At 53.4% G+C, this 227,735-nt stretch carries 228 protein-coding genes and 2 riboswitches (2 of these 230 only partly in view); of the genes, 139 read left to right on the top strand and 89 right to left on the bottom strand.

Annotated features, from left to right (window positions below; translation table 11 throughout):
• The 7 genes from DG177_RS06770 to DG177_RS17675 all read left to right on the top strand — a co-directional run.
• A protein-coding gene (locus tag DG177_RS06770) for a hypothetical protein (protein WP_337658581.1) crosses the window boundary here: on the top strand, positions 1-23 show its final stretch. It extends 385 nt beyond the left edge of the window; 23 of the gene's 408 nt are visible here — the last part of the coding sequence; the start codon falls outside the window, past its left edge; it ends in the stop codon at positions 21-23.
• 165 nt (positions 24-188) lie between these two features.
• A complete protein-coding gene (locus DG177_RS06765) occupies positions 189-1,223 on the top strand; it encodes an MlaA family lipoprotein (protein WP_337658580.1) in 1,035 nt (344 codons plus the stop codon).
• Between the two features lie 112 nt (positions 1,224-1,335).
• The gene (locus DG177_RS06760) at positions 1,336-1,836 is read left to right on the top strand and encodes a nuclear transport factor 2 family protein (RefSeq protein ID WP_337658579.1); all 501 of its coding nucleotides are present in this window, start codon (positions 1,336-1,338) and stop codon (positions 1,834-1,836) included.
• Positions 1,837-2,059: 223 nt separating this feature from the next.
• Positions 2,060-2,668 (top strand): hypothetical protein, encoded by a 609-nt coding sequence (locus tag DG177_RS06755; RefSeq protein ID WP_337658578.1) that lies wholly within the window; start codon positions 2,060-2,062, stop codon positions 2,666-2,668.
• A gap of 188 nt (positions 2,669-2,856) precedes the next feature.
• The gene (locus DG177_RS06750; protein ID WP_108810794.1) at positions 2,857-3,429 is read left to right on the top strand and encodes a hypothetical protein; all 573 of its coding nucleotides are present in this window, start codon (positions 2,857-2,859) and stop codon (positions 3,427-3,429) included.
• 136 nt (positions 3,430-3,565) lie between these two features.
• Positions 3,566-3,958 carry a glycine zipper 2TM domain-containing protein gene (locus DG177_RS06745; RefSeq protein WP_108810793.1) on the top strand — a complete coding sequence of 131 codons (393 nt, stop codon included), beginning with the start codon at positions 3,566-3,568 and terminating at the stop codon, positions 3,956-3,958.
• 101 nt (positions 3,959-4,059) lie between these two features.
• A complete protein-coding gene (locus DG177_RS17675) occupies positions 4,060-4,218 on the top strand; it encodes a hypothetical protein (RefSeq protein WP_337658577.1) in 159 nt (52 codons plus the stop codon).
• A 151-nt stretch (positions 4,219-4,369) separates the two neighbouring features.
• Here DG177_RS17675 and DG177_RS17670 read toward each other — a convergent pair whose 3' ends face one another.
• Positions 4,370-4,492: a hypothetical protein gene (locus DG177_RS17670; protein WP_259371339.1), complete on the bottom strand. Its 123-nt coding sequence runs from the start codon at positions 4,490-4,492 to the stop codon at positions 4,370-4,372.
• Positions 4,493-4,748: 256 nt separating this feature from the next.
• Here DG177_RS17670 and DG177_RS06735 point away from each other — a divergent pair, with 256 nt between their 5' ends.
• Positions 4,749-4,976 (top strand): hypothetical protein, encoded by a 228-nt coding sequence (locus DG177_RS06735; protein WP_108810791.1) that lies wholly within the window; start codon positions 4,749-4,751, stop codon positions 4,974-4,976.
• A gap of 127 nt (positions 4,977-5,103) precedes the next feature.
• Here DG177_RS06735 and DG177_RS06730 read toward each other — a convergent pair whose 3' ends face one another.
• Complete coding sequence (locus DG177_RS06730) at positions 5,104-5,880, bottom strand: SDR family NAD(P)-dependent oxidoreductase (protein ID WP_108810790.1); 777 nt, start codon at positions 5,878-5,880, stop codon at positions 5,104-5,106.
• 262 nt (positions 5,881-6,142) lie between these two features.
• Between DG177_RS06730 and DG177_RS06725 the strand changes: the two genes are divergently transcribed.
• Entirely contained in the window at positions 6,143-6,568 is a 426-nt protein-coding gene (locus DG177_RS06725; protein ID WP_108810789.1) for a glycine zipper 2TM domain-containing protein, read from the top strand.
• Positions 6,569-6,698: 130 nt separating this feature from the next.
• Here DG177_RS06725 and DG177_RS06720 read toward each other — a convergent pair whose 3' ends face one another.
• From DG177_RS06720 to DG177_RS06645, 16 genes are all read right to left on the bottom strand, one after another.
• The gene (locus DG177_RS06720) at positions 6,699-10,838 is read right to left on the bottom strand and encodes a hypothetical protein (protein WP_108810788.1); all 4,140 of its coding nucleotides are present in this window, start codon (positions 10,836-10,838) and stop codon (positions 6,699-6,701) included.
• Between the two features lie 52 nt (positions 10,839-10,890).
• Positions 10,891-12,804: a hypothetical protein gene (locus DG177_RS06715; RefSeq protein WP_108812821.1), complete on the bottom strand. Its 1,914-nt coding sequence runs from the start codon at positions 12,802-12,804 to the stop codon at positions 10,891-10,893.
• A gap of 200 nt (positions 12,805-13,004) precedes the next feature.
• Positions 13,005-14,999 carry a heme-binding protein gene (locus tag DG177_RS06710; protein WP_108810787.1) on the bottom strand — a complete coding sequence of 665 codons (1,995 nt, stop codon included), beginning with the start codon at positions 14,997-14,999 and terminating at the stop codon, positions 13,005-13,007.
• Entirely contained in the window at positions 14,999-16,399 is a 1,401-nt protein-coding gene (locus DG177_RS06705) for a multiheme c-type cytochrome (protein WP_108812820.1), read from the bottom strand. Before DG177_RS06705 ends, DG177_RS06710 begins: the two co-directional genes overlap by 1 nt.
• Before the next feature lie 260 nt (positions 16,400-16,659).
• On the bottom strand, positions 16,660-18,096 hold the full coding sequence (locus DG177_RS06700; protein WP_108810786.1) for an aldehyde dehydrogenase family protein: 1,437 nt from the start codon (positions 18,094-18,096) through the stop codon (positions 16,660-16,662).
• An 11-nt stretch (positions 18,097-18,107) separates the two neighbouring features.
• Entirely contained in the window at positions 18,108-19,754 is a 1,647-nt protein-coding gene (locus DG177_RS06695; RefSeq protein ID WP_108810785.1) for an acetolactate synthase large subunit, read from the bottom strand.
• A gap of 167 nt (positions 19,755-19,921) precedes the next feature.
• Entirely contained in the window at positions 19,922-20,884 is a 963-nt protein-coding gene (locus DG177_RS06690) for an NAD(P)-dependent oxidoreductase (RefSeq protein ID WP_108810784.1), read from the bottom strand.
• Complete coding sequence (gene cysS / locus DG177_RS06685; protein WP_108810783.1) at positions 20,881-22,335, bottom strand: cysteine--tRNA ligase; 1,455 nt, start codon at positions 22,333-22,335, stop codon at positions 20,881-20,883. The genes DG177_RS06690 and cysS overlap by 4 nt, the downstream gene beginning before the upstream one ends.
• Positions 22,336-22,380: 45 nt before the next feature.
• Positions 22,381-31,401, bottom strand: a complete 9,021-nt coding sequence (locus DG177_RS06680) for a hypothetical protein (protein ID WP_337658576.1) — start codon at positions 31,399-31,401, stop codon at positions 22,381-22,383.
• 16 nt (positions 31,402-31,417) lie between these two features.
• The gene (locus DG177_RS06675; protein WP_108810781.1) at positions 31,418-33,208 is read right to left on the bottom strand and encodes a ShlB/FhaC/HecB family hemolysin secretion/activation protein; all 1,791 of its coding nucleotides are present in this window, start codon (positions 33,206-33,208) and stop codon (positions 31,418-31,420) included.
• Positions 33,209-33,314: 106 nt separating this feature from the next.
• Entirely contained in the window at positions 33,315-34,118 is an 804-nt protein-coding gene (locus DG177_RS06670; RefSeq protein ID WP_108810780.1) for a hypothetical protein, read from the bottom strand.
• Positions 34,105-36,159 (bottom strand): CHASE2 domain-containing protein, encoded by a 2,055-nt coding sequence (locus tag DG177_RS06665; protein WP_108810779.1) that lies wholly within the window; start codon positions 36,157-36,159, stop codon positions 34,105-34,107. The genes DG177_RS06670 and DG177_RS06665 overlap by 14 nt, the downstream gene beginning before the upstream one ends.
• Positions 36,159-39,269, bottom strand: a complete 3,111-nt coding sequence (locus DG177_RS06660) for a CHAT domain-containing protein (protein WP_108810778.1) — start codon at positions 39,267-39,269, stop codon at positions 36,159-36,161. The genes DG177_RS06665 and DG177_RS06660 overlap by 1 nt, the downstream gene beginning before the upstream one ends.
• A gap of 206 nt (positions 39,270-39,475) precedes the next feature.
• Positions 39,476-40,147: a nitroreductase family protein gene (locus DG177_RS06655; RefSeq protein WP_108810777.1), complete on the bottom strand. Its 672-nt coding sequence runs from the start codon at positions 40,145-40,147 to the stop codon at positions 39,476-39,478.
• Entirely contained in the window at positions 40,144-41,973 is a 1,830-nt protein-coding gene (gene cobT / locus DG177_RS06650) for a cobaltochelatase subunit CobT (protein WP_108810776.1), read from the bottom strand. The genes DG177_RS06655 and cobT overlap by 4 nt, the downstream gene beginning before the upstream one ends.
• An 81-nt stretch (positions 41,974-42,054) precedes the next feature.
• Positions 42,055-44,172 carry a transglycosylase domain-containing protein gene (locus DG177_RS06645; protein WP_108810775.1) on the bottom strand — a complete coding sequence of 706 codons (2,118 nt, stop codon included), beginning with the start codon at positions 44,170-44,172 and terminating at the stop codon, positions 42,055-42,057.
• Positions 44,173-44,271: 99 nt separating this feature from the next.
• Here DG177_RS06645 and DG177_RS06640 point away from each other — a divergent pair, with 99 nt between their 5' ends.
• The gene (locus DG177_RS06640; RefSeq protein ID WP_108810774.1) at positions 44,272-44,664 is read left to right on the top strand and encodes a hypothetical protein; all 393 of its coding nucleotides are present in this window, start codon (positions 44,272-44,274) and stop codon (positions 44,662-44,664) included.
• Here the strand turns inward: DG177_RS06640 and cobS are convergent.
• Positions 44,661-45,650: a cobaltochelatase subunit CobS gene (gene cobS, locus DG177_RS06635; protein ID WP_108810773.1), complete on the bottom strand. Its 990-nt coding sequence runs from the start codon at positions 45,648-45,650 to the stop codon at positions 44,661-44,663. The genes DG177_RS06640 and cobS overlap by 4 nt on opposite strands.
• A gap of 53 nt (positions 45,651-45,703) precedes the next feature.
• Positions 45,704-46,306, bottom strand: a complete 603-nt coding sequence (locus DG177_RS06630; RefSeq protein ID WP_337658575.1) for a J domain-containing protein — start codon at positions 46,304-46,306, stop codon at positions 45,704-45,706.
• Positions 46,307-46,373: 67 nt separating this feature from the next.
• On the opposite strand from DG177_RS06630, the gene DG177_RS06625 reads away from it, so the two are divergent.
• Together DG177_RS06625 and DG177_RS06620 are read left to right on the top strand one after the other, a co-directional pair.
• Positions 46,374-46,658: a BolA/IbaG family iron-sulfur metabolism protein gene (locus DG177_RS06625; RefSeq protein ID WP_108812818.1), complete on the top strand. Its 285-nt coding sequence runs from the start codon at positions 46,374-46,376 to the stop codon at positions 46,656-46,658.
• A gap of 5 nt (positions 46,659-46,663) precedes the next feature.
• On the top strand, positions 46,664-47,035 hold the full coding sequence (locus DG177_RS06620) for a cupin domain-containing protein (RefSeq protein ID WP_337659022.1): 372 nt from the start codon (positions 46,664-46,666) through the stop codon (positions 47,033-47,035).
• Between the two features lie 22 nt (positions 47,036-47,057).
• On the opposite strand, the gene DG177_RS06615 is transcribed toward DG177_RS06620, so the two are convergent.
• On the bottom strand, positions 47,058-48,113 hold the full coding sequence (locus DG177_RS06615; protein WP_108810772.1) for a DUF2332 family protein: 1,056 nt from the start codon (positions 48,111-48,113) through the stop codon (positions 47,058-47,060).
• A 40-nt stretch (positions 48,114-48,153) separates the two neighbouring features.
• Here DG177_RS06615 and hisG point away from each other — a divergent pair, with 40 nt between their 5' ends.
• The 8 genes from hisG (at position 48,154) to DG177_RS06575 (ending at position 56,631) form a co-directional block, all read left to right on the top strand.
• The gene (gene hisG, locus DG177_RS06610) at positions 48,154-48,804 is read left to right on the top strand and encodes an ATP phosphoribosyltransferase (RefSeq protein WP_108810771.1); all 651 of its coding nucleotides are present in this window, start codon (positions 48,154-48,156) and stop codon (positions 48,802-48,804) included.
• On the top strand, positions 48,804-50,102 hold the full coding sequence (gene hisD, locus DG177_RS06605; RefSeq protein ID WP_108810770.1) for a histidinol dehydrogenase: 1,299 nt from the start codon (positions 48,804-48,806) through the stop codon (positions 50,100-50,102). The genes hisG and hisD overlap by 1 nt, the downstream gene beginning before the upstream one ends.
• A 20-nt stretch (positions 50,103-50,122) precedes the next feature.
• Positions 50,123-50,650 (top strand): DUF1993 family protein, encoded by a 528-nt coding sequence (locus DG177_RS06600; protein WP_108810769.1) that lies wholly within the window; start codon positions 50,123-50,125, stop codon positions 50,648-50,650.
• Positions 50,647-51,096, top strand: coding sequence for a transcription antitermination factor NusB (gene nusB, locus DG177_RS06595; protein WP_108810768.1), 450 nt, complete (start codon positions 50,647-50,649; stop codon positions 51,094-51,096). The genes DG177_RS06600 and nusB overlap by 4 nt, the downstream gene beginning before the upstream one ends.
• Positions 51,097-51,187: 91 nt before the next feature.
• Positions 51,188-52,123, top strand: coding sequence for a thiamine-phosphate kinase (gene thiL, locus DG177_RS06590; protein WP_108810767.1), 936 nt, complete (start codon positions 51,188-51,190; stop codon positions 52,121-52,123).
• Between the two features lie 158 nt (positions 52,124-52,281).
• A complete protein-coding gene (locus DG177_RS06585; protein ID WP_108810766.1) occupies positions 52,282-54,399 on the top strand; it encodes a sodium-translocating pyrophosphatase in 2,118 nt (705 codons plus the stop codon).
• Positions 54,400-54,541: 142 nt separating this feature from the next.
• Entirely contained in the window at positions 54,542-55,759 is a 1,218-nt protein-coding gene (locus DG177_RS06580; RefSeq protein WP_337658574.1) for a GNAT family N-acetyltransferase, read from the top strand.
• Entirely contained in the window at positions 55,756-56,631 is an 876-nt protein-coding gene (locus DG177_RS06575; RefSeq protein ID WP_108810765.1) for a cupin-like domain-containing protein, read from the top strand. The genes DG177_RS06580 and DG177_RS06575 overlap by 4 nt, the downstream gene beginning before the upstream one ends.
• Before the next feature lie 375 nt (positions 56,632-57,006).
• Here DG177_RS06575 and DG177_RS06570 read toward each other — a convergent pair whose 3' ends face one another.
• On the bottom strand, positions 57,007-57,450 hold the full coding sequence (locus DG177_RS06570; protein ID WP_108810764.1) for a hypothetical protein: 444 nt from the start codon (positions 57,448-57,450) through the stop codon (positions 57,007-57,009).
• Positions 57,451-57,574: 124 nt separating this feature from the next.
• Entirely contained in the window at positions 57,575-60,130 is a 2,556-nt protein-coding gene (locus DG177_RS06565; RefSeq protein WP_108810763.1) for a TonB-dependent receptor plug domain-containing protein, read from the bottom strand.
• Between the two features lie 220 nt (positions 60,131-60,350).
• On the opposite strand from DG177_RS06565, the gene infA reads away from it, so the two are divergent.
• Genes infA through DG177_RS06530 form a run of 7 tightly spaced genes read left to right on the top strand, consistent with a single transcriptional unit; the run spans position 60,351 to position 65,828 of the window.
• A complete protein-coding gene (gene infA, locus DG177_RS06560) occupies positions 60,351-60,569 on the top strand; it encodes a translation initiation factor IF-1 (RefSeq protein ID WP_108810762.1) in 219 nt (72 codons plus the stop codon).
• A gap of 32 nt (positions 60,570-60,601) precedes the next feature.
• A complete protein-coding gene (locus DG177_RS06555; protein ID WP_108810761.1) occupies positions 60,602-61,183 on the top strand; it encodes a Maf family nucleotide pyrophosphatase in 582 nt (193 codons plus the stop codon).
• Entirely contained in the window at positions 61,173-62,186 is a 1,014-nt protein-coding gene (locus tag DG177_RS06550; protein ID WP_108810760.1) for a ribonuclease E/G, read from the top strand. Before DG177_RS06555 ends, DG177_RS06550 begins: the two co-directional genes overlap by 11 nt.
• A 46-nt stretch (positions 62,187-62,232) precedes the next feature.
• Positions 62,233-62,868 (top strand): maleylacetoacetate isomerase, encoded by a 636-nt coding sequence (gene maiA, locus DG177_RS06545; RefSeq protein WP_108812815.1) that lies wholly within the window; start codon positions 62,233-62,235, stop codon positions 62,866-62,868.
• Entirely contained in the window at positions 62,865-63,275 is a 411-nt protein-coding gene (locus tag DG177_RS06540) for a GFA family protein (protein WP_108810759.1), read from the top strand. The genes maiA and DG177_RS06540 overlap by 4 nt, the downstream gene beginning before the upstream one ends.
• 3 nt (positions 63,276-63,278) lie before the next feature.
• Positions 63,279-65,375 carry a TonB-dependent receptor domain-containing protein gene (locus tag DG177_RS06535; RefSeq protein ID WP_108810758.1) on the top strand — a complete coding sequence of 699 codons (2,097 nt, stop codon included), beginning with the start codon at positions 63,279-63,281 and terminating at the stop codon, positions 65,373-65,375.
• Positions 65,376-65,384: 9 nt separating this feature from the next.
• A complete protein-coding gene (locus DG177_RS06530; protein WP_108810757.1) occupies positions 65,385-65,828 on the top strand; it encodes a MarR family transcriptional regulator in 444 nt (147 codons plus the stop codon).
• 78 nt (positions 65,829-65,906) lie between these two features.
• Here DG177_RS06530 and DG177_RS06525 read toward each other — a convergent pair whose 3' ends face one another.
• From DG177_RS06525 to DG177_RS06495, 7 genes are all read right to left on the bottom strand, one after another.
• The gene (locus DG177_RS06525) at positions 65,907-66,893 is read right to left on the bottom strand and encodes a type II secretion system F family protein (protein ID WP_108810756.1); all 987 of its coding nucleotides are present in this window, start codon (positions 66,891-66,893) and stop codon (positions 65,907-65,909) included.
• Positions 66,894-66,910: 17 nt separating this feature from the next.
• The gene (locus tag DG177_RS06520; RefSeq protein WP_108810755.1) at positions 66,911-67,882 is read right to left on the bottom strand and encodes a type II secretion system F family protein; all 972 of its coding nucleotides are present in this window, start codon (positions 67,880-67,882) and stop codon (positions 66,911-66,913) included.
• Positions 67,883-67,922: 40 nt separating this feature from the next.
• Positions 67,923-69,212 (bottom strand): pilus assembly protein CpaE, encoded by a 1,290-nt coding sequence (locus DG177_RS06515; RefSeq protein WP_108810754.1) that lies wholly within the window; start codon positions 69,210-69,212, stop codon positions 67,923-67,925.
• Positions 69,212-69,820, bottom strand: a complete 609-nt coding sequence (locus DG177_RS06510) for a CpaD family pilus assembly lipoprotein (protein WP_108810753.1) — start codon at positions 69,818-69,820, stop codon at positions 69,212-69,214. The genes DG177_RS06515 and DG177_RS06510 overlap by 1 nt, the downstream gene beginning before the upstream one ends.
• 21 nt (positions 69,821-69,841) lie before the next feature.
• Positions 69,842-71,482, bottom strand: coding sequence for a type II and III secretion system protein family protein (locus tag DG177_RS06505; RefSeq protein ID WP_337658573.1), 1,641 nt, complete (start codon positions 71,480-71,482; stop codon positions 69,842-69,844).
• Positions 71,482-72,441: a Flp pilus assembly protein CpaB gene (gene cpaB / locus DG177_RS06500; RefSeq protein WP_108810752.1), complete on the bottom strand. Its 960-nt coding sequence runs from the start codon at positions 72,439-72,441 to the stop codon at positions 71,482-71,484. The genes DG177_RS06505 and cpaB overlap by 1 nt, the downstream gene beginning before the upstream one ends.
• 74 nt (positions 72,442-72,515) lie before the next feature.
• Positions 72,516-73,064 (bottom strand): A24 family peptidase, encoded by a 549-nt coding sequence (locus tag DG177_RS06495; protein ID WP_337658572.1) that lies wholly within the window; start codon positions 73,062-73,064, stop codon positions 72,516-72,518.
• On the opposite strand from DG177_RS06495, the gene DG177_RS06490 reads away from it, so the two are divergent.
• From DG177_RS06490 to DG177_RS06480, 3 genes are all read left to right on the top strand, one after another.
• The gene (locus DG177_RS06490; RefSeq protein ID WP_337658571.1) at positions 73,051-74,013 is read left to right on the top strand and encodes an alpha/beta hydrolase; all 963 of its coding nucleotides are present in this window, start codon (positions 73,051-73,053) and stop codon (positions 74,011-74,013) included. The genes DG177_RS06495 and DG177_RS06490 overlap by 14 nt on opposite strands.
• Before the next feature lie 13 nt (positions 74,014-74,026).
• Positions 74,027-75,154 carry an FAD-dependent oxidoreductase gene (locus tag DG177_RS06485; protein WP_108810749.1) on the top strand — a complete coding sequence of 376 codons (1,128 nt, stop codon included), beginning with the start codon at positions 74,027-74,029 and terminating at the stop codon, positions 75,152-75,154.
• 88 nt (positions 75,155-75,242) lie between these two features.
• The gene (locus DG177_RS06480) at positions 75,243-75,419 is read left to right on the top strand and encodes a DUF1508 domain-containing protein (protein WP_108810748.1); all 177 of its coding nucleotides are present in this window, start codon (positions 75,243-75,245) and stop codon (positions 75,417-75,419) included.
• A gap of 64 nt (positions 75,420-75,483) precedes the next feature.
• Here DG177_RS06480 and rnhA read toward each other — a convergent pair whose 3' ends face one another.
• The 3 genes from rnhA to ispH are packed head-to-tail and all read right to left on the bottom strand — an operon-like array spanning position 75,484 to position 77,851.
• Entirely contained in the window at positions 75,484-75,936 is a 453-nt protein-coding gene (gene rnhA / locus DG177_RS06475) for a ribonuclease HI (protein ID WP_108810747.1), read from the bottom strand.
• Positions 75,933-76,892, bottom strand: a complete 960-nt coding sequence (gene thrB, locus DG177_RS06470; protein WP_108810746.1) for a homoserine kinase — start codon at positions 76,890-76,892, stop codon at positions 75,933-75,935. Before thrB ends, rnhA begins: the two co-directional genes overlap by 4 nt.
• Positions 76,892-77,851, bottom strand: coding sequence for a 4-hydroxy-3-methylbut-2-enyl diphosphate reductase (gene ispH, locus DG177_RS06465; RefSeq protein ID WP_108810745.1), 960 nt, complete (start codon positions 77,849-77,851; stop codon positions 76,892-76,894). The genes thrB and ispH overlap by 1 nt, the downstream gene beginning before the upstream one ends.
• 157 nt (positions 77,852-78,008) lie before the next feature.
• On the opposite strand from ispH, the gene DG177_RS06460 reads away from it, so the two are divergent.
• From DG177_RS06460 to tatC, 9 genes are all read left to right on the top strand, one after another.
• Entirely contained in the window at positions 78,009-78,668 is a 660-nt protein-coding gene (locus DG177_RS06460) for a hypothetical protein (protein ID WP_108810744.1), read from the top strand.
• 73 nt (positions 78,669-78,741) lie between these two features.
• Entirely contained in the window at positions 78,742-80,463 is a 1,722-nt protein-coding gene (gene argS, locus DG177_RS06455; protein WP_108810743.1) for an arginine--tRNA ligase, read from the top strand.
• Positions 80,464-80,492: 29 nt separating this feature from the next.
• A complete protein-coding gene (locus tag DG177_RS06450) occupies positions 80,493-81,131 on the top strand; it encodes an SPOR domain-containing protein (protein ID WP_108810742.1) in 639 nt (212 codons plus the stop codon).
• A gap of 124 nt (positions 81,132-81,255) precedes the next feature.
• Positions 81,256-82,263: a beta-N-acetylhexosaminidase gene (gene nagZ / locus DG177_RS06445; protein WP_108810741.1), complete on the top strand. Its 1,008-nt coding sequence runs from the start codon at positions 81,256-81,258 to the stop codon at positions 82,261-82,263.
• On the top strand, positions 82,263-83,042 hold the full coding sequence (locus tag DG177_RS06440; RefSeq protein ID WP_108810740.1) for a segregation/condensation protein A: 780 nt from the start codon (positions 82,263-82,265) through the stop codon (positions 83,040-83,042). The genes nagZ and DG177_RS06440 overlap by 1 nt, the downstream gene beginning before the upstream one ends.
• A gap of 61 nt (positions 83,043-83,103) precedes the next feature.
• Positions 83,104-83,757, top strand: coding sequence for an SMC-Scp complex subunit ScpB (gene scpB / locus DG177_RS06435; protein WP_108812813.1), 654 nt, complete (start codon positions 83,104-83,106; stop codon positions 83,755-83,757).
• Positions 83,758-83,785: 28 nt separating this feature from the next.
• A complete protein-coding gene (gene tatA / locus DG177_RS06430) occupies positions 83,786-84,013 on the top strand; it encodes a twin-arginine translocase TatA/TatE family subunit (RefSeq protein ID WP_108810739.1) in 228 nt (75 codons plus the stop codon).
• 42 nt (positions 84,014-84,055) lie between these two features.
• A complete protein-coding gene (gene tatB / locus DG177_RS06425; protein ID WP_108810738.1) occupies positions 84,056-84,427 on the top strand; it encodes a Sec-independent protein translocase protein TatB in 372 nt (123 codons plus the stop codon).
• On the top strand, positions 84,424-85,203 hold the full coding sequence (tatC, locus tag DG177_RS06420; protein WP_108810737.1) for a twin-arginine translocase subunit TatC: 780 nt from the start codon (positions 84,424-84,426) through the stop codon (positions 85,201-85,203). The genes tatB and tatC overlap by 4 nt, the downstream gene beginning before the upstream one ends.
• Before the next feature lies 1 nt (position 85,204).
• Here tatC and DG177_RS06415 read toward each other — a convergent pair whose 3' ends face one another.
• The 3 genes from DG177_RS06415 to DG177_RS06405 are packed head-to-tail and all read right to left on the bottom strand — an operon-like array spanning position 85,205 to position 87,666.
• Positions 85,205-85,330 carry an entericidin A/B family lipoprotein gene (locus DG177_RS06415; protein ID WP_108810736.1) on the bottom strand — a complete coding sequence of 42 codons (126 nt, stop codon included), beginning with the start codon at positions 85,328-85,330 and terminating at the stop codon, positions 85,205-85,207.
• A gap of 23 nt (positions 85,331-85,353) precedes the next feature.
• Positions 85,354-85,479: an entericidin A/B family lipoprotein gene (locus DG177_RS06410; protein WP_108810735.1), complete on the bottom strand. Its 126-nt coding sequence runs from the start codon at positions 85,477-85,479 to the stop codon at positions 85,354-85,356.
• A 57-nt stretch (positions 85,480-85,536) separates the two neighbouring features.
• Complete coding sequence (locus DG177_RS06405; protein WP_108810734.1) at positions 85,537-87,666, bottom strand: TonB-dependent receptor domain-containing protein; 2,130 nt, start codon at positions 87,664-87,666, stop codon at positions 85,537-85,539.
• 138 nt (positions 87,667-87,804) lie between these two features.
• Here DG177_RS06405 and DG177_RS06400 point away from each other — a divergent pair, with 138 nt between their 5' ends.
• The 3 genes from DG177_RS06400 to DG177_RS06390 all read left to right on the top strand — a co-directional run bounded on the left by DG177_RS06400 (position 87,805) and on the right by DG177_RS06390 (position 90,288).
• On the top strand, positions 87,805-88,266 hold the full coding sequence (locus DG177_RS06400) for a VOC family protein (protein ID WP_108810733.1): 462 nt from the start codon (positions 87,805-87,807) through the stop codon (positions 88,264-88,266).
• Positions 88,267-88,321: 55 nt separating this feature from the next.
• The gene (gene purT / locus DG177_RS06395; RefSeq protein WP_108810732.1) at positions 88,322-89,521 is read left to right on the top strand and encodes a formate-dependent phosphoribosylglycinamide formyltransferase; all 1,200 of its coding nucleotides are present in this window, start codon (positions 88,322-88,324) and stop codon (positions 89,519-89,521) included.
• A gap of 65 nt (positions 89,522-89,586) precedes the next feature.
• Positions 89,587-90,288 (top strand): glutathione S-transferase N-terminal domain-containing protein, encoded by a 702-nt coding sequence (locus tag DG177_RS06390; RefSeq protein WP_108810731.1) that lies wholly within the window; start codon positions 89,587-89,589, stop codon positions 90,286-90,288.
• A 57-nt stretch (positions 90,289-90,345) separates the two neighbouring features.
• Here DG177_RS06390 and DG177_RS06385 read toward each other — a convergent pair whose 3' ends face one another.
• On the bottom strand, positions 90,346-91,635 hold the full coding sequence (locus DG177_RS06385; protein ID WP_337658570.1) for an alpha/beta fold hydrolase: 1,290 nt from the start codon (positions 91,633-91,635) through the stop codon (positions 90,346-90,348).
• Between the two features lie 6 nt (positions 91,636-91,641).
• On the bottom strand, positions 91,642-92,139 hold the full coding sequence (locus DG177_RS06380; protein ID WP_337658569.1) for a hypothetical protein: 498 nt from the start codon (positions 92,137-92,139) through the stop codon (positions 91,642-91,644).
• A gap of 456 nt (positions 92,140-92,595) precedes the next feature.
• Here DG177_RS06380 and DG177_RS06375 point away from each other — a divergent pair, with 456 nt between their 5' ends.
• From DG177_RS06375 to DG177_RS17870, 30 genes are all read left to right on the top strand, one after another.
• A complete protein-coding gene (locus DG177_RS06375; RefSeq protein WP_108810728.1) occupies positions 92,596-93,591 on the top strand; it encodes a cysteine synthase A in 996 nt (331 codons plus the stop codon).
• Complete coding sequence (locus DG177_RS06370) at positions 93,584-93,964, top strand: hypothetical protein (protein ID WP_337658568.1); 381 nt, start codon at positions 93,584-93,586, stop codon at positions 93,962-93,964. Before DG177_RS06375 ends, DG177_RS06370 begins: the two co-directional genes overlap by 8 nt.
• A gap of 6 nt (positions 93,965-93,970) precedes the next feature.
• Positions 93,971-94,750, top strand: coding sequence for a DUF4350 domain-containing protein (locus DG177_RS06365; RefSeq protein ID WP_108810727.1), 780 nt, complete (start codon positions 93,971-93,973; stop codon positions 94,748-94,750).
• Between the two features lie 316 nt (positions 94,751-95,066).
• On the top strand, positions 95,067-95,555 hold the full coding sequence (locus tag DG177_RS06360) for a division/cell wall cluster transcriptional repressor MraZ (RefSeq protein WP_108810726.1): 489 nt from the start codon (positions 95,067-95,069) through the stop codon (positions 95,553-95,555).
• A complete protein-coding gene (gene rsmH / locus DG177_RS06355; RefSeq protein ID WP_108810725.1) occupies positions 95,552-96,514 on the top strand; it encodes a 16S rRNA (cytosine(1402)-N(4))-methyltransferase RsmH in 963 nt (320 codons plus the stop codon). Before DG177_RS06360 ends, rsmH begins: the two co-directional genes overlap by 4 nt.
• A complete protein-coding gene (locus DG177_RS06350) occupies positions 96,514-97,116 on the top strand; it encodes a hypothetical protein (protein WP_108810724.1) in 603 nt (200 codons plus the stop codon). Before rsmH ends, DG177_RS06350 begins: the two co-directional genes overlap by 1 nt.
• Entirely contained in the window at positions 97,113-98,801 is a 1,689-nt protein-coding gene (locus DG177_RS06345) for a penicillin-binding transpeptidase domain-containing protein (protein WP_108810723.1), read from the top strand. Before DG177_RS06350 ends, DG177_RS06345 begins: the two co-directional genes overlap by 4 nt.
• A 31-nt stretch (positions 98,802-98,832) precedes the next feature.
• Positions 98,833-100,284, top strand: a complete 1,452-nt coding sequence (locus DG177_RS06340) for a UDP-N-acetylmuramoyl-L-alanyl-D-glutamate--2,6-diaminopimelate ligase (protein ID WP_108810722.1) — start codon at positions 98,833-98,835, stop codon at positions 100,282-100,284.
• Positions 100,281-101,729: a UDP-N-acetylmuramoyl-tripeptide--D-alanyl-D-alanine ligase gene (locus DG177_RS06335; RefSeq protein ID WP_108810721.1), complete on the top strand. Its 1,449-nt coding sequence runs from the start codon at positions 100,281-100,283 to the stop codon at positions 101,727-101,729. The genes DG177_RS06340 and DG177_RS06335 overlap by 4 nt, the downstream gene beginning before the upstream one ends.
• Positions 101,729-102,799, top strand: a complete 1,071-nt coding sequence (gene mraY, locus DG177_RS06330; protein WP_108810720.1) for a phospho-N-acetylmuramoyl-pentapeptide-transferase — start codon at positions 101,729-101,731, stop codon at positions 102,797-102,799. The genes DG177_RS06335 and mraY overlap by 1 nt, the downstream gene beginning before the upstream one ends.
• A complete protein-coding gene (murD, locus tag DG177_RS06325; RefSeq protein WP_108810719.1) occupies positions 102,796-104,130 on the top strand; it encodes a UDP-N-acetylmuramoyl-L-alanine--D-glutamate ligase in 1,335 nt (444 codons plus the stop codon). Before mraY ends, murD begins: the two co-directional genes overlap by 4 nt.
• Positions 104,127-105,380, top strand: coding sequence for an FtsW/RodA/SpoVE family cell cycle protein (locus DG177_RS06320; RefSeq protein ID WP_108810718.1), 1,254 nt, complete (start codon positions 104,127-104,129; stop codon positions 105,378-105,380). The genes murD and DG177_RS06320 overlap by 4 nt, the downstream gene beginning before the upstream one ends.
• Positions 105,377-106,576, top strand: coding sequence for an undecaprenyldiphospho-muramoylpentapeptide beta-N-acetylglucosaminyltransferase (gene murG, locus DG177_RS06315; protein WP_108810717.1), 1,200 nt, complete (start codon positions 105,377-105,379; stop codon positions 106,574-106,576). The genes DG177_RS06320 and murG overlap by 4 nt, the downstream gene beginning before the upstream one ends.
• Entirely contained in the window at positions 106,573-107,979 is a 1,407-nt protein-coding gene (gene murC / locus DG177_RS06310; RefSeq protein ID WP_108810716.1) for a UDP-N-acetylmuramate--L-alanine ligase, read from the top strand. The genes murG and murC overlap by 4 nt, the downstream gene beginning before the upstream one ends.
• Positions 107,976-108,893: a UDP-N-acetylmuramate dehydrogenase gene (gene murB / locus DG177_RS06305; RefSeq protein ID WP_108812811.1), complete on the top strand. Its 918-nt coding sequence runs from the start codon at positions 107,976-107,978 to the stop codon at positions 108,891-108,893. Before murC ends, murB begins: the two co-directional genes overlap by 4 nt.
• Positions 108,890-109,837, top strand: a complete 948-nt coding sequence (locus DG177_RS06300) for a D-alanine--D-alanine ligase (protein WP_337658567.1) — start codon at positions 108,890-108,892, stop codon at positions 109,835-109,837. The genes murB and DG177_RS06300 overlap by 4 nt, the downstream gene beginning before the upstream one ends.
• A 10-nt stretch (positions 109,838-109,847) precedes the next feature.
• On the top strand, positions 109,848-110,735 hold the full coding sequence (locus DG177_RS06295; protein WP_108810714.1) for an FtsQ-type POTRA domain-containing protein: 888 nt from the start codon (positions 109,848-109,850) through the stop codon (positions 110,733-110,735).
• Positions 110,736-110,796: 61 nt separating this feature from the next.
• Complete coding sequence (ftsA, locus tag DG177_RS06290) at positions 110,797-112,056, top strand: cell division protein FtsA (RefSeq protein WP_108810713.1); 1,260 nt, start codon at positions 110,797-110,799, stop codon at positions 112,054-112,056.
• 104 nt (positions 112,057-112,160) lie between these two features.
• Positions 112,161-113,687 carry a cell division protein FtsZ gene (ftsZ, locus tag DG177_RS06285; protein WP_108810712.1) on the top strand — a complete coding sequence of 509 codons (1,527 nt, stop codon included), beginning with the start codon at positions 112,161-112,163 and terminating at the stop codon, positions 113,685-113,687.
• Positions 113,688-113,822: 135 nt separating this feature from the next.
• Positions 113,823-115,634, top strand: a complete 1,812-nt coding sequence (locus tag DG177_RS06280) for an SPOR domain-containing protein (RefSeq protein WP_108810711.1) — start codon at positions 113,823-113,825, stop codon at positions 115,632-115,634.
• Positions 115,634-116,794 carry a deoxyguanosinetriphosphate triphosphohydrolase gene (locus DG177_RS06275; RefSeq protein WP_108810710.1) on the top strand — a complete coding sequence of 387 codons (1,161 nt, stop codon included), beginning with the start codon at positions 115,634-115,636 and terminating at the stop codon, positions 116,792-116,794. The genes DG177_RS06280 and DG177_RS06275 overlap by 1 nt, the downstream gene beginning before the upstream one ends.
• On the top strand, positions 116,791-117,468 hold the full coding sequence (locus tag DG177_RS06270; RefSeq protein WP_337658566.1) for an NAD(P)H-binding protein: 678 nt from the start codon (positions 116,791-116,793) through the stop codon (positions 117,466-117,468). Before DG177_RS06275 ends, DG177_RS06270 begins: the two co-directional genes overlap by 4 nt.
• Before the next feature lie 99 nt (positions 117,469-117,567).
• Positions 117,568-117,667, top strand: a riboswitch (glycine riboswitch).
• Positions 117,668-117,835: 168 nt separating this feature from the next.
• The gene (gcvT, locus tag DG177_RS06265; protein WP_108810708.1) at positions 117,836-118,981 is read left to right on the top strand and encodes a glycine cleavage system aminomethyltransferase GcvT; all 1,146 of its coding nucleotides are present in this window, start codon (positions 117,836-117,838) and stop codon (positions 118,979-118,981) included.
• Positions 118,982-119,010: 29 nt separating this feature from the next.
• A complete protein-coding gene (gene gcvH, locus DG177_RS06260) occupies positions 119,011-119,382 on the top strand; it encodes a glycine cleavage system protein GcvH (protein WP_108810707.1) in 372 nt (123 codons plus the stop codon).
• A gap of 17 nt (positions 119,383-119,399) precedes the next feature.
• Positions 119,400-120,758 (top strand): aminomethyl-transferring glycine dehydrogenase subunit GcvPA, encoded by a 1,359-nt coding sequence (gene gcvPA / locus DG177_RS06255; RefSeq protein ID WP_108810706.1) that lies wholly within the window; start codon positions 119,400-119,402, stop codon positions 120,756-120,758.
• Positions 120,755-122,338, top strand: a complete 1,584-nt coding sequence (gene gcvPB, locus DG177_RS06250; RefSeq protein ID WP_108810705.1) for an aminomethyl-transferring glycine dehydrogenase subunit GcvPB — start codon at positions 120,755-120,757, stop codon at positions 122,336-122,338. The genes gcvPA and gcvPB overlap by 4 nt, the downstream gene beginning before the upstream one ends.
• Positions 122,339-122,370: 32 nt before the next feature.
• Complete coding sequence (locus DG177_RS06245; RefSeq protein ID WP_108810704.1) at positions 122,371-123,357, top strand: bile acid:sodium symporter; 987 nt, start codon at positions 122,371-122,373, stop codon at positions 123,355-123,357.
• A complete protein-coding gene (locus DG177_RS06240) occupies positions 123,347-123,994 on the top strand; it encodes a DUF938 domain-containing protein (RefSeq protein ID WP_108810703.1) in 648 nt (215 codons plus the stop codon). Before DG177_RS06245 ends, DG177_RS06240 begins: the two co-directional genes overlap by 11 nt.
• 80 nt (positions 123,995-124,074) lie before the next feature.
• A complete protein-coding gene (locus DG177_RS06235; RefSeq protein ID WP_108810702.1) occupies positions 124,075-125,661 on the top strand; it encodes a long-chain-fatty-acid--CoA ligase in 1,587 nt (528 codons plus the stop codon).
• 108 nt (positions 125,662-125,769) lie between these two features.
• Positions 125,770-126,189 carry a GFA family protein gene (locus DG177_RS17870; protein ID WP_108810701.1) on the top strand — a complete coding sequence of 140 codons (420 nt, stop codon included), beginning with the start codon at positions 125,770-125,772 and terminating at the stop codon, positions 126,187-126,189.
• Between the two features lie 218 nt (positions 126,190-126,407).
• Here the strand turns inward: DG177_RS17870 and DG177_RS06225 are convergent, their stop codons facing one another.
• Both DG177_RS06225 and DG177_RS06220 read right to left on the bottom strand, forming a co-directional pair.
• Entirely contained in the window at positions 126,408-126,812 is a 405-nt protein-coding gene (locus DG177_RS06225; RefSeq protein WP_108810700.1) for a hotdog fold thioesterase, read from the bottom strand.
• On the bottom strand, positions 126,809-127,864 hold the full coding sequence (locus tag DG177_RS06220) for an alcohol dehydrogenase catalytic domain-containing protein (protein ID WP_108810699.1): 1,056 nt from the start codon (positions 127,862-127,864) through the stop codon (positions 126,809-126,811). Before DG177_RS06220 ends, DG177_RS06225 begins: the two co-directional genes overlap by 4 nt.
• Positions 127,865-127,941: 77 nt before the next feature.
• On the opposite strand from DG177_RS06220, the gene DG177_RS06215 reads away from it, so the two are divergent.
• Positions 127,942-128,367, top strand: a complete 426-nt coding sequence (locus tag DG177_RS06215) for a MarR family transcriptional regulator (RefSeq protein ID WP_108810698.1) — start codon at positions 127,942-127,944, stop codon at positions 128,365-128,367.
• Here DG177_RS06215 and DG177_RS06210 read toward each other — a convergent pair.
• Positions 128,334-128,975 (bottom strand): TetR family transcriptional regulator, encoded by a 642-nt coding sequence (locus tag DG177_RS06210; protein WP_108810697.1) that lies wholly within the window; start codon positions 128,973-128,975, stop codon positions 128,334-128,336. The genes DG177_RS06215 and DG177_RS06210 overlap by 34 nt on opposite strands.
• Before the next feature lie 83 nt (positions 128,976-129,058).
• On the opposite strand from DG177_RS06210, the gene DG177_RS06205 reads away from it, so the two are divergent.
• Both DG177_RS06205 and DG177_RS06200 read left to right on the top strand, forming a co-directional pair.
• Complete coding sequence (locus tag DG177_RS06205) at positions 129,059-129,727, top strand: DJ-1/PfpI family protein (protein WP_337658565.1); 669 nt, start codon at positions 129,059-129,061, stop codon at positions 129,725-129,727.
• 374 nt (positions 129,728-130,101) lie between these two features.
• Complete coding sequence (locus tag DG177_RS06200; RefSeq protein ID WP_108810695.1) at positions 130,102-131,556, top strand: hypothetical protein; 1,455 nt, start codon at positions 130,102-130,104, stop codon at positions 131,554-131,556.
• Between the two features lie 107 nt (positions 131,557-131,663).
• Here the strand turns inward: DG177_RS06200 and DG177_RS06195 are convergent, their stop codons facing one another.
• Positions 131,664-132,014: a winged helix-turn-helix transcriptional regulator gene (locus tag DG177_RS06195; protein ID WP_108810694.1), complete on the bottom strand. Its 351-nt coding sequence runs from the start codon at positions 132,012-132,014 to the stop codon at positions 131,664-131,666.
• Between the two features lie 172 nt (positions 132,015-132,186).
• Here DG177_RS06195 and gstA point away from each other — a divergent pair, with 172 nt between their 5' ends.
• The 4 genes from gstA to DG177_RS06175 all read left to right on the top strand — a co-directional run bounded on the left by gstA (position 132,187) and on the right by DG177_RS06175 (position 134,515).
• The gene (gstA, locus tag DG177_RS06190) at positions 132,187-132,801 is read left to right on the top strand and encodes a glutathione transferase GstA (protein ID WP_108810693.1); all 615 of its coding nucleotides are present in this window, start codon (positions 132,187-132,189) and stop codon (positions 132,799-132,801) included.
• Positions 132,801-133,232 (top strand): nuclear transport factor 2 family protein, encoded by a 432-nt coding sequence (locus DG177_RS06185; RefSeq protein WP_337658564.1) that lies wholly within the window; start codon positions 132,801-132,803, stop codon positions 133,230-133,232. The genes gstA and DG177_RS06185 overlap by 1 nt, the downstream gene beginning before the upstream one ends.
• Before the next feature lie 26 nt (positions 133,233-133,258).
• Entirely contained in the window at positions 133,259-133,471 is a 213-nt protein-coding gene (locus DG177_RS06180) for a 2-hydroxymuconate tautomerase family protein (protein ID WP_108810692.1), read from the top strand.
• A 66-nt stretch (positions 133,472-133,537) separates the two neighbouring features.
• Positions 133,538-134,515: an NAD(P)H-dependent flavin oxidoreductase gene (locus DG177_RS06175; protein ID WP_337658563.1), complete on the top strand. Its 978-nt coding sequence runs from the start codon at positions 133,538-133,540 to the stop codon at positions 134,513-134,515.
• Between the two features lie 117 nt (positions 134,516-134,632).
• On the opposite strand, the gene DG177_RS06170 is transcribed toward DG177_RS06175, so the two are convergent.
• Positions 134,633-135,208: a TetR family transcriptional regulator gene (locus DG177_RS06170; RefSeq protein ID WP_108810690.1), complete on the bottom strand. Its 576-nt coding sequence runs from the start codon at positions 135,206-135,208 to the stop codon at positions 134,633-134,635.
• 129 nt (positions 135,209-135,337) lie between these two features.
• Here DG177_RS06170 and DG177_RS06165 point away from each other — a divergent pair, with 129 nt between their 5' ends.
• The 3 genes from DG177_RS06165 (at position 135,338) to DG177_RS06155 (ending at position 136,891) form a co-directional block, all read left to right on the top strand.
• Positions 135,338-135,808, top strand: coding sequence for a hypothetical protein (locus DG177_RS06165; protein ID WP_108810689.1), 471 nt, complete (start codon positions 135,338-135,340; stop codon positions 135,806-135,808).
• Between the two features lie 79 nt (positions 135,809-135,887).
• On the top strand, positions 135,888-136,304 hold the full coding sequence (gene gloA, locus DG177_RS06160; RefSeq protein WP_108810688.1) for a lactoylglutathione lyase: 417 nt from the start codon (positions 135,888-135,890) through the stop codon (positions 136,302-136,304).
• Between the two features lie 65 nt (positions 136,305-136,369).
• Entirely contained in the window at positions 136,370-136,891 is a 522-nt protein-coding gene (locus DG177_RS06155; RefSeq protein ID WP_108810687.1) for a hypothetical protein, read from the top strand.
• Between the two features lie 935 nt (positions 136,892-137,826).
• Here DG177_RS06155 and DG177_RS06145 read toward each other — a convergent pair.
• Positions 137,827-138,414 (bottom strand): TetR family transcriptional regulator, encoded by a 588-nt coding sequence (locus tag DG177_RS06145; protein WP_108810685.1) that lies wholly within the window; start codon positions 138,412-138,414, stop codon positions 137,827-137,829.
• 116 nt (positions 138,415-138,530) lie between these two features.
• On the opposite strand from DG177_RS06145, the gene DG177_RS06140 reads away from it, so the two are divergent.
• Entirely contained in the window at positions 138,531-138,848 is a 318-nt protein-coding gene (locus DG177_RS06140) for a YciI family protein (protein ID WP_108810684.1), read from the top strand.
• A gap of 55 nt (positions 138,849-138,903) precedes the next feature.
• Positions 138,904-139,461: a dihydrofolate reductase family protein gene (locus tag DG177_RS06135; protein ID WP_108810683.1), complete on the top strand. Its 558-nt coding sequence runs from the start codon at positions 138,904-138,906 to the stop codon at positions 139,459-139,461.
• Between the two features lie 21 nt (positions 139,462-139,482).
• On the opposite strand, the gene DG177_RS06130 is transcribed toward DG177_RS06135, so the two are convergent.
• Positions 139,483-141,225, bottom strand: a complete 1,743-nt coding sequence (locus DG177_RS06130; protein WP_108810682.1) for an amidohydrolase family protein — start codon at positions 141,223-141,225, stop codon at positions 139,483-139,485.
• A 53-nt stretch (positions 141,226-141,278) separates the two neighbouring features.
• Positions 141,279-142,232, bottom strand: coding sequence for an EamA family transporter (locus tag DG177_RS06125; protein WP_108810681.1), 954 nt, complete (start codon positions 142,230-142,232; stop codon positions 141,279-141,281).
• Positions 142,233-142,460: 228 nt separating this feature from the next.
• On the opposite strand from DG177_RS06125, the gene DG177_RS06120 reads away from it, so the two are divergent.
• The 7 genes from DG177_RS06120 to DG177_RS06090 all read left to right on the top strand — a co-directional run bounded on the left by DG177_RS06120 (position 142,461) and on the right by DG177_RS06090 (position 148,980).
• Complete coding sequence (locus tag DG177_RS06120) at positions 142,461-143,879, top strand: aldehyde dehydrogenase family protein (RefSeq protein WP_108810680.1); 1,419 nt, start codon at positions 142,461-142,463, stop codon at positions 143,877-143,879.
• A gap of 65 nt (positions 143,880-143,944) precedes the next feature.
• A complete protein-coding gene (locus DG177_RS06115; RefSeq protein ID WP_337658562.1) occupies positions 143,945-144,892 on the top strand; it encodes a polysaccharide deacetylase family protein in 948 nt (315 codons plus the stop codon).
• Positions 144,889-146,034: an acyl-CoA dehydrogenase family protein gene (locus DG177_RS06110; RefSeq protein ID WP_108812808.1), complete on the top strand. Its 1,146-nt coding sequence runs from the start codon at positions 144,889-144,891 to the stop codon at positions 146,032-146,034. Before DG177_RS06115 ends, DG177_RS06110 begins: the two co-directional genes overlap by 4 nt.
• A gap of 32 nt (positions 146,035-146,066) precedes the next feature.
• Complete coding sequence (locus DG177_RS06105) at positions 146,067-147,110, top strand: 3-hydroxyisobutyryl-CoA hydrolase (RefSeq protein ID WP_108810679.1); 1,044 nt, start codon at positions 146,067-146,069, stop codon at positions 147,108-147,110.
• Positions 147,107-147,889: an enoyl-CoA hydratase-related protein gene (locus tag DG177_RS06100; RefSeq protein WP_108812807.1), complete on the top strand. Its 783-nt coding sequence runs from the start codon at positions 147,107-147,109 to the stop codon at positions 147,887-147,889. Before DG177_RS06105 ends, DG177_RS06100 begins: the two co-directional genes overlap by 4 nt.
• Positions 147,890-147,891: 2 nt before the next feature.
• On the top strand, positions 147,892-148,770 hold the full coding sequence (mmsB, locus tag DG177_RS06095) for a 3-hydroxyisobutyrate dehydrogenase (protein ID WP_108810678.1): 879 nt from the start codon (positions 147,892-147,894) through the stop codon (positions 148,768-148,770).
• Positions 148,771-148,776: 6 nt separating this feature from the next.
• Positions 148,777-148,980, top strand: a complete 204-nt coding sequence (locus tag DG177_RS06090) for a hypothetical protein (RefSeq protein ID WP_108810677.1) — start codon at positions 148,777-148,779, stop codon at positions 148,978-148,980.
• On the opposite strand, the gene DG177_RS06085 is transcribed toward DG177_RS06090, so the two are convergent.
• Together DG177_RS06085 and DG177_RS06080 are read right to left on the bottom strand one after the other, a co-directional pair.
• Positions 148,974-149,489 (bottom strand): hypothetical protein, encoded by a 516-nt coding sequence (locus tag DG177_RS06085; protein ID WP_108810676.1) that lies wholly within the window; start codon positions 149,487-149,489, stop codon positions 148,974-148,976. The genes DG177_RS06090 and DG177_RS06085 overlap by 7 nt on opposite strands.
• Positions 149,486-149,857, bottom strand: a complete 372-nt coding sequence (locus DG177_RS06080) for a VOC family protein (protein ID WP_108810675.1) — start codon at positions 149,855-149,857, stop codon at positions 149,486-149,488. Before DG177_RS06080 ends, DG177_RS06085 begins: the two co-directional genes overlap by 4 nt.
• A gap of 67 nt (positions 149,858-149,924) precedes the next feature.
• On the opposite strand from DG177_RS06080, the gene DG177_RS06075 reads away from it, so the two are divergent.
• Complete coding sequence (locus DG177_RS06075; RefSeq protein WP_108810674.1) at positions 149,925-150,464, top strand: winged helix-turn-helix transcriptional regulator; 540 nt, start codon at positions 149,925-149,927, stop codon at positions 150,462-150,464.
• Here DG177_RS06075 and DG177_RS06070 read toward each other — a convergent pair.
• On the bottom strand, positions 150,461-151,987 hold the full coding sequence (locus tag DG177_RS06070; protein WP_108810673.1) for an ATPase, T2SS/T4P/T4SS family: 1,527 nt from the start codon (positions 151,985-151,987) through the stop codon (positions 150,461-150,463). The two genes, DG177_RS06075 and DG177_RS06070, sit on opposite strands and share 4 nt — an antisense overlap.
• Before the next feature lie 173 nt (positions 151,988-152,160).
• Here DG177_RS06070 and DG177_RS06065 point away from each other — a divergent pair, with 173 nt between their 5' ends.
• Entirely contained in the window at positions 152,161-153,096 is a 936-nt protein-coding gene (locus tag DG177_RS06065; protein ID WP_337658561.1) for a DMT family transporter, read from the top strand.
• Here DG177_RS06065 and DG177_RS06060 read toward each other — a convergent pair.
• The 5 genes from DG177_RS06060 to DG177_RS06040 are packed head-to-tail and all read right to left on the bottom strand — an operon-like array spanning position 153,093 to position 157,833.
• On the bottom strand, positions 153,093-153,350 hold the full coding sequence (locus tag DG177_RS06060) for an ATP synthase F1 subunit epsilon (protein ID WP_108810671.1): 258 nt from the start codon (positions 153,348-153,350) through the stop codon (positions 153,093-153,095). The two genes, DG177_RS06065 and DG177_RS06060, sit on opposite strands and share 4 nt — an antisense overlap.
• A gap of 44 nt (positions 153,351-153,394) precedes the next feature.
• Positions 153,395-154,840: a F0F1 ATP synthase subunit beta gene (gene atpD / locus DG177_RS06055; RefSeq protein WP_108810670.1), complete on the bottom strand. Its 1,446-nt coding sequence runs from the start codon at positions 154,838-154,840 to the stop codon at positions 153,395-153,397.
• 23 nt (positions 154,841-154,863) lie between these two features.
• Positions 154,864-155,739 (bottom strand): F0F1 ATP synthase subunit gamma, encoded by an 876-nt coding sequence (locus DG177_RS06050; protein WP_108810669.1) that lies wholly within the window; start codon positions 155,737-155,739, stop codon positions 154,864-154,866.
• The gene (gene atpA, locus DG177_RS06045) at positions 155,739-157,268 is read right to left on the bottom strand and encodes a F0F1 ATP synthase subunit alpha (RefSeq protein ID WP_108810668.1); all 1,530 of its coding nucleotides are present in this window, start codon (positions 157,266-157,268) and stop codon (positions 155,739-155,741) included. Before atpA ends, DG177_RS06050 begins: the two co-directional genes overlap by 1 nt.
• Before the next feature lie 10 nt (positions 157,269-157,278).
• A complete protein-coding gene (locus DG177_RS06040) occupies positions 157,279-157,833 on the bottom strand; it encodes a F0F1 ATP synthase subunit delta (RefSeq protein ID WP_108810667.1) in 555 nt (184 codons plus the stop codon).
• A 278-nt stretch (positions 157,834-158,111) separates the two neighbouring features.
• Between DG177_RS06040 and ada the strand changes: the two genes are divergently transcribed.
• Together ada and DG177_RS06030 are read left to right on the top strand one after the other, a co-directional pair.
• On the top strand, positions 158,112-159,152 hold the full coding sequence (gene ada, locus DG177_RS06035; RefSeq protein ID WP_108812806.1) for a bifunctional DNA-binding transcriptional regulator/O6-methylguanine-DNA methyltransferase Ada: 1,041 nt from the start codon (positions 158,112-158,114) through the stop codon (positions 159,150-159,152).
• Positions 159,149-159,898: an isocitrate lyase/phosphoenolpyruvate mutase family protein gene (locus DG177_RS06030; RefSeq protein ID WP_108810666.1), complete on the top strand. Its 750-nt coding sequence runs from the start codon at positions 159,149-159,151 to the stop codon at positions 159,896-159,898. Before ada ends, DG177_RS06030 begins: the two co-directional genes overlap by 4 nt.
• A gap of 9 nt (positions 159,899-159,907) precedes the next feature.
• Here DG177_RS06030 and DG177_RS06025 read toward each other — a convergent pair whose 3' ends face one another.
• From DG177_RS06025 to DG177_RS06015, 3 genes are all read right to left on the bottom strand, one after another.
• Positions 159,908-161,134, bottom strand: a complete 1,227-nt coding sequence (locus DG177_RS06025; RefSeq protein ID WP_108810665.1) for an MFS transporter — start codon at positions 161,132-161,134, stop codon at positions 159,908-159,910.
• 13 nt (positions 161,135-161,147) lie between these two features.
• The gene (locus DG177_RS06020) at positions 161,148-162,698 is read right to left on the bottom strand and encodes a trypsin-like peptidase domain-containing protein (RefSeq protein WP_108810664.1); all 1,551 of its coding nucleotides are present in this window, start codon (positions 162,696-162,698) and stop codon (positions 161,148-161,150) included.
• 133 nt (positions 162,699-162,831) lie between these two features.
• Positions 162,832-165,009 (bottom strand): primosomal protein N', encoded by a 2,178-nt coding sequence (locus tag DG177_RS06015; RefSeq protein ID WP_108810663.1) that lies wholly within the window; start codon positions 165,007-165,009, stop codon positions 162,832-162,834.
• A gap of 76 nt (positions 165,010-165,085) precedes the next feature.
• Between DG177_RS06015 and DG177_RS06010 the strand changes: the two genes are divergently transcribed.
• The gene (locus tag DG177_RS06010; protein WP_108810662.1) at positions 165,086-165,760 is read left to right on the top strand and encodes a DUF4197 family protein; all 675 of its coding nucleotides are present in this window, start codon (positions 165,086-165,088) and stop codon (positions 165,758-165,760) included.
• 137 nt (positions 165,761-165,897) lie between these two features.
• Positions 165,898-166,551 carry a fructose-6-phosphate aldolase gene (fsa, locus tag DG177_RS06005; protein ID WP_108810661.1) on the top strand — a complete coding sequence of 218 codons (654 nt, stop codon included), beginning with the start codon at positions 165,898-165,900 and terminating at the stop codon, positions 166,549-166,551.
• Positions 166,552-166,599: 48 nt separating this feature from the next.
• Here the strand turns inward: fsa and DG177_RS06000 are convergent, their stop codons facing one another.
• Positions 166,600-167,808: a penicillin-binding protein activator gene (locus DG177_RS06000; RefSeq protein WP_337658560.1), complete on the bottom strand. Its 1,209-nt coding sequence runs from the start codon at positions 167,806-167,808 to the stop codon at positions 166,600-166,602.
• Position 167,809: 1 nt separating this feature from the next.
• Between DG177_RS06000 and rsmI the strand changes: the two genes are divergently transcribed.
• From rsmI to DG177_RS05980, 4 genes are all read left to right on the top strand, one after another.
• Positions 167,810-168,655 (top strand): 16S rRNA (cytidine(1402)-2'-O)-methyltransferase, encoded by an 846-nt coding sequence (gene rsmI / locus DG177_RS05995; protein ID WP_108810660.1) that lies wholly within the window; start codon positions 167,810-167,812, stop codon positions 168,653-168,655.
• Positions 168,652-169,020: a YraN family protein gene (locus DG177_RS05990; RefSeq protein WP_108810659.1), complete on the top strand. Its 369-nt coding sequence runs from the start codon at positions 168,652-168,654 to the stop codon at positions 169,018-169,020. Before rsmI ends, DG177_RS05990 begins: the two co-directional genes overlap by 4 nt.
• A 35-nt stretch (positions 169,021-169,055) precedes the next feature.
• Positions 169,056-170,003: a glutathione synthase gene (gene gshB / locus DG177_RS05985; RefSeq protein ID WP_108810658.1), complete on the top strand. Its 948-nt coding sequence runs from the start codon at positions 169,056-169,058 to the stop codon at positions 170,001-170,003.
• Between the two features lie 230 nt (positions 170,004-170,233).
• Positions 170,234-170,833, top strand: coding sequence for a thiamine biosynthesis protein ThiC (locus DG177_RS05980; protein ID WP_108810657.1), 600 nt, complete (start codon positions 170,234-170,236; stop codon positions 170,831-170,833).
• Between the two features lie 79 nt (positions 170,834-170,912).
• On the opposite strand, the gene DG177_RS05975 is transcribed toward DG177_RS05980, so the two are convergent.
• A complete protein-coding gene (locus DG177_RS05975) occupies positions 170,913-171,812 on the bottom strand; it encodes a tyrosine-type recombinase/integrase (protein ID WP_108810656.1) in 900 nt (299 codons plus the stop codon).
• A gap of 57 nt (positions 171,813-171,869) precedes the next feature.
• Complete coding sequence (gene hemW, locus DG177_RS05970; RefSeq protein WP_108812804.1) at positions 171,870-173,066, bottom strand: radical SAM family heme chaperone HemW; 1,197 nt, start codon at positions 173,064-173,066, stop codon at positions 171,870-171,872.
• On the opposite strand from hemW, the gene DG177_RS17665 reads away from it, so the two are divergent.
• The gene (locus DG177_RS17665) at positions 173,058-173,744 is read left to right on the top strand and encodes a CAP domain-containing protein (RefSeq protein ID WP_337658559.1); all 687 of its coding nucleotides are present in this window, start codon (positions 173,058-173,060) and stop codon (positions 173,742-173,744) included. The genes hemW and DG177_RS17665 overlap by 9 nt on opposite strands.
• A 21-nt stretch (positions 173,745-173,765) precedes the next feature.
• On the opposite strand, the gene rdgB is transcribed toward DG177_RS17665, so the two are convergent.
• Together rdgB and rph are read right to left on the bottom strand one after the other, a co-directional pair.
• Complete coding sequence (gene rdgB / locus DG177_RS05955) at positions 173,766-174,398, bottom strand: RdgB/HAM1 family non-canonical purine NTP pyrophosphatase (protein ID WP_108810653.1); 633 nt, start codon at positions 174,396-174,398, stop codon at positions 173,766-173,768.
• An 8-nt stretch (positions 174,399-174,406) separates the two neighbouring features.
• Complete coding sequence (rph, locus tag DG177_RS05950) at positions 174,407-175,120, bottom strand: ribonuclease PH (RefSeq protein ID WP_108810652.1); 714 nt, start codon at positions 175,118-175,120, stop codon at positions 174,407-174,409.
• A 179-nt stretch (positions 175,121-175,299) separates the two neighbouring features.
• Between rph and hrcA the strand changes: the two genes are divergently transcribed.
• Both hrcA and grpE read left to right on the top strand, forming a co-directional pair.
• Positions 175,300-176,343, top strand: coding sequence for a heat-inducible transcriptional repressor HrcA (gene hrcA, locus DG177_RS05945; protein WP_108810651.1), 1,044 nt, complete (start codon positions 175,300-175,302; stop codon positions 176,341-176,343).
• 11 nt (positions 176,344-176,354) lie between these two features.
• The gene (gene grpE, locus DG177_RS05940) at positions 176,355-176,951 is read left to right on the top strand and encodes a nucleotide exchange factor GrpE (RefSeq protein ID WP_108812803.1); all 597 of its coding nucleotides are present in this window, start codon (positions 176,355-176,357) and stop codon (positions 176,949-176,951) included.
• Between the two features lie 28 nt (positions 176,952-176,979).
• On the opposite strand, the gene DG177_RS05935 is transcribed toward grpE, so the two are convergent.
• The gene (locus DG177_RS05935) at positions 176,980-177,768 is read right to left on the bottom strand and encodes an SDR family oxidoreductase (protein ID WP_108812802.1); all 789 of its coding nucleotides are present in this window, start codon (positions 177,766-177,768) and stop codon (positions 176,980-176,982) included.
• Between the two features lie 205 nt (positions 177,769-177,973).
• Between DG177_RS05935 and DG177_RS05930 the strand changes: the two genes are divergently transcribed.
• The gene (locus tag DG177_RS05930) at positions 177,974-178,561 is read left to right on the top strand and encodes a helix-turn-helix transcriptional regulator (RefSeq protein ID WP_108810650.1); all 588 of its coding nucleotides are present in this window, start codon (positions 177,974-177,976) and stop codon (positions 178,559-178,561) included.
• Positions 178,562-178,564: 3 nt separating this feature from the next.
• Here DG177_RS05930 and DG177_RS05925 read toward each other — a convergent pair whose 3' ends face one another.
• Positions 178,565-179,050: a GNAT family N-acetyltransferase gene (locus DG177_RS05925; RefSeq protein WP_108810649.1), complete on the bottom strand. Its 486-nt coding sequence runs from the start codon at positions 179,048-179,050 to the stop codon at positions 178,565-178,567.
• 156 nt (positions 179,051-179,206) lie between these two features.
• Between DG177_RS05925 and DG177_RS05920 the strand changes: the two genes are divergently transcribed.
• Positions 179,207-179,995: a hypothetical protein gene (locus tag DG177_RS05920; protein WP_108810648.1), complete on the top strand. Its 789-nt coding sequence runs from the start codon at positions 179,207-179,209 to the stop codon at positions 179,993-179,995.
• Between the two features lie 8 nt (positions 179,996-180,003).
• On the opposite strand, the gene DG177_RS05915 is transcribed toward DG177_RS05920, so the two are convergent.
• Entirely contained in the window at positions 180,004-181,359 is a 1,356-nt protein-coding gene (locus DG177_RS05915; RefSeq protein WP_108810647.1) for a GntP family permease, read from the bottom strand.
• Positions 181,360-181,640: 281 nt separating this feature from the next.
• On the opposite strand from DG177_RS05915, the gene DG177_RS05910 reads away from it, so the two are divergent.
• From DG177_RS05910 to DG177_RS05850, 13 genes are all read left to right on the top strand, one after another.
• On the top strand, positions 181,641-181,937 hold the full coding sequence (locus DG177_RS05910; protein ID WP_108810646.1) for a YMGG-like glycine zipper-containing protein: 297 nt from the start codon (positions 181,641-181,643) through the stop codon (positions 181,935-181,937).
• A gap of 328 nt (positions 181,938-182,265) precedes the next feature.
• Positions 182,266-182,547, top strand: a complete 282-nt coding sequence (gene sciP / locus DG177_RS05905; protein ID WP_108810645.1) for a CtrA inhibitor SciP — start codon at positions 182,266-182,268, stop codon at positions 182,545-182,547.
• Positions 182,548-182,700: 153 nt separating this feature from the next.
• Positions 182,701-183,831 (top strand): EAL domain-containing protein, encoded by a 1,131-nt coding sequence (locus tag DG177_RS05900; RefSeq protein WP_108810644.1) that lies wholly within the window; start codon positions 182,701-182,703, stop codon positions 183,829-183,831.
• A gap of 83 nt (positions 183,832-183,914) precedes the next feature.
• Positions 183,915-184,025: riboswitch (TPP riboswitch) on the top strand.
• Between the two features lie 40 nt (positions 184,026-184,065).
• Positions 184,066-185,979 carry a phosphomethylpyrimidine synthase ThiC gene (gene thiC, locus DG177_RS05895; protein ID WP_108810643.1) on the top strand — a complete coding sequence of 638 codons (1,914 nt, stop codon included), beginning with the start codon at positions 184,066-184,068 and terminating at the stop codon, positions 185,977-185,979.
• Between the two features lie 5 nt (positions 185,980-185,984).
• Entirely contained in the window at positions 185,985-186,467 is a 483-nt protein-coding gene (locus DG177_RS05890) for a Rid family hydrolase (RefSeq protein ID WP_108810642.1), read from the top strand.
• A gap of 93 nt (positions 186,468-186,560) precedes the next feature.
• Positions 186,561-186,881: a hypothetical protein gene (locus DG177_RS05885; protein ID WP_337658558.1), complete on the top strand. Its 321-nt coding sequence runs from the start codon at positions 186,561-186,563 to the stop codon at positions 186,879-186,881.
• Positions 186,882-186,927: 46 nt separating this feature from the next.
• Entirely contained in the window at positions 186,928-187,470 is a 543-nt protein-coding gene (locus tag DG177_RS05880; protein ID WP_108810640.1) for a Rid family hydrolase, read from the top strand.
• Positions 187,471-187,473: 3 nt separating this feature from the next.
• On the top strand, positions 187,474-187,767 hold the full coding sequence (locus DG177_RS05875; RefSeq protein ID WP_108810639.1) for a hypothetical protein: 294 nt from the start codon (positions 187,474-187,476) through the stop codon (positions 187,765-187,767).
• A gap of 67 nt (positions 187,768-187,834) precedes the next feature.
• Positions 187,835-188,059 carry a hypothetical protein gene (locus tag DG177_RS05870; RefSeq protein WP_108810638.1) on the top strand — a complete coding sequence of 75 codons (225 nt, stop codon included), beginning with the start codon at positions 187,835-187,837 and terminating at the stop codon, positions 188,057-188,059.
• 191 nt (positions 188,060-188,250) lie between these two features.
• Complete coding sequence (locus DG177_RS05865; protein ID WP_108810637.1) at positions 188,251-189,150, top strand: alpha/beta fold hydrolase; 900 nt, start codon at positions 188,251-188,253, stop codon at positions 189,148-189,150.
• Between the two features lie 348 nt (positions 189,151-189,498).
• Positions 189,499-190,431, top strand: a complete 933-nt coding sequence (locus DG177_RS05860) for a hypothetical protein (RefSeq protein WP_108810636.1) — start codon at positions 189,499-189,501, stop codon at positions 190,429-190,431.
• Positions 190,431-190,988 (top strand): hypothetical protein, encoded by a 558-nt coding sequence (locus DG177_RS05855; protein ID WP_108810635.1) that lies wholly within the window; start codon positions 190,431-190,433, stop codon positions 190,986-190,988. The genes DG177_RS05860 and DG177_RS05855 overlap by 1 nt, the downstream gene beginning before the upstream one ends.
• Positions 190,989-191,129: 141 nt before the next feature.
• Positions 191,130-191,585: a hypothetical protein gene (locus DG177_RS05850; protein WP_108810634.1), complete on the top strand. Its 456-nt coding sequence runs from the start codon at positions 191,130-191,132 to the stop codon at positions 191,583-191,585.
• An 11-nt stretch (positions 191,586-191,596) separates the two neighbouring features.
• Here DG177_RS05850 and DG177_RS05845 read toward each other — a convergent pair whose 3' ends face one another.
• On the bottom strand, positions 191,597-192,793 hold the full coding sequence (locus tag DG177_RS05845) for a GGDEF domain-containing protein (RefSeq protein WP_337658557.1): 1,197 nt from the start codon (positions 192,791-192,793) through the stop codon (positions 191,597-191,599).
• A 167-nt stretch (positions 192,794-192,960) separates the two neighbouring features.
• Here DG177_RS05845 and DG177_RS05840 point away from each other — a divergent pair, with 167 nt between their 5' ends.
• The 3 genes from DG177_RS05840 to DG177_RS05830 are packed head-to-tail and all read left to right on the top strand — an operon-like array spanning position 192,961 to position 195,025.
• On the top strand, positions 192,961-193,878 hold the full coding sequence (locus tag DG177_RS05840; RefSeq protein WP_108810632.1) for a 3-keto-5-aminohexanoate cleavage protein: 918 nt from the start codon (positions 192,961-192,963) through the stop codon (positions 193,876-193,878).
• 23 nt (positions 193,879-193,901) lie between these two features.
• A complete protein-coding gene (locus tag DG177_RS05835; protein ID WP_108810631.1) occupies positions 193,902-194,297 on the top strand; it encodes a hypothetical protein in 396 nt (131 codons plus the stop codon).
• A complete protein-coding gene (locus tag DG177_RS05830; protein WP_108810630.1) occupies positions 194,294-195,025 on the top strand; it encodes an amino acid racemase in 732 nt (243 codons plus the stop codon). The genes DG177_RS05835 and DG177_RS05830 overlap by 4 nt, the downstream gene beginning before the upstream one ends.
• A gap of 47 nt (positions 195,026-195,072) precedes the next feature.
• Here the strand turns inward: DG177_RS05830 and DG177_RS05825 are convergent, their stop codons facing one another.
• Positions 195,073-195,528 (bottom strand): hypothetical protein, encoded by a 456-nt coding sequence (locus DG177_RS05825; RefSeq protein WP_108810629.1) that lies wholly within the window; start codon positions 195,526-195,528, stop codon positions 195,073-195,075.
• Positions 195,529-195,792: 264 nt separating this feature from the next.
• Between DG177_RS05825 and DG177_RS05820 the strand changes: the two genes are divergently transcribed.
• On the top strand, positions 195,793-197,148 hold the full coding sequence (locus DG177_RS05820; protein WP_337658556.1) for a tetratricopeptide repeat protein: 1,356 nt from the start codon (positions 195,793-195,795) through the stop codon (positions 197,146-197,148).
• 223 nt (positions 197,149-197,371) lie between these two features.
• On the opposite strand, the gene DG177_RS05815 is transcribed toward DG177_RS05820, so the two are convergent.
• The gene (locus DG177_RS05815; RefSeq protein WP_108810627.1) at positions 197,372-198,046 is read right to left on the bottom strand and encodes a glutathione binding-like protein; all 675 of its coding nucleotides are present in this window, start codon (positions 198,044-198,046) and stop codon (positions 197,372-197,374) included.
• A gap of 14 nt (positions 198,047-198,060) precedes the next feature.
• Positions 198,061-198,495, bottom strand: coding sequence for a MarR family transcriptional regulator (locus tag DG177_RS05810; protein ID WP_108810626.1), 435 nt, complete (start codon positions 198,493-198,495; stop codon positions 198,061-198,063).
• 527 nt (positions 198,496-199,022) lie between these two features.
• Here DG177_RS05810 and DG177_RS17660 point away from each other — a divergent pair.
• The 3 genes from DG177_RS17660 (at position 199,023) to DG177_RS05795 (ending at position 200,837) form a co-directional block, all read left to right on the top strand.
• Positions 199,023-199,511: a hypothetical protein gene (locus tag DG177_RS17660; protein WP_337658555.1), complete on the top strand. Its 489-nt coding sequence runs from the start codon at positions 199,023-199,025 to the stop codon at positions 199,509-199,511.
• A gap of 130 nt (positions 199,512-199,641) precedes the next feature.
• Positions 199,642-200,472, top strand: a complete 831-nt coding sequence (locus DG177_RS05800; RefSeq protein ID WP_337658554.1) for a hypothetical protein — start codon at positions 199,642-199,644, stop codon at positions 200,470-200,472.
• Positions 200,469-200,837, top strand: coding sequence for a DCC1-like thiol-disulfide oxidoreductase family protein (locus DG177_RS05795; RefSeq protein ID WP_108810623.1), 369 nt, complete (start codon positions 200,469-200,471; stop codon positions 200,835-200,837). The genes DG177_RS05800 and DG177_RS05795 overlap by 4 nt, the downstream gene beginning before the upstream one ends.
• Positions 200,838-201,327: 490 nt before the next feature.
• Here the strand turns inward: DG177_RS05795 and DG177_RS05785 are convergent, their stop codons facing one another.
• From DG177_RS05785 to DG177_RS05770, 4 genes are all read right to left on the bottom strand, one after another.
• Positions 201,328-202,221 (bottom strand): hypothetical protein, encoded by an 894-nt coding sequence (locus DG177_RS05785; protein WP_337658553.1) that lies wholly within the window; start codon positions 202,219-202,221, stop codon positions 201,328-201,330.
• Between the two features lie 403 nt (positions 202,222-202,624).
• The gene (locus tag DG177_RS05780; RefSeq protein WP_108810620.1) at positions 202,625-203,614 is read right to left on the bottom strand and encodes an alpha/beta fold hydrolase; all 990 of its coding nucleotides are present in this window, start codon (positions 203,612-203,614) and stop codon (positions 202,625-202,627) included.
• Between the two features lie 142 nt (positions 203,615-203,756).
• Positions 203,757-203,981: a helix-turn-helix domain-containing protein gene (locus DG177_RS05775; RefSeq protein ID WP_108810619.1), complete on the bottom strand. Its 225-nt coding sequence runs from the start codon at positions 203,979-203,981 to the stop codon at positions 203,757-203,759.
• The gene (locus DG177_RS05770) at positions 203,981-204,529 is read right to left on the bottom strand and encodes a hypothetical protein (RefSeq protein ID WP_108810618.1); all 549 of its coding nucleotides are present in this window, start codon (positions 204,527-204,529) and stop codon (positions 203,981-203,983) included. Before DG177_RS05770 ends, DG177_RS05775 begins: the two co-directional genes overlap by 1 nt.
• Before the next feature lie 126 nt (positions 204,530-204,655).
• Between DG177_RS05770 and DG177_RS05765 the strand changes: the two genes are divergently transcribed.
• Positions 204,656-205,039: a hypothetical protein gene (locus DG177_RS05765; protein ID WP_337658552.1), complete on the top strand. Its 384-nt coding sequence runs from the start codon at positions 204,656-204,658 to the stop codon at positions 205,037-205,039.
• 146 nt (positions 205,040-205,185) lie between these two features.
• Positions 205,186-205,809, top strand: a complete 624-nt coding sequence (locus DG177_RS05760; protein ID WP_337658551.1) for an outer membrane protein — start codon at positions 205,186-205,188, stop codon at positions 205,807-205,809.
• Positions 205,810-206,140: 331 nt separating this feature from the next.
• On the opposite strand, the gene DG177_RS05755 is transcribed toward DG177_RS05760, so the two are convergent.
• A complete protein-coding gene (locus DG177_RS05755; protein ID WP_108810616.1) occupies positions 206,141-207,313 on the bottom strand; it encodes an SRPBCC family protein in 1,173 nt (390 codons plus the stop codon).
• 120 nt (positions 207,314-207,433) lie between these two features.
• Between DG177_RS05755 and DG177_RS05750 the strand changes: the two genes are divergently transcribed.
• Complete coding sequence (locus DG177_RS05750; RefSeq protein ID WP_108812800.1) at positions 207,434-208,621, top strand: amidohydrolase family protein; 1,188 nt, start codon at positions 207,434-207,436, stop codon at positions 208,619-208,621.
• 65 nt (positions 208,622-208,686) lie between these two features.
• Positions 208,687-209,295 carry a TetR family transcriptional regulator gene (locus DG177_RS05745; protein ID WP_108810615.1) on the top strand — a complete coding sequence of 203 codons (609 nt, stop codon included), beginning with the start codon at positions 208,687-208,689 and terminating at the stop codon, positions 209,293-209,295.
• Here the strand turns inward: DG177_RS05745 and DG177_RS05740 are convergent.
• The gene (locus DG177_RS05740) at positions 209,292-209,933 is read right to left on the bottom strand and encodes a glutathione S-transferase N-terminal domain-containing protein (RefSeq protein WP_108810614.1); all 642 of its coding nucleotides are present in this window, start codon (positions 209,931-209,933) and stop codon (positions 209,292-209,294) included. The two genes, DG177_RS05745 and DG177_RS05740, sit on opposite strands and share 4 nt — an antisense overlap.
• Positions 209,934-210,011: 78 nt before the next feature.
• Between DG177_RS05740 and DG177_RS05735 the strand changes: the two genes are divergently transcribed.
• Positions 210,012-211,514 (top strand): MFS transporter, encoded by a 1,503-nt coding sequence (locus tag DG177_RS05735; protein ID WP_108810613.1) that lies wholly within the window; start codon positions 210,012-210,014, stop codon positions 211,512-211,514.
• Between the two features lie 112 nt (positions 211,515-211,626).
• Positions 211,627-212,571 (top strand): cyclase family protein, encoded by a 945-nt coding sequence (locus DG177_RS05730; RefSeq protein ID WP_108810612.1) that lies wholly within the window; start codon positions 211,627-211,629, stop codon positions 212,569-212,571.
• A gap of 16 nt (positions 212,572-212,587) precedes the next feature.
• On the opposite strand, the gene DG177_RS05725 is transcribed toward DG177_RS05730, so the two are convergent.
• Together DG177_RS05725 and DG177_RS05720 are read right to left on the bottom strand one after the other, a co-directional pair.
• Positions 212,588-213,037 carry a GFA family protein gene (locus DG177_RS05725; RefSeq protein ID WP_337658550.1) on the bottom strand — a complete coding sequence of 150 codons (450 nt, stop codon included), beginning with the start codon at positions 213,035-213,037 and terminating at the stop codon, positions 212,588-212,590.
• Positions 213,038-213,129: 92 nt separating this feature from the next.
• Positions 213,130-213,279, bottom strand: a complete 150-nt coding sequence (locus DG177_RS05720; RefSeq protein WP_337658549.1) for a hypothetical protein — start codon at positions 213,277-213,279, stop codon at positions 213,130-213,132.
• A 162-nt stretch (positions 213,280-213,441) separates the two neighbouring features.
• Between DG177_RS05720 and DG177_RS05715 the strand changes: the two genes are divergently transcribed.
• Complete coding sequence (locus DG177_RS05715) at positions 213,442-214,893, top strand: MFS transporter (protein ID WP_108810609.1); 1,452 nt, start codon at positions 213,442-213,444, stop codon at positions 214,891-214,893.
• Here the strand turns inward: DG177_RS05715 and DG177_RS05710 are convergent.
• The 3 genes from DG177_RS05710 to DG177_RS05700 are packed head-to-tail and all read right to left on the bottom strand — an operon-like array spanning position 214,890 to position 216,449.
• Complete coding sequence (locus tag DG177_RS05710; protein WP_108810608.1) at positions 214,890-215,324, bottom strand: DoxX family protein; 435 nt, start codon at positions 215,322-215,324, stop codon at positions 214,890-214,892. The two genes, DG177_RS05715 and DG177_RS05710, sit on opposite strands and share 4 nt — an antisense overlap.
• Positions 215,321-215,749, bottom strand: a complete 429-nt coding sequence (locus DG177_RS05705) for an ion channel (protein ID WP_108810607.1) — start codon at positions 215,747-215,749, stop codon at positions 215,321-215,323. The genes DG177_RS05710 and DG177_RS05705 overlap by 4 nt, the downstream gene beginning before the upstream one ends.
• A 43-nt stretch (positions 215,750-215,792) precedes the next feature.
• Positions 215,793-216,449 carry a hypothetical protein gene (locus DG177_RS05700; protein WP_108810606.1) on the bottom strand — a complete coding sequence of 219 codons (657 nt, stop codon included), beginning with the start codon at positions 216,447-216,449 and terminating at the stop codon, positions 215,793-215,795.
• A 435-nt stretch (positions 216,450-216,884) separates the two neighbouring features.
• Between DG177_RS05700 and DG177_RS05695 the strand changes: the two genes are divergently transcribed.
• Positions 216,885-217,091 carry a cold shock domain-containing protein gene (locus DG177_RS05695; RefSeq protein WP_108810605.1) on the top strand — a complete coding sequence of 69 codons (207 nt, stop codon included), beginning with the start codon at positions 216,885-216,887 and terminating at the stop codon, positions 217,089-217,091.
• A 117-nt stretch (positions 217,092-217,208) separates the two neighbouring features.
• Positions 217,209-218,192, top strand: coding sequence for an alpha/beta fold hydrolase (locus tag DG177_RS05690; protein WP_337658548.1), 984 nt, complete (start codon positions 217,209-217,211; stop codon positions 218,190-218,192).
• Here DG177_RS05690 and DG177_RS05685 read toward each other — a convergent pair.
• Positions 218,189-218,536, bottom strand: coding sequence for an Mpo1-like protein (locus DG177_RS05685; RefSeq protein WP_108810603.1), 348 nt, complete (start codon positions 218,534-218,536; stop codon positions 218,189-218,191). The genes DG177_RS05690 and DG177_RS05685 overlap by 4 nt on opposite strands.
• A 38-nt stretch (positions 218,537-218,574) precedes the next feature.
• Positions 218,575-219,279: a uracil-DNA glycosylase gene (gene ung, locus DG177_RS05680; RefSeq protein WP_108810602.1), complete on the bottom strand. Its 705-nt coding sequence runs from the start codon at positions 219,277-219,279 to the stop codon at positions 218,575-218,577.
• Positions 219,280-219,410: 131 nt separating this feature from the next.
• Between ung and DG177_RS05675 the strand changes: the two genes are divergently transcribed.
• Genes DG177_RS05675 through DG177_RS05660 form a run of 4 tightly spaced genes read left to right on the top strand, consistent with a single transcriptional unit; the run spans position 219,411 to position 222,778 of the window.
• Entirely contained in the window at positions 219,411-220,544 is a 1,134-nt protein-coding gene (locus DG177_RS05675; RefSeq protein WP_108810601.1) for a beta-ketoacyl-ACP synthase III, read from the top strand.
• A 12-nt stretch (positions 220,545-220,556) separates the two neighbouring features.
• Complete coding sequence (locus DG177_RS05670) at positions 220,557-220,961, top strand: GFA family protein (RefSeq protein ID WP_108810600.1); 405 nt, start codon at positions 220,557-220,559, stop codon at positions 220,959-220,961.
• A gap of 9 nt (positions 220,962-220,970) precedes the next feature.
• A complete protein-coding gene (locus DG177_RS05665; RefSeq protein WP_108810599.1) occupies positions 220,971-221,885 on the top strand; it encodes an alpha/beta hydrolase fold domain-containing protein in 915 nt (304 codons plus the stop codon).
• Positions 221,882-222,778, top strand: coding sequence for an alpha/beta hydrolase fold domain-containing protein (locus DG177_RS05660; RefSeq protein WP_108810598.1), 897 nt, complete (start codon positions 221,882-221,884; stop codon positions 222,776-222,778). The genes DG177_RS05665 and DG177_RS05660 overlap by 4 nt, the downstream gene beginning before the upstream one ends.
• A gap of 6 nt (positions 222,779-222,784) precedes the next feature.
• On the opposite strand, the gene DG177_RS05655 is transcribed toward DG177_RS05660, so the two are convergent.
• The 7 genes from DG177_RS05655 to DG177_RS05625 form a co-directional block, all read right to left on the bottom strand.
• Positions 222,785-223,561, bottom strand: a complete 777-nt coding sequence (locus DG177_RS05655) for an enoyl-CoA hydratase (protein ID WP_108810597.1) — start codon at positions 223,559-223,561, stop codon at positions 222,785-222,787.
• Positions 223,561-224,385, bottom strand: coding sequence for an SDR family NAD(P)-dependent oxidoreductase (locus DG177_RS05650; RefSeq protein WP_108810596.1), 825 nt, complete (start codon positions 224,383-224,385; stop codon positions 223,561-223,563). Before DG177_RS05650 ends, DG177_RS05655 begins: the two co-directional genes overlap by 1 nt.
• Before the next feature lie 3 nt (positions 224,386-224,388).
• The gene (locus DG177_RS05645) at positions 224,389-224,787 is read right to left on the bottom strand and encodes a hypothetical protein (protein WP_108810595.1); all 399 of its coding nucleotides are present in this window, start codon (positions 224,785-224,787) and stop codon (positions 224,389-224,391) included.
• 17 nt (positions 224,788-224,804) lie between these two features.
• On the bottom strand, positions 224,805-225,131 hold the full coding sequence (locus DG177_RS05640) for a DUF3297 family protein (RefSeq protein WP_108810594.1): 327 nt from the start codon (positions 225,129-225,131) through the stop codon (positions 224,805-224,807).
• Positions 225,132-225,228: 97 nt separating this feature from the next.
• Positions 225,229-225,645, bottom strand: coding sequence for a DUF805 domain-containing protein (locus DG177_RS05635; protein WP_108810593.1), 417 nt, complete (start codon positions 225,643-225,645; stop codon positions 225,229-225,231).
• Between the two features lie 282 nt (positions 225,646-225,927).
• Positions 225,928-226,926 carry a DUF4424 family protein gene (locus tag DG177_RS05630; protein ID WP_108810592.1) on the bottom strand — a complete coding sequence of 333 codons (999 nt, stop codon included), beginning with the start codon at positions 226,924-226,926 and terminating at the stop codon, positions 225,928-225,930.
• A 21-nt stretch (positions 226,927-226,947) separates the two neighbouring features.
• Positions 226,948-227,735, bottom strand: the 3' portion of a protein-coding gene (locus DG177_RS05625) for an MBL fold metallo-hydrolase (RefSeq protein ID WP_337658546.1). The gene runs 169 nt beyond the window's last position; only the last 788 of its 957 coding nucleotides appear in the window; the start codon falls outside the window, past its right edge; the stop codon is at positions 226,948-226,950.

The raw sequence follows: 227,735 nt of genomic DNA, 5'->3' as shown, positions 1-227,735 counted from the left end.
GGGAAAGGGATGCCGGCCAATAAACTGACCGCGGCAATCTTATCGCTGCACGGGGTCGTTCTGCCGCTGGCCGAATTTGGCATCTTGCGCCAGCGCCGCTCGTTCTATACGCTTGTTTTGGAGGGAGAAAGACTAGTCGACGGGTTTCCAATTCCGGAAACGATACGAACAGAAGATAGGTTATAGGATTGAGTTTTTCGGAATTTGCGATTGCCGTGGCGCTGGCTCAAGCGCCGGTAACCGCCACACCCCCACCAGCCCTTGCGGCTCATCCCTTTGATGTAGCACCCGCCGAGATGCAGGATTTGCGCGCGCCCGCCTCACCGGTGGCGCTGTCGGCGCAGGCGCAGCTATTTGGTGCTCTTGCAATTGCACCCGGCGAAGCAGAGCCGCCAGCTCCCGTTCCTTGGCCCGTGCCTCTGGAGCCAGCGGCAAGTCCGCCTGCGCTCGATGATCCGCTCTTGCCTGCTGATCCATCCGCCGCAGACACCGGCCCGATGGACGATCAGGTCGATGGCAATGAGATTGTCGTAACCGCCCGCCCGGCTCCGCCCAAGAGCGATCCCCTGCAAGAGTTAAACGCAGATACTTTCGCAACCATCCAGAATGTCGACGAGGCCGTGGTCGGTCCGGTCGCGTTAGCCTATGAAGATACGGTACCGGGTCCGGTTCGGAGCGGTCTTTCGAATTTTCTTAGCAATCTTGGTGAGCCGATCGTTTTCCTGAACTATCTGCTGCAACTCAAGCCCGGTAAGGCGATGGAAACACTGGGCCGCTTCACCATCAACTCGACCATCGGTATTGGCGGGCTGGTGGATGTCGCCAAGAAGCCGCCGTTCAATTTGCCCAAGCGTCAAAACGGTTTTGCCAATACGCTGGGCTATTATGGTGTCGAGCCGGGGCCGTTTCTGTTCCTGCCGTTGATCGGACCAACCACCGTTCGTGATTTATTCGGTCGGGTTGTCGATCTTTCGGTTTTGCCGGTTGCAGTCGGAAAGCCGTTTAACCAGCTTGTCTACACCCTGCCGGCCGGGATTATCACTTCGCTCGATACTCGCGCCGAGCTGGATGAGCAGATTAAAAAGCTGCGTGATAGCAATGACCCCTACGCCGCCACGCGGGAGCTTTACCTGAAACAACGCCAGGCCGAAATTGACGCCCTGCGCGGGAAAGCCCCGGAAGAGCAGGTGGAACAGGAAGAGCAAGTGGAACAGGTGGAATAGTCGGGAAAGGCAAAGAGCATTTCGAAAATCATTTGACCCATGCTGTATTGGTGTTATGCAACAATAATACAGCATGGCCGTCCTGGTCCTGCATCTCCAAGGGGACCAAAATATGACACGCACACAAAAGATTCTTTCGACCGCCGCTCTTGCCACCGGCGCGCTTTCTACCGGAGCCAATGCCCAGACTGAGCCGGCGGAAACGCAGGAATCTGTTGCCGCTGATCTTGCAGCGTTGGACGCGCGATTGTTCAAGGCGGCGTTTGAGGATTGTGACATGACGGTCCTGGAAGAGCTGCTGGCCGATGACATGGAATTCTATCATGACCGCGATGGCCTGTCCTATACTACCAGTGAGGCCTTTATCGCGGATGTGAAGAAAGATTGCGGTGGCGGCAAGCGGGTACTCGTTGCAGAAAGCCTGTCGACACATATGATCGGTGACTATGGCGCGATGCAGCAGGGCCGGCATGAATTTCATCAAGTCATGCCCGACGGGTCCAGCATCGCCCGCGAGAAAGGCGTGTTCATGCATCTGTGGAAACGCACAAGCACCAGCGCCGCAGGATGGCAGATCGCCCGCGTCATCAGCTATGATCACGAAGGCATGTAAGCCGCGTATATGATGGCGGACTAGCATATTTATGCGCTTCGCCAGCAGAAAGAGCCTTTCCTACGCATCGCTTCGTCGCTTAGATTATGCACCGCCTGGCTCTGCCTCCTTCTGCAAAATCAAATCGGGCAGGGTGGGGCTGGTTCGCGGTGATCCCCGGTAATTTGTGCCACCGCTGGTTTACATTTCACAAAACTGTCATGAAACTGTTCCGGTGATCAGGTTGAGACATGAATTGGCGGTCTATACCGTGGCCGGACTGGCGGTGCTGATGCTGGCAATAGTGTCGGTAGATTTCCGCCATGGTCCATTTTTTCGCGAGGATGGCATCGTGGAAATGACCGCGGCATTGCTGTTTCTGGCCGCTTTGCTGGTCGGTTTACACAGACAGTTGTTCCGCACCTGGATCGGATTTCTGTTTTGCAGTCTGGCGCTGTTGGCTTGCCTTAGCGAGATCAGCTTTGGCGCCCGGCATATCGGCTTTTCAATGCCAGCAATGCAGGGCGGTGGAGAGCTGGACGGCGTGCAGGATCTGGTGATGATCGCCTATCGCACCGCCGCCGCCAAGGGCTTCCTGCCGCTGGTAATCGGTTTGGTGATCATTTTGCCGGTGGTGACAGGATTGTTGGCTTATCGCAGTGGTCATCTGTCCCGGATTGCGTTGTGGTTCATGGCGGATCGCGGAAGGCCTACTCTCGCAGTGGCACTGCTGGTGATTGGTTTGGCCGTGATACTGGATGTGATGGAGGCTTTGCGCTTTGCCGAGGAAACCTTGGAGCTATTCGGTGCAGCCCTGTTTGTGACCGCGGCATTGCGGCTCAATCGAAGCTAATATCAATCCAGATGCGACCTTGTTAGCAGTTATGCGGGCTTCTGGTGGTCAGGACCGGGGTTCGCAGGGCATAATGTGATGATTGGCCGCATTTGGTAAAGCCAAGGCCTTGATGTTGCTGACATTCCACCCATTATGAATCTATCTCTGCTGAACAGGGAACTAATCTCGATGTTAGGTCGCATAGCATGACAGAAAAACTACCAGCCATCTTACGACTAGCTACTCCCATATTGGCGCTAATCGCAGCGCCATTTTTCACAGAAGTGGGACGCGCAGCGGAGGCGGAGGTCGTCAAAGTCGATACGCCATCGCTGGAGGACTATCCTGATGCAGGGCAGGCCGCTGGGATGGTTTGGCATTATATCCATGGTGATGAGAAACCGCATTTGGCCTTTCAAGTTCCGCAAACGGACAACGAGCTTTGGAGGATGACCTGTCAAAAACAGTCTGATGGCAGTTCCCGGATCGCAAATATGATCATCGCAGCACCTGAAGAAATGGAGGCGGGCGATCAATTTGGCTTTTCCATCCGCATTGATGATCGGCGTTCGATCGGAATATTGGCGCGCATGTTGCCGACCAGTCTAGAGGGAGAGACTTATCACATGCCGCAATTTAGTTTGATCAATTCACATATCCTTTTTTCTGCCTTGGCGGATGGTAGCCGGGCTTATGTAAATCTCAATGGCAGCAAGTTCAGTATTCACCTCAATGGTTCGGGGGATGCATTGGCCAAATTTCTGAAAGCTTGTCAGTAAGCGGTATGATTGCCGACGTTTCGTCGCACCCTTCTTTCTGTTGATCGCTAGCCTGCCTGTCTGAACGGTTCTGTCGTGTTCCGTTCATATTGGAGGCCATATTCCTGACAATCAGACGCAACCAAGGGAGTTTGACATGCAGAAGATATTTATGGGTATTGCCGCCGCGACTTTATTTCTGCCAGCCACGCCGGCGCTGGCCGACGCGGATGGCTACAATGGTCATGGTGGCCCGGTAGCTGGATTCTACCGGGTCAGTGACGATGACTGGGATGACGATGATGATGATCGCTACTATAAACCGCGTCGTATGAAGCGAGGAGATCGCTACTGGCGAGGTCGCGATGGTCGCTATCGCTGTAAGCGTGATGATGGCACGGTGGGATTAATTATCGGCGGTGCGGTCGGAGCTTTGCTTGGCAGAGAAATTGATGGTGGCCGCGACCGTACCGTTGGAACTGTATTGGGTGCTGCTGGCGGTGCGCTATTGGGACGGGAAATTGATCGCGGAGAATTGCGCTGCCGATAAACGATCAGGTTGTAGCCTGTGATTGAATTCACTCAACAAATGAAAAACCCGGTCCTGATGGTCTTCAGGGCCGGGCGTTCGTTTGGGGGAGAGGGGAAGGGTTGTCAGATAATCAGGGATGCGGCGTTCTGTGTGGCGGGTACTATGCTGGCGCCAACAAAAAGGGCGGAAGAGATGAGGGCTGCAATAGCGGCGGTGATTTGGGCGGTGAAGTTACGGGGCATGATGAAGTCCTTTGGGGTTTGGAGCCGGTCGCCTGATTAGATCATCAGGGACGCGGCATTCTGGGCGGCTGGGCCAACGCTGGCGCTGATCATTACGGCTGCAGAGAACAGAGCGGCGAAGGCGGCGAGTACTTGGTTTTGAACGTTGGTGGTCATGATGGAGTTCCTTTTGAAATTCGGTTGGTGATTAAGCGATGAAAGAAGCGGTGTTTTGAACAGCAGGGCCTACGCTGGCGCTGATCAGAACAGCGGCGGAGAACAGAGCGGCAAAAGCGGCAACAACTTGGTTTTGGATATTTACGTTCGACATTTTTAATTCCTTCTGGGTTTAATTTGGTCCCTCGCGGTTGTGTTTGCGAAGATGTTCCTAGCATTGCATAGGGCGTGCCAGTTTTGATAAATCTATATAAATCAGTGCTTTAATGAAATTTTGGCATAGTGGAAATTTTGCTGAAAACCAAAAAATGGGAAAATACACTAACATATAGTTATTGAATTGGGCGATCTCTATATGCTTACGACAATTGGCGCAGATATTATTAAGAATGACCTGCTAAGCGGTCTTCATGTTTGGACCACGCCTCACTCGTGTCTTTGCCAGCCGCGCTAATGCATTGTGGTGGTCAGCCATGGTATTGGTTACCGCTTACTGCGTCGCTGCGGAGCCGCCGGTTACTTCGCCTGAGGGGAAGGGAGCGAGCAACGTCATCAAAGAGGTCGAGGAAAAGAAGCCAGTCGATCCTTGGGCTGACGAAACCTTTTCTGCTGGAACGACAAGCAAGCCGCTACGTTGATGGGCCTGTTTCTATAGGCCCCCTATCATCATTTTGCATGAACCAACTCCAGATTGGGAGCTCTGGATAAGAAAGTGGCAATGCAGCCGGCAGGTGAGTCGGTGAATTCAGGAGCGAGGAGCCCGCATCAATATTGCGCAGTTCCCCCGTCAACGCTGAGCATGGCCCCTGTGATGCCGGCACCCGCATCGGACGCCAGCAACAGAGCCATAGCCGCTATTTCTTCAACTGTGTTGGGCCGCTTGAGCGCACTTTCCTGAGCGAACATATCGATCATTTCTTCAAACGTCATGCCTAGCCCCTTGGCGGTGGTGGGGCCATTATCGAGGATCAGGTCGGTCAGCACCAGGCCGGGACAGATAGAGTTCACCGTGATACCCATTGTGCCGACTTCCTGGGCTACGGCTTTGGTCATGCCATTAATACCATGCTTTGCGATCGTATAGGGTGCGAATGTTGGCTTACCCATCTTGCCCTCGGTTGAGCTTATGTTGATCACGCGGCCGGACTGCTGTGCGATCATTGGCTTGAGCGCGCGGCGTGTCGCCCAGAATGTCGCATATATATTCCACTTCATCGCTTCATCAAAGGCTTCGTCCGTCAAGTCCGCGAGCGGAGCCAGAGCACCGGCGCCGCCGGCATTGTTAACGAGAATATCGACGGTCCCGAATGTCTCGATGGTTTGATCGATAAAGCCTTCTACCGCTTCCTGTTGCATAACATCGCCGGCAACAAACAAGGCCCGATCACCAACATCCAGTTCCTCAATCACCTTCCTCCCTTTTTCGGGGTTACGCGCCATCAGGGCAACGTTGGCACCTTCTGCCAGATAAGCTTCGGCAATAGCGCGCCCTATGCCTGCGGTGCCGCCGGTGATGGCCGCGGTTTTGCCTTTAAGTTGCATGATCTTCTCCCATTGATATTTTTTCCTAGAGCTATCGTTAGAGCGAACCAGCGGCAATGACTTAAAAGACTAGGGACTGCTTAGTGCAGCGTCTCAAAACATTGAAAGATAAACGGAAAACGTGACTTGTTCATAAAAGAGACCTCCAACATGAACCTAAGATAAAATCGACATTCAGCAAGTGGTCAATCGGTGAAGCCTAAAACCATATTTGTCGGGCATCAAACGAATCGGATCGCGAAAGATCCTTTTGGAGTATAAAATGATCAACAAGGTTCTAGGAACACTCGCCATCACCACAGCTGCAATATCAGCGATGGCCTTCGCAACGCCGGCTGAGGCGCGGGGCGGTTATTATCAAGGTTATAATGACGGCTATTACGAGCGCATTGGTGATCGGCGCGATTATCGTCGCGGCGATTATTATCGGGATGACCGTTATTATGACCGCCGGGATCGTCGCGCTTATCGTGAAAAGCGCCGTTATTATCGCGACAAGCGTCGCTATCGCAATGATCGTCGTCGCTATCGTGGATGTGATCGCGGCACCGGCGGTACCATCATCGGCGCGATTGCTGGTGGTCTGTTAGGCAACGAGGTTGCACGCCGCGGTGACAAGACCGAAGGCACTATCATTGGCGGTGCTGTTGGAGCGCTGGCGGGCCGCGCAATTGACCGCAACTGCTAAGCATAGAGATTAAAGTTAAGCCCTCTGTATCCGTTGTACGAATACAGAGGGCCTATATTCCTCGCGTCGCGTATCGAGGAAAGGGGACCGTGGTCGCAAGCTCCGGTCCCCGCCTTTTATTTAAGTTCTATCACTTCGTCGTGCTCCGCGCCAGCATGGGCGGTACAGGACCAATCCAGTCAGAGAGACTGGCCTCGTCTTTGACGAAATAGGGATTGCCTTGACTGTTGAGATAGAAGCGCTGCATCTCGTTGCGATTAAATGGCCGGGAACCTAGCCGCCCGAACACCGCCATCTGACCGCCCGTTTCATCCACGGCCCGATCACGATCCAGACCCTTGGAAAGGGCGAGAGCTGGTTTCGGAGTGCGGGCAAAGGCAATGAGTTCCGGCATCGGTGGTGGCGAGAAACCATAATAATTCGGTTGGCTATCCGGAGATGTCAACTGAATCACTTTCAGACCATTGCGACCGTCTGCAACATACGCAAACAGCGTTGCATTGGTCGAGCCGACGATAACATCTTCTGCATCATTCATCTGGCCGCCAAATGTCTCCTTGCGGTAGATCACGGGATCCTCCGGTTTGGTGATATTGGCGATAACCAACCCTTCGTTCTTTGCAGCGATATACGCATAGGTTCTTGCAAGATAGAGCCTGCGCGCATTTGTTAGCGGGATTGTTCCTGATTCTACCGGAATCGGGTTCTCCATATCCGTGACATTGAACAGTTTCACACCGTCGGTATCGGTGACCCACAGATAGCGGAACTGCAACGCAGACGCCCGCGCATCCGTCATCGGCATCGTGATTACATGGCGCGGTTTCAGCGGATCGTCGAGGTCAATAACAACCAATCCACTCGCTGCGGTGATATAGGCATAATGACCAGCCAGTGTGATGTGCTTGGCCCCGTTCAAAACCTCTTCTGCATTCCAGGTCACGGCCCGTTTGAAGAAGTTGTTTCGGAACTCGCCATCGGCCAGCGTGTTGATATCAACGAGAATTAGACCCTCTTCGCTATCGGTAATCACGGCATAGTTATAAATCGGGTGAAACGCCTGTTCTTCATTAATCTCGCGCAGCTCGGCGGTATTGCGTTCCGGAGCAACAGGCTGATTGGTCGACAGCGCCATGCAGGTCGCGTTCTTCGTATCGACATGGGTGTCGTGGCCCAGAGAAGAGAAGGGCGCCTTGACGATCCGTTCGGAAAAGCCCTTGTTGCCGATCGAAGCAACATCATAAGCGCGGAACCCGCCTTTGCCTTCTGCGACAAACATATATTCGCCGCGCAGCTGCAGACAACGGACACTGTCGCCAGTGCCCTGTACGACATTGGCAAATTCCTCAAGCGCTTTGGTCTCGCCGGACAGATCATCATCCAGCCGTTCTCCGCGCACCCAGTTGATGAGTTCGCGTCCATTGTCCTCAACATGCATCCGCCAATAATCAGGATAAGCATATTTTTGCAGGTAAGAACCGATGACTGCTTGTGGCTCGTCCCACTCGGTGACGCGCACGGCTTCGAAGCCTTTATCCATACCGACCCATGCATGCAGACCAACAAAGTTCACGAAATTCGTACCTTGTAGCAGCAGCTGTGACATGATGGCATTATTGTCGTTGGCTTCGCTCAAGTGACAATCGGAGCATTGTTTAGTTTCCGTCTTGCGCACCGTGTGCGGGAAGTGGGGCGCAAAGGCCTGGCTGGAGAAACCAATAGCCGAGATAGGTGGTTGCTGCACATAGATGCGTTCGCGGTTGATATTGGTCGAGGACAATACCAGTGCCGAGGTAGAACGAACCGGTGCGATGATGCTGCCTTTGGTGGTCTGGTGACGGCCAAGCTGGAACATCTGGTCGCGTGCTACCTGCGGGTTGTAGGTGGCGTAGTTCCGTGTGGTACCGCCCTCATATTTATGGCTTTCCGTTTGCCAGTTGGCCTCAATCGGTAGATGGCAGCCACCACAACTGGTGGTCCAGCTGAGGTGGCAGGTAAAGCATACCATATTCTCGTCTTTGTGGGCGCGATCCGCGGCAGGAACACCGCTACCGAAGGTGAACTTGCCGGTTTCAGCACCGGTTTTAGACATTAGCTTGGCACGCGCTGACTTCAGGTTGAAATCAGGATGGGATCGATCGACACTGTCTTTGACCAGGCTGACCCGCCAACTGAGCTCGGGATCCACAATAGAACGCTGGATCAACACGCGCTTGCCATTGGCGTCTTGCATCCATTCAAAGCGGCGTTGGCCATCCGCATTGCGCAGCAGGTTAAGGTTCTTGCCTTTTGGCCGCGCCGCCAGGTTAGACGTCATCAATGTCGGATATTCATCGGCTGTACCGTGACAGTCCTTACAGTTTATCTCCACCGCATTGGCCACCTCGCCATAGATCAAGCCATTGCCATGACTGTCTTGTGCGAAATGACAATCTGCGCACTGCATGCCGACTTCGGCATGGATACTCATCATGTGGACGGACTTGCCCGGGTTGATCCCGGGTTCAACAAATTTCTCTTCGTCTTCGCGGCGGAATTTCTCCGGATCGTCATTGTCGACAATATCGCCGTCTTCATCGAGCAGATTGCCATCACGGTCACGTTTTAGAATCGCGCGGAAGTTCCAGCCATGGCCATGATAGTCGGCAAATTGTGTGTCCTTGGCCTCGCTGTTGAGGTCATATACATTGCGCAGGAAGTCCAGGTCGCCCCAAAGGCCTTTGGGAGAAGCAGCCTCAGGGTTACGGTCCAGTATCTTGCGGACCTCTTCGGCATCGGGATATTTCTGCTGTTTGTAGGTTTTTTGATATTCTTCGTCGCTCATGCCCTCGGGGCGCGGCGTCGTATTATCCGGTCCGGGCCACATTAGCGGCGCATCGGACTCATAGTCCCACATCGTGTAGCCGAGGAAGCTGTTCAAGAAGATATTGGGCTGGTGCATGTGGCAATTCATGCATTGCGCGGTCGGGATCGCACGCGTGAAAGCATGTTGGATCGGATGCCCTTTTTCGCGTTTCGCCGGATCTATATCACCGCTGTAATCATCGCCATGTCCGTCATCATGCCCGTCCCCATGATAGTCAGCTTTCTTATCATGGCTGCCCTTTTTGCTATAGGAAGCGTCATAAGTTCCAAATTTGCCAACGCGATGCTCGCCCTCTTTCAGGTTGCGGATTGTTGGATCTTTGGTTTGCGTCTGTCCGTCGCGACCATATTTGGCCCAGATAAGGCTGTGGCGCGGTTCGCGGTCATTGGCATAGACGACGTGGCAACTGGCACAGCCGGACTGCCGATAATCGCCAGGCTGATCATTGGTACCCATGAACCAGGTAAACGGATCGTTGAGCCGCGTCTTGTGGATGTTCAGGGCCGGAATAGCGACACGCAATCCGGTGCCGGGCCCGCGGTTGGATTGTTTCAGGTCCGGGCGGCCCGGCTCCTCCAGTCGCTGGATGATGCCGCCGATATTGGGCAGGCCGATTTCCGGGAACTGGGTATTGATATTGCGACCACCGCGCTCAAACACCCGGAACACATCGCCCGGCGGAATCGTATGCCAAGTGGGCAGGGGATAGAGAATAGGCAAGGCACCGCGCTTCTTTTGCTCTTCCGTTACGGTGCCATGCGGATTGCCAGGTGATTTGATCGTCGCGGGCAAGCCTTTGCGTGTATAGGCCTCGCCGAACACGTAATTTTTGAACGGCACAATACCATTATTATAGGCCGCACCGCCCCACAGCATGGCGCCGGTTGCCATCAACGACCGTTCGGAAGCCTCGATAATCTCCATATGACAAGCGCCACAGGCCTCGCGCGCAACACGATAGTCGGACGGATTGACGAAGCGGACAAATTCTGGCGATTCCTTATTGAGCAGCGTGTAGCTGCGTTTCGGATTCGCGGATGAAGGCCAATGCCAGCTTTCGGGATATTTGGGGAGGACATGCGCTTTTTTCAGCGCAAACATGTATTGCGGGCTTTGCTTGCCCCAGGAGTTATCGCCCGTAACGCTGGCATCGCCGCCATGACAGTCGACACAGCCAAGCACAACGGCCGGTGTCTCGTGCATTGTTTTCTGATCGCTGTCGGTATGACAGGAAACGCAGCCGGTGCTTTTCGTATTGGCTGCATCCCACGTCTGGTTCTGCGGGGCTGGCGGTGTGAATGTATAGTCAATTTTCTGCGGTTTCTCTTTGCCTGCTGCGAAGGCTTGAGACGAACCAAACACCAGCAATAACGTGGCGAAGACAAGTGCCACTGTGCTCTGCATAAAACTCGAAACACGCGATACTGATGATCTGGAGAGAGGGGAAATCTGCATATCAGAAAGCCAATATTGCGTTGAAAAGAATGGAATAGTGGAAATCACGCTTGTCGGTTTGATCGAACAAATCCTCGAAACCTTTGCCGGGCAGGAGTGCCGCCCCCGACAAGCGGAAAACGATATTCTGTGTGGCTTTGGGACGGTAAATCGCGGCGGCGGAAAGATCCCAGCCGATATCCTTGGGTATGGAGCCTTCGACGCGCAATGCCTCCAGACTCTCGGTCTTGTGGAACCACAAATGATTGGCATTGACTGACAGTCGGAAATCCGGCGTCAAATCTGCATCGACACCAACGCCGGCCAATATCGTGCCGGGGTTGTTAAAATTGCTCTGGCCCTGTTCCTTCGAAGATCGCAAGGAATTGAGGATACCGTTTCTGCCATTGATACTTATAGCGCGTCCACCGCCGGCAAATGGGATGGTCTGTCGGATCCAGTAACTAGTGTCTGCTCCAGCAAAGATCGGATTCTCGAAAATCGAGTCAAATCCAGCTTCGGTGTTATTGTAGGGATTACCATCTCCGCTAGCGAACAGACCAGATGCGCGAAAGCGCAGGAAGTCGACGTCATAGCTCGCCTCCGCCGCGGCAAAATAAGCGGCGATCTTGGCCGGTTCGCTGGTAAAGATGCTGTTGCGATCTTCACCGAAAGCGCCATAAATCTGGCCCGTCACGTTAATCCGTCCGATCCGACCATCAACTGCATAGCCGGGATACACAACGTCATAGGCCCGACCGCGTAGATCACCAATCAGGGCAGGGCGCACCGGAAAGCCGTTATCGTCAATCTCGATATCACTCTTTTCACGGTTCATATTATAGGTGACGCTGAATTGGCTGGTCAGGCCGACAAAGGGCAAATCCTGACGATAGAGATTGGCAAAAAAGATATAGCTTTCGCGCGGCGTCTGCAGAATGTCGTTGAGACCGCTATTGGTATCTTTTTCCAGTTGCACAAAGGCGCCGAGATTATATTGCACGCGGTTATTATCCCGTGTCCCGAACAAGCGGAAGCCGAGTTGGTTATCCTGAAACAGGAAACCACGAAAATCAGCCTGCATCGGCTGGATACCAATACGGAAGCTGTCAAAGTCATAGCGCGCAGAGGTATTGCGGATATGATAATCGAAAAATGCTTCTTGCACGCCGACAAAATAGTCGGTGCGGTTGGACGTTTTCGAAGGTTCGACAAACAATACCCGGCGTTCGGGTACATTGACGTGGTTGATCTGTGTCGCAAGCGTAAGCCGATATTCGACATCAGGTGGTTTGTAAGCGGTTGAACCTTTGATCAGGGCCACACCGGTGATGAAGGTTTGAGCGTAGACTTCGGATCCCGAACGTCCAAATACGTCAAGGCTGTTTGTACGCTCCGTGGTTTGCACGCCCACCGGAATGGGGAAGCTTCGCGGTTCGATGACTGTGTCGGAAATCGCGTTGACGACAAAGAACCAATCATCGCCTTTCAGGAAGGACGGTTTTTTGTCGGCCGGAATGGGCTTGTCGCCTTTCAGCACATTTTGCGCATAGGGATTGGACGTATTGCTGCAGTTATTTTTCAGTGCACCAAATACTTTATAGATCGACTGATCACCGCCTTTTTGCGGGCATAAGGTCTGTAATATCCGCCAGCGATCCGGGACAGGAAATTCGTCTGTCGGAAAAGCCTCGGGAGGCGGTGCACTAATCGCTCCGGGATTATTCTGAATGACACGATCTGGCAGCTCTTTGGGCACACCTGGACGGCGGCGGCCATCGATCAACGCCTCGTCAGCTTCCAGGCCATCAAAATCCATTTCTAGCTGTTGCGGTTCAGCCGCTACTGGCTCCACGACTGCCGGATCGGCTACCGGAGGTTCGGCGGGGTTGACCGCGGCTTCTTCTTCAGAATCGGGGCCGCCGACCGCGAGCATGCCTGCACCAGCATCGATATCAGCAAGATCAAAGTCAGAATTCTCGATGCGCATCCAGTCAAACTGTTCGCTTGCCAGCAATGCGGTGAGCGATGTTTCCATTTCCTCAACAGACAGGCGCTGCGCTTCCATCTGCTCGGCCTGACCCGACATCACCGTCATAATCGGTAAGAAAGAGGAGGATAGAGTTGGCACTTGTTCTACAAACCCTCGCAGACATTCTGTTCATCGGTGTCGAGAAACGGCGCAAAGGGGCAGTTTACATAGCGCAATCGGACCTGGGCATCGCCCAGGTCAACCACGACGTTATCGGCGCGAATGGCTTGTGGCGCGTTGCCAATGCTGCCGACGCGCAGACCGGCATTGTGAACTCCCAGGAAGCTGATCATATCATCCTGATCGATGCCGTCACCTGACACACCGATACCACCAATAAGTTGATCACCGCGATATATCGGAACGCTGCCGGGGAAAATCTGGATGCCATTGGCCAGCCGCTTTGTTCCGCTTGGACTGTCTGGAAGCGTGGTGCATTGCTGTGGACTGTCGGTCGCGGCGGGATCGGAGACAAATGTCAGATGTGCACCAATATTGCCGACTACGAAATCAAGCTGCAGCCCGACATTGAATGGGCTGAATTCCTGGATCGGTTTGGAAATTGGGCCATTTGGACGACCAACTTCGCCATCCGGAAAATAGGGGCGCGCAAGATTACCGCCTGAACGGTCAGCGAAGGCCACCGTTCCGGTCAAAGCATTAGGATCGCCAAGGAAAGTGCGAACCGCTTGGACATAGGGTGCGATGGCTGGGTCCGTGAGCATTTCCGCCGCCGCTATGTCATTGGAGAAGAACGTTGCTGTTCGTGCTTTTTGTAACGACACATCAGTGCCGAAAATCGGTGCATCGGGTGAACGAACGAGGCCAAGAATCTCGCCATTGGTATCGACCACGGAGATCGACACCTGCGCCCTACTGTCGAGCGGTTGCCGAATCTGCGCACGGGCGCGGGTCATCACGATAAAGGCTTCCTCCAGAACCGCTCGCACTTCAGCTTCGGTCAGTGGTGCAGCAACTGCTCCGCCATCGGTGGCTGCACGGACCGGATAGCGGTTGGTGCCAGTGCCATCGCTGAGAACAAAGGCATCCCGGTTCTTGAATTCCGCGGCGGTCGACGCCCGAATGCCGGACTGTTCGGTGCCGTAGGTCGTGCCGGTGATGATCGTGCCATCGGTATAGCCCCGCACCGGAACGAGCGCTCCAGCGGTCCCGTTAATGGCAGCGAAATTGGATTGCAGCGGTGACAGATCACTGACCGTCATATCGCTGAAGCGCAAAGACGTTCCATCCACGCTTATCCGATTGGCGGTAATCGATGCAGATGGAGCAAAGCCCTGGATTCCAGCCAAGGCAATTGCCTCCTCATCATCCTGATCGACGTCGAGAATATTACGATCAAAGCCGTAGTCGCCGTCGCCCATGACTCCGATCGCGCCGACCACGACACCATTTTTGTAGAGGGGTAATCCACCCGGATCAGCCGCAAGACCCAGTGGCGATCGCTTAGGTCCGATCAGGTTTGAAGCTCCCCCACCGGCCAAAAAGCGCGATGACAAGTCAGAACAGGGAAGCTGGCTGAACTGCACGCCAAAAAGCGGCCCACTTTCAAGCCCCACAGTGGTGGGAGAAGGCGGGAAGTGCTCTTGTACAATCTGGCTCGCCGTACGCGTGGAAAAAGCGTTGCCACCGCTCGACAGATAGGCACCGGTCACGGCTTTCGCGATCGCCGCCGTCGTCGCAGGAACCATAGCCCCTTGTAATCCTTGCGGATTAGGATTGGGTCCGTTGATGGTGCTTGTACTCAAACCGGCCATTGCTGGCGCGCCGTTCATCTGGAACACCGCCAAAACATTGCCGACCCTGTCGGTAACCGCGATGACCGAGGGCAGATTGCGCGCGGTCGCTTCTCCCACCGCTTGTGCGATGACGGTTTGCACATCGGTGACGCTAAGTGCCTCTTGCGCAGGCGGTGTGAACGCACCGCCATTGCCGTCAATGGGTGTTGGCGATGGTGTCGGCGACGGCGCTGGAGAAGGGGATGGCGTACCACCAAAATCATTGCTGCCACCGCCGCCTCCGCAAGAGGTCAGCACCAAGGCAGCTGCTGAAATGGCAGCAGTAAAACGAAACTTCCGCATTATCGTAATGCCCTTATCGTTCTGACCGCACTACCAAGCGCGCGGCGGAATTGAAGCGGTTTGTAGCTATTGGGTTCATCGACGGCCTTATAGGCGACGTTGATCTGGCCACGCAGACTGGCGGCAGCGGAATCGCTGACCTGTCCGCTGTTCACCAGACCGTTGAGCAGGGTATCAATGGCCATGACAGCCTGCACACTGCCCTCATAGTCCGTGAAGCGCGGAGAGATGGCCTGTCCTGCGATTGTTTCCATGATCCGGAAAGTTTGATCACGGCCGAAGCTGGCTCTGGAAAAGCGATCGGCCAATGTCTGGGCCGTCTGACGTAACCGGGCAGCAGCTTGGACCGCCGGTCCACGGCCCTTGCCCATGGCCGCGTGGAACGCCTTTGACCGCGCTTCAAACTGACCTGCCAGGTCTGGCGCAGCCACTTTTATTGCTGCGCTCAGCATGATCATATTCTCGTCATTATAAGGCGGCATGCCTTCCGGAATGGGGCGACCGGGATTGTTTATGGATGTGGGCCTTGCAGATGCATCATCATAGATGCGGCGATGGCAACTATGGCAGTCATAGAAGTAAAATTCGGGAAATAGTCCTTCTTGGGCCAGTGCCGGTTTGGCGAAGAGATTGAGCGACCGTTCCAATGCCATGGATTGGCCTACGGCCCAGAACCGAACGCTATTGGTCTTGCCCTTGCGGCGAACATAGTCGACATCTTCATCATGATGCTGCTGCAGGGTTGAAAACAGATCGAGTTCGAAGGAAATACGAGGGTGACCAGCCGCCATGATGCGGTGGTCTACAAACTGGCCGCTTTTTGCGCTGCCGAAATGGCAATCGAGACAATTGCTGGCGCGCACTTTTGGATTGTCGAGCGGGGTCAGGCCCAGCGAGACGTTGCGGGCGTGATTTGCACCGACCGCATAATGGGCGGATAACCAACCTGAGGACGGGCCGTGACAGGCCTCACAGCCAACCCCGTCGCTAAGCTGGAACCGAGGTCCTTTTTTTGCTGCAGGTGTACTGTGACAGCCCAGACATTGCTGGGAAGAGGCCGCGTCCTTGATGCCGAGGCGCTTGGCTATCGCAATGCTCCTGGGTTCGCGAAGAACCCGAAAAGCACGGCTATGCGCGCCGCCGGGCGTTGATTCTTCTTGCCAGCGCATCAGCTCGTCCTGACGAACAATTTCGCCGTCGGCTTCCTGCCGGCCATGGCAAGTGGTGCCACCGCAAGTTGCTACGCCCATATGGGTGCCGCTGGACAAGTCTTGTGCGGCTTCGACAGGTGCGGGGGTTGCAACAGAAGATATGAAAAAAGCTACGCCAGCGAGCGCAATGCAGAATAGACCAGCGGCCAGAATGGACCAGCTGCGTCTCCACGACAGATTTTTCCCCATTTGCATCGTTGCTTTTCCTGGTCCGAAAACCAGGCCCCTCTGTAAGCTCGACGCGACCCAAGTCGTTAACTATGTTTTGCGTATTCTATTATGCTTCATTGAAACCTCAATGCAACGGTAAAAAACCTCGAATATGGCGGTTTTTCTATGACTTGCATCACTATTTTTATCTTTTCCACCACACAAGCGTTGCCGATTTACCACTTTGATGCGGTTTGATTGCACGATTGTAAGAATCGCATTTTGATGTGATTCGGCTCCTAGACTTTGCGCCGGATGACCAGATTACGAATTTCGGTCATATCCTCCATCGCGAATCTGATACCTTCCCGTCCTAGGCCGCTATCCTTGACGCCGCCATAAGGCATATTGTCAACGCGATAGGATGATACGTCGTTAATCACGACGCCGCCAACATCGAGCCGGTCCCATGCATCCAAGGTTTTGAAGAGGTCACGGGTGAAGATACCCGCCTGCAGACCAAATTTACTATCGTTAACTTCGTCGAGCGCAGCGTTAAAATCGCTGAATTTCGAAAGCAGTGCCAGCGGTCCAAAGGCTTCTTCGCGATTGGCTGCAGCATTGCGATCAACATTTTCCAGCAAAGTCGCTTCGAGCATATTACCGACCCGATTACCGCCGCAAAGCAGGGTTGCTCCGCCAGAAACAGCCTCGTCGATCCAGCCATGCAAACGCTTGGCTTCGCCTTCGGAAATCATCGGACCGATGAAAGTATCGCGATCTTTGGGATCACCGGCTATCAATGTCTTGGTTTTAGCAACCAGCATATCCTTGAAAGTGTCGTAAACAGATTCATGGATTATGATCCGTTGCACGCCAATGCAGCTTTGCCCCGACTGATAGAAAGCGCCGAAAATAATCCGCTCGAGCGCATCTTCCAGATCGGCATCATGATCGACGATGACAGCGGCGTTGCCGCCCAGTTCAAGAATGACTGGCTTCTTCCCTGCCTTGGCTTTGAGATCCCAGCCAACACCGGGGGAACCGGTGAAGGACAACAGTTTCAGGCGTTCATCGACGGTGAACAAGTCAGCACCATCGCGGCTGGCTGGCAATATTGAAAACGCGCCTTTGGGCAGGTTGGTTTCGGCAAGAACTTCACCCATGATAATCGCACCCAGTGGCGTCTTGGACGCTGGCTTCATAACAAACGGACAGCCCACAGCAATCGCCGGAGCAATCTTGTGTGCCGCGAGGTTCAAGGGAAAATTAAACGGTGAAATAAAACTACAGGGACCAATGGGCACCCGTTTCCACATGCCCTGATAGCCCTTGGCACGCTCGGAAATGTCGAGGGGTTGAACCTCGCCATAGTTTCGAGTGGCTTCCTCCGCAGCAATGCGGAACGTGTCGATTAACCGACCAACTTCACCCTCGGCATCCTTGATCGGTTTACCTGCCTCAACGCAAAGCGAATAGGCAAGTTCATCAAACCGCTCTTTGAAGCGGTCCACACAATGTTGCAGCACATTTTGCCGCTCATAGCTCGCCATGCGCGCCATGGGTTCAGCGGCTTCCACCGCTCCGGCAATAGCTTCCTCAATTACATCTGGCGTTGCCAGCGCCGTCCGGAAAGCCACTTCGTTGGTGAACTTGTCGGTGACTTCCAAATCGGTATTCGGCTGGGCGGCGACATTGTTGAGGTAAAGCGGATAAACGTCTTTGAGTTTTGTCATGATCTATCCTCTTAAATCTTCGCGCTGAGGTCCTTGATTTCAACGTTGAGGATACGGTCATTGTCGGAATAGTCCACCGGGCAATCGATCAAATGCACGCCTTCGCTGTTGAGGCATTTGTCGATCGTTTCCTGCAGGTTTTTCGCGCTGGTGATCCGATGCCCATGAGCGCCATAGCTTTCCGCATATTTGACGAAATCAGGATTATCATAGGTCAACCCCCAATCCTTGAAGCCCATATTGGCTTGCTTCCAACGGATCATGCCATAGCTGCTGTCGTTGAGGATCAGCACTGTGATGTTCAGTTTCAACCGAACCGCTGTCTCCATTTCCTGGCTGTTCATCATGAACCCGCCATCGCCGCAAATCGCCATGACCTTGCGATCAGGATAGACCATCGCCGATGCCATGGCGGAAGGCAGGCCCGCGCCCATGGTTGCCAGCGCATTGTCGAGCAATACAGTGTTCGCCTCACGGGCTTTATAGTTCCGCGCGAACCAGATTTTATAGACGCCGTTGTCGAGGCAGATAATGCCATCGGCGGGCATTTGCTCGCGGACGACTTTGACCAGATGCGGCGGATAGATGGGGCAACGCATGTCATCGTCCATGGTTGCTGTATGCTCTTCTTCGGCTGCACGGGCTTTGTACATATGGTCGAAATTCCATGAACCGGAAGGAACGATATCTTCCTTCATCTGCCAGATCGCATTGCCGATATCGCCGATCACTTCGATTTGCGGGAAATAGACCGGGTCAACTTCAGCCGTGTTCATTGAAACGTGGATCACTTCCGTGCCGCCGTCTTTCATGAAGAACGGTGGTTTTTCGATCACGTCATGGCCAACATTGATGATCAGGTCGGCAGACTCGATTGCGCTATGCACAAAATCGTTCGCGGACAACGCGGCGCAGCCCATGAACTCTTTGTTGGTTTCATCGACCACACCTTTGCCCAATTGTGTCGTCACAAAGGGAATACCGGTTTTTTCAATAAACTGAGTCAGCATCCGTCCGGTCGTAGTACGGTTAGCCCCACCACCAATGACCAGAATGGGCGATTTGGCGCTTTCAATTTTCTTGGTCGCAGCACGCACGGCTTTAGCTTCGGCGATTGGACGGCGCGAGAGGCTGGGTTTGATCGGTACGGAATCGGTCTGTTCATCCGCGACATCTTCAGGAAACTCGATATGGGACGCTCCCGGTTTCTCTTCCTCGGCCAAGCGGATTGCTTCGCGCACGCGGCTGGGAATATTGTCGGCAGAAGCCAATTGATGTGTGAACTTTGTAATTGGCCCCATCATGTCAACGACATCGAGAATCTGGAAACGGCCTTGTTTGGATTTCTTGATCGGTTTTTGACCTGTGACCATCAGGATCGGCATGCCGCCAAGCTGCGCATAAGCGGCTGCGGTGACCAAATTGGTTGCACCAGGGCCAAGCGTCGCCATGCAGACGCCGGTTTTACCCGTGTGCCTTGCGTAAGTTGCGGCCATAAAGCCCGCGCCTTGCTCGTGCCGAGTCAGGATCAATTCGATTTTCTTAGAGCGCGACAAGCTGTCTAGCATGTCGAGATTTTCTTCGCCGGGGACGCCGAAAAGATATTCTACGCCTTCATTTTCGAGACATTCAACGAATAAATCAGATGCTTTAGTCATGTGGGTCCTTTCCTGATCGGCATGATCAGTATTTGCTCAAGTCTATGGCAACGACCCCAGGATGATATTTCCCCTCCAGAAAAAGACTCATCCTTACCCCTATGCTGTTGGTTGATAAGTCAAATTTTCCTGTGAGTCACGTATCAATCGCAAATTTAATAAATGGCTCAATATCCACGATCAAGATCGGCAACGGCGATCATATCGCTACCCTTCTGATAGTGCGCTAGATTTTCCACGAAACGGGCAGCAGCGCGTTGAAACATGCGGGTCTGGGCGACGCCAGAAACGTGCATGGTTATGAAACAATTATCCGCCGTCCACAAAGGATCACCTTTCGGTAACGGCTCGGGGTCGGTGACATCCAGCATCGCACCACCAATGGCCTTGCTATTAAGCGCTTCAACCAATGCCGGCTGATCGACCAGTGACCCGCGTGCGACATTGATCAACCAGGCGGATGGCTTCATCGCCGCAAATTCGTCGGCGCCCAAAAGTTTTTGCGTTTCTGTCGTCGCAGGCGCGGAAACGATGACCCAGTCAAACTCCCCTAGCCGAGCCTGCCAGTCATCGGTGCCGATCACTTCGGTTCCCAATCCGGCAGGATCGTCACTAGCAGTCCGTCGGACAGCAGTGACGTCCATTTCGAACCCGGACAGTTTTTTCGCAACCTGCTGGCCGATGCCGCCATAGCCGATTATCAGCGCCTTACCGTCTGCCAGTTCGGTCGTGCCCGGTGCTTGTTCAGGCCATTCTTGCTGACTCTGAAGTTCCAGCAACTTGTCGGTGCGCTTCGCTGCTGAGAGCATGCCCATCACGACAAATTCTGCGATCGGAGAGCTGTTCAATCCGGCTCCGTTGGTGACTATGGTACCCTGCTGCTTGAGCTGATCGAGTGGAAAATGTTCGACCCCGGCATAGATACTGTTAAGCCACTTCAGGTTCGTTGCTGAACCCAGTACCTGAGCCATCTTTTCCTTATCATACATGTCGAACCACCCGATTTCGGCATGCGGAGCAATTTCCATCGCTTCCTCGGTACTGGTAAACCAGGTAACATCGAGATCGCCGCAATGGGGCTCGACGAGAGGACGGACGAGAGAGGCCATAGCGGCTATAGGTTTGCTCATATCGAAATGCTCCATTCCCAGCGTAGCGGATCGCCATCCATTAGTTCTATACCTTGCGCAATAAGTTCATCGCGAATCGTGTCGGCAGCGGCAAAGTCCTTGTCTGTCTTGGCTTGCTGTCGCAGGTCCAGTTTTTGCTCAATCTCTTTCTCGGTGATGGTTGCCGCTTTCGGACGTACCCTTAGATCGGCACGAGTGAGGGTTTCCAGATCAAGGCCGAGTATCAGATCAATCTCCTGTAGCAGCGCCATGCGCTGAACGGGATCTACTTTCTTGAGCGAGAGTAACTCTTCCAACAAGGGAATGACTGGGCAACTGTTGAGATCATCACTCATAGCTGTGTCCAGCCGGTCATGCATCTCGGCCAGTTTGGGGTGAGGGGGCTTCTCATTCTGCTCACCGGAAAGGCGGTCCTTTAATCGCTCAACGCTCATGATGATGCGTTTCAGCCGCGTCAGTGCCGCAACCAGATTGTCCCAACTAAACTCCAGCTCGCTGCGATAGTGCGCTTGCAGACACATCAGGCGATAGGCAAGGGGATGAATACCCTTATCAATCAAGAGCTGCAGTCTCAGAAATTCACCGGCTGACTTCGACATTTTGCCTGCGCGATCGATCAGGAAATTATTGTGCATCCAGACCCGTGCGCCGCTATGGTCGCAGCCGCTATGAGCTTGGTTTTGAGCGATTTCATTGGGATGATGGATCTCGCGATGATCGATCCCGCCAGTGTGGATATCAAAAGGCAGGCCAAGCAGCGCTTCTGACATGACAGAGCATTCCAGATGCCAGCCGGGTGCACCCTTGCCCCACGGGCTGTCCCACTCCATTTGCCGGGTTTCACCCTCGGGTGTCTTGCGCCAGATCGCGAAGTCGGCCGCATTGCGTTTGCCTTCCACCGCATCGATTCTGCCTTCTCCATCTTCGGTGGCGGCGCGGGCAAGACTGCCATAATCGGCGATGGTTGAAACATCGAAATAGAGGCCGCTGTCGAGTTCGTAGCAATGTTTTTCGGCAATGCCCTTGGCATAGTCTATCATCTGCGGCACGTAATCTGTCGCGATGGACCAATGGGCAGGCTGACGAATGTTCAGCGCTTTGATGTCTTCCCAGTAAGCTTCGGTATAATGTTTCGCGATATCCCAGATGGATTGCGCCCGTTCAGCGGCCGCTTTTTCCAGCTTGTCCTCGCCATCATCGGCATCATCGGTTAGATGGCCCACATCTGTGATATTGATGACATGGGTAAGCTGATAGCCTTTCCAGCTTAAGGTCCGCCCGAGTAAATCGGCAAAGACATAGGCGCGCATATTGCCAATATGCGGATAGTTATAAACCGTCGGGCCGCACGTATAGACGCGGGCTTCTCCTTCATGAACCGGAACAAACGGCTCGAGCGTGCGGGTGAGGCTGTTGAACAGCTTTAAAGGATGACTGGTATTTTCATTCATATCCACCGCCTAGTGGCTTCGGATGCAAAAGGTCAACCGGTCAATTCACTCGGCAGGCTCGAGCGTATCTTCTTCCTCTGGACCGCCCTGGCCACAGCTTTCATCACCTTCGGCACATTCGGCGCTCCCGTCGTCGCTGCCCCCTTCGTCGGTCACCCAAAGGTCATCATTGCCGGCGCCAGTAACGGGTTCATCAATCAACGGATCATCGACGAACTGTTCCGTTTCCTTGATCTCGATGAGATTGGTTTCAAACGGATCACTGACGATGGTCACGTCTTCATTTGGCGTAACCTCCTCCTCGATAACATCCTGCACCGGATCACCAATCTCAGGATCAATCTCAGGCGTTGGGGTTGGTGTTGGCGTTGGCGTTGGAGTTGGCGTTGGAGTTGGAGTAGGTGTTGGCGTTGGAGTAGGTGTTGGATTTACGGTCGAGCAACTTGTCGGATCGGCGATAATACAACCATTTATAGTACTTTGCGGTGTAAAACCTTCACCGATGCCCACTGCTCTCAGTGCCGGAATTCCGGTGTCCCCATCAACCGTGCCGTTCACGACAATTACGGGCGGTGAAGCCGTGGCTCCGTCAATCTGCACAGTTTGGCCAGTAAATCCACGACGGTCATCAAAATCGATGCCCGATCCGGTATTTTGTATCAAAATACTATCCGCAACTGTGAAGGTTAGCGCACCGCCTCGGATCACTCCGCTATCCAGGACAATGCCATCATTATTGCTCAGCCGGCTGTCGATAGCTGACGTCCCCAGTCCTGTTATGTCAGCGAAGGCTTGATCGGTCATTGCGAAAATATTGGTCGCTGTGAGTTCAAGGAAGCCGACTGAGCCAAACACGCCACTGGCGTCGGTAAGCTGCAATAGTCCACTCGCATTGTTGAGGAAGATATCACCGAATGCAGTCATGCTTAGCGTGGTGCCGCCTGATGCGTTTGTAACGTTCAGGTCGCCATCGACACGAATGGATTGTTCAGAATCGATCGTCAGCGTTCCGGAAAAGCCAAGATTGGCCATTTGCACACCGCTGACATTATCGCCGGTCTGGATCGTGAGATCCTGAATAATAAGATCAGGTGTGCTATTTCCCGTAGCTGTTGCAAAGAAAGTCAGGTCTTGATTGGATTGAATTCGTGTAAACTCATCTTCGCTCAGACTAAACACACCTGCCGTTCCGGCACCGCCCAAAATGACCTGATTATTTCCATTGCTTTCGATGAAAATATCGTTGGTCTGGGTAAATTCACCAAGCTGACCGGATGTGCCGATATTTACGTCGGCCGACGACAATGAGATAGATTCTCCGGTGGCAAGCGCCTGAATATCAATCAAGTTTCCTGCGGTGATTGTCAGCGCACTGTCAGCGTTGACGGTGCTGTTAATGGTGACGTCATCAGCAGCGGTCACGTCGATATTACCATTGGCGCTCACTACAGCCTGGCCAGTGATGCCAGCGGGTATTCTGCCCGCTACAGACGGGGTAGCAACAACTTCATTGAGTTCAGCACTACCGGCCAGACTGGTCAGACGTATGTTTCCAAATGCATTCGCATCATCGGCTACGAGGTTGCCGACCGTTACAACGTCGATATCACCGGAATTGGCGGTAGCCCTGATTCTCAGCGCGCCGTCGGATCGCAGGAACACATTGTTACCGCTTGCCGTTAAAATTCCACCGACCAAGGCGTTGTCGCGAACGGCCACATCACCATCAGAGGAGGTCAGGCTTGCTGAGCCAACATCTAGATTGTCTATCTCAACGCCCAGATCACCAATAAAATTGAACGTGCCTCCACTGGCCGTTCCGACGGTTACTACGCCGTCCGCGCTTGCGAAAAGACCTTGCGCAGCAATGCTCGTGGCGGTCAAATTATTAACTGCACCGGCTCTGATGAAGCTGTCGGTACTGACATTGCCAAATATGATTGAATCCTGGGCTCTCAGGTTGAGTGAAGACGGAATTTTGCTCGTGACGTCAACATCAGCGAAGATGATGTTGCCCGATGCAAAGAAATCGCCTTCGCGTGAAATATCAAGATCGCCGCCAATGTTGATGTCGCCATCCAAAGCGCGAAGTCGCAAGCCCTCGGTAAATCGCGGGTCGCCATTATCACCGGTATCGGCACTGCCCAAGGTCACAGACGTGCCTTCTAGACTTGCTTCATTGACTGAGATGACATTGTCGATCACTACGGCACCAGCCGCCACAACCGCGATGGTCGTTCCAGCATCCAGTGTCCCACCTTCGATATTGCCAACGGCTGCCGTCAGATCGATTAGGCCGGGTGTGGTTGCATCATCCAGTGTGATGGTTTCGGCCGCGAGAATGATATCTTGATCCGACGCGATATCGCCGCCCAATATATTCACAGCGTTGAACAATATGTCGCCCGCGGCAAACGCACCGGCAAATGCGATATCTCCGCCGGCATCTGCTGCGAAATCACCGCCGCCGGCTGTTAGTGAACCAAAGCCGACATTGCCGGTGGCATCGAGATCGATTGCCCCACCCACGGCAACTATGCCGCTGCCGTCAATGTCGCCGCCAGTGGCCTCCATTGTCAGGTTGCCGCCAATATCACCATCATCCAGTGTCACGGTCTGGCCTCGCAGGATTGCGTCGCCCCCGGTCCGGGCGTCGCCAACGATCAACGGCCCATCTGACAGAAGGTTTGCATCGTCTGTAATGTCTATCAAACCAATATCGAGAGCGCTTAGGGCGGTCGCATCAAGGGTGCCGCCAGATGCGCTGCCAACGTTGATTGTGGTACTTAAGAAATTCATCGCGCCGCCGCTGGCCGCGTCGCCGGAGATGAAAACGGCTTGCATATCAAGCTGATCACCGGCCGAGACCGAACCGAAATCTATGGTGCTGTCAGCAGTGAGAATGATATCAGTATTAGCCTCCACGCTGCCGAGACCGATGCTTCCGCCAACAATGTCGATGTTTTCAGCATCGGTTGTAGCGCCGACGAAAATATCGCCGGGTGCTGAGAGGATGATATCCGTTCCTGGGACATTGATCTGATCAAAGCTGAAGTCGCCGCCAGCGTTATAATTCACATCGCCCAAGCCAACGGTCAAAACGCCGACATTCATGCTGCCAGGTACCGAATAGAAGCCTTCAGGCAAATCACCTCGCTCTTCGACGGTGGTGAGTTCACCTCCGGCGTTGATCGCAGCTGCGCTAATGCTATCTCCAACCGTAATGCCTATGTCCGCGCCACTGTTGAGCGATCCGGAACCCAATAGGCTACCGGCGGCATCGATACCCAATAGACCGCTGGTCAACTCGGCACTACGCAGGTCGATATTACCTTCGGTACTGTTTATGAATATCTCATCGCTGGCTATAAAGCGTGATGCGACACCATCGACGCCCATCACAATGTCGCGTCTGGTCGAAACGAATATCTGGCTAGCGATGACATCGCCATTTTCGATTATCGCCTGAACCGGTACGCCTGCCTGACCTATGGCCACGATATTATCCGCATCCAACGCACCAAGGCAGAGATTGCCCTCGACACAACTGGCACTAAGCAATCCGTTATCGTCCGACTGGCCAACCGCAGCGATTACGGCATTGGATGGCGCATTATTGATATCAGCGCTGATGGAGCTGGCAGCGATGGTTCCGCCAAGGCCATCCATGGCATCGGCGGTCATAATTACGGCAAACTCATTCGCGTCAATCGTACCTGCTGCCACGATGGATGCGATGGGCGTGAGAGGTGTTGAAATTAAATCAAGTGCCATTCCGCCAGCCTGCAATATCAAATTATTTGGGCTTTCGAACGGTGTGCCAAAAATTGGCGAATCCACTGGATCGGCGGCTGCTTCGACGCGCGCGCCTGTCTGGATAATAATATCATCACCAGTGATAACCGAGATGCCATTGTCAGACACAGTAGTGCTGCCGGTCTGGAAGACTGCATTACCACCCGCGACTACCAGAATACCGCCTGTAGAAGTCACGTTGCCGGTTATGGTAGCATCGAAGCTTGGATCATAAACCGGGGTCGGACTTGGTGTAGAGTCGAGTCCTGCTTCAATGGCAATGCCAGAGTTAACAATCGAACCTGCACCCACAGGCGATGTAACGGGAGGGCCGGTCACGGCGCCGTTGTTCAGCGTTGCATTCTGTCCCGCCGTCAAGTCGATAATGCTTTCAGCGCGCAGATCATTTGCGAAAATATTCGCGCCGGCATTTACACTGATTTGAGATCCCGACTGAATGATTGTCCCTGCCATGCTGTTAAAATCGAACGCTGCATCAGCATCAAAATCAGAGACTACGTCGATGGAGATTGTTCCAGCTGCATTGTTGGTATGATCAACAAGAATCGACCCTGATGTGGAGCGCAGATCAGCGATTCCGCCAACCGTCAATTGGCCTGTGCCATCAAAAGTATATTCTATATTGCCAGCAACATTGACGCTTAGATCGCCCAATATCGTTATCGCTCCGCTATTGCCGGACATGAAGAAGCCGCTACCCGGAGACGCAATGGCCAGCGCTTCAGCGTTGAGGGAGCCAAGACTGATCAAACCGGCTGGATCGGTAGAGCTATCGATAATATCGATACGGCCGCCGAAACCAGACGGCATGGATCCATCACCCGCGTTGAAGCCGTTGGCGAACAGATCCACATTGCCGGATAGGTTGAGGATGCCCGGGCTGCCTTCCTGTACCTCCAATATGGCATTACCGCCGGTACCGATGCCGCCCAGACCAGAGGTTCCCAATGTGCCGTTAAAAGTAAAACCGCCGGGTCCGGCGTCACCGCCTTGACCAGTGGTGGTAACCGTGACGTTATCGCCCGTAATCGTGCCGCCTTGTGCAAGGAGACGGGCGGTGCCGCCTTGGCTGTCACCGCCATCACCGCCATCGCCGGCGATATTTCCATAGCTGTAACCGCCTTCGCCGCCTTGACCGGCTGTACCAGTGCTGGAGAGGGTAAACGATCCGGCACCGCTTAGCGCGAAACTCGCCCCATCGCGCACCGCTATTTCAAGAGTGCCGCCAGTGGCTGAACCGCCATCGCCGCCATCGCCACCATCATTGCTGAAATCTGTGAAGCCGCCTGCACCGGCGCCGCCAAAGGCATCGGCAGTGGTAAGCAGTGGGTCGCCTATATTGGTTAAAGCTGCTCCCGCACCAACGATTTCGAGCCGCGCAACACCGCCCGTAGCATCGCCGCCGTTGCCGCCGTCGCCGCTAATTGCACGGGCAAGACCGCCCGCGCCTCCGACACCGGTTGCAGTCACCACCGGACTATCGAGCAACACAGTTGAATCGGTTATGTTGAGAACCGCGGTACCGCCGTTGCCCGCGCCTGCATTTCCGCCGCTAAGGCCTTCACCGCCTTTGGCGCCGATGCCGCTGGTGTCGACCCTGTAAATCCGAGAAACTGGATCATCCTGTCCCAGATTAAGCGTCGCGGTACCACCCGTGCCGCTGCCGCCATTGCCCGATGTCTGCCCGGTAAAGCCGACGGGAGGAATTGGGCTGCCATAAGCACCATAGCGGGTCGGCTCGTCAGGGTCGTTGCCCGCATCACCGCCGGTTCCGATCGCTGTAACTTCGGTGGTGGTGAAAGTTACATCACCGCTATTATTATTGAAAACTGCGGTACCAGCTATCGCGTTACCGCCATCACCGGCGCGCGCAGATGGTGACGGTGTTCCAATCAACGCATCGCCACCACGCCCACCATCTGTGCTTGCAGAAATTGACGCAAGTTCAGCGGAGATCGTTGCAGTACCATCAAGATTGAAGGTTGCGGTCCCGCCTACGGAATCGCCGCCACGTCCGGCATCGACACCGCTACCTACGCCGCCCCGGCCGCCAAAACCGCCAGCCGTGACATTCAAATCGTTGGTGACTGTGAGGCTGCCTGCATTGGCATTAAATGTCGCATTGCCGCCGATGCCGGATCCAGCATTGCCAGCGTTCACACCATCGATATCACGGGCGTTACCGCCGTCTCCACCGATGCCATTGGCAGAAACCGTGAGATTGTTGACCGTCACGTTGGCACCGTTCAGATTGAACACAACATCGCCACCCTGTCCGTCGCCGCCGTCTCCAACAACACCCGGTGTTTGAGGAAAACCAAATGGCTGTGAGTCACCACCGAAGGAGGCAATACCTCCGGCAGAAACGAATACGTCATTGGCAGAAAAATTTCCGTCAATCAGATTGAAGACGACATTGCCTCCAACACCATTGCCGCCTTGTCCTCGGACAGGAATCGGGACTTCACTAAAGTCGTTTATCGATCCATTTGCGCTGCTAAAGAAGGTTTCGGCTGAAAAGATACCGCCATTTACAAGGTCTAGAGTTATGTTTCCGCCAACACCCAATCCACGTTCAGCCGCAAAACCATCATTGGCATTGCCGCGCCCCGTGCCGCTGGCGACCACTTGTATAGAAGGCGCGCTAAAGGGCCCATCGACAAGAGCGATTGTCCCATTATCAATAGTGATTAAAATATCGCCGGCAGTTCCGGTACCGCCTTGCGTACGCGAGAGCGCACCTGCGGTTGCAACAAACTGACTTCCCGTCAAGCTTGCGCTATTTTGCACGGTAATATCGATCGTTCCGGTTGTGCCATCGGAAACAGCATCTGCGGAAGCTCTTGTTGTGCGAAATGACGAAAACCTGAAACTGGACGAATCTACAGATGAATTATCAACGAGCAGGTTAACATTGCCGCTGCTGGACGCTGTGCCAGCGGTGCTCGCATCGCCTCGCGCCGCCAATTCTAATTGACCGGTAAGCGATAAATCTGATCCGTTGATGACGTCAAGCGACAGCTCACCAGCAGTCCCACTGCCTTCGAACTCTGAAGATAATGACAAGTTGGTGCCAGTTAGTGCGGTATTATCGAACGTAACGGTGAGGTCGCCCGATTCTGCCGGTCCAGCTATTTCCTCGCCAGCAGCGTTAAAACCAATATCTGCTTCGGCCCCATTTTCAAAGGTGAGGGTGCCGGTAAGGTTGACCGTGGCATTAGTGAAATTGGCAGTGATATCTCCAGCATTCGCTCCGTTTTCCGATGCTGTAACATTATCCGTTGAGTTTCTGGTACCACGCGCTCCGGCTCGAAATGAAGTCGGGCCGGAATTGATGATTCCATCGGTTACATTGAGATTAATCGTGCCTCCGCTATTGGTCCCGCCTGTGGCTGTCCCACTGGAATTATTGCCGGGATCGCCATTTGCTATAAATTGTAAGCCAGCACCACCGCCGTTAGTAAGCGTGCTGCCCGTGCCCGTAACATTGACATTGATGGTTCCGCCGGTTGACTCACCGGCAGTCACGGTGCCCATATTCGGCGCTGCTGACACATCGAATTCAGAGCCCCTGGGATTTGCACCGCCGTTCATATCGAGCAGCCCACCCGCTAAAATGTCGAGGTTGATCGTGCCACCCAATGTATCTTCGCCTTGCTCAACCGGTGAACCGCGGCTGCGGCGACCGGCTACACTGGCATTGACAACAAATTCATCGCCAATAACAATGTCCCCCGAACCCGCTATTCTTGTGCCACCCCCACTGGCGAGAATGTCAACCGCTCCGCCTTGGGATTCAGAAAATGCATTAACGGTAAGACTGCCGCCAACGGTAATTGAGGACGTTTCGCGGGCGATGATTTGAGCGCCAGTGACTGCATTGAATGTAATATCACCGTCAATGTCGATGACGCCGTCATCCCCGCCAGCTTCCAGACGAATAGCATCGCCTGCTGTGAATGTAAGGTCGAGCGGGTTAATACCCTGCGCTCCGGTAACGGGCGCACCAAGCAGATCTTGGATAACGATATTGTTGTTGGCAAAAGCTTCAATGTCATTGCTAAAATCTAGGCTGCTGAGGTTGATGCTGCCATTTAGCGCGGGGTCTACTTCTTGATCGATTGTAACCGTGAAATTTTCGGAAAAGCTGCGACCTGTAGAATCAATATCGCCGCCTGCACTGAGGATGATTTTACCATCGGCCTGCATGGCCGAAGCGGCTGGAGTGTAACCAACGCTGCCTTGCAACAGCATCGTCATTGCCTGGTTTTTTGGCAAGGCTGCAAAGTATATGGCCTGATTGTCTTTGTTTCCGCGAAATGCTGGATCAGGATTGCGCACGGGACCAGTGGTCGTACCAGTATGCGAAACCCCAACGGTGTCAGTGGTACCAACCAACAGACTTATATCAAACAATCCAGAGTCGATCGTGAGATCAGCTTGTTCGGCCGCGACATAGGCTACCGAACCATTGACGTTTACGGTACCTGCCTGATTAACTCGCGGCGCTACCATTGCTATATAGCTGCCTTCCGCAAGGGCATTTATCTGCGCGCCGCTGGCAATTGAAATAGCTGATGTGCTGTTTACTGATCCCCGAAAACGAATCTCTCCATTCGGTCCGAACAGGCCGCCGGTTGCGTCTATGGCATTGGTGGTAAGCGCCAACGATCCGACATTGATATTGGCGCCTTCACCGACAAGGATTCCGCCGGGACTGTAAAACCAAATATCACCGGCAATCGTGCCGCCGCTGATGCTAGCAATATTCCCGTCGAGACTGATTGCACGGGTCTGAATCGTTGGAACAATACGATTGAGAACAGTATAATTCGCCCCTCCGTCACGGGTAAAAAGCAAACCATTGTCGCGTGGCAGGAAATTAATCGTTCCGCCGCCTGACTGGTCGAAAAGATTCCAGTCGATAATGACCTGATCGCTGGTAATGGTCACGGTGTCGCTTGTGGGACCGGGAGTGAAATTACCAGTACCAAGAGTAAAGTTACCACCAGTCAGTTGAGGGTCGGCATTGACGGCATGACCACTGGGCGAAGGTGCCGCTTGAGCCAACGCATTTTGCGGAGCCAGCGCTAACATCATCGCCGCAGCAGTGATCGATCCGCTGGCAAGCAATTTCAGTTTGTTGAGCGACGAAGATCGAACCGATCGCGTCTTTCCATCGGTCACGGTCTTGCCTTTAATCACTCTGTTTTTGTCTGTCTCTGTCATCATCTTGCCTCTGGTCATCATCCGCCGCCTTTATTATCTATCGTGACCATGGTGCGAGTTGCACCGTCAGGGTCATCAATGCCCGCGCACTGTCTCGCCGGGTCTGGAAAGGTCCGCGTTTAAGCGGCACCACGGCCATCACATCCAGACTGGCCTGCCGGCCAATCGTGGCGCGTATGCCGCCGCCAGCGGAATAAATTTTCTGTGGATCGCCGGGAAAATTCTTGTTCCAGACACCCATCAGATCGAAATAGACATAGGGCTGCCAGGCAATACCATCGGGAGAATCAGGGATAAGTGAGCCGTAGCTGACTTCCGTCTGTAGGCCGTATCCGCTGTCGCCGATAATCGTGCCAGGATCGTAGCCGCGACCGGTTGTGTAGTTACCGCCAGAAATCTCTTCGTAAGAAAACAGCGCATCGGGTGAATATTGGAATCGCGGTTTCAACGTGAAAGCCAGCAGCGGGGTAGGGCGGTAATCGAGCTTTGCCTGGCCGCGTATCACAAATGCCGTCGGATCACCGTCAGCCCGCGTTGGAATCACCGTTTGACCAATGCACCGCACAAAGGCTGGTCCGCATCCTTCGCTAGCGCCCAATATGCCAAGGCCCTGGCGCACTTCCAGCGACCCGGCCATGCCCCATTTCGGTTCAAAGGCAGAATAGCCGCCGCGGCCGGAAATGCTCCCTGGTTCGATGGCGTTAAAGTCCATCCGGGCATAGGCGATGCTAAGGTCATCCTCGTTGGTTCTTATGCCGAAAACCTCGGTTTTCTGATCAATATATTCGAAACCGACGGTGCCAAAAAGATTGTGCGATTGTTTGCGGATGAACGGATAGGTGCCGTAAATTCCTGCAACCAGCGTTTCCGATTCAATATCAAAATTGCTAGCGAGCTCGGGATCGGTCCAAGCGTAGGTAAAGTTACCGCCAAAACGCAGACCTTCGCCGCCGACACGAAATTCGTGACCCAATTGCAGCACCTGTTGCTCGCTGAGATCGGCGGTTGAGAAAGCACTGATTGTGGTTTCGTCACCCAGGCCGGTAATCCCATTAAAACGTGCGCGCAGAAGACCACCGAAGCGGCCGACCTGTTTGGATCCAAAATTCTGGATATTGGTATCGACATAGACCGGTGTTCGCACGACGTTAAATTCGCCAATGACATCACCCGCTTTGCCTTCAGCTGCTGATGAAACCGGCCGCAGGGACAGACGCACATCCAGTCCCGGAATATCGCGCGCGAGCAACAGATAGCGTTCCGCCACATCAATATTGAAAACAGGTTCGTTGGTCAGCCGGTCGATATATTGCTTCAGCAATTTTTCCGATGACCCTGCGTCACCGCGCACCTGCACCGATGTCATACGGGCAAGCAGAACATCAAATTTGACGTTGCCACCCTCAATAGTCTGGGGAGGAACCTGTACAGCGGCCAGATAGCCCGCACCGCGCAATATTGTCGCCGCCCGGTCCCGGATTTCGCAAACCACGGCGACCGGCACTTCTTGTCCGATATAGCCCGTATAGGCCGATTGCAATATCGATCCGTCGACCACTCCAAGACCGCTGAAATCGACGGATTGCAGAGTGAATTTGACATCGGCAAATTCCGGATTGGCAAGCGGACAAGCAGACCGCTCCACACCGCCTTCAACGGTCAGCGGCTGTGCTTGACCTTTTTCGGCTTCACCCAGTAGACCGCGCTGAATTTCTTCTCTGGTCGGTGCAGCAACCGACGATTGGCCCCAGGCAACGCCATGGGACGACAGAATTGCCGGAATCGATACTAAAAATGCCAGTTTCTTTGCAGCGCGCGCTCGCAACATGTTTTTCCCCGTTGTTCAATATTTCCTGCGCGACCCACCTTGGAGATATTGTATTATTCATTTCACGCCCTGACCCTCACCTCGAGGCCTGAAATATACCCTATACTTAACCCTGATCTTGATCCGTTGTTGATCCCGTATCCAGTGTATCAACCAGCAGATCGAGCTGGCTCTGACAGCCATTGGCAATCAATGCCGCTGCCGCATCATCCAGATTTTGTGGCGCTTCGTTCAGCATCACGAAATTGACTTCGACAGACTTCTCAACATTGGAACCAATGACCTGATATTTTGCGCCATTGGTCAATGGCGCTTCAGCCTTTGGCCAGCTTTTCAGCGGATTACCCTTACGCCATGCGACTTCGGTGACAGTGCCATTGGCGGGCTGTACAATACTCGCCTTGGCAGAACCGGTATAATCGGGACGCCACAGGACCAAGGCATTGGCATCAGCAACACAGAATTTCCCACCCTTGGTCACGTCGAGAAACCACAGGTTCGGATTTTTGGGTGCAACATTCGTGGATCCGGCACCAGCACTACGAACGGCCCCCGTCCGCGCCCGGCTGCTTCCGCGATTGTTGATAAAGCTGGCCAGCCGTACCGAACTGTTTGAACGTGCCGCAGTGCCTCTGTTAAGTGAGAACGTGCCTGGTCCTTTCAGGACCCGTGTGCCGCCTTTGCCAAGGATCGTCACGCTATCCAGCTTTTTCAGCGTCAGTTTGGCGTTGTTCGCCAGTTTTTTACCAGCGGGATAGGATTTGGCAGAGGGTCCTGTGGACCTGACAACCATATTTTGTGCGACGGCGGCTCCACTCACACCGACCAGCAAAAGCGCGCCCAATGCCGCCTTGCCTAAGTTACGTGCCAGCTTGCCAGATTTAGCGGTTTTACCTTCAACCGAGTGCATAGCTTTCTCCATTCTTTGTTTTTTCCAGTCGTTTCAGCAAATTACCAAGACCAAGATCTTCGCTATATTGCTTCATCATGGCACTAAGTGCCTGAACATAATCAGTATCACCATTTTGATGGGCCGCTATGATAGCGGTCACTGCTTCACGGTCTTTTTGTTCCCAGTCGGGTACAGGTTCAAAGACTTCCACCGGCGTTGAACGGCCCCGCAGCGTAATCTTACCCATAGGCCGACACCAGTCGAGGCCAGTACGTTCCATCGCTTCCCGGCTTATCAGAACTTTGGTTTCCAGCGCCTTGTTGGCCGCTTCCAGGCGCGCTGCAGTGTTCATGGCATCACCCAATGCGGTATATTGAATACGCCCCTCACCGCCGAAATTGCCGACGATTGCGTCGCCATAGTGCATGCCGACCCGGGTGCGGCCAATGGGCGGCACGCCTTCAGGGACATTTTTGCGGAAGTCCTCGCCCGCTTGATAAAGTGCATAGGCGGCTTTGGCGGCGCGTTCGCCATCATCGGCATAAGCGATAGGGGCACCCCAGAACGTTACCAGCGCATCGCCGACAAATTTATCTATGGTCCCGCCATATTCCAGCGCGACTTCGCTCAGTCGGTCGAGATAGTCATTAAGCAACGTCGCAACCATTTCCGGTTCGATTGCATGGCTCAGCTTGGTAAAACCTTCCAGGTCGGTGAAGACCGCGAAAATTTTCCGTTTCTCCCCGTGTAGCGAAAGTTTTTCCGGATCGCGTAAAATCTCGCCGGCGATTGACTGGGGCAGATATTTGCCCAGTGCCCCTTGAGCGAAAGCACGCTGCTTGGAATTGATAGTTCGTGCTGCTGAACCGACCGAAGCATATCCAAAGAGCCAACCCAGAGCCCATCCGAACGCGGGCAATGTGAGTGTATCAGCACCAATATTCTGTAGAAAAAACGGGAAGACGAGAAAAAATGCGAACTGGCCAATCAAGATGCCAGCGACTTTGACCGCATTGCCCATGATGAGCGCAGAAAGCCCACCACATATCGCGACAATCAGGGCCGCTGTCCACAAGATCCATCCTGGGATCGGTGCCGGCATATCATCGTTCAACAGCTGCGCTAGCATATGGGCGTGGACTTCCAGACCAATCATCTTGCCATCAGTGCCTTCCAGATCACTGATTGCCCCAATCGGTGTTTCAAACCGATCGCGGTCGATAAAATCGCCGCCAATCAAGACATATTTATCCTGGATAAACGATTGTAGCATTTCCGCAGTTGCCGGATCGGCAAAGCTTTCGATCGGAAACTTGTCAAAAACAGGCATATCGGCGTTGGCTGGTACCAGGTAACGGATGGTTCCATCATTGGCCGAAAATCTGGGATTGGGTTTGGTCAGTGCCATTGCCATAAACGGCGGTGCGCCATCTTGTTCCGGTGTCCAGCGGCGCTGAACACCATCGCTGTCGGTATTCAGCCGGATGCTGGTTGGTTTCAGATTGGGCCCTTCGGCTTCGCTGAGAAAATCTTTGAGAAATTCATGTTCGGCGAAAGCGATTTCGGGATTATATTTGGGGTCCGCATAGGCCAGGTAAGTCGGCGTCTGCAGCTGCTTGAAGGTTGAAAGCAACAGTGCGTCATCGTCTTGCGGCATGGTGAACAGAATATCGATGCCAATCGACTTTGCACCGGCCGCATCGATAGTTTCCAGTGCCTGTGCCAGAATTGTTCGATCAACCGGCGAGCGCTGGCCGGTCAGCTTCAACGTATCTTCGTTGTATACGATCATCACGACCCGGTCTTCTTTCTCAACCTGGGGTGCAAAGACCGAAGCGCGCATGTCGTATAGCGCGCGCTCGGCATCCTGGATCAATGGAGTCGTCCAGCTGAACCGCGCCATCATCAGGGCGAGGATCAGGAACAAGATCGTAGAACTGAGCCGGATCGGACCCAGTTGATCGAACAGACGACGCAGCGATTGCAAAACTCCGCGGGCTTCCGCCTTGACGTCGCGGCTTGATGATGCCGGGTCGGTATGGCGAACTGCCTCGGTCATTATTTCAAAACAGATACCGCTGGATTGGAGAGGTTGGCGTCTGCGCTTTGATCATTGGGCAAAAACGTTCTGGAGCCGTCACCAACAATTGCGAAGGCCGCCCAATAATAGGGATGCGAAGTGACGGGGTCTTCCATCAGTTTTTTCTGCGAACTTCTGAGCGCCGTGGCAATGGATTGCCCTTGGCCCTCAACAAACAGGCCGCCGATCAGGCGTTCTGTTGCCTGAAAGTCGTCCGGTGCTGGCCAATGGCTTGCCAGGACAGACCGGCTTCCAGCGCCGACGAAGGAACGCACGAGTCCATCCAAGGCAGTGCCGCCTCCGCTGCTGACGCCTGCTTCGCGGGTGGCCTTGATGCTGGCTTTACCGGCCGTGTCACAGGCGGAAAGGATGACGATGTCGGCATCCAGTTTCAGATCAAAAATCTCGTCGAAGGCCAGCAAGCCATCGGATTGCTCTCCACCGAATGACGTCAACAGAGCAGGCTTAGCGGGACAGGAAGGTTTGGGAGCGGTTACCAGACCGTGTGTTGCAAAATGAAGGATACGATATTCGGCCAGATCGGACTTTGCCAGAATTTGATCGTCTGAAAAGGCGGTACCGGTAAGAATGTCCGACCCGCTTTGTCCGATGATCGAACGCGCCTGTACAAGCTCGGCATCGGAAATCGGATTATTCCATTCGTTCAGCGACCAGTTACAGTTTGCATCAAGGCCTTCGGTTGAAGCCCGAACACCGCCGATCTTGGTGTTGGCCAATATTGGCTGATTTTTACCGAGACCAAGATATTGGCGCGTTGCCCCGGAAGCAGGCGCCTTTCGTGCGTCGGCAAAACTTCGGGCGGAGACAGCGGTACTGACGTCGGTATCCGTGCCCAGCCACTGGACACCGGTAAAGTCATACGGATCACCATCAGGCTGTTCGATCCGTGCGAGATAGCTTGCTACCGATGCGTCGTCTGCAACCAGCAAATTAACCGGCAACCGCAGCATTGCGCCATCGGGTTCAAAGATCAGGTGGTTTTTGACGGCCAGACGTTCTGACATCGGAGCGAGCAGCGCTTTGTAAAGATCCCGCGCAGTCTCGATATCAAAGGGATAGGTAACATATTGTCCATTTTCAAAAACGGAAATGGAAGCACGCAATTTGTCGACCTGTTCGTCAAGCTCTTCTGCGCTGAGCGCCGCTTTATAGGCGGTTGCAAATTGTTGATCGGCGTAAAACATGAAAATGTCTCTGCCGACGATCGCCATACGCAGATAGGCTTCGGATGGCCGCATATTGGTACGCAATTCGGCAAGGTTGATCGCGCTACCGGCAACGGCCCGATATTGCGGGAATTGCGAAAGATTGACGATCGTCAATTGTTGACTGCGCTCCAGTTCATCGATCTCGGCGGCAAGATCAGCGCGTCGCCGTCGCGTTTCAGAAGTGGGTTCCAGTTTGCCCAGAGCGGTGAATCGCATGCGTAGCCGCTCAATACTGCGATCGAGGTTATTGGATTGCCGGAACAAACGTGCGGCTTCATCGGTGCCACCGCTGAGTTCGCGTGACAGGGCTGCCTGAGTTTCAGCAACACCTGGGCGAACCAATACTTGAGAGGCCTTGAAAAACTCTTCGGCCGAGCCAGGGTCATCACTCATGAGCGCGAAATAGGGTGCCAGCTGATTGGCAATACCGGTGATAGCACTCCTCTTACCGAGCGAGTTATCAACTACCTCGCGATAAAATTGTCTGGCTTCATCCTGTTTACCGCGGCGCAATAGATAGCTGGCCAGTTTGGCCTTCGCTCCGTTGACCGCGCGTGTTTCTGGATATTGGATTTCGACGAGTTCGAGGGCATTGCGCAACAATTGTTCGGCATTGCTATATTCGCCCTGATTTTCGGCAATCAGAGCCAGTTCTGACAATATCTGCGTCCGCAGCCGGGTGATCGACGTCACCCGGCCATCGCGGATCGCGACTGCCTGATTATAAGCGGTCGTCAGCGAGGCTTGGGCTGCGGCATCTTCCCCCCGGATGCGTTGCGCAGTGCCGATTAATTGCAATGCCTGTGCATCAATAATCTCAGAGCGTTCTGCCGTAGTCAATTTGAGTTCATCGTTGAAGCCAAGCAGATTGGCGGTCGTATTGTCACCATTAATCCGGGTCGCGATCGGAGTAGTAATGGTCAGGCTGGTTGCAAGCGCTTCCTTTTGAATTTTGTTCGCTTTGATAGGCAGATTGATTCTCTCGACAGCTTCTTCATAGCGTCCCTGGTTGAGCAAATGCATGCCTTCAAAATTGCGCAATAGTTTCTGGTTTATGACATTGTCAGACATGACCGACCGGGCCTGTGCGAATAGCTCGTCGGCTTCGGCAAATTCACCAAGGTTTGATTTCTGCAATGCACGGTTAATATAATATTCTTCTGGGTTGATATCCTGATCGTCAAGGCCGGTGGTGCGCTGTTGTAATGTTTCAAAAAATGCAGCGGCTTCGGCATAGTTTCCGCTCAGATTGCGGCGATATCCTTCTGCCAGCGCTTGTTCGGGCTTAAGCGTCAGGGCCTGAACGCGCGCAAAGGCAAATGGATCTTCAATCGATGTTGAAGCAACGTCGATTTTGCCTTTGACAATCTTGTCGGCCATGATTGATTTGAGCGCCAACAAAGTTGCGCTGTCATAAGCACTAAGGCCTTCGGCAACATAAGATATATTACCGCGTTGTTTCCTAAAGATGGAATAGCCGACGGGTTCATCGGTCAGCTTGCACGTTTTTCTAGCCAGACCATCCACTGTGTCTTCGCCATCGCATGCGATGGAATCCTTACGATGTTGAGCAATGCGGGCCAGCACATCATCGTCGGGCGAACGGAACGCGTAAACATGACCAACTGGTCGCGCCGAGTCACGGCAGACTACGGCCCAACTGCGGTCAAAAATACTCTGCTTGGTTTTGTTTTCGAGACTGCGGTCCTGAACCTGACACAGGGTACCGTCACCGGACCCGATCGGAAAGCTATCACGCAATGCGACCGGCGTACCTTGCGCATAGGCAGCTGACGACGTCGCGATCCATAGCGGAAGCAATGCCAAAAGCGGCAATCGAAAATTTTTCGGACCGATCATATATACCCCACAATAATCAGGACAGCCTATCCATAACGGTTAAGCTGTTCTTATTGCGACCCGATTTTCCCCTCGAATATGTTCATAAGCGACATTTCCGAGTCTGGTATAGTAATTTATCGACACAGGCGTGAGAAACTGGTGACAAATGTCACCTTATGAGACACTTGATAATAATATCTTTTTAAATCAGTATTTTAGCGGAATCAAAATCCGCGAAATTTTACAGTTTCGGCCAACGAGACGCGCGGAACCTCAAAATTGTTAATCGGTGCATCGGGATCACGATAACCAATCGCCATGCCGCAGAAAAAGATATGGTCATCATCAATATCGAGCAGCTCGCGCATATAGGTGCCATACATAGCCCAGATTTCTTGTGGACAGCTGTCGAGTCCTTCTTCGCGCAATAGCAGCATTACTGTCTGCAGCCACATGCCCATATCCGACCATTGCGGTGGCCCCATATATTTACGGGTGTAGGTGAACAGCTGCACAGGCGCACCGAAACTGTCCCAATTGGCCATCATCTGCTTGATCCGTGCGCCGCCGTCTTCTCTTGGAATCTTCAGGGAATCGAACATCGCCTTGCCAACGCCCTTGCGCTGCTCTTCGTAGCGCCCTTCCAGGTCTTTGGGATAAATATCATATTCCATATTCTCGCCAGCCGGAGCGGTAGGAACTTTGGCCTTTATGGCCTCTGCAATGCGTGTCAGCTCATCGCCACCCACAACTACGGCATTCCATGGCTGAGTGTTGCCGCCTGATGGCGAACGCGAAGCGGTTTCGAGGATATTCTGGAGCGTTTTCTGGTCGACGGGTTTGTCGAGAAACTGGCGGACGGAGCGGCGGGATTTGACAGCTTCGGATACGTTCATTTTGTTTCCTCATCGAAAAGGCCGGCCAGTTGTTCGACCATGGTTCCACCCAGTTGTTCCGCGTCCATTATGGTGACAGCGCGCTTGTAATAGCGGGTCACATCATGGCCGATACCGATGGCAACCAATTGTACCGGTGAACGGCTTTCGATCCAGTCGATCACTTTACGCAGATGATTTTCCAGATAAGCGCCATGGTTCACCGAAAGGGTTGAGTCATCCACTGGCGCCCCGTCGGAAATGACCATCAATATGCGGCGTTCTTCGGGTCTTGCGATCAGTCGGCTATGCGCCCAGAGCAACGCTTCGCCGTCGATATTTTCCTTGAGCAGGCCTTCGCGCATCATCAGGCCGAGATTTTTGCGCGCTCGCCGCCAGGGTTCGTCCGCCTGCTTGTAAATGATGTGGCGCAAGTCATTAAGCCGCCCGGGATTGGCCGGGCGATCTGCCGCCAGCCAGCTTTCGCGGCACTGACCGCCTTTCCACGCGCGGGTGGTAAAGCCAAGTATTTCGGTTTTTACGCCGCAGCGTTCAAGCGTGCGCGCCATAATGTCGGCGCTTATCGCGGCAATGCTGATCGGGCGTCCCCGCATAGAACCGCTATTGTCTATCAAAAGGGTGACGACCGTATCGCGAAAATCGGTTTCGCGTTCGATCTTGTAGGACAGGCTGTGCGCGGGATTGCTGACTACGCGGGCCAGGCGGGCGGCATCCAGCATGCCTTCTTCCTGATCAAAATCCCAGCTGCGGTTCTGCTGCGCCATAAGGCGGCGTTGCAGGCGATTGGCAAGTTTTGTGACCGCGCCCTGTAAATTGGTCAATTGCTGATCGAGAAAGGCGCGCAGCCGAGTGAGTTCTTCCTCATCGCACAGTTCGGTGGCGCTTATTATCTCGTCATATTTTTCGGTCCATGGCGCATAGTCGAAACCTGGTGGAAGGTCTGACATTGGGCGATTGGGGCGGACTGGCATCATGCCATCGTCACCAGCATCGCCCATTTCCTCTTCTGCACCTTCTTCAAGATCGTCGGCGTTTAACTCACTCTCGCTTTCCTGCGCGTCATCTTCGGACTGTTCGGAACGCATATCCTGTTGGCCTTGATCGCCGGTCGCTTCATCATCCGCGCCATCGTCTTCCTGATCTTCGCTGTCGTCATCGGATTCGTCATCATTGTCGTCGGATTCTGAAGCTTCATCATCACTGTTGATCAGGTCGAGATGTTCGAGAAGCTGGGTGGACAGTTTGGCAAAGCTCTCCTGATCGTCGAGCGTGAGATTCAGGCCATCGAGATCGGCACCTGCGCCTTCCTCAATCCACTCGCGCAGCATCTCGAGGCCCTTCAATGTCGATTCCGGCGGTGCTTCGCCGGTCAGCTTTTCCCGTGCTAGCAATGCGATTGCCGTTGAAATAGGCACTTCATCGCGATTCTGTGCGCGGGAAATTGGATCTGACCGCATCCGCATTTCCAGAGCCGCATCAAGATTTCCATTCACGCCCTTCATATTGCGGGAACCCAGCGCATCCGTACGGACCTGTTCCAAGGCATCAAAACACGCTCTGGCAATGGCCTCTTGCGGTGCATTTTTGCGGTGACGGTTTTCGTCATGATAGCGCAGTTTCAGCGCGAAGCTGTCGGCAAAACCACGGGCCTGAGCCACCTGATCAGAGGGCAGATCGCGCGCCGGCATCGGGACCTTGAGATGCTGGCCTGATTGTGAGGGGGCTTCAGCGGTGTAAGCCAACTCCACCTCGGGTTCATGCGACATAGCGCGCGCAGCACCGCCGAGTACGTCTTTCAGATCATCAAGTTTGGAACGGTCAGCCATAGAAGACAACAGCCATAAGCGGAAAGCCGAAGGGAATCAAAGGTCTAAATTCCACCTTTTTGGTAGGGATAGCGTTGCTTCTTAACGATCCGTAGCGTCGCGTGCTTCTTCACGTCTACTTTCGATCTCCACACCATCACTATCAAGACGCAGATCAAGGGGGATGCCGCCAATTTCGGTAGATATTGAGACACCCTCTCCGCCTTCTATGCGAAGCTCAGCATCTCCCAGATCAATCGGTACATCCTGCAAATCATCAATATCCGGTATGTCGAGCGGTTTGATCGGTCCGTCGGGATCGGGTTTGGTGACGGGCTTTGGATCGGTTGCCGGACCAACGCCTTGCACCGCCTGGCGCATGAAGTTTCGCCAGATGCGGGCTGGAACCCCGCCACCGCTAATGCCTTTGAGCGGTGAGTTGTCATCATTGCCAACCCACACGCCGACAACAAGGTCGCCAGCATAGCCGACAAACAGGGCATCGCGATTATTCTGGCTGGTGCCGGTTTTGCCGTAATTGGGAATGGACAGCTGCGCATTGCGGCCTGTGCCTTCGTTGACGGCGGTACGCAACATGTCTTGCATCCGCTCATGTGTGTTGTTGCCATAGCGTCCAGGCCAATCGAACAGCCATTCTACCCAGCTTTGTTCTTTCTTTTTGAAGGCATAGGGCTTGACCGGCCAACTGTTGCTCGCGACGCCGGCATAGGCGGCGGTCAGCTCCAAGAGTGTCATCGTCGACGTGCCAAGCGCCAAACTGGGGTCATCCTCTGCTAAATTTGACGTGACACCGAGATTTTTAGCTTCGCGTATGACAGCTTTATCCCCAACCTGACCGAACAGGCGAACTGCTGCGACATTGCTGGATTTGGCAAAAGCTTCCTTGAGGCTGATTTCGCCACGATATTTTTCTCCGGCATTTTTCGGAAGATAACCGCCTTTGGTAATCGGACTGTCGTCGACCATGTCATCCGGTCGGATATCAGCCCGCAGGGCAGCCAGCCAGACGAACAGCTTGAACGTGGATCCTGGCTGGCGCTTGGCTTGTGTCACCCGGTTAAAGGCGGAGTCCTTGTAACTGCGACCACCAATCATCGCGACGACTTCACCATCCGGCCGCATCGCCACCAAAGCAACTTGCGCTTTACCAAGCGGCGCACGGTTGACGACACTATTGGCAATTTTCTGCAATCGGGAGTCCAGCGTCGTGGTAAGTGTCAGCTTGCTATAGCTCATTTCCGATAATGCCCTGGCTCTTGGCATTGCCCAGTCGGCAAAATAGGTGCCGGTTGGAACGGTGTTTTTTGCCCGCACATCCAGCACTGGATTGGGCAGATTGTCGGCCTCTTTCTGGCCCAGAAAACCGGCGGCAACCATCGCCGACTTCACCAGCTTGGCACGCTTCGCTGCAAGATTGGGGTTACGGGTTGGCGCGAGGCGGGAAGGGGCCTGCACCAGACCGGCCAGCATGATCGCCTGTTCCGGTTTTAGATTTTCCGGCTTGCGATAATAATAATGCAGGGAGGCAGCACGCAGACCGTAAACATTGTCGCCAAAATAGACGTTGGACAGATAACGCTCCAATATCTCATCCTTTGATAATCGCGCCTCCATCCAGAAAGCGATCAGCATTTCGCGCGCTTTGCGGGTCAGGCTGCGCTCCGGAGTGAGGAACGTGAGCTTAGCCAGCTGCTGCGTAATCGTGCTGCCGCCCTGGGTCATGCCGCTGCCGGTCGCGTTGCTCCAAGCGGCACGGGCGAGACCGCGCGGGTCAACACCCCAGTGAGAATAGAAGCGCCGGTCTTCAATCGCCAGAAACGCGTCGACGACATGATCGGGTAGTTCGGCAATCTGCACCGGTTCATCAACCACCGCGCCGTTGCGCGCAATCGGCTGGCCGTCAGACGTGAGCAAAGTGATTTGCGGGGGAGCGATCGGCTGCAGAGATTTGGACAGCGGTGCGGTAATGGCGAGCCATGCGATCAGCAGAATGAAGAGGAATAGAAACGCAGCCAAACCGCGGCTGAACCACCACCACTTGCCGCGTGGTTTTTTCAGCGGAGCGAGCGGCTCATCCTGCAGATGAGGAGGGAGAGCATTGCCGTAAGGTTCGTAGAAAACGGTTTCTACAGGCTTGCGTCGCCGGAAAAGCCAGAATCGGCTGCGGCCATCGGAATCGGGGGAAGTCCTCTCAAGCATTGCAAAACTGTATTAGCAGCATAACACGGTCTTGGCGAGAAAGAAGTTTTGAAAAACGGCATGATTTGTTACGCATCCCAAAATCGCGGAGGAATTAGGATGCTGGAAAAGCTCAGACAGATTGGAGATATTTTCAAACTGACGCAGCGTGAATATGAAGCCACAATCAATGCACTGAACATATTCTTTGGCGCTATTATCGGTGTTAGTCTGGGAAACATCACCGAAATCCCGTTGCAAGACTATATCATGCTCTTAGTGGTCATTGCGACAATGGTAAGCAGCATCCTAATGGTGACTTATACCCATCGCCCGCTGTGGAATAGCCTTGTTCTTGCCGTCATATTCCTGGCTGCCTGGTATGCAGAAAGTGACTCAAGCGGCCAGCTCATTGATTTTCCTGATCGCGTTCTGCCAACCCTATCGGTGTGGGCGGCCATGGCCATAATGACAGAGTTTACTGATCGTACGCGTGATCCAGAGGAAAATTAGGCCCCAACCACGCTTTCCGGCAGATCTTCGCCAAAGACGCGTTGGTAATATTCGGCGACTAGCATGCGTTCGGCTTCATCACATTTGTTGAGGAAGCTAAGACGGAAAGCGAAGCCGACATTGTTGAAGATCGCGGCATTCTGGGCCCAGCTGATTACAGTCCGCGGGCTCATCACGGTCGATATATCGCCATTCACAAAGCCCTGACGCGACAGGTCAGCGACCTTGATCATATTCTCAACCGTTTTGTCGTCCGTGTCCGGAACCTTCGAAAGAATGACCTGCGCTTCAGTTGCGGCTGGCAGATAGTTGAGTGTGACAACAATATTCCACCGGTCCATCTGGCCTTGGTTGATCTGCTGTGTGCCGTGGTACAGGCCGCTCGTATCACCGAGACCAACTGTGTTGGCAGTGGCAAATAGGCGGAAATTCGGGTTCGGGCGGATGACCCGGTTCTGATCGAGCAGGGTCAATTTGCCTTCTGCTTCAAGCACACGCTGGATCACGAACATCACATCGGGGCGACCGGCGTCATATTCGTCAAAAACCAGCGCTGTCGGGGTCTGCAACGCCCATGGCAGCAGGCCTTCGCGAAATTCGGTCACCTGCTGGCCGTCTTTCAAAACAATGGCATCGCGGCCGACCAGATCGATACGGCTGATATGCGCATCGAGGTTGATGCGGATACATGGCCAGTTCAGCCGGGCCGCAACCTGCTCAATATGGGTCGATTTACCTGTTCCATGAAAACCCTGCACCATCACCCGGCGATTAAACGCAAAGCCGGCGAGGATCGCGGCGGTGGTATCCTGATCAAACACGTAAGACGGATCAAGGTCGGGAACACGCTCGTCCTTTTCGCTAAACGCAGGGATCTGCATGTCCAGATCAATGCCAAACATTTCCCGTGCATCAACGGTCTGATCCGGAGCTGCCAATACAGTTTCGCCGCTGCCGCTAGGATGAGTATTTGGGATGTCAGTCATGTTGGTCCTTTGAAAACTCCGGCCTCATTATGAAATACAAAAAGCAAGAGCCACTATCTAAAATCTGGTGATTCCTTAAGCTGCGTATAGGCCGCGATGACATTTGCCAACTGTTTCTCATGACTTCTGTTGCCGCCGTTGCGATCGGGATGATATTTGCGCACCAGTTCAGAGTAACGCCTGCGGATTTCCCCACGCTCCGCATCCTCGCCAAGCCCTAGCGTCTTGAGCGCTTTGCGGTCGCCAGCATTGATCGTTCGACCGGGTGTTTGGGGTCGTGAAACACTGGCAGCAAATCTTGCACCGATAGCGTCCAGTGGGTCCGTAAAATCGGTCCATGCCGGCGCTGCGGTTGGACCTGTGTCGTAGATTCGCCGATTGCTGTCCCATCCGCGAATGGGGTGCTGGGCTTGGAAAATCTGCTCCTGATCCATGCCATCGAAATAATCATAGCCTTGATTAAACTCGCGAACATGATCGAGGCACAGCCAGCGATATTCGCCCGGACCGTCATAGCCATGCCGGGCACCATAAATGGGCGGTGCACGAAATTCGCCCTCTTCCTTACATCCATCAATCGCGCAAGATCGCCCTTCGCTTTCCACACGACCATGGAAACGGTTCGGTTTCTTTTTCTGAGGATCGGAGGAAGGCAAAAGATTGTCCGGTTATTGAGGCGAGATGGCGGTTCGCAAATGCTGGTGAAGCCTCTATATAGGCATGATGGAAACAGAATCAAAAGGCCCCGTGGCCGCGGAAATCGAAAAACGTCTTTTAGAGGCGCTATCGCCTGCATCGCTGAATGTTATCAACGACAGCGCCAAGCATCATGGCCATGCCGGCGATGACGGCAGTGGTGAGTCGCACTTTACGGTGGAAATTGCTTGTACCGCCTTTGAAGGCCAATCCCGGCTCAATCGCCAACGGATGGTCAACAAGGCGCTTGGTGATCTGATGCGCGACAAGGTGCACGCTATGGCTATCAAGGCCACGGTGCCGGGAGAGTGAGCGACATGACATGTCTGAGCAAGGTCAATCTCAAAGACGCTTTTGCAACCTTCTCCGACCATTGGTCACCCAAAATCGCTGGCGATATCAACGATGCGCAGGTGAAGCTGGCGAAATTTGAAGGCAAATTTGATTGGCATCATCATGAAAATGAGGATGAGCTGTTTCTTGTGATTGCCGGAACCATGCGCATGGGCTTGCGTACCGGTGATGTGGATGTCGGGCCCGGTGAATTCATCATCATCCCGCGCGGGGTTGAGCATTGTCCTGAGGGTCTGGATGGCGAGTGTCATGTTGTGTTGCTCGAACCCAAGACGATATTGAACACGGGCAATGTGGTGACAGATAAGACCGTGACCGAGCTGGATCGGCTATAATCAGCGGAGAATGGCTGGGGTTTTAAGACCTTCCCAACCATTTCACCCACGCACCATGCGCGTGGGCTTCGCCAAGTTTGACCGGATCGCCGCAGTCCGGCCAATGCCTGACAATCAATTCATGACGATAGGTTTCGCGATTGGCTTCTAGCGACAGCCAGGCCAGCGGCCTTTCTGTGGTTGCCTGGGCTCCGGCCTCTTCCATCGCCTGTTTGATCCGTTCGCGCCCAGCTTTGGGGATATATTGCCAGACGATTGAATGGACCAGTACCCGCGTGACACCGGCGGTTTGAGGCTTGGCCAGCTGATCGATCATCCAATCATCGGCGCTCGCGCCTTCCAGGTTGGGTGACTGATCGTTGACCAGATTTATGGCGGTCTTCATCCGCTCGAAGCGCACCGTATGTTCGGGCCAGATATAGGCTGTCAGACGGCTAGCTTGCGCGGGATCAGTGAGATCAACCGGCGCGATGTCACAGCCGCGCAGCGAGTCAAAGGCAAAGGGTACATCGGGCGGCGGCGGCCCCTGCCATTCGGGTGCGAAAGAAAGAGACGCATTGCCAGGACCGACAGAAACCCCACCAAGATCATAGTGATAGCGGTCGATCATCAGGTTCAGGCCAGCACTGGAACCGATTTCGAGCAGCTCGTAGCGCGGCGGCAGACCTTGCTGGGTCAACCAGAGCAGCCCTGCGATATAGGAGGAGGATCGTCCTGCTTCGTTGGTCTGCGGAGGGGAATCGAGCCAAGGCAGTAACTGGGCTTCATCGGTTGCGATAGTTTCGGCTATGATCTTTTCTGCATTTTTGGCAGCCTGTTCATCGCCGTTGTAAATCCCGGAAAGCCGATCATGCTGTCCCGCCAGATGTAGTGCATGAAAACCGCCCGCGACGCGCAAGGGCAGGGCGTCGGCCAGCGGATTGCCATCCCATCCAAGTACTCGGCGGCCCAATATTGTACCTTCGTCCAGTGCTCCGATAATCGCTTCGACGATCCGGCCGGTAATCGGCGCGCCATTGGAACGACAATATTCTATCTGGTTGGTGAAGGCGTCCTGTATCTTTTGCTGGTTAGACATATTGCCCTTTCCGGTATGAAGCCCTAATGCGTCGGCTTCTATGACCACACCCCTGATCTTTGCAATCCCCAAGGGACGGATTCTCGATGAGGCCTTGCCAATGCTGGCCAAGGTCGGGATCGAACCTGCGCCCGAATTTTTCGATAAGGCCAACCGCAGCCTGATGTTCGGCACCAATCAGGCGCATGTCTCGATTATCCGGGTGCGCGCCTTTGATGTGGCGACATTCGTTGCCCATGGCGCGGCGCAAATCGGTATTGTCGGATCGGACGTGGTCGAAGAATTCAACTATAGCGAGCTTTATGCGCCGGTTGATCTGGGCATAGGTCGTTGCCGTCTGTCAGTGGCGCAGCCTAAGGATGATGCCGACCAGATCGGCAATATCTCGCACATAAGGGTCGCGACCAAATATCCTAATCTGACCAGCCGCCATTTTGAGGCGCAGGGCATTCAGGCGGAATGTGTGAAGCTAAACGGCGCGATGGAACTTGCGCCCTCGCTTGGCCTGTCGCGGCATATTGTCGATCTGGTCGAGTCCGGCAGCACGCTCAAAGCCAATAATCTGATCGAAACCGATCGCATTATCGATATTTCCGCGCGGCTGGTGGTAAACCGGGCGGCCTTCAAGATGCGCAGCGAGGAGCTGACCGGGCTGGTCCAGAAATTCCGCGAACTGGTGGGACAGGTATAATGGCTTTGCGGCTTTCCACCTCGGATGCCGGTTTTGCCGATGCCTTTGACGCGCTGGTGAATGCCCGCCGGGAAGCGGACGCCGATGTATCAGCGGATGTCGCTGCGATCATCAAGGACGTACGGGTGAGCGGAGACGAGGCAGTGGCCCGGCTTACACAGAAATTTGACGGCCATGATCTGGAATTCACCGGCTGGAAGGTCTCAGTTGCCGAATGCGAGGCAGCTCTGGATGGTCTTGATCCCAACCTGCGGATCGCCCTTGAGCTGGCAGCCATTCGCATTCGCGACTATCACGAGGGGCAAAGGCCCGACAATCGCGACTATCGTGATGACGCCGGGGTACGCATCGGCGCACGCTGGAATGCGGTTGAGCGGGCCGGCATCTATATTCCAGGTGGCAGAGCGGCCTATCCGTCATCTGTACTCATGAACGCAATACCGGCCAAAGTGGCGGGCGCTGATCGGGTCATCATGGTCACGCCCACGCCGGGCGGAGAAGTCAATCCGCTGGTATTGGCAGCAGCCCAAATTGCCGGTGTCGATGAAATCTGGCGGATCGGTGGAGCGCAGGCGGTGGCTGCATTGGCCTTTGGAACGGAGAAAATCACTCCTGTTGATGTCATCACCGGTCCTGGCAATGCCTGGGTCGCGGAAGCCAAACGGCAGGTTTATGGCGTGGTCGGTATCGACATGGTCGCTGGGCCTTCCGAGATCGTGGTGGTTGCGGATGGCCAGAATGATCCGGAATGGATCGCGGCTGATTTGCTATCCCAGGCGGAGCATGATCCTACGAGCCAGTCGATATTGTTCACCGATGATGCCGGTTTTGCTGACAAGGTCGCGGCGCATATCGATGCGCAGCTGGCAGAATTAGCGACGAGCAAAACAGCAACCCAAAGCTGGGCCGACAACGGTGCGATCATTTTGGTGGACCGGCTCGAGCAAGCCATGCCGCTGGTTGATCGTCTGGCCGCCGAGCATCTTGAGCTGGCTTGCGATGATCCGCAGGCCTTGTTCAACAAAGTCCGACATGCCGGTTCGGTATTTTTGGGACGCCATACGCCAGAGGCCGTCGGTGATTATGTTGCTGGACCCAACCATGTGTTACCTACTGGAAGGCGCGCACGTTTCTCGTCAGGCCTTTCCGTGACCGATTTTATGAAACGGACCAGTTTTCTGGAATGCGATGAAGCGGCGCTTGAAAAAATTGGCCCGGCGGCCGTTGCTCTCGCCGAAGCAGAAGGCTTGCCTGCTCATGCCACCAGTGTGCAAAAGCGGCTCGACGCGCGCCGATAATCAACAGAGAGACCGAGACTATGAACATTTCATTATATGACGCAGTTATTCCGTCACAGCTTCAGATTATTGCAGCCGTTCGCGCGCTGGTCGATAAGGCAAAAACACATTGTGAAGAGACCAGCACTGCTGCAGAAGAAATTATCGGTGCCCGGTTGATTAAAGACATGCAGCCTTTTTCCTACCAGGTGAAATGTTGCCGTGAGCATTCGCTAGGCGCGATAGAGGCTGCGCGTGAAGGCGTGTTTACCCCCAGCCTGGTGGCGCCGCCAGACAGCTGGGAGGGGCTTTACGAAAAGCTCGACGAAGCGAAGGCCGGGCTTGAAAAGATTGACGAAGCAGAGATGGCCGGTTTTGTTGGACAGCCAATGGAATTCCGTTTCGGAGAGACCGTCATGCCATTTACTGTCGAAAATTTCCTGCTCAGTTTCGCGCAACCCAATTTCTATTTTCACGCAACCACGGCCTATGATCTCCTTCGTGAACGCGGGTTCCGGATCGGCAAAATGGATTTCGTGGGTGTTCCGCGAATAAAGCTGCCAGCATGACCGCGAAATCAAATACCCGTTCCACCGCCCGACTTGCTGCGGTTCAGGCTCTTTTCCAGCACGACATGGAAAAGACACCGGTGCCGCGCCTGTTGAAGGAATTTCACGACCACCGTCTGGGCGCCGAAATTGAAGATGCTCAATATCGTCCAGTGGAGGTTGATTTCTTTGACGATGTCGTCGTTGGAGTGTCCGAAAAACGCGATGAAATCGATGCGCTGATCTCCGGAAAACTGGCATCCGGCTGGTCTATGGGGCGTCTCGACAAAACTATGTTGCAAATTCTGCGCGCCGGGGCCTTTGAATTGATGGCTCGGGACGATGTCCCGACGGGGACGGTAATCACTGAGTATGTTGACGTCGCACATGCCTTTTTCGATAAGAAGGACAGCGGGTTCATAAATGGATTGCTGGACGCAATAGCGAAGCAGGTTCGGGGCAGCTGAGGGGCTGACAATAACACGATCCTGCTTGGCAGGGGAGTGTGAGTGTTAGTATTAGATGTGGGGCACATCTTCATTGTGAAGGGGGCCTCAATTGACCGAACTAGACTTTATTGACCAGTTGAAAGCACTGGCGACCCACCCGGCTGCACGCGGCTTGGCCGATGATGCGGCAGTATTGCCATTTGGCCGGCACAAGCTCGTTATAACCCATGACATGATGGTTGAGGACGTGCATTTTCTTTCCAGTGCGGACCCCGCGGATGTTGCGTGGAAGCTCGTAGCCGTGAATCTGTCCGATCTGGCAGCCAAAGGCGCGAAGCCGCTGGGCATATTGATGGGTTATTGCCAGACCGGTGATGATGTTTGGGACGCCGCTTTTGTCCGGGGGCTGAAAGAGGTAATTAGCCATTTCTGCGTACCGCTGCTTGGCGGTGATACTGTATCGGCGGGAGAGAATGGCAAGAGGACCTTGGGACTAACCGCGTTTGGTGAAGCCAAAGGGCATATCATTCCGGCCCGATCCGGCGCAGCACCGGGGCATAGCATCTATGTAACAGGTGAGATTGGTGATGCATGGGCGGGACTGCAAATTGCTCGCGGTAAAGTGCATGCAGCGGATATCGAGACATCAGCGGCCTTGTTAAAAGCGCACAACCGACCAGAGCCAAAACTGGACGATGGAAGGGCTTTGTCCTCGTTGGTCAGCACAATGATGGATATCTCCGACGGTCTGCTGCTCGATGCTTCGCGGATCGCTAAGGCCAGCAATGTTAATCTGGAAATTGATCTGGACCGGGTTCCACTTTCAGAACCTTTCAAGACGCTGTTCGGCGAAGGTGAGGATGCGAGGCTGAATGCGGCAACAGGCGGCGATGACTATCAATTGCTGCTGACCGCCAGCCCGGAAACTGTTTTACCCATTAACGTGACGCATATTGGTCAATGCAGACCAGGTTCGGGCGTGTCTCTGGTGCAGAAAGGGGAGCGTATCGGTTTGCCGGAAACCTTGGGTTTCGTGCACGCCTGATCATCTCCATTTCCGACCAATTTACAAGGTATCTGAAATGCTAGGTTATACCTATAAAAACAGGGGTTGCGCCACACGCTTCACGCTTTATAAGTTTCCGCGATATTGCCCCTATTCTGGGGCTTTTCATTATAAAATATAGGGGGAGAAGAGCAGCAATGACTGTTGTCACCATTTCAATAATATGCGGTTTAATTGCCGTTTTATATGGGTTTATTACAAGCCGTCAGGTGCTCGGTGCACCCGCTGGCAATGAAAAGATGCAGGACATTGCTGCGGCCATTCAGGAGGGTGCGCAAGCCTATCTGAATCGGCAATATCGGGCGATTGGTATCGTTGGGGTTGTTGTCGCGGTTATCGTTTACTTGTTCCTTGGCGGAATTTCGACCGTCGGTTTTCTGGTTGGTGCGATCTTATCCGGTGTCGCTGGCTATATCGGCATGAACATCTCAGTTCGCGCCAATGTAAGAACGGCACAGGGGGCAAGCGAAAGCTTGCAGACTGGTCTGACCGTTGCTTTTCGGGCAGGCGCCGTAACTGGCATGCTCGTTGCTGGTCTTGCGTTGCTTGCCATTTCGATATTCTATTGGGTGCTGACGACGCAATTAGGCCTTGAACCGAAAAGCCGCACCGTGATTGATTCGCTGGTGGCTTTGGCTTTTGGCGCTTCGCTGATTTCGATTTTTGCGCGTTTGGGCGGTGGTATCTTTACCAAAGCGGCAGACGTTGGTGCCGATCTGGTTGGTAAGGTTGAAGCCGGTATTCCTGAGGATGATCCACGCAACCCAGCGACGATCGCCGATAATGTCGGCGACAATGTCGGTGACTGTGCTGGCATGGCTGCCGATTTGTTCGAAACCTATGTTGTGACCGTTGGTGCAACGATGGTGCTTCTCGCGCTCACATTTGGTGACCTCGTTGGTAATGCAATGCTGAATAGCTTGATGTCCCTGCCTCTTATTGTGGGCGGTGTTTGCATCATCACTTCGATTATCGGCACCTATATGGTCCGTTTGGGCAGCAGCAACAACATCATGGGCGCTTTGTACAAGGGCTTTGTGACCACCGCTGTTCTGTCGATCCCGGCAATCTACTATGTGACCATGCGGTCGGTCGGCGATATGAATGCAGTCATCGGTGCGGGTCTTGATGGCTCTGGCGGTTTCACCGGCATGGCGCTGTTCTGGTCGATGATGGTCGGTCTGGCTGTTACTGGTTTGATTATCTGGATCACCGAATATTATACCGGTACAGAATATCGCCCAGTGCGCTCGATCGCAAAATCATCAGAGACCGGTCACGGTACTAACGTGATCCAGGGTCTGGCTATTTCCATGGAAGCAACCGCATTGCCAACATTGGTAATTGTGGTTGGCATCGTGGTGGCGTTCCAGCTTGCTGGTCTGATCGGCCTGGCCTTTGCGGCAACATCTATGTTGGCTCTGGCAGGCATGGTTGTGGCGCTCGACGCTTACGGTCCGGTAACTGACAATGCTGGCGGTATCGCCGAAATGTCAGGTCTGGATGAAAGCGTTCGGGACAAAACCGATGCTCTCGATGCTGTGGGTAACACCACCAAAGCGGTTACCAAGGGCTATGCCATTGGTTCTGCTGGTCTGGCAGCGCTCGTCTTGTTCTCGGCTTACACGGCCGATCTCAGGGAGTTCTTCCCGGATCTGCAAGTCAGCTTCAGCCTCGAAAATCCTTATGTGATTGTCGGTCTGCTGCTCGGTGCGCTGTTGCCTTATCTCTTCGGAGCCATGGGCATGACCGCTGTGGGCCGTGCTGCCGGTGACGTTGTTGTCGATGTCCGCGATCAGTTCGCTAAAGACAAAGGCATTATGGATGGCTCATCACGTCCGGATTATGCCCGTACCGTTGACCTTGTAACCAAGGCGGCGATCAAGGAAATGATCTTGCCATCGCTGCTTCCGGTTCTGGCTCCGATTGTGGTCTATTTCGTGGTCACCGCGGTATCGGATCAGGCCAACGGCTTTGCGGCTCTGGGCGCATTGCTCCTTGGCGTGATCGTCTCTGGTCTGTTCGTTGCTCTGTCGATGACAGCAGGCGGCGGCGCATGGGACAATGCGAAGAAATATATCGAAGACGGCAATCATGGCGGCAAGGGCAGCGAAGCCCATAAAGCGGCTGTGACGGGCGATACGGTAGGTGATCCCTATAAGGATACTGCTGGCCCAGCCGTGAATCCGATGATCAAAATCACCAATATTGTTGCCCTGTTGCTGCTCGCAGCGCTGGCACATGGTATGGCTTAAGCCAAATCGACATATTGGTCTAAAAGACCCCGCTGGAAGCGATTCCGGCGGGGTTTTTCTTTGGGCTGACTAAATTGCCGTCGTTAATCGCTTATTACCCTATTTTTGCTAGCAAATAGCCAGACCAGATAGGGCAGTAATTATGGATGCAGGCGGGTTGCAGACCCAAGGTGATGAGGCGCTTCATTGTGAAACGTCCGATCGCGTATGCCTGATGTCCTCAGCTACAGCTGAAATGCTACCCATCGCTTCGATTGACGAGCTGCTGATCCCATCATGGCAAAAGCTGGCGAAGAATGTTGTTGAACCCAATATCTTCTATGAGAGCTGGATGCTGGAGCCGGCGCTGAAACATTTCAGCTTCCATCCGGAGCTGCACCTGTTTCTGTTCTGGGCAGGAGTTCCGCATAAGTCCGACCTGCTTGGCCTTTTGCCCGTCGGGCCATCTCGACAATTTGGTCGCTGGCCTGTACCTTTTGTCCAGAATTGGACGCATCATAACAGTTTTCTCGGAACGCCGTTGGTACGCCGTGGATTTGAGAATCAATTCTGGACGGCCTTGTTCAAGGCGCTGGATGATCAAAACTGGCCGGGCTTCCTGCATATCCGTGGATTAACGATCGGAGGACCGTTGGATCAGGCACTGCGCTCCGAATGCACCCGCCAAAGCCGCCGCTGCGATCTGGTGCATAGCGAAGCACGGGCGCTGCTGCAGAGCGATATGGGTGCTGAGAACTATTACACAGCGAATGTGCGCGGCAAGAAACGCAAAGAATTGCGCCGTCAGGCCAAACGACTGGGGGAAATGGGTGATTTGCAATTTGCCCATCATCGTGATGACAGCGACCTCAACAGCTGGATTGACGATTTCCTGAGACTGGAGCGAAGGGGTTGGAAGGGCCAGAATGGTTCTGCACTGGACTGCGCCGATGATACGCGCCGCTTCTTCCGTGAAACCCTATTTGGTGCGACCAGTTCCGGCCAGCTGGAGCGCCATGACCTGCGTCTTGATGGCAAGCCGCTGGCCATGCTGGTCAATTTCCTGTCGAGTAAGGGAAGCTTCTCTTTCAAAACGGCTTTTGATGAAGATTACGCCCGCTTTTCCCCTGGTGTCCTGTTGCAGATCGAAAATCTCAATATTCTCGAAAGGCGTGACATTGAGTGGATGGATAGCTGCGCTGCGGAAGATCATCCGATGATCGACAGCCTGTGGTCTGACCGTCGTCATATAGGTCGTTTTTCGGTTGAACTGAAGGGCTTGTCGCGTACGGCAATGTTTCGCGGTGTCCGGTTAGGGGAAGACCTGATGGCACATCTTAAAGGTCGTGAGATTGTCGATATCATGCAGGTGCAACAATGAACCAGATTTTGGGAAAAGACGCTTTCAGCAGCCCCGTTTTTGGCGAGAATATGCGCCAGCAATTTTCCGCCTGCTATCCCGAACAGCCGCAGTTGCTCGATCACGGGATGGCGACAAATGCGCTGCTTACGCTGGAAGCATTGGCCAAACTGGGAGCGACACTGCCCAAAGCCAGTGTCGAGTATAATCCCGGCGATCTGCCGGTTGGAATAGCTCCGGCTGATGTGCCCGACAATGGGATGTCCATTGCCGATACGATTTTGATGATCGAAAATTCGGCGAGTTGGGCCGTGCTCAAAAATATCGAGCAAGTACCGGAATATGAAGCACTGCTCTTGTCGTTATTGGCTGAGATCAAACCGATATTGGAAAGCAAGACCGGCAAGATGCTGCGGCCGCAAGGTTTTATCTTTGTATCCTCACCAGATGCCATGACGCCTTATCATTTTGATCCGGAGCATAACATCCTGCTGCAATTGCGCGGCGATAAGACGATGACGGTTTTCCCTGCCGGTGACGAGACATTCGCTCCAGCCACCTCCCATGAATCCTACCATATAGGCGGACCGCGCAATCTGGTTTGGCAAGATGGATTTGCAGACCAAGGCAAAGCTTTTCACCTGACGCCGGGCAAAGCGATTTTCGTTCCAGTGATGGCTCCACATTTCGTCAGAAACGGGTCGCAGCCCAGCATATCGCTGTCGATTACCTGGCGCTCGGACTGGAGTTTTGCAGAGGCCGATGCACATGCATTTAATCATATGCTGCGGGGTTGGGGGTTTAGCCCGAAAGCGCCAGGGCGGTTCCCGGCGCGCAACAGTGCTAAGGCCATAAGCTGGAGAGCACTGCGAAAATTGGGTCTGGTGAAATAGGTCACCGCAAGTGGTCGAATTTCGAGGAAGTTGACGGTATTTACACGGTCTATTGGGGTGGTTTTCCCTTGTAGTTTTCCCGGTGGAGTTTTCCCAAAGTTCACACAGATCACACGCCTCCATACTCGCGTGAGATCGGATGAAGTTGACAATGTGCACAAGCTGCTTTGGCGTGATTTTGGTGCAAAATTTGCTTCCAAAGTTCACACAATTCTCACCCTGCTGCGGGCGGGTGCACAGGATTGTCATATCAATATTCAAAGCTGAGAAAGAGCCTTGGAAATGATATCATAGACGTACAGCTGTAGGAAAGCGTCCCGTCACAATAATGGTACGGGACGCTCTCGCAATTGACGCTAGAAACCTCAGTTTGGCCTAGGCTTCTTCCTCGTCATCTTTCTTGCCAAACAAGGTTGAGTATATTCCGAGAAGAATCAGCAAGCCGGCCGGAAAGACGCCCCACATATGTTTCCATCTTGAGAAGCTGTAACCTTCTGTTGGATCCGAACCCAGTTTTGATTTGAGCTGCTCTAGCTCTTCATCATCGAGCGGCAGATATGCATAGCCATCTTCAGTTTCGGTGTAGAGCACGAACGTCTCTGTCGTTTCTTCGGCCCAAAGTGGTATGAACAAGAGGCTGGTCTCTTTGTACATATAGCCAACATCGACAAAACTGCCGTCGATCTGATATTCGTCCGTATCCGGTAGATTTTCGACCAAAGCTATTTCTTGATTGGTCGTTCCACGTTTGCGGGCCTCGGCTGGTTGCGATACCGCAATCGTTACAAAAACACCAATAATTACAGCAAGATATCTCATATTTTCCCCCTTTTGAAGCGGCGACGATAGCTTGCACATTGGCCGTGTAAGTGATGTACATCACAGGGCATAAATATTTTTGGTCGAGGGCGGGGGTGATGTCACATTCCGCCAGATTGGTGACTTAAAACCGTTTGCGAAAACTCAGTTCGACATAGCGTCCGATTGGATCAACAAAACCGCGTTGATAGCTGAGCGGGACCAATCCGTTGCTGTCCCGTACGTCCTGAATATCATCGAAAATATTATCGATGCGAAAGGCAATACGACTGCCTTTGAGAAACTTGAATTTCTCGGTCAGACTGCCGCGGTTATCAAGGTTGATGAAGCTCCGCAGATTGAGTGTTGTCAGGTCGGAAAACCGCAAGTCAGAGCTGGTGAGCCCGCCATCTACGCGGGTGGCGGTTTGATGCTCGACTTGAATCCGAAAACCAATACCGTTGTTAAACCAACGGCCTTGCAACTCGAATTCGTGACGGGGTTGGCCGCCAGTCGATCCAATGGCCGACCCGTCCAGCAAATCGAGCTCTTCAACTCCGGGGCGGATCAAAACGCGTTCGTCGAGATGAACGGTGTGATAGGCAGACACGCGCCAGCGCCCACCGCCGCGCCTACCGGCCCGACCTCCGCCGCGCGGCGGTCGACCGGCCCGCGCGCCGGATCGTTCTGCTCGGGACTGATCCGTTTCGGGTCGTCCAGTCTCGGCTGTACCCTGAGGCGGTCGCCCATTGCTTCGCGGCCGTCCGCCATCACCAGCTCCTCGACGACCACCACCTGCACCGCGCAGTCCGCGACCGCCACGCCGCTGGCCAAACCGTTTGGAAAATTCCAGGCCATAGCGAACGCTCTCGCTGCGCACGTTGCTGTAACTGACCGGACGCCGATCAATGGCGATCAGGCGGCCGGTATCATCACGAGTAACACGATCAGGGAAAGCCGTTTCGATTTCTTCGGTCAACAGGGGGAAGTCGGATGCAACATTCTCGCTGTTATTGCGGATATATTCGGCCAGGAAAGTCAGATCATCCAGCCATTGTGGGCTGTAGTTGACCGCCAGTTTGATATCGCGCCTTTTTTCCGCAGGCAGGCTCAGATTACCCCCCGTGGTAATGCTAGCCAGCACGGTTTCGCCATTGGTAAAGTCAAAAGTGGTCACATTGGGCGTAATGATGATCGGATTGCCGAGTTGCTGAATGGTCGGCGCAGCTTCTTCCCCGATGGCTGAAGCGGTGAAGACGAGGCCGTCTATCGGCTCCCAGTTGAGCCCAAAACCAAACTCCACCAGTCCGCCGAAATCGGAAAGTTCACTATAGCCTAGATTACCGTTGATCGAGAGCTCGCCGATGATTTCAGCGACATCGATATTCTCTTCGGCCAGCGGAATGTCAATATTGATTCCGGCATTAAAATTGTCCCGGCCCAGATTGCTCAACGTGGTCACGCCATCAGTGGTGTCGCGGCTGTCGAGATCCTGCCGACTATAGCCGCCGCGCAAAGTTGTGGTGACGGAACCGGAAGGCAGGTCGATAAGCGTACCGGATAGGGTCGCCAGAGATTCCAGCGTGTTGCTCAACGATCGCGCTTCATCAGTGATCGGGGCAGACAGCAATGCGCCAAAATCTGTGGCAAACGGGTCCGCTGTGCCGGCGTCAACCGCAGCCTGTAGCGCACTGATATCACCGCTATTGTCGGTCGCGGTTTCGGTTTCCTCTCGTGCATAGTCGGCGGTCAACGACCAGCGCCAACCGGACGATGTACCGTTCAGGACCGCGCCGCCCTGAAATGTGTTGGTCTCGACCGTTTTACGCAGCGGACCAAATTGAGAGAAATAGCGAAACAGGCTCTCATCCGCGGCTGACCGTGCAAACGGACTGGTTGCCGGAATATCCAGCGTGCCGCTGGCCAGGCCCAGCAGAGCGCGGGACTTGTCGTAGATATAGCCACCGTTGAGCGACAGGGACATGCCATTGGCGAAGGTTCGGCTGTAATTGCCGTTAAATTCCAAAGTGTCGGTAGGTGCGCTGAGCGTACGGAAATTTCCGAGATTGACCAGGTCGCCAGCTGCATCCTGAATGATGTCGCGCTCGGCCTCGGTAATCGCTGTCTGCGTTTCATATTCGATATTCAGGTTTAACCGGCTGTTTTTGCCAATGCGGGTAAAGGTGGACTCCAGTTCCGCCTTGCCCTGATCCCCAAGGGTCGGGATACCATATTCGGTCTCGGCGCTGAGTCCGGTATAGTCGTCTTGCAGAATGAAATTGATGACGCGTTGATCCGGCGCATAGCCATATTGCAGGGCGAGTTCTTCGGGGAACACTTGAACACTCTTTATCGCTTCGGGTGGCAGATCGCGGATATCGCGGAAACCGGATGTACGCTGGCCATTGATCAGAACAATCGGCCGCCCGCTACCCCGACCGCGATTGGAACTGGTTTGCGAACTGAGCTCGCCGATCAGGTCTTCGACCGAAGATACACCATAGCTGGCGATATCGTCGGCATCGAGTTCGACGATCGGTGGCACCTCCGTGATAACCGATCCGCGCAGGCGCTCGGCAGTAACGACGATATCCTCATCATAGCTATCATCATCATTTGTTTGGGCATGAACAGGAAGCGCAATCATGACGGAAAGGGCCAATATGCTGGCCCCGACAAACCGGGGGGCGTTTTGTATCATGTGAATCGCTCTAATAATCTGAGGCGTTGAGGGAATATGGCCAAAATGCCGTGGCGTGGGGATATGCTCAACCCAATGTTTGTAATAATTTGTCGCAAGGGCGGGACATCGCCAAATTTTACACGGCGCAGCAAATCCTTCCCTTTTGTCGAAATTGGGTTTATGGCGCACCGCAACAGGTCGAAAAATCAACGAATCAATAGGGATAAAGTAAAGCCGAATGGCAAAAGAAGAATTATTAGAAATGAAGGGGATGATCCGCGAATTACTCCCCAACGCGATGTTCCGGGTCGAATTGGAAAATGGTCACGAAGTTCTCGGCCATACCGCTGGCAAGATGCGCAAAAACCGCATTCGTGTGCTGGTGGGCGACGAAGTGCTCGTTGAACTCACACCTTATGACCTGACCAAAGGTCGTATCACCTATCGCTTCAAATAAGCGCGGGATGCTGCCGTGACGCGGCTACGCTCATGAAACTTGTTCTGGCATCATCCAGCCCGCGCCGGCTGGAGCTGCTCGGCCGTCTGGGCGTGAAGCCTGACCGGATCGCTTCTCCTGATATTGATGAAACACCGTTGAAGGGTGAGCTGCCCCGTGATTATGTGCTGCGCATGGCTCGGGAAAAGGCCGCTGCCGTGAAACGCGCAGATGGTGAAGTCCTGATTGCTGGCGATACCATCGTTGCGGTGGGTCGGCGGATATTGGGCAAGGCCGAAAATGAGGCGGAACAGCGTCAGTTTCTGAAACTCATGGGCGGACGGCGCCATCATACAATGTCGGCAGTCTGCGTGATTGCAGCGGACGGAACTATGCGGACAAAATTGTCGGATAATATCATCAAGTTCAAGCGTTTCGAGGACAGCGAAATTGATGGTTACATCAAGTCCGGCGAGGGGCAGGGCAAAGCCGGTGGCTATGCCATTCAGGGGCTTGCTGAAGCCTTTGTGATTTCAATCAGTGGCAGTTTTAGCGGGATCATGGGTTTGCCGCTTTATGAGACGCGTAACTTGCTGATCTCCTCGGGCTATCCGCTCGATCAAGATGACAGCTGATTTCAGAAATGGCTGGCTTTTTGAAGCCGGTATCGGTGAAAACCGCGCTGCACAAATCACAGATGGCGAACTGGTTGCAGTGCGCATCGAGCGTGAGAGGGTTAGCGCGAGACTAGGGGCCGTTGTCGATGCGCAATTTACCGAACAATGGGTCGCCGGCACATCCGGCATCGTAACATTGGAAAGCGGTGAACAATGCTTGTTGCAACCGCTGCCGAAAGGCCTGACCGAAGGTGCCGCAGTGCGGGTCGAAATTGTCCGCGAGGCTCTGGACGAGAAAGGCGGGCAATCGAAACGGGCGAAGGTGCGGCCGGTGGATCAAGGCAGTGCTCTGGTGCAAGGACCAAGTCTGCTCGACATCATCCAGGCCAGCGGAGAGCCCATCCATCAGCTTCACGCACATGAGCCTGATAGACTGGCGGACTATGGTTGGCATGAGGCGATGGAACAGGCCGAAACCGGGCGGATTGATTTTGACGGCGGCAGTTTGCTGATTTCGCTTACGCCCGCAATGACAGTCATTGACGTGGATGGGCCTCTCAAACCGTTTGAGTTGGCCAAGCGTGCAGCGAAAGAGATTGCGCTGGCGCTGACCCGGTTTGACATTGGCGGCTCGATTGGCGTCGACTTTCCAACCCTGCAAGCCAAGGCTGAACGGACGGAAGTCTGCGCGATATTTGATCAGCATATGACCAGCAATTGTGAGCGGACGGCGATTAACGGCTTTGGCTTCATGCAGGTGGTCAGCCGCAAGACTGGACCCTCTGTTCTGGAAACCGTGCAGGCAGATAAAGTGCTGAGCACCACCATCGCGCTCTTGCGTCAGGCAGAACGAACGCAGGGAACAGGGGAAATACAACTGGTGGTGCATCCGGCGGTAGCGGCGAAGCTGAACCACCGGCAGCCTTGGCTGGATATGCTGACAAAGCGCACCGGTCGCAGCGTTTCGGTTGCCGCCAAAGGCGACATCGCCATCCACGATGGACAAATCGCATCTGCATAACCCGCCGCACTTGCAATTTCATGGCTTGCTCTGCACAAGCCGTTTCATGACAGATATCATCCTCTTCGACTATTGGCGCAGCTCCGCGAGCTACCGGGTGCGGATAGCGCTTAATCTGAAAGGCATCGCCTATCAGTCAGCATCGACAAATTTGCTCGACGACAGCACCAAACAGGCTGACTATATTGCTCGCAATCCGCAAGGGTTCATACCGATGCTGCATATTGACGGGCAGGACCTGACCCAGTCACTGGCGATTATCGATTATCTGGATGCGACACATCCGGAGCCGCCCATGGTGTCGAGCGATCCGCTGGAACGCAGCCGGACACTGGCACAGGCACTGGTGGTAGCGGCGGATATTCATCCGGTGAATAATCTTCGGATCATGAAATATCTCAAAAATGAAATGGATCAGGATCAGGAAGCGATCAATATCTGGTATCGCAACTGGGTAAGCGAGGGTTTCAAGGCTCTGGAAGCCATGGCACCGGATGCAGGTTTTTTCGGCGGTGATGCGCCAAATTTGGCCGACGTTTGTCTGGTCCCGCAAATGTATAATGGCCGTCGGTTTGAAACAGATATGACGGCCTTTCCCAAACTCGTGCGGATTGATGCCGCGTGCAATGAACTGGCGGCGTTTCAAAAAGCGGCACCGGAAGCGGTGAAGGAACTATCATGAAAATTGAAGGTGGCTGTTATTGCGGCGCGGTGCGCTACAAAGCCGAAGGCGAACCGATGATGAGGGCAGAATGTTTCTGCCGCGAGTGCCAGTACATCACCGGCGGCGGAAATTTGCTGGTCATGGCAATGCCGGTGGAAGGCTTTGAACTGACCAAAGGTGCGGTAAAGGGATTTACCCGCGATGATATCGAGAATGCCGTCACGCGCGAATTTTGCGAAAATTGCGGGACGCATCTCTTCACCCGCGCACCGGGATTTGCAGCAGGCGTGATCATCAAAGTTGGATCCTTGGATGATCCCAGTGTCTTTGGTAAAGCCGAGAGCGCCAATTATGTCTGCGATGCGCAGCCTTATCACCGATTGCCGGACGATATGCCCGTCAACCAGAAGTGGATGCATAGTTAAGTCATGAGAAAATTAGTTTTGGCGTTGCCGTTGATTGCGCCCGTTTGTCTTTTGAGTGTTCCGGCCATGGCGGAATCTACTGCAGATTCTGCGGCTTTGACCACAGAGAGCATTACCGTAACTGGCTTGCCGCTGCCGGATGCAGACGATGCTTATAGTATCATTATAATCGAGCTGGACGCAGATGAGCGCATTGAGAATATTTTGCGCGCGGTTCCTGGCTTGCAGCAATTCCGGCGATCCGATGCGCGCTCTGCAAACCCGACAAGTCAGGGAATTACTATTCGCGGCCTCGGCGGCAATGCGTCTTCACGTGCGGTACTTTTACTGGATGGGGTTCCGCAAGCCGATCCATTTGGCGGCTGGGTCGCTTGGCCGGGCTATGACGCGCTGGCGTTAAGCTCTGCGCGGGTGACGCGCGGCGGTGGCAGTGGAACCGAAGGTTCTGGTGCGATTGCTGGAACTGTTGAGCTGTTCAGCAAAGATGTCGGCAACCTGATCGAAGCAGGCATAGCTTATGGCAGTCGTGACAGCGTCGAGGCGGACCTGCTGTTTGGCCGCGAACTGGGGCAGGGGCAGCTCACCATATCTGCGAACTATGCACGCGGTGATGGCTTTACGCCGATTATCGAAAGCCAGCGCGGCGATGTCGATCGTCAGGCGGAATATGAGCAGGCCGGTATCGCTGTACGCTATGTCGCCCCGCTATCCGACAATACCGAATTGCAGGCCAATGTCCGCGCGTTTACCGATGATCGGGAACGCGGCTTTGCGTTTAGTGAAAATCACAATGATGGCGCGGATGCCAGCATCCGTCTGGTCAATCGCTCTGATACCGGCTGGCAATGGTCGGCCTTGGGCTATGTACAGATCCGTAATTTTGACGTTAGCTTCGGCGGCGTTGCAGCGGATCGCAACAGTGTCCGCCGGGTTTTTGAACAGTTTAACGTCCCCTCAACCGGCCTTGGTGCAAGGTTTGAAGTGCGGCCTCCTGTCGGTGAAGCGATAGAATTGCGGATAGGCGGCGACTGGCGGCGGACAGAAGGGGAGACGAACGAGAATTTCTTCTTCCTCGACGATGACACGCCCCGTCGAAGCCGCAACGCGGGCGGTTCGACTGCGACCTATGGCGCGTTTGTCGAGGCCAGTGTTCAGGCCACAAAGGCGCTCACGCTGACTGGCGGTGGCCGGATTGATTTTTGGACTATTGACGATGGTTTCCGCAAAGAGATTGAACTGATCAATCCCTTCCCGGGTTCCGTGCGGACCGATGCGCAATTTGATAATCGCGACGGCACCGAATTTACTGCTCGTGGTGGTTTTGCATATGGCGCGACCGATCATTTGACCTTGCGCGGTGCGGCCTATCTTGGCTGGCGCTTGCCGACATTGAACGAACTGTTCCGTCCTTTCCGCGTTGGTCCAGATGCGACCGCGGCGAATGAACTGCTTGAACCGGAACGGGTGAAGGGTGCGGAGCTGGGGCTGGATTGGGATAGTGAATTTGTTTCTATCGGCATCACGGCATTCTACAACCAACTGGATGATGCGGTTGCCAATGTGACGCTGGACACGGGACCGGGTTTGTTTCCCGGCGTTGGCTTCGTTTCTGGTGCAGGGGTTTTTCGCCAGCGCCAGAATTTGGATTCCATCGAATCCAAAGGAATTGAAATCGACACCGAATTTGATCTCGGCAGTCTGGTGAACAATCTGTCTGCTCGCGCCGCCTATTCCTATGTCGATGCGGAAGCAAATGCCTCCGGTGATGCTGTAGCAGTCGATGGACTGCGTCCTGCACAGATACCGGAGCATAATGCGTCCGCCAGCCTGCTTTGGGAGCAGGACAATGGAACCGGGGGATCGGTTTCTCTGCGTTACATCGGTAACCAGTTTGAGGACGACCAAAACACCCGTCGTCTCGATGATGCGTTCACCGTCGATGGGCGTCTCGCTTTTGCAGTGAATGATCGTCTGTTGGTCGAAGGGCGGGTTGAAAATCTGTTTGATGCGCGGGTAGAGACCGCTATTAGTAGCAGCAATATTATCGAACGTGCGTTTCCAAGGACATTTTGGATTGGACTTCGCACCAAAATTGAATAAATATTACTTATGACCACAAATCTTGATGATTTCATTCCTTATCAGCTATCTACTGCGTCCAACGCGGTAAGCGATCTGATTTCCAATGAATATAAGAGCCGTTTCGGACTGAAAATACCCGAATGGCGGGTTATGGCTGTTCTGGGTAGCCGGGGTGCCTCAACCCAGCGGCATCTTGTTGAAGCCACTTTGATGGACAAGGTGACGGTCAATCGTGCCGTTAAGACACTGGTGGACCGGGAATTGCTGGATCGCAGTCCCAATAATGCCGATGGCCGCTCACATCATTTGGTGCTGAGCCAGACTGGCCGGGATCTTTATGACCAGATTATGCCGGCTGCAGAGGCGATGGAAAAGAAAATCATGACCGTGTTGAGCGCTGATGACCAACGACAATTGTCCGCAATGCTTGCGAAGATCAAACAGTCTGCGGACGATATTGCCGCCGCCTGAGACGGGACTGAAATTACAGACAAAAAAAGAGCGGCTGTTGAAGGCCGCTCTTTTCGTTTTTGAGATTGGTGATCTTCGCTACAACATTGTATCCGAGATCGAACAGGCCGCTGGGCCAAGGATCACGATAAACAGCGTTGGAAGAATGAACAAAATTAGCGGAATCGTCATGATTGCCGGTAACCGGGCCGCTTTTTCCTCAGCGCGCATCATCCGGTCGTTCCGGAATTCGGCCGACAGCACCCGCAGGGCAGATGCTAGCGGTGTACCATATTTCTCCGTCTGGATCATCGTCGTGACCACGCCTTTGACATGCTCTAACGCCACACGATAAGCGAGGTTCTCGAATGCCTGACGGCGTTCAGTCAGAAAGCCCAGCTCAATGGATGTCAGCGAAAACTCATCCGCCAGTTCTGGATAGGCGTCACCCAATTCCTTGGCGACGCGAGCAAAAGCAGCGTCTACAGTCAAGCCGGCCTCAGCACAAATCACCAGCAAATCAATCGCATCGGGTAGACCCTTACGGACCAGATCGGTCCGCTTGGAAATCAGGTTGTTAAGGTAGACATCAGCCCCTTTGTAGCCCGCGATGCAGGCACCGGCAAAGCCAGCGAATTTCTTGATCGGCGTCCAGTCGGGCATATAATCAAAGCCATAAAGGGCGAGAGCGGCACCACCTCCCAGAATGATTGGCAGCACCATTCGGCTGAAAATAACGGCGTAAGCCAGATCTTTCGAACGGATACCGGCCTGGGCCAGCTTCTGTTGCGATTCTTTGAGCTGATCATCCTGCAAAACCTTGAGGGATGACAGCAAGCCGCGCATCCGGTCGGTTGTGTCATTTTGCTGAATGAGCTTCGCACGCTTCTTTGTCGTCGAGGCGGTGATACCAGCCTTGAGCTGTTCGCGGCGTTCATTCAGCGATTTGACTCGTTTCGCCATGGGATCGCGAACGGTGACGGCAGCATAGATTGCAAACATCACGGCGACTGACGCAACGCCAGCTAGGATCGTTGCCACCCAGAGGACGTCTATTCCCAGTAAAGTTGGACCACTTTCGGGCATTGCTTTACACCTTCCCCTTAGATTTCAAAGTTGACCATTTTGGCCATGATGAACACACCAATGCTCATCCAGGTCAGTCCGCCAATTCCTGCGATAATCAGGCGTTCCTCGTAAAAGAAACCGGCGAGATAGGACGGGTTGACCGAGTAGACCAATCCGAAGACGATGAATGGCAATGAACCGACAATATAGGCGGATGCTTTTGATTCAGACGACATCGCCTTGATCTTCAGTTTCATCTGGCCACGCTTACGCAAAACATCTGCCAGGTTAGCGAGTGTTTCTGCCAAGTTACCACCAGTTTCCCGCTGAATCGCGAGGGTGATGCAGAAAAATTTGAATTCCGCTGTATCCAGTCGCTTTGCGCTTTCGCCTAGCGCATCTTCCATCGTCCGGCCAATTTTAATCCGGTCAACAACCTTGGCAAATTCTTCACCAACAGGGCCGTCAATTTCCTTGGCGACCACGCCAATGGTCTCGGTGACGGGCAGACCTGACCGCAGACCACGAACCAGAAGTTCAATTGCATCAGGAAAAGACGCTGTAAATTTGCTGACGCGCATACTGATCAGAATGCCAACGATCATATGTGGCAGTCCAACTCCCACGGCAAGTCCGCCAAAGAGGCCTAGAAGCACCGGAGCGCCCTGGAATAGAAGGCCGCCAGCCACAAGAACAGCAAGGCCGCCACAGACAGCGAAAAACTGTTTGATTGACCATTCACGGCCAGTCCGGTCCAGGCGAATGGCCAGCATGTCCATTTTCGACAGCGTTTCGCCGGTTGGTCGATGATTTTTCCGGCGGGCACTGACCGCCTTTTTCATCTGTTCTTCCATCTTGGCATTGGTGCTTTCCGAATGACGGAAGCGCACTTTATCCAGACGCTTTGCCTTCGCCGTAGCCTCTGAAGGGCCCGCAAACGCAAATACGATAAGCATCAGGAAGACCAATATTCCGGCGCCAAGGATGGCGGTTTGAATCAAATCCATTGGTTGCGTCCTTGCATATTAGAAAGAAACAGGCGGTGCATCACGATGCGGATGACTCGCCCTCTTTCTTTTTCTTCGAAGAGAGGAGTGATTTCACGCCACCAAATTTGTCCATCAAGGACCCTTTGGCTTTCTCTTCACTTTCGTCGCCTTCGGCTTCCACAGTTCCGAGAACATGTTCGGCCAAGTCAACGATTTTGCTGGTTGCCTTGCTGGATTTTCCGGCTTCGACAAAGGCTTGACCCAATTTGGCGGCATGAGCTGCTGCCTTCGGGTCAGACGGGATCATGATATCGATTTTGCGTTCAATCGAGTTCTCAAAATCCTGCCGGGAAATTTCCAATCCACCAGACTGCACCTTGTTGGCAACCACAATCACCTTGCTTTGTGCCGCATGGGATTTCAGCCATGACAGCAAGCGGATCGCATCGCGCGCTGAAGCCAAGGTCAGTTCCGTAACGATCACGGTTGCGTTCACATCGCCAAGCAGATGCGGATAGTTGATCAGCATTTCGCGCGGCAAATCAATAATGGTGCATTCAAAGGCAGCGCGGAATTCTTCCTGTAGCTGGAAAAATGCCGTACCATCCGTCATCATCGGTGAATTAATAGGCGCTTCCGCAGAGAGCAGGGAAAGCTTTTCATTCGCCTTGATCATAGCGCGTTCGATAAACAAACCGTCAATCCGGCTTGGATTGTCGATGGCGTCGGTCAGGCCGCGACCTGGTTCAAGGTCAAGTGCCAAGGCACCGGTGCCAAAATGAACGTCGAGGTCAAGAAGCGCGGTCAACCGCTCCTTCTCGTTGCTCAGCAACCATGCCAGTGATGTCGCAATGGTCGATGCGCCTACACCGCCGCGGGTTCCGATTACCGCTGTAGAAACATGTGGCTTTTCACTGCCCGCATCTTCTGCTTTCGGTGCGTTCAGAGTTGCCTGAGCCTGGCTCAATACATCGCGCAGCTGTTCTGGGCTGAATGGTTTCAGCAAATAGTCTTGCAGGCCACTGACAATCAAATCGCGATAGAGGCGGACATCGTTGACCTGGCCCATGGCGATAACCACTGTACCTGGCTCGCAAACCTCGGCCAGTGAGTTAATGTCAGCCAGCGGGTCACCTGATTCTGACAGATCGACCATCAAGATGTTGGGGCTCGCGGCAACCGAAAGCGATTGCACTGCATTACGCAGTCCACCTTTGTGACATTTGTCAGTTGGCCAACCCAATTCTTCTACGACAGGGCGCAGCAGATCGAGTGTGTCATCGTCGCAAACGAATGCGGAAAAAGGGTCACGCCCATTCACGGCACCGGGTTTCCAGGGAGCGTTCATTATAGGCCTCCAGCTTGTTTGGCTTTGTTACGATAGGCGCGGATGGCTTTCGATGCCTCCGCCTGATCTTCTCCGTCACGGGTTTGTCCGCGTACGAGATCTTCGGGATCCGCGATCATGGCGGCCATCGTGCTGTTCACACCACAACCATAATTCTCGCTCGTCCGAGCCTGAAAATCGGTATGGCTGCGATTGCTCCAGTCAGGACAACCGGGAACGCTTGCAGTAGACCGCGATACAACGACACGCATTGTACCGCTTGGAATTTCACCCTCGGTAACCGGAGCGATTTCACTGATCAGCAATCCTTTTTGTGCCGCCAAGGCTTCGACAGCGCCGCGAGCCGAGGCTCCGCCGTTGAAGTTTGGATCGTCGATTGCGATACGGTCACCGTAACCAAGCTCGAGCGCATCAAACCAGCCAGCAAGGCGGCGAAGTTCACCAGAAGGCAGCGATCCCGACCCGGCCGTATTGACGTCCAGAACAAAGTGGGACCGAGTCACAACCGGCTGCCGCTCGCTATTCACACTGCGGTTGGCTGTGTTGCTGCCGCAGGCTGCGACAGACAATCCGAGAGCGGTTACAACGGCTATAGAAACAAAACGCATGATGTATTCTCCTCAAACGGACTATTTGTCAAAACTGAAACCGGGAGCAGCGCCACCAGATTTCTTGGATTTTTTGGCGGATTTACTCACCTTTGGTGCAGTCAAGCTACCAAGAGCTGGGCCGCTGTTTACCGGCGGTGCTACCGAAGGTTTCGGACGATCGCCTTCACCGGTTGAACTGTGCCGGTTCATAATGACCCGCTCAAAATCATTGGCTTGTTTGAAGCCATCGGTGGGTAGGACAATGTCGCTATCGTTCACCGGTTTGACCAGATAAGGTGTCACCACAATCATCAGCTCGGTCTCGTTTTTGCGATATCCGTCTGATTTGAACAGATTGCCAAGAACGGGGACATCAGCCAGCCCCGGCGTCTTATCGATCGCCGAGTTATAGGTGTTTTGCATCAGTCCAGCGATCATGAAGCTCTCGCCAGAACCCAATTCAACAGTTGTTTCCGCTTCACGGGTGGAAATGGCCGGAATTTCAAAGCCATTAATCCGTACCGCACCGTTAGAGGAAATCTCCGAAACGCTCGGCTTGACGCGGATCGAGATCCGTCCGTTGGATAAAACAGTTGGCGTATAAGAAAGGCTAACACCAAAATCCTGATAGGTTACGCTGACATCACCCAATCCGGTTGATACCGGGATAGGAAAACGTCCACCGGCAAGAAATGTTGCGGTTTCGCCGGAAATTGTCGTGAGATTAGGTGACGCAAGCGTTGTCGCGAGACCTACACGTTCCGATACATCCAGTGCGGTTGCAATGTCCAAACCGAACAGACGCCCTGCGGCTGTGATCGTATCCAGTCCGGTTGCCTGATTGAAATTAAAAGCGGTACCACCCTGGGTCACGAACTGACCGGTCGCCGTGTTGAACGGCAGGGAGATTGAGCCAGCTGGAAGTCCGAACAGGTTAGATGCATCCAAAGTCGGAAAACCGGATGTATCGAAATCTGTAATCGAACCAAAATTCCGGCCGCGTGCTACACCGAAGAGGAAACCTCCGGTATTGTCGCGGGTCAGAACGTTGCCGTTGATATTCTTAGCCAGCGAACGGCTGACTTCGGCAAAGCGGACCTTCAGGTTAACCTGCATGGGCGTTGCTGTTTTCAGGCGACTGACCACCCGAGTGTCATTGCCGACATAAGCCTGTACCAGGTTCTCTGCCTCTTCCGCATCATCCGGATCAGCGATTGTTCCGGTTAGCAGAACAAAGTTGTTGGTTGTGCTGACCGATATTTTTGCATCGGGCATGGCAAGACCAAGCATCTGATCGATGGAAGAAATTTCAGCCCCTACCGAGACTTCAGCAGAATATACAACTTTGCCCGAGCGGCTGGTCGCATAGAAGCTGGTTTGTCCACCTGACTTGCCAAAAATATAGAGTTGGCGTTGTGAACGCACTTGCACATCTGCAATATTGTCTTCGGCAATGAAGATATCTTCAATTGGTGCAGGCAGCGTGATCAGCTTGCCACGGCCGACAGCAACCGAGATACGGGACTGCGGATCAGTGATGTTGACCGACTGTGCGTTTAGCGGCGTTGCGCTATTCGCGGTAACTGCCAGTGCAAGCACAGCAGCGACTGCTGACCCCATCATCTTCTTGCTTGATGCGGTTTTCATCGAGCGATTGTTCTTTAGATATTGCGTGGACATTATTTGTCTCCAAACTGAACTTCGCGAACGGTTTTGCCGCGTGCCACCCGGACTTTTGGTCCGGCGGGAATCTCTTCTTTTGCAAGCGGTGGAGGGGTGCGCGCTTCAAAGCGTGACACTTCGCCACCGGTTGAATAAGTTGACTTCTTGGCGTTCGGCCGGGTTGCCAGAGATTTGATCAGAGCAGCTTCTTCTGCAGGATCATCAGTCTTGGGCAATTTTACCTCGCCGGAGGCAATGGCTTCTTCCAGCTCGGCAGCGCTATCGGCAAGCGAACGCAGAGACAGGCTGATCGTACCCAAGGTCTGGGCTACAGCAATTTTCTCAGCGATTTTCGGCGTTGCTTCAAGCGTAACCAGTTTTGCTTTTTTGGCTATCGCCTGACCTTTGTCGTTGGTGGACTGACGAACCCGGTTATCGGTGGCCAGCACACGAACATTGCGAATGACCGTCTCGGACACTTTCAATTCTGGACCGTCGCCTTTAACCGACTGGGTGAGCATCAGATCGACGCGGTCACCTGGAAATACAAATCCGGCGACGCCGGTCAGTCCGGAAACTGGAATGGTAACCGCACGCATGCCAGGGCCAAGCGCAGCGGCAAGAAAGCCGCGATCACCAGGGCTAACAATAGCGCCCTTTGTGAGAGGCTGACCAGCAGTGATGGCGTTGCGGACAACTGTACCATGAAGGGACTCGATATTGGTGCCTTCTTTTGCGAAATAAGCTTCTTCAACCAGCTCTTCCGGCCAAGGCTGGAAACTGAAGGCGTCAGGCGTAATGATCGTACCAACAGGCAAAGCGCGTGAAGCGACGAGGACTTCTTCGCCCAGCACTTCGACTTTCTTAGCCTCTACCTGTGGTGCAGATGCACCAGTGAACATGTTCCTCGCGAGCAAGGCGGTGACCGCAGCCACTACCAATGCACCGATAAGCAAAATAAGTTTCTTCTTGTCCATGACGTCTTACGCCTCCTGAATGCCCCACCCAGATCGATCACCCTGAAACGATCCGCTGGCGGTAGATTTCTCTTTCAAGTAAAATGGTTAAAATATCGTTCGTTAATTATCCAAAGCCCTGCAAATGATATGGCAACTCCATATGGGACCTTTACTGGACCCTCAGTTTTTTGGATTTTCTTAGCTGTTATCATTAACAGCGTGAGCACACCGCCAGCGATCGACATGATCACCAGCATCTGAATTAAGGTGAGCCAATGGAGCCACAACGCAATGGCTGTAAGGAGTTTTACATCCCCGCCGCCCATCGCACCAATCGCGAACATTCCGGCAAATATGGTAAACACGACCGTAGCGATGCCAATTTGCCACACCATGTCGGGCCAGAAAGCCATATCACTGGCGATCCAGAACACGGGCGCGCCCAATGCAATGGCCAGATTCAGTTTATTGGAAATGTGACGACTCTTGATATCGGTAATTGCAGCCACGATCAGTGCAATTGCCAAGCCGCCCCAGAGCAAGTAGATGAGTTGTTCCCCGTTCATGGGAAACAGCTTTAAGAAAAATGCCTTACCAAATAGTAACCATGATGACCGGAGCCCATTTTTGAGTCGATCCACGCCATCTCTATTTGATCGACGATCCATTCCCAAAGACGCTGAAGAGCTGGTCTGGCATGCGCCTGATGGATGGGCAATGCGGCAGTTCGAGTGGAAGCAGCGCCGCAAGAAAAATCGCGGTTCGATCTTGTTCATGACCGGACGGGCCGATTTTTACGAAAAATATCTGGAGACATTTAGCGATTTTCACGCAGCCGGATGGAATGTCACGTCACCTGATTGGCGAGGGCAGGGCGGTTCCGGTCGCTGCGGGCCGCATCCCCATGTTGGGCATATCGATGATTTTGCAACATGGATTGATGATCTCAGCGCTTTTTTCAAGCATTGGCGGGAGGACCATAGCGGCCCTCATGTTATCATCGGTCATAGCATGGGTGGTCATCTGGTAGCTCGCGCGCTTGCCGAACAGCGCATTCATCCCGATGCTGCCATATTATCCGCGCCGATGCTGGCGCCAGCGGGCGGCGGCATGCCCGAGTGGACCGCTCATATCCTGTCCAAGATAATCTGTTCCTTCGGCCGGGAAAAACGCCGCGCCTGGAAAGTCAGTGAGAAGCCACTCGAACCCGAAGTGTTGCGGCAGGGTTTACTTACGCATGATGCAGATCGCTATTCCGATGAATTTTTCTGGTTTAAAGAGCGACCGGATGTGCGCTTGGGACCGGCAAGTTGGCGTTGGGTGGAAAGAGCCTATTCATCTACCCGTGGACTCAGGAAACGTGCGCATCTCGAAGCGGTTGATACACCGATGCTTGTTCTTGCAACTGCGGTTGATGAGCTGGTTGATCATGCGACAATCGAGCGAGCTGTCCATTTGCTGCCGCATGCCGAGATGAAGCTGTTTGGCAAGGAATGCGCTCATGAAATTTTCCGCGAGGTTGATGCTGTACGCAATGCGGCCTTGCGCGCCAGCTTTGAATTTCTAGATAGAGTTGCACCAGCAGCATGAGCACGGGTTAGGCATGAGCCAATATGATGTCGCGATAATTGGAGCAGGGATAGCGGGGGCAAGTATTGCTTCTGAAATTGCAGATCAATGCTCAGTGATCATCCTCGAAGCAGAGGATCAGCCCGGCTATCATAGCACGGGACGTTCAGCGGCATTTTGGACAGAAAGCTATGGCGGACCCCTTGTGCAGCCGCTGACGACAGCATCGTTTGATTTCCTCAATGCGCCCGATGCCGCTTTTTCCGAAACCAGTTTTTTGAAAAAGCGTTGCGCGATCAATATTGGCCGGTCGGACCAGAAGCATCTTCTGGACCGGTTCGTGAATGAGTTTGCGGATAGCGGGGTCACTATGGTGCCCTGGAACACCGATGATATAATGCAAGCGGTTCCCGATATAAAGCCGGGTTGGACGCAGGCTGTCTTCGAGCCGGATTGCTGCGATATCGATGTGGCGGCTCTGCATATGGCCTATTTGCGGGATGCCAAACGCAAAGGCGCGACTCTTCTATGTAGCGCCCGTGTGGAAACATTGGCGCATGTTGATGAGGGGTGGGTGATTCAAAGTGGTGGTGGCACGGTTCACGCATCAACGATTATTAATGCGGCTGGCGCCTGGGCAACCGAAATTGGAAATCTCGCCGGTGCCCTTCCGATAGAGATACAGCCCATGCGTCGGACCATGATCCAGTTGCGCACCGATCCTCCTTCTTCACCAGATATGCCGCTGGTGGTGGCGCTGGACGGTGCGTTCTATTTCAAGCCTGAAGCTGGTGGCAGCTTCTGGCTAAGCCCGCATGACGAAACCCCGGTTCCTGCGAGCGACGTTGCACCGGAGGAATGGGACGTTGCGATCGCTATCGACCGATTTCAGTCGATAATGGATGTGGAAGTTCAGAGCGTGAATCGCAAATGGGCTGGTCTGCGCAGCTTTGCGCCAGATCGATTGCCGATTTACGGACATGATCCGCAGCAGCCAGATTTCTTCTGGTTTGCGGGGCAGGGCGGCTTTGGCATCCAGACCGCCCCGGCGGCGGCTAAACTGGCCAAGTCGATATTTCTGAATGTCGAGCGGGAACCTTCGGTTCAGCATCTTGATGCGGCTCTATATACCCCCTCCCGATTTGCCGTGATGATGGCCTGAAAAATTTGGCATTGCGTTCAGGCTCTTAAGGCGCAATAAATCCTTTGTCCGATGGGGACCGATAAAGGTGTAAAAGGAGAGCGGTATTATGGCGCACAAATTTGAAATTTATAAAGATAAGAAGGGTGAGTTTCGGGTTCGCTTCAAACATAATAGCGAGATCATGTTCTCGACCGAAGGTTATAAAAGCAAATCCAGCGCCAAAAATGCGATTGCTTCCATCATCAAAAATGGTCCCAAAGCTGATGTTGAAGACAATAGCTAACGGACCCAACTGATCTACAAGATAAAGCGTTATCCCGGTTTATGACGGGATAACGCATATTGATTTATCGACCAGCCGCGACATTCATCGCCGCGTCGCTTGCCAGCGTATCTGCCCGTTCATTGTCGGCATCGCCAGCATGGCCCTTGACCCAGTGCCATTCGATATCGTGGCGCTCAACCGCCTCAACCAGTTGCTGCCAGAGATCCGCATTTTTAACCGGTTTCTTCGCCGCTGTGCGCCAGCCGTTTTTTTGCCAGTTAAACACCCATTTGGTGATGCCGTCTTTGACATAGGTGCTGTCGATCGACAGCTTGACCTTGCAAGGCCGCTTCAGCGCGTTGAGTGCTTCGATCGCCGCGCGCAATTCCATTCGGTTATTTGTCGTTTCCAGTTCACCACCGGAAATCTCTTTTTCGGTCTTGCCATGGCGTATCAACGCACCCCAGCCGCCCGGACCGGGATTGCCTTTACATGCGCCATCGGTGGCGATTTCAACGTAGGACAAGGAACTCATGCGTTAAATAAATCCGGATTGGCCTGATAATATTTCAGACGATTGAGAAAAGCGGTCGGGTCTTTGCGCGTCACCAGTGCGTCGGCCGGTGTATTGATCCAGTCATAGGCCCGGGTTAGCAGGAACCGGAGCGCCGCGCCCCGCGCCAGCAAAGGCAAGGCAGTACGCTCGTCTGGGGTCAGATGGAATGCTTTTTCATAGCCTTCCATCAACGCGGTGGAGGTATCGCTATCAAACGCCAGCCCATCCTCTGAAAAACACCAGGCGGCGTGGGTAATGGCAACGTCATAGGCGCGAATGTCGGTGCAGGAAAAATAGAAGTCGATCAGGCCAGTGACGTGATCATCCAGCATAAGCACGTTGTCCGGAAACAAATCGGCATGGATGACGGATTTGGACAATCCATCGGGCCAATGGGCATCCAGATGGTCAAGCTCTGCCTCAACCTGTTCATATAAACCCGCAGCAATCGCATCGAGCCCATCGCGCCCGCAGTCGAGAGCCAGGCTGCGCCAGGTATCATGATTCATACTGTTGCGCCGTTCGCCGGGGAAATCCTGCAACGCATCATGCATTTGGCCCAATGCCTGCCCGGTTGCCTTGGCCTGGTTCGGCGTTGGCATGGTCACCGAAATGCCTGGCAGAAATTTGATCAGACAGGCAGATCGTCCGCAAAGCTGTTGTATTTTGGCGCCGGTCCGATCAGCGATCATAGGAGGTACAGAGCAGCCCTTGGCCGCCAGATGGTCCAGCATTGCAATGAAAAACGGCAGGTCATCAGGATCGACCCGCTTTTCATATAGAGTCAGAATGAAACGATCGCGGGTTGTCTCCACCAGATAATTGCTATTCTCAACCCCCTCGGCAATGCCTTTTGCGGACACAAGTGTGCCAACATCGAAGCGGGTCAAAAAAACATCAATCTCTTCGGCACTAACCTTGGTATAGACGGCCATCAGGCAGTTTCGAGCCCGCGCGGCAGTTTGAAAACCATGCGTTCGTCCGCGGTTTTAATTTTCTGTTCCTCAACGGTATAATGTTCCTCGAGGCGGGTGACCACCTCTCGTACCAATATTTCAGGTGCCGAAGCGCCTGCGGTCAGGCCGAGCGTGTCGACGCCCTTGATCCAGTCGAAATCAATCTCGTCCGCCCGCTGGATTAGATAGGATTTGGTTCCTTCACGCTCTGCAACCTCGACGAGGCGAAGGCTGTTGGAACTATTCGGGGCGCCAATGACCAACACCAGATCGCAGGACTTGGCGATGCTCTTTACAGCGTCCTGCCGATTGGAGGTTGCGTAGCAGATATCCTCACCCTTTGGCCCGACAATAGAAGGGAATCGTTTTTGCAGAGCTTCAACAATCGCCCTTGTATCATCGACCGACAATGTCGTTTGCGTCAGAAACGACAGCTTTTCGGGTTCTTCGGGATTGAGTGCAGCGACATCGTCAACGGTTTCAACCAGCGTCATCATGCCTTCATCAACCTGGCCAAAAGTGCCGATCACTTCGGGATGATTTTCATGGCCGACAAAAATAATATGCCGTCCCGCCTCAACCTGGCGTTCGGCCTGGCGATGGACTTTCGAAACCAGCGGGCAAGTCGCATCCAGATATTCGAGTCCTCGCTCTTCAGCTTTATGAGGAACGGCCTTGGGAACACCATGAGCGGAAAAGACCACCGGAACGCCGTCTGGCACTTCATCCAGTTCCTCTACAAAAACCGCGCCCAGTTTCTTCAATTCGTCAACAACATAGCGATTATGAACAATTTCATGACGCACATAGACCGGCGGACCATATTTTTCGATTGCCAGTTCGACAATTTTTATCGCCCGGTCAACACCTGCGCAGAAGCCGCGCGGGGCGGCTACAAGCAAGCTAATGCGGGGTTTTTCTGATATTGGGTGATTCATAATCAAAGCCTTAGTGAAAAACGGAGGCGGCGAAAAGCCTGTCTGTTCATCCTATGGATGGTTGCGCCCTTCTAAAGGCATAGATAAGGGTTTCCAAACCCTGAACAAGGACGCAGATCATATCTGTACGAAACGGGATTAAGGACAAGGAATAAGCATGATACTCAAAGGGCGTTTCAATAAGCTGCTATTGACGGGTGGAACGGTTTTGGCTCTGGCGGGCTGCGCACAGGATGGAGCCCTCGATGTGAGCTCTGGTGTCGGTGTTAGTGTCACTAGAAGTGGCTGTCCTGCTGTCGCCGTTCCTGATTATACCGGTGACATTACCGTATTTGATCCCGTTGGCAGTACAGATGCAAGTGCGATTGATGTCGTTGCGAATATCACCAATGTCCGCTCGACCTGTAACAGTGAGGGAGCGCGCATCTATACAGAGGCAACATTTGACGTATATGCCCTGCGCTCTCGCCCCAATGGTGCCCGTACGGTAACGATACCCTATTTCTCAACCGTGGTGCAGGGCGGTACCGCCGTTGTTGCCAAGCGGATCAAAAACATCACGCTAACTTTTGCTGACGGACAATATCGTGCCACGGCATCTGGCAAGGCGGGTTCCTATGTTGATGCCGCTGCAGCGCGTTTGCCGGAAGATGTCATTGAAAAGATTACGCGCCGCAGAAAACCTGGGGATCCAGATGCGGCCCTGGATCCGCTCGCGGATCCGGCGGTGCGTGCAGCCGTAGCGCGTTCTACCTTTGAGCTTTTGATCGGGTTTCAGCTGACACCGGAACAGCTGCAATATAACGCGACCCGATAAAACTCTAGGTTACATGTTGTTTCTGGCTCGGCACGTTCGGGCGCGATAATCTATTGAAAATTGGGGTAAAACCATGCTGTTCGACATTTTTCAGCACCATATTGAAAAAGCACTTGATGATCTGGTCGCAAGCGGTGATCTGCCCGCTGATCTGGATCGCAAAAACGTCACTTTGGAACCGCCGCGCGATCCGTCCCATGGCGATCTGTCAACCAATGCGGCAATGGTGTTGTCCAAGGCGGCCGGCGAAAAGCCGCGCGATCTGGCACAAAAGATTGTTGAAAAACTGGTTGCGCTGGATGACGTCCAAACGGCAGAAATGGCCGGTCCGGGATTTATCAATCTCCGGGTGAGTGATGCGGTTCTTATCGCTGAACTCAAGGAAATAGAGATCCTGGGTCCGGACTATGGCCGTTCCAGCAAGGGGCAGGGCGTTACCGTCAATGTTGAATATGTTTCTGCCAATCCAACCGGCCCGATGCATATGGGCCATTGCCGCGGGGCGGTAGTTGGCGATGCGCTGGCCGATTTGCTCGAGTTTATCGGGCATAAGGTGATCCGCGAATATTATGTCAATGATGCTGGCGCGCAGGTCGATATTCTCGCCGAATCCGTCCATATTCGTTATCGTGAGGCGCTTGGCGAAACGATTTTGGCAATTCCCGAAGGGCTTTATCCCGGCGAGTATCTGAAACCTGTCGGCTGGGCCCTGGCGCAGCAATATGGCGATAAATATGTCGATGCGCCGTTTGATGAATGGCTTCCGGTTTTCCGCAAAGCGGCAGTGGCTGGCATGATGGACATGATCCGGAGCGATCTCGCTCTACTGGGTATCAAACATGACGTCTTCTCGTCTGAAGCGGAACTGCATGAAGCGGGCAAGGCGGATGCTGCCGAAGCCGAATTGCGGTCACGCGATCTCGTTTATGATGGCGTACTTGAAAAGCCCAAGGGCAAGACGATTGATGACTGGGAGGCCGTCGAACTGCCATTATTCCGGTCTACCCAATTTGGCGATGATCAGGATCGCCCGATCAAAAAGTCCAATGGTCGCTGGACCTATTTTGGCGGCGATCTCGCCTATCATTTCCAGAAAGCCCAGAAGGCCGATGAGTTGATCGATATCTGGGGTGCGGATCACTCCGGTACGGTGAAAAGGATCAAGGCGGCGGTTGCTGCGCTGACCGAGGGTAAGACGAAATTTGACGTGAAGCTGGTGCAGATGGTGCGGTTGCTGCGCAACGGCGAGCCCGAGAAAATGTCCAAACGTTCAGGCAATTTCGTCACCATTGCTGATATGGTTGAGGAAGTCGGCAAGGATGCCGTCCGCTTCACCATGCTGACCCGTAAGGCCGATGCGCAGATGGACTTTGATTTTGCCAAGGTAACGGAAGCATCTCGGGATAACCCGGTATTCTATGTCCAATATGCCCATGCCCGGATCCAATCGACTCTGCGCAAGGCGGCGGACGAAAATATTCAACCTTCTGCGGATCATCTTGATAGGCTCGGCGCCGAAGAGCTCGATCTGATCAAGCAGGCGGCACAATTCCCGCGAATCGTCGAATCGGCAGCGGCGAACCGCGAGCCCCACCGGGTCGCCTTCTACCTCAATGACCTCGCAGCGGCGTTCCACGCCTTCTGGAATATGGGTAATGACCGGCCAGAAATGCGGATCCTGATGATTAATGACCCTGCAATGACATCGGCTAGGCTTTTCTTAGCTAAATATTTAGGGCAAGTAATTAAGAACGGTCTCGCGCTGATGGGGGTTAGCGCCGCTGACAAGATGTGAGCGTTTGAGAATTACTGTGGGGTTTGAATATGTCTGATGTGAATAGCGATAGTCTGGATCTGGACGATGACAATCGTCTGCCATGGCTTGAATCTGCTGAAGATTATGATGGTGAGGATGAATATTCTCCCATTCGCGTCGCCATATTTGTCGGCTTGGGCATAGCTTTGCTGGCCGCGATTGTGGGTGGTATTTATTGGATGCAGAACCGCGACGCAGGCGGACTGAGCGGCGATGGTACATTGATCGCTGCACAGGAGGGCGACTATAAAGTGCGCCCCGATGATCCGCAGGCGAGGCAGTTTGAGGGCGAAGGTGATGCGAGCTTTGCCGCGTCTCAAGGACAGGAAACACCAGGCAAATTGGGCACAGCTGCTCCGCTCGAAGCGCCGATCAAGAAAGCCGCACCGGTTGCTCCATCTGCACCGGGCAGCGCGATGATCCAGCTTGGTGCATTTAGCACCGCAGGGCAGGCCGACCGTGCATGGTCGGGCTTTTCCCGGCGCTTTGCTGATATTGGCGCATTGCCGAAGAAGATTGTTCCAGGAACAGTAGAAGGCAGCACAATCTATCGCCTCAACGCGGTGGCTGCCGATGTCGCTGCGGCCCAGAGGGTCTGTAATGGCCTGAAAGCAGCTGGAGAAAGCTGCATCGTCGTCCCGCAATAAGGTTCTAAAAACAGTAATAATCGGGGAAGCGCTGTGGATAACGGCGCTTTCCGCTTTACCGGTCTGCCAATCCAACGCATGATATCAAGATGGTATTTTATGCGGAATTGGGTATAGTTGGATCATGAAGCCGGTAGTTTTTGGTATGTCGGGATTGCGCCTGACGGCTGATGAAAAAGCGTTTTTCAAGGAAAGCGACCCTGCCGGATATATTATTTTCGGCCGCAATGTAGAAAGCAAAGAGCAATTGCGTGCGCTTACTGACGAGCTGCGCGTTCTCCACGGCCGTGAAAATCTGGCGATCCTGATCGATCAGGAAGGCGGGCGCGTGGCCCGGATGCAGGAACCGGTGTGGCCCAAATTCCCATCCGGCGAAGTTTTCGACAAGCTCTATGCTATTGCACCGGCAACGGCAATTGAAGCGGCACGGCTCAATGCGCAGGCCATTGCCGAAAGCCTTCGTGAAGTCGGAATAACCGTAAATTGCCTGCCGTTGCTCGATGTCAGACAGCCCGAAACAGTCGATGCCATTGGCAATCGCGCCATGGGTAGCGAGCCGATGCAGGTGGCTGCTTTGGGGCGTGCGGTAATTGATGGCCAGACAAAGGGCGGTGCGGTGAGCGTCGTCAAACATATGCCGGGGCACGGTCGGGCCGTGGTCGACAGCCATATGGAATTGCCCAAAGTATCTGCGTCTGCAGAGGAACTGGAAAGCGATATCGCGCCCTTTCGCGCCTTGTCCGGCGCGCCCATGGGTATGACCGCCCATATCGTATACACCGCTTGGGATGCAGAGCGCTGCGCTAGCCTGTCACCGACGGTCATCGAGAATATCATTCGTGGAGAAATCGGCTTTGACGGGCTGCTATTTTCCGATGATCTCGACATGAAGGCGTTGAAGGGCGAAGTGCCGGAACGCGCTCGCGACGTGGTTGCGGCTGGCTGCGATATTGCTCTGAATTGCTGGGGCAGGATGGACGAGATGATCGGTATTGCCGAGCTGCTCGGGGAGATTAGCGATTTGTCCCGAAAACGACTGGATGATGGGATGGCGACCCTGGACGCGGCCGCTGAACCGGTTGAATTGGCGGATCTCTTGTCTCGCCGCGATTCCCTGTTGGCGGCGGCTTGATGGCAGACGAAGAACCCGAGAGCTTTTTCTTTCCACCGGCGTCTGCGGACGAAGACACGTCACTGACGCTCAATATCGACGGCTGGGAAGGGCCGCTCGATCTTTTGCTTGCTCTGGCGCGCAATCAGAAAGTTGATCTGCGGGAGATCTCGATCCTGGAGCTGGTCCAGCAATATCTGAAATATATTGCCGACGCGCAGAGTTTGAAACTGGAACTGGCAGCGGATTATCTGGTGATGGCTGCGTGGCTCACTTATCTAAAGTCGGGCTTGCTGCTACCCAAGGATCCGGAAGTTGATCCGTCGCCGGAAGAATTGGCGCTGCGCCTGCAAATGCGCTTGGAGCGGCTCAATGCCATGCGTGAGGCGGGGGCAAGATTGCTCGCCCGTGATCGGATCGGCCGCGATGTTTTCGCCCGCGGGGCACCGGAAGGTTTGCGCGTAGTGAAAAACCGGCATTGGCAAGCCGAATATTACGACCTGATTTCCGCTTATGGCCGGGTTAAACTACGGAATATTCCGCCAGTACATATTGTAAAGCAGCGGATGGTGATGACGCTGGAAGACGCGTTGGCGCGGGTTTCGTTGATGCTCGGCGAAGCGATTGACTGGACGGATATCAGGGATTTTCTGCCACCTGGAGCACCGCCGCAATTGCGGAAATCGGCTCTCGCATCCAGTTTTGTCGCTGCATTGGAATTGGCGCGACAGGGGAAATTGATACTCAGTCAGGATGAGAGTTTTGCACCGTTAAAGTTGAAAGCAAATAGTGATGGATAAGCCAGTGGAAGATGATCGGGATCTGATCATGGGTCAAGAACGTGAATTGGGATATGCGGCGATGGACGAAGGCACGCGGGCCGTGGAAGCGACCCTTTTTGCGTCGGATAATCCGATGACAATTGCCGATATCAAACTCTATGTTGGTGACGAGGTTGATATTCGCGCAGCGCTTAATCAATTGCAGAATGACTATTCCGGGCGCGGCATAGCGCTGATGGAAACCGGTGATCGCTGGCATTTCCAGACGGCCCACGACTTGTCTCACTTGCTGCGCCGAGAACGTGCGGAACTGCGTAAATTGAGCCGTGCGGGCATGGAAACACTGGCGATTATCGCGTATCACGAACCAGTTAGCCGGGCAGAAATCGAAGCAATCAGGGGCGTTCAGGTGGCAAAAGGCACGCTTGACGTGTTGATGGAGGCGGGTTGGGTCCGTCCGACAGGGCGCCGCGAAGTTCCGGGAAGGCCGCTTATCTATGCGACGACAGCCGAATTTCTAACCCATTTCGGTCTACAAAGCCGCAAGGAATTGCCGGGCATAGATGACCTGAAAGCCGCCGGTTTGCTTGATCCGGTTGATCTCGCGATGGAGCGCCTGGAAATGGAGGCGGAAGAGGAATTGCCGCTGGAACAGGAACTTAACGAAGATGGTGCACAAGAAAATGAAGATGACACCGCCGATTCACTGGAAAATGCGGCGGAAAGCGCCTAAGTAAGAGGCATAGATCAGGAGATTTTCGATGCAACCGAGTATTTGGCAGATTTTAATTGTAGCAGCCTTGGTGCTGATCCTGTTCGGTCGCGGCCGAATTTCTGAAATGATGGGCGATGTCGGCAAAGGCATTAGGTCCTTCAAAAAAGGCATTACCGAAGAAGAGGAAAGTGCCAAGGCTTCGGCCCAGATTGACAGCAAACCGTCCGATATCGGCGCAGACAAGACGGCGACTTCCGACAAGACGGCCAGCTAAGGCTAGCCAACCGGATTCTAGGCCGGATCGCGGCGCACAGATATGTTTGACCTTTCCATCTCCGAGATCGCGATTATCGTGATCATTGCGATTGTCGTGATCGGCCCGAAAGAGCTGCCTCGCGCTTTGGCAACGGCTGGTCGATGGATGGCAAAGGCCCGCGGCGTGATGGGTAATTTCCGCACCGGCTTTGACGCCATGGTCCGTGAAGCGGAATTACAGGAAATGGAAAAGAAATGGGCGGCCGAGAACGAACGTATCATGCTCGATCATCCAACTGTTTCGGATGATGAGCCGCAGATGGAGCCCCTAGACGGTCCGCCGATAACGCCAAGCGAAAGTGATACAGGGCAGGCCGATTTGCCGCTCGATGAAGGCGTTTCAGAGAAACCGCCGGAAAAACCGGATCCATGAACGAGCAGTCCGCGCCCGATATGGATGAGAGCAAAGCGCCGCTGATCGAGCATCTTATCGAGCTGCGCCAGCGGCTTGTCTGGTCCGTCGTAGCGCTGGCTATCGCCTTCGCCGCCAGCTTTTATTTTGCCGACGAAATATTCGGGCTTTTGGTTGTGCCGCTAACCGATGCCTTTCCTCCGGGAGAAGGCAAGTTGGTGTACACCAAGCTTTATGAGGCCTTTTTCGTCGAGATAAAGGTCGCGATGTTCGCTGCCTTTTTCATTGCCTTCCCGATCATTTCAAACCAACTGTGGGCCTTTGTTGCGCCAGGGCTCTATGCAAACGAGAAAAAGGCGTTTCTGCCGTTCCTGTTTGCAACACCGGTCTTGTTCACCGCAGGAGCGGCGCTGGCTTATTACATCGTGATGCCCACAGCATTTCGGTTTTTCCTTGGCTTTGAAGGCGAAGTGGGCGGAATGACGCAGGAAGCGCTGCCCGCTATGGGGGATTATCTTGATCTGGTGATGCGGTTCATTCTCGCCTTTGGGGTGTGCTTCCAGCTACCCGTGCTGTTGTTGCTTCTCAACCGCGCTGGACTGGTGACACGCGAACAACTGAAAGGGCTGCGCCGTTACATGGTTGTCGCAGCCTTTGTATTGGCAGCGATATTGACGCCGCCGGATGTTGTGTCCCAGTTCTTGCTCGGACTACCGCTAATCCTGCTTTATGAAGTCTCGCTGGCGATCATGTGGTTCACCGAACGCAAAAGAGCAAAACGCGAAGCTACAGAATAGCTTAGTTAATCGCATCTTCCCCGGCCCGACCTACGGATTCGATGTCTTGTCCAACACCCTGTACCGTATTGCAGGCCGCGAGGACCAAGGTGGATGAAATAATCAATGATGCCAAAATCTTGCGCATGGTTCTTCTCCTAAAGAAATGGATTAATCGATCGCCCGTTCGCCAGCACGGCCAACGGATTTAATATCATCACCAACACCTTGTACAGTGTTGCACGCGCCCAGTAAGAGCGCCGAAGATAGGGCGATAGAAGCGATTATTTTGCGCATATGGGTAACTCCTGATCCTGCGTTTATAGCAGAAACACGAAGTTACCCCGATTTCCGCTAGAAACTAAATTTTGCGCTGATACGAATATCACGACCAGCCAGCGGTACAAAATCTTTCGTGAACGAGGCATGACGACGCGCGTTTACATCAAAGATATTATTTGCCGATGCGAGCAGGGTCACACCGCCCTCTTTGCCCAAGGGGCGCCAAGCAGCAGAGGCGTTGACCATGGTGAAGCTATCCGTTGGCGTTTCAAAGGCTGAAACCCGGTTCTGGCTGTCTGACCATTCCAGTTCTGCCCGCAAGTCTACAGCATCGCTTTGTGCGGAAATCCCGCCAAGCAAACGCAGAGGCGGAATGCGGGGGACGGGGCCACCGCCATCCCGGATTTTCGCCCGGACATAATCGGCAACCCCGTCAGTGACGAATGCAAACCCGCCTGCACGGGCGACCACGAAGGATGCAGAGGCTTCGAGACCATAATAGGTCGCATCCTGTTGGAAAAATTGGAAAACAGGCAAGCCATCTTCTTCGTCGCCGGTTTCGGTCTCGAAGATATAATCATCGAAAATATTGGCATAAACCGTTGCGCTCAACTGGATATCTTCGGAATTCCAGCGCGCATATAGCTCGCCACCCCAGCTTTTTTCCGTGGTGAAATTAGGATTACCGATCTCAAACGCTTGTGTCGCAATGTGAGGACCATTGGAAAGCAATTCTTCCGGCGAAGGAGCGCGTTCCGAACGGGAGAGATTCACACCAATTTTCAGGCCGCTGTCATCCGGCGCATAAGCAAAGCCGAGAGCACCGGAAAGGCTGTCAAAACTGCGGTCGAAATTGACGATATTCGACGAGATATCCGTATTGTCATAACGTCCCGCAACTTCTACTTCGAAATTACCGAGATCAATTTCCTGAATTGTGAATAGAGCTACGCTTTCCACGGAATTTTTAGGCACAAAGGCTTCTGCGCCAATGGCGTTGAAATCGCGCACCAACAATTGTGTTCCGATAACGCCGCGCCAACCATTGCGTTCGTTCTGAACGAGTTCCGCACGGGCCTCGATACCTTCGACGTTAAAGACCGTTCCGACTTCATCGCCTTCAAATTCGGTATGTTCATAGTCGGAATAGCCAGCGCGCAGGTTGAGTGATTCAAAGAAACCATCGCCCAGATTAACACCGGCTCTTAGGTCCACGCGAATCTGTTCTAGATCGATGGTGACTGGACCTTCTTCTTCCTCTTCACCTTCTTCCTCTTCGCCTTCTTCACCGTGCCCATGTTCGGCGCCCGGACGGGCGGGAACACCGTATTCTGTGTCATAGTAGCTGACCGAGAAACCGATATTACCGCCTTCACCAATATAGGCGAGACCGGTCGCTGCACTGATCGTGCGGCTGGCCGTATTGGCAATCGTGCCGCGCTGATCGGCGGTTTCCGCCAATTCCGCAGCTTCGTCGAGATTGCCTTCCTCGGTTTCTTCAGCCACTTGCTCCAGCACTTCGGCGCGCAGTTCGGGGGCCAGTACAAAACCGGAAATGTCGAGATCATCGGTATCGCGATAGGCGCCGTTGATATGGAAAACGAGAGAGTCGGTCAGTGGCACATCCAGCGAACCGCCAATGCTGTAATCATTGGCGGCACTGCCAAAACCACCGACAGCATCCAGGTGAAAGGCCTCGTCAGGCACATCACGTGGAATTCGCTTGTCGATGACGTTGACAGCACCGCCAATTGCATCGCCGCCGAATAGCAATACCGCTGGTCCGCGAAGGACCTCGATACGCTGGGCGGTCAGGGGGTCTATTGTGACGGCATGATCGACGGAAGTGTTGGAAGCATCCAACGCGCCAATACCGTCGGTGAGAACCCGGACACGTGGTCCCTGAAAACCACGTAATACGGGCCGCGAAGATCCGGGCGCAAAGCTGGTCGAAGAAACGCCGGGTAATTTGGCAAGGCTGTCACCGATTTGGCCGCGTAAATCATTGGTCAGCTGATCACCGGTCAGGACAGACGTGCCTGCCAGTATGTCGAGCCTTTCGAGATAAGGCGCGGTGACGACAATCGCATCGTCATTGTGGAAATCATCCTCGGTTTCGGTCTGCTGGCTGGATTGAGCCAAGGCTGGTGAAACCGGCAATAGTATAATGGCGGCGGAAGTCAGAAATTTGTGATGGGACACGAACTACTCTTTTCTGGATAGGGAAATGATTGAAAGAGCGGATAATATAAATGATATGATATATCAATTCTAATTTTGCGAATTCGCAAAACTGATGCAAATTTGCTACATTACGGTTTTCTGGCGAGGAGAGGACATATGACCCAATGGAAAGAAGACGGCTTTCATAGCGTAACGCCTTATCTGATTGTCGACGATGCGGCAGCGGCTATCGAATTTTATAAAAATGCATTTGGTGCAGAGGAAGTCATGCGGATGCCGATGGGCGATAAGATCGGCCATGCCGATCTGTTGATAGGTGACAGCCATGTCATGCTGGCGGATGAGTTTCCTGACATGGACAAGCTTGGGCCAAATAAGCGCGGCGGCGCGACATGCAGTCTGATGATCTATGTCGAGGATAGTGATGCGGCTTTTGCGAAGGCCGTTAATGCCGGCGCGACATCGGTGCGGCCAGTGGAGGATCAATTTTACGGCGATCGTTCTGGCTGGCTGAAAGATCCGTTCGGCCATGAGTGGACATTGTCCACTCATATAGAGGATGTCAGTCCGGACGAGATGAACAAACGGATGGCAGAGATGATGGCCGAAGAGGCCTAACCAAATATCGTCATTCCGGCTTGCGCTGGAATGACGATATTTTCATAAGGGCCAAATGACCTTCACCAAAAAAATCCTGCTGCTCGGTTCGGGTGAACTGGGCCGCGAATTCGTCATTTCTGCCAAACGGCTCGGGGCCTATGTAATCGCATGCGACGCTTATGACGCCGCCCCCGCGATGCAGGTCGCCGACGCGCATGAAGTGTTTTCAATGCTTGATGGTGAGAAGCTGCGCGCTGCGATCACAAAACATCAACCTGACCTGATCGTCCCAGAGGTCGAGGCCATCCGCACTGAAATTCTCGCTGAAGTGGAAACGGAGGGTTTCAATGTCGTGCCGTCCGCGCGCGCGACCCAGTTGACGATGAACCGCGACGCCATTCGCGATGTAGCGGCTAAGGAGCTGGGCCTCACCACGTCAAACTATCATTATGCCGAGAGCTTCCCGGAAGTGCAGGCCGCTGCCGATGATATCGGTCTACCGCTGGTGATTAAACCGGTCATGTCCTCTTCCGGCAAGGGGCAGAGCAAGGTCGACGGTACAGATGCGCTGGAAAGCGCCTGGAATTATGCCGTCGATAATATGCGCGGCGACCGTGCGCGTGTGATTGTCGAACAGTTTATCGATTTTGATTATGAGATTACCTTGCTGACAATCCGGACAGGCGAGGGCGTGCTGTTCTGTCCGCCCATTGGCCATCGACAGGAACGCGGCGACTATCAGGAAAGTTGGCAACCCACCGCAATGACGGGCGTTGCGCTGGCCAAGGCACAGGATATGGCACGCAAGGTTGTTGAAAATCTCGCCGGCGATGGAAAGGGATGGGGGCTGTTTGGCGTCGAGTTTTTCGTCACCAAAGACGGCGAAGTCATTTTCTCGGAACTTAGCCCACGCCCCCATGATACCGGCATGGTCACCCTGATTGGCCAGAATTTGAGCGAATTCGACCTCCATGCCCGTGCCATCATGGGGCTGCCGATCCCGCATATCGCCTTAACCGCACCTGCCAGCGCCAGTGCCGTTATCCTGGCGGGTCGGGACAGTAATGACTTTGCCTTTGCCGGCGTTGCCGATGCCTTGGCGATGGGTAGCGAAAGCGCAGAGGTGGACGTGCGCCTGTTTGGTAAACCGATCACCCGGCCCTATCGCCGCATGGCCGTAGCGCTGGCAACAGGCAGCGACAGCAATGCAGCAAGGCGGCTCGCAAAAAATGTGGCCGAGACTGTCGGGATTGAATATCAAGAAAAACAGTGATTTACATCTCCCGTGATCCCGGCGAAAGCGGGGATCAAGAAATAGAGTAAAGGAATCACTCACCCATGACCGCTGAATATATTCTCTACGGATCGCCGCTATCTCCTTTTCAGCGCAAGACGGAGGCGGTGCTGGCGCTCAAGGGTCTGGACTATGATTGTGTGGCGATCAATATCATGGCGATGCCGGATTGGTATCTGGAGATAAGCCCGCTGTCCCGGATTCCGGCCTTGCGCGATATGACCATCGGCACCGAGGGAACGGCCGGTACGATTGCGGACAGCTCAGCCATGTGTGGTTATCTGGAAAAGAAATGTCCGCAGCCCGCCGCCTATCCTGACGACCCCTTTCTCTATGGCCGCGCCTTGTGGCTGGAAGAATATGCCGACAGCGCCTTGGCGATGAACGGCGGTGGCGGTGTGTTCCGACCGATTATTTTTGCCGCGATGACCGGCGGAGAACCCGACCTGGAAACTGCGCGCAAGACATGGAACGAAAAATTACCACCGCTCTGGGACTATCTCGAAGGGCAATTGGACGGCGGACAATATTTTCTGGGGGACCAGCTTTCCATTGCCGACATTTCTATTGCCGCCCAATTGATGCAGACGGACTTGATCGCAGGACCGCCGGATGCAGCCAGATGGCCTGCACTGACCGCGTTCCTTGCCAAGATGAACGCGCATGAAATTTTCGAGCGCAACCTGACCGCCTGCCAAAAAATGCTGGCGAAGATGGTGCCGGAGAAATTTGATCTGTCGGCCTGAAGTTCGGTAGTCGTCCTATTCGATTTCAGTTGCCTCGGTTACATGGCAGGTTTGCCGTTATCTCAAGAAGTCGGTCAGCAGCCGCAGATATTGTTGAGGGTCCTCGCCATAGGCCATGTGACCAGTATCTTTAACTTCTTCAAATCGGGAGTTTGGAAATATGGCGGTATATTGTCTTGCCACAGCTTCATTTTTGTAGTCACACGGGCCTCTAAGAACCAGCACCGGTATGTCAATCTTGGTCAGCGCGGGTTTTGGATCAAATCTCTGATTTACCAACGTTTTTCCGGTCATCCGGCTTGACCAGAAGCCATAACCAGAAGAACGTGCGTCCAGTTTTTTCGGATCACACATTGCCAATGGGAGATAATGCTCATTGGCAATCTTATCGAAAAAGGAACCCATTTCCTGATCTGGGGCAAATCTGGCTGCAGCTGCTGGATTTATTTCTGCCAATGCTATTGCCACGAAGAGCCGTGGTTTTTCGATAGCAGCATCAAGCTGTTCTTTCTGTCTTGAATTCATCTTTTCATCCAGGGTCCCATCGGAGATTTCCAGCCAGTCAGGACGATAGATTGGGCCAGGACTTGAGAATATTGCGCTTCCAACGCTGTCTGGATACTCTGCAAGATAATTGGCCGCTAGAGTTGCTCCCCATGATGAACCAATCAAGATCACCTGGTCGGTTCTGATTTTTTGTCGAATGGCATTTAGATCCGCAATATGCCGGTCGAGGCTATATTCTGAAACATCAGATAATCGCTCTGAAAGCCCGCTGCCTACCTGATCGTAAAAATAGACGTCATGACCATTGGCAGTGAGATTGGAAAAGACATCCAACATAGGTTTGAAAGTGACGCTATATGCGCCAGGTCCGCCATGTAATATGATGACAGGAAGCTTCTGCGCTTTTGTTTTCGACGGGAATTTTCGAAAAGCTATCTTTGATCCAGTTGGCAATTCCCAAAAGTCGACACCTGCGACCTCCTCGGCGACATATTGATCGACCTTCGGAACAAGAGGTTGGAGAATCAAATAGACCACCAGTCCGGACAATATCGTGATCACAGAACCCAATTGCATCCCAATATATAACTTTTGTCTTTTGACTTTGAAGAGCTTTCCAGAAAAATGAGAACCGAACCAGAGCACCAATGCGGCTGCCAGAAAACTCAGAAGAATCATCGTAGTTGGTGAATCTGAAATGAGCGCGCTAGCAAAGAATGTGGCGATAAAGGTCAAGAAGCAGAGCAGGTAAGTAACAAGTTGGGTTAGACCTGCGCTGGCCACTCGTCGGCGGCTGAACTCGGATATTAATCCTGGTGATTTCTCCATAATTTGATCCAATACTCGCTAGCGGGACATTGCTCCATGGCGTTCCAGCAGGGAGCGTTGGGCCAATGCCTTTTGACCGATTTCGAGAGCCTCGCTCAAGTCAAACCCAAGCTCGTTATTGAGGTTATTAAATACTTCAATTGCTTCACGGCAACGCTCTTCAATCAAGCTGGCTTCCCGCAACCCGCGGTCTGTGAGATGAAAGGTTTTTCGCCTCTGATCATTTGGATCCGGTTCGCGCGTGACGAGCAATAAGTCTTCGAGGAGCGTTGTGCGCTGCGCCGTTAACTGATGCTGTTCCTCCAATGCTTTGGCTATTTCAACCAAGGAAGAGGGGCCGTTGTGATCAATAAACAAAATCGTTGATATTGCTCTAGAGGGAGCAACTAATCCGGCTTCGCGGAAAAAGTCATCGCCCTGTTTCCCGATAATATCGGTTAAACGTAGCGCCCGTGCACCGACAAATGCTTCACTGAATGAAAGGCGTTCATAGAACGGACTGTTGTTAGTTTCCATCGACGATTCCATCATATATGCATATAATTGCGCAATTAGTTGCATATATGGCGCTATGTCAACTATTTTCTGTGGTGTCTTCACGTCCGATCTAGGCGCGGCGCGACTAACTTGGTGAATTCGGAAACAACATCGTCCCCGGCTAAATCGGGAAAATGCCTGTCCTACACAGGGCCGCATCGGTTATACTCGCCAATGCTTTGTTGTGTTGCAGGATATCGAACATGCGCTCTGGATTCAAAATTTCACGATGTACCAGGACGGTGTGAATTGTGTGAACTTTGGAAAAATCTTACACGCTAAATCTGGCTCAAAAGCCTTGGTTCACTTTGTCAACTTCGTTGGAAAATTGCTGGCGACGGGAGGCAAGAGATCGTCTGTCACTAAAGCTATGCTTTTGCCTTGCCAAATTGTCCCCGCTTGTCGGCATTGGCAACGCGCACTAAAGGTGTCTGTATGAATATACTGAACAATACGCTCGACCTGATTGGCAACACCCCTCTCGTTCGTCTCGCTGGCCCCAGTGCTGAGGCTGGCTGCGATATCTATGGCAAATGCGAATTTGCCAATCCCGGTGCTTCGGTGAAAGACCGGGCTGCCCTCTTCATTGTGCAAGATGCCGAGGAGCGCGGCTTGCTGAAACCCGGCGGGATGATTGTCGAGGGGACGGCGGGCAATACCGGGATCGGAATTGCTCTGGTCGCCAATGCCAAGGGCTATAAGACGACCATCGTGATGCCGGAAACGCAAAGCCGGGAAAAAATGGATACGCTGCGTGCGCTGGGCGCGAAGCTGGTCCTGGTGCCAGCAGCACCCTATGCCAATCCGGGCCATTTTGTGCATACCAGCCGCCGTCTTGCCGAAGAGACAGACGGCGCGGTCTGGGCGAACCAGTTTGACAATGTCGCCAACCGCCGAGCGCATATCGAGACGACTGCCGAAGAAATCTGGGCCCAGCTGGACGGGGAGGTTGACGGTTTCGTGTGTGCGGCAGGCACCGGCGGCACGATTGCCGGTGTTGGCATGGCGCTGAAGGCCAAGAATGAAAAAGTCATGATCGGGCTCGCCGATCCCCATGGTGCGGCGCTCTATAATTATTATGCCCACGGTGAACTGAAATCCGAAGGGAGCAGTGTTGCTGAAGGGATCGGGCAGGGCCGGATCACCGGTAATCTTGAGGAGGCCCCGATTGATACGCAATACCGGATCAGCGACGAGGACGGCATCAAATGGGTTGAGCGACTGCTTCAGGAAGAAGGGCTGTGTCTCGGCCTCTCATCGGGGATTAATGTTGCGGGTGCTATTGCGCTTGGTAAAGAACTTGGGCCGGGCAGCAAGGTCGCGACGATCCTGTGTGACACTGGTTTTCGCTATCTGTCCTCGCTCTACAATGCTGCGTGGTTGAAAGAGAAAGGATTGCCGGTTTTTCCCTGGCTAGCCGACGATGACTGAAGATTCGAAAAACAAGAGTGACCGTCAGGATACGATACAGCGCATCCAGGTAGGTGTGGTCGGTCTGGTGGCTGTCCTGTTGCTGGTTAGCATCGCCAATTTCGTGTTGCAAAGAGCCAGCGACGAGCAGTCGGCGCTTGAGGAAATTCAGGCAGAAGCGGCAAGCGGTACACGGGAGTTGGCCACAGAGGTTGTGCCTGAACCAGCTCCCGCACCTTCAGAGCCCTTGGCTGAACTGGGGATCACACCTGCGCCCGTGCAGGAAGATGAAACCATCAAGCCGATACCGACTGTGCCAGGTACGCGTGCGCAGGTGGTTCCGGATCTGGAGCCCGATCCGAAGCTCGAAGCGCCAATGGATCAGGAACGATAAGCATTGATGCGATGGCTCGCATCTGGATTGATGCTCCTCGCTGTCACGGGGTTATTGTTGCAATGCAGCCCGGCCTCGACCAGCGCAGCTGAGGAAAGCGAAGCCTCTACCAAAATCCAGTTGATGACGAGTCTGCCGATCGTCTGGGGTGAGGGCGCATCTATGGAAACTATATTATCAGGCACAACAGAGGCCGCCCCGATTTACACCCATTGGCGAGGCAAATATGATATCTCCGCGGTCGATAGTTTTGAAGCCCTGGACAGTTCCGCCACCGATGTTGTGATACTGGCGCAGCCGCCTGCGATGGATCCGGCGGATATAGCGGCACTGGATGCCTGGATACGCGATGGCGGCAAGGCGATCATTCTGACTGACCCGATGTTGCTCTGGCCGACAGAGCTATCCCTTGGAGACACAAGCCGCCCGCTTGCGTCCGGACTGTTATCCCCTTTGCTCAACTATTGGGGATTGGAATTGCTCGCACCGGATGCAGATGGAGCAGGCCAGGTGGTTCTGGAATTTCCTGAAGCAACGATTACCACCGTTGGTATTGGAACGTTCAAACCTTTGTCGGGCAAAAGTGCCAGTCATGCCAATTGTGCGCTGAGCAAGGCAAATATCATCGCGCGTTGTGAGGTCGGTGAAGGGCGGGCGATCATCATTGCCGACGCTGATTTTCTAAATGATGCTCTGTGGGGAGATGATGTTAATGAGGGCACAAAAATGGAGTCGCGGGATGCCCGGCGCTTGACCGATATTTTTGTTGCAGATTTGATTAAATGACACTGATTCCCTGCTTAGGTGCTCATCTGGATAGAGTTTAATACCATGTTTCCAACCACTAAACCGAGTTTTGGCCGGATCTGTCGAATGGACTTCAAATTTAAACACTTAAAAATCAATGAGTTAGATAATTCTACCCAAAAATTCCCGTAATATCCCGTAAAATCCCCTTCCATCCCCACCGCTCCCCTGTTAACCCTATTCCGTTATCGGGGTAAATTTCCTGTCCGGGATTCTGATGTTTCGGGAGTGGCTCATTGCGCGCTTCTCCGAGCGGGAGAGATTTGCCTTGCGATAGTGTTGAGGGATTGAGGCTGTGTCAGGCAATTACGCTTATTCAGGATCGGGTATTTCCGCGATAGACGACAAGGGTCGTCTGTCCGTTCCTGCGTTCCTGCGTAAAGACTTGATCGCGAGCAGCGATGGTCGCGTGCTGTGCCTCGGTAAGCATGAAAAATGGGATTGTCTTGTTGGCTTTGGACTAAGCCGCAAGATCGATATGCTGGCAGAAATCGACAAGGAAGAAGAGATCGCCATCGCCCGGTCAGAGCCCTATGACCGCGATGCAGCAGGTGCCCGCAAATTCTCCACGCTTCAGGACCTCAGCTTCGATGCCAGTGGCCGTTTTGTTCTGCCGCCCATGTTGCAGGCGATTAGCGGTCTGAAGGATAAAGTCATTTTCCACGGCATCGGCAAGACATTCTGCCTTTGGGCGCCGCAAGCGCTGCTCGACACGACCGATGATGTGCCGGTGGACAAGCGTCTTGTAGAGTTTCATCTGAGCGAATTGGGGAAAAAGAAATGACCCCCGATGAAGCGACCATCCCTGCAAAGCCCCATATCCCCGTTTTGCTCGACGAAGTCATAGATGCACTCGCCATTACCCCGGGCGAAACGCATGTCGATGGCACGTTCGGCGCTGGCGGCTATAGCATGGCGATGATTGCAGCTGGTGCCAAGGTGCACGGCTTTGATCAGGATCCTGATGCCATTACTGACGGCAAGCCTTTGGTTGAAAGCTCTGATGGCAAGCTCACATTGCACCATGCTTTCTATTCGCAGATGGCTGATGTGCTCGGCGGAGAAGATATTGACGGCGTCACATTGGATATCGGCGTATCTTCTATGCAGCTCGATCAGGCGGAGCGCGGATTTTCGTTCCAGAAAGATGGACCGCTTGACATGCGCATGTCTCAGGACGGTCCCAGCGCTGCTGATTTCCTGAATGAGGCCGAAGAAGAAGATATTGCGGATGTCATTTACCGCTATGGTGAAGAACGTCGATCCCGAAAAATCGCCAAAGCAATCGTCAATGCGCGGCCACTGACCCGCACATCTGATCTGGCCAATGTTGTTCGCAAGGCGCTGGGCCAAAAGCCTGGAGATAAAAAAGATCCTGCAACACGGACCTTTCAGGCGATCCGCATCCATATCAATCGCGAGCTTGGTGAACTGGAAGATGGCTTGCTCGCCGCGGAGCGACTGCTGAAGCCCGGCGGACGCCTTGCCATTGTGACCTTCCACAGTCTGGAAGACCGTATCGTCAAAAATTTCCTGCGCAACCGCAGCGGACAACAATCCGCCGGTTCGCGTCATCTCCCACAAGTTTCCGAAAAACGGCCGGCGCCCACCTTTCATAAACCAGCCAAACTGGTGCGCCCGACCGGGGCGGAGCAGGTCTCTAATCCCCGAGCCCGCTCCGCCACCCTCAGATCAGCGGTGCGTTCCGACGCTCCGAGCCATGCACAGATGGGAGGCGTGTAATGAAACTGGCAGTGAAACGTCTTGAAGGTATCGGCTGGCTCGCGCTTGTTTTTCTTGTCGCGATCCTGCTCTATCCACTATCTCTCAGCGTGGCCACGTTACGCAGTGACCTAGCGCGCACTGACAGCAAGATTGTGTCCGTCAAAAAAGAAATCCGTTATCTTGAAACAGAGTTTAGTGCACGCGCCAATTTGCGGCAACTCGAACACTGGAACAAGTTGGAATATGGCTATGTATCGCCCAATGCCTCACAATATCTGGATGGAGAGCGCGCACTGGCCAATCTTGGCGGCAAGGATTTGCGCAAGCCTGTTAAAGTGGCCGTTATCAGTACTATGGACAAGGTTCAGCCGGCAGGCATTATCGGCTCAGTCTTCCCGACCGCTTCAGCCAAGGTGCACGATGGCGGGATTAATGACACCGCGCCCGTCGCAATAAATGGCGAAGCCGACGGCGCTGGAGAAGAGCCCACAGCGGCTGAGCTACGCGAAACCAAAACCGCGCGTGTCGCTGATATGGAAGATAAGCTACTCGATGATGGATTAATCAAGCAGCTAGCGGCAAGGGCGGATAGTGAGCAGGCGGGGAGCCGTGCTCAATGACCACTCTTCTGGCAAGCAGCAGAAAAATGCAGTTTTCCGGGAAAAGTAAGGAGGTAGCAGCCAGCGCCCACTTTCGGTTGATGGTGTTGCTACTGGTGTTTCTTGCCATTTTCACAGTTATCGTCGGGCGATTGATAAGCTTCAGCATATTGGAAGATGCCAAACCCACGCGGATGTCCAGCTCGGCGTTTGTGCCGGCACGTGGCGATATCGTGGATCGCAATGGTGTTCCTTTGGCGCGAACGATGAAAGGTTATGCGATCCGTGTGGTGCCAGAGCGGGTGCTCGGTGATAAAATATTACTGGCCCGGCAATTGTCAGAATTGTTTCCTGACACAACGGCGGCCGAGTTTCTCGCAAAGCTTGAAGGGCCACGGCCAACCTATTTGCGGCGTCGCGCGCTGCCTAATGAGGTTAAGCAAGTCCATGCGCTGGGCGAGATTGGTATCGAATTCCCACGAGAAAACGAACGGCTATATCCGCAGCGCGATCTGGCGGCTCATGTCCTTGGCTATGTCGATGCGGACAGTGAGGGCGTGATGGGAATGGAGCGGGCGCTTAACGACCGCCTTAAGGATGAGAATCTGCGCGGCGCCCCGGCAGCACTTTCGATTGATAGTCGTGTCCAAGCTGCACTTGAGAGCGAATTGATGGTCGCGATGACCGCGCACGAAGCCCGCGGAGCGGCCGGCATTATACTGGACGTGCAAACGGGTGAGGTCATGGCATTGGCCTCGTTGCCGGTTTTTGATCCCAATAAAATCCGCAAGGCGACGATGAAATACCAAACCAATGATGTCACGCAAAGCGTCTTTGAACTGGGTTCCACATTCAAGCCCTTGACGGTTGCCGCGGCGCTTGATGCGGGTACTGTGACGGATCTTGCGGTCCGATATAACGCAACCGAACCCATCAAGGTGGCTGGCTTTAAGATCAAGGATGATCACGGGCAGAATCGATATCTCAACGTGCCGGAAACACTGGTACACAGCTCTAATATTGTGACTGCACGTATTGCCGACAATCTCGGCAAAGAAGGCATGGAACACATGATCCGGCGGCTCGGTTTCGACGAGAGACCTCATATTGAACTGGCCGAACGGGGCAAGCCGCTTTGGCCGCAAAGCTGGGGTCGGGTTACGAATATGACGGTTGCGTACGGGCACGGTATTGCGGTTACGCCGCTTCATCTGGCTAGCGCTTATGCGGCGCTGGTCAATGGTGGTATCTGGCGGCCAGCTACGCTGTTAAAGGTTGAGCCAGGCGAGGAGGCGGAGGGGCGCCGCGTATTCAAGGCGGCAACAAGCGCTCGCATGCGGCAACTGTTACGGATGATTGTGTCTAACGGTACAGGGCGCAAGGCCGATGCTCCGGGATACCGGATTGGCGGCAAAACCGGCTCGGCGGAGAAACCTGCTGATGGAGGATATAACAGAACCTCTCTGGTCTCCACATTTGCTGCGGCATTCCCGATGGATAACCCCCGCTATGTCGTCATTGCGATGCTCGACGAGCCAAAGGGCAACGCCGAAACAGGTTTTCAGCGGACAGCTGGCTGGACCGCAGCACCTGTTGTTCGCAGGGTGGTGCCGCGGGTAGGGCCGATGTTGGGCGTGGTACCGGATGAACATCGAGATGTTGATGTGTCGGAGCTGACTCCTTTGCTCTGGTCACCGAAAGGATAGGCCCGTGAAACTATCCGCTCTTGTCGCCGGAATGAATGACGCGGCCCTAGAAAGCGAAGAAGGCGAAGCCCATGTGACCGGTTTTGCCATTGACCATCGCAAGATCGCGCCGGGCAATATTTTCGGTGCCTTTCAAGGCGCAAGGGTCAACGGCGAGGATTTTATCGAGGCTGCGGTTGCAGCTGGCGCGTTAGCGATTGTTGCGCATCCCGACGCGCAAGTCGATGGGGCTACGCATATTTCTGACGCAGAACCGAGGCGTCTTTTCGCATTGATGGCAGCGCGCTATTTTACACCGACACCGCAATATGTCGCGGCCGTCACGGGTACTAATGGCAAGACATCAACCGCAGAGATGACACGCCAGCTTTGGCGTATGGCTGGCCTCAACAGTGCCTCTATCGGGACGCTGGGCGTTACGACAGCGGACGATCAGGTCAAGACCGGTCTTACCACGCCGGATATAGTCACCTTTTTGTCAAACATGTCCGGTCTTGCCCGCGAGGGAGTCAGTCACGCAATATTTGAAGCGTCTAGTCACGGTCTTTCTCAATATCGTACTGAAGGATTGCCCGTACAGGTTGGTGTATTCACCAATCTCAGTCGCGATCATCTTGATTATCATGGCGATATGGACAGCTATTTCGAGGCCAAGATGCGGCTGTTTGATGAAGTGGTTGACGACGCCGGAACCGCGGTTGTCTGGGCAGATGATGAACGATCTGCCACTGTCATAAAACGCGCTATGGATCGCGGGTTGAACCTATTCACAGTAGGAGAGCAAGGCACATCATTGCGGCTCTTGTCGCGTACACCGACGCAATTGGGCCAGGTGCTGATGATAAAAGCGCAAGGCAATACGCATCGGATCGCCTTGCCGCTGATCGGTGCTTATCAGGCCGCGAACGTCATGTGTGCTGCCGGGGTCGTGCTTGCGACAGGTGGAGCGCTGGAGGATGTGTTCGATCATATGCAACGCGTACAGCCAGTGCGCGGCCGCTTGGAACGGGCGGTCATCACGAAAGTGGGTGCGCCTGTTTATGTTGATTACGCGCATACGCCCGATGGTTTGCGGGCAGCGATTGATGCGTTGCGGCCTCATGTGAAAGGCCGGTTGATCACGATTTTCGGGGCTGGCGGTGACCGGGACAAGGGTAAGCGTCCGGAAATGGGCAAGGTAGCCGTGGAGCTGTCGGATTTGGCTATCGTAACGGACGACAATCCGCGCAATGAGGATCCGGCGGCCATTCGCGCCGATATCCTGGCAGGGGCACCGGGCGCGGAAGAGGTGGGAGACCGCCGTGCGGCCATTGGCCTTGCTATTGGTCTAGCTTGTCCGGATGATATCATTTTGTTGGCGGGCAAGGGGCATGAACAGGGACAGATTATTGGCGATCGCGTGATCCCGTTTGATGATGTTGAAGTCGCCCGGGAATGCGCCCGCAAAGCCAACGGCACACCGCAGCCGGAGACGGCAGCATGACGGCCCCGGTCACATCGGCAATCTGGACATCGTCCGCCATCGCCGCAGCTGTGGGCGGAGAGGCTAGCGCTGATTTCGAAGTTGGCGGCGTGGCTTTCGATTCACGCGAAATTGGTCCTGGCGACCTGTTCTTTGCGCTGAAAGGTGAACAGAGCGACGGGCACCTTTATGTTGATGATATCTATACCGCTGGCGGAGCGGGCGCGGTCGTCAGTGAACCGGTTGATGGCCCTCACATATTGGTGCCGGACACCACCAAGGCGCTAAGCGATCTGGCCATTGCATCGCGGGTCCGCACTGATGCGAAGATTATTGGAGTTACGGGGTCGGTAGGGAAGACCGGCACCAAAGAAGCCCTTTTTGCAGCTTTAAACCGTGCGTCCATGGGAAAGTCCCATCGGTCGGTGAAAAGCTACAATAACCATGTTGGCGTTCCGCTGAGCCTGTCGCGTATGCCGGCGGGATGCCAATATGGGATTTTCGAAATGGGTATGAACCATGCCGGTGAACTGGCGCAGCTAACCCGGCTCGTCCGTCCTGATGTGGCTATCATCACTGCTATCGCCCCGGCTCATATCGGTCATTTTTCTGATGTCGAAGCGATTGCAGATGCCAAGGCTGAAATTTTTCAGGGGCTGACGCACGAAGGCACAGCGATCATTCCTTATGATAGCGACCATTACCAGCGGCTTCGCAAGGCCGCTTTGCGACACACCAAGAAGGTCGTCACCTTTGGCTTTGATGCTGACGCCGATGTGCGTGCTATTGATGTTGTGCCGGCCCAGGGTGGCGGTTCACTGGTGACGGCGAGTTTTCGGGATGATGGCGAAGGGGATCGCAGCCTCTGCTTCACGGTTGCAGAGCCGGGCAAGCACTGGGTATCCAATGCGCTGGCCATCTTGGCAGCGGTGCGGGCCGTCGGCGGTGATCTGGCGTCGGCCGGTCTGGCGCTGGCGGAATTGCAGGGTCTCGATGGTCGCGGCAGGCGCCATCAGATTGAACTGAAACAGGGCGAGCCAAATACCGGCCGGGCGCTGCTAATTGATGAGAGCTACAACGCCAATCCCGTGTCGATGAAGGCCACATTAGGGCAGCTGGCACGGGAAAATTGTGGCGGGAAAAAAATCGTCATCCTCGGCGCTATGGGGGAGCTGGGTGATCAGGCGCAGACCTATCATGAGGCCTTGGCCGATGACATAGTCGCTTCTGGTGCACAGACGATCATATTGGTCGGCGATGAAATGGCCTATACATCGGCCAAGCTGGCCGAAATAGTTTCGGAAAAACTTGATCACACCCCGGAAATATCTCATGTCGCTGGCTCTTCGGAGGCGCTGACTGAAGTCGCAGGGGAAATCGGCGACGAAGACGTCCTTCTTATCAAGGGGTCAAATTATCTGGGGCTTTCCAAGGTCGTTACGGCTTTGGTGGGCGGGGAGTATTAATGTTTTATCTATTGGCGCAATGGCTTGATTTTGAAGGCATATTCAATGTCTTTCGTTATTTGAGTTTCCGTTCGGGTGCAGCGGTTGCAACCGCATTGTTTATTGGCATGTTGATTGGACCGAGATTCATCAGCATGCTGCGGATGAAACAGGGCAAGGGCCAGCCTATCCGCGAGGACGGGCCGATTACGCACCTGAAAAAAGCCGGTACGCCGACCATGGGCGGCCTGATGATTTTGCTTTCAGTGGTTATCTCCACTTTGCTGTGGATGGACCTGAGTAATATCTTCGTCTGGGTTTGTATCTTCGTGACGCTGGGTTTCGGGGCGATAGGCTTTATGGATGACTATGACAAAGTCAGCAAAGCCAGTCACAAAGGCGTCCCCGGTCGTGTCCGACTGTTGATGGAGTTTATTGTAGCCGGATTTGCAACATGGATCATTGTCCAGCAGATCGGTACCAACCTCTATGTGCCGTTTTTTAATGACGTACAGATTAATCTTGGTTGGTTCTATTTCCCCTTTGCTATGTTTGTGATTGTTGGCTCTGGCAATGCGGTAAACCTGACCGATGGCCTCGATGGCTTGGCAACCATGCCGGTAGCGATCGCCAGTGCAACCTTCCTGATTCTAGTCTATTTGTCAGGCAACGCGGTGTTTTCCGAATATCTCGGTATTCCCTTTGTTGCGGGCGCCGGAGAACTGGCGATCTTCTGTGCCTGTATCATAGGCGCCTGTCTGGCTTTTCTCTGGTTCAACGCGCCGCCCGCTGCGGTATTCATGGGCGATACCGGCAGCCTCGCCCTTGGCGGTGCATTGGGTGCAATTGCCGTTTCAATCCATCATGAAATTGTTCTCGCTATTGTTGGCGGGCTTTTTGTTCTGGAGGCGGTTTCCGTTATTGTTCAGGTCTTTTTCTTCAAACGCACCGGCAAGCGGGTTTTCCGCATGGCTCCGATTCATCATCATTTCGAGCAGCTGGGCTGGTCTGAATCCACCGTCGTGATCCGCTTCTGGATCATCAGTCTGGTTCTGGCACTGGCCGGGCTTGCGACACTAAAACTCAGATGATGCGTTCGTCCGCCTTTGCCAATAAAAGCTATGCCATTTTAGGCCTGGCGCGATCCGGCATGGCGACGCTCGATGCACTGCACGCCAGCGGCGCGAGATTATTGGCTTGGGATGTCCGCGAGGATTTGCGTGAGGCGGCCAGCGAAAAGGCCATTGTCGCTGATCCACTGGAATCTGATCTCAGCGACTATGATGCGATAATCGTGTCGCCCGGTGTGCCGCTCAACACGCATCCTATCCGCGACAAGGCGGCCGATGATGGTGTGCCAATTATCGGTGATATCGAATTGTTCGCGCAGGCACGGCGGTCGCTGCCGCCGCATCGTGTCGTCGGAATCACCGGCACCAACGGCAAGTCCACGACCACGGCGCTTTTGCATCACATCATTCAAAGCGCAGCATTGCCAACCCATATGGGTGGCAATATCGGTGTGCCAATTCTATCGCAGGAACCGCTGGCAGCGGGGGGCGTCTATGTACTGGAACTGTCCAGCTATCAGATTGATTTGACCCATAATCTCGATTGCGAAGTTGCAATGTTGCTCAATATCAGTCCGGATCATCTTGATCGCTACGACAATTACGATGCTTATGCCGCAGCGAAAGTGCGTCTGTTCGACATGATGGGTTCGAACCATGTTGCGATATTCGGCAGTGCTGATGAAAAGACGCAACTTGCGTTGCAATTCATCCGGGATGAAGGCCGAGTTCAGAATATTGTGGATAGCAGCTCTGTCACTTTGGAAGGGCAGGTCGATTGGCCGTCGCTGCAAGGGCCTCATAATCTACAAAATGCAATTGCTGCGGTGGTCGCTGCGGAAGCCTTGGGCATCCATGAACATCAATGGCGTCCCGCTTTGGCAAGTTTCAAAGGACTGCCGCACCGGATGGAACGCGTGGCGGAGGCCGATGGCGTATTATTTGTAAATGACAGCAAGGCAACAAATCCTGCCTCCACCGGTCCTGCCCTTGGCGCCTATCCTAAAATCCACTGGATTGCCGGTGGACTGCCGAAAAGCGACGATCTGAAGGAATGCAAACCCTATTTTGGTAATGTCCTGCAGGCTTATACTATTGGCGATGCCGGACCGATGTTCGGCGAATTGCTCGCCCCGCATATGCCGGTGGATTCTTGCGAGATGATCTTGACCGCGGTGCAGCATGCGGCCGCCAATGCGAAACCCGGGGAAGTGGTCCTGTTGTCACCGGCCTGTGCATCATTTGACCAGTTCAAGGATTTTGAAGCGCGGGGCGATTGCTTCCGCAATGCGGTGGATAGCGTCATCGAAAATAGTCTAATCGGAACAGCGGCTGGGGGCAGTATAGAATGACCGATGGAACAACCTCAAACAGTGCATCGTCGGGAGGTGCATTGCCCGAAATTGCCGCAGGCCTCAAAAAGAAGCGGTTTCAGCTGGAATCGCGCCTCGGGCGCAGTGACCGTTCACCATTGGCAATCTGGTTCTGGGAACTGGACCGGGTGTTGCTGGCTTTGATGCTGACCTTGATTGCTATTGGCTTAATTGCAGTGGCCGCGGCATCGCCTGTGACTGCGTTGAAGCATAGTACGGCCGCGGTTTCGCTGGATCCGCTCTACTATTTCTATCGCCAGCTCGGCTGGGTGATTGTTGGTATCCCGGTGATGCTGGTGGTGTCTATGCTTCCCAAGGAACAGGCCCGGCGGTTCGCGATCATCGCCGCTGTGGCAGCCTTTGCCTTGCTGTTTCTGGTGCCGATTTTCGGCAAGACCGTCAATGGCGCACAGCGCTGGATTGGCTATGGATTTGCCACGGTTCAGCCCGGTGAGTTCCTGAAGCCCTTTTATGCCATTTCGCTAGCATGGCTGTTGTCGCTGCGGGTTAAGGACCCATCACTGCCGGTGATCTCATTGTCTTTTGTGCTGACAGGCGTTGTTGCCCTGTTGTTGATGATGCAGCCTAATCTGGGACAGACTATTATATTCTGCGGGATCTGGTTTGTGTTGATGATGATTTCCGGGCTTTCCGCTCGATTAATAGCAGTCATGGGCGGCGTCGGAGTGAGCGGATTGGTGGCAGCCTATTTCTTTTATCCGGTGGCCACACAGCGGATCAATTCGTGGTTATTTGGCGGTGATGAATTTGATCAGGTTATGCTGGCGCACAAAGCTCTAACCGGCGGTGGCCTGCTGGGCACTGGTCCGGGGTTGGGAACCGCCAAGTTCAAGCTGCCTGAGGCGCATACAGATTATATATTTTCGGTCATTGGCGAGGAATTCGGACTGCTGGCCTGTGTTGCTATTGCTCTGGTCTATCTTGCAATCATTGTCCGTGTCTTCTTACGCCTTCTGGACGAGGAAGATAATTTCATCATTCTCGCCGTCGCCGGACTGACCGCGCAATTTGGCGGACAGGCATTGATCAACATGGCGGTCAACGTGCAACTCTTCCCTTCCAAGGGCATGACATTGCCGCTGATAAGCTATGGCGGCTCTTCGTTCCTGGCCCTGTCGCTGGGTGTTGGACTGTTGCTGGCATTCACGCGCAGAAACCCCTATTTAGATCGCTCACTTTATGTCACAAATGGGATGGTGGCCAGATGAGCTTTACGAAACATTATGTCCTCGCCGCAGGCGGAACCGGCGGCCATATGATTCCAGCCTATGCGCTGGCTAAGGAACTTGTTCAGCGCGGTCACCGTGTTGCCCTGATCACGGATGAACGGGGCGAAAAAATTCCCGGCATGGTCGATGACGGTCAGGTCCATGTCCTGCCTGCAGGCCGGATCACCAAGGACCCGCGCGGTTGGCTATCTGGCGCACGCGCGATCATGAAGGGTCGCAAGATGGCGATGCAGCTTTATGATGCATTTGAGCCATCCGCCGTTGTCGGTTTTGGCGGTTATCCTGCGTTCCCGGCTCTGCTGGCGGCGAACCGGAAGAAAATCCCGACAATTGTCCATGAACAAAACGCCGTGCTGGGTCGGGTCAACCGGCTGGCGGCACGATCGGTCAATGCGATTGCGACCGCATATCCCGATATTTTAAGGCTGAAGCCCAAATATCAAGAAAAGGTCCATCTGGTCGGCAATCCAGTGCGTGAGGAAGTCGTTGCGCTGCGCGAGGAGCCCTATCCACCGCTGACCGAGGAAGGCATTTTCCGCGTGCTTGTAACGGGCGGTAGTCAAGGTGCGACAATCCTGTCGGACATTGTGCCCGATGGTCTGGCGTTGCTGCCCATGCATCTGCGCCGGCGTCTGCAGGTGACCCAGCAATGCCGGGAACAGGATATCGAACGGGTGCGGGAGAAATATGCCGAACATGATATTCCGGCGGAACTGGCAACCTATTTACCGGATTTGCCCCAACGACTGGGCTGGTCGCATCTGGTGATTGGCCGCGCCGGGGCCTCGACTATTGCCGAGCTGACAACAGCAGGTCGTCCGGCGATCCTGATCCCGTTGCCGATTGCGACCGATGACCATCAGACGCAAAATGTCCGTGAAATGGTAGCCGCCGGTGGTGCGCGTTCGATTGCGCAGCCGCAATTCACTGCCAAGGAGCTCGCCAAACAGATGCAGAAAATGGCGCTCGGACCTGATGCGCTGCAAAATGCGGCGCGCTTTGCTCGCAAATGTGGTCGCCCCGATGCGGTCAGTGATCTCGCTGATCTGGTAGAAAGCATTGGCACCTCGCCGCTGTCCAAGCCTTTGAAAGTCAAGTCGGACTCACCGCAGCTGTCCCCGAGCCAGCGCCCGGCACTGGCGAAGAATGTGCTGGCGAAAGAAAGCATGCAATGAAGGGTGTCGGCACAGATATTGGCACGATCCATTTCGTCGGTATCGGCGGTATCGGTATGTCCGGCATTGCCGAAGTCATGCATAATCTCGGCTATCAGGTGCAGGGTTCCGATATGGCCGAAAGCTATATTGTCGAAGGTTTACGCGCCAAGGGTATCAAGGTGACCATCGGCCAGAAGGCGGAGAATGTCGAAGGCACTGCCGTTGTGGTCATCTCGACCGCTGTCAAGCGCGGCAATCCGGAAGTGGAAAAGGCTCTGGAAGACCGTATTCCGCTTGTCCGGCGCGCGGAAATGCTGGCTGAACTGATGCGGTTGAAGCGGACGATCGCGATTGCTGGGACCCATGGCAAGACGACGACCACCTCGATGGTCGCGGCGATGTTGGATGCTGGCGGGATAGATCCAACCGTGATCAATGGCGGGATCATCAACAGCTATGGCTCCAATGCACGGCTGGGCGACAGCGAATGGATGGTGGTTGAAGCGGATGAAAGCGATGGCAGCTTCCTGCGTCTTGATGGCACGATTGCGGTTGTCACCAATATCGACCCGGAACATCTCGATCATTATGGCAGCTTTGACAAGATCAAGGACAGTTTCGTCGAGTTTATCGAAAATGTGCCCTTTTATGGTGCAGCGATCCTGTGTCTCGATCACCCGGAAGTGCAGGCGATCCTGCCGCGTATCCGTGACCGGCGTCTAATCACTTATGGCTTTTCCGCGCAGGCCGATGTGAAGGGCGTCAATGTAACCCCAATTCCCGGCGGTAATCGCTTTGATGTGGTCGTGCGCGACCGCGATGGCGAGACGCGGACCATCGAAGGCATCACGCTGCCGATGCCCGGGCGGCACAATGTAGAAAACGCGATAGCAGCCGTGGCGGTCGGCCTCGAAATGGGCATGAGCGACGAACAGATTGCCAGTGGCTTCGATCAATTTGGCGGCGTCAAGCGGCGCTTCACCAAGGTTGGTGAAGTGGATGGAGTGTCGATCATCGACGACTATGGTCACCACCCGGTCGAAATCCGCGCAGTGCTTTCTGCCGCACGCGAAGGCGCAGAGGGTCGCGTCATTGCCGTAGTCCAGCCGCATCGGTTCACCCGGCTGCGCGACCATATGGAAGATTTTCAGCAAGCGTTTAACGATGCCGACATGGTCTATGTGACGCCAGTTTTCGTCGCTGGCGAAGATCCGATAGATGGCGTGGACAGCGAAGCTCTTGCCGCTGGCCTACGCAAACGCGGACATAGGGTGGCGGAAACCGTGGCGGACGAAGCGGATTTGACTCAACGCCTTGCCGAGGTTGCGGAAGACAAGGACATGATCGTCTGCCTTGGCGCAGGAGATATTACCAAATGGGCGGCGGGACTGGCCGATGGCATGAAAGCGGTGCGGTCATGACGGTGGCCACAACCCTCCCAGAAACCCGCGGCAAGCTAACCGCCGAAGCACCGCTGGCGCCGCTCGTCTGGTTCAAAAGCGGTGGTCCGGCCGAATGGTTGTTTGCGCCCAAGGATATTGAAGACCTGCAGCAATTTTTGCGGGACCTAGACCCAGCTATTCCTGTTTGGCCGTTGGGGTTGGGGTCCAATCTTATCATTCGCGATGGTGGAAAACGCGGCGTGACGGTGCGATTGGGCAAGGCCTTTGCCGGGATTGAAACCGTTGGCAAGGGACGGTTCGGAATAGATAATATACTGATTTGCGGTGCCGGTGCACCCGGTATTTCCGCTGCTAGCATGGCGCGCGATCATGGCATTGCGGGCATGGAATTTTTGCGCGGTATTCCCGGTACAATTGGTGGAGCGGTTCGGATGAATGCTGGTGCCTATGGCCGGGAAGTCTGTGACATCCTGGAGAGCGCGGACGTGGTTCTGAGAACCGGTGAATTGAAAACGATCTCGCTGACCGAAATGGGATATACCTATCGCCATTCTGAATTGCCGGAAGGTGCGATCGTGGTCAGCGCAACGCTGCGCGGAACCGATGGTGAACCGGAAATTATCGGAGCAGAAATGAAACGCATTGCCGACGAACGTGAGGCTTCGCAGCCATTGCGTTCCAAAACCGGCGGCTCGACTTTCAAAAACCCCGATGGGCACAAGGCATGGCAACTGGTCGATGAAGCCGGTTGTCGTGGTTTGCAAATCGGCCAAGCGCAGGTGTCAGAGAAACACTGCAACTTCCTGCTCAATCTGGGCGGTGCAACCTCGGCGGATATTGAAACCCTCGGCGAAGAAGTGCGCCGGCGGGTGAAAGAGCATAGCGGCGTCGAACTACAATGGGAAATTCAGCGCGTGGGGGACGAAGCATGAGCGATAAACTCCCGGAAAAACTCCCGGAAAAACTCCACGTCGCAGTATTGATGGGTGGCTGGTCCGCCGAGCGTGAGGTTTCGCTGATGAGCGGCAACGACGTAGCCGCTGCGCTTGAGAAAAATGGCCACAAGGTGACGCGTATCGATATGGACCGCAATGTCGCGATGGTATTGGACGGCGTGAAGCCGGACGTCGTGTTCAATGCGTTGCATGGTTGTCCCGGTGAGGACGGCACGGTGCAGGGCATGCTTGATCTGATGCAGATCCCCTATACACATAGCGGACTGGTGACGTCGGTCATCGCCATCGACAAGGAATTGACCAAACAGCAATTGGTGCCTGCTGGTATCCCAATGCCCGACGGCAAGATGGTCAAGAGCAAGGACATATTTGAAGCCGATCCTCTGCCACGACCCTATGTTCTGAAACCGGTCAACGAAGGCTCCTCGGTCGGTGTGGCCATCGTCACCGATCAGGGTAATTACGGCAATCCAATAGGCCGAGATGTATCGGGACCCTGGCAGGAATTTGACGAGCTTCTCGCGGAGCCTTTTATCAAGGGCCGCGAACTGACGACGGCTGTCGTCGGCAGCAAAGCTCTATGTGTAACTGAGCTAAGAACCAAAGCCGGTTTCTACGATTATGATGCTAAATATACCGAAGGTTTGACCGAGCATATCTGCCCGGCGGAAATTCCCGCCGATATTGAAAAACTCTGCCTCGACTATGCGTTGCGCGCGCATCAGGTTCTGGGTTGCAAAGGGACATCCCGGACAGACTATCGCTGGGATGACGAATTGGACGCGGATGGTCTGTTTGTGTTGGAGACCAACACCCAGCCCGGCATGACACCGCTCAGCCTGGTGCCGGAACAGGCTAGGCAAATGGGAATTAGTTACGAAGAACTGGTCGAAATGATCGTTAGGGAAGCCCTTAAATGAGGAAAAGGCGATGACAGCAGCATCAGTGAGACGGACAAATAAGAAGTCCAAAGCTAAGCCTCGCAAGGCGAGCAGGAAAAAAGTGCGTCAGGTCTCGATCTTTGACAAGATTCTGCGGGCCATGCCGGTGACCGAGGCACAGGTACAGAAAGGTTTGACCTGGGGGTTGGTCGGCGTGTTTATATTGGGCGCTTACAGCGTTGCGCATTATACCGGTATCAACGAACGCATCAGCAGTCAGATTGCTACCTCTGTCGGCGCCGCTGGATTTGAAGTGAAGCGGGTCGAAGTCACCGGCGTCAATCGGATCGACGAGCTGAAAGTCTATGAAATCACATTGGCACAAAAAGACCGTTCCATGATGCTGGTTGATATTGATCAGGTGCGCGAAGACCTGATGGGCAATGGCTGGATCAAGGATGCTCGGATCTCGCGCCGCTTGCCCGACACATTGGTGGTCGAAATTGTCGAACGGGAACCCGCAGCCGTCTGGCAGCGGGATGGCAAATTGTCCCTGATCGACCAGACGGGATACCCGTTGCAACAGATACGGCAGGAAGAAATGCCAGATCTGCCTGTGATTGTGGGTAAAAAAGCCAATAAACGCGTGCCGGAACTTACCAAGTTACTGAACGTTGCACCGGCACTCAGTCCGATGGTGACAGGCGCGACCTGGATCGGTAATCGGCGCTGGAATCTGGAATTTGAAAGCGGGGAAACGCTCGCATTGCCGGAAGGTGAAGAGACAGCGGCCGCGGCCCTGCTCAACTTTGCCCGAATGGACGGAGTTAATCGCTTGCTCGGACGTGGGGTTGTTCATTTTGATCTGCGCGATTCAGAACGCGCTTATCTTCGGATGCCGCCGAAGGCCGAGACATCACCAGAACCAGAGGGTTAAACAAGACGCTATCGATTGGGGGCACCATGAGGCAGCAAAAAGGAAATAAGGGAACAGACAAATGGCAGCACGGGTAGAAAAGATTTTTACCGCTTTGGATATTGGATCGTCCAAGATCACCGCGATGATCGCTGGTCGGATGGACAATGGCGATATTACCGTGCTGGGAACCGGGCAGCGTGCCAGCAAAGGCGTGAAGCGCGGTTATATTGCCGATACCGAACGGACCGAACTGGATGTCCGCGACGCAGTTGAACAGGCTGAGCGTATTGCCGGAACCAATATTGATGATGTCTGGGTGAGCTTTTCGGCCGGTGGTTTGAACAGCATGCTGACATCTGTTGAAACAGAACTCGGCGGTCACCGGATTGAGCAGGAGGATATTGACCATCTGTTGAATGCCGGACGCAACAGCATCGATCCACAAGGCAAGATGGTCCTGCACGCACAGCCTGCGCTCTACACAATAGATGGACTGGCCGGAGTGAAGAAGCCGAAGGGCCTGCATGCTGACCGTCTGGGCGTGGACATCCATGTGATCCTTGCTGACGCATCGCCGGTACGCAATATCGACATGAGTGTGCGTGGTGCCCATCTTAACGTGAAATCGATTATCGCGTCTCCCATTGCGGCTGGCACAGCCTGTCTGTCCAAGGAAGAACGTGAGCTGGGCGTCGCACTGGTCGAACTGGGAGCAGAGGTTACCAACGTTTCGTTGTTTGCAGGGGGTATGCTGGTCGGTCTTGCGACACTGCCTTATGGCGCTGCAGATATTACCGACGATATTGCATCATCCTTTGGTTTGCGCCGCGCGCAGGCCGAGCGGATTAAATGTTTTCATGGATCGGCGACGACCAGCCCGCGAGACAATCATGACGTGATTGATCTGCAACTGGATGAGACGGGACCGGAAACCGACGAAGAGGGTCGCATTACAAAAGCGCAGCTCATCGGAGTTATCCGTCAACGCCTTGATCATCTCATTGGTGAAATTGGCCAGACGCTGAAAACACTTGGTTTTACCGGACCGGTTGGACGGCAGGTCGTGCTATGTGGCGGTGGTGCTGAGCTAAAAGGGATTGCGGATTACGCGCAGTCAGCATTGGGTCAAACCGTTCGCATCGGACGGCCTACCGGTCTGACGGCGTTGCCAGATGCGCATAGCGGTCCGGGTTTTGTCGGTCTGGCGGGTCTCGCGCTTTATGCCTCGCAAGAACCTGTCGACCTCAGATCGCTTTCCAGTAGCCATCAAAACGTCCACAAATATGCCGGTTCTGCGGTAATTGGGCGGTTGATGTCGGCAATCCGGGGGAATTTTTAAGAATTTACGAAATAAATTAACTTTTCGGGTGATTCCCACATCAAATTTGTGCAAAGCGTTACCCAAATGTTACACATCGAGTTTATGTCTGGGGAGACAATAAAATGAGCATCAATATTGGCCCACCTGAAGTGGAAGAGTTGAAACCACGTATCGCCGTCATCGGTGTTGGTGGCGCCGGCGGCAACGCGATTGCAAATATGATCGCGGCAAAGGTTGAAGGCGTAGATTTCATCGTCAGCAACACCGATGCGCAGTCACTCAACAGTTCTCCTGCAGAGCGCCGTATTCAGCTCGGGCCCGAAATTACTCAAGGTCTGGGTGCTGGTTCTCGTCCCGAAGTTGGCCGTGCCGCAGCCGAGGAAACGCTGGAGATGGTCGAGCAGGCACTGGAAGGTGCGCATATGTGCTTTATCGCTGCTGGTATGGGCGGCGGCACCGGTACAGGCGCAGCTCCCGTGATTGCAAAGGCCGCGCGCGACAAGGGCATTTTAACGGTTGGTGTGGTGACCAAGCCGTTCACTTTTGAAGGCACACGGCGGATGAAATCAGCCAATGCCGGTATCGAGGAATTGCAGAAAAACGTCGATACGCTAATCATAATCCCCAACCAGAACCTGTTCCTCGTCGCCAATCCAAACACGACGTTCAAGGAAGCATTCTTGCTGGCTGACGAAGTGCTGCAACAGGGCGTTCGCGGGATCACCGATCTGATGGTGATGCCTGGCCTGATCAACCTCGATTTTGCCGATGTGCGCTCCGTGATGCACGAAATGGGCAAGGCGATGATGGGCACTGGCGAAGCCGAAGGCGATGGCCGTGCTCTGGAAGCCGCTGAAAAAGCGATTGCCAACCCACTGCTCGATGGTGTTTCGATGCAGGGTGCGAAGGGCGTTATCGTTTCGATCACTGGCGGTGAAGATATGCGCCTGATGGAAGTCGATGAAGCGGCCAATCATATTCGCGAACTGGTTGATCCTGATGCCAATATTATCTGGGGCAGCGCGTTTAACGAGAATCTTGATGGCCGCATCCGCGTATCTGTGGTTGCAACCGGTATCGACAGCGATGGCTCGGTGGCTGCACCCGCCAGCTCGTCTTTTGCGATGAGTAGTCCGGCACCGGCAACTTCATCTTTTGCATCCAGCATCCCGGCTGAACCTGAAGCGGAAGAAGTCGAAGAGGAGCCAATTCTCGATATGGCTGAAAGCCTTGAAACGTCGGAGGCCGAGATGGTGGTCGAACCAGAGGCGGAGGCAGAACCTGAGCCGGAACCGGAGCCGGAACCAGAACCGGAGCCAACACCTGCTGCGACCTATTCTGATGATGATGATCTGGAAGACGAAACGGCTGCTGCACCTTCTTTCGCATCTCTCACACCTGGTATGGTCAGTGAAGAACCCGAAGAGGAAGAACTCGTATTGGGCGGCGAAGACATGCAAGCCGACGGTGACGATCATCCGACCGATCCTGCGCCCCGCGTCGCCAGCGGTGGTGGTACCTTATTTGAGCGGATGTCAAATCTGACGCGCGGCAATAACAAGGCCGAAGACGAGGAAGATGAGGACGATGACAAGTCGGGCGATCCCCTTGACATTCCACGCTTTCTGAACCGCCAAAACAACCAGTGAGGTCATTGCCATCGATCGGTCTTTGAAAGTCCCTCTTGTGCCATTCAATCGCCCTTGTCTTTTGGTGAGGGCAACTGGCCTTGCAATTTTTGACCGGTGCTTGATTTCGGCACGTTCTGACCGTTTAATAGGCTTGTGAAAACGATCTACAAATATCTGATTCTGGCGAGCCTGCCGCTGGCGGGAATGAGTCTGCCTGTCCAATCAGTACAGGCGCAATCCAATAACCAGGCGGCGAGCAAGGAGTTGCAGGACGCATTGCGCCGTATTGCGCGCAACTCCAACGATTCTTCGGCACTTGCGGACGCCGGGCTGGCGGCGTTGGCGCTTGGTGATACGCGTGCAGCCATTGGTTTTCTGGCTCGGGCCAACGAGATTTATTCGACTAGTGGCCGGGTGAAGGCCGGTCTGGCCCGCGCTTTGCTGGAAGAGCAGAATCCCTTTGGTGCGATCCGCTATTTTGATGAGGCGACAGCCAATGGTGTGCCAGCGAAGGATATCGCCGCCGACCGCGGACTGGCCTATGATCTGATCGGACGCAATGCCGACGCGCAAAAGGATTATGAGCTGGCTCTGCGCTATGACAAGAGCGATAAACTGCTGAGCCGCTATGCGATTTCGCTGGGAATAAGCGGCGATATCGCGGGAGCTGAGGAAAAATTATATCCCTTGCTGCAGAAAAGTGATCGGGATGCCTGGCGCAACCGCGCCTTTATACTGGCGATGAACGGGCAAGAAAAAGACGCCAACAAAATCGCACGCCAAACCATGCAGAAGCGAATGGCAACGGCGATCAAACCGTTTTTCGACCGGATGCCGAAACTCACTGCTGCACAAAAGGCCGCCGCAGTTCATTTCGGACATTTTCCGGCAAGCGAGAATATCGGTGTTGATGTGGCATCGGTCCGTTTTGCGTCGAACAATGCTGTCCGCGGAGGAACAGGGGCTGATGCGGGCTTGATCCCGATCGGTGAGCCTCTGGGGCAAGGTGTTGAAAAGCCAAAGGTTCTGGCGATGCCCGACACTTCACCGCGCCGCAGGCCCGGCGCGACGCGTAGCGACAAAGAGCAGCGTGGAAAAGCGGCGCGCGAGAGTGCTGGAGAGGCTAGGCAGCTCGCCCAAAATGCGCTGCCCACACCAAAAGGCGTTCGGCCATTGGTGAAACCGTCTATCGCCCGGCCGAATGATCCGTTGACGAAAACCACATCTCGGAAATCAAGTGCCGAGGCCGTACCGGGATTTGAGACCAATATTGCCGCTGCCGGTAAAAGTGATGCCAAACAAAGGACGGGTGCTGGCACGGATGTTGGTTCAAAACCCCCATCGCTGGTGTTGGAAAGCGTTACCCGAAAAGTGGCTATTGGCGGAAGGAAACCGCCATCGGAGGCTAAAGAGAACAATGCGAAGGAACCCGTGCAATTGGTGAACTTCGATCTGGCCAAGACGCAAACGGCCGGATCTTCTCCGATCATACAGAGTTCGGGGGTAGATAACGCACCAGCCTCCACACCGCTTCGCCCGCTGTCGGACATTATTGGCGCAATTGCGGTTCCCGAATCCGAGAGGAAAACAGGTGTTGTGCCTGTTGACCTGAGTAAGATTACCCCAGCAAAACCGAGGCCTGTGGCTGAAAAACCGGTCGTCAAAAAGGCGGAGGTAAAGCCTAAGCCGCCGGAACATCCCAAACGCTATTGGGTTCAGATAGCCACCGGCTCCGATCTCAAGGCGCTGAAATTTGATTATCGCCGCATGTCGAAGAAAAATGCCGATCTGTTCGCCGAGACCAATGGCTGGACGTCGCCATGGGGTAAGACCCGGCGGCTCGTTGTTGGCCCATTTGAAGATATTGGTGCAGCGAAAAAATTTGAAGCTGGTTTCCGCAAGGGCGGCGGCGATGGTTTTGCCTGGATAAGTGCCGATGGCACGAAAGTGAACAAGCTGAACTGATGGCGCAGATCGCGAGCTATGCCAGCGACCCGCGTCAAAGTCGCGGACGGCGTCATGATGAAGGGCGCTCTGAAAATGACGGCAGCGTCCGAGGGCCACGCGATGATTTTCAGCGCGATCGCGACCGCATCATTCACTCGATATCCTTTCGCCGATTACGCCATAAAACGCAGGTTTTTGTCGCTCCTGACGGCGACCATTTCCGCGTTCGCCTAACCCACAGTCTGGAAGTGGCGCAGATTGGCCGGACCATTGCACGTTCTTTAGGGCTGAATGAAGATCTCACCGAAGCATTATGTCTGGCGCATGATATCGGCCATCCACCCTTTGGCCACGCGGGAGAAGACGCGCTGGAGGAAGCGCTGGCTGACCATGGTGGTTTTGATCATAATGCACAGACGATAAGAACATTGACCAAGTTGGAGCGCCCTTATCCTCGCTGGGATGGCTTGAATCTGACATGGGAGATGCTCGAAGGTTTAGCGAAACATAATGGTCCGATTGCGCAACCCACCTGGGCGATGGCTGAAGCCAATTCTGGAATGGCGCTTGATCTGAACAGCTGGCCGTCGCTGGAGGCGCAGATCGCGGCGGTTGCCGACGATATCGCTTATGACAATCACGATATTGATGATGGTATCCGGGCGGGCTTGTTGACCATAGACCAACTGCTGACGCTGCCGTTCATTGCGGAGCGCTGGAGTGATATCTGCGCACGCTTTCCGGATATTGAGCAGGATCGCCTGGTACCGGAACTGATCCGCGATCAGATTGGTCTGATGGTGAATAATGTGATCGAAACGACCGTTTCACGGATCAAGAAACATGGCATCACAACAGTCGATGATGTGCGCAGTGCTGGCGTGATGATTGGCGGTTTTTCGGATGATATGGCCGCGAAAGAACGGACACTCAAAAAATTCATGTATGCCAACCTCTATAATCATCCCGAGCAGATGGCCGCAGCTGACCAGGCGCGGGTCGTTGTCGCTGATCTGGTTGGTGCCTATCGGGACAAGCCCGAATTGATGCCTGAAAGCTGGGCGGCAGCGCTGCCGTCCGCCGAACCGGATCGTATCCGTCATATTGCCGATTTCATGGCCGGTATGACCGATCGCTATGCTAGCAACAGCCATAGCGAAATTTTTGGGAACCTATGATGGCAGAACCCGTTTTGATTGTTGGTGCAACCGGTCTGATCGGAAATCTTCTTGTTCGCAAACTCATCGCGGATGGACGCGATCAAGGGCTTCACCTGCTGGTACGTAAACCGCTAGACGGCGACTATGGTGCAGCCATAATCCATGCTGTGCCGACCGAGCAATGGGCTGATAGCATTGCTGACATCAAAGCTGTGCGAACGGTTTCGTGCCTTGGCTCCACCATGAAAAAGGCCGGGTCGAAAGAAGCCTTTGCAGCGGTTGATCGTGATCTGGTTGGCACGGTTGCACAGGCCGCCAAAGCCGCAGGAGCAAGGCAGTTTATTGCGGTATCCTCGACAATGGCAAATGCGCAGGCTTCGCAATTCTATCTGAAGGTCAAAGGGCAGGCAGAGGAGCTGATGCGTGCTCAGCAATTTGACCGGCTGGATATCATCCGGCCTGGATTGCTGCGCGGAGAACGGACCAATGATACACGGCTTGGTGAAAGTTTGGCTATTATCGCAAGTCCGCTGATGGACCTGCTTTTGCACGGGAGCTTGCGACGTTATCGGTCGATTGACGGGCGAGAAGTAGCGGCTGCGATAGCGGCTTTGCTAACCGAAGATGTGGCTGGCAATCAGATTTATGAAAATGATGCGATATGGAAATGGGCGGATCGCGAAACGGCTTAAAATTTTTACAGCCTTTTAGCCTATCGAATCATTGACTCCCAAGGCCCGCTCGGTCACGCTTTCGGCTGCTTTTGATTGCCGCCTTGCAGGCACAGATCACGAAGCGATGCGGGAGAGCGCCAAACTCCGTAAAAAAAGCTTGGCCGCCGAAGGAGCAACCGCCCCGGAAACTCTCAGGCCGATGGACCGCATAAGCTTCACAAGCACTCTGGAAAGAGAGCGAGCTTCCCGACCGGAATGCCTCGTTCCACCGAAGGGGTAAGTGGCCGCCAATGGGTTGCCATGAAACTCTCAGGTTCCGTGACAGAGGGGGCAGTTTTACAGGCTTTTGCTGTGAGCTGTACCTTTTGCATGGGCGGAATTTTTAATGAGTGATGACAAAACCGAGACATTGAATAAACTGCCGCTCGATAGCTGGCACCGCAGCCTTGGCGCGCGTATGGTGCCCTTTGCGGGCTATGAAATGCCGGTGCAGTTTGAAGGCGTGATGGCCGAGCATCTGTGGACCCGCGACAATGCCGGTTTGTTTGATGTCAGCCATATGGGGCAGGTGCAATTGGATGGTGAAGGTGCGGCAGACGCGCTGGAAGCGATTGTTCCTGGCAATATCTCTGCCCTGGGTGCAGGCAAAATCCGCTACACGCTGCTGCTGGCGCAGGATGGCGGCATATTGGACGACCTGATGGTGACCAATACCGGCCGTAATCTCTATCTGGTCGTTAACGGCGCGACCAAGCATAATGATATTGCCTACTTGAAGACACAGTTGCCATCTGATGTCACGCTTAGTCACATGGAAGATAGCGCATTGCTGGCGTTGCAGGGGCCGAAAGCGAGCGAAGCGCTGACAAAGTTGAACATTAGCCCGATGCAGCCAGACTGGCCGGTACCGACGGATCTATACTTCATGGAAGCCGGACCCTTTATATGGGGTGATATCCCGTTGGGCATCAGCCGTTCCGGCTATACCGGCGAAGATGGTTTCGAGATTAGCGTTTCGGCGGAGCATTCGGAAAAACTGGCCGCGGCTTTATGCGCGCTGGAAGAGGTTAAGCCTATTGGTTTGGGTGCCCGCGACAGCTTGCGGCTGGAAGCGGGATTGCCGCTCTATGGCCATGACATGGATGCAGATGTCTTGCCGGTGGAAGCGAATTTGAACTTCGCGCTGTCGAAAGCGCGGCGGGAAGAAGGGAATTTCGCCGGCGCTGAACGGGTTCTGGGGCAATATCCTAATAAGGCTGATAAAAAACGTGTGGGATTGTTCGTCAATGGCCGCCAGCCGATCCGCGAAGGTGCCAATGTTGTGGATGCCGGTGGTAATGTGATTGGCGCGGTAACCAGCGGCGGTTTCTCTCCAACGCTCCAAAAACCGATTGCCATGGCTTATGTGCCGACCGCGTTGGCTGAAACCGGAACTGAAATCATCGTGGAGCAACGTGGCAAGCCGATTGCCTGCACTGTCGCAGATATGCCCTTTGTGCCGCATAACTATCACCGCAAACCGAAATTATAGACGTTTAGAAGAGGGAAGAGGACGAGACTATGAGCCGATATTTTACGGATGAACATGAGTGGGTCGACGTGGAAGGGGAAACCGCAACCGTTGGTATTACCGACTATGCGCAAGAGCAATTGGGCGACATCGTGTTCGTCGAGACCCCGGAAGCAGGTGCGGAGCTGGCGCAAGGCGATGATGCAGCTGTGGTTGAATCAGTGAAAGCCGCATCGGATGTCTATGCTGCGGTTTCGGGAACCGTTGTTGAAGTGAATGATGCGCTCGAAGACGAGCCGGCATTGGTCAATAGCTCGGCCGAAGAAGATGGCTGGTTTTTCCGTGTCACGCTGTCCGATAAATCTGAGCTCGACGATCTGATGGATGAGAAAGCTTACAAGGCTTTTGTCGACGGACTTTAGAAACTGAGGAACAAGAAATGCGTTATTTACCGCTAACCCCAAATGACCGTCAGGATATGCTGGCGACAATTGGTGCCAGCAGCATCGATGATTTGTTTGTTGATGTGCCTGAGGACGTACGGCTGGACGGTGCTATACGCGATCTGCCAGCGCATGTCGGGGAAATGGCGGTTGAAGCGCATATGAAGAAGCTCGCCAAGAATAACTCGGCCGCCGGTGATATGCCGTTTTTCCTGGGGGCAGGGGCCTATCGCCATCATGTACCCGCAAGTGTTGATCATATCATCCAGCGCGGAGAGTTCCTGACCGCCTACACGCCCTATCAGCCGGAAATTGCGCAGGGGACCTTGCAGACCCTGTTCGAATTTCAGACGCAGGTAGCGCGGTTATTCGGTGTCGATGTCGCCAATGCATCCATGTATGATGGCTCCACCGCTTGCTGGGAAGCGATTGTCATGGCGCGGCGGATTACAAAGCGCGGCAAGGCGATCCTCTCTTCCGGCCTGCATCCGCACTATGTGTCGGTTGCAAAGACCATGGCCCGCTTCACCAAAGACCAATTGGTGAGCGAAGCGCCAGCTTTGGACGCGGCGACGGACGGTGCTGATCTGCTCGACCAGATTGATGATGATACCAGCTGTGTAGTCGTGCAATATCCTGACATTTTGGGACGCATATCTAACATGTCTGCGCTCGCCGAAAAAGCACATAGTCACAAGGCGTTGCTGATCGCTGTTGTCACCGAACCTGTTGCTTTGGGTGCGATCAAAGCGCCGGGTCAGATGGGTGCAGATATTGTTGTTGGCGAAGGGCAATCGCTTGGCGTCGGGCTGCAATTTGGTGGGCCTTATGTTGGTCTGTTTGGCTGCAAGCAGAAATATGTCCGGCAGATGCCGGGACGTCTGTGCGGTGAGACGGTTGATGCCGAAGGCAAGCGCGGTTTCGTGCTGACTTTGTCGACACGGGAGCAGCATATTCGCCGCGAGAAAGCGACATCCAATATCTGTACCAATAGCGGACTATGTGCGTTGGCCTTTACGGCGCACATGACATTGCTTGGTGAAAAAGGTTTGCGCGACCTAGCCATGCTCAATCACAAAAAGGCGATTGTCGCCGCTGATCGCTTGGCGCAGATCAACGGTATTTCTCTATTGAATGATAGTTTTTTCAATGAGTTCACTCTGGTTCTTGATAAAGATACGCGGCCAATTGTTCGCAAGCTGGCGGATCAGAAAATCCTGGCTGGTGTCTCTCTTGGCCGGCTTTATCCGGATGAAAGCGGTCTGGCTCATGGGCTTGTTGTCGCGGTGACGGAGACGACCAGCGACGAGGATATCGAAGCACTGGCGACGGCGCTTGAAGGAGAATTGGCATGAGCATGTTGGTTGAGGGGCGTCCGACCAAACAGGAAGAGAATGTCATTGCGCCGGATTCGGGTGCGCTGAAAACCCATACCGGCAATCGTGCGCTGATGGTTGATGAGCCTTTGATTTTCGAAACCGGGTCACCAGATCGCAGCGGCGTCGACTTGCCAGCAGCGCCGGCGGTTGAGAGCCGTTTGGGCGGTCTCGACCGGGACGAACCGATCAGCATTCCGGGCCTGTCCGAGGCAGAGGCCGTGCGGCACTACACGCGGCTCAGCCGTCAGAACTACGCCATTGATGTCGGCCTGTTCCCTCTGGGTAGCTGTACCATGAAGCATAATCCGCGCCTCAATGAGAAAATGGCGCGGCTGAAGGGCTTTTCGGACATCCACCCACTACAACCCGTGGACAGTGTGCAGGGCGCGCTGGAAACCATCTATCAGCTTGCGGATTGGTTGAAAAAACTAACCGGCATGCCAGCGGTTGCGATGAGCCCAAAGGCAGGCGCGCATGGTGAACTATGCGGTATTCTCGCGATCCGTTCGGCTCTGGAAGCCCGCGGGGACGCGCGAGAAGTCATATTGGTGCCCGAAAGCGCTCATGGCACCAATCCCGCTACCGCCGCTTTCGCTGGCTATAAGGTTGAGGATATTCCCGCCAATGTTGATGGCCGTGTCGATCTTGACGCGCTGAAGGCGCGGCTTGGTCCCGATGTGGCTGGTGTGATGATCACCAACCCCAATACTTGCGGATTGTTCGAACCGGATATGAAAGCGATTTCCGATGCGGTGCATGACGCAGGCGGGTTGGTCTATTGTGACGGTGCGAATTTCAATGCCATTGTCGGCCGCGTGCGTCCAGGTGACCTCGGCATTGATGCGATGCATATCAATTTGCACAAGACCTTCTCGACCCCGCATGGCGGCGGTGGGCCAGGGTCTGGACCGGTTGTCTTCTCCGAAGCGCTGGAGCCTTTCGCACCTTTACCTTTCGTTGAGAAAACTGAAGATGGTCATTTCCATCTGGTCGAAGAGGAAACCGCTGAAGATCATCATGAAAGCAGCTTTGGCAGAATGGTCGCTTTTCATGGTCAGATGGGCATGTTCACGCGGGCGCTCACATACATGCTGAGCCATGGTGCAGATGGCCTGAAACAGGTGGCTGAGGATGCGGTGCTCAATGCGAATTATGTACTGCGCAGCATGGAAGATGTGCTCGAAGCCCCATTCGCCAAGTCGGGGCCGTGCATGCATGAGGCCTTGTTCTCGGACAATGGCTTTGCCAATGGCCTGACCACACTTGATCTCGCCAAGGGCCTGATCGACGAAGGCTATCATCCGATGACCATGTATTTCCCGCTCGTTGTCCACGGTGCGATGCTGGTCGAGCCGACGGAAACCGAAAGCAAGGCGGCGATCGACCAGTTTATCGGCGCCCTGCGGTCGGTGGCAGAGCGGGCCAAGGCCGGCGATGAGCTGCTGAAATCTGCACCGCATTTTGCACCGCGCAGACGTTTGGATGAAACACAGGCGGCCCGCAAACCGATTTTGGTCTGGAAAGAGCCTGAGGAATATGCTGAAGCAGCCGAGTGAGGCTGACAGCACGCTAATTTGGGGGAGGCAGAGTGATACAGCGCTTAACCAATCTGTTTGCGCTGTGGACGGTTCTCGGCACTGCATGGGCGTGGTTTATTCCCGAACATTTTCTGTGGGTTGTCGACGGACGTTTTCGGCCATTGGGCCAGCCGCTGATCAGCGTCATGTTGGGACTTATCATGCTGGGCATGGGCCTGACGCTTTCCTTTGACGATTTCAAACGCATTGCCCGCATTCCGAAATGTGTCGCGGCAGGCGTGGGGTTGCAATTCACCGTCATGCCGCTCGCCGGTATAGCCATTGCCTTGCTGTCCAATCTGGAGACCGGGCTAGCGGTTGGTCTGATCCTGGTGTCTTGCTGCCCCGGCGGCACCGCATCCAATGTCGTCGCTTATCTGGCTAATGCAAATCTGGCTTTGTCTGTAACGATGACCATGGTTTCCACCTTGGTAGCGGTGGTGGCAACGCCGCTCCTCACCGGCCTCCTCGCGGGGAAGTTTGTCGAGATTGATCAGTGGAATCTGTTTATCAATATGGTTTCGATCGTGCTGGTGCCTGTGATTGCCGGCGTTCTGCTCAACCGCTTTTTCTCGAGAATGACGGAAAAAATCGCAATTGTTTCTCCGCTCGCTTCGGTCATTGTCGTTGTTCTGATTGTCGGCGGTATTATCGCCAACTCCAAGGCGCTGATTGAAGAGCATTTCGGCATTCTGATGCTCGCCGTGCTGCTGCTCCATGTCTTCGGTTTTGGATTGGGTTATGTGATTACGCGTTTGCTCGGTTTTGGCGTGGAAGAGCGCCGGACGATCAGCATCGAAGTCGGGATGCAAAATAGCGGTCTGGGGTCCAGTCTCGCATCCACACCCGCTTTCGCTTCGCAATTTGCAACACCCATGCAAGCAGCTCTGGCGCCCGTACCCAGCGCTATTTCGGCGGTCTATCATGTCGTGATCGGCAGCTTTCTGGCTGCAATCTGGCGGAGACAGGGGATCGAGGAGGCGCAGCATGGCGAATAAGAACGATTCCACTCCATGGTTTCGCGATCAAGCGGGACCGGAGGATGAGAAACATGCGCCAGCGACCTTGCGCAACCGTGATGCGATCGTTTCGGTATTGCAGGGCGTACTTCCGAAAGACGGCACCGTGCTGGAGATCGCCAGCGGCACCGGTGAGCATGCCGTCTATTTCGGAGAGAAATTTCCGAACCTGACCTGGCAGCCGAGCGATCCTGATCCGGACGGCTGTCGTTCCATTGCCGCTTGGACGAAGCGGGCTGGGGTGGGCAATGTCCTGCCGCCGCTGCAACTCGACGCACTGGTGTCCGAATGGGATATCGAAAAACCGGCTGCAATTCTATGCATCAACATGATCCATATCGCACCATGGGAGGCTTCGATCGGCCTATTCGACAAAGCCGCGAAGCTGCTTAAGTCGGGTGGTATCTTCTTTCTCTACGGGCCCTATTTTCGCGGTGACGCGCCGACTGCTCAGGGCAATCTGGATTTTGACCGCAGCCTCAAAAGCCGCGACCTGCGCTGGGGCATCCGCGAGGTTGATGACATGGATGCGCTGGCGACCAAAAACGGCTTCACACGCACCGATCTTGTTGAAATGCCTGCCAATAACCTCTCGTTGATATATCGGCGCGATTGACCGGATTACCGTAGCGTCAACCCTCTTGCCTTGATTTAGGTGACCGCTTAACGTCGCCCAAAACAGATTAAGGAGCGGGCATGTCAAACGAAGGGCCAGAAATTCGCCGGTGCATGGGATCATCCATCGCCTATTGGGCAGAGCGTCTGCCGGACAATATTGCACTGGATGATGCCGCCGGTCTGGTGACCTATGCGGAACTCGACCGGATCGTCACTGACTATGCGCGCGCCTTCACGGGCGCGGGTTTGAAAAAAGGCGACCGGATCTGCTGGCTCGGCAAGAATAGCGGGCTCTATTTCACGCTCTTTGCCGCCGCGAGCCGCGCAGGTGCGGTGATCGCCCCAATCGGCTGGCGTCTCGCTGCGCCGGAAGTCGCCTATGTCCTGGAAGATACCCAGGCACCGCTGCTGATCTGCGAACCGGAATTTTCCGATATTGCCAAACAGGCGGCTGAGCAGGCTGGAACCGTGAAAACCATCCTCGTTGCGGGGGAAGCTGACGGGCTGCAAGCGCTCGACGAATGGCTGGTCAAAACCCAGCCGGGAGAATTGCCCGACACCGATCCGGCAGAAGGTGTGCTGCAACTCTATACCTCCGGCACCACCGGCAACCCCAAGGGTGCGGTGCTGACCAACGACAATCTGTTCAAAATGCGTCCACTAGTGGAGAATAAGCCGGAACATGCGTGGATCGACATCAGCCCGGATGACAGCACGCTTGCGGTCATGCCTTGTGCCCATATTGCCGGATCTGGCATTGGTCCGATAGCTTTCTATAATGGTGCGACCATGATGGTCATTCCGGAATTCCATCCTGACAGTGTGCTGGATTGCGTGGACAAGGGTCTCAACCAATTTTTCCTTGTGCCGACGGCGTTGCAAATGCTGGTCAACTGGCCGCGAGCACAAGAAACGGATTTCTCGACGGTGCGCTCAGTCACCTATGGTGCCGCTCCGATACCACTCGAACTGCTGCGCCAGTGCATTCAGACGATGCCTCAGGCTCTATTCTGCCAGCAATATGGGATGACCGAGACAACCGGTACGGTATGTATCCTGCCGCCCGAGGATCATGATCCGGAGGGCAACGAGCGCATGCGCGGTATAGGCGTGCCGCTGCCAGGCGTGGAGCTGCGTATTGTCGACGAACAGCATGAAGAAGTGCCGCCCAACACTATCGGAGAAATTGCCACACGATCCGGCCTTAACATGCTGCATTATTTTAATAATCCGGACAAGACCGCCGAGACGGTGGATGCCGACGGCTGGCTCTATACCGGCGATGCTGCGATCATGGATGAAGACGGTTATTTTTATATCAAGGACCGGGTAAAGGACATGATCATTTCCGGCGGTGAAAATGTCTATCCGGCAGAAGTCGAAAACGCGATTTTTGGACACCCGCAGGTCAACGAAGTTGCCGTCATCGGTATCCCCGACGAAAAATGGGGAGAAGCGGTGAAAGCGGTTGTCTCGCCCAAGCCCGATGCAGGCGAGGTGGATGCCGACAGCGTGATCAGCTGGGCACGGGAGCGGATTGCCGGTTTCAAGGTACCGAAATCGGTTGATGTGATTCCGGAACTGCCAAGAAATGCATCGGGAAAGATATTACGACGTGAGTTGCGCGACCCTTATTGGGAGGGCAAAGAGCGCGGCGTGAACTGAGGGGTGTTGGACAATATTGACCGACTAACCTCCGCTATGGGTGCAAAAGCGGACACTAGGACTATCGACTATCGTTGTGCATGTCGAGAATGCCTGTAGGGTCGATGTATGAAAAGGAAGTACAAGGGAAAATGTCTTTGCGGTGACGTTACCTATGTGGCTGAAGGGTCTCCGATAGTTGTCGCACAATGTCATTGTGAAGAATGTCGCCGATTGAGCGGAACAGGTCACACTGTTGGGGCCATGTTCCCTTCGACAGCGGTAGTCCTAAATGGGAAGCTGAATGAATACAGCTATCGGTCTGACAAAGATTCGGAAGTGACCAAAGCATTTTGTGCAAAGTGTGGTAGTCCAATTTATGGATCAAACACTCGATTGCCCGATCATTTGACGCTAACGCTCGGTACAATGGACGATGCTGTCGGGTTGGATGTTGAGGTTGTCATCTTCGAACGCGACAGGCCACATTGGGACCAGATTGGGGAAGATGTGGCGTCGTTCGATACACAGCCAGATTGGAAACCCTAAGGTTGGCGGTTTCTGAACATCTAACGTCCGCTATGGTCGCATAAGGAGACATAGTGAATGCAATAGTGGTTGGTCCGTTTATGACCCATTGCCGATCATACGACCTGACTGCTCCCATACCTCAAAGGGAGGTACACAGCAGCGCCAAGGATGCCCCGTCTTTCTGGCCGCCTCAAACACCCCCATTCTTAAGGCTCAACATTAGGTCCGTGAGCATTCTATGGAGAGCCGCGAACGCTAAAAGTGCCAGTCATCAGAGCACACAGCTTCCCATCGGAATAAACTTGGCCTTGAGCTATATCTATCGACTTTCCAATCTTGGTAACATCAGTCACAAATTCAAGCCACTCACCTTTCCAGGCCGCACGGGCAAAATCCAGATGTAGATTTAGGGTGACCAGCCCGGAAACTTCTCCATGCTGCATCGCGCAGGACAAGCCCATTGCGTTATCCGCAATTGCGGAAATCAAACCCCCGTGAACGAAGCCGCGGCTGTTGCAATGCTGGTTATCGGAAACAAAGCCTATGATGGTCGCATCATTTGTCACCAGCGAATAGAGTGGTTCCCAGGGATCTGTTAGAGGGCTTTTGCGAAAATGAGGTTGAAAGCCTTCTTTGATCATTGTTCATCTCGTACAAAGACGATCTTTGTGTCTGGATCGGTGATCGACTGTTGTGCCTCAGAAAACGGCAAGATTCGCGTGATGACGTCCAGATGTTTGATCTTTCCACATTGCGAACAATCAAGCACAGCCTCAATCTTCGCGCGGGCATGAACGCGGCTCACTTCATAGGTGATGCCTTTCATGTACATCTCCGCAACGGGTAGTCCATTGATCAACCTGCCCGGAGCGGATACGCCAGTACAAATACCGTATGCTTGTGTCGATCGCAGAGCATAGATCAAACCTTCGCGAAGGCTGGAAGCGTCCACAACAATCGGGAATTGTTCAGTCACCGGGGTATCTGACCCATATTGAACTTCTATCGCTTCAGCACCCAGGCTTTTGGCGTGAGCCAGTCTTTCTGAACCAAAATCGGTATATGTGACTTTACTTGCCCCCAGCGCGACGGCGGCTTGAACAGCAAACAAACCAACGCTTTGCGCCATTCCTCCAACGATTAACACGGGTGATCCAGGTCTTTCCTTCAAGGGCCGGGCAACAGTTCTGTAACCATCGCTGGCATTGTCGGAGATCGAGGCCGCAACGGGCAGTGATACCGCTTGTGGGATTTTCACAAGCATTGCATCGGCGTAAGGTACAAGTACGAAATCACTCAGTCCTCCGCCCCAGTCTCGTCCGCTGCTTTGAGCAAGGCCATAGGCGGAGAAGCGGGGAACGCTGGAACAGGCATTTGTATAACCTTGTTGGCAAAATTCACAGGTCCCGCAATTGATTTGAAACGGCACGACAACTTTGTCGCTAGGAATGACGCGTGTCACATCATCGCCGATTTCGACGACTTCGCCCGCAATTTCGTGCCCGAAAGCAAAAGGCTTGTCCTTCATCGGTACGGTGCCGTTTGCGACGTAGAGGTCGAGATCGCATCGAGTGACCGCAAGCGGTCTTACAATTGCCTGGCCAGCGGATTCAATTTTGGGAGCCGTTACTTCGCGCCATTCCAGCTTGTTCGCCGCTACAAAAGTGAATTGCTGCATACTGCTGTCGATCATGGAGCACCTCGATATACTTTATTAGTGAAGTAAATATAGATGCAGACAGCTTTTGGCAATCATATTATGGAACGCCTATGTCAGCATCAAAACAACGGCTCTACTGGCGATTGCAACTGGCTGCACATTTTCTGCAGAAACGGGCGGATCGCGAGTTGAAAAGAAAAGCCAATATTACAACTGCTCAGACAGGCGTACTGGCTGTGATTGCTAATGGTTCTGAGGTCACACAGAAAGATATTGCCACAGCCTTGGGGCTGAACGAATCGGCCGTTACCGCAATGGTCAGGAGGCTGATTGCACTGGATTATGTAACCCGCCAGCGAAGCGAAGTGGACCAACGATCACGGTTGCTGACACTCACCGATCTCGGAAAAGAAGTCCAACAAAACGTCCGCCCACCGTTCAAAAAAATCAACGATAAAATTGAAGATGTCTTGGATGATGATGAAATCGATAAGCTGGCCGATTATCTTACACGCCTGACAAGATCCTTCGAATGATCCAGCTTTAATAAGGATGTAATTGATCTTGCGGTCTGTGCTCCTATGACGACAAGATCCCTTTTCCTTGCTCCGGATTTAGCTCTCGCAGAGAATGCGACAAGCGTGTTGGAGGCCAGATTCACAGCTGTATCGATTTGAGATGCGCTACTATTCGGTGCTGATTTCGAAATCCGAGCACGCATCAATTCATCCAGCTGTTCTATTCCAAATTCCAATCGCGACTTAATTTCGGCATCATCTGCACTGGAAGGTGCCGTACCAAACACTAGGCATCCTGGTGCCACTCGACTGTCACGATAATAAATGGACAGCATGGCAGCGTAGAAATCTGTCAGTGCGGATTCAAGGTCGTCGGTGGCATGCAGAGCTGGCACGGCCGTTTCCATGACATCCGTCCCAAATGCGTCCATTGCGGAAATGTACATGGAGTGCTTGTTGCCAAAAGCGCGATACAGGCTTGGTCGACTCAATCCGGTTGCATCGGATAGGTCATCCAGAGAGACGGCGGCAAAGCCCTTTGATCTGAAAAGTTCCACCACAGCCTGCATGGCGGTCTGCGTGTCGATTGTCACGGGGCGACCCCGTTTGGGTTTCAAATTTGGCATTATGTACTGTTTCGCATTTAATTATTGACGTATCGATAAAAATGTACGAAACGGTACAAAATTGCAACCATATGGAGTATATTATGCTGATTCAGTCTCTTATCTATCCCGGATTCACAACCTTGGATCTTATTGGTGCGTTGCAGCCCTTGACGCAGATTCCAGGGGCCAAAACCGAGATCGTTGCTGGTGTGGCGGGTGTAAACCCCACCGATTCAGGTGCATCAATCATGGCGGATGCAACCTTTGAGACCGCTTCAACTGCACCGGATGTCATCCTCGTACCGGGTGGAGGGACACCTTCTATCGACATACTTGAGGACCAGGCCACAATGGATTTTCTGGCCAGGCAGGGAGAATCTGCCGGTTGGATTGTATCCGTTTGTACTGGAGCGCTTTTGCTTGGGAAAGCTGGTCTTTTGGAGGGATACAAAGCTGCCACTCATTGGGCCGTGATTGACACGCTTGAAGCATTCGGCGCAACCCCGGTTCACGAACGCGTCGTGATTGACCGCAATCGTTGCACCGGTGGCGGTGTGACAGCGGGCGTTGATATCGGACTGACGGTTGCAGGGCAGCTCGCTGGAGACGATATGGGCCGGGTCATCGAACTCATCATTGAGTATAATCCAGCGCCGCCTTTCGGAACCGGTCATCCGACATTGGCCGATCCGAAAACACTTGAAATGGGCAAGGCCGGCGCAGAAGCGGTCATGCAACCTGACCGCATTCGCCAAATCGCGGCTGCCTGACCAACGTTGATCACTGGGAGAGGCTGTGAGCGACAAAATAATGTGGCCAGTGTAGCTTTTGGTTTAACTGTTAAATCACAAAAGCGATCAGAATTTAACAATCGTTACAGATCGTTTCGGGTCCAGCAAAAATTGTGCTGGATCCGGAGATTTTGGAGCCGCTTGCAGCCCAAGGATGGAGACAAGCGAACACTATTGGGTGATGTCAGCCTTTCGCACTTGAATCACCGAGTTACCAAATGGAAACTTCATAATATATAATACTCGTTATATAACTTGACCTACGGTTGTACAGGACCTACCCAGCAAATTATCGACTTTCATGAAAACTTGCAGAAAACTCACGCTTTGGCGTGTTATTTCGGGAGCTACAAATGTCCTACGTCAAAAAATATACCTTTTCCGGCCTTTTTCTAATGTCAGTGGCTCTGGGCGCAAATTCCGCTTCTGCACAGGAAAGTGAAAGGATTAACGATCTGATTGATCAAGTCGCAAAAGCGTATGGCGGAGATGAACTGATCGAACTGGATTCTTTTCGTCTCCAGGACAGGTATAAACAGGCTTTGCCGGGGCAGGGCTATACTGCATCCTATGATGAATTCGTTACATTTCGACGCGATACCCAACTTGACTTAGTTCGCAGAAAAGGAAGCGAAGAGAGATGGACGTCCAACTGGAACGCAACTCTCCATCTACGGGTGGTTTCATTGCCGGATGCGATAGCAACGATTGATTATGAAGACGGATTTGTTCGCCCGGCAAGCTTCCCGGACTTTGACGCGGCTTTTGGGGGAGCCGTTCGCTTAAGCGACACATTACTTGCGCGAACGTTGGTACTGAACCGTGAAACAGCTGTGATGAAAGACGGAGAAATCTATCTGGGAGAGAGGCAACAACAGGTCGAAATACAGATGCCTCACTCCCCACCATTGACTCTTTTTGTGTCAGAAGCGACCGGACTGATATCGAAAATGACGAGAAGCCGCGGCCCACAAACCCTTCATTACATTTTTGGGAATTACAAGAAAGCTGGCGGTATTGCTTATGCAGCTGATTTCTCCATTTTTGCAGGAAGTACGCCGGTTACCATTAGCGTTGATCGTCGCGTTTCGGTTGGAAATGTGGCACCATCGATATTCGGTCTCGACAAATCCTTTCGCTACGAGCCTGCTCGCGTAGACAACCAGGAAATGACGGTTCAAAAAATTGGCGAGGGCGTACATTTTGTCGGTAGGGGGCCAGCTTACACCGTTTTTATCGATGCCGAAGATTACGTCATTGCCGCTGGCGGATATCCAGGGTTGCGCGATCGCTATGAGATGTTCAAAAAGACCACAGGCAATGCAACTCCATTAAAATTCCAGGTCGCCACACATCACCACTCAGACCATCTAGCAGGGCTCTCCGAAGCGTTGGATCTCGGGGCGACGCTGATTGCGCCTAAAGCAGCTATCGAGAAAATTCGGAGCGAGACCGGATTGGAAGAAAATAGCATCCAGCTTCGTACCTTGAATGATGTGATCAATGAGGGGCCCGTAGAAATCTACAATGTCGCAACAAATCATGTAGATGAGCTGGCGCTGATTTATGTTCCCGAAGCCAGGACGCTTTTTCAGGCTGATCACTACGCCGCCTTGCATGAATCGGAGATTACGCCTGCGGGTCGGCGCGCGGTTGAATTGTACAACGCGGTGAATCATCTGCGTCTTGATGTCGCGATAATCCTGTCGGCACATGGTGGACGGCCTATTGCATGGGCCGAATTTGAAACGGCAGTAGAGAAGTTTGAGGGATTGCCGTGTCGATCACAACGGTCAATTTGCCAGTAAGGCGTCGGCGTTCAGAAGCATTGAAAACGACTCAAGCTGATTTGATTATATCGTTTTCGAAGCGCCAGTTTATGACGTCTCGGTTCCTACGACACCTGATTGTCAGATCAGGACTGGCGTTGTTGTTTCAGTTGATGACCAACATTTACAATACCCTCTATTGCTGGAATCAGTTCAGAACCCAATGTCGTCAGACTATATTCCACTGACGGTGGAGATGTATCTTTCACATCCCGGATAATCACACCCCGACTCTCCAGCTCACGCAAACGTGCGGTCAGTACTTTCGGTGATATTGGCGGAATATCTATGCGCAACTCGCTGAATCGGCGCGGACCGGCGCGCAAACTCCAGATCACATTTGTGGTCCAAGCCCCACCGATTATTGCCATGCATTCGGTCAGAGCACAGGGCTCTGGTGGATCAATGCTATGATTTTTTCTGATTTTCAATGGCATATCAAGTCCTAGTTACCAAAAGGAAACTCAATAATGAGGTTTCTATTAGATATCAAGTTTACAATTGAAACCATAACAAATAATTCGATTTGCGCAATCGCCGGCCTCCGGCCCCCTGTCATCCCGACCGGCCGGCGGTTGCATTTCATCCTCCAATCAAGGGACTTTTATAATGAAACTATATTACAAGCCAGGTGCCTGTTCACTAGCAAGCCACATCATTCTTGAAGAACTGAAAGCGAGCTTCACGCTCGAGATGGTTGATACGATCGAGCAGCGGACGGAAACGGGTGCTGATTACAGGGAGATCAATCCGCTGGGATATGTCCCCGCACTTGTTCTCGAAGACGGCACAATATTGATCGAAGGACCGGCTGTATTGCAGCATATTGGAGATCAATTCCCAGACAGTGGTCTCACTGCCCCTTTTGCGAGTATTGAACGGGCCGAGCAAAATGGCATGCTCAATTTTCTGTCTTCCGAACTTCACAATGCATTTGGTCCGTTTTTCACGCAGACACCTCCTGGATCTAACGAAAAAAAGGCGCATCTGAACAGAATTTCGAGATTGGTTCAATTTCTTGAAAACAACCTTCGAGACGGCCGCGAGTATCTTTCTGGGAGCAGCTTCACCGTTTCCGATGCGTTCGCATTTGTGGTGCTGTCTTGGTCGACATATGTCGATTTGTCCCTCTCCGACTTCCCGCTCATAACTGCCTACATGGAACGGTTAAGCAAAAGGCCTTCAGTGATCAGCGCGATGACCAGTGAAGGGCTATTGGACTAGTGGAACGCAATTTCTCCGACAATATGTTCCCGTCTCGTATGATCGATATTTGGGCAGCCCTCGAGACCTATTTTGACGGTCTCTACTACGGCGATGTTGAAACGCTTCGATCCGTGTTCCATCCAAAAGCCACATATGCTTCTCCTGCCAGTGGTCCTTTGTTGATAAAAACGATGCCGGAATATTTCGAACTGGTTGCAAAAAGAGAACCACCTTCGGATCGGAAGGAGGATCGAGTAGATGAGGTAGTATCGCTTGATTTTGCTGGTTCGAAGATGGTTTTTGCCAGGGTTCGATGCGCGATCGGCGAGAAGCATTTCACAGATTTTCTGACGTTGATCCTAGTCGATGGACGTTGGCAGATCCTATCCAAAGTGTTCGATTACACTTACCGAAACAGCAAAAAAACAGGCAATCCCGCGTTGGGGTAAACATGGATTTGAAAGGAATATGACAAATGCCATACGTCAATATCAAGGTTACGAAAGAGAGCGTGACCAAGGAGCAAAAAGCGGCTCTGATCGAGCGAACCACCGAAATGCTTGTTGAGGTTCTCGGCAAAGACCCGTCAACCACATTCGTCGTGATAGATGAAGTCGATCTGGACAATTGGGGTATCGGCGGAGCGCAAGTCACCGAACTTCGGAAAATGCGAGCGCCGCCACACTGATACCGTGTGGATTTCGACTGCCAGTTTGACCATTACTAACCCTCCATCGCATGAAGGATCATTTCCATGCCGGATAGAATTACGTCTTTGCTGAGTATTCGCCACCCCATTATTCTCGCTCCAATGGCTGGAGTGAGCGGTGGAAAGCTCGCTGCTGCGGTGAGTGATGCTGGCGGACTGGGGTTGATTGGTGGTGGCTATGGAGATGAAGTCTGGTTGCGGGATCAGTTATCCAAGGCTGGTACCAGCCCTATTGGTGTAGGTTTTATCGGTTGGAGTCTGGACCGAAAGCCGGGCCTGCTCGACCTGGCCCTGGATTATTCGCCAAAAACAATTCTGCTGTCATTTGGCGGGCTCGAGAACCACGCTGGACGGATAAGATCGTCGGGGATCACGCTCATTGCCCAGGTGCAGACTCTAGAACAAGCTAGATCGGCTGCTGATCTGGGTGCAGACATAATTGTGGCACAGGGATCTGAGGCAGGTGGACATTGCGGTGAAAGGTCCACTTTTCCTCTTGTTCCCGCCATAGTGGATAAGATTCCGGATCTGCCCGTTGTGGCCGCTGGCGGGATTGCTGATGGCAGGGGATTGGCTGCCGCTTTGATGCTGGGGGCGAAGGGTGTGATGTGCGGAAGCGTCTTCTTTCCTGCTCCAGAAGCATTGTCCTCAAAAGCAGCCAAAAATACCGCACTGAAAGCTTCAGGCGACGATACGGTCAGAAGCTCCGTATTTGATCTTTTGCGAGGTTATGATTGGCCAGAACAATGGAAAATGAGGAGCCTGAGGAATGCTTCGACTAACAAATGGGATGGACGAGAGAGCGCTCTGAAAAAGGCATTGGACGGTGAAAGACGGCATTTTGATCTGGCAGTCAAGTCGGACGACCCGGTAACGGCACCCGTAATTGTCGGTGAAGCAATTGATCAGATAAACCAATCAATACCGGCTGGCGAAATTGTGGAAGTTTTGGCCAAAGAGGCTCAAAGAACGATTCAGCAAATAGCCGCAGAAGTTCTTTTGTCGGATGGCCTCTCCATTTAGTTTGTATGGCGTCAAAAACCTAACATGCTTATGACCGCGCCAGCTTCTTGAACGTCCGGTTTCCAATCGAAGTTGGTAAAACGCATCCCAATGCCATGACCATGTCCAGTGGCCACGTTACGAAACCAGGGCAAGCGCTGCCGTTTTGGCTGAAGCGGAGATACCGGATGCCAGCTTCTTTGATTTGACCGCCCTTGCCAGCGTCAAACCTCCGATGAGGATGGAAAGAAGCATCCAGGCCTTCTCTTGACGCTGCTCATCGTTTTTTCCCGACAATCCTTGCGCTATCAGCCCACTAATCACCGACATCCGATTCTCATAGGACTTGCGAATATGATCGTTGGTACGGACAACATCCGGAGACAATGTTGTCATCGCGCAGCCACAAGCCAGATCGTCGCGGTGCGGCTTTCCCAAATAATAGTCTGCAAAAGCCCGGACCCAGTCTTTTCCGTGCTCAGACTGATATTTCGGAATGGCGGCGATGACTTCGTCCAAGCCCACGTTGACGGCAATTTCGAAGGCGGCATCCTTTGATTTGAGATGGGCATAGAATGCCCCAGACGTGACTTCGGCATCTCGCGCAATGGTATCGACTCCGACGCCATTATATCCGGATTGACGAAAATTCCGACTGGCAGCAGAAATCATTTTTTCACGGGTTCTTCTCTTTCGGTCTTCCTGCTTGGCCATCAAAAACTCCATTTATGTAACGATCATTATATTTATATTGACTCTTTGTGAAGGAATCAATATCTGACATAGCGATCGTTACATAGCGATCGTTATATAAATGGAAATCGCTCACAAAAGGAACCAAAAATGAAAATTACTACATCCCTCTTGGGGGTCGCTCTTGCCATCGCTGCACCAACCCAGGCGAAGGCCGCCGATTGTTTGGATCTAGGCGGCGTCGCTCTTCCAAACTTTTTTGCCGAAGGAGAAGGAAAGCCGATGATCATCTCAGCGACTCTCATGGGTAGCGTCCAACACGCTGCTGGCAAGATTCTCGGTCAGCGGGTGACGTCAACCGGCCTCGAGATGGATATGGAGCATTATTTTGGCCGAAGTGACGGCGGATCGATTTACACCAAGGACTTGGGGATCCTGACTTCAATTCCTGGAAAACCGGGCCGCTACATGATCGAAATAACATATCATGTACAGGAAAATGCCGGACGCGGAACTTTGGAAGGCTATGGCGGTCAATTTAATAGCTACGGTGTCGTGGATTTGCGCGACCCCAACAATTTGCAGGGTCTTGTCCGCTACTCAGGCCAGATCTGTAGTTAACACTCTCTCACAAAATGTACGCGAGCGGGTCACTTCGTGGACCGCTCGCGGCGCCCCTTCCCAATAGTCAGGACAAAATATGACCAATCCCACACCCAACCGAATTCTGCATTCCATGATCCGCGTCAGTGACCTTGAAACCTCCCTGGACTTTTATTGTAACAAACTGGGCATGGATGAAATGCGCCGAGAGATATACGAACAAGGAGGTTTCACACTTTCATTTGTCGGTTATGGAGATGAGGCTGAAAACTGCGTTATCGAACTGACATACAATCATGATGCCCGTTGCTATACGCACGGAGATAGTTTTGGTCACATTGCTCTCGAAATTGATGATATCGACGCGTGTTGCCGACAGCTCGAACAGAGCGGAGTAGAGTTGCTCCGCGCACCAGGCGCAATGGTTCATGCTGATCAGAATGGTAAACGCGATGTGATAGCGTTTCTGCTCGATCCCGATGGTTACCGCATCGAGCTGATAGCGGGTTCGTGATCATCCGAAATACTGGAATCCAGCTGAGCTTGTGCTAATCCATGGCTTCTTTCGGGAAACCTTTCATGACTCTGAAATATTTGGCTTTGTATTTCCTGACAGCAGCTCATTCTCTCGGAGCATCAATCGCCGCCGATAAATGGTCTGTAACCAAGAATCGGGAATCCGACACACATCCGATCGGTGTGATCGCATCGTTAGAGTCAATTGAGAATAATGCGATTTTGGCCATCAAATGTGACCAAGCCGACGCGGGTTCAATTTACCTGCATTTTGTCAGCAAACACTTTCTTGGTCGAACCGGACTGGGCGTGAGAAGCGTGAGTTTCAGGTTCGACGACCAATCTTCGGATTCTCTTTTGGCATATCACAAAGGGAATAATGCTGTGGTGTCCAATGCCGCTCCAGATTCAAGTGCAGGGAAATTCATTCTGAGCCTGATTGAGCGCAATTCTGTGATTCTCGCACTCTCGAGCGCGACGGGCGAACGCCACATTTCCAAATTCGAACTGGGTGGTTCGAAAAAGGCGATTGGCGAAATCGTTCGATTTTGCAAAGCCAAAAACTGGTATGGATTGATTGATTGAGAATGGAATTTTGCAGCGAGAGAATGGCACAAGATTAACTGACCATCGATCAACTTGCACCGCGGCGGCATGAGGAGCAGCAGGTTCACCGTGGTTCTCTCGGGTGCCAATGTTGCAAAATTTCGTTTTACCCTAAACGCAGCTCGATCAAAATGTGGTTTCTCCGTCACACCATCCATTGACAGTGCTATTTCCCGCAACTCAGAGTCTGAAATTGCCATTGTCGGTACCTCCTGAAATTCGTTGCGCTCAATCAGGTTAGGATAAAAATCCGCCGAATGCTAATGTCCGCTTTCGGGATCAAGCTGCCGCGAGCCAAGTGACCGCTCCCGACCCATTAGCGGACGAATATTCTGGACCAGCTTAGACCTCACAAAGGCCTTCGAGCCTACTCTTCAATGCGCTTGCTGTTTTCGTCTGGGTAGCTGTATTTTCACTCAGCTCGTCTTCAGGAATAGTTCCACCGGCGAATGCTGTCACATCTAGGCAGGGTAATTCTGCGGTACTGCAATTGCTCGTCTCTGGTCCACTATCAGTATCCCGATACTCGACAAATATATCCTGACCAAACCCACTACCATCCATTCTGAGGCGCAAGTAGCTTTCCGAACTCTCTTGAAGGTCGATCGTAAGATCGTGCCGTTTTGCGAACGCTGTGAGAGCGCTGCTTACGGATGCTGAATCCAGTGACGAGCAGCTAACCTCAAAATCGGCGACTGGAAAACTATCGGAAGTACAGGAAGCCAGAAGGCCTAAAAATATTACATATGCGCGTTTCATCGTTCGAACGTTATCCTAAACAATGACTGCTTTCCAAACAATTGTTGCTATCAAAAACGCCAAATCCTAACGTCCGCTTTCGAGATGAAGCGGACATCGTGAGGAGATGCTTGGCTTCGCTTTTCATCTTCCTACAATAATTTCAATCGCTTATCCTAGCCAGCTAACTGATCTAGAGCAAAGTTCTGCGCCGCATCGCGAACCTCTTCCGCCAATTCTGAATCAGGAAGTGATTTGGCAATAACCATGCCGCCTACACACAAGGCTGCCAGTGACAAGGCGCGCTGTCGTGACTCTTGGCCTTTCTCACTAATGCCGTTCTCAAATAATCCGACCATGGCTTCCAGCAGTTGTAGGTAAGATGTCTGCACCTGCGGGTTTGATCGGGCAATGTCTGAAGGTAAAGCGATCATTGGGCATTGTCCGTCAAGATCGCCCAAATGTTTCGACGACAGATATCCGGATATCATCTGGCGAACCATGTCTTCACCGGGCGAGCTGGGATCGACTCCCGCATCTCTGCGCCATTCCGCGCCGCGTCCAAGCAGAAAACTGGATACGGCGGCGTGGTGGAGCTGTTCTTTGGTTTTGAAATGATTATAAAATCCACCACGTGTCAGCCCCGCATTTTCCATAACCATATCGATCGTGACATCTTGAAAGCCGTGTCGGTTGAAAAGAATTCTCGCTGATTCTACAATCTTCGTCCGTGTCTGCTGCTTATGTTCCGCACTGTAAGGCATTAGTATTTTCTCCGTTTTGCGGGACCATAAAATATTTCTAAAAATGTTCTTTAACATATTTAGAACGCCGCAATAAAGGGCTCAAGAAAGTCACCAACCCCTCGAAGGAGAATAAAATGCAGAAATTCATCTTGGCTTATCACGGCGGCAATACATCAATGACGCCGGAAGAAGGGCAACAGCATATGCAAAAATGGATGGCGTGGATGGATGGTCTTGGCGATGCCGTGGTAGACCGAGGCCTCCCCGTTGGCCAATCCATAACAGTTAGTGCTGACGGCGTGATGGAAGATGGCGGTGCCAACCCACTATCGGGGATTACCATCATTCAGGCTGAAAGCCAGGACGCGGCTATTGCCATGACAAAAAAATCTCCGCACCTCGACATTGGCGGAACTATCGAACTGGCTCCGGCGATGGACATGCCCATGTAAAGGAGGTGGCTAAGAGACACCTATTGGCAATTATCGCAAATTAGAAAGTAGCAGCATGAGAGATATCGCAGCACTGACATTCGTAACTCTAAATGGTGTCATGCAGGCCGTGCGGCTGCCTGATGAAGATCGCTCAGGTGGATTTACATCAGGCGGCTGGGCTTCAGAATATTGGGATCCGGTGATGGAACAGGTACAAAAGGAGGCGATGGCCGAGCCCTATGATATGCTGCTTGGCCGGAAAACCTATGAGATGTTTTCTAGCCATCAGGATGCGAGCATGAATGATGGTCATGTCTATGTTGTGTCATCTGGAAATCCGGAGCCTATATGGGCGAACACAACCTTCCTTTCAGGCGATATTGTCTCCGAGATTACCAAACTGAAAAATCAGGACGGACCGCTATTACAAATTCACGGCAGCTGGCAATTGATCCAAACGCTTTTGGCGGCGGACCTGATCAATGAATTTCGCCTGTGGACATTTCCTGTGATTGTAGGATCCGGAAAGCGGCTATTTGGCAGCAATTCCGAAACAGAGTCGCTTAATCTGGTGAAGACCGCTCCGACTGGCAACGGCGCCATCATGAGCGTGTACCGAAAACCGAACTAGATTGCGGCCAAAGAGGCGAACCTATTCCGCCGGGAACCAGCGGCCTTCAAACACAACGCCTTGCACCTGTACCTCCTGCAATTTTGGGGCGCCGCCTTCATAGGGATCACGGTCCAGCACTGTGAAATCGGCTTTTTTGCCGGTGGCAATGCTCCCGACCATTGCATCGAGCCCAATGACTTGAGCGGCCTCGATCGTTATGGCACGCAAGGCCTTGTCGAGCGAAAGTCGCTCGGCTGGGGCCTTGGCATTGCCGTCCAATGTGATCCGGTTGCTCGCCACCCAGGCGAGGTAAAGCGGGTCAATTGGCGCCATGTTGAAGTCGCTATGCAGGCCAAGCGGGACGCCTTTGCGTTCGAGTGAGCCAAGCCGACTCATCTGCGCAGCGCGGTCGGGACCCATGCCGGTCTTGGCATAGGTATCTCCAAGTATCCGGATATAATTGGGCTGAGCTGAGACATAGAGACCCATTTTACCAATCCGCCGGTTTTGCGCTTCGGTCGAATAGCCGAGATGCTCCATGACAATATCCTGACCATTTTTAACGGTCAGTTTCTCGGTGATATCAAGTACGATATCCAGCCCCTTGTCGCCGTTGACGTGGGTATGGAGGTTCCAGCCGGCATCCCAGAACCGTTCGGTTTGCTTAAGTAACTCGTCCGGCTCGGTCAGCCATTTCCCCTCATGACCATCGCTATAGCCGGGGGGATTCATCTGCATATACTGGGCAAAAAATGCACCATCTGCAAACAGCTTTACCCGATTGGAGAAGAAGAACTTATCGCTGTCATATTTGGCTTTCATATCCTTCAGCCAGATGTTGGGATCGCCGGTGACGAGCGGTGCAACCGGAATAGCGAGGATCCGCGACGGGGTTGTTGGTTGATCATAGAGGCTCTTGAACAGCTGCGATTCCATCTCCGGTCCGCCAAAGCCGCCAAAAGCGAGGTCAGCGCTGGTTGTCACGCCGTTTTCGAGCATCATCTGGCGCATATCGGTTAATCCCTGCTGCACCTTTGCAGGAGAGAAGAGATAGGGGCGAAGCTTTTCAATACCGTTGAACAGAGCGGTTTCGTGAATAATCCCGCTCGCATAGTCGGCATGACCAGGATCGATCTGGGGCTTGTCAAACTCTGCCTTGAATGCGGCGGCGGTGCCGATACCGAGCAAGTCCAGTGCCTTTGAATTGGCTATAATCTCATGAAAACTGCGCTGCCAGATAACCACCGCCCGATCCGGTGCGATACTGTCCAGGGCCGCGCGATCCATATCACCATGGAACAGCTTGTGATGGCCCCAAGTAATGAACAGCGCATCCTGACTTTTTGCCAGCTCTTCGCGCAGACGCTTCTCATAGGCGGCCTTGCCGCGCGCTGCGGGATAGGTTTTTCCGGGTAGTTCCCAAGCTTCTGGACTGATGAACGGGATCGGCAGCATCATGATCGTCTGCATCGGGTGGATATGCGGCTCGACAAAGCCAGGCATCAGGATATTTTTGGCAAATTGCCGATCCAAAGTCACGGCCCGACCTTCCGTCCAGGCACTCAGGTCATCCAGTGATTGACCCAATCCCAGCACGATCCCGTCGGCTGTCGCAACATATCTGGCTTCAGGATAGCCTGGTTCCATGGTGATGATTTTGGCCGCTTCGTAAACGGTAACGTCCGGATAGGGCTGAGCGGCAGGAGGTTCATTGGCTACCGCCATGCTCGAAAAGGCTATTAACGTCCATAATGCGGCCGCTTGGCGCCATAAATAGTGCATATCTCTCTCCCCTTATCGGGAGGCTATGCGCTTTATCCGTGCTTGCCAAGCTATCAGTTTTTGGAGGGCCCCAGACGCGCTTCGCGGACATGTTCGCGCCAGGCAATGAACAGGCCGGAACCGATAATGATTGGCGCGCCCAGCAGGATCGACAGGCCGGGCCATTGACTGAACACAATGATACCAATGATTGTGGCCCATAGGAGCGCGCTATAGTCCATCGGCATGATGGTGGACACGGGTGCAAAGCGCAACGATTGGGTGATTGTCAGCTGACCAATCGCACCGAATATGCCGACGCCGAGCAAATAGGCCCAAGTCTTGGCATCATGTCCGCCGCCATAGATATAGGCGCAGACGGCCAATGCCGGCAGGGTATAGACAGAGAACCAGAATATCGTGACAATGCTGGTTTCCGTGCGGCCGAGCATCCGGATGACAAGGGTGACTGATGCCGTAACCAATGCGCCGATCAATGCTACGGTTGCGCCAAAGGCCGGGATCAGATTGCCGCCTGGCTGAACGACCACCAATACACCGATAAAGCCGATCAGGATGGCCGACCAGCGCCGGATGCCGACTTTCTCGCGAAGAATGAGCGCTGCGAACAGCGTCGCAAATATCGGCACTGTGAAGCTGATTGTTGTAGCATCGGCCAGCGGAAGCAGGGTCATGGCCCAGAAATTCAGACCCATGGCAAAGATACCGAGCGCAGACCGCAAGATATGCAGTTTATGCTTGTCGGACTTGATCGCTGGCCAACCCGCATGACTCCGCCAGATCAGAAAGCAAATCAACGGCATGGCAGTGAGTTGGCGGTAAAACAGGCTTTCGGTGACGTGAACGCCCTGCTCACCGGCCAGTTTCACAAAGGCAAACATGATGGCAAGCGAGAGCATTGCAGCAAGGCGGGTAATTATACCCGCCATCGGCCGGTTTTGGCCGACTGTGGGTGATTGAACCGACGTTGGCTTGACCGGCGCTTTATCTAAAACATCAGTTGTCATCTGGTTGCTAGAATGGTGGTGGAATAGCTCATTTTGTTGACGATAGGCGCAATCGGATTGTCAATGCAATTGCGTATCGCAGCGGAGCTCTGTTGCTTTTGTAATTTTATTACGCGCGACATTGCATGCTTATCGGCAGTGAATTATATATATCGGTAAAGAAAATGCCGTTTCAACGAGTCCTTTTCCGTTGATATTCCGGTTAAAACATAATTTCAGGAGCTTTACATGCTGGACACAACCACCAACCCACAGGATCCGATTGCGGAAGAAGTCGCCGAATTGGTTGCGCGGTCGCGTGCAGCGCAGCAGCAGATCGAAAACTATACCCAGGAACAGGTTGATGAGCTCATCCGTGCGATGGTGTGGGCTGTTGCGGAAGAATCGGTGGCAGAGAAAATTGCGCAACATACTGTCGATGAAACACAGCTGGGCAATTATGACGGCAAATATCTGAAAATTTTCCGCAAAACACGAGCCACGTTGTTCGACATTATCAACGACAAGTCAGTCGGCATCATCGAGGAAGATCACGAGCGAAACATCGTAAAAATTGCCAAGCCGGTAGGCGTGATTGGTGCTTTGTCGCCATCGACCAATCCAGAAGCCACGCCAGTGATCAAGGCAATCTCCGCGGTTAAAGGACGCAACTCAATCATTGTCGCTCCACATCCGCGGGCCAAACTAACGAACAAGATGATTTGTGATCTGATGCGCGATGCCATTGTGAAAATGGGTGCACCCGCTGATCTGGTAATCAGTATAGATGTGCCATCGGTTGAGAAAACCAATGAGCTGATGCGGCAATGCGACCGAGTACTCGCGACCGGCGGTGGTGCGATGGTTACCGCGGCCTATTCCAGCGGAACACCGGCTCTGGGTGTCGGTGTCGGCAATGCGGTAATCACGGTGGATGAAAGCGCTGACCTTGATGATGCTGCAGAGAAAATCCGCATTTCCAAGACACTGGATCTGGCGGCTAGCTGTTCTTCCGACAATAGCGTAATATTGGTCGATGCTATTTACGATGAGATGGTAGAAAAACTGAAGCATCAGGGCGGTTATCTGGTTAACGAAGAAGAAAAGCAGAAATTGCAGGATGCGCTTTGGCCAGACGGTCATTTTAACACTGCGATCGTTGCACAACCCGCAGAGAAAATTGCAGGAATGGCGGGTTTTAACCTACCAGAAGGGCGCACATTCTTCATGGTGCCTGAAACCGGTTTTGGTGCTGATTTCCCATTCTCTGGCGAGAAACTGACGGTCATCATGGCGCTTTACCGGGCAGCAGATATCGAAGAAGCGATTGCTTTGACTAATAATATTCAGGCCTATCAGGGGCAGGGACATAGCTGCGGTCTCTATTCCCGGTCAGACGAGAATATCATGAAGCTCGCCAATGCAACCCGCACATCCCGTGTAATGGTCAATCAGCCACAATCGGCTTCCAACAGCGGTAACTTGTGGAACGGCATGCGGCAAACATTCTCTCTCGGATGTGGCAGCTGGGGTGGCAATGGCACCAACAACAACATTACGTGGCGCGACCTGATCAACGAAACCTGGGTGTCCAAGCCCTTGGCAGTATCCAAAGAACTGCCTTCGGATGAAGACCTGTTCGGAGACGTGATGCGAAAGCTGGCGTAGCGCTGCCTTTGTCAAACTTTCCTAAGCAAAAGCCTTTCTGACATGGAAGGGGCAATGGTCCTGCAATGATGCGCTTATTATTGATCCTGATGGCGAGCCTGTGTTTTGCCTTGCAGCCGACCGTTGCCCAGAAGCGGATTGCGATAAGCTTTGACGATATTCCGCGTCATGCTGGCGGTTTTTTTACGCCCGATGAGCGTGCGATAAAGCTGATCGCAGCTCTGGCAGAGGCGGGAGTCGAACAAGCTGGTTTTTTCGTGACGACGGGTAATCTAGACAAAGAGGCGGGCAAAGGTGGTGAAGACCGCATCCGGGCTTATGTTGCCGCTGGCCATGTGATCGGTAATCACACAAAAACCCATCCTTGGCTGTCCCGGACAAAGGTCGAGGATTATATTGCGGAAATCGATGAGGCCGAAACATGGCTGAAAGGCCGGCGCGGCTATCGCCCGTGGTTTCGCTATCCCTATCTAGACGAGGGCCGCCGTGATCTTGAAAAGCGCGATGCGGTGCGCAAGGCGTTATCGGAACGCGGTCTGTTGAACGCTTATATCACAATCGACAATTATGATTGGCACATAGACCGTCTCGCATCGCAAGCCGCTGAACAGGGCAAAGCGATGGATATGGATGCGTTGCGCGGCCTGTATGTCGAGACGATGGTGGATACCGCCAATTTCTATGACGAAATCGCCGTGCAATCCTCTGGCCGTTCTCCGGCTCATACGTTGTTGTTGCACGAGACAGATATTGCTGCGCTATTCATTGACGATTTGGTACGCGGACTTGTCGCTGATGGTTGGACTATCATCACAATGGACGAGGCTTATGCTGATCCCATTGCCCGGACGGAACCCGATACCTGGTTTCTCGGGAGCGGCCGGGTTGCAGCCATGGCACACATAAAGGGCTCTGCTCCTCGTGAACTTGTGTATGAACGAACCGATGAAGATGTTTTGAATCGGCTTTTTTCAGAGCAGGTGTTGAAAGAAAAATGGAACGAAAAGAAATGACGGATCAATTTTCCCTGACAGAAGATCAATTGGCCATTCAGGATATGGCCCAGAAATTCACCGCCGATGCGATTACTCCTCATGCCAGCAAATGGGATGAAGAGCATATCTTTCCGCGCGATGTAATCAAGCAAAGTGCGGAACTGGGTTTTGGCGGAATATATGTATCTGAAGAATCCGGCGGCATCGGTCTTGGCCGGCTGGAAAGCGCGATCATCATGGAAGCCATGGCCTATGGCTGCCCTTCAACCAGCGCGTTCATCTCGATCCATAACATGGCAGCCTGGATGATTGATACATTCGGTGCTCAGGCGGTGAAGGATAAATATCTGCCCGACCTGATCAGCATGGAGAAAATCTCGAGCTATTGTCTGACCGAACCGGGTGCCGGTTCAGATGCGGCATCGCTGAAAACCAAAGCGGTGCGAGACGGCGATCACTATGTCGTCAGCGGATCGAAGGCGTTTATCTCCGGCGGTGGAGAGAATGAACTATACGTCACTATGACGCGGACCTCGGATGATGGTGCCAGTGGCGTGACATGTCTGGTCATTGAAAAAGATATGGAAGGTGTCAGCTTCGGCGCGAATGAGAAGAAGCTTGGCTGGCATTCGCAACCAACCGCGCAAGTGAATTTCGACAATGTTCGTGTGCCAGTGGAAAACCGTGTCGGTGGTGAAGGCGAGGGCTTTCGCATTGCTATGGCTGGCCTTGATGGTGGGCGCTTGAATATTGGTGCCTGTTCGCTCGGAGGGGCGCAGCGCTGCTTGGATGAAGCAGTGGCCTACACAAAAGAGCGCAAGCAATTTGGTAAAAGCATCAGCGATTTTCAAAATACCCAGTTCATGCTCGCCGACATGGCAACCGACCTCGAATCCTCGCGAGCCTTGCTTTATATGGCCGCGGTAAAGGTTACTCAGGGCGCACCAGACAAAACCAAATTTGCCGCCATGGCCAAACGCCTGGCGACCGACAATGGATCAAAAATCGTCAACGACGCGCTGCAGCTCTTTGGTGGTTATGGCTATTTACAAGATTATCCCATCGAGCGTTTTTGGCGCGATTTGCGGGTGCATTCGATCCTCGAAGGTACCAATCAGGTCATGCGGATGATTGTTTCGCGTGAAATGCTACGGCAATGACCATTGCGTTCTCCCAAAAATAGAAAGACAAAATGACCGAAGACCTAATCATCAAGAAGACGGGCCGGGTCGGGCATATCAGCCTCAACCGCCCCAAAGTCATCCACTCGCTCAATCTTGCGATGTGCGAAGCGATGCGCGATACGCTGATTGCATGGCGGGACGATGACAGTGTTGAAGCTGTAATTATTGATCATAGCGAGGGCCGGGGTTTCTGCGCCGGTGGTGACATCGCCATGTTGCAGGCCTCAGGCAAAAAGGACGGCAAAGAAGGACGGGCGTTTTTCTACAAGGAATATCAGCTCAACCACCTGCTGTTCGAATATCCGAAACCTGTGGTCGCCTTCATGGATGGCATAACCATGGGCGGCGGCGTTGGTATTTCCCAGCCAGCCCAATATCGCGTTGCGACCGAGAATACGCGCTTTGCCATGCCGGAAACAGGTATTGGGCTCTTTCCCGATGTTGGCGGTGGCTGGTTCTTATCGCGGCTGGAAGGGCGTCTGGGCCAGTTTCTTGCGCTCACTGGCGCGCGGTTAGATGGGGCAGAATGCAAAGAAGTAGGTTTGGCAACCCATTATGTGCCCTCCGAGAATCTTGAAGAAGCCAAGCAGCGGATTAGCGAAGATCCCAACCGTATCGACGGGATATTGGGGCAGCTTTCTGATATTGTTCCAACTGCGCGGATCACCGACAATTTGGACAAGATCGACAAGTTTTTTGCCTCGGATATGTATGAAGAAATTCTTGAAGCACTTGACGCTGATGATAGCGATTGGGCCGCAAAAGAGCGCGATACGCTCGGTACAAAGAGCCCGCAAACCTGTAAGGTGGCGCTACGCCAGCTGAAGGAAGGCGCGGCGATGGAAAGCTTTGCTGATGAGATGCGCAATGAATATCGTATCGCGTCGCGTGTGCTGGTCCGGCATGATTTTATCGAGGGCGTTCGGGCCCTGATTGTCGACAAGGACAATAATCCCAAATGGGATCCCGCGACACCGGAAGAAACAACTGACGAACTGATCGACAGCATTTTTGCGCCGTTACCGGCAGATGAGGAATGGAAACCGCTATGACCTATGAAACAATTCTGACCGAACACAAGGGTCAGGTGACGCTGATTACGCTGAACCGGCCCAAGTCGCTCAACGCGCTGAACAGTGAAGTTCTGGACGAATTAATCAGTGCCTTTGCGGCCTTTGAGGCGGACGAAACTCAACTTTGTGCCGTTCTCACCGGCTCCGGTGACAAGGCTTTTGCGGCTGGTGCAGATATCAAGGAAATGTTCGAAAAATCTGCGGCGGATTTCTATCTGGAAGATTTTTTCTCCAAATGGACCAGTCAGATTGTCAAGACAACGCGCAAGCCATGGATTGCGGCTGTGAATGGCTTTGCACTGGGCGGTGGTTGCGAGCTTGCGATGATGGCGGATTTCATCATTGCGAGCGAAAACGCCAAATTCGGCCAGCCCGAAATCAAGCTCGGCGTTGCTCCGGGCATGGGTGGATCACAGCGCCTGACCCGGGCGGTGGGCAAGTCCAAATCGATGGATATGTGTTTGACCGGCCGGATGATGGATGCGGAGGAAGCGGAGCGATCAGGACTGGTTGCGCGGGTTGTGCCGCATGACCAACTCGTCGACGAAGCTATCAAAGCCGCTGGCACAATCGCTTCGATGCCGCCCATGGCCATTCAGGTGAACAAAGAAATGGTCAACGCGGCGTTTGAAACAATGCTGGATCAAGGCTTGTTGCATGAACGCCGCCTGTTCCAAATTTTGACGGCGACCGAAGACAAGGCTGAAGGCATGGCGGCGTTTATTGAAAAGCGCGAAGGCAATTGGAAGGGGCGTTAAAAATGAAAATCGGATTTATCGGTCTCGGCAATATGGGCGGGGGAATGGCCGCCAATCTCGCGAAAGCGGGTCATGAGGTACATGCCTTTGATTTGTCTGGCGAAGCGCTGGCCAAGGCAGGAGAGGCCGGGTGCCATCCTGTTAGTGATGCCGCCGATGCCATCCGTCATATGGAAGCTGTGGTCACTATGCTGCCGGCCGGGAAACATGTCCGCTCTGTCTATGCCAATGATGTGATCATCAATGCCGGGCCTGGCACATTGGTGCTGGATTGCTCGACTATCGATGTCGACAGCGCGCGCGACGTTGCTGATATGGCCAAGGCAAAGAATATCTTACCGGTCGATGCCCCGGTATCCGGCGGTATTGCCGCGGCCAATGGCGGTACGCTGACCTTCATGGTCGGCGGCAGCGAAGAAGCATTTAAACGGGCCGAGCCGATTTTGTCGGATATGGGCAAGGCCGTCATCCATGCCGGTGACAATGGCGCCGGACAGGCAGCGAAGATCTGCAATAATATGTTGCTCGGTGCTTCCATGATTGCGACTTGCGAGACCTTCAAAATGGCGGAAAAACTGGGGCTGGACCTTCAGAATTTCTACGATATTTCCTCGAAGGCATCGGGTCAGAACTGGTCGATGACAAGCTATTGCCCTGTACCAGGCATCGGGCCGCAGAGTCCGGCGGATAATGGCTATGAAGGCGGTTTTGCTGCAGCTTTGATGCTGAAAGACCTGCGTCTTGCTATGGAGGCGGCGGAAAGTGCTGGTGCACAGGTTCCGATGGGCGAGAAAGCACGAGCGCTTTACGAGCAATATGCCGAAGCAAACGGGCAAGGCGGTATGGATTTTTCCGGCATCATCAACATGCTGGACGATTGACCAACATTGGACTCTCTACCGGACTTAAGTGGATGGGCGATTGCTGGCGGCGTCGCTGTTGTAATCGCAGCCATTGCTGCGATCGCGGAACGTCGTCGCAATAATCGCAAGAATATCGAAAAAGTCGGCTTCATGCCTTGGCCTTTTGTCATGCTGATGTCCCTGCTCTTTGCGGCGATCAGCATCGGTCTGGCGTTTAAAGGTCACTGATCGTTGTCGGGTGAACCCTGACAGGCGGCCTTGCGATCATAATCAGCGCTGGCAAACTCTTCGAAGCGTCCTCCATCTCGAAGTACATAATCCGTCACCTTCAGCTGATCTGGGGCGATGCGTTGATAGCGGGTTCGGCCAGTCTCGACCGCTGCATTATGCCAAGTGGCGACGAATGAGTCATTAGAGGTGAGGGCGGTCAGATCATGATCGACACCATTGCTGCCTTTCCAGCGACCACGCCAATGGTTCTCTCCGTCCGGGACGTAGTCCGCGTGACCGGCAAATCGCATTGTCGAACTGCCTTCACCGCTGACCTGATAATCTAGTGTCAATCCCCGGTTTCCGGCCAATGGGCAAACAGAAAGAGACATTCTGGCGGGCTGCCCGAACAACGATCCTTTGCCAGACCAGTCGCCAAGCAGCCAATCAGGAGTAGCTCTGTTATCAACAGGGGTTGGCGCTTCGACTGCCAGCATCAAAGGCAGCCATAACAAAGAAGAGATCATTGACTGTCATTCTCGAACAACATCATCGCGTTGTCGTCAGGATCATAGAAGGTCAGCAGTTTTACCAAACCAGGAATATGCTGGATTTCCCCGTCCTGCTTCACCTTTGCCGCGTCCAGACTAGCCTTGGCCTCAACTATGTCCTTCACGCCCCAGACAGGAGTGGCTCCGCCGCCTTTTTCCACCTTCTCAAGCTGGCTAAGACCCAGATTGACGTTGGCCAGTCCGGTGGACATCTCGCCCCAGGCAATTTCCTCATTCTTGTAAAGAAGCTCAAAATTCAAGATATTCGCATACCATTCGATGGATGCATCGATATCGCTGACGCCCATGGAAACGGTAAGGTCGCCGTCATAGCTAATAGTCATGTTGAACACTCCTGCTTTTCGAGTCGCGGTTGATTTATGGTCAGAAAAGTATAGTAGATAAAATATTATGTCAATTTTATCTCTATCGACGGTTCTCGCGCTCAGTCGCTATCGTTGGACCATTGCGATACTGGCAGCGCTTTCTGGCAGAGGTGCGCGCTTTGTGGAGATATTGAATCACGTTGGTCTGTCGCGGGACAGCCTGTCTCGGGCGCTGGAACAACTTATCGATGCGGGTTGGGTGATCCGCAATCCGGGCCATGGTCATCCGCTGCGCCCCGAATATTTGTTGACGGAAAGCGGCGAGGCGCTGGCGCAAGTGGCAAGCTCGATCATTAGGACGCAGAACCGTCTTGAAATTCCTGTAAAAGACATGACCCGCTGGACCCTGCCGCTGGTTCACGTTCTCGCGGCCGGTCAGACTCGTTTCAGTGGCATAGAGCGGGCTTTGCCAGAGGCATCGCCGCGCGCTGTTTCGCTCAGCTTAAAGGCCACAACAGCGCAGCGGCTTGTGCAAAGAAAAGTGCTCGACGGGTTTCCCCCGACAACAGAATATCTTCTCGCAAAAAACGGCAAATATTTCGCCGAAGCTTTGGAAGTTGCTTAGAGGCAGGCCTCAAGTAACGGTTGCTCAAAACCATATTGCCGCGCTTTTTCAAGCGTATAAGGGCGGAGGCCGGAGGATTGATATTCACCGATGATCTTGCCGTCGGCATCCTCGTCCAGATATTGATATTTGAACAATTCCTGCGTCACGATCACGTCGCCCTCCATCCCGATCACTTCGGTAATGTTGGTCGTCCGGCGTGAACCATCGCGGAGGCGCTTCACCTGAACAATCAGATCAACAGATTCTGCAATCTGGCGTGAAATGGCTTCTTTCGGGATTTTAATGTCACCCATCAAAATCATGTTTTCCATACGGCCAAGACACTCGCGCGGACTATTGGCGTGAAGCGTACACATCGAGCCATCATGGCCGGTGTTCATGGCAGCGAGAAGGTCAAAACATTCAGCGCCACGAATCTCACCCAGAATGATCCGGTCAGGACGCATACGCAAGGCGTTTTTCACGAGGTCACCAATGGTAATGGCGCCTTCGCCTTCGAGGTTAGGCGGACGGGTTTCGAGTGGCAGCCAGTGCGGTTGCTGCAAACGAAGCTCGGCAGCATCCTCGATAGTCAGCACGCGCTCACCCGGGTCGATCATTTTCGACATGGCGTTGAGCATAGTCGTTTTACCAGAACCCGTACCGCCAGAGATAACAACATTAAAACGGCAGGCACCGGCAATTTTCAGCGCCGTACACATGGCCGTCGACATCGAGCCAAAGCCCTGCATCATGTCGAGCGTAATCGGTGTGTCAGAGAATTTACGGATGGAGATGGCTGTGCCTTTAAGGCTCAGCGGCGGCACAATCACGTTCACACGAGAACCATCGGCCAAGCGCGCATCGGCAAGCGGGGTGGTTTGGTCAACGCGGCGGCCAACTTGGTTCACGATCCGCTGGGCGATCTGAAAGAGATGTTCTTCGTCGCGGAACTTAATCGGCGCGATTTCCAGTTTACCCTTAATCTCAATATAGGTCTGTTCAGGACCGTTGACCATGATATCGGAAATATCTGGGTTCTGGAGTAGCTCCTCGAGTGGTCCAAAACCGAGCAGTTCATCAACCAGCACTTTTTCAAGCGCAAATTGCTCGCGCCGGTTCAGCGTCAGTTTCAGCTCGGTCAGCACTTCCATGATAATCGGGCGGAATTCTTCGGTCAGCTCCTCTTTATTGAGTGTCGCCGCCGCTTCGGGATCAACCCGTTCTAACAGGCGCGGAAGCACCTGTTCTTTAATTTTATGGACGGATGCGCCAAAGCCTTCATCCTTGTCGCCTTGTTCGGCCATTGGTTGAGAACGTTCGGCCAGACGCGACATTGCATCGTCTTTATCCGGTGCAGCGGCCTGCTGTTCGCCGGGAAGGGGAACAGCGTCGATGGGAGGAAATTGGTCGCCACCCTCTGACTTATCTGCATTATCCTGATCAGCGGGTTTCGATCCTCCGCCGCCAGACATAGGCTTCGCAACGCCAAATGACGGTCTGCCACCGCCTAATCCGTTTTTCTTACCAAATGCGCTCATGTCTCTCCGCCGGAAATAGTTTGTTCCCAAATCATCAGACATCTCTTTCAAGGAAAATGGTTAATGTTTGGATAATGGTGGTGGGACAGTTTTGGTTTTCTATCACCTGTTTCGACGAAAAATGATGGTTGTGTGTTGCTGAATAGCCTGCAATCGGTGGTTAAGCGCTCATTGTGATCGGACGGGTTTTGCAGGCAGATAAAAATATCGGAAAAACAGTTGCAGGCAGCGGTATCTTGCTGGCCCTAATTGCTTTTTCGGGCTTTCCGATCGGTGATGCGTTCATTAAATCTATGGCTGGCGACTGGCCTGCACCCGCGGTTGCGGCCCTGCGATTCACCATTGGAGCAATCGCTCTTGCTGCCATTCTTTTCTGGCGCGAGGGCAGGGCAGGCTTCCAGATCAGCAGGCCTTGGTTGCATGCTGCGCGTGGCTTTGCCTTGTCGGTTGGCACTATTACGTTCTTTTCTGCCATTTACATAATGCCGCTGGCGGATGCTGTTGCGATATCCTTTATCAATCCAATCCTGACGGCTTTATTCTCAGGCTGGTTCCTGAAAGAGAAAATGCGCCCGGTGACATGGATAGCAACGATTGTTGCATTTGGTGGCGTGTTGATCATGTTACAGCCCAATGTTGCGGCTTTTGGTCTGGTTGCCGTTTTGCCACTAATCTCTGCTGTTGCGATGGCAGCAATGTTGATCCTGAATCGCATGGTATCCAGCCAGCGATCGATCTTTGCGGCGCAGTTCTATATCGCTTTCTGGGCCGCCATATTCCTCTCGATTGCCGCTACGACTGGGCATTTCCTGTTTCCGGTAATGCATGTTCCGGGAGCACCGGACTGGGATGTTATTCTGCGCTGTGCGGTCGTCGCGATTACGGCGACAAGTTGTCATTTTCTGCTCTATATGGCGACCATGCGGACGACAGCAGCGGCAATAGCACCGATTGTCTATATCCAGCTGATCATCGCATCACTGATCAGCGTTTTCATATTTGGAGACGCGATTGAACCGCTGGCTCTGGTCGGCGGCAGCCTGATCTTGCTGAGCGGTCTGTTCCTCTGGCGCAGCGAACGCCGGGCGGCAACGGTCGTAGAGGCTTAGGAAACGGCCTCGGCCAATACCGTCAGGCCTTTTTCGTTTACTTCGGCAAATCCACCCTGAACGGTTATGACTTCAGCCTCTGCACCCTCGCTGGCGTAAATGGACAATTCTGCATCACGGATGGTGGACATAAACGGCGCGTGGCCAGCCAATACGCCAAAGTCGCCTTCTGCGCCGGGAACAACAACCATATAAACATCATCCGAGCGGACAAGCTTTTCAGGAGTTACGAGTTCGAAATGTAGGTTTGCCATCAATCTATGTCCCTATTCCCCTCCCGTGAGGGAGGGGGAATGGATTAGGCCGCTTCTGCTGCCAGTTGTTTGCCTTTTTCAAGCGCTTCATCAATGCCGCCAACCATGTAGAAGGCATTTTCAGGAAGATGATCATATTCACCGTCCACAACCGCTTTAAACGACTTAATCGTGTCTTCCAGATCAACGAACTTACCAGAAATGCCGGTAAAGACTTCCGCGACGTGGAAAGGCTGTGACAGGAATTTCTGAATTTTACGCGCCCGGGCAACGACCAGCTTATCTTCTTCAGACAGCTCGTCCATGCCGAGAATGGCGATAATGTCCTGCAGCGACTTATATTTCTGCAGGATTTCCTGAACAGCACGGGCCGTGTCATAATGTTCCTGACCCACAACACGTGGCTCGAGAACACGCGAGGTTGAATCGAGCGGGTCAACAGCGGGGTAGATGCCCAGCTCTGAAATCGCACGGTTCAAAACGGTGGTTGCGTCCAAGTGGGCAAAAGAGGTTGCCGGTGCAGGGTCGGTCAAGTCATCGGCAGGAACGTAAATGGCCTGAACCGAAGTGATCGAACCTTTATTGGTCGAGGTGATACGCTCTTGCAGCGCGCCCATGTCGGTAGACAGGGTTGGCTGATAGCCCACAGCTGAAGGAATACGGCCGAGAAGCGCGGACACTTCGGAGCCAGCCTGCGTAAAGCGGAAAATATTATCAACGAAGAACAATACGTCCTGGCCTTCCTGATCACGGAAATATTCCGCGATGGTCAGACCGGACAGAGCAACACGAGCACGCGCTCCTGGAGGCTCGTTCATCTGACCATAGACGAGTGCCACTTTGGAACCTTCTGAGGTTGCGTTGCCGTCTTCGCCCTTGGCGATAACGTTTGCATCGAGAAATTCGTGATAAAGGTCATTACCTTCGCGGGTACGCTCACCCACACCGGCGAAGACGGAAGTACCGCCATGGCCTTTAGCAATGTTGTTGATCAGTTCCTGAATAAGCACGGTCTTGCCCACGCCGGCACCGCCGAACAGGCCAATTTTACCGCCCTTTGCATAAGGTGCGAGAAGGTCGACAACTTTAATACCGGTGACGAGAATTTCGCTGTCGGTGGACTGATCGACAAAAGCAGGCGCTTCTGCGTGAATTGGCGCAGTGGTCTTGTGACCGATCGGGCCAAGCTCATCAATAGGATCGCCAACCACGTTCATGATGCGGCCAAGTGTTTCAGGGCCAACAGGCATGTTGATCTGTGCGCCGGTATCGGTAACTTCCTGACCGCGGGTCAAACCTTCGGTCGCATCCATCGCGATGGTGCGCACGGTGTTTTCGCCGAGATGCTGAGCAACCTCAAGCACCAGCCGGTTGCCGTTATTGTCGGTTTCCAGAGCCGAGAGAATGGCCGGGATATCCGTATCAAAGGTGACGTCGACGACAGCGCCGATAACCTGTGAAATGCGGCCTACATTGTTGGTATTTGCCATTTTTCTTTCCTTGCGTACGTGCTTTAGAGCGCTTCAGCGCCAGCGATAATTTCAATCAATTCGGTGGTAATCGCGGCCTGACGGCTGCGGTTATAAATAATGGTCAGATTGTCGATCAGGTCGCCGGCATTGCGCGTGGCGTTGTCCATCGCGGTCATCGACGCGCCTTGCTCTGACGCCATATTTTCAAGCAATGCGCCGAAAAGCTGGGTGGTCAGATTGCGTGGCAGCAACTCGGTGAGGATTTCTTCCTCATCGGGTTCATATTCTGTCGACGCGCCCGATGCTTCGTCACCGGATGTGTCCAGAGCGACAGGAATAATCTGTTGCACCGTCGGTTCCTGCAACAATGCCGATTTGAATTTCGAGTAGAAGAGATGAGCAACGTCAAATTTGCCCTCTTCCACCAAGGCGGTCAGATCCGCTGCAATTGCTTTGGCTTCTTCAAAGCCAGGTGTTTTTGCGTCGGTCGTGTCGAAATGCTTCAATATCTGATCGGGATACATCCGCTTGATTACTGGAATGCCTTTGCGGCCAACCATGTAGAAGAGGACAGTCTTACCATCTTTGGTCAGCTGTTCAGCCTTCAACCGCGCTTCTTTGACGATATTGGCGTTAAACGCCCCGCAAAGACCGCGATCTGAGGTTGCAACAACCAGAAGATGGACCTGATCCTTGCCAGTGCCAGCCAGCAGTTTTGGTGAATTTTCATCCACCGTCACTTTGCCAGCGAGGCTCGACATGACCTTCGCCATTTCATTGGCGTAAGGACGCGCGGCCTCTGCGGCCATTTGCGCACGGCGCAATTTGGCAGCGGCCACCATCTTTTTGGCCTTGGTGATCTTCTGGGTCGATTTAACCGACCCGATCCGATCCTTAAGTTCCTTGAGCGAAGCCATTAGGCAAAGCTCTTGCCGAACGCTGCCAATGCGGCTTCCAGCTTCTCCTTGGTGTCATTTGCCAAGTCACCGCTTTCACGGATCGTTTTCAAAATGTCAGCATGGTCAGAGCGCATATGAGCGAGCATTGCTTCTTCATAGCGAACAACATCGGTCACTGCGACATCATCAAGATGGCCGTTGGTACCCGCGTAGATGGAAGCTGTTTGCTCTTCAAATGCGAGCGGGGAGAATTGTGCCTGCTTGAGCAACTGCGTCAAACGCTCGCCACGTGCCAGCAATTTCTGCGTGGACGCGTCCAAGTCAGAACCGAACTGCGCAAAGGCTGCCATTTCGCGATATTGCGCGAGATCGAGTTTAATCGAACCAGAAACCTTTTTCATCGCTTTCGTCTGCGCGGCAGAACCCACACGGGAAACTGACAGACCGACGTTAATCGCAGGACGGATGCCCTGGTTGAACAGGTCGGTCTCGAGGAAGATCTGACCGTCAGTAATCGAAATCACGTTGGTTGGGATGTAAGCGGAAACATCGCCAGCCTGTGTTTCAATGATTGGCAATGCCGTCAGCGAACCAGAACCATTATCTTCGTTCATTTTTGCGGCACGTTCGAGCAAACGTGAGTGAAGATAGAAAACGTCACCAGGATAAGCTTCACGGCCCGGAGGGCGACGCAGAAGCAGGGACATCTGACGATAAGCCACAGCCTGCTTGGAAAGATCGTCATAAACGATACAGGCGTGCATGCCATTATCGCGGAAATATTCGCCCATCGTCACACCAGTATATGGCGCGAGATATTGCAGCGGGGCCGGCTCGGAAGCAGAAGCGGCAACAACGATAGAATATTCCATCGCGCCGTTTTCTTCGAGCTGACGTACGATCTGCGCAACCGTGGAGCGCTTCTGGCCCACAGCCACATAGATGCAGTAAAGTTTTTTACCTTCGTCATCACCAGCGTTGATTGTTTTCTGGTTGATGAAAGTATCGATGGCGACAGCGGTCTTACCGGTCTGACGGTCACCAATGATCAATTCGCGCTGACCACGGCCAACGGGAACCAGCGCATCAAGCGCCTTGAGGCCGGTTTGCACGGGCTCATGAACTGATTTACGCGGGATGATGCCCGGTGCTTTAACTTCAACGCGGCTGCGCTTTTCAGTTTTGATCGGGCCCTTGCCGTCAATAGGATTGCCAAGACCGTCAACAACGCGGCCGAGAAGTTCCTTGCCGATGGGAACGTCCACAATCGTACCGGTACGCTTAACAACGTCGCCTTCTTTAATGTCCGCATCCGTACCGAAGATAACGACACCGACATTGTCGGCTTCTAGGTTCAGCGCCATGCCCTGGGTGCCGTTGGAGAATTCAACCATCTCACCAGCCTGTACCTGGTCAAGACCGTGGATACGGGCAATGCCGTCACCAACTGCGAGCACGGTTCCAACTTCGGAAACCTGAGCTTCATTACCAAAATTGGCGATTTGGTCTTTGATGACCTTCGAAATTTCTGCTGCGCGAATATCCATTGTTCTTCCTTTAGCCCTTCATGGCCTGAGATAGCGTGTTCAAACGGGTTTTAATCGAATTGTCGATCATCTGGCTGCCGATTTTGACGACCAGACCGCCCAGGATGGACGGATCGACGGAGGTGGAAACCGATACATCGCTTCCCACACGTTTCTTGAGTTGCGCCTTAAGCGCATCAACTTGCGCATCATCCAGGGGATGAGCGGAGGTCACTTCGGCGGTAATCTCACCGCGATGGCCCGAAGCCAAAGTAGAGAAGGCGCGAATGACGGCTGGTATCTGGTCGAGACGGCGATTAGCCGCGAGAACACCGAGTACGTTGGTGGTCAAATCATCCAGTTTCATTTGTCCCGCAATAGCAGCAATTGCTTTGCCGGCGTCAGCACGGGACAGGACCGGGCTGCTAATCAGCGCTTTCAGGTCGTCCGATTCGCCCATCGCATCGCCGAGTGCACCAAGGCTTGATTCGACTGTTTCGATGGCTTTTTTTTCGGTGGCCAAAGCGAACAATGCAGTGGCGTAACGCCCCGCTAAACTCGCTCTAATGCCGCTGGAATTCTCCACGCGTTCGTTACTCCGTGCCTGAATTATTGATCTGAAAATTGACCAAAAAACTGGTATGTAATGTATTCCCGAATACCGACGAAAATGACAGCATCTCGCCTTCGGATGGGCGGCGTCTAGCAACCATTTTGCTGCGATGCAAGATAGCACTCGAACGCTTTTTAAACTTTGCCAAAAAAGGCGGAATTTCAAGCTGTTTGATTATCTCAGAGGTAAGATTTTGCTTTGATCGCAAGATACGGGATGCGAGGGTCGGCAAAGGCTGGCAAAAGAACAACATGAACAAAGACGAATCCTTGATCGATGACAATAGAGCCTGGCAGGCGGTAGCCAACCGTGACCGGGCATTTGACGGCAAGTTTGTGACCGGCGTGCTAACCACCGGTATTTATTGCCGTCCTTCCTGTGCAGCGCGGCATCCCAAGCGAGAAAATGTACGCTTCTTTGCTAAGCCGGAACAGGCGGAAGCGGAAGGATTACGCGCTTGTCTGCGCTGCATGCCCAAAGATGTCGCGCGTGATGATGCGGCGGTAAAAGCCGTGATTGATGCGATCCGTATGGCTGAAACGGCGCCGGCATTGGATGAGCTGGGCGAGATGACCAGCTATTCACCCACCCATTTGCAGCGCATATTCAAGCGCGAAATGGGATTGTCACCAGCGGCTTATGCGCGCGCTCTGCGTTCCGAACGTGCCAAGGAGGCGCTCGACAGCGGTGCTTCTGTTACCGAAGCCATCTACGATGCCGGCTATGGCTCAGCATCCCGATTTTACGCAGATAATGGAAAGAGATTAGGCATGAAACCAAGTGCTTGGAAAAATGGCGGGGCGGGGGTCACGATCCGCTGGGCTAATGTCGAGACATCATTGGGAACAATGATGGTGGCTGCCACGGACAAGGGTGTCTGCTGTTTGTCCTTCAACGAAGGTGAAGAGGAATTGAGTGCCCGCTTCCCCAAAGCTGACCTGCAGCCGGGTGATGATGCATTTCAGGCCTTGGTCGGGCAAATCACGGCCTCTGTCGAGAAACCCGGTGACTTCAGCCATATTCCTTTGGACGTGCAGGGTACCGCGTTTCAGGAGGCGGTTTGGCAGGAACTTCAGAAAATACCGCTTGGCGAGACACGTAGCTATGCCGATATTGCAGCCGCCATTGGCAAGCCCAAAGCGGTGCGCGCTGTGGGCAGTGCCAATGGTGCCAATAATGTTGCGGTGTTAATCCCGTGCCACCGCGTGGTGCGCAGCGATGGCAGCATGGGCGGCTATGCCTATGGACTAGAGATAAAAGAACGTTTGCTCGAAAAGGAAGCCGCGAAATGACGGATATGATCGCCCAATTTGCTGAACTGCATCAACCGGGCAAGCCGCTTATCCTTTACAATATCTGGGATGCGGGCAGTGCTCAGGTTGCGGCTCGTGCAGGGGCAAAGGCGGTTGCAACGGGCAGCTTGTCCGTTGCTGGTGCGCAAGGTTTTGAGGATGGTGAGAAGCTGCCCTTTGATTTTGCTCTGGCCAATGCCAAACATATTGTATCTGCGGTCGATGTGCCGGTCACAATTGATCTGGAAACCGGTTATGGAGATGATGCATCTGCGGTTGGTGCAAACGCACGGCTGATGAAAGAGGCAGGCGTGGCTGGCCTTAATCTGGAAGATCAGGATTTGTCGGCGGGCGGACTACGCGATGTGTCCGTTCAGTCCCAACGTATAAAGGCCGCCGCCGATAGTGGGTTGTTCATCAATGCACGTACGGATCTGTTTATCCAGACACCTTTGCCAGATCATGATGATGCGCTGGCCCATAAAGCGTTGGAACGTTGTCAGGCCTACGCCGATGCAGGCGCTGGCAGTTTTTTCATTCCCTTTGCAGCCGATGAAAAGTTGATTGGCGATATTTGCGACATTGCAGCTTTGCCGGTCAACATCATGAGAATGCCGGATAGCCCATCCATTTCCCGATTAGCCGAGTTGGGCGTTGCACGCATCAGCTATGGCCCAGGCCCCTGGATGGCTGCGATGGCCGCATTTGAAGCGGAGGCGGTAAAGATATACGGCAATCAGCGCTGAACCCGAATATTACTGTTTATTGTCAGGCGCGGGCTTGACAATCATCAACAAGATTAGCGGGATCAGTCCGACAAATGCGGCAATGGCGAACGGTGCGCCAACAAAGCGAAAGGGCGCTGCATCACTGGTAAAATAGGATAGCGAGCCGTTATAAAGAAGCGGCGCGATCAGGGCGGCAAGCGCGGCCATGCTGCCATTAAATCCCTGTAATTCTCCTTGCATGTTGCTCGGCGTGCGGCGAGACATCATCGCGTTAATGCTGGGCATGGCCATGCCCTGTAATCCAACAACCAGACACATGGACAGCGCAACCCAGCTGACGTCCACCAGCACGTAGACTGCAAAAATCACAATCGCGACGAATATTCCGAACATTGCGGTTTTTCGTTCGCCGACAGCACTGACAAATCGACCAATCAAAAACGCCTGAACGAGCGCCATCGACAGCCCCACACAAGTCAGGGACAATCCGACCATTTTACTATCCCAACCATATTGCGCCGGAGCAAAAAAGGACCAACTGGTTGGATAGATGGAGCTGCTGAGCATCCACAGAAAATAGATCACGGCAACGCCAAGCAAGTTTGGCAATTTGCCGAGATTGAGCAAGGCTCCCATTGGATTGGCACGTTTCCATTCAAAGCTGCGCTTTTCTTCCGGTGCCATGGTTTCTGGAAAAGCAAACCAGCCATATATGAAATTGAGGAAAGCCAGCCCGCCAGCCACAAAAAACGGGATACGCGTCCCATAATCGCCCAAAAACCCGCCTAAAGCTGGACCAACTATGAAGCCAATGCCGAAGGCGGCTCCGACCAATCCAAAGCTTTTGGCGCGATCTTCGTCGCTCGACATGTCAGCCATGGCAGCATTGGCCGGGCCGAATATGGCGCCAAGACCACCGGCGATGGAGCGACCAATGAACAACCACACTATTGATGTCGCAAAACCCATCAACGCAAAGTCAATTCCAAACGCAAGCAGAGAGAGCAGAAATACGGGTCGACGACCAAAACGGTCACCGAGATTGCCGACCAGCGGACCCATGAGAAATTGGAACAACGCGTAAGAAGCGCTGATAAAGCCGCCGAGCATAGTTGCCTCGGACAGGCTGACGCCCTCCAGTTCCTGAATAAGCTCTGGCAGCACCGGCATGATGATGCCAAAGCCAACGGAATAGATGAAAACCGTCAACAGCACGAAGCGCATTGCCGACTTACGCTGCTTGTCTGCGATCATAGCAAGTCAGCAATCATTGCGCAGTTTTTTCGCATTCATAAACTAGCCGCTCGTTGGTCTGCATAGGTAACTCGGTTCGGATCGCCTTCACCATATCCGCAACATCGGAAAGTGCTTTTTCATCTGCGGTGCAGGCCCGGTTGCCATATTGCTTGCGGATCTCACGGGCCTTCGTCATCGCCGCCAGCCCCAGGAGATATCGCTCGGTGGTGAATTCCAGTCGATCAGGGTCAAAGCTGCTGATGGTGACCGTCTGTTCCTCATTGGGGACAAAAATACGTGACCATTGGGCGCCATCACGGCCATATTGGGTGCGTCCGTTGATACAGCCGCCTTCTGCCCAATCGATGTCCAGCGAGTCAGCCTGCGAAACCGTTATCCGGCTGCGTTGGGGATTCAGGCGGCATTGGTACTGACCCGAGGTAGCGATTATTTGTCCGCTAGCGGTGCCATTCTGATCAGGCAGCTGTTCCTTCAGTGCGACTGCGACACGATCATCAATCTCACTAAAAGCCGGCCGGGAAAGAAAAACAAGGATCGCGCCAACCAGCAACAACGCGGCCCCACCTGCGGTTCCAATGGCTGGTGTACGTTTGTCCTGAATCATCAGATAGCCGGCTCCGCCAATTGCCACCAGCGATAGCACCAGCATTAACGCGGCAATCGCCATTTGATTTTCGCGCTCGGTAATAATGTCCTGCGAGATGGAGGTCCGCAGCTTCGCCTCCGTCTGCTGGCGCTGCGCTGCCTCGGCTTTTTGAGCGGCCTCAATTTTGGCTCGGGCAGCCGCTTCACGGCGTTGCTCCTGAAGGCTTATATCGGCTGCAGAACGGCAGGGTGTGGCTGTTAGCCCTACTTTGACGCCAGCTTTGCGCAGAAAGGACAGTATCTCACGACTGGACACAGCAAATCCAAACTCAGCATCATTGCCGTCAGATAGCGAACCAAAGCTGTTTGCGCCCAATATCCGCCCACAATTGTCTATGAGCGGTCCACCGCTGTTGCCGCTGGCAATTGGCGCAGTGTGCAAAATAGTATCAAATTGTTTGGTTGACCGGCCGCCTGAGACAGAGCCGCGCGTTTTGACCGGTGACATCGGGTTGATGAGATCATCGAGATTGAGGCCCTGAGCGCGATCCACGGAACCTGGATAGCCGACTGCTACCACATCCGCTCCATCGGCCACAGGACCGCTGAAAACCGTAATGGGCGGCAGTCGTCCCCCATCCTGAAGCTGAATCAGCGCCAGATCATTACCTGGGGAATAGGCGATAACCCTTCCGCCATAGCTGGTTCCGCCTTGTGAAGGTACGATACCGATAACGACGGATTTCTCTTGCCGCGCAATTTCGACGACATGGGCGTTGGTAACAATCTTGTCCGGCGCCACCGCAAAGCCGCTACCATGGCCCACAAAAGCGACTTTATCACCATCTGTTGCGGCCAATACAACGCGGACGACCGAACGACTGGCGGCCGCGATATCGGCAGGATCAGCATGAGCGGGCCCAGCAAACAGAACAGTGAGAGCAAGTGTGAAAACCAATGCGAGCTTTTTAATCATCTTGTTCCCATGCTCGAATTTATAGGATTTTTCAAAAGTAATTTAAAAATTGAAGCTGTACCGAGCTGATCGAAGAGCAACCTGACAGAAAATACCCAAACCGGTTTAGAATGTGCTGTGTTGATGTGCGCCTTTAGACAAAGCTATACGGATCGATATCAACGCCGACCCGCACGGCGCGCGGCCATTCGAGCTTTTCGAGCCATTCGCGCATGATCTCTTGCAATTCAACCGATCGGTGCGCGTGGACTAGTAATCGATGGCGATGGCGGCCGCGCAGCATGGCAAGCGGGGCAGGGGCGGGACCATAGACTGCGAAGCTCTCTACTTTCGGCGCTGTCTGGCCAATCAGTCGAGCAGTTTCCATAGCTTCTGCATTATCTTCTGAAGACACGATAATTGCGGCAAGCCGAGAAAAAGGTGGCGCAGCGGCGGCGCGACGGGATTCGGTCTCGGTAGAATAAAAACCATCTCTGTCACCCTTGATCAGCGCTTGAATTACCGGCGCGCCTGGCATGCGTGTCTGAACATAGACCTGGCCAGGCTTCTCGGCTCGACCCGCACGGCCTGCCACCTGCGCAATTTGCTGAAAACTGCGTTCGGCCGCACGAAGGTCTCCGCCTTCAAGGCCGATGTCCGCATCCACCACACCGACCAGAGTCAGATTGGGAAAATGATAGCCTTTGGTCACCAGCTGGGTGCCAACGACAATGTCAATCGCACCGGCTTCCATCTGTGCGACAAACTCTCCCGCCTTGGCTGGTGACCAGATTGTATCGGAGGTGACGATGGCGGTACGTGCAGCCGGAAACAGCATCTTGACCTCGTCGCAGATCCGCTCGACACCCGGACCGCAGGCGACCAGTGAATCTTCATCGCTACATTCGGGACATTGTTCCGGCTGCGGCATAACATGACCACAATGGTGGCAGGCAAGGCGCTTGGTGAGCCGGTGTTCAACCATCCAAGCGGTACAATTGGGGCAGTTGATCCGATGGCCACAGGTCCGGCACAGCGTAAGCGGTGCAAATCCGCGCCGGTTGAGGAAAAGCAGGGATTGCTCGCCCTTGGCCAGATTTTCTTCGAGCGCATTGATCAGAGTTGGAGCAAGCCATGAGCCGCGCGCCGGAATATCCTGCGTCAGATCGAGAGCGGCTATCTCCGGCAAGGTCGCCGCGCCAAAACGGGCGGGCAATTCCAACAGTTCATAATTGCCCTGTTCGACCTGATGCCGGCTTTCAATTGCCGGTGTCGCGGAAGCCAGTACCACGGGAATTTTCTCATGCAGGCCACGCATCACGGCGACATCTCGGGCGTGATAGCGTACGCCATCTTCCTGCTTGAAGCTGTTCTCATGCGCTTCATCCACGATGATCAGGCCAAGATTCTTGTACGGCAGAAACAGCGCCGAGCGCGCACCGACCACCACTTTGGCATCGCCATCGGCTAGCGCCCGCCAGTTTTTCTTGCGGTCGGACTGTTTAAGTCCGCTATGCCAAGCCACCGGTTCGGTTCCGAAACGCGCCTGGAAGCGATCTAGAAAGGGTTCGGTCAGCGCGATTTCGGGAAGCAGCACCAGCGTCTGCTTATCCTGACGCAAGGCCTCTGCCACGGCCTCAAAATAGACCTCTGTCTTGCCGGACCCCGTAACGCCATCGAGCAAATAAGGTTGGAATGCAGCATTCTGTACAGCTTTGACTAATGTGTTGCTGACCTGGATCTGATCATCACTCAATTCCACCTTGGCGAATTCGGGATCCGGATGCGCGATAGCGGCAAAAGGAGAGATTTCGCTGCGGTCCAACGCGCCACATTTCTCAAGGCCTCTTATAACCGCAGCGGAAACATCTGCCTTGAACGCCAGTTCACTAACTGTACCCTGTACATCGACCAGTTTGTCGAGCGCCTGTTCCCGTTGTGGTGTCATCCGATCCGGAACATTGCCGTTCAATCGATATTCGATGATCGGGCGATTATCAGCAAAGGCTGCACCGCTCGACAACACCATGCGCAGAACAGACGCGGGCGCTGCAAAATAATATTGTGCAGTCCATTCAATCAATCGGCGAAGCGGCGCGGATAATGGCGGGACATCACGCAATTCCAACAATGGCCTCAGCTTTTTTGCGTCAATCTCATCGACCGGAAAACTGTCCGCTTCCCATACGACGCCAGGCACTTTGCGCGGTCCCAGCGGGGCCATAACAATGGAACCAGGGCGTGCGTCCATACCGTCAGGCACCCGATAATCGAGTGGTCCCAGAGCAGCATTGAGCAAAAGCACTCTAACTCGATTTTTGGTGCGATTCATTCGGCCGGTATAGGCATGCTTTGGGTTTGCGTCACCAACTGCTATGCAGGGATATGCGGATTAGGGGAGTAAGCACATGAGAAATTTGGATCGTCGGCATTTTTTAGCAGCTAGCGGAGCCGCGGCATTATTGGCGCTGCCTGGCTGTGCCAGCCTGCCGAGTTTGAGCTTGACCGAAGCGGTGAAGCGGTTGCTGACCTTGTCATCACAAAATGCTTTTGCCGAACTGATGCAACCCAACGGGTTTTTTGACAGTCAGGTCGCCCGTATCTCGGTGCCGGAAAGATTAGGCGGAACGCGGGTTACGAACATAGCAACCGCCATGTTACGGTCCAAGCCAATCCAGAAGCGCTTGCTCAAACAGGTCAACCGCGCGGCCGAGAAAGGCGCAGAACTGGCTGCTCCTGTCATAGCGGATACAATCCGCAGTATGAGCATTGCCGATGCGGCCGCGATCATCAGAGGTGGAGACCGGGCCGCAACCGAATTGTTGCAGAACGAGCTGGGTACCGCGCTGGTAACGCAGATGCTTCCGGGGGTTAGCAAGGGCCTGAACCTATTTGACAACGAGATTATCAATCTTGTCCTGTCGCAAGTCAGCGACATTAATTTTGCCGATATCAGCGATGATGTGACCAACAAGGTCAGCGATGCGATCTACCGATCCATCGGCGCTCAGGAGGCCCGGATCAGAGCCAATCCACAGGCAACCAATGATCCTCTGATAATCGGGGTATTCGGCTTGACCTAGAATGTTATCCGGTCTTGGCCCACACACTATCCACAGCTTTCTGAACAGCTTGACCGTGCCCCCGGTTTCGCGTCTCTTGGAAAGACGTTAGGCGAGTCGCAATCGCCATCACTTATCCGCATCGGGAGCCGGACATTATGAAATTTTTTGTTGATACCGCTGACACCGCAGAAATCGCTGACCTGGCGGCGACGGGAATGGTCGACGGCGTAACCACCAATCCATCGCTGATCAAGAAATCTGGTCGCGACATCATGGAAGTGACAAAGGAAATATGTGGTCTGACCGATGGCCCGGTCTCTGCCGAAGTGGTCGCACTTGATCATGCAACGATGATGCAGGAAGCCGAAGTGCTGCGCAAAATTGCCGACAATGTCTGCATCAAGGTTCCATTGACCATCGATGGCCTAAAAACCTGTAAGGCGCTGACGAACGACGGAACCATGGTCAATGTGACCCTTTGTTTTTCTGCCAATCAGGCGTTACTAGCGGCCAAAGCCGGCGCCAGCTTTATTTCTCCCTTTGTCGGCCGACACGATGACAACGGCTTTGACGGTATGAAGCTGATTGATGAAATCCGGCTGATTTACGACAATTACGCTTATGACACGGAAATATTGGTCGCTTCGATCCGCCATCCTGTTCATGTTCTGGAATCCGCACGTATTGGGGCCGACGTCGCGACGATGCCGCCAAACGTGATCCGCGGTTTGTTCAAACATGTCCTGACCGACAAAGGCATTGAGGGTTTTCTGGCCGATTGGAAAGATACCGGTCAACAGATTGGCTGATAACGATATTGCCTTATTCGGGCTTTCGCTCGGACAATGCCTTAAGCCCTAAAAACCCTTGGGTGCAGGATCGACGACGCTAAAGCTACCGCTGCGGATTTCCTGCACTTCCAGAGCACGCTCCGAGATGCCGTTTCTGCGGAAGCGGAATACGCCGTCCAGTCCAATAAACCCGCCTGAATCAGTAAGCTGCCTGATCGGGAAGGGGGTGCCGACTTTCCAGTTTTGCGCCACCTTCACCGTGAGCAGAACGGAATCATAGCCCAGGCTAGACAACCGGAAAGGTGCCCGGCCATAGCGGCTGCGATACTTACCTGCATATTGGCGATATAGCCCGTCTGAAACGCTGGCAAACCAGGCACCACGCATCGCCGGAGAACCGGCCAGATTACTGCTCGTATTCCACAAGTCAGTACCCAGTATCTTGGCGCTACCGCTGGCATTTTTGCGAATGTAAGGAGCCGCTTTTATTGCCATGGTGCCATTGTCTGCCAATAGTACCGCATCAAAATCGCCATTTTGGGCGAGCTTCTTGGTGGCGGCTTCTACCGATGCGGAATCACGATTGAAATTCTGAATGGAAACGACGGTACCACCGGCATCTTTCACGGAACGCAACAGGGTCGAAGAGGCACGCTGCCCATAAACACCGTTCGGGACGAGGGCAGCAAAGCGGTTCATGCCCTTCGACTTGGCATAGCTGACAACCCGACTGATGGATTGTGAAGGAATATGACCCAGCAGAAAGACGTTGTTGCCCGCTACGCCAGCGTCATTGGAAAAACTGAGGATCGGAACGCCCGCTGGTCGCGCGATATTGGCAGTCGCAACCACATTGTCGCTCAGCAGCGGCCCGATGATTAGTTTGTTACCGTCGGCAACAGCTTTGCGGGCAGCAGCAGTAACACCTTTGGCGGTATCATAACTGGTCATCCGTATATTCTGTGCCTTGGTATCGAGCAGTGCCATCGTGGTTGCATTGGCCAGAGATTGTCCGACCCCTGAATTCTTGCCGGACAGCGGGACCAGCAACGCGATCCGATGATGTTTCTGATCGGTTGGTAATTCGCCCGTAACCGGCGGAGGTGTCGGTGTTGGTCTGGTGGGACGTTCTCCGCCACGCGGTACAACGGATTCGCAACCGGCCAGAAATATAATGCCTGCTAGCCCCGCATATTTCAGCAAGCTGCGGCGCACAGTCTGGGAGGATGTTTTTTCATCCTGTCCTACATGCAAATTATCTGTCATGGCGTTCATTATGTCTGCTCCCGTTGAACATGGCCTGTATATCGTCGCCACGCCAATCGGCAACCTCGGAGATTTGTCCCATCGCGCGGAAGAAATTCTTGCTGCCGCAGATATCATTCTGGTTGAGGATTCAAGAGTAACCGGTAAGCTTTTGAACTATATCGGTAAAAAGAAGAAAATGATGGTTTATAATGACCATAAGGGTGCGGCTGAGCGGCAGGAAATTTTGGCGGCGATAGGATGTAAAATTGTCGCACTTGTCAGTGATGCCGGTACACCGCTTATTTCTGACCCCGGATACAAGCTGGTGCGCGAGGCTCAGGCTGCGGGCGCTTATGTCACAACTATCCCCGGTCCGAGCGCGGCCATTGCTGCGCTGACCTTGTCCGGATTGCCCAGTGACCGGTTTCTGTTTGAAGGTTTCTTGCCCAGCAAAACAAAAGCGCGAAGTGAAGTTCTGGCGGAACTGGCTCCGATCAAGACGACGCTGATTTTTTACGAAAACGGTGCACGGCTTGGTGGCATGCTGGCTGATACGCTTGCTGTTCTGGGTGATCGTCCCGCGGCTGTCATCCGAGAAATTACCAAGAAATTTGAAGAAACCGTGACTGGCGACCTGTCAGAGCTGGCGGAGCGTTATGCCGGCGAAAAGCCCAAGGGCGAGATTGTCGTAGTCGTCGGACCACCGCTTGCGGAGGACGCAGCGAGCATTTCCGATATCGAAGCTGCACTGCGTACGGCGCTTGAGCGGCTTCCAGCCTCCAAGGCTGCCGGAGAGGTAGCGCGGACTTATGGCGTGGATCGCAAGCAACTATACGAGCTGACGAACCGCTGGAAGGCGGAAAGTCAGCAGTGAAACGCTCTGCTGCGAAACGGGAACGGGCCGAAAAGCAGGGACGGCGGGCTGAGAGTATTGCTGCGGGTTGGTTACGATTGCATGGCTGGCGGATTTTGGGGCAACGTGTTCGAACCGCGCATGGTGAAGTGGACGTGATTGCCAAACGCGCGGGGCTGGTGGCTTTTGTGGAAGTGAAAGCACGGACGAAAGCCGAAGACCTGGAGACAGCGATTGACCATCATCGACTGAAACGCGTCGCGGCTGCGGCGGAAATTCTCTATCCGGACTATTGCAAAAATGGTGAAGATGCCCGGATTGATGTTATTTTGGTTGCACCGCGCCGCTTGCCGACCCATTTAACCAATGTCTGGCATGGGTTTTAATCCAGCCAATCCCAATGACCTGAGAAAGCGCCTCTATGACTCTGAACATCGCGATGCAAATGGACCCTATGGAAACCGTCAATATCGACGGTGACAGCAGTTTCGCACTGATGATCGCGGCGCAGAAGCGCGGCCACCGGCTCTACCACTATGACGTGAAGGATCTGACTTATCTCGCCGGTCGGCTAACCACGCTGGCGCATCCAGTGAAAGTGCAGCAGGTGCATGGTGATCATTATGAATTTGGTGAGCAGGTACGGCTGGACCTCGGCAGCGATATTGACGTCGTGCTGATGCGGCAGGATCCCCCCTTTGATGTCGGCTATATCACCGCGACCCATTTGCTTGAGCGACTTGAAGGTGAGACCTTGGTGGTCAATAATCCAGTGTCTGTCCGCAATGCGCCCGAAAAAGTCTATGTGCTGGACTATGCCAAATATATGCCGCCGACATTGGTGACGCGTAATGTTGACGAAATTCGAGCCTTTCAGGCGGAGCATGGCGGCATTGTCGTGAAACCACTGCACGGCAATGGCGGTAAAGCGATTTTTCTGGTGCCAGAAGACGGCAGCAATTTAAGTGCCTTGATCGAGCTGTTCAATCAGACCTGGCCAGAGCCGCATATGATTCAGCCCTTTCTTCCCGAAGTACAAGATGGCGACAAGCGGATTGTTCTGGTGGACGGCGAAGTGGCAGGTGCGATCAACCGCAAACCAGGCAAGGGCGAGTTTCGATCCAATTTGGCGCAAGGCGGCTATGCCGAGGCGGCTGGATTGACCGAACGCGAGAAAGAAATTTGCGCAGCGATGGGCCCCGATTTGAAGCGGCTAGGACTAATCTTTGTCGGAATTGATGTTATTGGCGGCAAATGGCTGACGGAGATCAATGTGACATCGCCGACCGGGATTGTGGCGATAGATAAATTTAACGGCACGGATACGTCAGGGATGATCTGGGATGCGATTGAGGCGCGGTTGGGGTGAATGCGGAATATCCGCTTTATCCCGAAAGCGGACATTGGAAATCGATTTGCGAAACTAGTCTTCAGATAATAAAGATTGATGGTCTTTTCACGTTGGTGAGTGCTAGCCTTATTCATTCAATTGATTCCATGAAGCATTGCTCTCGTTGAGATATTGTTCATCTGTCTGTAACCTTAAGCTTTGCGCCAGCGAATAGCTCGAATGCATCAAATTCTTCAAGGGATAGATTTATGGAATTAACACAAAGCCGTACGGTTAAAGTTGTCGCGGTACTGCTGCTTCTGGCAGCCATTTCGCAACCGATCTATACAGCCCTGTATCTCGGTGCGCCCGACTTTAACCGCCAATTTCTGTGGGGCTTGGAAGGGCTTCTATTTGTGCTGCTAGCTGCTTTTGCGGGTTCCGCTCTGGTCATGGCCAAACGTTACACATTAGGGTTTTCCGCGATTGCGTTCAGTGCGGTACTCAATGTGGTGCAGGTAGGCGTGGGCCTGACTCAATTCGGTCCATTTCGTATGGCTGCCGAATCGAACGCTGATTTCAGCGATGTCGCTTCCTCGGTGGTTGCGTTCTCTTTCTTCGGCTATAATGCGGCGAAAATCCTGCTGGGTCTTGCGGCGGTGGTTTTTGGCATGGCCAAAATGAGCCAAGGCAGCAAAGCGCTGGGAGGAGCGACAGTGTTGATTGGCGCGATAGCGTTTGTCGCCAACACTTTAGTTATGATGTTCGGCTTGCAGGGCTTTTTGCCTTCGCCGGTAGCTGGAGGCTCTGGAGTTTTGGCGACTTTGCTCCTGGCTTTGTGCCTGTTCAGCGTTAGCAACGAAGATTGATCAGGCTACCCATTCAATAATGGTGAGTCAGCGTTAATATCCGCTTTTGCGCCCAACGCAGACATCCCCAGAAGCAATCTCAACCCGCCCTAGGATGCGCATTTTGGTACACATCCAGCAAGTGCGCTGCGTCGACTGCAGTATAAACCTGTGTCGAGCTCAAACTCGCGTGGCCCAGCAATTCCTGAAGGCTCCGCAAATCGGCACCGCCTGCCAGCAGATGGGTGGCAAAGCTGTGGCGCAGGGCATGGGGTGTGGTCTTGTCCGATATACCCAGTTTTCCACGCGCCTGCTGGACGACCCGGCGGATCAGATTGGGTGAGAGCGGGCCCCCGCGCTTCCCGCGAAATATGGTCTGGTCAAGGGTCATGGGGTGAGGGCACAGATCGATATACTGCTCTATTGCTTCGCGAACCTTGGGAAGCAGCGGTACGATCCGGGTCTTGCTCCGCTTACCCGTCACACGCAATGTATCGGTCAAGGGCAGGGCATCGCCGGTCAAGTCAAGCGCCTCGCTGATCCGCAGGCCCGATCCATAGAGCAACAGCAAAACCGCCCAGTCACGGGCGCCAACCCAATCGCTGCTGGCGCTTTCGGCAATATCGCCGGCAATTGCGACAATATCGTCGGGGGAGGCCGGACGGGGCACGCCACGTGTGACCTTGGGACCCTTGATCTTGGGTATCTGACTGTCATCGCCGCCCACAAATTTCAGGAAGGCCCGAATAGCCGACAACTCCCGCGCCGCGCTATTGTTAGACAGCCCATCGCCACGTCGGAAAGCAAGATAAGACCGGATATCAGTCTGTTTGAGCGCTGTGAGTTCCGCTTTGCCAACTGCACCGCCTAGATGCTCCATCAGAAAGCTGCAAAACCGTTCTGCCGTCGTCACATAGGCCCTCACGGTGTGCTGCGAACGTCGCCGCCCTTCGCGCAAATGGCGGGAAAAATCCTTCACAAGGGCATTGGCGCTATCCATCGGCAGAATCTAGCAGGCTGTGAAGGAAACGCAAATTCTGACGTCTTGTGGGCCGCATCAGGTGCGGAGCGGATCGGCTATGATCTTGGGCAACAACGCATCGAGCAAGGGCATGCCCTTGGGTTTGACGGTAAGATGATCATCTTGCCGGTCGATGAAGCCGAGGCCAGCGAGTTTTTGTACTTCTGCCTCATCCATCATGTCCGCGATTTCCAACCCGGTTTTCGCGGTCAGAGCGGCCAAATCAATACCTTCGCCGAGCCGAAGGCCCATCATCAAGGCTTCTGCGGCCTGAACATCGGGGGATAGCGCTTGTTCGACTTTCAACCCATGACCGTTGCGCTCGACGGCCGACAGGAAGTTTTCCGGCTTTTTATGCCGCTCGGTTGCCAAGCTCAGCCGCCGTCCATGAGCACCAGGGCCGACGCCGATATAGTCGCGATAACGCCAATAGCTCAGATTGTGGCGGCTTTCCTGACCGATACGGGCATGGTTGCTGATTTCATAGGCGGGCAAACCAGCCGCTTTGGTCATATCCTGCGATAGTTCGAACAAATCGGCGCAATGATCATCGTCAGCCGGGACAAGCTGTCCGGTGCGCACCAGTGTTTCAAAGCGGGTGCCGGGTTCGATGGTGAGCTGATAGAGTGAAAGATGATCGGTGCCAAAGCCCATCGCCCGAACGAGTTCCGATTGCCAATCATCCAAAGATTGGCCGGGACGTGCATAAATCAGGTCAAAGCTCACACGATCGAAATTCTGCTGTGCGGTTTCGAGAGCAGCAAGACCTTCTGCGACATCATGCGCGCGGCCAAGAAATTCCAGTGTTTGATCATCAAGTGACTGTAATCCCAAAGAAACTCGGTTGACGCCGGCCGATGCAATGTCTGCAAATTTGCTGGCTTCTACTGAGGAAGGATTGGCCTCGAGAGTAATCTCGCAACCGGTGTTCAGACCCCACAGCTTATCGGCTTCTGCGATCAGCGATGCGACGAGCTGAGGGGGCATGAGCGACGGAGTGCCACCACCAAAAAAAACCGAACTAATCCGCGGACTTGGGTTAACTTTATATTCATGCCTGAGGTCGAGAAAAAGGGCTTTCTGCCATGCGTGCTGATCGATCTGATCGCGCACATGACTGTTGAAGTCGCAATAGGGACATTTGGCGACACAGAACGGCCAGTGAATGTAGAGTGCAATCTCGTCACGGTCCGTCTGCTTCGCTGAAACGGGAGAGGACGGGTTATGAAGCATCAGCGCACCACTAAGCATCACCGCTATTTCGTGCAAGCAGCAATGCTGGCATTATTGGTTGGTTGCGGCAGCGAAGGCGGAGGTCCTCCAGCAGTGACGCTGCCTGGTTCTCCAACACCATCGCCAGCTCCAACCCCGACACCGGCACCGACCCCGGCTCCCACTCCGGCGCCCGCTCCCACGCCGACACCAACCCCGGCGCCAACGCCCACGCCATCTCCGACACCTTCGCCAACTGGAGACGCGCGGCTGCAGATTATGCTGCAAGAGCATAATGAAGCGCGTGCCGAAGTTGGTGTCCCGCCAGTTGAACTGGACCCGGCTCTGAACACGGCAGCGTTGGAATATGCCGAGACCCTGATAGCCAATGGACGGTTCGAGCATAGTCCAGGTGCATCGCGTCCGAACCAGGGCGAGAATCTGTTCGCTGGGACCGCAGATGCTTTCTCGCCGGAACAGATGGTAGGTTTTTGGGTGGACGAGAAGCGATTTTTTGTCCGCGGGACCTTTCCCGATGTCAGCACGACGGGGCGCTGGCAGGACGTCGGTCACTATACTCAGATCATCTGGCGCGATACGACCAGAATTGGCTGCGGAATTGCCACAAACGGCCAGCGAGACGTGCTGGTCTGCCGCTATAGCCCGCCGGGGAACTTCATTGGCAGACCCGTTTACTAGACTATAGCGATTTGATGCCGATCATGTGAGGCAACCGTCGACGAGTTTTTTGAAAGCATCGGCGCGGTGGCTCATGTCATGCTTTTGTTGCGGATCGAGTTCGGCAAAAGTCTGATCAAAACCAAGAGGTTGAAAGACCGGGTCATAGCCGAAGCCGAGAGTTCCGCGTGGTGGCCAGATCAAATTACCTTGTACGCGGCCTTCGAAAGTCTCTGAATGTCCATCAGGCCAGGCTAATGCAAGGGTGCAGATAAAATAGGCGCTACGGTCGGTCTCGTGCCCAAGCTCGGCCAGTTTGCCTTCGACCTTGCCCATCGCCATATACCAATCGCGCCCTGGTCCTCCTTCATAGCTGGCTGCTTCTGCCCAGTCCGCAGTATAGACCCCGGGGGCTCCATTTAGCGCCGATACGCAAAGCCCGCTATCGTCCGACAAAGCCACACAACTGGCACCTTCTGCACTGGCACGCGCCTTGAGCAGTGCATTTTCCGCAAAGGTCGTTCCGGTTTCTTCCGGCTCGGGAAGGTCTAGCTCTGCTGCTGAGACCGGCTCGATACCAAAAGGAGCTAGCAAGGCGCGTATCTCACGCACCTTGCCCTGATTATGACTGGCGATGATCAGTTTACCAGGTGTGAGCTTTCGGTGTCCGGTCATCACAAGGCTCAGGAAACCGCCTTGTCCTGTGCTTCGAAAATCTGGTCGCAGCCGATCTTGGCCAGCCGCATCAGGCGCATCAGACCTTCATCATCAAATGTTTCGCCTTCGGCTGTCGCCTGCGCTTCGGCAATATTACCATCACCGGTCAGCACGAAATTGGCATCAGCGCCGGCATTGCTGTCCTCGTCATAGTCGAGGTCAAGCACCGGATTGCCGTTATAGATACCGCAGCTGATGGCCGCGATTTTCTGTTCAATCGGATCTTCGCTGATCAGCTTCTCATCAAGGAGACCATTGACTGCCAGCCGTAGCGCGACCCATGCGCCACTGATCGACGCCGTTCGTGTGCCGCCATCTGCTTGTATCACGTCGCAATCGACCGTGATCTGACGCTCGCCCAGTTTTTTCATGTCTACTACAGCGCGCAGAGACCGACCAATCAGGCGCTGGATTTCCTGCGTTCTGCCCGATTGCTTGCCGCGTGCCGCTTCGCGGGAATTACGGGTATTGGTAGCGCGGGGCAGCATCGAATATTCACCGGTGACCCAGCCTTCACCCTTGCCGCGAAGCCATGGTGGAATGCGCTCTTCGATACTGGCGGTGCAAATGACCTTGGTATCGCCAAAGCTGATGAGGCAGGAGCCTTCGGCATGTTTGGTATATTCGGTTTCGATAGAAATAGCGCGCATCTCGTCCAGCGCGCGTCCTGATGGGCGCATGTATGATTCTCCTGTGGCTTTGAAGGGGTGTCTTAGAATAGTGAAGGATGGATGCAAGCGCTCTTTGTTGCCGAAAGTAGCGGCTTGTCGCTCCATCACCAATTCTCCACTCGGTTTGCTTCGCACAAAGGAGAGGATGGTTCTGGAAACTGGTCCAGAAACATCCTATCTAACATCCAATGACAACCACACCCATCACCGAAATGAACGACCGGACTCGCGACATTTTTCGCGTGGTGGTGGAATCCTATCTCGATAGCGGTGCACCAGTCGGCTCGCGGACCATATCCAAAGCGCCTGGCCTGGAGCTTTCCCCAGCTTCCATTCGCAATGTCATGCAGGATCTCGAAGAACTCGGTTTGCTCGCCGCGCCGCATACCAGTGCCGGGCGGATGCCAACCGAATTGGGATTGCGGCTATTTGTCGATGGCATGATGCAGGCGGCGGAACCTTCGCGGGAAGAACGCGATGCGATTGAGAGTCAGATTAGCGAGAGCGGACCTGTAGAGGATGCCTTGCGTGCGACCACCAGCATATTGTCGGGCCTGTCATCCTGTGCTGGCCTTGTGATGGTGCCCAAGCGCGAGCCGACGCTCAAACAATTCAGCTTCGTGAAATTATCGGAAGGGCAGGGGTTGGCCATTCTCGTGTCACAGGATGGCAGCGTGGAAAACCGCGTGCTCGATCTGCCCATTGGTATATCGGAATCCGCATTGGTCGAGGCTGGCAACTATCTCACTGCCCAATATGGCGGGATGACGCTGTCACAGGCTTTCTCCCGGATTGACCGCGATATTCAGGCCGGCCGAACTGCGATAGACAAAGCGTCGGAAGATCTTGTTCAGCGCGGCCTAGTCACATGGACTCAGGATCCGGCAGAGCGACCCATCTTGATAGTCCGCGGACAGGCGAATCTGCTAGAGGATGGGGCATTGGACGATCTTGACCGGGTTCGGCAATTGCTTGATGAACTGGAGGGCAAGCAGGAAATCGCGCGCCTGCTCGACAATGCCCGGGATGCTGAGGCAGCGAAAATATTTATCGGTGCAGAGAATAAATTATTCTCCCTTTCCGGTTCATCTGTGATAGCGGCCCCCTATAAAGACGGCGACGGACAGGTGGTCGGCGTGGTCGGGGTTATTGGTCCCACCCGCTTGAACTATGCCCGCGTCGTACCCATGGTAGATTTCACAGCACAAACGCTGTCCAGATTGTTGAAATGAGTGACGAAATAATGAGTGATACAAACCCACAAGAAAATGAAGATGCGAAACTGGACGAAGCCGCTGCCGCGGAGCTGGAAGGCGTGCCCGAAGCATTGAAAGAAGGCGGGGATGAATCCGTCGACGAAGCGTCTCAAGATGAACGTATCGCGGGCCTTGAAAACGAATTGGCCGAAGCCAAGCAGCAAGTTCTGTACGCGCAGGCGGAAACACAGAATGTCCGGCGCCGGTTGGAAAAAGATGCACAGGATGCGAAGGCATATGCGGCAACCGGTTTTGCCCGCGATATGCTGAGCGTATCCGACAATCTGCAGCGCGCGCTTGCCGCTATTCCGACCGAAATCAAGAATGAGGATAAGTGGAAGGGCCTTATCGGCGGCATTGAAGCCACCGGACGGGAACTGGAAACCGTGTTTGAGAAAAATGGCATCAAGCGGGTGGCCTCTGTCGGCTTGCCGCTCGATCCTAACCAACACCAGGCGATGGTTGAAGTTCCCACGGACGAACAGGAGCCCGGAACCGTAGTGCAGGAAATGCAAGCTGGTTACATGATCAAGGACCGCCTGTTGCGGCCAGCCTTTGTCGGTGTGGCGAAAAAGCCTGAATAAGACGGCGCGCTGTTTTCAATATAGCAGATCAAAAAATGGAGTTCCCCATACCGCCATCAATGGTGAGGCTTTGCCCGGTCACATAGCCGGCCATTTCGCTGCAGAATAGCGCCACAAACGCGCCCATATCTTCGGCATCGCCAAAACGTCCGACGGGGATGCGAACCTGTTTGACGAATTGCGCGACTTCTTCGTCATAGCTGGTGCCATTGGCTTCCGCCTGGCTTTCGAACATGTCCCTGATCCCGTCCGTATGATGCATGCCGGGGAGGATTGTGTTGATCATGACGCCATGTCTGGCGACCTGTTTCGCCACCGCCACGCTATAGTTGACCAACGCGGATCGCGGTGGTCCTGAAAGAACGCGCATTGCTGCGGGATATTTGGCCGCGCCGGTTGCGATGTTGACGATGCGTCCCCATTTGCGTTCGATCATCCCGTCAATCACCGCCTTGATAAACTCCACTGGGCTCAGAAGGGTGAGCGAGAGTGCCTTTTCCCAATCCTCCCGGTCAACCGTACGAAAGTCTCCTGTGAAAGGCGGCGGTGAGCAGGTTGCCACCAGGATATCGGGTTCGGGGCAGATAGAGAGGATTTTCTCCCGTCCGGCATCACTGCTGTGGTCTGCCACAATCGGAGTGATCTTAGCTCCTGTTTCCTTTGCCATTTGCTCGCAGCTTTTGTGCAGCTTTTCTTCACCACGGGCGGTAATAAACAGTTCCGTCTTCTCCCGAGCAAGAGCCAATGCCGCGCCGCGCCCCAATCCGGCGCTACCGCCATTGACCAGAGCCACCTTTCTTGAAATGCCCAAATCCATATCAACATCCTTTCGCGCCCATTCGTAACAGCTGGCGGGTTTGGTGCCGACTAGCCAATGGGATAAGCGGCGGTTCAAGGACGGCACGGTAAAAATTCACTCCTTTCAAGTCAGTAGCTTGCAAGATTTTCACCCTTCATCCCTTGCATTCCTGTTATTAAGATATATCTTAGTTGCAACTTAGACATATAAAGAAGGTGATATTATGCGCTATGCAGGTAATTGTGGACCCGGCGGACGCCGTGGGCGAGGATGGAACGCGGAATTTGGACAGAAATTTGCTCGTGCTTTTGCTGACGCTGCTTTTGACGGCGTCAAGGCCAAGCGGAAATCGCGCTTGTTTCGGCGTGGTGAACTGAAACTGGTCTTGTTGCATCTGATCGCCGAACAACCGCGACATGGATATGATTTGATCCGGCAGGTCGAGCAACTGACCGGCGGCCACTATGCGCCCAGTCCGGGGATAGTCTATCCGACTCTGACATTGATGGCGGACATGGATCTGATCGCGGAAGCTGTCGACGATGATGGCAAGAAAATCTATTCGATAACGGCTCATGGGTCGGAAAAGCTGGCAGAGAAAAAGGATCAGATAGACGATATTCTAGCGCGACTGGACGGCGTCTCCAAAATGGACGCGGCTTCCGAAGGTGCGTCCATCAAGCGCGCGGTTCACAACCTTAAAAGCGCGGTGCGGATCCGCCTTGCCGATGAGGAAAAAGATTCAGACAAGATCCTCGAAGTCGCTGCAATCATTGATGAAGCGGCGAGCAAGATTGAACGGCTGAAATAGGGTCTATAACTCCCGCACCATCTGCACATTGCAACGGGCGTAAGGAGTTGGCCATAGTTCATCATGTGCCAAATGCCGGAAATCGCATTTTTCATAGAGACCAATAGCAGCGGTCAGATCGCTATTGGTCTCTAGCCAGATCGCATCGGCTTGCATTTCTCTAGCCTGTCCGATCAACGCTTCGAGAATGGCCTGGCCAATACCCTTTCCCCGGAGATCTTTCCGTGCTGACATTTTTACAATTTCCAGCCATTTGCGATCATCCGCCGGGTGATGATGGGGTGGCAGAATGGCTCCGGTTCCAACCACATCGCCGTTCAGTTCTGCGACCATGATCTGACCGCCAGCACCTAAAATGGATTCCTCAGGACGCTCCAGCTGATCCCGATCGCTTTTTTCGACTGAAAAGGACTCTTCAATCCAGTCAAGATTGAGATCAATGAAGGCGCGGCGATCTGCGGCTTGATACAGGCGTGTTGTGACGGTCATTGCGAGCCTAGTCTATTTTTTCCTATCTACTTGACCAACTTGCCCTATTTATCATCCTATGTCAGCCCCAGTGATCGCTGACACCGAGCCAATCGCTTCTGCGCTCTATAACTGGCTCTTACAATCAACTCGGGTCGCAAGCTGGAGGGGATTATCATGAAAACTTGGATGAAGGTTGTTCTCGGCATTGTCGTCGGGATTTCCGTTTTGGTCGGTGTAATTTTTTGGCTGACCGGAGATGTTACCAAAGCGGGGGAGGAGTTTTTTGCAGCCGTGCAGAATGACGATATGGACGCCGCTTACGCGCTACTGTCTGATGATTTTAAGGCAGGGACGAGCAAGGAAGATCTCAAAGCCTATCTCGCCGCCAATGCTTTGGACAAGATCAAGGAAACGTCCTGGGGTAGCCGGATGATGACCGGCGGGGTTGCCGAACTGGAAGGTACGATTACAACGGTCGGCGGTAGCAAGATACCGTTAAAATTGCGGCTGATTGACTCAGAAGCAGGCTGGCAAATCAACGCAATCGAAAAAGATACTGCTGGGTTCAAAACCGCCGGCAGTGACCGTGACCTTCCACCTGCTGACAAGCAGAAACAACTGTTCCGGGAGACCATGACGATCTTTGCACAGTCGCTGTCAGACGGCACGATGAAAAAGCTGCGCGATAATGGGGCGGGCGCTTTTCAACGGCAGATATCGCTTGAAGATCTGGACAAGGCCTATGAGGGTTCGTTTAAATTTGCCGGCGACTTTTCAGACATCGCCAAAATGTCACCGGTCATCGATAGCGTAGATGTTGGTGAAGATGGTGCACTGAATATCCGGGGCCACTATCCGACCAAACCACGCACGGTCTATGTCAACCAAGCCTATGAATATGAAGGGGTGGGCTGGAAGTTTCTCGGCCTCGTCTATCGTGTCGGTTCGCCGGTTAAGAACTAGGATGAAGGCTAAAACATCGTAAACATCGCCACCGCCATGATCGTACCGATCACTGGTATCACTACGGTCAACGCACCGACCGCGCCATAGGCATCCTTGTGCGTCTCGCCGCATACGGCGCGGATGGTGGTGACGACATAGCCATTGTGCGGCAGGCTATCGAGCGCGCCGGAGGAGATTGCAACCACCCGGTGCAGTTCATCCGGCTGGGCGCCGACATCAAGATAATGTGGAGCGATCAGAGGAAGGGCGATGGTCTGGCCACCTGAGGCTGAGCCCGTCAGGCCTGCGATTACGGTGACCGCAATGGCAGCGCCAATAAGCGGACTGCCGGGAATGTTTTGCACCATTACCAAGGCTTCCTGAAAAGCAGGCGATAGTTTGGCCACCGCTCCAAAGCCGACCACGGCGCAGGTATTGGTAATCGCGACTACCGCACTGGTAGCCCCTCGTGAAAAGGCTTCGGGCATCGCTTTCAGTTTGCGGTACCCGACGGCCAGAGCGACAATTGCGCCTGAGCCCAGAGCGGCCACCAGCGCCCATTTGTCGAGGGAGTTTTGCGGTAATATAACGGAAAGCGGCCCCATATCCTGCGGATATTGGAAGATCAGGAAAATACCGAGTACAGCAACCAATGGCAGCAAACATAAAAGCGGGCCGGGTAGGGTACCATAATCGGTATTGGTATCATCGGTCTCGCGGCCGACAAATGTTTCGCCTCTGGCGACCGCGCGTTTCACCATCCAGTTGAGCCAGAAATGACCAGCAATTGCCATGAAGATCGCAACAACCAAGCTGACTTCCCAGCCAGCATAGGCAGTGGTTCCAAGAAATTCCATCGGGATGAGATTCTGGATCTCTGGGCTACCCGCTGTTGTCATCGTAAAGGTAACCGATCCGAACGCCAAGGCGGCGGGGATGAAGCGACGCGGTAAGTTGGCTTCGCGAAACAGATGCACCGCTAGCGAATAGACCGAAAATGCAACGATGAAAACGCTGACCCCGCCATAGGTCAGGACAGCACAGGCCGCGACCACAGCAAGCACCGCGTGTTTGATGCCGATTTTTTCAATGATCCAATGGGCGACACTGGCCGCTGCGCCGGATGCGCCCATGATTTCCCCAAATATGGCGCCGAGCAGAAACATGAAAAACCAGCTTTTGAAGAAACTGACAAACCCATCCATATAGGCGGTGGCAAAATCCGGGGCACCTTCGGCAGCCAAAGGTGGCAACCATGCAAGACCGCTGGTCGCGGCCACAATCGCGGCGGCAATCGGCCCAGCGATCAAGATATTTACGCCCTTCACCGTCATATAGATGAGCAGCGCAAGCCCGCCGATTAAACCGATTGCAGATAGCATAAGTACCGTCCCCGTTTTTTAAGATGGCCTATTGGCAGAGGAAGGGAAGCGTCGGCAAGGCTCAATTTAGATGATCAGGGTCAAGCCGAGTAGCATGCGGGCTCAGGACGCTATGGTCTGGTCCTAACAAGAATGCTGTCTCCCTGCGGCTCGCCGGTTTCCGACGATCATCGCAACCGGGGTGCCGTTCATCCGAAAAACCCGATTTGTTCAGAAACCAGACCGCCATCTGGGTGTTTACTGTCGATCCATGGGGGCAGATGATTTCAGGAGTATCAGCCATGCAACTAACTGTGAAAAAACTAACCATTCTCTCGGCCACTGCCGTGTCGGCCCTGTCCCTTTCCGCTTGCGCTGGAAATTATGCCGGTGAAGGTGCCGCAGCCGGAGCCGCAACCGGAGCAGTTATAGGCGCGGTGACCGGCGATACCGGCGATGCCTTAAAAGGTGCCGCTATTGGTGCTGCCGCTGGAGCTGCAGCTGGTTATTTCATTGACAAGGATGATCGCTGCGATGGTTATAATGACGACGGCGAACTGGATGATGATTGCCGCGGCGAACCCGGTTATCCTGACTAGTGGTCAGGTTTTCGGTCCGACTGGTGGATAAACTGCAAGTGATCGAGCAGTTTTTGCGAGGAACATTGCTCCCTGCCGTCGGTGGAAACCTCATATAGAATCAAGATGCCCTTTCTTGGTGAATAGGCGCGGCTACTCGACGCGGGTTGCTGTTGGACAATTCCCTTTGCTCAACAGATGCTCCGTCACGCTTGCTGGACAGTGCGGTAAAGCGCGCGCGTTAAGGGTTGTTAACCACATAAATTTAGACGCACTTAATATTCTCGGCGCATTTTCATGGACGGGCATAGGAACAGGGTAACGCCGAAAGGCAGAAATGAGGTTCCATATGAAACATGTTACGATACCAAAAGCTAAAAGAGTGATCGGCCCGCTTGGGGAAGCATTAGCCGAACATGATTTACCACCAGCGGATACCACTCGCTGGGTCATCAGACGCAAGGCAGAAGTCGTCGCTGCCGTGAATGGCGGATTGTTGACCACGGATGAGGCGTGCGAACGTTATCAACTGTCGCTGGAGGAATTGATCTCCTGGCAACAGGCGATTCACCGCTCAGGCATGTCCGGTTTGCGCATCACCCATTTGCAGGAATTTCGCGATCAGAGTTAAAGTCACGATATGTGAATGACGTGGCATCGCAAGCAAGTGACTTGGTACGACAAGTCTTGCCGTCTGATCGCCTGAGGTTTCCAAATTCCCAATTTCACTTTCCCGCCCGGCCAAGTGCCGGGCGTGACACCCTATCAATAGAGGTTCCCCCCAATGGCCAATGCCAAAGTTATAATTGTAGAAGAAGAAAACGCCCTTTCACGATCACTACAAGATGATCTGGAAGCGCGCGACGTCGCTGTCGCCTGTGTGTTTTCGAAGCTGGATGAAGAAGCCAGTCTGGTCTTCGGGCCAGATGCTTTGGTGATTGATCCCAAAAGCATGCGCGAAAACGGACATGACTTGCTCGACCGTTTTTCGGGCCTGCGTCCTTCGCTTCCAGTCATATTGACGCCGAACCCGAAAGACAGTGGCGATGATAATCTGGCCTTCGATGCTGCCAGTGTCGTCCAGCGATTGCAGAAACCCTATGCGGTGCCAACTCTGTGCAATCTGATCGGACGGATGGCCGATGTCAGCGGCCATGCGGTCAATGACTTGGATTATGTCTGCGCATTGGTGGAAACGGACCGGTTGCTGCCCAATCTTTCGGTCGAGTTTCAGTCCAAACAGTCTTTGGATAATGACAAGATTGTCGGCTATGAAGCGCTCACCCGGGTCAAGACGCGGCGCGCTCTAAACCCTGCCATCATCTTTTCTGATTTGGTCGATGTTGCCGTTGAGGTTGAGGCCACATTGGTGGTGGTCGACGAATCTATCCGGCTCGCCACTGCGTTGGCAAAACGCGGTAAGGCGGTACCAGTCTCGTTTAACTGTAGCGCGATCATGATGACCTATCGGCGCTTTGTGGATGCGCTGATCAGCCGATTGAAACATGCGGATATTCAGCCCGGGCAACTCATGCTTGAAATCACCGAGGAGTCTCGCGTGGTCGATGTGGACCGGCTGGCAGCGGTATGTCATTCGCTACGTGGCCATGGACTTGGCATCTCGATTGATGACTATGGCACCGGTCTCGCCAATCTGGAACGGATTGCCAAAATCCCCTTTGACGAACTCAAGATAGACAAGACGATTTTCAATGCTTGCTATGATGGTGATATTCCGATCTCGCTTCTTGCGTCGATGCTAGAATTCTGTCGAGGCCGCAAGGCGCGGTCGGTCATTGAAGGGATCGAAACCAAACATCATCTGGCGCAGGCGCGCCTGCTCGGTGCGGATTTTGGGCAGGGTTTTTACTGGGGCTGTGCGGTACCGCCAAAATATTTCGTCCCCGGCTGGTAGGCAATTCGCGCTTCGTCACGCAGCTTCTATCGCTACTCTTGCCAATCTTCACTGGACCTTCGGGCATGGGCGCACTAACCTGCGACTCATCCCCGGGGAGCCTGTGCGCAAGAGCAGGTTGAGAGCGGAATAAGCCGCGACCCGTTGAACCTGATCCCGTTAACCCGGGCGGAGGGAGGGAGCGGTGTTAGACAAAAATCCCGCCTCTTCACTCCGACAACTGGAGTAAAGACTATGGCTGACATTCCTGCAAAGACCGAAATTGGCGTAACCACTGGCCCGATTGCGGGTTCCAAAAAAGTGCATGTGGCGGCGCATAGTGGATCTGGCATCCGCGTGGCGATGAGGGAGATCCATCTTGAAGGTGGTGAGTTGCCAGTGCGGGTTTATGACACGTCTGGCCCTTACACTGATCCCGATGCGCTCATCGACATCAACGCGGGCCTCCCGCAACTGCGCCGCGAATGGATCGAAGCGCGGGGTGATGTCGAAAGCTATGACGGCCGTGAGATCAAGCCGGAAGATAATGGACAGCTTGGCCCCGATCGCAGCGGCGGTGTCCCGCAATTCCCACATGTCGTGAAACGCCCCTTGCGCGCTAAGGCGGGACAGAATGTCTCGCAGATGCACTATGCTCGTAAAGGCATTATCACGCCGGAAATGGAATATGTTGCCGAACGGGAGAATCTCGGGCGGGAGCGGTTGAAGGAGTATAAGCGTGACGGCGAGAGCTTTGGCGCGTCCATCCCTGACTATGTCACGCCGGAATTTGTACGGGACGAGATTGCTAGAGGCCGCGCGATTATCCCGAATAACATCAATCATCCCGAAACCGAACCGATGGCAATTGGCCGCAACTTTCTGGTGAAGATCAATGCGAATATTGGCAATAGTGCCGTGGCATCGGATGTTGCGAGCGAAGTTGACAAAATGGTCTGGTCGATCCGCTGGGGTGGGGATACCGTGATGGACCTCTCAACCGGGCGGAATATCCACGATACGCGCGAGTGGATCATCCGCAATTCCCCCGTGCCCATCGGGACCGTACCCATTTATCAAGCGCTGGAGAAAGTTGGCGGGGTCGCCGAAGACCTGACCTGGGAAATCTTCCGCGATACGCTGATCGAGCAGGCCGAGCAGGGCGTCGATTATTTCACCATCCATGCCGGCGTGCGGCTCCCTTACGTCCCGATGGCGGCGAAACGCGTCACTGGAATCGTCTCGCGCGGCGGTTCGATCATGGCCAAATGGTGCCTCGCCCATCACAAGGAAAGCTTCCTCTACGAGCATTTCGACGACATTACCGAGATCATGAAAGCCTATGACATCGCCTATTCGCTGGGGGATGGATTGCGCCCCGGTTCGATCGCCGATGCCAATGACGAAGCCCAGTTTTCCGAGCTTTACACGCTGGGCGAGTTGACCCACCGCGCATGGAAATCGGACGTGCAGGTGATGATCGAAGGCCCCGGCCATGTGCCGATGCACAAGATCAAGGAGAATATGGAAAAGCAGCTCGAAGTCTGCGGCGAGGCCCCCTTCTACACGCTTGGGCCGCTAACCACCGACATCGCGCCCGGCTATGACCATATCACCAGCGGCATCGGCGCAGCGCAGATCGGCTGGTACGGCACCGCGATGCTTTGCTACGTCACGCCGAAGGAGCATTTGGGCCTGCCCGATCGCGACGATGTGAAAGTTGGCGTTGTGACCTATAAACTTGCCGCCCATGCCGCGGATCTTGCCAAAGGCCACCCGGCTGCACAGGTCCGTGACGATGCGCTCAGCAAGGCGCGCTTTGAATTCCGCTGGCGCGACCAGTTCAACCTGTCGCTCGATCCCGACACCGCGATGCAATATCACGACCAGACCCTGCCAGCCGAAGGCGCCAAGACCGCGCATTTCTGCTCCATGTGCGGGCCGAAATTCTGTTCGATGAAGATTTCGCAGGAAGTCCGCGACTTTGCCAGCAAGCAGAACCAGAGCGCCGAAGGCTTTATCGCCTCGGAAAAACTCGGCGCAGACACCGCAGCGGCATCCAAAGCCGCGGCGGAAGAAGGCATGCGCGAAATGGCGAAAGTCTATAAGGACAAGGGCGACCGACTTTATTTGCCTGAGGATGAGGTGAAGCAAGAACCAGCGGAGTGAAGCGCATGAAAACCTTACTGACACCACTCGCAGCCGCCATGGCGATCATCGCAGGGACCTCTGCCGCACAGGCGGAGCCCAAGCAGACGCTTATGCCTGAGGGCGGGCAGGGCCTTGCTTTCATGGAGCAGTTTGGTTTCTCCCAAGCGGTCATCCACAACGGCACTGTCTATTTATCAGGCGTCATTTCCGGCCCGACGCCGGAGGGCATGACAGACGAGGAAAGCTATGCCCGCACCTTTGCCTATCTCGGTACGATCCTGAAACGCGCCGGGTCGAGCTGGGATGATATACTCGATATCACCACCTATCATGTCGATATCGACCAATCGATGCCGCCCCTCGCGGCCGCCAAGAAACGATTTGTGAAAGCGCCGTTTCCGGCCTGGACCGCCATCGACGTTGATCGCCTCTACACCCCTGACGGGCTGGTTGAGATCAAGATCACGGCGCGTCTGACGCCAAAGGTGGAAGAACCGGCGGAGTGATGCGTCATTAGCATAGCGGCAGCAATATCTTTGGCGGTGGCGGCCGCTTTCGGCCCAGCTAATGCTGTGCAAGGTTCACAGGATCTTCAGATATTGCCGCAGCCCCCGCGCGACCACCTGCGCTATGTCTGCAAGATGCCGCCAGCGTTGTTCCAAGATTATATCGTGACCATGCGGCCCGATAACCCGCAGCAGGCCGCGCTGCATATCCTGTCCTTTTATCGCCCGGGCGCTTGGGGAAAGGGCGGTTTGGCCGAACGGATGAAGAGGTCCGATCGCAACGGCGACATTGTGCAATTCAGCGGCAAAGACATTGGCTTCCAGGTGGAAGGCAATGTGGGGCGTCTGCAATATTATGGCACGGAGTTTCCTTGCTTGCTCGAAACGGGTAAGCAAAAGAAACGAACCAAATGAAGGCGGAAGGGAACAGCTGATCGCCTATCACCAAAAAGGAATTGTCATGGGTTTAACAATTCGGACCTTCGCCCCGTTACTGGTGAGGCTATTGGTGAGGTTATCGGCGAGATTATCGGCGAGATTATCGGCGAGATTATCGGCGGGCGCGCTGGTGATCGGCTTTGCTGCCAGTGCCCAAGCCGCTGACAAGCCGCCCGAATTTCTGCCCAATAGCGGCGCCTTTCCCCTGTCCGAAGCCGTACAGGTCGGCGATATCATCTATCTCTCTGGCCAGCTTGGCATTGACGAGAGCGGACGGGCGCTGGTCGCTGGTGGCATTGGTCCGGAAACAAAACGGACAATGGACCGGATTGGCACGACGCTCGCCAAATATGGTCTTGATCATGATGCGCTGTTCAAATGTACCGTAATGCTTGCGGACATTGCCGACTTTGCGGCCTTCAACACTGTCTATAAGAGCTATTTCAAAGCGGGCCGCTATCCGTCGCGTTCTGCTTTCCAGACCGCCGGATTGGTGCTGGACGCGCGGGTTGAGGTGGAATGCTGGGCATGGAACCCGCAAGGCAAGGAAGAACCGGCGGAGTGAGCTATGGGGCACAAAACCCAGATCATGTATGTTGAATTGAAGTCGGGTCATGGTGGTGATGGACCAGCCTGGATTACCGAAACTCGCTTTACGAAATCTGGCCGTGGGGTGTATTTTCAGGACAAGCTCCTGCTCCGCGGTAACGGTGTGAGAGGGAACTTCTTCGATGAGGAAACCGGCGAGGAATATTGGGTGTCGGGTGTAAAGAAAAATCGACAAGACCGGCATGTACACGGCGGTGGACCTGTCCAGATCGATGAAAAGATTCGTGCCCAATATGAAGCGATGGTTGGCTGAACAAATAACAGAACAAGTTGACGGACCAACGGAATGAGCTGACAAATTATTTGCAGAGGAGATCATCATGCAGGAACCTTATGAACTGGCGTTGGAATCCGCTCGACAGGAACTCGAAAAAGCACGGGCCTTGCTACAGCAGGATATCTCGGAATATCCGCACCCGATTTCCGGATGCGACTATCAATATGTCCGCCTGATGAGTGATCGTACGAGGATATCCAACGGCTTGCGTGCTTTGGAAAACCGCCCCTTTGTCGCCACGCCGAGGATCCTCGAACCAGCGGGGTAAATACATCCCATGGCCTTATCCGCCGCCAAGGACAGCGCTGCCTCTGTCCGCGCCCGCGTCCGCCAGCTGAGTGATCTGTTGGCCAATCTTTGAATTTGCCAATATACCTGCAGGGTGGCAGGATCGGACGCACCTATAGCCCCTCGTCATCCTGAACTTGATTCAGGATCCATCCATGAGAGCCACCACCTATGATCACTGAAAACCCGAATGCGATAACCCCCCAAACGGCTGCCCGGTGGCGCGACGACGGACAGCATGTCACATGGAACGGCCACCAGATATTCATCCGCACGGGCGGTCAGGACAGCGCACCGCCGTTGCTGTTGCTCCACGGCTTTCCAACCTCCAGCCTCGACTGGCTGCCCCTATGGCAAGAGCTGACCGCGCGTTACCGCGTGCTGGCATTTGACTTTCTTGGCTTTGGTTTTTCCGACAAGCCGAAGCGCCATCGCTATGATTTGCAGGAACAGGTCGACCTTGCGGCGCATCTGGCTGACACACATTTCGGGGCGGATTTCCACATCCTCGCCCATGATTATGGCGTCAGCCCGGGGCAGGAATTGCTGGCGCGGCACGGGGAGGGCAGGCTCGCGCACCAAATGCTGAGCTGCGCTTTCCTCAATGGCGGCCTGCTCCCTGCACAGCATCGCGCGCGGCCGATCCAGAAACTGCTCGCCGGACCATTTGGCGGCCTGTTCGTCCACCTGATGAACCGCGAACGTTTCGGTAAAAGCTTTAGCGCGGTATTCGGCCGCGATACGCAGCCGAGCGCGGTGGAGCTCGACGCCTATTGGGCGGTGATCAGCCACAAGGACGGCGACCGGCTGCAACATAAATTGCTCCACTATATCGCCGACCGCCGCACCCACGGCCCGCGCTGGCAAGCGCCGCTCACCAACCCGCCATGCCCGATCGCCCTGATCAACGGCACCCAGGACCCGGTCTCCGGCGGTCATCTGGTCGACGCGATCGCGGCGCTGAACCCGGAGGTTCCCGCGTGGCGGCTGGACCATCTGGGACATTATCCGCAGACCGAAGGCGCAGCGGATGTGATGGCGGCTTATGCGGAGTTTCGGGGTGGGTTGTGAGGGTTGCTGGTACAATGCAAACTGTACTTTCCGCTTTTTAAGATCGAAGAGCATATCTATTTTCAACGGTAATATAGGGCTGTAATCGCATTTACGGTAGAAGAGGCATGCCCGCCTTGTTAATAAATTCGGAATATCTCCAAGAATAGCACCTTAACAATAAGAAAATTTCCGGGATTTCCACCAATATGGACGCAATTTAGGGTAGTAACTGAACTGTTGGTACCCTACTCTTTCATAGTCATCAGTGCTTACTTTTTACTATTTTCAGTACTTGCCTGCTGCCGACGGGGGAAATCACAGATATGGAATGTTTAGACGCTCTTCAAATAAATGAGAGTTTGATCGATGGGTAAGCCAAAAAGAGAAAGTGTGAGTGTTAGCTTTCACTATCTTCTGCGCGATAACCCAGATGAGGACGAAGGTTTTCTGCCATTTACGCAGGAAGATTTTGATCAGTTGCTAAGTGATATTGAGTCACAACCCGAGCCAGATATGGGTGACCCTCTGGTTTTTGATCGCGTTCGACTGGGCGCTCTTGTGCCCTTTTTGGATATGCAAAGGAAAAGCATCAGATGTGTTTTTGGTAAATTTAAAGCACCTTATTCAGGGCATTCTTTTGACAACTCTGAAAAAGGAAAAATCTCAGCCGAAAGTGTAAATCAAAGAATTTTTAACTACATACTTTATTTGTCAAATGATGGGAAACTGTATGTTGGTGCTCAATATTTGGGGAACTATGGAGGCTGGCTGCCTCTATCGCTCGCACTGAAGAAGATGCTCGGACAACCGACGAAAATCGCGTCAACATCGTTCAGGAACGATCTGATTTATTTGGAAGGTGCGAGGCCTAAGGAACTTCAAGTGAATATCCATAGACAGCCCGAAAAGATTGCTGCTGACCCCAAACTAGCAACTCGGGCAATGTTTGCCCTGCAAAGGGATGAAAAAGGGGACACTTTTGAACAAGACGCTCGAAGCAATTTGCTCCCTTTGCTGGGTCAAAGCCGGGATAAGATAAGAAAGAAGGTGCTAGAAAGCTTGCATAAAAATGGCCTAACAGAGATTAACGACGAAGAAATAGAAAAGTGTGTTTTAATTGCTGACGTCAATGGCAGAGAAAAGAGGTTTTATTTTCTTGATCAAATCAATGTTGCAACGCGCTTTCCAATTGAGGTCACTCTGAACGAAGATGGTCATCCTTTAACCAAACCGACCAGGGAAAAAATGTATGCATTGCTGGAACGCGAAATCATAGAAAAATTATCTGCCGAGGACTGATGTTGAACCTGATCGATCTATATAAGAAGAACAGGGAAACCTATTATAATTTTGCGACACAAAAAGAGTTAGCTGTTTGGCCACGTTATCTAACACTCTTTTCTATTGTTGCAGTGATTTCGGTATTTACAGACTATCCAAGCGAGGGCTTAATTGGAACAATTGTCTCGGCCCTATCTATCTTGGCGGGATTTAGCTTTGGTGTGCAATTTGTAATCGTTGATCGCTCGTTTATAGGTGAGGCGCGGTTAGGTTCAATTGAAGACCATCTCACGCGGAAGAAAGTACAGAAACTTGCTTCTGAGATTTTCGATAATATTGCCTACTTCAACGCAGTATGTATTTTTGGAATTATTGTTGCTTGCTGTTTGTTTCTTGAGCTCTCCTTAGGTTTAATCGAAACGATGATTCCCGCAGAGGTGGTGAGCAAGTACTTTTTTGCTGCAGGAATCATAGGGAAGTTCATATTATTCTCAATAGTTTCTGAGGCCTTTCTAACTTTTTTTAGGCTGTTGGAGAGGATTAACTATCTGTTCCAAAAAGTACGAGCGGCTTAGTCAAAGAATTGTGTTAGGTGCCAAAATACATTCGGATACTGAGCAGTTTGATTAAAGCGTATTCTAATCACTGCGTGAACCCGATGAGTGCTGTACGACCCCATCTAGCCATCTCACAAAACACCCACTACGATCCATCCCATGAACCTTCTATCCAACCCCGCCCTCAAATGGGTCCACTTCACCGATGCGGATAACCGCTTCGCCTATCCCATCGACTATCACGGCGCGGTTCTTTCCGTGCGCGATGATGGCCATATTGACCTGCTCTACAAGTGGGAGCCAAACGCCTATTGCCATTTCCACCGCCATGTCTGCGCGACCACCTCGACCGTGCTGGCGGGGGAGCTGCATGTGATTGACTATGAAAACGGCGTGGCTGGCGAAAAACGCATTCGCGCCGCCGGGGATTATGCGGCGAAGGATCCGGGCGATGTCCATATGGAACATGGCGGGCCGGATGGCGCGCTAGTGCTGTTCAATCTCTATGCGCCCGATGGCAAGCTCGCCGACTTTCTCGGCCCCGATGGCGAGACGCTGACCACGATCACGCTGGAGGATATGACCACCGGGCGGATTGCCCAACAGGCGGCTTAGGTAGTGGCGGCTTAAGCGGCGCGGGCGACGCGAGAGGGTTTTCCGCCGCCATCATTTGCGCAGACTACGCGGTTCCGGCCCTGTTCCTTGGCGTCATACATGGCGCTGTCCGCGCTCTTGAATGTGGCGGAAAAGGCGCCGGCGGGGCCATGGGCGACGCCGAGCGAGCCGGTTACCCGAAGCCGTGCTGGCCAGTCCTGATGCGTCAGTTTTGCAACCGCGCTACGCAAATTTTCGGCAATATCGGCGGCATCTGTTTTACAGTCGGGAAGGGCGATAATAAATTCTTCCCCGCCCCAGCGCGCTGCCAAGGCATCGGGCGCCGCTTCGTCCAGTGTTTCGCTGATACACGCGCTGACGGCGGCAATCACTTCGTCGCCCTGTCCATGGCCATAGCTGTCGTTTATCTGCTTGAAATGGTCGATGTCGAGCAGGATCAGGGCGGTCGGCATGTCGCCCAGATCAGCAATGCTTTCCTGCAAGGCGGAGCGGTTCAACAATCCCGTCAGACCGTCATGGCGCGACAGCCAGGACGTGCGCCGCAGCTCCTCCGCCAGCCGGTGGCCCAGCCGTTCCGCCTCGATACCGTCGCGGCAGCTTTTATGCGCCTGAAAATTGACCGCCTTGGCCACAATGAACAGCGCGACGCTCATGAAGATGAGCGCCAGCTGGGCAAAGCTGCTGAAATCCTTGTCAAACAGCAAGATGCCCGCGGCACCCGCAGCCGAGAACCCGCCAAGCAATGGAAAAGCAATGCCGGCAATCGGCGCGGCGAGCAGGACGGAGACAACCATGGTCACCAATATCGTGACCCACGTGGTCAGCACGGCATCCGATCCGCCGATGAGCGTTCCGACGTCGAGCATCATAGCAGCCCATATGATACCACTGGATGCCTCGGCCATCATCCACAGATTTTTGCGTATCCTTGTGCTTTTACCTGCCTCGATGGCGCGCCGCAGCGATTGCGATGTGGCAGTGATGGCAAATTGTGACAATATCTGCAGGCCCAGAAAGATCCACAAGGCACGGTTGTCGGTCTGGCTCGCGATCCATCCGATCACGCCGACCGGGATGATCACGCTAAGCTGCCCTGCAATCCGCCGTTCCAATCCGTCGATCAGCAACTTGCCGGCGACTTCCTGATTGTCGATAGCGGAAAGGTCCCGTGACACGGTGCTGCTTCCCTGATGCTCGGCCTCGGCCATTTCATTCCCCACAAACGAATTGCGATCCTGCATATGAGGTTTTGGATAACAGACTGTTAATGGGCAAAAAAATGGCCGCGAAACGCATGTGACCGGGCAAGCGGGATTGCGCGGTGAGCGGCCCAAGACGCTTTCCTATCACTGGCAATATTTGCTAGGGTCCTGCGATGACCCAGATTCCCGACACCCCGCTCATCATCGAAGTTTCGCTCAACGGTTCGGTCAAACCGGAGCAAAATCCCAATGTCCCCTATGAAGATGAAGAGATTGTCGCGCAGGCGGTCGCTTGCATGGAGGCAGGCGCGGCGCTGGTGCACAATCACACGCGCGATCCGGTCTTTGGCGGCTCCGGCGTGATGGATGCGGAAAGCTATGCGCGGCCCTGGCGCAAGCTTTTGAAACTGCGCCCCGACGCGATCCTGACCCCGACCATGCCGGGCAAGGAAGGCGTGCCGGTTGAAGAGCGCTATGCGCATATTACGGCGATGGCAGAGGAAGGCCTGATCGCGCAAGGCCTGTGCGATCCGGGCAGTTTCAATGTCTCGGTTCCGGGCGCGGATGGTGCCTTTGCACCCACCAATCTGATCTATCGCAACGACATGCACGACAGCTATTATTATGTTGAAGCGTGCCGGCAGCTGAAGCTGGGGATGAGTATCTCGATCTTTGAGCCGGGCTTCGTCAAGTTCATCATGTCGCTGTACCGCGCCGGAAAGCTGCCACCCGGCGGGATTATGAAATTCTATTTCGGTGCCGATGACCAGCCTTTTGGATTGCCACCGACCGCCGCCGCGCTGGATGCCTATCTGGAGATGATCGCGGGCAGCGCGCTGCCATGGCTGGTCTCGAGCTTTGGCGATGATTGCGTCGGTTGCGGTCTCGCTGAGGCTGCGATCATGCGCGGCGGCCATGTGCAAGTCGGGATCGAACCTTATGGCGGTCCGCGCCAGCCAGAGAATGTCGATCTGGTGCGCGAAGTCGTTGAGCTGGCAGGGCGCCTCGGTCGTCCGATTGCAACACCGGAGCAGGCGGCGAAGATGATGAATCTGCCAACCTATCCAGCGCCGTTTGCAGCCGCGTCCTGAAACTTTGTCGGAGATATCGAGGCATGAAGCGTTTCGCATATGTTACACTGATAGCCACGGCGCCATGGATGCTGGCCGCCTGCGCCACCAGTGGATCGCCCAACGCTGAACCGGCTTGGAGCGCCGCCGGAACGCCGGAACAGCGTCAGCATGTCATGCTCACTGGTTTTGACTGCGGTGATAACTGCTATGTCCATTATCGCCCGCTCGGTCAGCCTGAGGGCGAACTGAAAACCGCATTATGCACTGTTGGTGCCTGTATTGCCTGGATGACGGAGCAATCCTATGCAGCGAAGTTCGAGTGGCGCCCGGCGACGATCACTCTTGGCACCGGCAAACAATATGATGGCGGCGGTGCGGTGATGAGCAATGATTTTCCCGCCATTACATCACTGACACTGGAACCGGCACCCCGATGAACGAACCCCTCCACATTGGAATACTCGCCCATAGCGCGGAAGGCGCAACCTTGTCTTACCGAACCGTCTGGGAGGAGGGTATTCGCATATTGGGTGCGCATGAACATCCGCGGATCACGATGAGTGGCGGGGCGATGGCGCCAACGCTCGATCTTTGGGAGCGCGGTGACCTGGTGGCGCTACGGCAGATTTTCTGGGAAGATGCCGAACGACTAGCGGCTGCGGGCGCGGATTTCTTCATCCTGCCGGACAATACCGCGCATATTGCGCTGGAGCAGCCGGGCCCCGATTTCCCCATTCCTTGCCTGCATATAGCGGAAGTCGTTGCGGCACAGGCCGAGGCCGATGGGTGGCGGCATATCGGTGTGCTCGGCACCAATTGGACGATGGAAGGGCCAGTATACAAGGAAGCGTTGGGTCGCCGCTCGCTGGAACGCTCCATTCCGGCGTCTGAGGATCGGCAGATCATTCATAACGCGATTTTTGACGAACTGTGTCTCGGAGATTTTCGCGCAGAAACCCGGTTGGAATTTATCCGCATCATTAACGATCTGCAAAGCGGGGGCTGCGATGCCGTTGCGCTGGTCTGCACGGAGATTCCGTTACTGATTACGGAGCAGATGTCGCCGCTGCCGATACTGGATAGCACGCGGCTGCAGGCGAAGGCCGCAGTGGCCGTTGCGCTTGGCCAGGCAGCAAAGCCCGCTTGGCTGGGCGGAGCGGTCTAAACTATATTAAGGCACCACACTCAATGTCAAAATTGTAAGTCCGTTGACTAGCGCGCCAATATGTCGGCGACATAGGATTTTGCGATCGCCTGTTGCTTGGGGTTCAGTCCACAGCCACTTCGCAAAGATCTTTTGAGCAACGGAAGAGCTGCATCGTCGTTCCCTGCATGATAGTGGCTCGCGCCCGCCATGTAATAGGTCAATTTGCTTGGGCTTGGTTCGGCTATCCGGCGCGGTGCAACAAAATAGGCATCGAAAAGGGCAGATGCCTGAGTAAAATTCCTTGCTTTCAAGTTCTCAACGGCCGCCTGGTATGTACCGGTTAGCTTCCCGTCGGTGGTTTTGTTTTGCAGAGACCCGCCTAGTGAAACATCATAGCTATCGGCGTTGTTTAACAACGTATCAGTATAAGACGGAAAGGAACCGGCAGTAAAATTCTGTGCGATGGCCATGGAACTGGTCAAAAGCAATCCAGTCGCAACTGCAGCAGATAGATATTTCACAGTGTCTCCCCTAAATCTGTTGTCAAACAAGTTATTGTTTCTTTTTATAGCGGATTTGGAAATGAATACATGGTTAACTTCAAATTCCACTATGGGTATTGACCGATAACTACCGTGGGTACTCGAGATACAATCATTGTCGACCGAACATCCGCTCTGGGCGCAAAAGCGGACACAAATTTTGGTATATTTCTTTGTGGTGGTAAATATTGAGAAGAACTATGGTTTATCACTCCCATGCCCATTTTAGTTGTCGAGGAAGCAATGAAATCGAAAGCCTTTACGATATTTGTTCACATTACAACATCACTGCTTTTGTTGATTGCAGGGCCTATCAAGGCTCAGAATTTAGATCGACACTTTGAAGTTTGCGGAAATATAGACAACGCGTTTTCAACTGAACTGATGATTGGCAGTTGCTCGGAGATCATCAAGTCTGAGGGAGTTATTGCGCAAAATCGGGCAGTTGCTTTCCTCAACCGTGGGAATGGTTATTCAAGCAAAAATGAACTCGATCTTGCAATACCCGATTTTAATGAAGCCATTCGCCTTGCTCCTCAATATACCGTTGCTTTCTTAAATCGCGGAAACAATTATGCATCGAAGGGCAAGCATGCACAGGCCATCTCAGATTACAGCAAAGCCATTCTTCTCAATCCGAAATATGCCGATGCTTTTTATAATCGCGGCACTATCTATTTGGACCAAAATGATCTTTTCAGAGCTAACGCAGATTTCGGCCAAGCAATCCAGTTGAACCCTAACTACGCCTCCGCCTTCTACAATCGCGGAAACGTTCGCCTTCGCCAAAACGATCTTAAACGGGCAATTGCTGACTATGATCAAGCTGTTCGTATCGACCCGAACTTTCTCGCAGCTTTGGTCAATCGTGGTGGAGCTTATCAAGATCAACGTGACTACAATCGCGCAATTGCCGACTACAACAAAGCGATCGCTATTGATCCGAATTTGGCCCAGGCATTCAATGATCGTGGCACTGCATATCAGGATAAAGGTGATTTTGAACAAGCGCTTCGGGATTATAACGAAGCAATACGCCTTAATCCGAAATATGCACATGCATTTAACAACCGTGGTTTTGCTTTTTACAGCCAGAATAAGCTGCCGCGAGCGATCACCGACTATAGTCAGGCGATCAACCTCAGCCCCGAATATGTGTTGGCCATTATGAATCGAGGCGATGCCTATTACACCCGAAAACAATATCACAAGGCGATCTCTGACTACAGCAAGGCGATCGAACTTGAACCCCAAAATGCATTGGCGCTGAACAATCGTGGCGCTAGTCACTTGGCACAGAAAGAGTTTGCTCGAGCAATTGGTGATTACGACCGTGCGCTTCGGTACAGTCCTAAGAAATTGTTAGCTTTGAAAGGGCGTGGCAACACAAATCTGCATCTGGCGAATTGGGAAGCGGCAAAAGAAGATTATAGTACTGCCTTAGAGCAAAACCCCGATTCAGCTGAGGCATTATTCGGCCTTGGTTTCGCGAAAATTCGATTGGGTATGATTGGACAAGGTAAGGCAGATATTGCCGCGGCAAGTAAAGCAAACCCAAGCGTAGCGGAAAGGTTTGCGAAAGAGGGGTTAAAGCCCTAATTCCAATGAGAATATTTTTGTCCGGGTATCGGGCTCGGATATAACTCATACTCAAACTGCATAAAATTAGTCAGTGTAAATGGTGTTGATATTGACAACAGGTCCGCAAGCTAGTGTCCGCTTTCGGGATATTGCGGTCATTTCGCAAATGTCTGCTTAGGGCGCAAAAGCGGACATTGGAAATGTGCCGCGGATTGGCCGCTGTCGACCCATAAACGGCATTTCAGAGAGGCAGAACCATGGATGTTCGCCCGTCGATTTCCTTTGCAGCTTTGAACGAAGGGCGAGCATATATTCGATCAAACCACGCCTGACAGTGCGGATAATCCTCTGACATATATCCGCGCATCTGGGCCGACTGCATCGGATAGCTGAGCAGAATATCGGCGGCTGTCAGGTCGTCTCCTGCAAACCAGCCAGTCTCTGCCAAGTCCTTTTCGGCCTGATCAAACAATGCGTTCAATCGGGGTCGGATGAATCCAGACCCTGCCCCCTTCAATACCGCGCGCGCCAATGGTCTAATGAAAAATGGAACCCGCTCTACCATGACGCGAAGAATACTATCGATCAGCATCGCTGGCATCACCGATCCTTGCGCTGTGTGAGACCAGAAAAGATAGGCTGTGCGATCAGGGCTATCTGGACCGGGGCGCAAGGCACTGCCGGGATGTTTGTCGAGAATATGATCCATGATGGCGCTGGTCTCTGCCAGAACAAGTTCGCCATCGGTTACCACGGGTGCCGCACCGGTTGGTGAAAGCGCCTTATACTCTGGAGGAGCGAGGTGCGTTTTGGGGTCGCGATTGTAGAGTTTGATTTCATAGGGAGCGCCAAGCTCCTCAAACAGCCAAAGGATGCGGAAGGATTGCGAATATTCCAGGTGATGAAGCGTGAGCATGAGGGGTTCCTTGTTCAGAATTTTTGAAGCAGCGTGTAGAGTTGTTTGATCTCTGCTGAAGAAAGTGCGGTTTTCATTGACGATAATTCTTTGTCAGAGCGCTCGTGCGCATCGTGCCCCGCCGGAGTAATCGCGATATAGACGGTGCGCTGATCCTCGGTGCAGCGCCTCTTTGTGACAAGGCCTCGCCCAACTAGTAGATTCAGAGTTCGAGACACATTCGGACTATCATCGATCAGTTTGCTTTTAAGCTGTCCGACGGACAGTTCTTCCTGCGGGGCCTGATCAAGGCAATGAAGAATTTCGAGTTGCAGTAACGACAAGCCATGGCGTGACACCAGAGCTTCCATCTCTGTCTTGTGCTCATGCGCAACACAGCCGAGCAGACTTACAACCTTTTGTTCGGTCGAGAGGCTCTGTGAATTAATGATCAGTTGCTTATTCGGCATTGCGACTCCAATTTATATTCCGCGTATGTATATTCCGTGGATTATATATGTCAACAAGGTGTTATGGTACTATTGTCCGGCACGTCCGTGGACTGGTTAAGGTCAATCGAGTATCAACTTTCCGGGGAAGACTTCCGTCTGCTTCCACCCGCAAATTCAGTCCTTCGGTCCAGAATGAGCTAATGTCCGCTTTCGGGATATAGCGGTCACACTCCTAGTGTCGGCTAAGGGCGCAAAAGCGGACGTTGGAGAATCAAGTTCAATTGATGACTTTTCCCGTCGATTGTAACACATCCACGGAACAGTAATGTTGCCAATACGTTATTTACCGTAAGTTTAGCTTAGAGTTGGTCTTTCAGCCTCAGCAGCTTCTGTTTATAGCTAAATAGCGACCAATATTTCGATCTAATAGTGAATATATTTGCCATCTCGTATCATCACTCTCGAACGCGATTTGAGGATAAAGTAACCCTTTATTAAGCCTGTTATGTTTAATCGATCGAGCGATATCAGGGTGCAATTGTAAAATGCTTTTGAAACAGTATTATTTCAGACAGACTTTGGTCCCAATAATTTTATTGGCCTACATTTTTATCTCTATTGTAGGCAAGCCGGAGCACAGAGCGGAGTTGTTCCCCTTTTTCAATTGGAGCCTGTTTTCCACGTCATCCAATCCTCGGACCGATATCGTCGTCGTAGTTCGAGCTATGAATGGTGAAAGGCTTCCGGAAAAGAAGTATTTTTACGATCTAACCGATGCATTTAAAACGGCTCGGAGCCGAGATAGTCGCTTTGGAAAAGCACTCAATCTTTTGGCGCAGGCCAAGGTTAAATCAGCGCCGGCAGAGATCGGTTTGCGCAAGTCAATTGAGAATAATTTTATGTCTGAAGCCAAGCATCTGGAATATGATCTTGTCCAAATCGTCTTTGACCCCATTGAACGGCTGGCCACGGGCAAAGTGATAAGGACGCACAAAATCGCAACATATGAAAAGGGCGTTTATGCAAATGATTAGACATATGCGCCTGGCGTTGCAGCGTGGGCCACAGCATGAACGACCATTTGCCGCCTTGCACCTCAATTTTTTGAGGTGTCGAACCGGTGTCCGGTATTTTTACCTTGTTTCAGTTTTCATAGCCTTCACAATGATGGCTATGCTCCGCAGTGAGGTAGAGGGGGCCAGAGATCTAGACCTGCTTTGGCCGATATTGTGGATCGAACCATTTGATCTGCGTACCGCCACCGACATTCTCACTTTTTCCTGTTTTATGAGTTCGTTATTGGCCTTCTGGAAGCCAGATCTTTGGTTGGCCAGAGCTAGCTTTGCAATATTGTTGCTATTTGGCGCTGCTCTGCACGGATCATTTGGCGGTATCAACCATGTCTATCATATCTGGATCTGGGTGGCGGTTGTTTTTGTCTTTTTGCCGTCTGCCATCAGCCGTGTTGGACAATTGGCATATTGTCTTACTTTCGCAACAGCGCAGGCGTTGATCCTGTTTTTCTATAGCTTGGCCGGCTTTTGGAAGGTCAGTAGCGGCATCGCGGTTATGCTGGCCGGACAAGAAGGGAATTTTTCGCCGCGTGGTCTGGCTCTTACGCTAGCGGACAGGATGGTTCAAACGGGAACCGAGCCGCTGCTCGCGCGCTTTGTAATCGATAATTACTTTGTGTCATGGCTAATGTTTCTGGGAATAATATATGTCCAATTCATGGCGGTGATCATCGTCTTTAGACCACGTCTGCATGTAATCTGGGGTTTGGCATTGTTAGGATTTCATACCGGCACATGGCTGCTGATGGAGATTAGCAATGCACAGCACTTGATGGTTCTTCTCATTCTCTTGGTAATGTCTCCCTTCGCCAAAGAGTGGCGCAGCCTTGCTACACTGCGAGACTTGCCGCTTTTCGGTGGTTTGTTTTTCGGGATCAAAGAGGATAAAGCAGTTCAGATAAACAGCGAGCAACCGGCATGACTTGGCTAGTTTATGATGGCGAGTGTCCTTTTTGCGCAAACTATGTCGAATTGTTATCTTTGCGTGAACAGTTTCCCGGTCTTGTTTTGGTGAACGCTCGTGAAGAAAAGGACCATGAAGCAGTGATGAAAATGCGACAAGCAGGTTTTGTCGTGGATGAGGGTATGGCGCTGGTTGAAGGTGACACCATAATCTACGGCGCAGCGGCAATCCATTCCCTTGCCCAGCCGTCCAGCTCTATTTTCGGACGTCTGAATTGGTGGATTTTCAAATCTCAGCGAAGGGCAGGAGCCCTATATCCGATATTGAAGTTTGGCAGGTCGATTGTTTTGAAGATACTAGGCCGAAAAAAACTGGGATATTAAAATTGCGTCGACAACTCACTGCTTCTTATGTCCGCTTTCGGGATTAAGCGGTCTTGGTTGCTAACGCGAAAAGTCATTCTAGAATGACTCTTCATTCGCGGTCAATTGAGTAATGATTGGAAGATTGCATGTTCAACTATAAACTGAACTACATAGCTGTTCAGGCGATAAACATAATTTTTTGGCTGTTTTCTTACTACTTTGTGAGAGAACATTTTTTAGATGACGACAGCAGCAAAATTGAGAGTTTTGTCTATCTATTTCCAACTGCAATGGCCGGTATCTATGTGTTCTTTACGAACCGGATCTTCTATGTGACGATAAAAAGCGATCAAAACTCAATTAGCTAATGTCCGCTTTCGGGATAAAGCAGCCGGAACGCTAATGTCCGCTATGGGCGCAAAAGCGGACATTGGAAAGCAGTAGCTGCCGTTCATCTAACGACCCAAAAGGCGACGACCAACTTAGCAGTCTCGGATGTGTGCCAAGCTTACTGTTTAGGTCTGAGGTTTTCGATGATCTGCGCATCGACCCAAAATATGTCTATATCGGAATATGGGTTGTCGTCTGTCGTGCCTACAACTCTTACGAAGAACAGATATTTTCCATCTGGTGTAACCTTCGGTCCTGCTTCGTATGCATCCGTGTTTATTGCCGCGCCCATATTGATAGCTCGCCCCCATGAGCCATCTGGCTGCCGAAAACTGATATACAGATCGACATTGCCAAATCCGCTGTCTTTTATGCCGTCCCACATGATGTAGGACTCGTCGGGGGCGATGAAGGGGTGGGAATTGCGTGTTCCGCTGTTGATTGCGCTACCAAACGGTTCCGGAGCTTCACGCACGCCATCAACCAACCGTGAATATCGCAGAAGGCCATCGTCCCCGTCGCGTCTTTCATCTATGACGTAGGTGCCCTGCGATGAGGCAGAAAGGCTCATGATATTTATGTCTTCGAAATCAGGTCCAAGACTTTTGGTGTCCGACCAACCGTCACTGGTGCGCTCCTTATATTGCTTGCCGAAGTGCATCGTCTTGCCATCGGGCGCAAAGTATCTGTAGAATGGTTCAGCATCTTCTCCCGCCCTCACTGTCTTGGTCCAAAGACCTTTTTCTTGTGTGAAGACGATTGTTTCGAGCTCTCGATCCTGCGGGCGTTCTCTAACAAAATAGAACTCATTCATGTCATGCGAAAAGACGCCGCCATCCTCAAAAGCGTTTGTTGTCACAAGCCCTGAAGCGAAGGGGATTGGTGTCAGGCCGGGAGGTTCCTGCCCCAGATAGGGGCCTGTGAGCTCAGGTGCTTTATTCTGGTTTTCGCTTGTGCAACCCACAGCCAAAAAAACGAGCAGCAGGGCGATCGACGATGAGAGAAGTTTCACTGTTTTCCTCCACGGCATTGGGTCGCTAGTCTTTGTTCAGACCCAAGCCTGCCAAGGGCTATATGAAAGATAGAGCTGCACAAATGGTCGACGACCAATCACTTCATTCATTCGACAAACTGCAACTCGCTATGCATTAGGCCTGCAGGCTCGAGCGTTTGAAATGAAGGTTTCGACCGGCAAGCATCTTTGCTTCAAATAGGTTCAATTACGCGGGTGCAATGTCCGCTTTCCACCCCACTTGTTGCCGCTAAAACCGAACAAAGCTAATGTCCGCTTTCGGGATATTGCGGACATAAGGGATTGTCGTTGGAGCAAAAGAAACCCAATCAAAGAGACCTCCTTATGCCGACTTCAATTAAAGCCATTTTGCCGCTGCGAGCAATGGATGAAAGACCGTTCCTTAACGTGTTACTTTCAGCATAAAATCCCGAACTTTGGGAACGATGAAGTCACTTTCCTCTTCCAGAGGGAAATGCCCCGTGTCGAGAATATTATAGTCAATATTTTTCACATCGCGCTTATAAGCTTCCGCTCCTGCGACGGAGAAAAATGCATCATTCTTGCCCCATATGATCAGCATTGGCGGCTGATTTTTGCGCAAATATTCCTGCCAAGCAGGATAGGATTTCACGTTATTTTGATAGTCGTAGAACAGCGCCAGCTGAACTGCGGTTTGGCCCTCACGGGAAATTTTTGCGTAGTCTTGCTGCCAATTAGCGGGGTCGATGCTTTCCGGATCGCGTGTTCCATGGGTATATTGCCATTTCATGCCAGCTTCAGTGAAAACATTGTCAGCTATGGTTTTCTCTAACTCTGGCGTTTTCCCCCTCCAATATTGTCTGATCAAACTCCACCCATTCTTACTCATTCCTTCTTCATAAGCATTTCCATTCATGGCAATAATGCCAGTGATTTTTTCCGGGTGCCTTAGTGCAATCCGAAAGCCGATGGGTGCGCCATAGTCGTGAATCATCAAAGCATATTCATCAATACCGCGCTGGATAAGAAAATTGTTCATGGTATCGGCAAGATTGTCGAATGTGTAATTATGGTCGCCTGTAGATGGAGAACTGCTATTGCCAAAGCCTGGATAATCCGGTGCAATCACATAATAATCCTCACCCAGTTCCGCGAGTAGTTTGCGATACATAAATGACGAAGTCGGGAAACCATGCAGCAAAACCAGCGCGGGCTTGGACGGATCACCCGCCGCACGATAAAATATGTCGAGCCCATCGACTTTTTCGATTGCGTTCGTGACGTTAGAAACAGTTTTCACATTAGTCCGTTCGCTACTGCTATTTTCCGTCTGCTGAGTACATGCTCCGGTCGTGGAGAGGGCGATCACAGTAAATGCAGTAAGCGCGGACCTGTTTGATATCGGCAACATATTGTATATCCTCTCAATCGGTTCGGTTATCCTATGGGATACGATAGATGTCCATTTCCAACGTCCGCTTTCGGGATAAAGCGGCCGTAGCTTCAATGGCCGCTTTGGGCGCAAACGTAGAGATAAGAGCACACATTTCTTGTCATTCTGCACCATCAGAAACACTGGGCACATAGCGCAGCAAATCACCGGGTGTACAATCGAGATATTCACAGATTTTGGTAAGCGTTTCAAACCGAATGCCTTTGACCTTTCCCGATTTTAGCAGGGAGAGGTTGGCGTCCGTAATGCCGACATGTGACGCAAGGTCTTTGGATTTAACTTTCCGGATGGCAAGCATCACATCAAGGGTTACTTCAATGGTCATTAGACGATCTGCCTCAGTTCATCTTGAAGTTCGCGTCCTTCGCGAAGGGCTCCCGCCAGTGCCATCAGAACAATGCCGATGAGCAAGCCCAGAGCATTGAGATCGATCAAATAGATAAAGAAATCAATGCTATTTTCAATGATTGACTCCGGTTCGATCAGCATCGGCAGCAGAACGTCGAAACTGAGGAAAACCACATACAACAAGATCATCGAGACACCCATTCTGGACAGCGCATTGGCCGCACTGTCCAAAAATAGCTCGCCTTTCTCTGCATGAGCCAGAAACCGATTGATAGACCGGAACAACAGCAGGAATGTGAAAACGGCAAGGACGCATGTAACAACAAGAGCAATCTGGGCAACCAAACCCAGTTTGGGATCGGCCGACTCCATTTCAACCATGTCAACCAAGAGCTCCATGTCTCCCATCAGAGCAGTCACGGCTGTCAGAATAATGGTCAATCCGACCAGCGACGTCATCACCCCGGCAACGATGCGCAACAGCCGATAAAGCCAACGATTCTGGGTACTGGCTTGCTGATTCATAGAAATTACCTTCTGAATGACAGATAAAAAATATTGTAAAACAATAAAAAATATTCATGTTTCAGAAAGATTTTAGAGTGTAGCTGGCGATATGCAATCGAAATATTCATTGAAGGAAACGCAGAAATGAGAGTTCAAAAAACCAGCACCATCATGGCAATCGCCTGCACCGGCCTTGTTCTGAGCGGATGCGCAAACACCGCATCGGGATATCGGCCGATCGTCGATGGCTATGAAGATGAAGTCTATCACGCCGACCTTGCCGACTGTCAGGCACTCGCGAAAACGAAGCGCTATGACAATGGAGACACCAAGACCTCGGCTTTGGCCGGTGCTGTTGTTGGCGGTGCGGCAGGAGCCATCGAAGATAATTCAATAGAGGGTGCGATAGTCGGTGCGCTTTTGGGTGGCCTGATTGGTGGTGCGAGTGGCGCTGCTGATACCCGAACGGACCGAAAAGATATTGTTATTCGCTGCATGGGTGGTCGCGGTCACGCCGTTGTCGGCTGATATAATGTAAGGTTTTTCAGCGATCTAATCCTGCCGGTTACGACCGGAAATTTCACAAAATTAACAAAACTACCATCGGGCTCATGTTTTCCGAAGAAGGATTCTTGTGCCCAAATTTTCCCCAAAATGTCGAGAAAGGACATAAAATGAAGAAGACCCTAATGATTTCCACCATCGCTGCTTTCGGCGTTCTGACCGGAGCATCGGCTGCGCATGCGCAGAGTGACGACGAAAATTTTGAAGGCGTAAAAGTTGGCGTGCAAGCTGGTTGGGAGCGCCGCAAGATCGACGATAACTTGTTACCTGCACCTAATAGCGCGCGGCTAAATGACAGATCCAGTGGCATATCCTATGGTGGCTTTGCCGGATATGACGCCCAGTTTGATGAATTTGTGCTGGGTGTTGAGGCCGATTTCAGTCCCAATGGCAAAACGCTAAGCTCTACGCTGCCCGGCGGCGGTTCCATTGAGCTGGATTCCAAATGGGCCGCAAGCGTTTCGGCCAGGGCCGGCATTGCCATTGTTCCACGGCTTCTGGCTTATGGCAGGGTCGGCTATGGTCTAAACCGCTACACCGTCCGCAGGTTCGCCGCAGGAAACGACACGGCTGTGGCGACGGATAAGGTGACCGGCAATGGCATGCTCTACGGCGGCGGTTTGGAATATGCGATCAATCGCAACGCCTCGTTTCGTGTCGAGTATCGGCGCAATGACAATGAAGGCTCGCTTGCCTCGAACCAAGTATTGGGTGGTTTGACCTTGCGCTTCTAGCTCCCCCAGAAGCGCTCCTCCGGAGACCGAGCAACAGTGATTTGCACCCGCTCATTGTTGCTCGGTCTCATCATAGATGATCGCACCAATCCAAGGCTCCCATAATCACATGAAAATAACAGCATTTCGTAAGCGGTTCGGTAGCGGGCATCCGAGGGCTCGGCAGAGTTCCGATAGAATCCATAACAGGCCGGACAGTTGCAGCTGTTGTTATTGGCTCGTGCGATTGCTGATATGGGGTAGTCGAAATTCCTGAGACCGCGATTGACTTCAGCTGTCGTTCGATTTCAACTGGTAGAGGATGAGTTGCAGCCTAAAAATTTGATCCGCGCTATGAAGCCGGATCTTCCAACTCTGGTTTCAGTGTCTCATGAAATTTTCCAATGGCACTTTCAAACAAACCGAACTCCAAAAATGCATTGGCGCCACTTTTCAAGCCGCGTTGGGCCGACATAACCACATCGCGATCTTCAATAGCTCCCTTGGCAGCAAACTCCTGCCCCTTGAAAACCGCATCCAATGCTTCTCCGCCTTCTGCGCAATCGGTCAAAAGAAACATATGCTGGCGCGTCAGTTCGAGCCCGAGAGGTTCAATAATGACGACCTGCATACAGTCCGGAAAGGTGGAAATTATGACATTGGGAAAGAGGTGATAAACAAAAGTTATTCGGCCGTTGGTTGACCATTTTGATCTTGGCTTGTCGCGGAGTCCTTCAATCGCCTGATAAGGAAAAGCAATGCGACTATTCTCACCGAATGATTCAACAACGGTCAGATTGTCATATTGAACCGGAAAGAATGTTGTCTGATGGGTTGAGCGAATATGATAGCCTTCTAACGCGCTCTCGAGATGCAGTTTCCAATTTGCTTCAATTTCCATCGCCGCCGATTTGACCACGCGAAATCCATCCGGGATCAAATCCGGTATATCGAGCAGACCTTTATCTTCTTTCTGGTCGGTGTCTTGTCGAACGAAAACCAATCCTTTTTTTTCTACGCAATCTAACGAAACAAGGCCGCGACCTTCTTTTTCCAGACCAGGGAATCCATCACCATGCGGCACGCTACGCAGCGTTCCGTCAGTGCCATAAGACCAGCCGTGATAGGGGCAGACAAACACGCTGGTGCAGCCCTGGCCTTTCGCCACCTGGACTCCGCGATGGCGGCAGGCATTGCGAAAAGCCCGCACTTCACCATCATTTCCCCGAACCACGATTAACGGAATTCCTGCCGCGTCCCTTGCGATATAATCCCCTGATTTTGGCAGTGCCGAAGAAGGGTAGAAGACAGTCCAGCGCCTGCGCAACACGGCTATTTCCCGGTCTAACCGCTCCGCTGACAGATAATTGGCTGTCGGTTCCTTCCAGCTGGATTGGCCTCTGTCGGTTGTGCCGTTGTCGATATGGTCAAAAAGGCGATCAATTATATCTTCGTCTGACATCAGCACGGTTTCACTGTCCTTTCCTTCTTCTTCCACAAATCTGGAAAACTTGTTTGTTGCCATAGTCTCTGTTCCCACGCTGCTTCGCAATATTGACTCTTATTATATGATATATATAACTAGTAAAGATATTCAACAATGTCCGAAGAGACTGTTTGAGAGGAAAGCACAATGGCGACGTCAATGACCCAGGAAATACAAGAAACTTCCCACCGGGCCGGACGCGTCGTTCATGATGCAGATAGCCACATTACCGACTCATTCGATTGGCTCGATCAATATGCCAGTGAATATGTGAAGGAAAATTTGGTCGAAGGATTAATTTCCAAATCGCTTCCGGGGATTGAACCCATTGTTGAAATGGCCGACAATCGTCTGGCTGGCAAAAACCCGGAACTGACCGAGGGCCTGAAATCAAATATTTTTGGTCATAAGGCGAAGATGAACCAGTGGGCGGCCTTTGGTGCGATCGACAAGAAAGAGCGCAGCGAAGCTCTCGATATTATGGGCATTCAATCGCAAATCGTCTTTCCACTGGCCGCACTGTCGCGCTTTGCCCGCTCCAAAGATGAGCGCGTTGTATATGAGGGGTCTGAAGCGCTGAACCGCGGGATGGCGGATTTCTGTTCCGGTGATGAGCGCCTCCTGCCGGTCGGTTTTATCTCACTCAACGATCCTGAAAAGGCTTTAGCGAGTGCGAAGCAGGCTATTGGTTTTGGTATCAGAGCGATCTGGTTATTCTCCGATGCCGTCGATGGACGGGCACCTTCGCACCGGAGCTATGATCCCATTTGGGCGGTGATGGAGGAGGCCAGGGTTCCGATCGTATTGCACATAGGTAGCGGCGTACGTATGCCGTCAGAATATATGAATACCGGCGTTGAGCGCGTTCTTGAAGGCAGTCCTTTCAATCTGGAAACTACAAAACCGAAGGACATTAATGTTCTGCACCATTCCATCGAGCGGTGGATGACCTGCATGATCTATGACGGTGTGCTGGAGCGTTTCCCCAATCTGAAAATCGGACTGATTGAGCTGGGTTCAAACTGGGTCCCGGCAATGATGCAAAATCTTGATATTGGGGTGAAGGAACTTGGGAAGTTTGATGTTGCCTTGCGCGATCTGTCGATCAAGCCCTCTGAATATGTGAAGCGTCAGGTGCGGGTGACCCCACTGCACTTTGAAGATGCCGGATGGGTTCTTCGGAGTGTTGGCAAAGAAATTTTGATGTTCAACACCGATTATCCGCATCCTGAAGGGGGTTCTGATCCTTTTGGTGACTTTGAACGCAGTCTTGACGCGGTCAATGCGACACCCGAAGAGCTGGACCATTTCTACAGTAAGAATTTCGAAGATCTGATGGGGCTGTAGGCTTCGGATTTGTAGACAATCCAATTACCGGTTGTTTCCTCCGCCGCGATGTTTATTTTTGATCTATGCTTAAGGAAAAACGCCTCCGCCTTGCTCCCAAAGAGCGACGCAATCAGCTACTGGATAGCGCGCGTGACATAATCCTGTCGCGGGGCTTTTCGTCGCTGACGATGGAAGCTGTGGCCAAAGAAGCGGAAGTCAGCAATCCACTGATCTACAAATATTTCGATACACGGCTGGCGCTGTTGCAGGAATTGCTCGGACGCGAGCTTATCCGGTTTTATGGCGACATCAAAATGAAGCTGGAACAGGCTGAAGCTTACGAAGACGTTGTTCGGATCGCGGTAACTTCGAATTTTGATGAGGGCGCGAACGGCAATATTGTCTCTATATTGCGCAGCCAACCGGACATTGAAGCCTCCCTACATCCGACAAATATGAAAGACACGCTTGGCGTTGGCAAGTTGCTGGTGAACCGCTTGATGGAATTCTATCCGGTGACTCGCAGTCAGGCTACGAAGATGACCGTGTTTGCGTCCGGTGTGTCTCAAGCGGCCGCAGCGCAGTGGAGATTGCATGGTGGCAATCGAGCGAGGATGATCGAAGACGCTCTACAATTCATCCATTCGGGGATGAAAAGCTTCGTTTCGCCCGAACGAAATGCTGATGATTAAGACGACCCACCAGGCATGGCGCTAAACGCCTGACAACTCGCGCGCGAAGAAACTTCCTTGTGCCAGCGATCGAGATTTTTCAGGCTTTCATCTGGCTTTAACCCCACTAATGCCGATGCAAAATCAACCCCTGTAACCAGAGTAATATCCGCTACCGTGAAACGATCACCCGCGACATAGGCAGACGAAGCGAATTCCTTGTCGAGGCGTTTGTAATAATGATGCGTGTTCTTGTCGCTCAATTCTTTGGCTTCGGGAACCTGCTTTACTATTCCCAGTTGCCCTACAATTGGGCCGTTAACCCATGAAATTCCTATCTCCCGCCAATATTCAAATTCAATCTGGCGATTGCGTGCCTCGATATAGGCGAGCTCATAGGCGTCGCGACCAAACAGATTGGGTTCCGGCTCAACTGCTTCCAGATAGCGACAGATCGCAACCGATTCAGGAATATAACGTCCATCCTCGAGCTCGAGTACTGGAATTTTCCCGCTCGGGTTTTTCTCGAGGAACTCTGGTGTCTTATGCTCACGCTTCAACATGGTAACTGACACAAGCTCTAGATCGATACCCTTCTCAGCCGCGAAAATCTTGACCCTCCGCGGATTGGGTGCACCATCTTGATGGTATAATTTCATTACTCGTTTCCGATCATATTAGCGGTTTCATTATTATAAATACCGTATAATATTATCCTAGAGGAGAATGGGTTGAAAATGAACGATATTCGTCAAAAACTGCCCTTCATGACAAAAGTCGCTTTTGGCGTCGGCTCGATGGGCGAGATTGTCTTCCTCGGCATGTTCAACACCTTCATCTCGATCTACTATAATCAGGCAATCGGACTTTCCAATTCGCTGATCGGCACCGCCATCATGCTCGCAATCCTCGGCGATGCGATTTCCGATCCGGTGATCGGGATGATTTCCGACAAGTGGCGGTCGCGATGGGGGCGGCGCCATCCTTTTTTGTTCGCCGCCCCAATCCCACTCGCAATCTCGCTGTTTCTGATTTTCAACCCGCCTGCACAATTAACCGGCGGGACAACAGGTGAACCCGATCAGATCTGGTTGTTTGTCTGGCTGGCTTCTTGGACAATATTGGCTCGGTTTTTCCTGACACTCTACTCGATCCCTCACTACGCGCTTGGTGGGGAGATAACCAAAGATTCCAATGATCGCTCAAAGCTGTTCAGCATCAATGCCGTGTTCGGATATGCTTCCGGGGCTCTGTTTGCATTCACTGCATGGGGGTTTTTCCTTGCCGGGGAATCTGAGCTTGCAGATGGCACCATAGTCCCCAAACATCTTGATGCCTCGGCCTATGGCCCGGTTGTGATGACCGCTTGCAGCATCATATTGATCGCGATTTTTCTTAGCGCAATAGGAACCAAGCACCGTATTCCGTATCTCAGCAAACCTGCAGAAGGTCAGGAGCGGCTTTCTTTAGCAAGTTTCTACAAGGAACTTCTGGGGGCACTTAAAAACCCGAACTACGCTTTTATCATGCTGGGTTATTTCCTCCTCATGATTTCGGTCGGAATGAACGAGACCTTGCAGGTTTTCGTCTATACCTATTTTTGGGAACTTCAGACGGAGCAGATAAAATGGTTCGGGCTGGCGACAGTGCCGGCCATTGTCCTGGGGGCAGTCTTGTCGCCCATTTTAATGAAGCGTTTTGACCGAAAGCGGGTTGTTATAGGCGGGCTTCTCGCCCTGATCATATTTGTTCAATTGCCGATTGATTTAAGGCTTCTAGGCATGATGCCTCCAAATGGTTCGGATATGCTTATGCCCATCTTATTGGCTTGCGTGATGTGTGCTGCGATTGGATTTTCGATCGGACTGGTGGCAATCCTGTCTATATTGGGCGATATCTCTGACCAGAATGAATTGGTTACCGGGTTGAGACAAGAGGGTTTAATTTACTCAGCGCGAGCCTTTTTTGCAAAGGCATCCAATTCTGCCGGTCACTTCATAGCTGGTGTAAGTCTGGACCTTTTCATTGTCCTGCCGTTTGAAGCTGTACCCGGCGAAGTCGACAGCGATATCGTGTGGCGACTGGGGGTGATGGCCGGACCGATCATGGCCTTTGCCGCGTTGGTGTCATTGCTGTTTTACGCAAGATATCGGCTGACACGGGCAGAGCACAATCGCATATTGGACGAGTTAAGCGCGAGGCGGACACCCGAGGAAGCAATTGCCAAATCGGTTGTATAGATAAGTGATTCAGGAAAAAGCTGATGCCAAACCACCACTTGTTGGCCGCAAAGACGGGATCGGTTGGTGAATAGGTTATCGTGATGGTAGGGATCAGAAAAAAGGGAGAGAGATGATGCGGATGATGTTCACTTTTTTGGCGGGCGCAGCGCTTGCGATGCCGGCAATTGCGCAAGAGGCTGAGAAGAAATGGTATCCCAGTAAATATGGCGCGGACGATAATATCGGCGCTATGAACAATCTGTCACCGGAAGGCACGGTCAGTGCAGCGAAGCTGGTCAAGACCGGCAAGACTTATGCCCTTGGTGTGGTGACCGGGCCAACAACACCTGCTTATCCGCCGCGATCCTATAGCGCTACGGTCTTGCAGAGTAATGACGGGCAGGGTGGATCAATGGGCGCGAACAAGGTCACTGCGCATGATGATATCATCCACAGCTGGGTCGGCATCGGAACTCAGATTGACGGATTTGCGCATCTCGGCATCGACCACCATTATTATAATGGCGTGAAGGGCAGCGAACTTTATCAGCCCGCTGGTGTAACCAAATATGGAACGGAGACAATCCTGCCTACGGCGACGCGGGGTGTGCTGCTCGACATGACCAAATATTTCGGCAAGGCCACACTCGATCCCGGAACAGCATTTAACCGGGCGGAGATTGAAGCGGCGGCAAAGGCGGCTGGGGTAACAATAGGCAAGGGTGATGTGGTGCTGTTCCACACCGGCTGGATGAGCAAGAGTGAAAGCGATCCGCAGGAATATATTGCGCAGCAGCCGGGTCTGGGTGTCGAGGGGGCGGAATATCTCGCCTCGCTCGATGTCGTAATGGTCGGTGCAGACACAGCGGCGCTGGAGGCAATCCCTTTTGAGGATCAAACCAAGCCGTTCATTGTGCACCAGACATTGCTCGCGAAACATGGCGTGCATATTCTAGAGAGCATCAACACGGCAGAGCTGGCAAAAGATGGTGCGACTGAATTCATGTTCGTGCTGGGTCAACCGCGCTTCAAGGGCGCCGTCCAGATGGTGATTAATCCGATTGCTATTCGATAGCGTTTTGGCAGTCGGCCTATTCGGGTTGTGGGGCGTATAGCGCCTCTACCTGCGCACCAGTCAAATTCTCGGTTTGCTCTGCAAAGCTGTAATAGGATGGTTTGTCATCGATATAGACTTGCGTCGTGAAGGTCAGGCCGTCCTGATTGTCGAATATGGCGCTGGCGATCATATATTGGCCATTTTCCTTCAGCCGGTAGAACAGGTTAGTGCCGCAGGTTTTGCAAAAGCCGCGCTCGGCCCATTCTGAGGAATCATAGATGGCAATATGATCCTCTCCGGTGAGCGTGACACTGGTGCCGCAATCGAGCTCGAGGGCGGGCCCACCGCCCCAGCGTCGGCACATCCCGCAATGGCAGGCACCGACCATATTGCTGGCTTCAGGCGCGTTTATTTGAACAGCTCCGCACAGGCAATGGCCCTGACGTTCGGTGGTTTCGGATGTCTCTCGGGGGGTGGTCATCATCGCTCTCCTGCTGCAGAGTCTTAAAATAATATATCGCAGTTGACGTGCGTATCAATTGATCAGGATCAACAAATGATCAAGTCCACGGGATTTTATGACAGGGCCGGTATGATCCAGACAAAGGACATCGCAACCAGCGCGGCTACCAAGGAAACCGCCAATACCCATCGCACTCCTTGGGGTCGGGTCTTGTTGCTGGCTTCCTTCTCGGTGACTAAGATTTCATCTCCATGGCGTTCCATTGGGCCTTCCTTCCAAAATTGCCCTCCATAGACAAGCATAGCATGAATCGGGTCGCCCTGCAGAGATTTGTAACAGCGTGCAGGTGCTTGTAAATGGACACAACCTGTTTAGGGTCAGCCGCCAGAGTGCGATCAATAACGCACCGTCAAGCTGGAGAAAATATGAGCGCATCAGCGGTTGTAAAGGCCACAAAGCCATCGATTTGGACGAAACTCGCTTATGGTTTTGGATCCGTTGCATACGGGATCAAGGATGGCGGGTTTCAGTATCTGCTGTTGCTTTTTTATGCGCAAGTCATTGGACTCAATGCCCAACTGGTCGGATTAGCCATCTTGATTGCACTGGTTGCAGACGCGCTGAGCGACCCGATTGTCGGCTATTGGTCAGACAATTTCCGATCCAAATGGGGCCGTCGGCATCCGTTCATGTATGCCGCCGCAGTACCGGTGGCGATCAGCTACTACTTCCTGTGGAACCCGCCCGAAAGCTGGAGCAATGCACAGCTCTTCTGGTATGTGCTATTGCTTTCGATCCTTATCCGAACCTTCATTACCATATATGAAACCCCCAGCACTGCGTTGGCGCCGGAGATGACTCAGGATTATGACGAGCGCAGTTCGGTGATCAGTTTCCGCTGGTTCTTCGGTTGGCTGGGCGGCAATACGATGGCTATCGCGATGTTCATCCTGATCTTCCCGGCCTTCGTGACAGCCGCGATCAGCAACGGCCAGTTTAATCGCGATGCTTATGCCCTGTACGGTTTCATTGCATCGCTGGTGATGTTTGGGGCGATCATGATATCGGCGCTGGGCACACATCATCTGATCCCCAAACTCCGCGCACCACCGGAAAAGCGCAAAATCACACCGAGTCTGATGTTTCGGGAGATTTTTGAAACACTGTCGAGCCGGTCTTTTGCCGCGCTGTTTTTCGCGAGCCTGCTGGGCTTCATTGCCTCCGGTCTCGCGGGAGGGTTGAACTTCTTTTTCGCAACCTATTTCTGGGGATTCAGTCCACAGCAAATCGGGCTCATTTCCCTGGGCGTTACTTTGTCGACATTTATCGGCTTGTTCCTGGCGCCCTATATCACCCGCACAATCGGTAAGAAACGTGGTGCAATCATTATCGGATTGATCGCCTTCATCGGGTCGCCAACGCCAATCATGCTGCGGGTATTTGACCTGCTGCCAGGTAATGAATCACCATTTGTCTTCTGGTTTGTTCTGGTCGCTACGACAATCGATGTCGGTCTGATCATCTGTTATCAGATCCTGGCATCATCGATGATCGCTGATCTGGTCGAACAGGCGGAACTGAAAACCGGTCGGCGTTCGGAAGGAATTTTCTTTGCCGCGACAACCTTCATCCGCAAATGCGGTGTCGGTGTCGGGATCATCCTGGCAAGCAGCGTCCTCGGAATTGTCGGATTGCAATCTGGTGCAGGGCAGGGAGAGGTCTCAGCCGCTACACTCTGGCAGCTGGGGGCGGTCTATGTGCCTCTGATCCTCGCACTCTGGATGACCATGATCGCGGTTATCAGCATGTATCGGCTTGACCGTGCGGGACATGAAGACAATTTGCGGCAGCTGAGCGAACGGACATCTTCCGATTAGCCAGATCTCATCTTGAACGGCCAGTTGATGACATTTCCGGCAATCAATGCCCACCAGATGAAGACCGGTTGAAACAGCAAGCGCGGGCCGTGATAGGCCCAACTCGCCGTCTCTCCGCCAATCGCGATATTGTTGACCGCATGGTTGACGTTTGCCGGATAGACGCACAGCGCATAAAGCGCGAGACCGATGCCGGCGGCATAGCGGATATGGGGCAAGAGTTTGGGTGGGATGAGCAAGCCGATGGCGCCGGCTATCTCCGCTACTCCGGTCAGGAAAACGACCGGTTCCGGAAAAGGTACCCAATCAGGTGTGATCGCGAGAAAGCCTGCGGGACTGCGGATATGGGCAATGCCCGCGAGCAGATACAATGCAGCCAGTAAGATGCGAAAGCCCTTGCGCAAGGCGGTGTCATTGCCATGCTCACTCAACGGCTACGGCCCATGCGTGCGACAACGGTCACAAAGAAAGCAGTGGACCAGCCGAGCAGGATGATACCGTTGACACCCTCGATCGCGGCGACCATCCGCCAGGCTTCAGCGAAGCCATCGTCATCATAGCCGGTGGTCGCATAAGTGATGGTCGAGAAATAGACAGCGTCGGACAAAGTCGGCAGGGCGTCCAGCAACAGATAGACAAGGGCATAAGCCCAGATCTCGATCCCGTGAAGCGCGAATAAACCGAGTACCAGCATCAATGTCACGGCGATCCCGCGCAGCGACATTGGGTGGATATGCTCCTCTGCCTCCTCACGAGCCTCGACCCTGAGTAGACGAGCAAGGGCAAGTATACCGGCGCCATGAATGGCAACTGTGAGCAGAACCATCAAGGCACTGACGAGAAGAGCGGGAAGCATGGGAGGATAGTGAGCGACTAACTATGATCGCGTCAAGCCATGATTATTCCTCGTCACCCCATGGCGGTGGTGGAGGTTCAATGGAGTTGGAGAGATCAAACTCTACCCGAAAGAAACGCCCGCCAGCTGTATCAGGGCGGCGCAGTTCATAGGCAAAGCGCGCTTCCTGTTTGCCAGGTGGGCTGATTTCGACCGCCCAGGTGTTGGTTATGGATTGATCCAGCCCTTCCTGTTTGAAGAGCATGATAGATTCGTTATCGACAGGATATTCCTGACGCTCTGCGGTTCCCTCTGAACCGGTATCACCGCCATAGTTGCTGACAGCGTCCAGCGATCCATCTTCATGGCGATGGCGGTGTTTCAGTCTCAGGCCGTCGTCGGTGCGGGTGATGATCCACGTTCGCGACCGGTTCCAGGTGCCATCAGCATTGGCGATATGGAAGGGAATCTGAATCTCACTCTGATCGCAGGTTGCAACATGCATGACCATCGGTTGGCCGATCATGTCCGCGTCGGCCTCCTGATCGGAAACCAGCTGTCCCGGATAAGCCTTGTCGCAGAGCAGCGATAAACGCTCAAAATAGACATCCTGCGCCGCCGGATCCGGCGCAACGGGTGGTTCGCCAGGCTCACAGGCGGATAGGGTCAAGGCAATGGCAACGGCAGAGATGCTGCCCGGTATTTTAAGTGTCTGGTTCATAAGATGAAACGCTACACTTTATCGCCCGCAAGGGAAAGAGCTGCAATGGTGGCATTGGCATATATAGGATGTTGGGCTGGGCATGATCGGCGGGCTCGATGTTGCAGCCGGTATGGAACCGGCCTGGATGCTGGCGCGCGCTGGATATTGTCGCTGGGATTGGGGGTTTTAACTTTGACATTGTCGGCCATCGCGCTGGTTTCGACGCCCTAAAGCCTCATATCGGCGCATCCCGTCAACCAAGCGGTTTGCTAAGTGGCAGATAGGCTGCTATGGGCCGCTGCAGCTAATAATCGCGTTCGACGAAATTCTTGTTTCGCGGCTTTTTCGAAAGCCCGCCTGCTCTTTTTTCCTTTTTCTCGACGTTGGCAACCCCGTCTGATCCCGCCTAAAAGCAGGGTCAGGCATAATTAAGTTATGAATAGGAATAAGAATATGCCTACAGGCACAGTAAAATTTTTCAACGCAGACAAAGGCTATGGCTTTATCGCTCCTGAAGATGGTGGTGATGACAGCTTCGTGCACATCACGGCCGTTCAAGCTGCTGGCATGCAGACTCTTGAGAAAGAGCAACGCATTACATATGACATTGAAACCGGAAATAATGGCAAGAAAGCCGCTGTAAATCTTCAGCAAGCTTAATCCAGTCGGTTAAAATTTTGAAGGGCGGGAATGCAATTGTACTCCCGCCCTTTTTTTGTCTGTCCTCCACTAGGGTTGGTATGTATTGTTCCCCCCGAACACAGCTGGGGTAGCATCATGAAAACCGTATTTCGTCTCATTGTCGCATTGGTCATCATTCTGGTTGCTGCGTTCTTCATATTTCGCACGCCTGATACCGACCGCGCCGAAATGATCGCCAAATATACGAACGATGCCTCGACATTTGTCGATGACGGCTTTGGCGGTAAAATTCATTATCGAGATGAAGGCAACAAAGATGGGCCGGCGATCCTTCTCGTCCACGGGTCAAATAGCCTTTTGCAGACCTGGGAACCGGTTGTGGCCCTGCTTGGCGACAAATATCGTCTCATCTCTCTCGATCTGTACGGTCATGGCCTGACAGGTCCTCAAGCCGAGGGGGATTACAGCGCCGATGCGAATATTGCGGCGGCGGTTAAAGTGCTTGATACAGTCGGTGTTGAACGTGCCTATTGGGTAGGCAACAGCATGGGCGGATGGCTGTCATGGCGTGCTGGCCTTGCTGCACCAGAGCGTGTTTCAGGCCTGGTTTTAATCGATGCCTCGGGTGCGCAGACGGATGAAAAGATCAAACCTTATCTTGGTGCACGGCTGGCGCGATCTTCCGTCGGTCAGTTGCTGCTGCCAGAGATTACACCCAAATTCCTGGTTCGTTCGTCGCTGGAAGAAAATTTTGCACAACCGGAACGTCTGACCGATGAACTGGTGACCCGCTATTGGGAATTGCTGCGCTTTCCCGGTAATCGGCAAGCATCGGTTGCGCGGGGCAAGACGGCGCGTGAACCGGAAAAATGGGCTGAGGTCGGGAATTTGAAAATGCCCGTTCTGCTGCTGTGGGGAGAGCAGGACAAGGTCATTCCCGTTTCGCATGCCAAGGCATTCGAAGCCGCAATAGCGGGGTCAAAACTGATCATCTATAAGGACGCTGGGCATCTGCCGATGGAGGAAACACCAGATCAGGTGGCGCGAGATATCGGGACCTGGATCGAAGGCACTGAAGCTATAAACGACCAGGGCACAGAACTGGAAGAGGCCGGTTAAGCGTCTTCCACACCTGCTTTCCGAAGCTCCGGTTTCAAACGACCGGTCAGCCAAAGCCCCCACATTTTGAAGTCGGCGATCAGCGACCACAACGGATAGGTAAACGTCGCGGGGCGGTTCTTCTCAATCCGCCAATGTGCGATCCACGCAAAGAAATAGCCTGCTAGCGGCATGGCAAGCAACAACAGCCAGTTGGTTGTAAATACTGCGTAAAGACCGATAAGCACCACCAGACTGGTACCGATATAGTGCAAGTTGCGTGTCGCCGGTTTGGCGTGTTCCTGCAAATAGAACGGCCAGAATGTATCAAAACTCTGATGTTCTTTTTGTCTGTTTGCCGTCATTGGCCTTGTCCTTCTAGTGCGTATTCGCCCATCATATATCAGGCTGGCGGCAATGACCAGTCGATCGGCGCTAGCCCATTCTGTTCTAAAAACGCATTGGTCTTGCTGAAATGTTTGCACCCGAAAAAGCCGTTATATGCTGACAGGGGGGACGGATGTGGCGCTTTTAGCACAAGGTGCTTTCCGCCTTGTTCGATGCTCTGCACAAAGCCAGCTTTCTTTTGCGCGTAGCTGCCCCAAAGCAGAAAGACCACTGGATCTTCTTTCGCAGCTATCAGGCGCACAATAGCATCTGTAAACTGCTCCCATCCCTTACCACGATGCGAGGCGGCTTCGGCTTTCTGAACGGTCAAAACGCTATTCAGCAACAATACCCCTTGAGCGGCCCAGGATTCCAGAAATCCGTGCTGGGGGCGCTGCAAACCGATATCGCTCTCCAGTTCCTTGTAGATATTGACCAACGACGGCGGCGGCCGAACACCAGGCTGAACGCTGAAGCAAAGGCCGTGGGCTTGTCCTGGACCATGGTAGGGATCCTGTCCCAGGATTACGACGCGCACCTTGCCCAGTGGTGTCAGATCAAGTGCCCGAAAATATTCACTGCCTTTTGGAAAGATATGTTTGCCTGACTCTTTCTGTTGAATCAGAAAGGTCCGCAAGTTGGCCATATAATCGCTGGAAAATTCGGGTGCGAGCGGTGTCTTCCAGCTTTCATGCAATGTGATGCGATCGGATTTGGTCATAGTGCACAAATAGCAAGATGCACCCGATTGGCAATCAGGCTGCGACACTGCTTGCTAGTTAGGGCATGGGACTTTACGATATTGGGCAAATTATCTGACTATTCGACCCGAAGCTTATGAGAATTAATCCTATGACCAATGCCAATATCCCCGTAATCTCAGCCACCGGCTTGTTCACGCCAAGCGATAGCATCAGCAATGAAGAACTGGTTTCCAGTTTCAATGCCTATGTCGATTTGCACAATAGCGAAAATGCCAATGCCATTGCGGCCGGAGATGTTGCGGAGCTGCAGCATAGTTCGGTCGAATTTATCGAAAAAGCGTCGGGTATTAAATCGCGCTATGTGCTTTCGAAGGATCCGATTCTCGATCCCGAAACCATGTGCCCGCGGTTACCGGAACGGTCTGACGAGCAAATATCGATCCTCGCCGAGATTGGTGTGAAAGCGGCCGAACAGGCGCTAGAGCGGGCAGGGCGCAAAGCGGAAGATGTTGATGCAGTGCTCTGTGCCTGCTCCAATCTTCAGCGGGCCTATCCCGCTATTGCCGTCGAGATTCAGGATGCACTGGGCATTGGCGATGGCTTTGGTTTTGACATGAATGTCGCCTGTTCCTCTGCAACATTCGGTATCCAGACAGCAGCTGATTATATCCGTTCCGGCAGCGCAAAATCCGTATTGGTGATCAACCCCGAAATCTGCTCGGGTCATTTAAACTGGCGCGACAGAGACAGCCATTTCATTTTTGGTGACGTTGCAACGGCCATATTAGTGGAAGCGAAAGATATCGCTCCTGCGAAGCATTGGGAGATTATCGGAACCAAACTGAAGACACAGTTTTCCAACAATATCCGGAATAATTTTGGTTTTCTCAATCGTACCAGTCCGGAAACGCGAGACGATGCAGACAAGCTGTTCGTTCAGGAAGGCCGGAAGGTTTTCAAGGAAGTGGTGCCGATGGTCGCGCAAATGATTATCGATCAGGCCGAAAGACTGGGCATCGAAGGCACGGACTTGCGACGTATGTGGTTGCATCAGGCCAATGCAGGGATGAACCGTCTCATTGCACAGCGGGTTCTTGGTCATGAGGCCAATGATGACGAAAGCCCGACGGTGCTGGACACCTATGCGAACACGTCTTCGGCGGGATCGATCATTGCATTTCATAAGCACAATGCGGACCTAGCGGGCGGCGATATTGGACTTATTTGTTCTTTTGGCGCAGGATATTCAGCAGGAACGGTTTTCGTACGAAAAGCCGCATAGAGGGGAAATATAATGACGATGACGGGACAATGCCTATGTGGAGCGGTCAGCTACAGTGTCAGCGGAGAGCCGCAGATGACTGGGGTTTGCCATTGCAAAAATTGTCAACGTCAGTCGGGCAGCGCTTATTCGGTTTTGTTCGGAGTTGCCAATGACCAGTTGAGTATTCAGGGCGATTTGACGACCTACGAAGACACGAGTGAAACAGGCAATATTGTTGAGCGTCATTTTTGCGGGAAGTGCGGATCACCATTGCTTTCTACTTTGCCAACACAGCCCGGAGTAACCTTCGTCAAGGCCGGTACGTTGGACGATACCAGTCACCTCAATCCGCAGGTGCATTTTTGGACCAAAAGCTCGCAAGACTGGGTAACAATTGACCCCAACGTGCCGCAGATGGCGGGTAACCCGGGTTAGGATCACGCCATGGCCAGTATAAGAGCCCGGCTGCTTGCCAAAGCCCTTCCGCTTACCGGATTGAAGGCGGTGTTTTCCGATGAAGCGAAGCTGAAGGCCAGCATTGCAAAGGCACGCGCGAAAAAGGTTGCTGCGCCCGGCAAGGGATTGCATCGCAAATTTAATGTCACTGAAACCAATATCGATGGCCATCCGATATTCACATTATCGCCTCGTTCCGGAAGCCATCGCCAGATATTATATATTCATGGCGGGGCCTATGTTCTGGATATACAACCCGGATATTGGGGCCTTTTGGGCGAATTGGTACAGCGCACCGACGCTACTCTGGTTGCGCCCTGTTATCCGTTGACGCCGGAGCATGACTGGAAGCAAAGCTACGACTGGATGATGCAGGTCTATGACACGCTGGTCGACGAGGTTGGTGCTGAGAATATTACCATCATGGGAGACAGTGCAGGCGCTGGCTTTGCGCTTGGTCTGACACAGATGCTGAGGGACCAGGGCAAAGCGATGCCGCATAAAATGGTTCTGCTATCACCTTGGCTGGATGTTAGCATGACCGATCCAATGCAACCGGCCTTGGCGAAAAAGGATCGGATATTGGGGATTGATGGCCTGCGCGCGGCTGGCAAGTGGTGGGCTGGAGAGGGCGGGACCGTTGATACACCGCCGGTTAGCCCACTATTTGACAGTCTGGACAATCTGCCGCCGATTGCTGTGTTTACCGGGACTTTTGATCTGCTTTGGCCTGATGCGAGAAAACTGAAGGAAAGGGCAGAAGCAGCGGGCCTTGCGTTAGACTATATTGAGGCTCCAGCGATGCAGCATGTCTGGATGTTGTTTCCTATTCCCGAGGCCAAGAAAACCCGTCAGCAGATTGCCGCTTTCATCAATGCCGATCACGAGGCTGTTGCCGGGTGATCAGCAAACGCGCACGTTTCATCAATTTCGTCCTGCGCTTGTTGAAGGTACAGCAGCGTCTGGCTGATTATGATACCGGCATGAAGTTTCTCGCCCGTGACCGGAAGAACGGTCCCGCGCGTCCCGGCCGATGGTTCCGGAAACACAGCGTGATCAACGAACATCATATGGATGGCCACAAGGTCTACGAGATTGAGCCTAAGGTCGGGGCGAGCAAGCAGCATATTTTCTATCTGCATGGTGGTGGCTATGCTTTTCAGATCGTATTTGTCCATTGGGCGATGATCAAGAAATTGATCAAGGCGACCGGAGCCAGTGCGACAGTGCCACTTTATCCGTTGGCGCCTGAACATGATTGGTCGCAAAGCTATCCTGTGGTGCTACAGGCTTATGAGCGCGCGGTTGCTAAATATGGGGCCGAGAATATCACCATCATGGGTGACAGTGCGGGTGGAGGATATAGTCTCGGGCTCACGCAAATGCTTCGTGATCACGGCAAGCCCATGCCAGGCAAGGTTATTTTGCTGTCACCATGGCTCGATGCAACAGCCAGCGATCCATTGCAGCAGCAACTGGAAAAGCACGATGTTCTGCTTTCAATACAGGGTGCTCGAACCGCTGGTCAATTTTGGGCGGGCGAGGGTAATGATCCGGCGGTTTTTCCTGTCAGTCCGCTATTCGCCGAAATTGATAAATTGCCCCCAGTCGCTGTTTTTGCCGGCAGTCATGATCTGCTCTATGCAGATGCACTACGCTTGAAAGAAAGGGCCGACAGTCAAGGGGACTCAATCACCTTACATGTCGGGGAAGAGATGCAGCATGTCTGGATGCTGCTGCCGATCAGGGAAGCGAAACTGGCACGAGCGCAGATCGTGTCCTTCATCATGCGATGAACGACCCTAGCCCTTCAGGGATCGACCTCGCTCGATAACAGCCAGTCGCCGCTGCTCAACCGCTTCAGCACTGACATCATCATTATAGGCATTGGTGACCTGCCTCTCCAAAGCCATCGCATCCTTGAAGCTATGGTCATAGCCGTCGAAGATAAGCTTCTTGTAGGCTTTGAGAAATTCAGGATCGATTGTTGCCATGTCGGCCGCCAATGCCAGTGCGGAAGGGATTAGCTGTTCCGGCGTGTAGACATGATTGACGAGACCCCAGCTACAGGCCGTATCGGCATCGACAAACTGACCAGTGAAACTCAGCTCGCAGGCACGAGACAAACCAATATGGCGAGACAGTTTTTGCGACAGGCCCCAGCCAGGAATGACACCCACCCGGGCATGAGTATCAGCAAAGCGGGCATTGGTCGAAGCGATCCGAATGTCGCATGCTAGCGCCAGTTCAAAACCACCAGTTATGGCGACACCATTAATGGCTCCAATAACCGGGATCTCTAGCTGTTCCAAAGCACGGCAAGGGTTGCTTGCCGGTTTCTGATCGGTCGCAGCTCCCAGGCCGGTTGATCCCAATTCTTTCAGGTCAAGGCCGGCAGTAAACGCACGCTCCCCAGCGCCCGTTACAATAGCTGCCCGAATATCCCTATCGCCTTTGACCTCTTCGCAAATATCAAAAAATTCAGCGCGCAGATCATGAGATAGCGCGTTCATCGCTTCGGGCCGGTTCAGCGTGATGATGGCAACACCGTCCGCTTTGTCGAGCAGGACCAAGGCCATTATTCGTCGTCTCCTGCCTCGTATTTCTCGGCAATTTGCGCCCCAAGGCCAGCGGTCATTTCGAACAGTTTTTCCGGATCGCTTTGCCGTAATTGGGCCAGCATCAGTTCCGGGCCTTCGGCAATAATCAGCTCTGGCACCTTGTTCGCGACGGCTTCCAGTATCTGCCGCGCACATTCGGCAGGTTCCATACCATTGTCGATTACGGCGTCGGATTTGTCGCGCTTGGTACCATCTTTTGTCAGTGCGTTGCGGGACACGTCGGTGCGGATAGAGCCCGGCAATATGTTGGTGACATGGATATTATGCCGCTTTTCGGTCTCGGCGCGCAATGCATCCATATAGCCGATCAGGCCATGTTTTGCTGCGCAATAGGCCGTGCGCAACGGAACACCGATCCGTCCGGCCACAGAGCTGATGCCGACCACATGACCGCCACCGGCGTTGATCATGTGGGGTAGGAGCAGCTGAGTTAGCCAGATCGGTGCCAAAAGATCGACATTGACGATCTGATGGTGAACATTGGGATCGGTATCAAGCGCCAGGCTGCGTTGACTGATGCCAGCATTGTTGATCAACACGTCAACCCTGCCTTTCCATTGCTGCGCTTCCGCTACTTTGGCTGGCAGCACGTCATAGTCGGTTGTCTCGAAAGGCAGCAGCAATGTATCCGTTTCTATGTCTGCTGCCACTGCTTTCAGAGCTTCAACCCGGCGACCGGATAATATGATATTCGCGCCATTGGCCGCAAAGGCCTTGGCCAGTGCTTCACCGATCCCTGACGAAGCACCGGTGATCCAGACTGTCTTGTCAGTAAAGTCCATTGCTCAATTCCTTTGATTCTCTATCTGCTCGGTTGCCCTTAGCTTACGCCATCCGACATAGCAGAGGGCCAGCATGATGATATTACCTAAAGCGTCAATCAAACCCATGCTGGTGAAGATGGGGTCGTGAAAGGTGAAATAATAATTGAACCCGAAAAAGGGCAGCAGAGCAATGCCGTAGACGAGAAATGTCGTTGCCGTGAAGCGGGCGAAGGCCGCAAATAGTCCTGCGAGCAAAGCCTGAGCGCCAAAACAAGCCATCATGAATGGCACTATCCGTCCACCGATCCGATATTCGGGCAGAAAGACTGTATCAATGACATGCTGTGGGAATAGGGTTGCCCATCCACCCAATAGGAAGAATACCAGCGCGATGAGATATTGAATGCGCTGGGGTGTCATATGCTTCCTTATCGCTTCTAAGCGCCCTTCTTGATGGTCGGGGCATCGTCACCGAGATCTTCGAACCAGGCTTCAACTTCGCCGTTCAACTTGATCAGTAGCGGATTGCCTTTGCGGTCGACGGTCTTGCCAGCTTGTACTTTGACCCATCCTTCCGACACACAATATTCTTCAATATTGTTCTTGCGTTCTCCGCGAAAATTAATGCCGATACCGCGTTCCAGCAATTCGCCGCCATAATATTTACTCCGCGGATTAATCGCGAGATGGTCAGGTGGCGTGTCGGCACCGGATTTCGTTTCTGCTGATGCTTCTTTTTCCGGTTGGTCAGGCGTGTCGGTCATAATATCTATGTCTCCAAAAAAGGGTTGCGGCGCTTTGCCACAACCCTATGGAAAATCAAGCCGCATGACATGCACCTGACAAGCCTGAAGGCTCTGTTCAGTTAAACACGTCACCGACATTGTCGCTCATTTTGGGGTCGTCCCCAAAGCGGTTTTTGCCCTTGGTCCCTTCAAGGCACATGAACACTAGAACGACGATACCGCCGACATAGGGAATGAAACCGAGCAGCACGAACCAACCCGACTTATCCTGATCATGAAAGCGCCTGACCTGGACCGCCAGTGAAGGAATAAAAATCGCCAGAGCATAAAGGCCAAACAGCCCAAGTATCAGTCCGCTGCCCAATCCCATTTCTCCGGTCGCGCTCGGCGTGAATGCTCCCAGGATGCCACCAACGATCGCCAGTCCAAATAAAACGATCATGTTGAGCAGGAAAAACATCCAATATTCTTTGCGCCGGGATCGCCCGCTAAATTCCGCATAGCGCTTGAGCGGCATCAACATCCATTCCATCATTCTTCCCCTCTTCATTATCTCGTCTGCAAGCCTAAGCCGCCAAAGTCTAAAATCAAGCGTCTATTTTTCCTGCCTTCAGGTCACGAAGAAACCTGATCTTTGCAAGATTTGGACGATTGATCATGGCGCGGCAGGCAAAATCAGGTTCTATATGAGCATTATGGTCTGATGATTTGTCTTATACCTGTGGTTAAGAAATCCTCGTATCTCATTTATATAAAAGAATTTACCAGAGGGTTTCCTGATGTTCAATGCGGTTCTGCGCGGAGACGTTTTGTATCAGGGAAAGTTGAACCATCTCACGATAAGGATGCTTAAATCCTTGTCAGGTTCGAAATTTGTTTTGGTCACTTCAAACTGTGTCGGCGATATTTTGCGAACGCCGTCCATGCAGAAGCTGACCATATTTGCGGCTTCTCCTTTATCAACAACGAGCCGGAATTTCTTGATCGGCCCTTTCCAGTTCGCGCCGGGTGAAAGACGATAATCCAGAAATAGCTCCGTATATTGCTCGCGCTTATACTCGCCGCGCCGGTTATACGTCCGATCGAATCCGGCAATGAAATCATCATCAATACAGAATGTCTCCTGGAACCATCCAAATCCGTCATCGGGATTTTTGCGGGCACCGGCGCTCATATTACCGCCATTGGTGCCGCCGGTAACAGGCTTGTAGCTATGTTCGACGGTGATGGTCTGATTGGCTGGAAACAGCTGCTCACGCGTAACATGGGTGGTGACTTTCCAATCAGCATAAGCCTCTCTGCCACGAGCCGACTGTTTCAAAAGACCTTCAGTCAAAAGGGCCTGCAGTTCGGGTTCGGGAAGTTGCTGAAGTTTTTTCTGGAAATCATAATCCAGCCAGTATTGGACCGGCCACCCGAGTTCCTGCAATCGCCGGGTAATATCTTTTCCATCTGCAGTAACCACGTCTCGATATTGCAGTGGAACAGCGGTCCCTTCGACCTTTGTCTGAAAGTCTATCGCTTTCCAGTCCGGAAAATTCTGATCTCCCATATGGCCATCAATATCATGGGGTAGTGCCGGCAATGGGAAAGAAACAAGCGTTCTGACATCTTTATCGGTGGTATTTGTAAACTGATATTTGACGGTCACCCTATCCATCGAAAGGAACAGGTCTTCGCTGTCTAGCGCTATCGCATCATTCTGTTTTAGCTCAAGACCGCCCAGGCCAATTGCCGCGCTACTGTCATTCGCCTTTGCTGGGGTCGCCAAGGCCATCAGGCTCAAGACCCAGAGCAGGTTTGAAAATCTCATCACTTTCGATCCCTTTTTCGGTCATAGAGGGTAGCAGGATAGATCGTCGGCCAACAAAACAGGGCCGCTGTAACTTTCAGCAATGGCAGCATTCACCTCATTTTGCGCCTTAATAGCGCGCTGCATATGATGGGTCAGCAGCAAGGTTTGTGCATCCAGCGCTGCCGCAGTTTCCCCTATGGATTTTGGATCTCTGTGCAAACCACGCGGCTGACCGTCTGCCATGGTGATCGCATTGTGCATCACAAGCAAATCCGGTTTGGTCTTCGATAGGGTCACGATAAAATCTTCGCTCAAGAAGCTCTGGTCTCCGGATAGAATGATTGTCTTGCCATTAGCGCTGACAACATAAGCTAACGCAGGCACATCCAGATGATGAACTGCGATCGCTTCAACCTTCAAGCCATTATCGCTCCAAACGGTCTGTAAACCGCTTTTGTCCGTAGCAATGTCCTCAACTGTCAAGCGGGGCAGAGCATCATTTTCTTCGAGATAGGGATGCAAATAGCGCAATGCGCCGCCCTCTTTACCGATCAACGAATCAAGATAAGCACTGGTTGAAGGAAATTGGTCATTCCCTCTCGGTCCAGCGATTATCAGGTCCACGGACCGGTTTGCAAAAGCACCATTGTTGAGCAGGGCCGGGAGGCCGCTGGCATGATCGCCATGCAGATGGGTGAGCAGGATCGCATCATGATCTGCAAAGTCAATTCCAGCCTCGCCATAGCGAACAAAGGCACCACTGCCAGCATCAATTAACAAGCGGGCTTTGCCATCAATCCACAGGACATTGCTGGCCCCAGCGCGAT

Source organism: Sphingorhabdus sp. Alg231-15 (assembly GCF_900149705.1).
In the GTDB taxonomy this organism is placed as follows: Bacteria; Pseudomonadota; Alphaproteobacteria; order Sphingomonadales; family Sphingomonadaceae; genus Parasphingorhabdus.
Note: the sequence above shows the minus strand (reverse complement) of the source record. Positions and strands in the feature narration are given on the sequence as shown.

What these genes read in the sequence shown, in the direction of transcription:
- DG177_RS06760 (WP_337658579.1), top strand. Translation starts at nt 1,336, where the DNA reads ATGACACGCACACAAAAGATTCTTTCGACCGCCGCTCTTGCCACCGGC.
- DG177_RS06750 (WP_108810794.1), top strand. Translation starts at nt 2,857, where the DNA reads ATGACAGAAAAACTACCAGCCATCTTACGACTAGCTACTCCCATATTG.
- DG177_RS06745 (WP_108810793.1), top strand. Translation starts at nt 3,566, where the DNA reads ATGCAGAAGATATTTATGGGTATTGCCGCCGCGACTTTATTTCTGCCA.
- DG177_RS17670 (WP_259371339.1), bottom strand. Translation starts at nt 4,492, where the DNA reads ATGTCGAACGTAAATATCCAAAACCAAGTTGTTGCCGCTTTTGCCGCT.
- DG177_RS06735 (WP_108810791.1), top strand. Translation starts at nt 4,749, where the DNA reads ATGTTTGGACCACGCCTCACTCGTGTCTTTGCCAGCCGCGCTAATGCA.
- DG177_RS06730 (WP_108810790.1), bottom strand. Translation starts at nt 5,880, where the DNA reads ATGCAACTTAAAGGCAAAACCGCGGCCATCACCGGCGGCACCGCAGGC.
- DG177_RS06725 (WP_108810789.1), top strand. Translation starts at nt 6,143, where the DNA reads ATGATCAACAAGGTTCTAGGAACACTCGCCATCACCACAGCTGCAATA.
- DG177_RS06720 (WP_108810788.1), bottom strand. Translation starts at nt 10,838, where the DNA reads ATGCAGAGCACAGTGGCACTTGTCTTCGCCACGTTATTGCTGGTGTTT.
- DG177_RS06715 (WP_108812821.1), bottom strand. Translation starts at nt 12,804, where the DNA reads ATGCTCGCGGTCGGCGGCCCCGATTCTGAAGAAGAAGCCGCGGTCAAC.
- DG177_RS06710 (WP_108810787.1), bottom strand. Translation starts at nt 14,999, where the DNA reads ATGCGGAAGTTTCGTTTTACTGCTGCCATTTCAGCAGCTGCCTTGGTG.
- DG177_RS06705 (WP_108812820.1), bottom strand. Translation starts at nt 16,399, where the DNA reads ATGGGGAAAAATCTGTCGTGGAGACGCAGCTGGTCCATTCTGGCCGCT.
- DG177_RS06700 (WP_108810786.1), bottom strand. Translation starts at nt 18,096, where the DNA reads ATGACAAAACTCAAAGACGTTTATCCGCTTTACCTCAACAATGTCGCC.
- DG177_RS06695 (WP_108810785.1), bottom strand. Translation starts at nt 19,754, where the DNA reads ATGACTAAAGCATCTGATTTATTCGTTGAATGTCTCGAAAATGAAGGC.
- DG177_RS06690 (WP_108810784.1), bottom strand. Translation starts at nt 20,884, where the DNA reads ATGAGCAAACCTATAGCCGCTATGGCCTCTCTCGTCCGTCCTCTCGTC.
- cysS (WP_108810783.1), bottom strand. Translation starts at nt 22,335, where the DNA reads ATGAATGAAAATACCAGTCATCCTTTAAAGCTGTTCAACAGCCTCACC.
- DG177_RS06680 (WP_337658576.1), bottom strand. Translation starts at nt 31,401, where the DNA reads ATGATGACCAGAGGCAAGATGATGACAGAGACAGACAAAAACAGAGTG.
- DG177_RS06675 (WP_108810781.1), bottom strand. Translation starts at nt 33,208, where the DNA reads ATGTTGCGAGCGCGCGCTGCAAAGAAACTGGCATTTTTAGTATCGATT.
- DG177_RS06670 (WP_108810780.1), bottom strand. Translation starts at nt 34,118, where the DNA reads ATGCACTCGGTTGAAGGTAAAACCGCTAAATCTGGCAAGCTGGCACGT.
- DG177_RS06665 (WP_108810779.1), bottom strand. Translation starts at nt 36,159, where the DNA reads ATGACCGAGGCAGTTCGCCATACCGACCCGGCATCATCAAGCCGCGAC.
- DG177_RS06660 (WP_108810778.1), bottom strand. Translation starts at nt 39,269, where the DNA reads ATGATCGGTCCGAAAAATTTTCGATTGCCGCTTTTGGCATTGCTTCCG.
- DG177_RS06655 (WP_108810777.1), bottom strand. Translation starts at nt 40,147, where the DNA reads ATGAACGTATCCGAAGCTGTCAAATCCCGCCGCTCCGTCCGCCAGTTT.
- cobT (WP_108810776.1), bottom strand. Translation starts at nt 41,973, where the DNA reads ATGGCTGACCGTTCCAAACTTGATGATCTGAAAGACGTACTCGGCGGT.
- DG177_RS06645 (WP_108810775.1), bottom strand. Translation starts at nt 44,172, where the DNA reads ATGCTTGAGAGGACTTCCCCCGATTCCGATGGCCGCAGCCGATTCTGG.
- DG177_RS06640 (WP_108810774.1), top strand. Translation starts at nt 44,272, where the DNA reads ATGCTGGAAAAGCTCAGACAGATTGGAGATATTTTCAAACTGACGCAG.
- cobS (WP_108810773.1), bottom strand. Translation starts at nt 45,650, where the DNA reads ATGACTGACATCCCAAATACTCATCCTAGCGGCAGCGGCGAAACTGTA.
- DG177_RS06625 (WP_108812818.1), top strand. Translation starts at nt 46,374, where the DNA reads ATGGAAACAGAATCAAAAGGCCCCGTGGCCGCGGAAATCGAAAAACGT.
- DG177_RS06620 (WP_337659022.1), top strand. Translation starts at nt 46,664, where the DNA reads ATGACATGTCTGAGCAAGGTCAATCTCAAAGACGCTTTTGCAACCTTC.
- DG177_RS06615 (WP_108810772.1), bottom strand. Translation starts at nt 48,113, where the DNA reads ATGTCTAACCAGCAAAAGATACAGGACGCCTTCACCAACCAGATAGAA.
- hisG (WP_108810771.1), top strand. Translation starts at nt 48,154, where the DNA reads ATGACCACACCCCTGATCTTTGCAATCCCCAAGGGACGGATTCTCGAT.
- hisD (WP_108810770.1), top strand. Translation starts at nt 48,804, where the DNA reads ATGGCTTTGCGGCTTTCCACCTCGGATGCCGGTTTTGCCGATGCCTTT.
- DG177_RS06600 (WP_108810769.1), top strand. Translation starts at nt 50,123, where the DNA reads ATGAACATTTCATTATATGACGCAGTTATTCCGTCACAGCTTCAGATT.
- nusB (WP_108810768.1), top strand. Translation starts at nt 50,647, where the DNA reads ATGACCGCGAAATCAAATACCCGTTCCACCGCCCGACTTGCTGCGGTT.
- DG177_RS06585 (WP_108810766.1), top strand. Translation starts at nt 52,282, where the DNA reads ATGACTGTTGTCACCATTTCAATAATATGCGGTTTAATTGCCGTTTTA.
- DG177_RS06580 (WP_337658574.1), top strand. Translation starts at nt 54,542, where the DNA reads ATGGATGCAGGCGGGTTGCAGACCCAAGGTGATGAGGCGCTTCATTGT.
- DG177_RS06575 (WP_108810765.1), top strand. Translation starts at nt 55,756, where the DNA reads ATGAACCAGATTTTGGGAAAAGACGCTTTCAGCAGCCCCGTTTTTGGC.
- DG177_RS06570 (WP_108810764.1), bottom strand. Translation starts at nt 57,450, where the DNA reads ATGAGATATCTTGCTGTAATTATTGGTGTTTTTGTAACGATTGCGGTA.
- DG177_RS06565 (WP_108810763.1), bottom strand. Translation starts at nt 60,130, where the DNA reads ATGATACAAAACGCCCCCCGGTTTGTCGGGGCCAGCATATTGGCCCTT.
- infA (WP_108810762.1), top strand. Translation starts at nt 60,351, where the DNA reads ATGGCAAAAGAAGAATTATTAGAAATGAAGGGGATGATCCGCGAATTA.
- DG177_RS06555 (WP_108810761.1), top strand. Translation starts at nt 60,602, where the DNA reads ATGAAACTTGTTCTGGCATCATCCAGCCCGCGCCGGCTGGAGCTGCTC.
- DG177_RS06550 (WP_108810760.1), top strand. Translation starts at nt 61,173, where the DNA reads ATGACAGCTGATTTCAGAAATGGCTGGCTTTTTGAAGCCGGTATCGGT.
- maiA (WP_108812815.1), top strand. Translation starts at nt 62,233, where the DNA reads ATGACAGATATCATCCTCTTCGACTATTGGCGCAGCTCCGCGAGCTAC.
- DG177_RS06540 (WP_108810759.1), top strand. Translation starts at nt 62,865, where the DNA reads ATGAAAATTGAAGGTGGCTGTTATTGCGGCGCGGTGCGCTACAAAGCC.
- DG177_RS06535 (WP_108810758.1), top strand. Translation starts at nt 63,279, where the DNA reads ATGAGAAAATTAGTTTTGGCGTTGCCGTTGATTGCGCCCGTTTGTCTT.
- DG177_RS06530 (WP_108810757.1), top strand. Translation starts at nt 65,385, where the DNA reads ATGACCACAAATCTTGATGATTTCATTCCTTATCAGCTATCTACTGCG.
- DG177_RS06525 (WP_108810756.1), bottom strand. Translation starts at nt 66,893, where the DNA reads ATGCCCGAAAGTGGTCCAACTTTACTGGGAATAGACGTCCTCTGGGTG.
- DG177_RS06520 (WP_108810755.1), bottom strand. Translation starts at nt 67,882, where the DNA reads ATGGATTTGATTCAAACCGCCATCCTTGGCGCCGGAATATTGGTCTTC.
- DG177_RS06515 (WP_108810754.1), bottom strand. Translation starts at nt 69,212, where the DNA reads ATGAACGCTCCCTGGAAACCCGGTGCCGTGAATGGGCGTGACCCTTTT.
- DG177_RS06510 (WP_108810753.1), bottom strand. Translation starts at nt 69,820, where the DNA reads ATGCGTTTTGTTTCTATAGCCGTTGTAACCGCTCTCGGATTGTCTGTC.
- DG177_RS06505 (WP_337658573.1), bottom strand. Translation starts at nt 71,482, where the DNA reads ATGTCCACGCAATATCTAAAGAACAATCGCTCGATGAAAACCGCATCA.
- cpaB (WP_108810752.1), bottom strand. Translation starts at nt 72,441, where the DNA reads ATGGACAAGAAGAAACTTATTTTGCTTATCGGTGCATTGGTAGTGGCT.
- DG177_RS06485 (WP_108810749.1), top strand. Translation starts at nt 74,027, where the DNA reads ATGAGCCAATATGATGTCGCGATAATTGGAGCAGGGATAGCGGGGGCA.
- DG177_RS06480 (WP_108810748.1), top strand. Translation starts at nt 75,243, where the DNA reads ATGGCGCACAAATTTGAAATTTATAAAGATAAGAAGGGTGAGTTTCGG.
- rnhA (WP_108810747.1), bottom strand. Translation starts at nt 75,936, where the DNA reads ATGAGTTCCTTGTCCTACGTTGAAATCGCCACCGATGGCGCATGTAAA.
- thrB (WP_108810746.1), bottom strand. Translation starts at nt 76,892, where the DNA reads ATGGCCGTCTATACCAAGGTTAGTGCCGAAGAGATTGATGTTTTTTTG.
- ispH (WP_108810745.1), bottom strand. Translation starts at nt 77,851, where the DNA reads ATGAATCACCCAATATCAGAAAAACCCCGCATTAGCTTGCTTGTAGCC.
- DG177_RS06460 (WP_108810744.1), top strand. Translation starts at nt 78,009, where the DNA reads ATGATACTCAAAGGGCGTTTCAATAAGCTGCTATTGACGGGTGGAACG.
- argS (WP_108810743.1), top strand. Translation starts at nt 78,742, where the DNA reads ATGCTGTTCGACATTTTTCAGCACCATATTGAAAAAGCACTTGATGAT.
- DG177_RS06450 (WP_108810742.1), top strand. Translation starts at nt 80,493, where the DNA reads ATGTCTGATGTGAATAGCGATAGTCTGGATCTGGACGATGACAATCGT.
- nagZ (WP_108810741.1), top strand. Translation starts at nt 81,256, where the DNA reads ATGAAGCCGGTAGTTTTTGGTATGTCGGGATTGCGCCTGACGGCTGAT.
- DG177_RS06440 (WP_108810740.1), top strand. Translation starts at nt 82,263, where the DNA reads ATGGCAGACGAAGAACCCGAGAGCTTTTTCTTTCCACCGGCGTCTGCG.
- scpB (WP_108812813.1), top strand. Translation starts at nt 83,104, where the DNA reads ATGGACGAAGGCACGCGGGCCGTGGAAGCGACCCTTTTTGCGTCGGAT.
- tatA (WP_108810739.1), top strand. Translation starts at nt 83,786, where the DNA reads ATGCAACCGAGTATTTGGCAGATTTTAATTGTAGCAGCCTTGGTGCTG.
- tatB (WP_108810738.1), top strand. Translation starts at nt 84,056, where the DNA reads ATGTTTGACCTTTCCATCTCCGAGATCGCGATTATCGTGATCATTGCG.
- tatC (WP_108810737.1), top strand. Translation starts at nt 84,424, where the DNA reads ATGAACGAGCAGTCCGCGCCCGATATGGATGAGAGCAAAGCGCCGCTG.
- DG177_RS06415 (WP_108810736.1), bottom strand. Translation starts at nt 85,330, where the DNA reads ATGCGCAAGATTTTGGCATCATTGATTATTTCATCCACCTTGGTCCTC.
- DG177_RS06410 (WP_108810735.1), bottom strand. Translation starts at nt 85,479, where the DNA reads ATGCGCAAAATAATCGCTTCTATCGCCCTATCTTCGGCGCTCTTACTG.
- DG177_RS06400 (WP_108810733.1), top strand. Translation starts at nt 87,805, where the DNA reads ATGACCCAATGGAAAGAAGACGGCTTTCATAGCGTAACGCCTTATCTG.
- purT (WP_108810732.1), top strand. Translation starts at nt 88,322, where the DNA reads ATGACCTTCACCAAAAAAATCCTGCTGCTCGGTTCGGGTGAACTGGGC.
- DG177_RS06390 (WP_108810731.1), top strand. Translation starts at nt 89,587, where the DNA reads ATGACCGCTGAATATATTCTCTACGGATCGCCGCTATCTCCTTTTCAG.
- DG177_RS06380 (WP_337658569.1), bottom strand. Translation starts at nt 92,139, where the DNA reads ATGGAAACTAACAACAGTCCGTTCTATGAACGCCTTTCATTCAGTGAA.
- DG177_RS06375 (WP_108810728.1), top strand. Translation starts at nt 92,596, where the DNA reads ATGAATATACTGAACAATACGCTCGACCTGATTGGCAACACCCCTCTC.
- DG177_RS06370 (WP_337658568.1), top strand. Translation starts at nt 93,584, where the DNA reads ATGACTGAAGATTCGAAAAACAAGAGTGACCGTCAGGATACGATACAG.
- DG177_RS06365 (WP_108810727.1), top strand. Translation starts at nt 93,971, where the DNA reads ATGCGATGGCTCGCATCTGGATTGATGCTCCTCGCTGTCACGGGGTTA.
- rsmH (WP_108810725.1), top strand. Translation starts at nt 95,552, where the DNA reads ATGACCCCCGATGAAGCGACCATCCCTGCAAAGCCCCATATCCCCGTT.
- DG177_RS06350 (WP_108810724.1), top strand. Translation starts at nt 96,514, where the DNA reads ATGAAACTGGCAGTGAAACGTCTTGAAGGTATCGGCTGGCTCGCGCTT.
- DG177_RS06345 (WP_108810723.1), top strand. Translation starts at nt 97,113, where the DNA reads ATGACCACTCTTCTGGCAAGCAGCAGAAAAATGCAGTTTTCCGGGAAA.
- DG177_RS06340 (WP_108810722.1), top strand. Translation starts at nt 98,833, where the DNA reads ATGAATGACGCGGCCCTAGAAAGCGAAGAAGGCGAAGCCCATGTGACC.
- DG177_RS06335 (WP_108810721.1), top strand. Translation starts at nt 100,281, where the DNA reads ATGACGGCCCCGGTCACATCGGCAATCTGGACATCGTCCGCCATCGCC.
- mraY (WP_108810720.1), top strand. Translation starts at nt 101,729, where the DNA reads ATGTTTTATCTATTGGCGCAATGGCTTGATTTTGAAGGCATATTCAAT.
- murD (WP_108810719.1), top strand. Translation starts at nt 102,796, where the DNA reads ATGATGCGTTCGTCCGCCTTTGCCAATAAAAGCTATGCCATTTTAGGC.
- DG177_RS06320 (WP_108810718.1), top strand. Translation starts at nt 104,127, where the DNA reads ATGACCGATGGAACAACCTCAAACAGTGCATCGTCGGGAGGTGCATTG.
- murG (WP_108810717.1), top strand. Translation starts at nt 105,377, where the DNA reads ATGAGCTTTACGAAACATTATGTCCTCGCCGCAGGCGGAACCGGCGGC.
- murC (WP_108810716.1), top strand. Translation starts at nt 106,573, where the DNA reads ATGAAGGGTGTCGGCACAGATATTGGCACGATCCATTTCGTCGGTATC.
- murB (WP_108812811.1), top strand. Translation starts at nt 107,976, where the DNA reads ATGACGGTGGCCACAACCCTCCCAGAAACCCGCGGCAAGCTAACCGCC.
- DG177_RS06300 (WP_337658567.1), top strand. Translation starts at nt 108,890, where the DNA reads ATGAGCGATAAACTCCCGGAAAAACTCCCGGAAAAACTCCACGTCGCA.
- DG177_RS06295 (WP_108810714.1), top strand. Translation starts at nt 109,848, where the DNA reads ATGACAGCAGCATCAGTGAGACGGACAAATAAGAAGTCCAAAGCTAAG.
- ftsA (WP_108810713.1), top strand. Translation starts at nt 110,797, where the DNA reads ATGGCAGCACGGGTAGAAAAGATTTTTACCGCTTTGGATATTGGATCG.
- ftsZ (WP_108810712.1), top strand. Translation starts at nt 112,161, where the DNA reads ATGAGCATCAATATTGGCCCACCTGAAGTGGAAGAGTTGAAACCACGT.
- DG177_RS06275 (WP_108810710.1), top strand. Translation starts at nt 115,634, where the DNA reads ATGGCGCAGATCGCGAGCTATGCCAGCGACCCGCGTCAAAGTCGCGGA.
- DG177_RS06270 (WP_337658566.1), top strand. Translation starts at nt 116,791, where the DNA reads ATGATGGCAGAACCCGTTTTGATTGTTGGTGCAACCGGTCTGATCGGA.
- gcvT (WP_108810708.1), top strand. Translation starts at nt 117,836, where the DNA reads ATGAGTGATGACAAAACCGAGACATTGAATAAACTGCCGCTCGATAGC.
- gcvH (WP_108810707.1), top strand. Translation starts at nt 119,011, where the DNA reads ATGAGCCGATATTTTACGGATGAACATGAGTGGGTCGACGTGGAAGGG.
- gcvPA (WP_108810706.1), top strand. Translation starts at nt 119,400, where the DNA reads ATGCGTTATTTACCGCTAACCCCAAATGACCGTCAGGATATGCTGGCG.
- gcvPB (WP_108810705.1), top strand. Translation starts at nt 120,755, where the DNA reads ATGAGCATGTTGGTTGAGGGGCGTCCGACCAAACAGGAAGAGAATGTC.
- DG177_RS06240 (WP_108810703.1), top strand. Translation starts at nt 123,347, where the DNA reads ATGGCGAATAAGAACGATTCCACTCCATGGTTTCGCGATCAAGCGGGA.
- DG177_RS06235 (WP_108810702.1), top strand. Translation starts at nt 124,075, where the DNA reads ATGTCAAACGAAGGGCCAGAAATTCGCCGGTGCATGGGATCATCCATC.
- DG177_RS17870 (WP_108810701.1), top strand. Translation starts at nt 125,770, where the DNA reads ATGAAAAGGAAGTACAAGGGAAAATGTCTTTGCGGTGACGTTACCTAT.
- DG177_RS06225 (WP_108810700.1), bottom strand. Translation starts at nt 126,812, where the DNA reads ATGATCAAAGAAGGCTTTCAACCTCATTTTCGCAAAAGCCCTCTAACA.
- DG177_RS06220 (WP_108810699.1), bottom strand. Translation starts at nt 127,864, where the DNA reads ATGATCGACAGCAGTATGCAGCAATTCACTTTTGTAGCGGCGAACAAG.
- DG177_RS06215 (WP_108810698.1), top strand. Translation starts at nt 127,942, where the DNA reads ATGTCAGCATCAAAACAACGGCTCTACTGGCGATTGCAACTGGCTGCA.
- DG177_RS06210 (WP_108810697.1), bottom strand. Translation starts at nt 128,975, where the DNA reads ATGCCAAATTTGAAACCCAAACGGGGTCGCCCCGTGACAATCGACACG.
- DG177_RS06205 (WP_337658565.1), top strand. Translation starts at nt 129,059, where the DNA reads ATGCTGATTCAGTCTCTTATCTATCCCGGATTCACAACCTTGGATCTT.
- DG177_RS06200 (WP_108810695.1), top strand. Translation starts at nt 130,102, where the DNA reads ATGTCCTACGTCAAAAAATATACCTTTTCCGGCCTTTTTCTAATGTCA.
- DG177_RS06195 (WP_108810694.1), bottom strand. Translation starts at nt 132,014, where the DNA reads ATGCCATTGAAAATCAGAAAAAATCATAGCATTGATCCACCAGAGCCC.
- gstA (WP_108810693.1), top strand. Translation starts at nt 132,187, where the DNA reads ATGAAACTATATTACAAGCCAGGTGCCTGTTCACTAGCAAGCCACATC.
- DG177_RS06180 (WP_108810692.1), top strand. Translation starts at nt 133,259, where the DNA reads ATGCCATACGTCAATATCAAGGTTACGAAAGAGAGCGTGACCAAGGAG.
- DG177_RS06175 (WP_337658563.1), top strand. Translation starts at nt 133,538, where the DNA reads ATGCCGGATAGAATTACGTCTTTGCTGAGTATTCGCCACCCCATTATT.
- DG177_RS06170 (WP_108810690.1), bottom strand. Translation starts at nt 135,208, where the DNA reads ATGGCCAAGCAGGAAGACCGAAAGAGAAGAACCCGTGAAAAAATGATT.
- DG177_RS06165 (WP_108810689.1), top strand. Translation starts at nt 135,338, where the DNA reads ATGAAAATTACTACATCCCTCTTGGGGGTCGCTCTTGCCATCGCTGCA.
- gloA (WP_108810688.1), top strand. Translation starts at nt 135,888, where the DNA reads ATGACCAATCCCACACCCAACCGAATTCTGCATTCCATGATCCGCGTC.
- DG177_RS06155 (WP_108810687.1), top strand. Translation starts at nt 136,370, where the DNA reads ATGACTCTGAAATATTTGGCTTTGTATTTCCTGACAGCAGCTCATTCT.
- DG177_RS06145 (WP_108810685.1), bottom strand. Translation starts at nt 138,414, where the DNA reads ATGCCTTACAGTGCGGAACATAAGCAGCAGACACGGACGAAGATTGTA.
- DG177_RS06140 (WP_108810684.1), top strand. Translation starts at nt 138,531, where the DNA reads ATGCAGAAATTCATCTTGGCTTATCACGGCGGCAATACATCAATGACG.
- DG177_RS06135 (WP_108810683.1), top strand. Translation starts at nt 138,904, where the DNA reads ATGAGAGATATCGCAGCACTGACATTCGTAACTCTAAATGGTGTCATG.
- DG177_RS06130 (WP_108810682.1), bottom strand. Translation starts at nt 141,225, where the DNA reads ATGCACTATTTATGGCGCCAAGCGGCCGCATTATGGACGTTAATAGCC.
- DG177_RS06125 (WP_108810681.1), bottom strand. Translation starts at nt 142,232, where the DNA reads ATGACAACTGATGTTTTAGATAAAGCGCCGGTCAAGCCAACGTCGGTT.
- DG177_RS06120 (WP_108810680.1), top strand. Translation starts at nt 142,461, where the DNA reads ATGCTGGACACAACCACCAACCCACAGGATCCGATTGCGGAAGAAGTC.
- DG177_RS06115 (WP_337658562.1), top strand. Translation starts at nt 143,945, where the DNA reads ATGATGCGCTTATTATTGATCCTGATGGCGAGCCTGTGTTTTGCCTTG.
- DG177_RS06110 (WP_108812808.1), top strand. Translation starts at nt 144,889, where the DNA reads ATGACGGATCAATTTTCCCTGACAGAAGATCAATTGGCCATTCAGGAT.
- DG177_RS06105 (WP_108810679.1), top strand. Translation starts at nt 146,067, where the DNA reads ATGACCGAAGACCTAATCATCAAGAAGACGGGCCGGGTCGGGCATATC.
- DG177_RS06100 (WP_108812807.1), top strand. Translation starts at nt 147,107, where the DNA reads ATGACCTATGAAACAATTCTGACCGAACACAAGGGTCAGGTGACGCTG.
- mmsB (WP_108810678.1), top strand. Translation starts at nt 147,892, where the DNA reads ATGAAAATCGGATTTATCGGTCTCGGCAATATGGGCGGGGGAATGGCC.
- DG177_RS06085 (WP_108810676.1), bottom strand. Translation starts at nt 149,489, where the DNA reads ATGATCTCTTCTTTGTTATGGCTGCCTTTGATGCTGGCAGTCGAAGCG.
- DG177_RS06080 (WP_108810675.1), bottom strand. Translation starts at nt 149,857, where the DNA reads ATGACTATTAGCTATGACGGCGACCTTACCGTTTCCATGGGCGTCAGC.
- DG177_RS06075 (WP_108810674.1), top strand. Translation starts at nt 149,925, where the DNA reads ATGTCAATTTTATCTCTATCGACGGTTCTCGCGCTCAGTCGCTATCGT.
- DG177_RS06070 (WP_108810673.1), bottom strand. Translation starts at nt 151,987, where the DNA reads ATGAGCGCATTTGGTAAGAAAAACGGATTAGGCGGTGGCAGACCGTCA.
- DG177_RS06060 (WP_108810671.1), bottom strand. Translation starts at nt 153,350, where the DNA reads ATGGCAAACCTACATTTCGAACTCGTAACTCCTGAAAAGCTTGTCCGC.
- atpD (WP_108810670.1), bottom strand. Translation starts at nt 154,840, where the DNA reads ATGGCAAATACCAACAATGTAGGCCGCATTTCACAGGTTATCGGCGCT.
- DG177_RS06050 (WP_108810669.1), bottom strand. Translation starts at nt 155,739, where the DNA reads ATGGCTTCGCTCAAGGAACTTAAGGATCGGATCGGGTCGGTTAAATCG.
- atpA (WP_108810668.1), bottom strand. Translation starts at nt 157,268, where the DNA reads ATGGATATTCGCGCAGCAGAAATTTCGAAGGTCATCAAAGACCAAATC.
- ada (WP_108812806.1), top strand. Translation starts at nt 158,112, where the DNA reads ATGAACAAAGACGAATCCTTGATCGATGACAATAGAGCCTGGCAGGCG.
- DG177_RS06030 (WP_108810666.1), top strand. Translation starts at nt 159,149, where the DNA reads ATGACGGATATGATCGCCCAATTTGCTGAACTGCATCAACCGGGCAAG.
- DG177_RS06025 (WP_108810665.1), bottom strand. Translation starts at nt 161,134, where the DNA reads ATGATCGCAGACAAGCAGCGTAAGTCGGCAATGCGCTTCGTGCTGTTG.
- DG177_RS06020 (WP_108810664.1), bottom strand. Translation starts at nt 162,698, where the DNA reads ATGATTAAAAAGCTCGCATTGGTTTTCACACTTGCTCTCACTGTTCTG.
- DG177_RS06015 (WP_108810663.1), bottom strand. Translation starts at nt 165,009, where the DNA reads ATGAATCGCACCAAAAATCGAGTTAGAGTGCTTTTGCTCAATGCTGCT.
- DG177_RS06010 (WP_108810662.1), top strand. Translation starts at nt 165,086, where the DNA reads ATGAGAAATTTGGATCGTCGGCATTTTTTAGCAGCTAGCGGAGCCGCG.
- fsa (WP_108810661.1), top strand. Translation starts at nt 165,898, where the DNA reads ATGAAATTTTTTGTTGATACCGCTGACACCGCAGAAATCGCTGACCTG.
- DG177_RS06000 (WP_337658560.1), bottom strand. Translation starts at nt 167,808, where the DNA reads ATGAACGCCATGACAGATAATTTGCATGTAGGACAGGATGAAAAAACA.
- rsmI (WP_108810660.1), top strand. Translation starts at nt 167,810, where the DNA reads ATGTCTGCTCCCGTTGAACATGGCCTGTATATCGTCGCCACGCCAATC.
- gshB (WP_108810658.1), top strand. Translation starts at nt 169,056, where the DNA reads ATGACTCTGAACATCGCGATGCAAATGGACCCTATGGAAACCGTCAAT.
- DG177_RS05980 (WP_108810657.1), top strand. Translation starts at nt 170,234, where the DNA reads ATGGAATTAACACAAAGCCGTACGGTTAAAGTTGTCGCGGTACTGCTG.
- DG177_RS05975 (WP_108810656.1), bottom strand. Translation starts at nt 171,812, where the DNA reads ATGGATAGCGCCAATGCCCTTGTGAAGGATTTTTCCCGCCATTTGCGC.
- DG177_RS17665 (WP_337658559.1), top strand. Translation starts at nt 173,058, where the DNA reads ATGAAGCATCAGCGCACCACTAAGCATCACCGCTATTTCGTGCAAGCA.
- hemW (WP_108812804.1), bottom strand. Translation starts at nt 173,066, where the DNA reads ATGCTTCATAACCCGTCCTCTCCCGTTTCAGCGAAGCAGACGGACCGT.
- rdgB (WP_108810653.1), bottom strand. Translation starts at nt 174,398, where the DNA reads ATGACCGGACACCGAAAGCTCACACCTGGTAAACTGATCATCGCCAGT.
- rph (WP_108810652.1), bottom strand. Translation starts at nt 175,120, where the DNA reads ATGCGCCCATCAGGACGCGCGCTGGACGAGATGCGCGCTATTTCTATC.
- hrcA (WP_108810651.1), top strand. Translation starts at nt 175,300, where the DNA reads ATGACAACCACACCCATCACCGAAATGAACGACCGGACTCGCGACATT.
- grpE (WP_108812803.1), top strand. Translation starts at nt 176,355, where the DNA reads ATGAGTGATACAAACCCACAAGAAAATGAAGATGCGAAACTGGACGAA.
- DG177_RS05935 (WP_108812802.1), bottom strand. Translation starts at nt 177,768, where the DNA reads ATGGATTTGGGCATTTCAAGAAAGGTGGCTCTGGTCAATGGCGGTAGC.
- DG177_RS05930 (WP_108810650.1), top strand. Translation starts at nt 177,974, where the DNA reads ATGCGCTATGCAGGTAATTGTGGACCCGGCGGACGCCGTGGGCGAGGA.
- DG177_RS05925 (WP_108810649.1), bottom strand. Translation starts at nt 179,050, where the DNA reads ATGACCGTCACAACACGCCTGTATCAAGCCGCAGATCGCCGCGCCTTC.
- DG177_RS05920 (WP_108810648.1), top strand. Translation starts at nt 179,207, where the DNA reads ATGAAAACTTGGATGAAGGTTGTTCTCGGCATTGTCGTCGGGATTTCC.
- DG177_RS05915 (WP_108810647.1), bottom strand. Translation starts at nt 181,359, where the DNA reads ATGCTATCTGCAATCGGTTTAATCGGCGGGCTTGCGCTGCTCATCTAT.
- DG177_RS05910 (WP_108810646.1), top strand. Translation starts at nt 181,641, where the DNA reads ATGCAACTAACTGTGAAAAAACTAACCATTCTCTCGGCCACTGCCGTG.
- sciP (WP_108810645.1), top strand. Translation starts at nt 182,266, where the DNA reads ATGAAACATGTTACGATACCAAAAGCTAAAAGAGTGATCGGCCCGCTT.
- DG177_RS05900 (WP_108810644.1), top strand. Translation starts at nt 182,701, where the DNA reads ATGGCCAATGCCAAAGTTATAATTGTAGAAGAAGAAAACGCCCTTTCA.
- thiC (WP_108810643.1), top strand. Translation starts at nt 184,066, where the DNA reads ATGGCTGACATTCCTGCAAAGACCGAAATTGGCGTAACCACTGGCCCG.
- DG177_RS05890 (WP_108810642.1), top strand. Translation starts at nt 185,985, where the DNA reads ATGAAAACCTTACTGACACCACTCGCAGCCGCCATGGCGATCATCGCA.
- DG177_RS05880 (WP_108810640.1), top strand. Translation starts at nt 186,928, where the DNA reads ATGGGTTTAACAATTCGGACCTTCGCCCCGTTACTGGTGAGGCTATTG.
- DG177_RS05875 (WP_108810639.1), top strand. Translation starts at nt 187,474, where the DNA reads ATGGGGCACAAAACCCAGATCATGTATGTTGAATTGAAGTCGGGTCAT.
- DG177_RS05870 (WP_108810638.1), top strand. Translation starts at nt 187,835, where the DNA reads ATGCAGGAACCTTATGAACTGGCGTTGGAATCCGCTCGACAGGAACTC.
- DG177_RS05865 (WP_108810637.1), top strand. Translation starts at nt 188,251, where the DNA reads ATGATCACTGAAAACCCGAATGCGATAACCCCCCAAACGGCTGCCCGG.
- DG177_RS05860 (WP_108810636.1), top strand. Translation starts at nt 189,499, where the DNA reads ATGGGTAAGCCAAAAAGAGAAAGTGTGAGTGTTAGCTTTCACTATCTT.
- DG177_RS05855 (WP_108810635.1), top strand. Translation starts at nt 190,431, where the DNA reads ATGTTGAACCTGATCGATCTATATAAGAAGAACAGGGAAACCTATTAT.
- DG177_RS05850 (WP_108810634.1), top strand. Translation starts at nt 191,130, where the DNA reads ATGAACCTTCTATCCAACCCCGCCCTCAAATGGGTCCACTTCACCGAT.
- DG177_RS05845 (WP_337658557.1), bottom strand. Translation starts at nt 192,793, where the DNA reads ATGGCCGAGGCCGAGCATCAGGGAAGCAGCACCGTGTCACGGGACCTT.
- DG177_RS05840 (WP_108810632.1), top strand. Translation starts at nt 192,961, where the DNA reads ATGACCCAGATTCCCGACACCCCGCTCATCATCGAAGTTTCGCTCAAC.
- DG177_RS05835 (WP_108810631.1), top strand. Translation starts at nt 193,902, where the DNA reads ATGAAGCGTTTCGCATATGTTACACTGATAGCCACGGCGCCATGGATG.
- DG177_RS05830 (WP_108810630.1), top strand. Translation starts at nt 194,294, where the DNA reads ATGAACGAACCCCTCCACATTGGAATACTCGCCCATAGCGCGGAAGGC.
- DG177_RS05820 (WP_337658556.1), top strand. Translation starts at nt 195,793, where the DNA reads ATGAAATCGAAAGCCTTTACGATATTTGTTCACATTACAACATCACTG.
- DG177_RS05815 (WP_108810627.1), bottom strand. Translation starts at nt 198,046, where the DNA reads ATGCTCACGCTTCATCACCTGGAATATTCGCAATCCTTCCGCATCCTT.
- DG177_RS05810 (WP_108810626.1), bottom strand. Translation starts at nt 198,495, where the DNA reads ATGCCGAATAAGCAACTGATCATTAATTCACAGAGCCTCTCGACCGAA.
- DG177_RS17660 (WP_337658555.1), top strand. Translation starts at nt 199,023, where the DNA reads ATGCTTTTGAAACAGTATTATTTCAGACAGACTTTGGTCCCAATAATT.
- DG177_RS05800 (WP_337658554.1), top strand. Translation starts at nt 199,642, where the DNA reads ATGATGGCTATGCTCCGCAGTGAGGTAGAGGGGGCCAGAGATCTAGAC.
- DG177_RS05795 (WP_108810623.1), top strand. Translation starts at nt 200,469, where the DNA reads ATGACTTGGCTAGTTTATGATGGCGAGTGTCCTTTTTGCGCAAACTAT.
- DG177_RS05780 (WP_108810620.1), bottom strand. Translation starts at nt 203,614, where the DNA reads ATGTTGCCGATATCAAACAGGTCCGCGCTTACTGCATTTACTGTGATC.
- DG177_RS05775 (WP_108810619.1), bottom strand. Translation starts at nt 203,981, where the DNA reads ATGACCATTGAAGTAACCCTTGATGTGATGCTTGCCATCCGGAAAGTT.
- DG177_RS05770 (WP_108810618.1), bottom strand. Translation starts at nt 204,529, where the DNA reads ATGAATCAGCAAGCCAGTACCCAGAATCGTTGGCTTTATCGGCTGTTG.
- DG177_RS05765 (WP_337658552.1), top strand. Translation starts at nt 204,656, where the DNA reads ATGAGAGTTCAAAAAACCAGCACCATCATGGCAATCGCCTGCACCGGC.
- DG177_RS05760 (WP_337658551.1), top strand. Translation starts at nt 205,186, where the DNA reads ATGAAGAAGACCCTAATGATTTCCACCATCGCTGCTTTCGGCGTTCTG.
- DG177_RS05755 (WP_108810616.1), bottom strand. Translation starts at nt 207,313, where the DNA reads ATGGCAACAAACAAGTTTTCCAGATTTGTGGAAGAAGAAGGAAAGGAC.
- DG177_RS05750 (WP_108812800.1), top strand. Translation starts at nt 207,434, where the DNA reads ATGACCCAGGAAATACAAGAAACTTCCCACCGGGCCGGACGCGTCGTT.
- DG177_RS05745 (WP_108810615.1), top strand. Translation starts at nt 208,687, where the DNA reads ATGCTTAAGGAAAAACGCCTCCGCCTTGCTCCCAAAGAGCGACGCAAT.
- DG177_RS05740 (WP_108810614.1), bottom strand. Translation starts at nt 209,933, where the DNA reads ATGAAATTATACCATCAAGATGGTGCACCCAATCCGCGGAGGGTCAAG.
- DG177_RS05735 (WP_108810613.1), top strand. Translation starts at nt 210,012, where the DNA reads ATGAACGATATTCGTCAAAAACTGCCCTTCATGACAAAAGTCGCTTTT.
- DG177_RS05730 (WP_108810612.1), top strand. Translation starts at nt 211,627, where the DNA reads ATGATGCGGATGATGTTCACTTTTTTGGCGGGCGCAGCGCTTGCGATG.
- DG177_RS05725 (WP_337658550.1), bottom strand. Translation starts at nt 213,037, where the DNA reads ATGATGACCACCCCCCGAGAGACATCCGAAACCACCGAACGTCAGGGC.
- DG177_RS05720 (WP_337658549.1), bottom strand. Translation starts at nt 213,279, where the DNA reads ATGGAACGCCATGGAGATGAAATCTTAGTCACCGAGAAGGAAGCCAGC.
- DG177_RS05715 (WP_108810609.1), top strand. Translation starts at nt 213,442, where the DNA reads ATGAGCGCATCAGCGGTTGTAAAGGCCACAAAGCCATCGATTTGGACG.
- DG177_RS05705 (WP_108810607.1), bottom strand. Translation starts at nt 215,749, where the DNA reads ATGCTTCCCGCTCTTCTCGTCAGTGCCTTGATGGTTCTGCTCACAGTT.
- DG177_RS05700 (WP_108810606.1), bottom strand. Translation starts at nt 216,449, where the DNA reads ATGAACCAGACACTTAAAATACCGGGCAGCATCTCTGCCGTTGCCATT.
- DG177_RS05695 (WP_108810605.1), top strand. Translation starts at nt 216,885, where the DNA reads ATGCCTACAGGCACAGTAAAATTTTTCAACGCAGACAAAGGCTATGGC.
- DG177_RS05690 (WP_337658548.1), top strand. Translation starts at nt 217,209, where the DNA reads ATGAAAACCGTATTTCGTCTCATTGTCGCATTGGTCATCATTCTGGTT.
- DG177_RS05685 (WP_108810603.1), bottom strand. Translation starts at nt 218,536, where the DNA reads ATGACGGCAAACAGACAAAAAGAACATCAGAGTTTTGATACATTCTGG.
- ung (WP_108810602.1), bottom strand. Translation starts at nt 219,279, where the DNA reads ATGACCAAATCCGATCGCATCACATTGCATGAAAGCTGGAAGACACCG.
- DG177_RS05675 (WP_108810601.1), top strand. Translation starts at nt 219,411, where the DNA reads ATGACCAATGCCAATATCCCCGTAATCTCAGCCACCGGCTTGTTCACG.
- DG177_RS05670 (WP_108810600.1), top strand. Translation starts at nt 220,557, where the DNA reads ATGACGATGACGGGACAATGCCTATGTGGAGCGGTCAGCTACAGTGTC.
- DG177_RS05665 (WP_108810599.1), top strand. Translation starts at nt 220,971, where the DNA reads ATGGCCAGTATAAGAGCCCGGCTGCTTGCCAAAGCCCTTCCGCTTACC.
- DG177_RS05655 (WP_108810597.1), bottom strand. Translation starts at nt 223,561, where the DNA reads ATGGCCTTGGTCCTGCTCGACAAAGCGGACGGTGTTGCCATCATCACG.
- DG177_RS05650 (WP_108810596.1), bottom strand. Translation starts at nt 224,385, where the DNA reads ATGGACTTTACTGACAAGACAGTCTGGATCACCGGTGCTTCGTCAGGG.
- DG177_RS05645 (WP_108810595.1), bottom strand. Translation starts at nt 224,787, where the DNA reads ATGACACCCCAGCGCATTCAATATCTCATCGCGCTGGTATTCTTCCTA.
- DG177_RS05640 (WP_108810594.1), bottom strand. Translation starts at nt 225,131, where the DNA reads ATGACCGACACGCCTGACCAACCGGAAAAAGAAGCATCAGCAGAAACG.
- DG177_RS05635 (WP_108810593.1), bottom strand. Translation starts at nt 225,645, where the DNA reads ATGGAATGGATGTTGATGCCGCTCAAGCGCTATGCGGAATTTAGCGGG.
- DG177_RS05630 (WP_108810592.1), bottom strand. Translation starts at nt 226,926, where the DNA reads ATGAGATTTTCAAACCTGCTCTGGGTCTTGAGCCTGATGGCCTTGGCG.